The following is a 228,607-nucleotide window of genomic DNA, read 5'->3' on the forward strand; positions in this document are numbered from 1 at the left end:
ATCGAATCCGACGACGCCGGATCTTGCGGTCAGGCTGACGGAAGATGATCGCATGCAGGCGCGAAGGGTGCGTGAAACCGCGCGCAAATGGGGCGTTCGCATTCATTCCGACGCCTTTGCCGGCCAGATCCGCATGGCCTTCCAGGACAAGGAAAACGCGCTGCTCGGTCCGGATGTGCACCTTCAGCACTGCTGGGGCATTTCGCACGAAGAGGTTGATATCCTGGCTGCAACCGGAACACATGTGACGCATGCGCCGCCCGGCCGCGCCGTGCCGCTGCTGGACATGATGTCGAAAGGCGTGCCGGTGGCGATCACCTCGGATGGCGTTTCGCCCAGCCGACATTTCGACATGTTCCAGATTGCGCGTCTCGCGCAATTCACGCAGCATCTGCTCAACAACAACGACCGCTACCTGCTGCCGCCGGGCAAGGTGCTCGAAATGATCACGATCGACGCCGCCAGGGCACTTGGCAAGGCGCACGAGATCGGTTCGCTGGAAGTCGGCAAGAAGGCGGACGTCGCCATCATCAACATGCGCCAGCCGCATCTCGCGCCGAACTGGATGGTGGTGCACCGGCTCATTCATCAGGTTGTCGGCAGCGATGTCGATACGGTGATCGTCGATGGCAAGGTCCTGATGAAGGAGGGACGTGTGTTGACAGTGGATGTCGATCAAGCCCTCGATTTCGGCGAACGCGAAGCGCAGGCGATGGTGGATCGCGCCGGCCTCAAGGCGCATATGCATGATCCGGGCTGGGGGCAGATCAGCCGGACGTTCCGCGAACCGATCGTGCTGCCCGATCCTGGCGCCTGACGGCGCCATTCGCTTTTGCCGGACACGCGCTCATTCATCGATGGAGGCCGCCAGCTGGCCTCCCGATCAATCCGGAAACTTCAGAGGCTGAATCGTGAAAGCGAAATAACGCTTTGTTTTTGCATGATTTCAGCTGGAAGGTGTCTTAGACGCTTGCCCTTATCGGCGCGTTTTCCATGCGTTCCGCGAATTGCCCTTTTGGACGCGGGTAGTTGTAGGTGCTGACCTTGGAGGTCGCATAACCCGCGCCGACGAGGGCTTCGGCGATCTTCAACGCGGCAGTAACGCCGTCGATCACCGGCACGCCGGTTGCGGCCGACAGCCGGTCGCACAGGCTCGACATGCCTGCGCAGCCCAGGATGATCGCCTCCGCGCGATCCTCTATCTTGGCCCGCTCGATCGTCTCCAGCAGCAGCCGTTCAGCGGTTTCGGGATCTTCCTCCAGTCCCAGCACGGGCAGGTCGATGGAATGCACTGCGCGGCAATGATGACCGGCGCCATAAGCCTGCACGATGTCCTCGATGATCGGGACCGAGCGGGGCAGGGTGGTGACGACGGAAAAGCGCCGGCTGATCGTCATGGCCACCTGCACAGCCGCCTGGCAGATGCCGATCACCGGTCCCCTCGCGATTTCACGGGCAGCGTGCAGACCAGGGTCGTCGAAGCAGGCAATCACATAGGCGTCGACGCCTTGTGTCTCGCCCTTGCGGATTTCCTGCAGCATGGCCGGCACGGACAGGGCTTCGTCGGCGGAGCCTTCGATGCTCACCGGTGTTCCGACCGGGTTGACTGCGGTCACGCGCGTGCCCGCGCTAGCGACTTTCAGCGCGCTGTCCAGTGCTTGCGCGGTCATGGAAGCCGTCGAATTGGGATTGATCAGGTGAATATGCACTTTACTGGCCCACGCGTTTGGCTGTGTTGAGGACTTCAGAGATCGGAGGCGCCTTGAGCACGAACTGGCGGTCGGAAGTGATGTAGTTGTCGGCGTGCAACCGGGCTATCGGCTGATAGGTCTCGGGATTCACGTAGCGGCCGGCTTCGTCGAGGCAATCGCGCTGTACATGCATGTGCACGACCTGCCCCAGAACCAGCACACGGCGTGGATATTCGATCAGCCGTTCCACCCGGCATTCGAAGGCACAGGGCGAACTGGCGGCGAAGTCGACATCAATCTGCCGGCAAGGGGCCGTGGGAAGTCCGGATATCTCCAGTTCATCGACATCTGTCTCGAATGCCAGTCCGCACACGAGCATCTGTTGCGACAACGCCATATCGACCATGTTGATCGCAAACTCGCCGGTGCGCCGGATATTGGCGACGGTGTCCTTGTCTTCGCCGGACAGACGCGGCTGTATGCCCAGCACGACAATGGGTGGCTCGTGCGAGAAGACGTTGAAGAAACTCATCGGCGCGGCATTGCTGCGCCCGGTTGCGGAGCGCGTGGTCACCAGCGCGATCGGGCGCGGGCCGACAAAATTGGTCAGCAGGCGATAACGCCCCTCCGCCTCCATCTCTGTGAAGTTGAATTCCATTCGAGTCTCCCGTCCATGCAGAATATTGTAGACAATTTTTGAATGTATTATCTACAAAAAAAGCTCATGGACCAATGCAAATATTGACTTTTTGTCAGCCTTGGCGGATGTCGGTTAGACAGCGGGAAAGAGAGTCATGACCGAGCAGGCAGGCATTTCGATACAGCAGATCGTCGAAAAGGTGTGGCTCTCGATCGCTGAGCGCCGGTTGCGCCCAGGCGTGCAGCTCAAGGAAGGCCAGATGGCCGCGATCTTCGATGTCAGCCGCGCGCGTATCCGCCAGGCGCTGGCCGCGCTTGAGCGCGAGGGCCTTGTGACCATCATCCCCAATCGCGGTGCTTTCGTGTGCCAGCCGACGGTGGACGAGGCGAGAGACGTCTTCACCATTCGCCGCTCCGTGGAAAGTCGCGTCGTCGCCCGCATCGGCGCCTCTGTGACGAAGGCCGATCTGGCGCGGCTGCGCGCCCATGTCACCCAGGAGCGGACCGCCAACGCCAACGACGCGACCACCGATATCATCAAGCTGTCCGGCGGTTTCCATCTTCTGCTTGCCGAGATCTCTGGCTCCGACTTCCTCTTCGGCATGATGCGCGACCTGATCTCGCGCACCTCGCTGATCACGGCCGTGTATCGGAACACAGCCCGCTTCAACTGCGGGCCGGACGAGCACGCCGAGATCGTCGATGCGATCGCCGCGGGCGACCTCAAGAAGGCTTCTGGGCTGATGGAACATCATCTGGAGCATGTGGAGTCCGAATTGGACCTGAGGGAAGTGCGCGACATGTCTCATGATCTGCGTGCCGCGCTGGCCTAAACCCGCAACTCTACGCATCCTCCGCAAGATGGCAGGCTACCCGCGTGCCGTTTGAGAACGTACGCACCTCAGGCAATTCCAACGAGCAATGCGCCGTCGCGATCGGACATCTTGGATGGAAGGGGCAGCCCGACGGCGGCTTGAGCGGGCTTGGAACCTCGCCTCCGGCGACGACACGGTCCCGATGCGGCTTTTCGATGTTCGGGATCGTCTGCAGCAGCAATTGCGTGTAGGGGTGTCGTGGCCTGGCGAACAGCGCTTCCGTCTCGCCTTCTTCGACGATGCGGCCGAGATACATCACCGCGATGCGGTCCGACATGTGCCGTACAACACTCATGTCATGGCTGATGAACAGATAGGTCAGGCCGAACTGATCCTGCAGGCGCCGCATCAGGTTGAGTACCTGCGCCTGAACGGAAACGTCGAGCGCCGAGGTCGGCTCGTCGCAGACCAGGAATTCGGGCTCGCTGGCGAGTGCCCGCGCGATCGAGATGCGTTGGCGCTGGCCCCCCGAGAACTCGTGCGGGAACTTGTCGCCATCGGAAGCTGAGAGGCCGACCGTCTTCAGCAGTTCAACCACGCGGTCGTCGATTTCGGCTTTGGTCTCGCGCAGTTTCAGTTCGCGGATAGGCTCGGCGATGATGTTCCTCACGCGCCAGCGCGGGTTCAGCGAGGCGTAGGGGTCCTGGAAGATCATCTGAGCGGACAGCGGCTTGCCGTCCTGGCCCGGTGCGAAACGCATTTCGCCACCGTTCGGCTTGTATAGACCCGTCACCAGCCGCGCGACGGTGGATTTGCCGCAACCGCTTTCGCCGACAAGGCTCAGGCATCCCCCAAGGGGAACATCGAAGCTGATGTCGCTGACGGCCTGCAGGAACTGCTGCGGCTTGCGTTCGACGACACGATTGAGCCAGGGCGTGGAGACATCGAATGTCTTGACCAGCCGGCTGACGCAGAGGGCCGTCTTCTGGGTCATCGCGGTCATGCGGTTCCTCCCGCGTTCAGCCAGCATGCGCTGGAGCCGGCACCAGCCGACGCCAGACCTGGCCGCTCCCGCGTGCAGCGCGGGCCAGCCTCCTTGCAGCGCGGGTTGTAAGCACAACCCGGCGGGATGGCGTCGAGGCGTGGCATCGAGCCGTCGATCTGGTTGAGCCGTTCGACGCGGGCACCGAGCGCAGGGATCGAGGCCATCAATCCGCGTGTGTAGGGGTGTTTTGGAGCGCGCAGCACCTGCTCGACCGGGCCGACCTCGATGAGGCGGCCGGCATAGAGGACAGCGACGCGGTCCGCCGTTTCGGCAATGACCCCCATGTCGTGGGTCACCAGCATCACCGCCGTGCCTTTCTCCTTGCAGAGCTTGCGCAGGAGCGAAGTGATCTGTGCCTGGATCGACACATCGAGCGCCGTGGTTGGCTCATCGGCGATGATCAGCTTCGGCGAAGCAGCAAGCGCCAGCGCAATCACGACGCGCTGGCGCATGCCACCGGAGAACTGATGCGGGTATTGGTTGACGCGTTCTTCGGGTGAGGGGATGCCGACATCTTTCAGCAGCGAAATCGCTCGCGCCTTGGCCTCGGCCTTGCCCATGCCGAGATGCTGCCGGATCGTTTCGGTCAATTGTGCGCCGACCGTGAACAGCGGGTTGAGCGAGGTCAGCGGGTCCTGGAAGATGGCGCCGATCTCGCGGCCACGGATCTTCTCCATCTCGCGATCGCCGAGATTGTCGATGCGTCGATCTTTCAGCCAGATTTCGCCTTCGGCGATGTGTCCCGGACGTTCGAGCAGCCCCTGGATGGCAAGACCGGTCATCGACTTGCCGGCACCGGATTCTCCGACCACGCCGAGGATCTCGCCGGGGCGGATTGAAAGGCTCACATCCGAGAGAGCCGTGGCGATGCCGCGGCGGCCGGGGAATTCAACCTTGAGGCCACGAACCTCGAGCACGGCTTGCTGGGTTTCAGCCATTGGCGTCGACCTCGATGGGATAGCTTGGCGGGAAGATGTCCGAAACCGGCGGGTGGCCCCAGCTGCGGTCCGGATATTTGGCGATCAGGCCGTCATATTGCTGCTGAGCACGCTCGCGCGCCGCCTTCATGTCAATGCCGGCCACCTCACCGAAACGCATGGACAGCCGCCCGTCGACGAACACGGCCTGCGTGACCTTGCCCGAACCACCTGTGACCAGCGTGGTGATCGGGTCCACGGACGGCGCCATGACAGCATCGTCGAGGCCGAAAACGGCGATGTCGGCGCGCGCGCCGGCCATCAGCCGGCCGAGATCGTCGCGGCCGAGCGCCTTAGCGCCTCCCAGCGTCGCCGCATCGAACAGGTCGGCGGAGCGCACGCGGTCCGAAGCCTTGTCGGCGATGCGGCAAGTGATCAGGCTGATCAGCAGGTTCATCAGCATGTCGGCCGGGGTAGTGTCGGTTCCCATCGCAATGTTGATGCCGCGCTCACGGCATTTGGAGAACGAGTTCAAGATGCTGCCGCTGCGCGCCGACACCAGCGAGCAATGCACGATCGAGACGCCGTGTTCGGCGTAGAGGTCGAGATCCTCGTCGGTGGCGTTGGTGGCATGCGGTGCGATCAGCCGGTCGTTGAGCAGCCCGGCGCGCGCCAGCCAGACAGGAGCGGTCGTGCCATGCAATCTGCGAACGGTATCGACCTCCATCGAGCCCTGCGCCATGTGCAGGCGGATCTTGCAGCCGAGCTCGACTGCCGCCGCCTGGGTCTGGCGCAGCAGCTCCTCGGTGCAGGTTTCGACGCGGTCAGGCGCCAGCAGGCCGCGCACAAGGTCGCCGTGGCGGCCGTTCTGCCTGCCGATATAATCGACCGCATCGCGCAGCCCGGCCAGGCCGCGTTGTTCGTCGAACACCGGCACCATCTTGCCGGGGCCTTCCAGCACCATGCCGCCGGCGCGGTAGGCGGGGCTGAGATAGACCCTGAGGCCAAGGTCTCCGGCGGCATCGGCAGCCGCATCAAACTCGGCGACTGTTTCGCCCCATTCGCGGTAAAACAGCGAGGCGATGGGCGCTGCCGTCGTGATGCCGTTGAGCAGCAATTGCCCGAAGGCAAAGCGCTTCTGAAACGCCAGTTCCTCCTGGCTGTACATCTCATAAGGGCCTGCCTCGACGTAAGAGCGCGGCCACACACGGCCCTTGGCCCAGCCCGGCTGGTTGTCGATGCCGAGGATTGTGGTGTCGAGATCGGAGAGCGCATCGAGGTCGACAAAACCCGGGCTGACCAGCGCATTGCCGAAATCGATGCGTCTTGCGGCCTCACCGGGGAAGGTCGTACCGACGAAAACGACTTCTCCGCCGTCGATGACGACTTCGCCATTCGGGATCAGCCGGTGTCCGCCGTCGCGATTGCCGAGCACCCAGGCGGCGGTGATCAGCGTGCGACCCTCGGGGCGCTTGCCGAGTTCGAGTGAATCCAGGATCTGTCGTGTCATGGCATGTCCACCGTCGGCTGGCCGTTGCGCGCGGTGACGCGTCCGCCCTTGACGACAAGGGGGCGTGGCGCGACGTCGACCACGGCGTGGGCGAGCGTCTCGCCGGTCAGGAGCGTCAGGTCTGCATTGCAGCCCTCTGCCAGGCCGTAGCCTTCGATGCGCATGACGTCAGCTCCGCCTTGTGAGACGATGTGCAGGACGTGTGCCAGGTCGTTGTCGGAGCGCAGGCCGTTCTTCATGCCGACCACCTTGGCGCGATCGAGCATGTCGGGCTGGCCCCAGGGCCCCCAGGTGTCGCGGATGCCGTCACAGCCGGCGCCGACCCGGATACCGGCTTCCTTCAACCGCATGATCGACGGCACCGTAGCCGAGGGTGCGCCGGTGGTCAGGATGGCGACGTCGAGTTCGGCGATCTGTTCGATGAGCTGGCCGACGCGCAGATAGTCGTTCATGCCCAGCGCGAAGGCGTGGCTGATCGCCACCTTGCCCTGCATGCCATTGACGCGGATGCGCTCGAACATCAGCTCCATGGTGAAGGCGCCGAGATCACCCGTCTCGTGCAAATGGATGTCGATCGGTTTCTGGTGCTTCACGGCAAGCGCGAAGATCGCATCGAGCTGGCCCTTGGGGTCGCGGTCGATGCCGCAGGGATCGATGCCGCCAAGCACTTCGCAGCCTTGCGCCAGTGCTTCGTCGAGCAGTTCCACAGTGCCGGGCATCACCATGACGCCCGATTGCGGGAAAGCGACGATTTCGATGTCGATGATGTCTTTCAGCTTCTCGCGGGTTTCCATGATGCCGTCAACGATCGAAAGCCTGTGCGTCGGATCGATGTCGACATGGCTGCGGATATGGGTCGCGCCATGCGCGGCGAGGCCAATGGCATGACGCATCGACTGGCGGTGCGGGTCGATGCCGATGGCGAGGCGGTTTTCGCGTTCGAAGTCGATGCGCTCGCGCAGCACCGCGCGCCGGTTGTTTTCGTGCCAGGGCATGCCCCAGGTGGTCTTGTCGAGGTGGGTGTGCGCGTCGATCAGGCCCGGAATGGCGATGGCGCCACCGCCGTCCTCGACAGGCATGCCGGCTTCCGGCTCGAAATGACCGATCCCGGCAATGCGCCCGTCGCGGATCAGCAGATCGCTGACGGCGCCTCCATAAGGCCGGACGTTGCGGAGCAGCAGATTGGTCATGCACCTACCTCAGTTTCGGATTGAGCACGTCGCGCAGCCAGTCTCCCAGCACATTGACGACGACGACGAGCAGGCAGAGCTGGATCACCGGAAACAGGACGATCCACCACGAGCCGGAGAACAGGAACTGGTTGCCGATGCGGATCAGCGTGCCGAGCGACGGCTGGCCGGGCGGCATGCCGATGCCGAGGAAGGAGAGTGTCGCTTCCGTCAGGATCGCCATGCCGAAATTCAGCGTGGCGGCGACCAGCACCGGGGTCAGCGTGTTGGGCAGGATGTGGTGCGCCAGGATCCGGCGGGCCGGCACTTTCAGCAGCCGGGCCGCCTGCACATATTCCTTGCTGCGTTCGACGATGGTCTGCGCACGCACCGTGCGTGCATATTGCACCCAGGAGGAAAGTGCGATCGCCAGTACCAGCACTGCGGATGCTCCGATCTCACGCAGATCCGAGGGCAGCAACTGGCGCACTACAGTCGAGACGAGGATGGCAATCAGGATCGTCGGGATCGACAGGGTGATGTCGCCGATGCGCATCAGAATGTTCTCGATGAAGCCGCCGAAGAAACCGGCAACCAGGCCGGCGGTCATGCCGATCAGCAACGACAGCGCGACGGAAGCAAGGCCGATGACCATCGAGATGCGCGTGCCGTAGAGGATGGCCGACAGCATGTCGCGACCCTGCGTGTCAGTGCCCAGTAGGTAAGGCCATTCGCCGCCTTCCTGCCATACCGGGGGCAGCTCGGCCTTCCACATGTCGAGCTGTGCGGCGTCGTAAGGGTTCTGCGGCGCGAACAAGGGCGCGAACACCGCCGTCGCGATCAGGATGGCGAAGATCGCAGCAGCCAGCATGGCGGCTTTCGAATGCGTGAACGACCACCAGATATCGCTGTCGCGCCAGCGCTGCAGCGCGGATTGAGGTTTTGCCGGAGCTGCCTTCGAAGTGTCGAGCGTCATCGAACGGCCTCCTTAGTGCGAGGCGCGCAGGCGCGGATCGATCACGGCATAGGTGATGTCGACCAGCGTGTTCAGCGCGACGAAAATGAAGGAGATGATGCACAGATACGCTGCCATCACCGGGATATCGAGGAAGGTGACGGCCTGGATGAACAGCATGCCCATACCTGGCCACTGGAAGACGGTTTCGGTGATCAGCGCGAAGGCGATCAGCGAGCCGACATTCATGGCGGTCATCGTCACCACGGGCATCAGGCAGTTGCGCAGGGCATGTCGGAAGTAGATGCGCCAGCGCGGAATGCCGCGGGCCCGGGCGAATTTCACATAGTCGGAGCGCAGCACTTCAAGCATTTCGGCGCGTACCTGTCGCATGATCAAAGTGATCTGGTAGAGCGACAGCGCAATGGCTGGCAGGATGAGCGCCGCGCGTCCGGACGGCGTCAGCAGGCCAGTCGACCACCAGCCGATCTGCACGACCTCGCCGCGTCCGAAAGACGGCGACCAGCCAAGAATGACCGAAAAGACCAGGATGAGCAGGATGCCGACCACGAAGCTCGGCAGCGAAACGCCGATGATCGACAGGAATTGCAGGGATTCCGTATACCATCGCCCTCGCTTGATGGCGGTGAGAACGCCGAGGGGCAGCCCGACGATCAGTGAAATCAGCGTCGCCACCAGCACGAGTTCGAGCGTTGCCGGGAAACGCTCGCCGATCAGCGTCAGCACATCCTGGCCGTTGCGGTAGGAAACGCCGAAGTCGCCGCGTGCGGCATTGGCGACGAAGCGCGCGAACTGCGTCAAGGTGCCGTCGTTCAGGCCGAGCCGTTCGCGCAGCGCATCGCGATCTTCCTGGGTCATCTGCTCGCCGGCCATCATCTCGACCGGATCGCCAGCGAGGCGGAAGATCAGGAAAGCGAGCATGGCGACGGCCAGCATGACCATGATGGCGTTGGCGAGACGGCTTATGGTGAAGACCAGCATGGGGAACCTCGTCGGGGCCGACCTTTGCGGGAAATACGGAATGCGCTTCAGAGGCTCAGCAGCCTCCGGCGTCGACGTTCAACGATTGTTGCCCGATTGTCCGGCGCGTGCTGGTCGATCATGAAACATCCTCCCGATGTCACAGCGACGATCTTTGATGCCGTCGTTCGCAATATGGCATCGGATATTCAGCATGTCGGTATTATTGTCAACTATTTTGTCGACAATTTTGATGTCATTAGGCGACAGTACACGGAGATGCCTGGTTGTGCCGGCCTCCAGGGATGCCAAGCGGCACGGTATCGTTCGGTGAGAAACCGCATTGGTTGGGGCATCACACGCCATCCAGATTCCGTGTATCGGCGATATCCGGCTCCAGCCGAAGGTGGTCGCGGCGGCTCAACCCGCTTCGCGAAATGCTCCAGGCGATACGCCGCGCATGGATTTGAACTGCCGGGTGAGGTGGCTCTGGTCTGCAAAGCCGGTGTCGAAGGCGATTTCAGCCAGGGGTTTGCTGGTTCGCATCAGTGCAGAAGCGGCGCGAATGCGGCAGTCGCGCAGATATTGGCCGGGCGTCATGCCGGCAACGCGTTTGAAGTCACGGATCACCTGGAAGCGGGTTACGCCCGCCACCTCGGCGAGGTCGCCCAGCTCGAAGGCGCCGGTGAGATCAGCTTCGACGAGATCACGGTAGCGCCGAAATCGCCTTGCTGCCGCGCTGTCGTTGGCTGAAAGGTCGCGGCCGCCACGGTCCGCGAAGCACCCGGTCAGTTCGCGCAATGCCGTCAGCATCGCTGTTTCCGCTTCCATAGATTTGCCGGCGACGGCAAGGCGGTGGGCCTGCACAAACTCGCCGGCGAGGTCCGGGGCCTCGAGAATACCCTGGCTGAACATCGGCAAATGGCCAAGCTCGAGATCTTCCGCGACCTCGCGCATCAGCTCGGCACGCGGGTAGCAGGTGCGATAGGCCCAGCCGGCCTCGCAGCCCTTCTCGCCATCATGCGGGTCCTCGGGATTGACGACGATGATCGAGCCGGCAGGAGCCAGATAGGCCTGGCGGTTGATGCGCAGCTTTTCGGCGCCGGCAACCACGACGCCGAATACGTAGCTGTCATGCGTGTGCAGCGCATAGGCGTGGTTGCGGTAACGGGCGGTCAGCAATTCGAGATCGCCAAGCCCCGCATGCCGCGTCAACCGCGCTTCCTCGCATTCATTGGCATCGTTCATTAGTGGCAGCCTTCCGGAAACCGGCCCGGCGGTCAATCCCGTTCAAGACGGAGCCGCTGCCCGCATTTAGGGTCACCGACATCACGAGAAAAGCGAGCTGCGAGACAATCCATGCCCACCAACGACAGAGTTGCCGAAATCGCGCCAGAGGTCATCGCCTGGCGCAAGCACATCCATGCCAATCCCGAGCTCGGCTTTGCCGAGCATGAAACCGCCGCTTTCATCGCCGCAAAACTCGCGGCATTCGGCCTTGCCGTGCATACCGACGTCAGCCAGACCGCCGTCGTTGCAACCTTGACCAAGGGAAGCGGCAAACGGGCGATTGCGCTGCGCGCCGAGCTCGATGCGCTGCCGATCGAAGAGATGGCAGATGTCGACTATGTGTCGAAGAACAAAGGCGTCATGCATGCCTGCGGCCATGACGGTCACGCTGCAATCCTTCTGGGTGCCGCCAAACTGCTCTCCGAGACCGGAGGTTTCGACGGCACGGTCGTCTTCATCTTCCAGCCGGCTGAAGAGGTAGTCGGCGGCGGCAAGAAGATGATCGAGGATGGGTTGCTGAAGCGCTTCCCGGTCGAGAAAGTGTTTGCCATTCACAACTGGCCGGGTTTCCCGAAGGGGCAGATCGGCGTTTTGAGCGGCCCGCAGATGGCTGCTGTCGACGATTTCGAGATCCGCTTCCACGGCAGCGGCTGTCATGCGGCGATGCCTCATCTCGGTGACGATCCGGTGTTGGCTGCGGCCAGCTTTGTCACCGCGGTGCAGCGCGTGGTCAGTCGCAGCATTGATCCGCTTGTCGCAGCCGTACTCTCGGTCACGCAGATCCATGGTGGACGGTTCAACAATTTCGTGCCGACGGAAGCCAGGGTTGAGGGTACCTGTCGGTTTTATGATCCGGCCCTGTCGGACCATTGCGCTCAAGAGATCGAGCGGGTCGCGCAAGCGGTCGCGGCCATGCATGGTGTGACGGCCGAACTCGACTACAAGCGTGGCTATCCGCCGGTGGTCAATCCCACAGCCGGCGCCGCGCTAGCGGCTCTTGCCGGGCAGGACACGGTTGGCGCCGAGCACGTCAGCACCGATTTCCAGCCGAGCATGGGCTGCGAGGACTTTGCTTTCCTGCTGCGCGACGTTGGCGACGGTGCCTATGCCTGGATCGGCGCAGGCGATGTCGGCCCCGGCGAGGGGCTGCACGGGGATCGTTTCGTCTTCGATGACGATGTTGTGCCGATCGGCATGCGCTACTTCCTGAATATCGTCCACCGCGCCTTGCCGCACGCTGGCTGAAGTTTCCTGGGCCGTTTGGTTGTGGCTTGCGAGTTCGGACCGCCGCAACTGGAGGTCACCGAGAAGCTTTTCGTATCTCTTGATCAAAAGATCTAATGATGTAATCTATCCATCGTAGTGCCAAGCGATCGTCAACAAAATCGATCCGACATAGGCCAGCCTGGGAGAGCTGTTCCTGTCCAGAGATCGAGGTGATTTGCCGGGGCATCCATGGGGAGGGAATATCGTGATCAAGAAACTGCTTCTGGCGGGGACGACTGTCGTCATGCTTGCCGCACCTGCGCTTGCCGAGACGACGCTACGGTTTGTCCAGACCAATACGAGCGATGAGTCTCTGGCCGTCCTCAACGGGGTGATCAAGACGTTCGAAGCGGAAAACCCCGGCGTGAAGGTCGAGCTCATCTCGATCCCGTGGGACAATTCCTTCGAGAAATTCGCCACGATGATTGCCGCGGGCGACATTCCAGACGTGGCGGAAATGCCCGACAACTGGGTAGCTCTCTATGCCAATTCCGGGCATCTTGAGAGCCTCGAACCTTATCTCGAGACATGGGAGCACAAGGCCGACCTGAACCCGCGTGCGCTGGAGCTCGCACGCAAGGTCAAGGACACGGCCTATGTGCTTCCTTACGGTCTTTTCGTGAAGTCGCTCTACTACAACAAGAAGCTGTTTGCTGAGGCTGGCGTTGCCGGGCCGCCGAAGACCATCGACGAGTTCATGGATGCCGCCAAGAAGGTATCCGCGCTTCCCGGCAAGTATGGCTACTGCCTTCGCGGCGGCTCAGGCACCTTCAATGCCTGGGCCATGATGGGTGCAGCCACCAATGGCGATAACGCGTTCTTCGACAAGGACGGCAAGTCGACGCTCGATCAACCCGGCTGGGTCGCCGGCTTCCAGAACCAGATCGATATCTACAAGAATGGCTGGGCGCCGAAGGACAGCGTCAATTGGGGTTACAAGGAGACCGTCGCCGGCTTCTACACCGGAACCTGCGCCATGCTCGACCAGGATGCCGACGTGCTGGCGCCGACGTCAGAGCACATGGCGCAGGACGATTTCGGCGTCGTGCCGATGCCGAAGGGCAAGGGCGGCAAGGCATTCCCGGTGCTGAGCTACGGTTCCTGGGGGATCATGTCGGCGAGCCAGCACAAGGATCTGGCCTGGAAGTTCCTGACCATGCTCGATGGTCCGAAATCCGATCCGCAGTGGACGAAAGCGGTGGGCGCACTGCCCATCTTCAAGAGCGCGGAGAAAGATCCGACCTATGCCGATCCAAAGTACCGGGCCTGGTTCGACTCCCTTGATGACAAGGATATCGTCCCCACCGTCACTCCCGGCTATTTGCCGGAATACAGCCTTTTCGCGGGCTCGACGGCGGTGAAGCTCGCTCAGCAGGCGCTGCTTGGCCAGATCTCGGCCGAGGACCTCGGCAAGCAATTTGCAGGCATCCTCACCAAGGCCCAGCAGAAATTCCTGGCGAAGTAATTGGCTTTACCTCGACGGCAACGAAGCCGGATGCATCGTTGCCGTCATGACAATCCGGGCCGAGCATGACCGTACCCTATCCCTCCACGACCGGACGGCGGCGTCTGGCTGCGCTTGAGCCTTATCTCTACAGCGCTCCAGCGCTGTTGCTGATTACAGTGACGACCCTGGTTCCGATCGTCATCGGAATTTCCTACGCCTTCCGCAATGTCATGTTGCTCGACCCGACATCGGGCGGATTTGTCGGCCTCGACAACTTCCGTGACCTGATGCGCGACGGCAGTTTCTGGGGCGCGCTGAAAAACACGGTCACCTGGACGGTGAGCTGCGTTGCGTTCCAGTTTGTCTTCGGCCTGATCCTGGCGCTGCTGCTCAACCGGCCTTTCCCAGGCCGGTCGATCATCCAGCCCATCGTGTTCCTGCCCTGGGCTATTCCCACGTTCCTCATCGGCATGAACTGGTCCTGGCTTTTCAATCCGGCGATCGGACCGCTGCCGCACTGGGCTTATGCGCTTGGCCTGATGAGCGCGCCAGACAACATTCTCTCCGATCCGCAGCATGCGCTGCTTGGGCCCATCATTGCCAGCATCTGGTGGGGCACGCCGTTCTTCGCGATCACGCTGCTCGCCGCGCTGCAAGCGATCCCCAGCGAGATCTATGAAGCCGCGGAGATCGATGGCGCCGGCAGTTTCGAACGCTTCCGCTCGATCACGTTGCCGTTCCTGGCGCCGACCATCGTCGTCACGGTGATGCTGCGCACGATCTGGATTGCCAACTCGTCCGAGCTCATCGTGGTGATGACAAAGGGCGGCCCGGCAGATTCCTCGCAGATCGTCGCCAGCTATGTCTTCACCCAGGCCTATCAGGGGCTGAATTTCGGCTATGCCTCGGCGGTCGCGACGGCACTTGTGGTCCTGCTCCTCATCTATGCGCTTCTGCTGATATCGATCCGGCAGATGATGCTGGGCTCAAGGTGACGGCATGCGCGGCTCTTTTCAAATCCGGACGACGAAATGGGCGCTGCACTACGGCGTGCTGCTCATCTATGTCCTCGCGGCGCTGTTTCCCCTGTACTGGCTCGTCAAGGTTTCGATCACGCCCAACGATATCCTTTACAAGCAAGGCACCGATCTGCTGCCTTCCAAGGTAAGCTTCGAACACTACGCGACGGTGATCGGCAAAAGCGACTTCCTGCTGTTCTTCCGCAATTCCATCATTGTTTCAGGCGTCACCGCGATCGCGTCGACCGTGCTTGCCACGGCGTCGGGCTACGCGTTTTCGCGCTTTGCCTTCAAAGGCAAGTTCTGGATCGTCGGCCTGATGCTGGTGACCCAGATGTTCCCGCTCGTCATCGTGATCACGCCGATCTTCAGCATTTTCGGCACGCTGGGGCTGACCAACAGTCTGACCGGCCTGATCATCATCTACACCGCGTTCAACATCCCTTTCGCCACCTTCCTGATGCAGTCGTTCTTCGACGGCATCCCGAAGGATCTCGAGGAGGCGGCGATGATTGACGGCGCTACGCGCTTCAAGGCGTTCGTGCAGATCATCGCGCCGCTGACGCTGCCCGGTATCGTGGCCACAGCGGGCTTCTGCTTCACGGGTGCATGGGGTGAGATCCTGTTCGCATTGCTGCTCAATTCATCGGCTTCGGCCAGCACGTTCCCGGTGGGGCTGCTTCTTTATTCGACCCGCGCGACGATCGAGTACGGGCCGATGATGGCGGCAGGCGTGTTGGCCCTTGTCCCGGTTTGCATCTTCTTCTTCCTGATCCAGCGTTATCTCGTCCAGGGCCTGACGGCCGGCGCGGTGAAGGGCTGAAACGAAAGGGTGTTCGGCAAATGGCTTCGATCGCTATCGATGGCGTGCGCAAGGACTATGGCGCGATCCCGGTCCTGAGGGGGGTGGATCTGACGATCTCTTCGGGCGAATTCGTCGTCCTCGTCGGGCCGTCCGGTTGCGGCAAGTCGACCTTGCTGCGCATCATCGCCGGACTGGAAGATCTCAGCGCCGGTGAAATCCGTATCGGCGACATGCCGGTGAACGACCTGGCACCACGCGACCGCGACATTGCAATGGTGTTCCAGTCCTACGCGCTCTATCCGCATATGAGTGTGCGCGACAACATGAGCTACAGCCTGAAGCTGAAGCGCACGCCGACTGAACGTATCGCCGAGGCGGTCAAGCGAGCGGGCGACAAGCTGGGGCTCGAGGCGCTGCAGGACCGCAGGCCGCGCGCACTTTCAGGTGGGCAGCGCCAGCGCGTCGCCATGGGACGAGCGATCGTGCGCAATCCGAAGGCATTCCTGTTCGATGAGCCGCTGTCCAACCTCGACGCACGGTTGCGCGAGCAGATGCGTTTCGAGATCCGCAAGCTGCATCGCGATATCGGGGCGACATCGGTCTATGTCACGCATGACCAGATCGAGGCCATGACCATGAGCGATCGTATCGTCGCCATGAACGGCGGCGTCATCCAGCAGGTCGGCGCACCACTGGAACTCTACGACAACCCGGCGAACATTTTCGTCGCCGGTTTCATCGGTTCTCCCGCCATGAACTTCATCAAGGCGCGAGCGGTGCGCGAGGACAACGGAATCGACCTGCAGATTGGCGCTGCCAAGCTTTTGGCCATGCCGGCTCCCGATAGACTGCCCGATAATGGCGAGGTGATTGCCGGCATTCGTCCGGAGCGGATCGGGCTGATGCCGGCCAGCGAAGCCGGTGTCGCGGCGAGTGTCGAACTTGTCGAGCCGACGGGTGTAGCCACGGTGGTGCATGTGAGCATCGCTGGCCAGCAGCTCAAGCTTTTTACCACGGAGCGGTTGCAGCTTGCCGGTGGGCAGCCCGTGTCGCTGGCGATCAAGCCTGCCGACGTCTGCCTGTTCGACCCGGCCGATGGAGAACGGCTGCGCTTACCGAAATGACAGCGCGCAGCCGCCAAGGATGTGAGGCAATTCCAAAAGGAAGCAGCACGTTCCCGAAATTGCCCAGGAGCGCTCAATCGCGCTTGTTGAAGCGGAAGAACTCGACGCTGTAGCCGCCGGGATCACGCATCAGGAAGGTGGAAACCATCTGCTCGGCAGCGTTGGCCGGATCGTAGTGAACGACGATCTCGGCACCGCTACCTTTCATGCGCTCGTACCAGGCTTCGAGTTCCGGCGTTTCCATGCTGACCATGACGGCCTTGGCGTCGGATGCCTTGTGGTGTCCCTTCGCTTCGTCGACGAGGCCGACATAAGAATGGGCGGTGATGCGGAAGAACTTCACCCAGCCCTTGTCGAAGGTCTTCTCGAAGCCCAGCTGCCCTCCATAAAAATGCTCAGGTGCGGCGAGGTCCTTGTAGTATAGGAAGGTGACCTGCGCGTTGACCGGCAGCGTCCCCGTCTTTGTCGGCGTGTTCATTTTCTCTCCCCTTCACAAATATGGCCCGGTGTCGAACATCTTCGGTTTGGGTCAGCGGCGCCTGAGCGCAGTCATCTCCAGCTCGACCTTGATCTCTTCGACCGGGAAACCGCAGATGATGGTGGTATTGGTCGGGCGAGGCGCCGTGAAAGTCTCACCCAGGATCTTCGACACGGTCATCACGTCGGCGCGGTCGGCCAGATAGACGCGTACCCGCACCACGTCGGCGACACTTGCGTCGGCTTCAGCGAGCGCCGCTGAAATGACAGCCAGGGCGCGCCGTGCCTGTTGGGCGGTATCCGGCGAGAAGCTGCCATCGGCTTCCGACCCCGCCGTGGCCGAGACGAAGATCCATTCACCGTCGACAACGGCGCGGGAATAACCCCCCAGCTCCTCGAATTTCGACCCGGATGAAATCGCTTGTCTTTCAGACATGTTCGTTCTCGTTGATTAATTGATCAAATTGCATCGCGAGCGTGTTCGATAGAGCATACAGTCCTTGACTTAGGATTGGTCTTCCGCGGTCAATTCACGCAGCAGGTCGCGGGTCGCTTCAATGTCGGCGATGATGGCAGTGCGGGCCGCGTCGGCATTCCTGGCCTTGAGCGCCGCAACCATCTCATGGTGATGCACGGAATAGGTGCCGCTGTCGTCGGACTTCAGCAGGGGTTCGATATGGCGCGTCAGCAGCCGCATATAGGGGCCGAACCGCAGCCACAACGTCTCGATGAGCTGGATAAGCACTTCCGATTGCGATGCCGCGTAGAGGTGGAAGTGAAATTCCTGGTTCTTGCCGAGCATGGCGTAGACGCTGTCGCTACGCCCTATCGTTTCGTGCTCGTGGATGATCCCTTCGAGCTGGACAATGTCGCGGGCGGTGATGTTGGGGACGGCCAGTTCGGTCGCCAGGCTCTCGACGGCGATGCGTGCACGGCAGAGATCGTCAAGCCTGGCGCGGCTTGTGGCAGGTATTCGAGCCGAGCCATTCGCCGCCACCTCAAGCGCATTTTCTGCAGCAAGACGACGCAGGGCCTCTCGCACCGGCATGTGGCTGGTGCCAAACGAATCCGACAGCGACGCGATCGTCAGCGTCTGGCCCGGATCGAACCGTCCTGTCATCAAGGCGTGCCTGAGCTGGCGGTAGACACCGTCCTGGATGGTGCTGCGCGACGCTATCGGTGCAAAGACGTCGACTGCCACGATATGATCCCTTGTTCGAAGGACGGTTGCGACTGGATCGCTCCAATCTTCAACTGTCGTAGTCATCCTTGATGCTGGAGACAAGAGCTGGGCTTCGCTGGCTCAGTTCCGGCATGATCTGCCTCGTTCGCGATCAAGACTCCCGGACGTGGCCGCTTGACGCGAGGCGCCCGCGGCCATCGACGGGCTCCTCATTGCGCCTTGTGCGGCCAGCCTTCGGCCCGCATTTCCAGCACTTCAACCGTGTAGCCGTCCGGATCGGTGACGTAGAGGATGTAGATGCCGAATTCCGGCTTGAAGATCGGCGGCCCCTTCGTCTCGATGCCGAGTTCGGCGAGGCGTTTCGACCAGCCATCGACATCGGAGGAGACAAGCGTGATGGCGCCCATGCGCGGCTGGTCCGCCGGCAGTTCGCCTTTGACGAAACCGAAGAAGCTCTCTCCCGTGGCTTGCAGGATCAGCACCTTGCCGTCGCGCTCAAAGACAAGGCGCAAGCCGAAAGCCCGTTCGTAGAAAGCGCGGGTGCGCTGGAGATCGCTGACGCGAAAGAAACTGATCGTCTGGTTGATCGGTGGATGGGTCTGGGCAGAGACTGTCATGGTGAAGCGGATTCCCCCCGGTTCGGATCGCCATCGGATCTGGTCGGAAGATTGCATCATTCGATCTTTTGATCAAGGAACGGCGTTAGCTTTCGGAAACTCCCGTGCCCTGTTCATTTCGTCGACTGACGAGATGGACAGGGCACGATCGCCAATTATAGTCCGCATCCGCGAGCCTGTTGCTGGGGAGGAGCGGGACATGGGCGTTGTGATGAGGGACATCACGTCCGACGAAATCCGCCTGTATGGCGATATCGTCGCACGCCTCGAACGTGTCGGTCCGGGCGCCGACGCCCGCGGTGATGTGCTGGCAGACATCATTCGGCTGACGCGCTCGGATTTCGGCGCTTCTTATGTCTGGAATGAAGGCAAGGGGATCTTCGAGTATTCTCGCGCCTACCGGATGAGCGAGGACAATCTCAGGGCCTATGACGACTGGTTTCAGTTCCGCGATCCGATGACGCAACAGTTGCGTGCGCGCAAACGGGCGACGCCGGTCGAACTCGTTATTCCGCACCGCAGGCTCGAACACACGGAATTCTTCAACGATTTCCTGTCTCGCGATGGCATGCATCACGGCATCAATTTGTTCGTCTTCGACAATGGCAAGGACCTTGGTGACCTGCGCATCTGGCGCGCCAAGGCGAGGCCTGAATTCGAGGAACGCGACGTCGTGCTGCTCGACATGCTGGAGCCGTTCCTGAGGCGTGCACTGCTGCGGGCTTCGCTGCACGGTGACGATCTGACGCCGCGTGAACGTGATGTTGCCGTTCTGGTGGCGCGCGGCTGCACCGATCGCGATATAGCCCGGCTGCTCGGCATCGGCTTCGCCACGGTGCGCACGCATCTTTCGCATGCCATGGAAAAGCGCGGTTGCGCTAATCGCGCGGAACTGGCGGTCACCGTTTCCCGCTCCGACAACTGACCAAGGCGCATCCGCATTTCTGCTGATACCCGCGGTGAGCTCGTGCCTCTAGAATTCGCTTCGCGCGATCGGGTGAGGAGGACTGGATGGCTGAGTTGCATGAGCTCGGCGTTGCGGCCGCGGCGAAAGCCATTCGCGACGGCGAGGTGAGCGCCGAGCATCTTGTCGAGACATTTCTCGACCGCGGTGCGACCTACACGTATCTCAATGCTTTCGTCTCACTTGATGCGGATGCTTCGCTTCAAGCCGCTCGCGCGGTGGATCAGGCGCGCCACGGCGGCGAGGCGCTCGGACCTCTTGCCGGCGTGCCGCTCGGCATCAAGGACAACATCGACATTGCCGGCCAGGAATGCTGCGCCGGCACGCCCAGCCTTGCCGGCCATCGCCCGAAGAAGGATGCTCCGGTCGCGGCTGCCCTGCGCAATACCGGCGCGATTTTTCTGGGTCGCACCGGCATGCATGAGCTGGCCTTCGGCATCACCAACAACAACGCCTTTTCCGGCGCGATCCGCAATCCCTATGATCCCCTGATGATCCCAGGCGGGTCATCGGGCGGTGCCGGTGCCTCCTGTGCGGCACGCCTAACCCCAGGTGGCATCGGCACCGACACAGGAGGCTCGGTGCGGGTGCCGGCCGCCCTGTGCGGCATCGCTTCTCTGCGCCCCTCCGCCGGGCGCTGGCCAGCACGCCGCATCGTACCGATTTCGTCGACGCGCGACACGCCTGGTCCTATGGCGCGTTGTGTCGCCGATCTCGAGTTGATGGACCGGGTCGTCACCGGCAGCGCCGACATTTCTGCCGATCGGTCGCTGGACGGACTGCGCCTCGGCGTGCCGCGCGGCTATTTCTGGGACGATCTGGACCCCGAAACGGAGCGGGTCTGCCTGCAGGCGCTGACATTGCTGAAGGCGGCCGGCGTGACGCTGGTGGAGGCCGATGTTGCGGACCTTGCCGCGCTCAATGCCGCCGCCAGCAACATCATCGCCTTCTACGAGCCGGGTCGAGACATCGTGGCCTATCTGGCGGAAAGCGGCGCGGCGGTACAATTCGACGACATCGTGGGGAAGGCCGCCAGCCCGGACGTGCAGGGCATCATGCGCCTCCTCAGCGATCCGGCCACCATGGTTCCGAGGGCTGTCTATCAGGAGGCGATGGATGTCCATCGGCCGCGGCTGATCCAGGCCTATCGCGATCATTTCAGGGTGCACGGCATCGATGCGCTGGTGTTTCCGACGACGCCGTTGCCCGCCCGTCCGATCGGTGAGGATGTCGATGTCGAACTCAACGGCCGGCGCGTACCGACCTTCCAGACCTTCATCCGCAACACCGATCCCGGCAGTGTTGCCGGCCTGCCGGGCATCAGCCTGCCGGTTGGATTGACGGACCGGGGATTGCCTGTGGGGCTGGCCCTGGACGGGCTACCTGGCACGGATCGGGTGCTGCTGGCGATCGCGGCTTCGATCGAGACGCTTTTTCCGGCGCTTCCGGCGCCGATGCTCAAATCGGCAACCAAATACGCCTAGCGACGAGCAACAAAACGAAAGCACTTATGTCGTGCCGCCCAGCCGCCGGATGCTGGCGGTGAGCTCGGTGGCCAGCCTTGTGGCGGTTGCGGTGGCAACAATCATCTGCGGCAGCAGCATCCATTCCAGCGTCCAGGCGGCTCCCGATCGTTCCTGCTCGTGCACCAGTGCGGCATGCATGCCAGCAAGCTGTGCGGCGTTGAAACGGGCCAATGTCACCAGCACTTCGGCATAGATCGGGTTCTGCTTGTGCGGCATGGCCGAAGAGCCGCCGCCACCGGCGAGTTCGATGGCGTCCCCCGCGAGTGCCATGAGGCTGATGTCCTGACCGAACTTGCCGAGGCTTCCCGAGATCAATGACAAAACGGAAGCCAGGTCGGCGATGCGGTCGCGCTGGCTGTGCCATTGCGGGCGATCGGCCAGCCCGAGTTCGCCTGCAAGCGCCGAGCGCACCTCGCTCGCCCTGTCGCCGAGCTTATCGAGCGTTCCGGCTGCACCCCCGAACTGCAGGGCGAACCCGTCCGCCATCCATGCACGCAGCCGCTCGAGATTGCGCTCGGCCGGTCCGTGCCAGCTCTCGATGCGGTCGCCCGCCGGGATGGGGATTGCGGGCTGCATGCGCGTCGCGGCCAACAGGACGCGCTTGCCATCGCGCTTTTCGAGACTGTCGAGCGCACGCAGGAAAATAACGAAACGCTGTTCGATGATGGCAAGCACCGGTTTCAGGCGCAGCATCAGGACGCTGTCGACGACATCCTGGCTGGTGGCGCCGAAATGGACATGGGATGCGGCCTTGCCGCCGACCGCTTCGCGCAGCTGCCGCACCAGCTCCGGCACGACAACGCCATCTATCGAGATCGCAATACGCAGTCGGTCAATGTCGGGCTCGAAGGTGGTGATTGCGTCGATGATGGCGGCCGCCGACTCTCCCGGTATCAAGCCGGCCTTCGCTTCGATGGAGGCCAGCGCTGCCTCAAACGCAAGCATCGCCTTCATTTCCGCCTCGACGGAAAAATAGGCGGCAATCTCTTCGTCGCCGAGAAGGCTGCCAAGGATGGGATGATCGAAAGGGCAAACGCTCATCGGGCTCAGATATCCAGGAAGACGGTCTCCCGCTCGCCTTGCAAATGGATGTCAAACCGATAGCCGTCAGTGGTCTCGGCCTGTGCGATCATGGTCTTGACGCGGTCGCGGTGTTCAAGGCGCAGAAGCAGCGGATCCGCCGCATTTGCCTGCTCTTCCTCAGGGAAATACATGCGTGTGTGCAGGCCAAGATTGATGCCGCGGGCGACGATCCAGAAGGTGACGTGCGGCGCCATCAACCGACCATCCTTGAACGGTATTCGGCCAGGCTTGATGGTGTGGAAGGTGAACTCACCGTCGTCACCGTCGCATGCACAGCGGCCCCAGCCGGTGAAATCCGGATCGGCCTGCCCACCGGGCTCACCGGGGCTGTTGTGGAGGCCAGCCGCATCCGCCTGCCAGATCTCGACCAGGCCATCGCGCAACGGCGCGCCTGCGCCGTCGATGACGCGGCCACGGATGGTGATCCGGGTTCCCTTTGTTCGGTCGTTCACCATCGCCGCGCCGAGGTCGGTCGGATATACGCCGCTGATGCCGGAGGCATTCGGTGTCAGGCCGATATGCACATAAGGGCCCGCCGTCTGCGAAGCGGTCTCCTTCAGATAGCTGAGATCCTGCGTCATGGCGGTCGTGAACCCGTTGCCGTTTCCGATGTCGTCTCGATCTTGATGGTTCACGCCTAATTGCCGTCCAGGCGGTTTTCAAAAAGCGTCGAGCGCCTGCCGCGCAGGACAATATCGAATTTGTAGGCGCGCGCGTCCATGGGAATGGTGTTGGCCATGTCGAGCGGCGCGATCAGCAGTTCCACAGCGCGTCGATCGGGAATGGTGCGCACGATCGGACAACGCCAGATCAGCGGATCGCCCTCGAAATACATCTGCGTGATCAGCCGCTGGCCGAAGCCGTGGCCAAAGACGGAAAAATGGATGTGCGCGGGGCGCCAGTCGTTGGGGCCGTTCGGCCAGGGGTAGGGGCCAGGCTTCACCGTGCGGAAACGGTAGTTGCCATTCTCGTCGGTGATGCAGCGCCCACAGCCGCCGAAATTGGGGTCGAGCGCCGCCAGATAGCCTTCCTTCTTGTGACGGTAGCGACCTCCGGCATTGGCCTGCCACACTTCGATCAGCGCTCCCGGCACACAGCGTCCGCTTTCGTCCAGGACCCGGCCATGGACGATGATGCGTTCGCCGATCGCGGCTTCGCCAGAGCGGGCGAAATTGTGGATGAGGTCGTTGTCCAGATCGCCGAGGATCGCGTGGCCGAAGACCGGGCCGGTGATCTCGGAGATCGTGTTGTCCAGAGCCAGCAGTGCCCGCTGCGGCGAACGCAGCACCGAAGTCTTGTAGTCGGGCGTATAGGCAGGCGGGTGCCAGGTGCGGTCGCGCGTGAAGAAGGCGCCAGTGTCGGGGTTGCGGTCCGTCATGGTCTGGCTTCCCTTTCGGCGTCGAGCGTCTCATAGACCTGTTTGGCGATGCGGATCGCGCGGTTGGCCGCCGGTACGCCGGCATAGATCGCGACATGCAGCATGGCCTCGGTTATGTCCTCGCGTGTCGCCCCAGTATTGGCGGTGGCTCGCACATGCATGGCCACTTCCTCGTCATGTCCAAGGGCCGCCAGCAGCGCGATGGTGACGATGGAACGTTCGCGGGCCGTCCAGGCGGGGCGCGCCCACACCGCGCCCCACGCTGCTTCGGTGATCAGTTCCTGAAAGGGGCGATCGAAATCGGTGGTTGCACGCTCCGCTCTGTCGACATGGACATCGCCAAGCACCGCGCGGCGGGTTTTTGTCCCCTGCCTGTAGCGTTCCGACGTCGTCTCGGTTTTGGCCATGTCAGCGTCCCGGTGTTTGCGAGCGGATGAAGGCGCTGATCAGTGCGGTGAAGGTTTCAGGCTGCTCGACGCACGGGATGTGCCCCGCGCCTTCGATAACCTCATAGCGTGCACCGGGCACGAGATCAGCGAGGGATCGCACGAGTGCCGGCGGTGTCGAACCGTCCTGGTCGCCGACGATGCACAGTGCCGGAACCGAAACTTTTCTTGCGGTCTCGGTGAGGTCGGCACCAGCGAGTGCCCTGCAGGCAGCGACATAGCCGGTGACAGGCTGGCGGGTCAGCATGTTGCGGTAGCTGGATAGCTCGTTGGCCCGCCCACTATGGAAGGCCGGGGTGAACCATTTTTCCATCACGCCGTCGGCAAAGGCGGCGATGCCGCTGGTTTCGGCGATCGCGATGCGTTCGTTCCACGATTGCGCTGTGCCGATCTTGTGGGCGGTGTTGCTGAGGATCACCGCCTGCACGAGGTCAGGACGACTGGCATAGAGCTCCAGCGTGATGAGGCCGCCGATCGAAAGCCCGCAAATGATCGCGCGTTTGATGGCGAGGTGGTCGAGCAGGGTGGCAAGGTCCGCGGCATGGGTGGCGATGCTTGGCCGGGCGTTACCGAGATCCGAAAGGCCGTGGCCGCGCTTGTCGTAGACCAGCGTGGCGCATTGGCCTGCCAGGCGAGCCACGGTCTCGTCCCAGATGCGGAAATCGGTGCCGAGCGAATTGATGAACACGACGACCGGGCCGTCGGACGGGGCACCCGTCAGGCGGTGATGCAGGACGATATCATTGATCCGTGTCGCTCGCATGCACACCTCCCTTGCTGTTGTTGCCCTTTCGTTTGGTTAAGTAAAATAATAAATTGCGCCGGTTCGTTAACTGGTAGGTTATGGGCGGCATGATCGATCAACGCATCAAGTTCCGACATCTGCAGACATTCGTCGAGGTCGCACGTCAGAAAAGCGTGATGAAGGCTGCCGAAATGCTGCATGTCAGCCAACCTGCGGTGACCAAGACCATCCGCGAGCTGGAGGACGCGCTCGGCGTGCGTGTCCTGGAGCGCGACGGTCGCGGCATTCGTGTCACGCGTCTCGGTGAAGTGTTCCTGCGTCACGCGGGCGCCGCCATCTCGGCGCTGCGGCAGGGCGTGGATTCCATCGCAGCGGATGGACTGGGCAACGCCGATCCGGTGCGGATCGGTGCATTGCCGACGGTCTCCACGCGCATAATGCCGCGCGCCATGGCGCTGTTTCTTGGTGAAAACACCGGCAGCCGCGTCAAGATCGTCACCGGCGAGAACGCCGTGCTGCTCGGCCAGCTGCGCGTCGGTGATCTCGACATCGTTGTCGGGCGGTTGGCGGCGCCGGAGCAGATGACCGGCTTTTCGTTCGAACATCTCTATTCGGAAGAGGTGCGTTTCGTGGTGCGTGCCGGCCATCCTCTTTTGGCCCGCGGCGCCTTCGATTTTGCCGACCTCACCCGCTATGTAGCACTGATGCCGACACGGACTTCGATCATCCGTCCCTTCGTGGAGCGGTTGCTGATCGCCAACGGCGTGCCGAGTTGGCCGACCCAGATCGAAACGGTGTCACATGCCTTCGGCCGCGCCTTCGTGCGCTCGAACGATGCTGTCTGGGTGATTTCCGAAGGGGTGGTGACTGCCGATGTCGAAGATGGAGTGCTGGCAATATTGCCGATCGATACCAGCGAAACCAAGGGGCCGGTCGGGCTCACCATCCGCGCGGACCAGCAACCGACGCTGGCTTTGAGCCTGCTGATGCAGACGCTGCGCGAAGCGGCAAGGGAGTTGTCACAATAACCATGCTCCGTCCCCTGCAGTGCATCAGCCGTCAATACGGCAAGCCGACATAGTTCTCCGCGAGTGCGGTCGCCGCAGCATGAGAATGCGTCAGGTAGTCGAGCTCGGCATCCTGGATGCGGTGCTCGAAATCAGTGCGGCCGGGGAAGCGGTGGAGCAGGGTGGTCATCCACCAGGAGAAGCGCACTGCCTTCCATACCCTGGCCAATGCGCGTCCAGAGTAAGCATCGATGCCGGCCATGGATCTGTCGAGGAAGAACTCGCGCAGGCTGTTGAACAGGTAGTGCACGTCGCTGGCTGCAAGGTTCAGTCCCTTGGCGCCGGTTGGCGGGACGATGTGGGCGGCATCACCGACGAGAAAGAGACGACCGAAGCGCAACGGCTCCGCCACGAAGGAGCGCAGCGGCGCGATCGATTTCTCGAAGGATGGCCCAGTGGTCACGGCCTCGGCATGATGACGGGGCAGCCGGCTGCGCAATTCATCCCAGAAGCGATCATCGCTCCAGTTTTCGATCTGCTCGTCGGCGGGCACTTGCACATAATAACGCGAACGCGTCGTCGAGCGCATCGAGCAGAGCGCGAAGCCACGTTCGTGGCTGGCATAGACCAGTTCGTCGCTTACCGGCGGCACCTCGGCAAGTAAACCCAGCCAGCCGAACGGGTAGGCGCGTTCGAAGGTTCGTATGGCGCCCGCCGGGACGCTACGGCGGCTGATCCCGTGGAAGCCGTCGCAGCCAGCGATGACGTCGCAATCGATCCGCTCGGCGACGCCGTCCTTGGCGTAGGTGACGTACGGGTTGTCGGTATCGAAATCCTGCAAGGCGAGATTCTCGACTTCATAGAAGGTCGATGGGCCCGAGGCCTCGCGCGCGGCCATCAGGTCGCGCGTCATTTCGGTCTGGCCATAGACGGTGACATGTTTGCTGGTGAGGGCAGCAAGATCGATGCGATGGTCGCGTCCGTCGAAAGCGATGGAAAAGCCGTCATGCGTAATGCTCTCAGCACGCAGGCGCGCGTCGGCGCCGGCTCTGCGCATCAGCTCGACTGTGCCTTGTTCCAGCACGCCGGCGCGGACACGGCCGAGGATGTAGTCCTTGCCGACCCGGTCGAGAATGACGTTGTCTATGCCTGCTCCAGTCAGGAGCTGGCCAAGCAGCAGGCCCGACGGGCCGGAACCAACAATGACGACCTGTGTTCGCATCCGGTGCTCGAAACGATGACGCGGCCGGGGACCTATCCAGCCGGAAGGCAGCACCATCGCCCAACCTGGGGGGGTGGTAAAATGATATCTGAAGCCGATCTCATATGCAGATCGTTATGAAAGAGGGGCGCAGAGATCACGGCGAATTGCCCGAAGAGGGTGATCGGACCCATCACGGCCCAGAGCAACCGTGTTGCCCGAGTCCGCCATGAGCCGTTTGTGCGATGAGCCCGACCGATCTCGGGGCTATTCGACTCGAAGCGCCGAAGCGAAACGTTTCGTTTCGACAACCACAGCCGCCGCCTGCGTTGGTAAATCAATGCTTAATGAAATGATGCCGGGACTGCTGAGGACCATGTGAGCGGTGGGCGATCGGCAACAGTTCTGGCCACTCCTGCAGATATTTACCGGTAAAGGTCAAAAAAGTATCATTGCGAATGACCAAACGTGGTGGCGCCGTCGTGGCACGGGGACTAGCGTTTGTTTCGAAGGTCAGAGCTGGAGCGCATCCAGCCGATTGGGAAAGGGCCGCAGCGGCAAGACCGTCTCGTGCCTGGAGGAAACGAACATGGGTCCGGACCTGGAAGTCGTCCAGATTCGCCAAGGCGAGTCGTTCAAGGCCTGGTCGCACGGCTATCCGTTCCACACGGTGCGCTGGCATTTCCATCCCGAATACGAACTTCATCTCGTGGTCGCCACCGCCGGGCGATACTTCGTCGGCGATTTCATTGGTGAATTCGAACCCGGCAATCTGGTGCTGACTGGTCCCAACCTGCCGCACAACTGGGTGAGTGACATTCCTGCCGGATCGACCATCCCGCTGCGTTGCCGCATCCTGCAGTTCAATGAAGGCTTCATCGGCGACACCATGCGGGTGCTGCCGGAACTCGCTGCCCTGGCACCCGTGCTGGAACAGTCACGGCGTGGTGTGATGTTTTCGGCCGAGACCAGCCGGCAGGTCGCGCCGGTGATGGAAGAGTTGATGCGGGCGCAAGGCGTGCGTCGCATCGAGTTGTTTATGGCAATCGCGGGCCTGCTCAGCCGCGGCCACGGCGCGCACATGCTGGCGAGCCCGAACTACCTGCCGGATCCGTCCGGATATATGTCAGCGGGCATCAACAAGGCACTCAACTATCTGCGCGAAAACCTGACCAATCCGTTCAGCGAGGCGGATCTGGCGGGCATCGCCGGGCAGTCGACCTCGGCCTTTTCGCGCGCCTTCCGCCGCCACACCGGCATGACGCTGGTGCAGTATGTGAAGCGGCTGCGCATCAATCTCGCCTGCCAGATCCTGACCAGCGACGAAGAGGCGCCGATCACCGATATCTGCTTCGAGGTCGGCTTCAACAACCTGTCGAATTTCAACCGCCAGTTCCTGGCTGAAAAGGGCATGACGCCGTCACGCTTCCGGCGGCTGACGATCGACCACATCAACGCGGCAAAAGCCGCCTGAGCAAACGCGGCCGAGGCCGCCCAAGAAGGAGGGGCAGGGAGGAACACCAGCGGAAGAAATGAACAACGTGAGCGGTCGTTTGCCGCTCGCGAGGGGAAAGCCTTGTCCTTCGGTCAGCTTCGGTGCCGTGGCGGGATCGCCGCGCAGGCCCGATTGGACCCGACGGATCCACGCTGCCTGGGAGGGCAGCTCTTCAGATCACTCATTGTCATATCGTTCAAGGGAGAAGATGCAATGAAACATTCATGGAAAACGACCGGCCTGGCGATGCTGGCCCTGTCCCTCGCTTCGGGCTCGGCACTCGCCCAGAGCGCCGACGGCGCCACCGTTGCCTTCCTGATGCCGGACCAGGCTTCGACCCGCTACGAGGAGCACGACTATCCGGGCTTCAAGGCCGAAATGGAGAAGCTCTGCGCGTCCTGTAAGGTGCTCTACCAGAACGCCGACGCCGATGCAGCACGCCAGCAGCAGCAATTCAACTCGATGATCTCGCAGGGCGCCAAGGTTATCGTCATCGATCCGGTCGATTCCACCGCTGCCGCCTCGCTGGTGAAGCAGGCGCAGGCGCAAGGCGTGAAGGTCATCGCCTACGACCGGCCGATCCCCGATGCCAAGGCCGACTTCTATGTTTCCTTCGACAATGAAGCCATCGGCAAGTCGATCGCCGACTCGCTGGTCAAACATCTGAAGGACAAGGGCGTGAAGGCCGGCGAGGGCACTGGTGTCTTGCAGATCAACGGTTCGCCGACCGATGCTGCGGCCGGCCTGATCAAGAAGGGCATCCATGCCGGCCTCGACAACAGCGGCTATCCGATCCTGGCCGAATACGACACGCCGGAATGGGCGCCGCCGAAGGCCCAGCAGTGGGCGAGCGGCCAGATCACCCGCTTCGACAAGAACATCCTGGGTGTCGTCGCCGCCAATGACGGTACCGCCGGTGGCGCCATCGCGGCGTTCAAGGCCGGTGGTTTCAACCCGGTTCCGCCGATCACCGGCAATGACGCCACGCTGGCGGCACTGCAGCTGATCATCGCAGGCGACCAGTACAACACCATCAACAAACCAAGCGAGATCGTCGCTGCCGCAGCAGCGAACATCGCCGTCCAGCTGGTCAAGGGCGAAACGCCGAAGGCCGAGACGACGCTGTTCAACACGCCGTCGCAGCTGTTCGTTCCGGTGGTCGTCACCCAGGAAAACCTGAAGGCGGAGATCATCGACAAGAAGATCGCCACCGCCGAGCAGCTCTGCGTCGACCGCTATGCCGAGGGCTGCAAGAAGCTCGGCATTACCCAATAAGCCACTGATCGCGACTGCCCCGCCGCGTGCGGCGGGGCAGCATTGCCCATCTGGGCGAAATTCTTGGGAAGGCTTGCATCATGACAGGAACATCACAGGGGCCTGCCTCGGCACGTGAGCTTGTGCTCAGCCTGCGCGGCATCTCCAAGCAATTCGGCGCCGTGTCGGCGCTCACTGACATCGACCTCGACGTCCATGCCGGCGAAGTCGTCGCCCTTGTCGGCGACAACGGTGCCGGCAAGTCGACCCTGGTCAAGGTCCTCGCCGGCGTGCATCAGCCGACGTCGGGGACCATCACCTTCAAGGGCGAACCCGTGGCATTGTCCGATCCGGCGACAGCCCTCGGCCTCGGCATCGCCACCGTCTTCCAGGATTTGGCTTTGTGCGAGAACCTGGACGTCGTCGCCAACATCTTCCTCGGCAAGGAACTCAGCCCGATGCGGCTGGACGAAGTGTCGATGGAGATCAAGGCCTGGAAGCTGCTCAACGAACTTTCGGCGCGCATTCCCAGCGTGCGTGAGCCGATCGCTTCGCTGTCGGGCGGTCAGCGCCAGACGGTGGCCATCGCCCGCTCGCTGCTGCTCGACCCGAAACTGATCATGCTCGATGAGCCGACAGCGGCCCTGGGTGTCGCCCAGACCGCCGAGGTGCTCGATCTGATCGAGCGTGTGCGCGAACGCGGCCTCGGCGTGATCATGATCAGTCACAACATGGAGGACGTCCGCGCCGTCGCCGACCGGATCGTGGTGCTGAGGCTCGGCAAGAACAACGGCGTCTTCCTTCCCGATGCGTCCAACCAGGAACTGGTCAGCGCGATCACCGGTGCCGAGAACAATTCCGTTTCCCGCCGGGCCAGCCGCCGCGCGCAAGCTCAGGAGAGCCAGCCATGACCGACAAAGCCACGCAGAATGCGCCCAAAGCGCAGCTTCTCGATCGCGCCGACGTGCGCGTGAAACATGCCGAGGGACTTGTCGGCACGATCGGTGCCTTTTTCGACCGCGTTCGGTCGGGCGACCTCGGTTCGCTGCCGGTCATCGTTGGGCTCGCCATCATCTGGACGGTGTTCCAGAGCCTGAACCCGGTGTTCCTGTCGGCGAACAATCTGGTCAATCTTCTGTTCGATTGTTCGACGGTCGGCGTTATCGCACTCGGCATCGTCTGCATCCTGATGCTTGGAGAGATCGACCTGTCGGTCGGCTCCGTCAGCGGTTTTGCTTCGGCGCTGGTCGGGGTGCTGTGGGTGAACCAGGGCTGGCCCGTCGGTTTCGCCATCGTCACCGCCATGGCGGCAGGCGCGGTTATCGGATCGGTCTATGCCTTGCTGCTCAACCGTTTCGGCATGCCGAGCTTCGTTTCGACGCTGGCCGGCCTGCTCGCAGTGCTCGGCCTCCAGCTTTATCTGCTCGGTTCGACCGGCTCGATCAACCTGCCCTACGAGTCGCCTTTGGTGAATTTCGGTCAGTTGATGGTGATGCCCGCCTGGGTTTCCTACGGGCTTGCCGCGATTGCCGGTATCGCCCTTTTCTGGACGGGATACCGCGAAGCGTCGCGGCGTCGTGAGGCAGGCCTGTCGGCACAGTCGGTGGCTGGCATCGTCGCGCGCGCCGTCGTCATCACCGTCGTGCTCGAGGCGATCGTCTTCTACCTCAACAGCTCGCGCGGCATTCCATGGATGTTCGGGCTGTTCGTCGGCCTTGTCGTGGCGATGAACTATGCGCTCAAGCGCACCAAATGGGGCCGTTCGATGCACGCCGTCGGCGGCAACCGCGAAGCGGCCCGCCGCGCCGGCATCAACGTGCGCTATATCTACACCACTGCCTTCATGCTGTGCTCGACCCTGGCAGCGACCGGCGGCATCCTGGCTGCGTCGCGCCTTGCCTCATCCAGCCAGCAGGCAGGCACCGGTGACGTCAACCTCAATGCCATCGCGGCGGCGGTCATCGGCGGCACCAGCCTGTTCGGCGGTCGCGGCAGTGCCTATTCGGCCCTGCTCGGCATCATCGTCATCCAGTCGATCGCCAGCGGATTGACGTTGCTCGATCTGTCGTCGTCGCTTCGATACATGATCACCGGTGCCGTCCTGGCGATCGCCGTGATCGTCGACTCGCTGGCACGCAGGTCGCGTGTCTCGCACGGCCGCGCCTGATCTGGAGCGTTTCCGTTTTCACGGAAACGCGGAAACGCTCCAGCTTTGTCTTACGCAATTCCGGACGGAAAACCGCTACGCACTTTTCCTGGAATTGCTCGAATTTCCAAGCAATACCAAGCAAAAGCAGAGGCAGAAATGGCTCAGGACCTTACCGGACAAGTCGCGGCGATCACCGGCGCCGCATCGGGCATCGGCCTGGAATGCGCCAGGCACCTGGTGGCGGCAGGCGTACGGGTCGCGCTCGTCGATCGCAACGAGGATGCGCTGACCGCCGTCTGCGAGGACCTTGGGCCGCAGGCATTCCCCGTTGTGGTCGACCTGATGGACCCGAAGAGCGTGGCCGGCATGATGCCGCAGATCCTGGAGAAGGCCGGCCAGCTCGACATCTTCCACGCCAATGCCGGCTCCTATGTCGGCGGCGAGGTCGTGGAAGGGGATCCGGATGCCTGGGATCGTATGCTGAACCTCAACATCAATGCGGCGTTCCGGTCCATCCATGCGGTGTTGCCGCATATGGTCGAGCGCAAGACCGGTGACATTGTCGTCACGAGCTCGATCGCCGGTCTTGTGCCTGTGGTTTGGGAGCCGATCTACACGGCTTCCAAGCACGCTATCCAGGCCTTCGTACATACGTTGCGCCGTCAGGTGGCCAGGCACGGCCTGCGTGTCGGCGCGGTTGCGCCAGGCCCGGTGGTGACGGCGCTGATCAGCGACTGGCCGAAGCAGAAACTGGAGGATGAACTCGCCGCGGGTGGGCTGATGCAGCCAGTTGAGGTGGCGGAGGCGGTGATGTTCATGCTGACCAGGCCGCGCAACATCACCATCCGCGATCTGGTGATTCTGCCGCAGAGCAACGATCTTTGATTTCCAACGCCGCCGGCTTGCTCGGCGGCGACGTTCTTCCTCTCTCGTTTTTGCGGGTGATCGCATGATTTCGGCAAAACATTTTATCGGCATCGATGTCGGCACCGGCAGTGCCCGTGCGGGCGTGTTCGACGCCAATGGAACCATGCTTGCGTCTGCCAGGCGCGACATCGCGCTGTTTCGCGAAGCCGGAGACATCGTCGAGCAATCGAGCAACGATATCTGGCAGGCGGTCGCCGCAAGCACGCGCGAAGCCGTCGCCAAATCAGGCGTCCCGGCAGCGTCGATCGCCGGCGTCGGCTACGACGCGACCTGTTCGCTTGTCGTGCTGGGCGAGGGCGGACGGCCGCTTGGCGTCGGGCCGACCAGCGAGGCCGATCGCAACATCATCGTGTGGATGGATCATCGCGCCACCGCGCAGGCCGCGCGCATCAACCGCACCGGCGAAGCAGTGCTGAATTATGTCGGCGGCGCGATCTCGCCGGAGATGGAAACGCCGAAACTGCTGTGGCTGGCCGAGCACAAGCCGGAGACTTTCGCCAACGCATGGCAGTTCATGGACCTGACCGATTTCCTGACCTGGAAGTCGACAGGCAGCCTTGCGCGTTCCGTCTGCACGGTGACGTGCAAGTGGACCTACCTGGCGCATGAGCAGCGCTGGGACGAGCATTATTTCCGCGCCATCGGACTTGGCGCGCTGGCAGACGAGCAGTTCCGTCGCATCGGCACCGAAGTCGTGCCTGCCGGCACGGCGCTCGGCAGCGGGCTGACAGCCGACGCCGCGCGTGACCTGGGTCTCATGGAAGGCACGCCGGTGGCTGCCGGCCTCATCGATGCTCACGCCGGTGGTATCGGCACCGTGGGGGCGCGAGGCGCTGCCGGAAGCGTGCTGACGCGCATGGCCTATGTGTTCGGCACATCGGCCTGCACCATGTCGACCACCGCCGCCCCGGCATTCGTGGACGGCGTATGGGGGCCGTATTTCTCGGCCATGGTGCCGGGGTTCTGGTTGAACGAAGGCGGCCAGTCTGCCGCGGGCGCCGCGATCGATCATCTGGTGCGTATGCATCCGGCGTCAGCCGAAGCGGCTGCGCGGGCTGACAAGGATGGCATGAGCCTGAGCCAGTGGCTGGCGATTGAGGCCGGCAGACATGGCGGCGCGGGAAGCGCGCCTGAACGTATCGGCAAGCTGCATGTCGTGCCGGAATTCCTCGGCAATCGCGCGCCTTTTGCTGATCCAGGGGCGCTTGGCCTGATCGCGGGCATCGGCATGGATACGAGCCTCGATGGGCTGGTCGGCCTTTATCTCGCCGGAGTCTGTGGCCTCGGATATGGTGCGCGCCAGATTGTCGGTGTCCAGGCCGCGAAAGGTGTTTTGACGGATACCATCGTGGTCAGCGGCGGCGCCGGCCAGAGCCCGCTGGTGCGCCAGCTTCTGGCCGACACGACCGGACTGGTCGTGGCAGCCTCGACCTCGCCGGAACCTGTCCTGCTTGGTTCAGCCATACTCGGCGCCGTTGCCGCAGGTCATTTCCCGGATATGGCATCGGCCATGGGTGCGATGTCGGAACTTGGCGAAACCTACCAGCCCGATGCGGCACATGCCGGTTGGCACGCAAACCGGTTCCACGCGTTCGAGCTGCTGCAGAAAGCGGGCAGGGCAGTTCGCGGCGACGCATAACCTCGTCTCTCCCGGCAGAAGGAGGGGTAGCGCCTGACCATTCTTGGGTCTATTCCGGTCTCATCGATATGCTGCGGATGGACTTTTTCCCGGCCGATGGCGTAAGACGCTGCCGGACGGAGATGCGTGGCGAAGGCAAAAGTCGCCATCGACATGTGCTGGTTTCGGGGGACAAGGCATGACTGCAGAGAATGGCAAGGCAACCGCTCAAGCCGCGGATGCGCTACCGCTCTTCTACGCGAAGCCCGAGGCCATGAATCCCGACCGGCATGGTTCGCTCGGTCTCGCTGCGCGGGTTGATTTCTCGTTTACGCGTGCCGCGCATGCGCTGCCGGTTGTGACGGGCGAGATGCCGGCAGCCATGCGGTCCTACCCGATCGTCTTTGTCGGCCCGGCCAACCAGCCGGTCGTCATCACTGGTCTGCGGCAGGGCGAGAACCTGTTCGTGGACAAGGATGGCCAGTGGGCAAAGCCGCATTATGTTCCCGCCTATGTGCGCCGTTATCCGTTCATCCTCGCCGATGACGGCGGGCAGGGCAGCGGGCGGCTGGCGCTCTGTGTCGATCGGGCCAGCGACCGGGTGGTCGAACAGGTCGTGGCGGCCGCGCGCGGTGACAAGGTGCTGCCATTCTTCGCAGGTACCGAGGCGACAGAAGCCACCAAGCAGGCACTGGCCTTCTGCAACCAGTACCAGATGGACTTTGCCGCAACGCGCGCGATGGTCGACAAGATCGATGCACACGGCCTCTTCGCCGAGCGTCGCAGCACCGTGACACTGGAGAATGGCGAGGTGCTCAACCTCACCGACTTCAAGATCATCGACGAGGATGCCTTCAACAAGCTGGGTGACGAGGCTTTTCTCGATCTCAGGAAGTCAGGCGCGCTGACGCTGGTTTATTGTCATCTCGCGTCGACCAACAGCTGGAGCTCGTTGATCCATCAGGCGGCCTTGCAGAAGGCCTGACGGCCGGCGCGCCTGTACCGCTTCGCCCTTCGTTCGTGCAGGCCCACACTCTCCCGGCGATGCTTCAAGGATCGGCTGGAACGGGTCCTGGCATTTGAATTCAGATGTCGGCCCAAGAGTTTTTCGTTCGCTGTACGAGGGTGAAGCAACCCTCAAACCACCCAAATTAAGCCATTCTGCATACTGGGATTTTTGGCTTGAAAGCCCGAATTGCCAGGCCATTGGGCGCGCCCACATTTCCCGCAAGCCATTATGTTAAAACGATTTTTTCGTCGATACGACCTTTTTCGCGGTTGACGAAGAGCCACTTCGCTCATACCCATAAATCAAATTGATTTATTCTATCCGCCAGCAAGAGCGGAAGGGTCGATTCCAACCAGGGGAACCAAAACCATGCGTGCCAAAAGGACGAATCCGTCTTCTTTCCACCGGGCTGTGTCATTGCGGCGTCTGTTCGCCGGCGCAGCTTTCGCAGCGTTGTCCGCCGCGGCCGGGTTGACCGCCCAATCGACGCCCGCCTTCGCGGAAGCGGTGCTCTCCATGCATATCGAGGAGCAGACCAGCTGGGTACAGAACTTCAATCCGTTCGACCTCGGCGGCCGTCGCCAGAGCACGATGGATTTCATCTACGAGCCGCTGGTCATCTTCAACGATTATGACGGGGGCAAGCCAATCTGGCGTCTCGCAACGGCGTACAAGTTTTCCGATGACCTGAAGTCGATCACCTACACGCTGCGTGACGGCGTGAAATGGTCGGACGGTGAGCCGCTGACCTCGGCGGACATGAAATTCACGCTGGAGATGATGTTGAAGAACCCGGCGGTCGACACAGTCGGCGTCGGTGAAACCGTCGCCTCCGTGGAAACGCCATCGCCGACCGAGGTCAAGATCAACCTCAAGGCCGTCGACACGCATTTCCCCGAGACACTGGCCGATTTCCCGGTGGTGCCGGAGCACATCTGGAAGGACGTGAAGGATCCGCTCGCCTTCAAGAACGAAAAGCCGGTTGGTTCCGGACCGATGACCGAAGTTCGCCGCTTCACGCCGCAGGTCTATGAACAGTGCCGCAATCCGAATTATTGGGACGCCGCCAGTCTGAAGGTGGATTGCCTGAAGCTGCCGCAGATCTCCGGCAACGACCAGATGCTGGCACTGTTGCCCGAAGGCACGATGGACTGGATCGGCTCGTTCATTCCGCAGATCGACAAGACCTATGTCGCGCTCGATCCGAAGAACAATGGCTACTGGCAGCCGCCCGCCGAAACGGTGGCTTTCCAGATGAACTTCAAGACGAAGAATCCCGGCAATGCCGAGGCCTTCGCCGACATCAATTTCCGCCATGCCTTCTCGCTGGCCATGGACCGCACGTCGATGGTCGACATTGCCGGCTTCGGTTATCCGGTGGTGAACCTGCATGCGTCCGGCCTGCCGCCACGTTTCGAATCCTGGCGCAACAAGGCTGCAGAGGGCGAGCACGACGCATGGATGGCCTATGACGTCGACAAGGCCAACAAAGTACTCGACGATGCCGGCTACAAGAAAGGCGCCGACGGCTTCCGCGCCACGCCCAAAGGGCAGCCGATTGCCTTCTCCATCGCAGTGCCGAACGGCTGGACAGACTGGATCGATGCCGTGCAGATCGCTGTCGAGGGGCTGCGCAAGATCGGCGTCAACGCCTCAGTGGCGACCCCGGAATACGAACAGTGGCAGAAGCAGATTCTCGACGGTACGCTGGATGCCGTCATGAATTCGCGCGCTGATGGGCCGACGCCGTTCCGCGGCTACTACCAGTCGCTGTCGACGCCTTTCGCCGGTCGCATCACCTCGGCGCCGTCGCGCTATTCCAATCCGGAACTCGACAAGGTCTTCGACGCCTATCGCAAGGCGACTTCGGAAGAAGAGCGCCACAAACTGTTCGACCAGGTGCAGTTGATCGTGGCCAAGGAATTCCCGGTGGTACCGGTGTTCAACGGGCCTACCTGGTTCCAGTATTCGACCAAGCGCTTCACCGGCTGGGTGACGAAGGACGAACCAGTGATGAACCCGGAGGATCACGACAACAACCGCCTGCGGCTCGTGCATTTGCTGCGGTTGAAGCCAGTGCAATAATCAGGAGGGATCGGCGACGGGATAGTGGCGATGCGGATACCTCTTCGACGGCTCGGGGTCTATCTGGCCGCCTTCCTGTTTGCCATCGTGGTCAACTTCACGCTTCCCCGGCTGATGCCGGGGAGCCCGGTCGACAGCATGATCGCCCAGCTCGGGCCACGTGCCACACCGGCGGCGATCGAAGCGATCAAGGCTCGCTTCGGCGCCGTCGAGCAGCCGATATGGCTGCAGTTCGTCGATTATCTGAAGGGGCTGGCCACTTTCGATCTCGGTGTATCGGTCAAATATTATCCGCAGACCGTCACCGAAGTGCTGGCCCGTTCGGCCGGCTGGACCGCATTCCTGGTGGTTACGGCCGTCATTTTCTCCCTCTGCGTCGGCGTCTCCCTCGGCGCAGTGGCAGCCTGGCGGCGAGGCGGGCGCTTCGATGCGTTCGTCTCGCCTTTTTCTGTCGTGCTGATCGCGGTACCGCCGGTCATCATCGCGCTCGCCACGCTGTTCACCTTCGGTGTGACGTTGAGATGGTTCCCGGTGGGCTACGCGTATGACCCCAGCCTCGATCCCGGTATCAACTTTACCTTCTTCGGTTCGGTGTTCTGGCACGCCATCATGCCTGTACTGACGCTTTCGCCCTACATGATCGGCGAATTCCAGACGACGATGCGCTCCTCGATGATCTCTGTACTGGGTGAGGATTACGTCACCATGGGACGGGCCAAGGGTCTCAGTAACACGGCGGTCATGTTCAGCTACGCAGCCCGCAACGCCATGCTGCCGGTGATGACCAATCTGGCACTCATGCTGGGTGCCGTGTTCGGCGGTTCGATCGTCACCGAGATCGTCTTCAACTATCCGGGTCTTGGCCTGACCCTGTTCACAGCAAGCGTGGCGCGCGACTATCCAGTCATCCAAGGCCAGCTGCTGCTGATGACGATGGCCACGCTTGGCGCCAACCTGCTGGTCGATATCCTCTACGGCGTGGTCGATCCCAGGGTGCAGGAGGGACGGACATGAGCTCGGGTCTCAGATTGTTCCTGCGCCAGAAGAAGGCCGTGGCAGGTTTTGTCATTATCGTAGCGCTCTGCCTGATGGCCCTGCTGGCACCGGTGCTGGCACCGGGCGATCCCGCCCAGCGCGTCGGCCGTTCACATCAGCCACCGACAGCCGAGCATGTCTTCGGCACCACCAAGATGGGCCGCGACGTCTATTCGCAGTTCGTCTGGGGCGCGCGACCTTCGCTGGCGGTCGGCTTCGCGACGGGGCTGGCGATCACGGCGATCGGGACAGCGATTGGCCTGATTGCCGGATATTTCGGTGGCCGCACCGACGCGGTGCTGGACCTGACCACCAATGCGGTGCTGGTCATCCCCAACATTCCGCTGCTTATCCTGCTCGCATCCTTCGCCGGCACCGTTGGGCCAATGGCGATCATGGCCATCATCGCGCTGACGTCCTGGCCCTGGGGTGCGCGCATGACGCGGGCGCAGACCTTGTCGCTGAAGAACCGTGAGTTCATCGTTGCCGCGCGCATGGTGGGTGAACCCTGGTGGCGCATTGTCTTCGTCGAAATCCTGCCCAATCTGGTGCCGTTGATCGGCATCAATCTGGTCGGCTCGATCATCTATGCGATCGTGGCGCAGACGACACTGGAATATCTCGGTTTCGGCGATCCGCTGAATGTCACCTGGGGTACCATGCTCTACAATGCCCAGAATTCTTCGGCGATCATCGTCGGTGCCTGGTGGGATATCGGCGCGCCAGCGCTTGGCATCGCCATCGTCGGGCTGGGGCTGGCATTGCTGAACTTCACCTTCGACGAGATCGCCAATCCGCAACTTCGCTCCGGTCCGGCGCTGAGCCGCTGGCTGCGGCTCAACCGGCTGCGTGCCCGTGAATTGAGGGCCGTCCGATGAACACGCCGCTGCTTCGAATCCAGAACCTCGACGTCGACTACCTGATCGACGGTGGCGCATTCCGCGCCGTCAAGAATGTGTCCTTCGACATTGGCCGCGGTGAATTGTTCGGGCTTGCCGGTGAATCCGGCTGCGGCAAGAGCACCATTGCCTACGCCATCACGAGGCTGTCGAAGCCGCCGGCCTGGGTGGCGGGCGGCCAGGTGCTGCTCGATGATCAGGACCTCTTGAAACTGCCGGAGGCGGCGCTGCAGAAGGTGCGCTGGCGGCGCATCGGCATGGTCTTCCAGAGTGCGATGAATTCACTCAATCCGCTGATGCGGGTGGCGGCGCAATTCCATGATGTGCTGGCCCGCCATACCGGTGCGACCAGGGCACAGTCGCGCGCTCGCGCCGAGGAGATGTTCAAGCTGGTCGGCATTTCGCCAACAAGGCTGGACGACTACCCCTATCAGTTCTCCGGTGGCATGCGGCAGCGTATCGTCATTGCGATCTGCCTCGCCTTGCGGCCGGAACTGATCATCATGGACGAGCCGACGACGGCACTCGATGTGGTGGTGCAGCGCGAGATCCTGGAACAGGTCATCGACCTGCAGCGCAGCCACGGTTTCTCGGTGCTCTTCATCACCCACGACCTGCATCTGATGGCGCAGCTCTGTCACCGGGTCGGCGTGATGCTGAAAGGCGAATTGGTCGAAGTTGGCGATGTGCGACAGGTCAGTCGTGCGCCGGCACACGAATATACGCGCAAACTGTGGGGTTCGATCCCGCAATTGCCGGGACATGGAGCGGCGGCATGAATGCGCAGCCGAGCCTTTCCGTCGACGGCGCCGAGGCGCTGACCGAGCCTGTGGTGAGGCTCGAGAATATCGAGCGCAGTTTTGGCGTTGTCCAGGCGTTGCGTGGCATTTCATTGGCGCTGAAGCCGGGGCGTGCGTTGGCGTTGGTGGGCGAGTCCGGCTGCGGCAAGACAACCTGCGCGCGTATCATCGCCCGGATGGACGAACCGACGGCCGGCAAGATGTATTTCCGCGGTCGCGATATCACCCATCCAGGCGACAGGGCGGGTGAGGCTGCCTACAGGCGGGCCGCACAGATGGTTTTCCAGGATCCGTTCGCTTCGCTCAACCCCGTATTTTCGATACAGCACCACCTGGCGCGGCCATTGAAGCTGCATGGACATGCCCGCAGCAAGGCCGAAGAGGTTTCAGGCGTCGCCAGGCTGCTCGCCTCGGTGGGATTGGATCCGGCCGTGACGGCCGCGAAGTTTCCGCATGAGCTTTCCGGTGGCCAACGCCAGCGCGTCAACATCGCGCGTGCCCTTGCCGTGCGGCCGGACGTGCTGGTGGCAGACGAACCAACCTCCATGCTCGACGTATCGATCCGGCTGGGAATTCTTGAACTGCTGTCAAACATCAAGCGCGAAAGACAGCTTGCGCTACTCTACATCACCCATGACATTGCGACTGCGGCGCATGTCGCGGAAGAGGTGATCGTGATGTTCGCCGGCCAGATGGTGGAGTGGGGTGATACCGAGACAGTGATCCGGAACGCCAGGCATCCCTATACCAAGCTGCTGCTATCGGCGGTGCCGGATCCGGACCGGCCTTTCGTACCGGGCGACAGCGCGCGCTTCCTCAGGCATGCCGAAGAGGTCCGCCGCATCAGCCGACCGGCCTCCAACATCGTCGAGCAGGTTGGTCCGAACCATTTCATCCGCGCACTCGGCGCTTGAAAAAGGAGATTTCAAAGAATGATTCAATCGATCGGTCGATGGCCAACTAAACGTTAAGCGAGACTTCCGGGTCAAAATCGATCCAACCATTCTTCCAAATCTCCTGAAGCGGCAGAACAATATGGATTACCTCGTCAATCTTTCCCTCTTGAAACCGGAGCCGGCGCTGGACGAGCGTATGCAGAAGGCCGGGATAACGATCCGCAGGGCTCTGGCGCCCGAGCTCGAGCTGGTCACCACCTGGGTGCGCAAGACCTTTGGTGCCGGCTGGTCGAGCGAGACAGCCGTCGCCATCATGCGCCAGCCGCCGACCTGCTTCCTGGCAACACGCGAAGAGAAGTTGATCGGTTTTTCCTGCCATGAATCGATCGCACGCGGCTTCTTCGGCCCGACGGGCGTCGACGAGGCGGCAAGGGGATTGGGTATTGGCCATGCGTTGCTGCTTGCTTCGCTGCTCGATCTCAAGACGATGGGCTACGGCTACGCCATCATCGGCGATGTCGGCCCTTCGGAATTCTACGAGCGCACGGTGGGGGCGACGATGATCCCCAACTCCGAACCCGGCATTTATGCCGGGCTGTTGAAATCACCATCGCCTGATGATTGATGCGCCGGCTCGCCGAAGGGCGGGCAAGGCAGGTGCCGGAAGCCGCTGCTCTTCGAGGGGAGGGGCCGGTCGGGGATGCAAGTGCCAGAAACCTACAATGCAACGTTTGCCAGACGAAAGTTCGACATGACCATCCAGCCGAAATCAGCCCTCCGCCTGCAGACCCATTGGACCCCCGCTGCTGACGGCGAGAGCCTTGCCTATTCGCTGACGCTGACCAATCTCTCGGCCCGACCTGTTTCCGGTTTCAAGCTTTGCGTCAGTGGTCCTGCCCGCATTGATCCCGCGGCAGCAGTCGAGGGAGGCATGCTGACCGCGCGGCTTTCCAACCACTCCGAACTGTCGCCCCCGGACGGGTTCGTCCTGGAGCCCGGGGCGTCATGGACAGTGACCGCGCGTGGATTGTCCTATCCGCTGCGTCATTGGACGGATGGCGCCAACACCGCTTATGTCGCTTTCGCCGATGGGACAACGGTTCCAGTATCGGCGGCTCCGACCCAGGCCAAGGGAGATAACGCGCCGCTGAAGCGTGGCGCTGAAATCTATCCCGTGCCGCATGTGGCACCGGTGCAGGTGTCGGTCGTGCCGTGGCCGAACAGCGTTTCCGTGTCGGGCCGCGCCGCGGTGCCGCAAGGCCTGTCGATCGAGGCAAAAGGCGACGAGGCCAAGGCAGCTGCGTCCGCTTTTGCCGAATTGGTCGAAGGGCTGTTTCCGGTTGAAGGCATCGTGCGGCCGGAAGGAGAGGGCGGCTTACCGGTCTCCCTTGTGCTCGCCGATGATTTTGCCCCGGAGGCCTATGTGATCCGCTTCGGCGGTGGACGGGTGATGATTTCGGCAGCGACACGCACCGGCCTGCTTTACGGGCTGATCACACTGGGTCAGATCCTGCGCGGTGCGCGTCATCATCCGGAGACCTTTCTGTTCCCGCTTGAAGGCGAGATCAAGGACGAGCCGTCGCTCGGCTGGCGTGGCACGCATCTCGACGTGGCCCGCCAGTTCTATGGTACGGCAGAGGTCAGCCGCTTCCTCAGGGTCCTGGCCTGGAACAAGCTCAACCGTTTCCACTGGCACCTGTCCGATGACGAGGCATGGCGCCTGGAGATCGACGCCTACCCGGAACTGACACGCATTGGCGCCTGGCGCGGCCACGGTCTGCCGCTGCCGCCGCTGCTGGGTTCCGGGCCTGAGCGCACAGGTGGCTACTACAGCAAGGCTTCGGTGCGTGAAATCGTTGCGTTGGCGGGCCGTCTCGGTATCGAGGTGATACCGGAGATCGACGTTCCCGGCCATTGCTACGCCATGCTGCAGGCGATCCCGGAACTACGCGATCCGGCAGAGCACGGCGTCTACTATTCGGTGCAGGGTTTCCCCAACAACTGCCTCAACCCGGCACGCGAGGAAACCTACCGGGTTCTCGAGACCATCCTGGATGAGGTGATCGCGCTGTTCCCGTACAAACGCATCCATGTCGGTGCAGACGAGGTGCCGATCGGCGCCTGGTCCGGTTCGCCCGAAGCGCTGGCAAGACTTACCGAACTCGCTGGTCTCGATGTCGCAGCCGCTCATGCCAGGCGCGTCAATGTCGTCACCAACCATCATGGCGCCGACGAGATCGATGGTTCGGGCGCTGCCGTACTGCAGGCGCAGTTCCTTGCGCGCATCCAGAAGTTCCTGGCGTCGCGGGGCTGCATCACCGGCGGCTGGGAAGAAGCCGCGCATGGCGATATCATCGACAAGGACAAGAGCTTCCTGAACGGCTGGCGTTCAGTGGAGATATCGGCCGCCCTTGCCGGTCGCGGCTATGACATCGTGGTCTGCCCCGGCCAGGTCTATTATCTCGACATGGCCAACAGCCCGGCCTGGTCGGAGCCGGGCGCTGCCTGGGCCGGCTGGTCGGAACCGGAGACGCTTTATGGATTTGATCCCATTGAGGGCTGGACCGAGGAACAGAAGAAGCACTTCCTCGGCATACAGTGCTGCATCTGGTCAGAGCCGATGACCGATCGTGGCGTGTTCGACCGGCTGGTCTTCCCGCGCATCTCCGCCCTGGCCGAGACAGGCTGGACGAAACCGGAGCGCAAGTCATGGGAGCGCTTCAAGGCGCTGGCCGGCTTGATGCCGATTCTCTACGGCATCACCGCGGCGACATAAGGCTCCAGCCTCCATCTTCTCCAGAAGACGGAGGCTGCGCAATCCTGCGATTGCTACGGTGTCGGGCGGAAGACACCGTCCTTGTCACGTTTCAGCGGGGCAGTCTGCTCGGGTAGCGGGGCGCCGGGCGCGTCGTTGACAGAAACACCCTGCGGCCAGTCGGCGGGTGCGATCGTGATGTAGCGTGCATAGCCACCCGAACCGCCTTGCGGCTTGGCGAAGCCGATCGTCACCAGCGCGCCAGCCTCGGGGACCTTGTCGAGGTTGGCCACGCCTTCGGCCTGCACGAAGTTGTTGTGCATGAGCCAGTATTCGCCTTCGAGGGTCGGCGTGGTGTCGGTGTCGAGCGGCTCGTGGCCGTGAAACAGGATCTTGCGCTCCAGATGCAGGAACTTCAGCGCGTCGAGACTCACGCCTGGAAACGGCGCCTTGGCGAAGCGTTCCGGCTCATTCCATTTCTTGTACCAGTCGGAACGCACGAACACGACCGAACCTTCGGGGATGCGGCCGTGCTTCTTCTCCCATTCCTCGATGTCGGCGACCTTGAGGTGATATCCCTCGTCGGTCTTCGCCTTGACGCTGATGTCGATCACCACAAGCGGTCTCACCGCGAATGTCGGGGGCAGGTCGCTGATGGTCGCGCCCTTGGGATTCCAATGCGAGGGCGGGTCGAGCTGGGTACCGTACTGGTCGGTGGTCAGGTCATAGGCGCTGGCGACAAAACCATGCTTCTCATAGGTGAACTCCTCACCCTTCTTGACGTAACCTTCGATATCGGCGCCGGCGACTGCCGGCTTGAATTTGGCTGGTCCGAAGCCCGGCCAGACAGGCTGAACCGGCGCAAAGGCATGGGTGAGGTCGATGTATTTCGCAGACTTCAGGGATTGTTCGTAGAATTTCCAGAATGCCGGTTCTTCCGCTGATGCGGCGCTGCTTGCGGCAAGCACCGCACCAAGCGCGACGAGCCGCACAAAGCTCATTGCCTTCATGATCCTCTCCTGTCGATTTGACAGGCAACGATCATGCAATCCTGCCGGCACGGCAAGCATCGTGATTGCGCCTTTCCCGGCCGTTGCGCAAAAACACTGGCGTTGCCGACGGAGAACTTTCATTTCGAGTTTTCAGACAGTCCACGGGAGGACCGTGGCGGAGGGCGTTCACCCTATGATGGATTTTGCGCCGGCGTGAAGCGCGACGCCCAGATGGATTGCCGGGATCAGCAGAACAAGACCGCCGAGGAAAAAGAGAGGAAACGGACTGTCCGATCCGAAGTTGCCCGACGCGAATGCCAGGGAGCCCAGGATTGTCATCGGTATCGCCGCGTAGAAGACTCCACGCCAGTATTTCCGACGGGCCTGCGGCGACGCCTCCAGCCTTCCGCGCATGTAGGCAAACGAGAGACTTACGAATATCCAAAATGACATGAGGCCGAAAACAGCCAGGCCGAAACCGATTCCCCCGAAGACTGCCATCTGCACGTCTTCTTTCCCGCCGGCCAATAGGGCAGACGGTGTGCCAACCAGGAAAGCCCCGCCGCTGACAACGCCGAGTACCATGGCCAGATATCCCAGAACGATAGTAGCGGGCGCTGCCAGGATAATAAATTCAACGAGGTAGACACCTCGCAGCAGGGGTGACGACATCCATCTCTCTCCGGCTTCGTGCCGGTGGCTGGCCGCCGGGGAAGCGACTTCGTCGCGGCTTTCCTTATCTGTCATCGGGCAATCAACTTTTCGCGCAATGCCTCTTTGATACTCTGCATAGCCTCGCGCTTGCTCTGTGGGCCGAATTTTTGCGATGACGCAACGAGCATGCAATGCTGGTGGACGGCAAGCATTGCATCAAGTGCTCCTTGTGCGAAATCGCTGGCGCAGCCGCTGTCTGCTGCGGCTTCTTTCAATCGAGCGGCTTCTGCAGCACATCGAACTGCGGGTTGGTTTCGGAGAAGATCGGCAGCGCCGCGGCGCCGAGAACGGAAGTGTCCTTGCCTGCCGCGCCGATGAGGACGCGTGGCACGGTGCGTGCGCGCGTCGAGGAAACCGACAGATGCAGCGGCTCAAGCCGGCTCGCCAGCAGCTCGATGACGGCAAGCGGCATGAAACCACCGAGCACCACGGTCTCCGGATCAAAGGCGAGCTCGAGGACATCGATGGCCTGCCTCAATGGGGCGGCTGCCTGGTCCGCCCAGGCAAGCAGGCGCTCGTCGCCGGCAGCCAGCAACTCATCGAGCCTCTCAGGGGAAGCGTGATCCGGATCCGGTATTTCGAGGCAATCATAGGCGGCGCGCAGCGAGACGTAACGTTCCAGGCAGCCATGCTTGCCACAGAAACAGGCGAGCCCGCCCGGCTTGACGATCATGTGACCGATCTCGCCGGCATTGTGACGGCTGCCCTTGTAGAGATGGCCGTCGAGGAAAAGACCGGCGCCGAGGCCCGTGCCGATGAAGAGATAGACGAAGCTGTTGAGATTCCTGGCGACGCCATAAAGCCGTTCGCCGATGGCAGCGGCGGTGGCGTCGTTCTCGAAGGTCACCGGCAGACCGGTCAGGCGTTCCAGTTCGGCCGCCACCGGAAAATCCTGCCAGCCGGGCAGGGCGGTCGGGCCGACCGATGTCATGCCCTCGACATCGAAGGGGCCCGGCATCGCCATGCCGACGCCGAGCAGGCGGCTGCGGTCGAAACGGAAGGAACGCACGAGTTCGTCGGTCATCGCCGCGAGCAAAGGCATCGCTTCTGCCGGTGTCGGCCGGTCGACCATGCGCTCGATGCGTGCGCGTAGCGTGCCTGACAGGTCGGTGACGACGCCGACCGCCGTCTGATGGTCAAGCTGCAGACCGATCGAATAACCCCCGTTGGGGTCGATCGAATAGGGCACGGCTGGTTGCCCTCGCGCGCCCTTCTGCGTCGCCTCGGCGCGCAGCAGACCCGCCCGTTCCAATTCGTCGACGATGTTGGAAATCGTCTGTGAACTCAGGGCGGTAAGTCGCGCGATCTGGGCGCGTGAGAGGGCGCCATTGGTCCTGATCGCCTCGATGACAACGCGACGATTGTGCGACTTGGCTTGTTCGAGATTGGTGCCGGCGACAGGTCTCTTCAGGGTCATGTAAACTCTCTACGCGAGTTCCATCGATTATGAAGGAAAATATAAGCCAATCAACTTGATTTAATTAATTTCGCATGGTCTAGTCGGCGCGGCTGTCGGGTTGCACAGGCCGGACAGTCGCCAATCGGGAGGAATCAATGAACAGCTTCTTCAAGGGCGCGGCCTGCGGGCTTGCGCTGCTGATCCATCAGTCGCTTCCGGCTTTCGCCGAGGACGTGACGCTCAACGCGATTTTCATGAAGCAGGCCGCTTATAGCGAGGACGACACCAAGGCTATGGCCAAGGCGTTCGAGGCGGCCAATCCGGGCCTCAAGGTCAATCTGGAGTTCGTGCCCTACGAGGCGCTGCACGACAAGATCGTGGCGGCCCAGGGCGCCGGCTCCTCCGGCTACGACGTTGTCCTGTTCGACGTGATCTGGCCGCCGGAATTCGCTACCAAGGGCTTTCTGCAGGATGTCACCGCCCGCGTCCCGAAAGGCGACAGGGACAAGGTGTTCGACGGCGCGTGGACCACGGTGGACTATGACGGCAAGATCTGGGGCATGCCCTGGATCCTCGACACCAAGTACCTGTTCTACAATGAGGAGATGCTGAAGCAGGCGGGTATTTCCGCTCCGCCCAAGACCTTCGAGGAACTGGCCGAGCAGGCCAAGATCATCAAGGACAAGGGCATCGCCAAATATCCGATCGTCTGGAGCTGGAGCCAGGCTGAGGCGCTGATCTGCGACTACACGTCGATGGTCGGCGGCGCCAAGGGTTCCTTCACCCAGGACGGCAAGCTGTCCTTCGACACGGGCGGTTCGGTCGAAGCCGTCAACTACATGAAAAAGACGCTCGACGACGGAGTCACCAACCCGAATTCGCGCGAATATCTGGAAGAGGACGTGCGCAAGGTGTTCTCGGCAGGGGAAGCCGCGTTCGCGATGAACTGGACCTATATGTTCAACATGGCCAACGACCCTAAGGAGAGCAAGGTCGCCGGCAAGGTGGGTATCGTCCCGGCCCCTGGCTTCAAGGGCAAGGCCGAAGCCTCCGCTATCAACGGTTCGATGGGGCTGGGCATCTCCGCCGGCTCCAAGCATCCCGATGAGGCCTGGAAGTTCATCAGCTTCATGACCTCGCAGGAAACCCAGAACAAATACGCCAAACTCAGCCTGCCGATCTGGAAATCGTCCTATGAGGATCCGGCGGTGACGAAAGGGCAGGAAAAGCTGATCGATGCCGCCAAGGTCTCACTCGGCGTGATGTTCGCTCGTCCGATGACGCCTTCCTATCCGGAACTGTCGTCGATCCTGCAGAAGAACATCCAGCAGGTGCTGCTTGGCCAGGCTTCGACGGACGACGCCATGAAGGCGGCGACCAAGGCCGCCGGACGGCTGCGTTAAGCCACCGGCGCTTCGAGGGGAGAGCACAGCCGTCATGGCCCCAGCCCAACAGGACCGTACGGCTTGGCTTTTGCTGACGCCCATGATTGCGATCATGGTCCTGGTGACGGCCTTTCCGCTCCTCAACACCTTGTGGCTGGCGTTCACCGACGCCAGCCTCACCGGCCAGGGCTATGTGTGGCAATGGATCGGGCTGGAGAACTTCGCCTACATTCTCGATGACAGCGACTTTCGTGCTGCCGTCGGTCACACCGCCTATTTCACCGTGCTGTCGGTTTCAGCCGAAGTGGTGCTCGGCGTGCTGGTTGCGCTGCTGCTCAACCAGGAATTCAAGGGTCGAACCCTGGTGCGGGCACTGCTGATCCTGCCCTGGGCACTGCCCACCATCGTCAATGCCGTGATGTGGCGCCTCATCTACAATCCCGAATATGGCAGCCTGAATGCCTTGCTCACGCAGGTTGGCCTGCTCGATGCCTATCGTTCCTGGCTGGGCGATCCCGCCACGGCGATGAACATGGTGATCCTCGCCGACATCTGGAAGAACTATCCGCTGATCGCGCTGATCGCATTGGCCGGCCTGCAGACGGTGCCGAAGGACCTCTACGAGGCCGCGATCATGGATGGGGCCAATGCCTGGACGCGGTTCTGGAAGATCACGCTGCCGGGCATCATCGGCTCACTCAGCGTCGCGATGGTGCTGCGCGCGATCGAGGCCTTCAAGGTGTTCGACATCTTCTATGTGATGACGCGCGGCGGACCGGCCGATTCCACCAAGACGGTGTCCTTCTTCGTCTACCAGGAATCCTTCACCTATCTGCGCGCCGGCAGCGGTGCCGCCTATGCGCTGACCGTAACCGCGATGAGTGCGCTGATGATTTCGATCTATGTCGTCATGCTGGTACGGCGGGAGAAACGCTCGTGAGACGCAGCCTGACCGCCACCATCCTGGTCTATGTCGCCGTGGCTGTTTTCGTGGCCTCCATTCTGGCGCCGGTGGCGTGGCTGTTCATCATGAGCATTTCCGACGCCAACGATCTCACCACCATTCCGTTGCGCTGGATTCCCGAGCAGCCGGATTTCTCGCGCTACGCGCGGCTGTTTTCGCTGGAGGAAGGATCGGCCGGACTGGCATTCCTGTCGGCGCTGCGCAATTCGGTTGTCGTCGCGCTCAGCGCCACCGCGATCGCGCTCGCTGCCGGCATTCCAGCCGCTTACTCTTTCTCGCGTTTCCCCGGTCGCATGCCGCTGCTCTATGCGGTGATCGTCACCTACATGATGCCGCCGGTGGCGCTGATCCTGCCGCTCTACAAGGTGTTTTCGGCGCTCGGCCTGCTCAACAACGTCACCTCGCTGATCATCGTCTATTGCACCATCCTTCTGCCCTTCGTGACCTGGCTGATGAAGTCGGGCTTCGACAGCGTGCCGGTGGAGATCGAACAGGCCGCATCGATCGACGGGGCAAACCTGTTCCAGATCATGACCCGCATCACGCTGCCGGTCGCGGCCGCCTCGACAGGCGCCGCCGCACTGTTTGCGCTGCTGCTTGCCTGGGACGAATTCTTCTACGCGCTGCTCTACACAAGCGATACGCGCGCCAAGACCCTGCCGGTGGCGATTGCTGACTTCGCTGCCGGTCGCGCCACCGACTACGGACTGATCTCGGCAGTGGGGCTGCTGGCGGCGTTGCCGCCGGTCATGATCGGCTTCTTCCTGCAGAAATCGCTGCTTTCCGGCCTCTCTGCCGGCAGCGTGAAAGGCTGACCATGGCGACGGAGGCAACAAGCGGCAAGGGGCTTGCGCTGCTGCAGGCCGAGATGGCGCGGCAAGGCGCGGATGCGGCCGCCTCGCTGTCATCGAATGGAACAATGGCGGCTGAGCTGGCCGCGAGCATCGGGCGCACCGGCCGGCTGGTCCTGATCGGCATGGGCGCGTCGCACTATGCCAATCGCATGGTTGAAACATCCTGGCGCCGGCTCGGTGTCGATTGTCGGGCAGAAACGGCGGGGGATGTGCTGCTGCAGGAATTGCCGCTGCTGCCGCAAACGATCGTGCTGATCTCGCAATCCGGTGAATCCGGGGAGATCCTGCAGTTGCTGGATCTGCTGCCTCGTGGCGCAGACCTTTTTGGCATGACGCTGGCGCCACAGAGCACGCTCGGGCGCAGCTTGCGGTGTCTCGTTGGCATCGGCGGCCAGGAGGTGGCGTTCGCTGCGACGCGCAGCCTCACCGTCACGCTGGCCCTGCATGCGACAGTCCTGGCGGCGGCAGGCGGTGAAATCGGCAGCTTTGCTGCCGCCCTTGCCGCATCGCCTCAGTTCGCGTTGGATGAAGCCGTTGAGGCGTTGGCACGGAAAAATTCGGTCATCATCGCCGGGCGCGGCGAATTGCGAGGGCTGGCGGAAGCCAATGGCCTGATGCTGATGGAGCTGGCCCGCATTCCGGCGTTCGGCTTCGAATTCGGCCAGTTCCGTCACGGCCCGCTCGAGGCACTGGCGCCTGATCTTGGCGTGCTCCTGCTGCGCGGGGCTGGTGCGCTCGGCGCCGGTACGGCTACGCTCGCCAAGGCAGCGCTCAGTGCCGGCACTGTACCGGTGATCTTCGATTGCAGCGGTGAAGCGCCGATCGAAGGCGGGGTGACCGTCGCATTTCCACGCAGCGAGGGGCTCTCCGCAGTCGCAGTTATGCTGCCCGCCTTGCAAAAGCTCATCATTGCCGTTTCCGGCCGCAAGGTTGCGGGCGTCGGCGAACCGGTGCGCTCGTCTAAGATAACCGGAATTGACCATGAAGCATGAACGCCCACACCGGCCCGACGGGCCATCCATCCACGTCATTGGCGGCGTCATGGTCGATCTGATCATGGGGCCGGTGACGCCCTGGCCACGTCCCGGAACCGAGACCTTCGTCGACCATTCGGAGCTGCGCGCAGGTGGGCCAGCGGGTAACACGGGGTTGGCGCTCAAGGCGCTGGGTGTACCGCACCACATCGTCTGCAACGTCGGTAACGACATGTTCGGCGCCTGGCTGACCGAAACATTCGGTGAGGTTGCTCGCAACTGGCCCCAGGTGGCAACCCCCACCGCGCTATCGGTCGGTGTCGAGCATCCAGGTGGCGAGCGATCGTTTCTCACCACGGCAGGCAATCTTGCCGTGCAGACCCCGGAGAGCATGCTGGCCATGCTGCCGGAGGAAGCAACTGCCGGTGACATTGCGCTGCTGACAGGTTCTTTTCTCTATCTCGACCTGATCGACGCTTTCGCGACGATGCTGGCCGCCGTCTCGGCGCGAGGTTTTGCAGTTGCCCTCGATACCGGCTGGCCTTCGGACGGCTGGACCGATGCGATCAAGGCGTCCACCGTGGCTTGCCTCGCACATTGCGACCATGTGCTGCTGAACGAGATTGAAAGCCTTTCGCTGTCCGGTGAACAGACCGTGGAAGCGGCCGCCGGATGGCTCGCGAACCGCGCCAAACCCGGTGCCATCGTCGTCGTCAAACGCGGCGGCGACGGCGCTTCCGCCTGGCACGACGGCAAGGTGACACATGTGCCGGCACCTGCCGTCGCGGTGATCGACACCACCGGTGCCGGCGATACCTTCAACGCCGGTTATCTTGGCGCTCTGCTGGATGGGGCTACCCTGGAGGATGCACTGCGTGCCGGCGTCGCGGTGGCTTCCGCGGCTATCGCTTCCTCACCGCGGCGCTACGTTTCCTTGGACGTTGCACTGCGCTGAAATTCTTCTCGTTGTTGACGCCTTGACATGCCGGCCAAGCCCAGACTTGTTGGGCAGGTGATGCGGGCCTGCTTGTTGGCCTGGTGCCGACAAGGAAAAGCATGCGCGCGGCCAAGGGGAAGGCAAACAGCGACAACGGTGCCGAAAAGCCGATGCCTGCGGTGCGTCGGGCCGGCTCCAGCGTGCACGCGCATGTCGCCAACGAGATCGGCCTTGCCATCGTGCGTGGCGACTACCCGCCTGGCAGCATCCTCCCCAACGAAACGAAATGGGCGGAAACCTTCAACGTCAGCCGTTCTGCAGTGCGCGAAGCCATCAAGATGCTGATGGCCAAGAGCCTGCTTGCGTCTCGCCCCAAAGTCGGCAGCCGGGTCGAGCCGCGCGAACGCTGGAACCTGCTCGACCGGGACGTGCTGGGCTGGTACGCAACGTCGCCCGATCGCGGCGCTTTCCTGCGCACGGTGCAGGAGTTTCGCCACCTGATCGAGCCGGAGGCGACGGCGTTCGCCGCCATGCGCCGGACTGAAGAGCAGATGGAGGAGATTTCCCGCGCCTGCCGCGACATGAACAATGCCGCAACGCTGGAAGAGCGCACGCGTGCCGACACGCGTTTTCATCTTGCCATACTGCGCGCGTCCGGCAACGACCTTCTGGTGCCGCTTGGTGTTCTGATCGAACAGGCTTTCGACCATTTGTTCGTGCATGTGACGCGTGAGGGTGACGATCTCGAGACCGCCCAGAAGCTGCATGAACTGGTCGAGAAGAACATCCGCCTGCAGCGTCCAGATGCAGCGCGCGCCGCGGTGCGCAAGCTGCTTGCCAACACCGACAAGGTGGTGGGACGCGAACCTGAATGAGCCTCATGATATGACACAACGCCCGAATGTGCTTCTCATCTGCGCAGACCAGTGGCGCGGCGACTGCCTGTCGGCACTTGGCCATCCCAATGTGCGAACGCCGAACCTCGACGCACTGGCGGCGGACGGCATGCTGTTTCGCAAGCATTTCGGTCAGTGCACGCCTTGCGGTCCTTCACGTACCAGCCTGCTGACCGGGCTCTATCTGATGAACCATCGCTCCGGCCGCAACGGCACGCCGCTCGATGCGCGTCACACCAACATCGCCCTGGAGGCGCGCAAGGCAGGCTATCGGCCTGCCTTGTTCGGTTACACGGACACCAGTGCCGATCCGCGCGATTTCGACGCCAACGATCCGTCGCTTAAGACCTATGAAAGCGTGATGCCAGGGTTCGAGGCGGCGCTGCATCTGCCTGACGAGATGGAGGAATGGATCGCCGACCTTCTCGACAAGGGTTACGACCTGCCCGGCGGCCGAGCCGACGTCTTCCGCCCCAAGGCGGGTTTCGACAAACCCGACGATCGTGGCTTCCGCTATATTCCGACGATCTATCCGGCCGAACACAGCGAAGCTGCGTTCCTGACCGATGCGTTCCTGAAATGGCTTTCGGTGCGGCGCGACAGTCCGTGGTTCGCGCATTTCGTGTTTCTGCGGCCGCATCCGCCGCTGATCGCGCCAGAGCCTTACAATGCCTTGGTCGACCCGGCGGACGTGACCTTGCCGGCGCGAGCGGTGAGCCTTGCCGAGGAAAAGCTGCAGCACCCGATGCTTGCCTACGAACTGGATCGGGTGAGCGTGCCCGGCGGTTACGACGAGCACAGCCCGTTCGATCCGGTTTCGGCCAACGAACTGGAAATCCGGCAGATGCGGGCGACCTATTACGGGTTGATCGCCGAAGTCGATCATCATCTCGGCCGCATCATGGAGCACCTGAAGCGAACCGGCGAATATGACCGCACGCTGATCATCGTCACCAGCGATCATGCCGAAATGCTGGGCGAGCATCACGCCTGGGGCAAGGAGGTCTATTTCGACGGCGCTTTCCATCTGCCGCTGGTCATCCGTGATCCGCGCGCCGACGCGGATGCTGCGCGTGGCAGCACCGTGGAGGCCTTTACCGAAGCTGTCGACGTCATGCCGACCATTCTCGACTGGATGGGACTTGAAAAGCCGCGCGCCTGCGACGGCCGTTCGCTGTTGCCGCTGCTGCATGGCGACACACCGGACGACTGGCGCAACGCTATCTTCTTCGAACATGATTTCCGCACCGTGGCGACACAGAAGGCGGAGGTGACGCTCGGGATCAGCTCCGATCAGTGCAGCTATGCGCTCATCCGCGACGACCGCTACAAATACGTGCATTTCGCCGCTTTGCCGCCGCTGCTGTTCGATCTCGTCGAGGATCCATACGAGACGACCAATCTGGCCCAACGCCCGGAAATGGCATCGACCGTGCTGCGTTATGCGCAGAAGATGCTCGACTGGCGGCTGACTCATGCCGAGCGCACCCTGACCAACATGATGATTACCCAGGCCGGCGTGGTGTCACGGCCTTGAGGCAATCACGCTGGTCTTAAATTTTGATCCAGCTTGGTGCTGCCGGCTCGTGGGGCGGCAAGGATAAGGGTGGGGTGCCGAAGATGGAGCCTGCATCCCGACATGAACCAGCACCCCATCCCGTCGGGGAACAAAGTCTCCGTCATTGACGGTCGCGAGGCCTGGCTGAGACTTGCCGTTTCCGTCGTGCTGGGCACGATTGGTGCTGTCGGCATGTGGGCGGTGGTTGTCGTGCTGCCCGCCGTGCAGGCCGAGTTCGGCGTCGACCGTGCCGATGCGTCGTTGCCATATACCGCCACGATGATCGGCTTTGCCGCCGGCAATGTGCTGGTCGGGCGCGCGGTCGACCGCATGGGCTACTGGATACCGGCGCTATTGTCGTCGCTGACGCTCGCGGCGGGCATGATCCTGGCATCTTTCGCCGGTTCGATCCTGCAGTTCTCGCTGGCGCAGGGAATTCTAGTCGGCTTCGGCACCGCGGCGATCTTCGGGCCGCTGGTCGCCGACATTTCGCACTGGTTCAACCGTCGCCGCGGTGTCGCGGTCGCAGCCGCTGCCTGCGGCAACTACCTGGCTGGCGCGTTGTGGCCGGTGGTGATGCCGCCGCTGATCGCTACCGAAGGATGGCGCTTCACCTATCTGGTTATCGGCATCTTCTGCCTCGTCACCATGATCCCGCTGGTGCTGATGATGAGGCAGCCCGCGCCACGCGAAGCTTTCGCGACTTCATCCTCCTCGACATCTCGCCGCGTGCAGCCGATCGCGCTGTCACCCGCAACCCTGCAAGGCCTGCTGATCGTCGCCGGTTTCGGCTGCTGCATGGCGATGGCGATGCCTCAGGTGCACATCGTCGCCTATTGCATGGATCTCGGCTACGGCGTGGCGCGCGGTGCTGAGATGCTGTCGCTCATGCTTGCAGGCGGCGTTGTCAGCCGGCTGGTTTCCGGCTTCGTTGCCGATCGGATCGGCGGCATCAAGACGCTTTTGATCGGATCGGCGCTGCAGTGCCTGTCACTGCTGTTCTACATTCCTTTCGACGGGCTGGCATCGCTTTACATCGTCTCGCTGGTGTTTGGCCTTTCCCAGGGCGGCATCGTGCCTTGCTACGCGATCATCGTGCGTGAATATATGCCGGCGGCCGAGGCCGGCCAGCGCGTCGGCCTGGTCATCATGGCGACCATCATCGGCATGGCCGTGGGGGGCTGGAGTTCGGGCTGGATCTACGATCTTACCGGTTCCTACGCCGCCGCATTCCTCAACGGTATCGCATGGAACGTGGTGAACCTGGCTGTGATGCTGCTGGTGCTGTGGCGAGTGGGGCGGCCGCAGTTGGCGGTGTCATAGCCTCCGAACCAAGCGCCAAGCAGAACTCTCGTTCTCAGTTGGACTGAGAAGACATCTCCAGCGGATAGTCGTCATTGTCGGCGTCACGCATCGCCGCCAGGCTGCGGTTGTCCAGCACGTCGGCGATCGCCTGGCGCACTTCCAGCATCATGTGGCGGACTTCGCAGGTTTCTTCGTTGCAGTCCTCGCAGCGCTGGTATTGCGTGCGGCTGGCGCAAGGGATCGGCGCCAGCGGGCCGTCGAGCACGCGCACCACATGGCCGATCTTGATCTCTGCTGCCGGCCGGGCGAGGCGATAGCCACCGTCCTTGCCCTTGCGGCTCTGCACGAAACCGGCATTGCGCAACTCGCCAAGGATGGCGTCGAGGAACTTCTTCGGGATGTTGTTGGCGACGGCGATGTCGTTGACGAAGGCCAGTTGTCCGGCCGGCATCCGCGACAGATGCACAAGGGCCTTGAGCCCGTACTTGCCTTTTTTGGTGAGCATGCCTGTCACTGCCTGAGCCGCAATCCCGTCAGCCGTTTGCCGGCTGTTTGTGCGCAAATCATGGCAAAACACTCGACCAGGACGCACGAACAGAGAATAGAGTCCAGTTTGTCGATATACAATGAAAAGAGCGTTGATTCTTCGGGCGTTTTCAAAACGCTACGACGTTGTGCTACAAAAATGGCACGCTTGCCTTCGTGAAAATGAAAAAGCCGGCTGGCGCCGGCTTCTTCTTCATTGTCTGCCAGGCAGGTCAGCGGTTGCCGTAGATCTCGTCCAGCAGCGCACCCTCGCCGAAGTGATCTTTCTGGACTTTTTCCCAACCACCGAACGCGTCTTCGACCGTGACAAGCCGGACTTCGGGGAACTTGTCCTTGAATTCGGCAGCGACCTTTTCGTCGCGCACGCGCAGGCCGTTCTCCGCCTCGATCTTCTGGCCTTCTGGCGTATAGAGGAAGTCGAGATAGGTCTTGGCGAGCTCGCGGGTGCCATGCTCATCGGCAACCTTGTCAACGATGGCGACCGGGAATTCGGCCAGCAGACTGACCGACGGGACGACCTGCTGATATTTGTCGGTGCCGTATTCGCGAGCGATGCCCTGCGTCTCGGATTCGAAGGTGATCAGCACGTCGCCGATGCCGCGTTCGGCAAAAGTGGTGGTTGCAGCGCGGCCGCCGGTATCGAACACCGGCACGTTGTTGAAGATCTTGGAGACGAACTCCTTGACCTGGGCGGGATCACCCTTGAACTTCTCGTTGGCGTAGGCGGTGGCTGCCAGATAGGTATAGCGTGCGTTGCCGGAGGTCTTTGGATTAGGGAAGATCACCTGGACGCCGTCGCGGGCGAGATCATCCCAGTCCTTGATGTTCTTGGGATTGCCGGCTCTCACCAGGAAGGAGGGCAGGGAATAGAAGGGCGAGGCGTTGTTGGCGAAATCCTTCTGCCAGTCAGCGGAGACAAAGCCCTGCTTGACCAGGAAGTCGACGTCCGGAACCTGGTTGAAGGTCACCACGTCGGCACCGAGGCCTTCGACGATCGAACGGGCCAGCTTCGAGGTGCCGGCATGCGACTGGTCGATGGTGACGCCGGGATGTTTTTCGATGAAAGCCTTGTTGACCTGAACGAAGAGTTCGCGGCCAACGTCATAGGAAGCGTTGAGCAGCTTCTCGGCGGCAGAGGCGGGCGCTGCTGCGAGGATCAGGCCAGCCAGCGCAACACCGGCAAGCAAAAGGCGTTTCATGAAAGGACTCCGTTGGAAAAATTTACTGCGGAAGTCCGTACATTAGAACCTGATACCACAAAGACGAGGAATGCCGGTCTGTAGCCGTATTCGTAAGTAGAAAAACCATCCCGAAAATCGATGTTTCTGGAACGGTTTTTCTGCGTCGTGCGCCGGACGTCTGTGCGGTCCTAGTTTCCTGCTGCTTTTGCGGGAAACAGCTTCCAACGGCTCGGCCGGAAAGCGATGCGGCTCTTCTGGGTCGCGATATGATCGACAGGCAGTTCGATCTCGACGCGCTGGCGCTCGCCGCCGATCTCCAGTTCAACACGGCGGGTACCGGCGACGCGGCGGCTGGCGACCACCGTGCCGGCGATGCAGCCGCTGCAGCCGTCGAGCAGTTCGATATCGTGCGGGCGGAAGTAGAGCAGGGCATCGCCGGGCGGATGGTTCGGTGCCGAAAGTCCGATCGGCCGATCGGCGATCCAGACCTGACCGTCGGTGATCCTGACCGGCAGCGAGCTCGATTCGCCGATGAAGCCGAAGACGAAGGGGGAGTTCGGCGTGTCATAGACCTCGTCGGCCGTTCCGATCTGCTCGATCTGGCCCTGGCTCATCACGACGACGCGGTCGGCGAGTTCGAGCGCTTCTTCCTGGTCATGGGTGACAAAGACGGTGGTATGGCCGGTGGTATCGTGGATCTCGCGCAGCCAGCGGCGCAGTTCACGACGCACCTGCGCATCGAGTGCGCCGAAAGGTTCGTCGAGCAGAAGCACTTTCGGCTCGATCGCCATGGCGCGGGCAAGCGCGACGCGCTGGCGCTGGCCGCCGGAGAGCTGCGCGGGATAACGCTTCTCCAGCCCGGAAAGCTGGACAAGATTGAGCAGTTCCGAGGCACGGCCGCGGATTTCTTCCTTCGACGGGCGGGTGGCGCCAGGGCGTACCTTGAGGCCGAAGCCGATATTATCGGCCACCGTCATATGCCGGAACAGCGCGTAATGCTGGAAGACGAAGCCGACATTGCGCTCCTGGATGGTCTTGCCCGACGCATCCTCGTCGCCGAAGAAGATCTTTCCGGCTGTCGGCCGCTCCAGTCCGGCGATCAGTCTGAGCAACGTGGTCTTGCCCGAGCCGGAAGGTCCGAGCAGCGCGATCAGCTCACCGGAGCGGATGTCGAGCGAGACGTCCCGAAGCGCCGGAAACCGGTCGAATTCCTTGCGTACATTGGCAACGCGAACTTCCATTCAAATGTCCCTGTCAATGTCCGCGTGTCGCGGCGAGTTCGGCGCCGTAGCGCATCTCGAGAACGGTTTTCAAGATCAGAGTGACCAGCGCGAGCCCGGCCAGAAGCGAAGCCACGGCAAAAGCGCCGACGGCGTTGTATTCATTGTAGAGGATCTCGACATGCAGCGGCATGGTGTTGGTCATGCCGCGGATATGGCCCGAAACCACGGACACGGCACCGAACTCGCCCATGGCGCGGGCGTTGCACAGCAGCACGCCGTAGAGCAGGCCCCATTTGATGTTGGGCAGGGTGACATACCAGAACACCTGCCAGCCATTGGCGCCGAGCGACAGCGCGGCCTCCTCGTCCCCGGTTCCCTGTTCCTGCATCAGCGGGATCAGTTCGCGCGCGACAAAAGGAAAGGTGACGAAGACAGTGGCGAGCACAATACCCGGCACGGCGAAGAGGATTTCGATGCCGTGCGATTTCAGCCACGGGCCGAGCATCGCCTGGGCGCCGAACAGCAGCACATAGACCAGGCCGGAAATGACCGGCGAGACCGAGAAGGGCAGGTCGATCAGGGTGGTGAGAAAGGCCTTGCCCTTGAATTCGAATTTGGCGATCGCCCAGGCGGCAGCTATGCCGAAGACGACATTGAGCGGCACGGCGATCAGCGCGACGGTGAGGGTGAGGCGAATGGCCGAGAGCGTGTCGCGGTCACTCAGCGAGGTGAGGTAGGCGCCGACGCCTTTGGCGAAGGCTTCCTTGAAGACGATGACCAGCGGCAGCAGCAGGAAGATGCCGAGGAAGGCGAAAGCGATCGCCATGAGGGTCGCGCGTGCCGAGCGACTTTCGGTGATGGCCGCCGAGACATTGTCGTGTACCGGCTCGTAGGACTTGATCTCCGGATCAGCCATAGCGCTTGCGACTCCATGCCTGCAGGAGATTGATGACGAGCAGCATGGCGAAAGATATGGCCAGCATCACCGCGGCAATGGCGGTGGCGGCCGCATAGTTGAACTCCTCCAGCCGGATGACGATGAGCAGCGGGGCGATTTCCGTCACCTTGGGCAGGTTGCCGGCAATGAAGATGACCGAACCATATTCACCGACACCGCGTGCGAAAGCCAGAGCGAAGCCGGTGATGATGGCTGGTGCCAATCCCGGAAAAAGCACGCGGGTGATTGTCTGGAAGCGGCTGGCGCCGAGTGTGGCGGCGGCTTCCTCGACCTCCTTGTCGATCTCCTCGATGATCGGTTCGACGGTGCGCACCACGAAAGGCAGGCTGACGAAGACCAGCGCGACAATGATGCCGAGCGGCGTATAGGCGACCTTGATGCCAAGCGGCATCAGCAGGCTGCCCAGCCAGCCGTTCGGGGCATAAAGCGTGGTCAGCGCGATGCCGGCAACCGCGGTCGGCAGGGCGAAGGGAAGGTCGACCATGGCGTCGACCACGCGCCGACCGGGAAACTTGTAGCGCACCAGAACCCAGGCGACGATCGTGCCGAACACGACATTGACAAGGGCTGCAATGAGTGCGGTGCCGAAGCTGATCTCCAGGGCTTTCAAGGTACGATCGGCGGTGACGATGCGCCAGAAATCGACCCATCCGAGGGAGGCGGAACGCCAGACCAGCCCAGCCAGCGGGATGAGAATGATGAGGGTGAGGTAGACAAGCGAGAAGCCGAGCGTCAGTCCGAAACCCGGAATGACGCTCGGCTGCTTGAACCGCCACCCCGCCTGCGCGGGTGCTGTGGTCATGTTGTTGTTAATCCGTCCCTTCTCGTTCCCTGGAGCGAATGCATTGGCATCCGCCCTGTCTCCTTGTTTGTTGCATGATCTCCGTCCGAAAAGTCCGCAACTTTTCGAGATCACACCAGCCGGTTGCGCCCCGACAATTCCGGGGCGTCACCGCAGCCCTCACTGCGCCGGCTTGTAGACCTGGTCGAATATACCACCGTCGGCGAAATGATAAGGCTGTGCCTTCTTCCAGCCGCCGAATTGCGGATCATCGATCGTCACCAGCTTGATCTCGGGCAGCTTGGCAAGGTCCTCTGCCGGGACGAGTTCGGGCTTTGCGGGACGGTAATGGTTCTTGGCGATGATCGTCTGGCCCTCTTTCGAATAGAGGTACTTCAGATAGGCTTCCGCTACCTTGCGCGTTCCCTTTGTGTCGACATTACCATCGACGACGGCGACTGGCGGCTCGGCGAGGATGGATGTGGGTGGGTAGACGACATCGAATTTGTCGGCGCCGAATTCGTCAAGCGCGAGATAGGCTTCGTTTTCCCAGGCAAGCAACACATCGCCAAGATCCTTTTGCGCGAAGGTCACAGTCGAACCACGGGCACCGGTATCGAGCACCGGAACGTGTGAATAAAGATTGGAGATGAATTCCTTGGTCTTGGCCTCATCGCCGCCGTTCTGCGCGTTTGCATAGGCCCAGGCAGCGAGATAGTTCCAGCGTGCGCCACCGGAGGTCTTCGGGTTCGGCGTGATGACCTGGACGCCGTCCTTCACCAGGTCGTTCCAGTCCTTGATGCCCTTGGGGTTGCCCTTGCGGACAAGGAAAATAATGGTCGAGGTATAAGGGGCGGAATTGTGCTCGAATTTGGTGCGCCAGTCGGGATTGATCTTCTTTGATTTCTCGACAATGGCATTGATGTCGCTTTCAAGTGCCAGCGTGACCACGTCGGCTTCAAGGCCATCGATGACAGCACGTGCCTGCTTGCCGGAACCACCATGCGACTGCTGTACGGTCACGGTCTCGCCGCTCTCTTTTTTCCAGTAGGCGGCAAAGGCCTCGTCGAACTGCTTGTAGAGTTCGCGCGTCGGGTCATAAGACACGTTGAGGATCGTCGTATCAGCGAATGCGAAACCGAGCGCACCGAACTGGACAGAGCCGGCGATAAGGATGCCGAGCAGTTTCTTGAAGTGAGGTTTGGTCATTTCCGCCTCCGTTGAACTGTATTCTACTCTATCGAAATTGTAGAATTTGGGTGCGGCGAAAGTTGCCTTTTTCGGGCTTGCGAAGAAAAGTTCCAGCGATTTGGCGGTCAGGCAAGAAAATTCTACCTCACCCAGGAGGGGGTCGATCATAAATGGAGTCAAGCTCGGCAGGCCTATTCGACGAAGACCTTGACGCTGGTGGCGCGACCGGCGGCGTCGATGACTGTCAGCGTCGAATAGCCCGTCCCATCCGGCAGCCAGGTTGCGGTGCGGCGACGGTCGATGCCGGCCAGCGGCTTGCCGTTGGCGAGCCAGCGGAACGGCGCCCGGCCGCCCTGCAGTTTCAGCACCAGCGGTGTCGCCTCGGCCCCTGATAAGCCAAGGTCGACGCGGGCACCGTCCGGCGGGAAAACGATCCGCGGAGCGGGCTCGGTGACGGCAACGCCAGACTGGGGTTCATTGCCTGTCCCGAAGCGGGCGAGCGTGACCGGCAAGTCCTCGCGTCTCGGCCGAAGCACGCCGGCCGGCTGGCTGGGCAAAGCGACAGCGGCAAGGCCCGAGCGGACAAAACCCTCGAACAGGATGGGGGCTGCCGACACGTAGCCCGAGAGGCCGGGCACCGCGCTGGCGTCGGCGCGGCCGACCCAGACGCCAAGGACGTAACGGCCGTCGAAGCCGATCGCCCAGGCATCACGGTAGCCGTAGGATGTGCCGGTCTTGTAGGCGATGCCGCGTTGCGGCGCGCCTTCCGGGGGGCGTACGCCGGCGAGGATATCGGTGATCTGCCAGTTGGCCTGCTCGTCCAGGATGGTGGTGGCGGTGCCGGTCACGGGCACGGCCTCGGTGCCGTCGCGCAGCGGATGCACCTTTCCACCATTGGCCAGGCCCGTATAGAGCTGAACCAGGTCGCGCAGGCTGGTGCCGACGCCGCCCAGACCGATGGCGAGGCCTGGCGGCTGGTTGGTCGGCAGCAGCGGGGATACGCCGGCCTGACGGAAACGGGCGGTCAGGCGAGCCGGCCCGACCGCATCCAGGACACGGATGGCGGGCACGTTCAAGGAAAGCTGCAATGCCTGGCGTATCGAGACGTCACCTTGATATCCCATGTCGAAATTCTTCGGCCGGTAGCCGGAAAAGTCTGCCGGGCTGTCCTCTATCATCGTTTCCTGCGCGACCATGCCCTGTTCGAAGGCCAGCCCGTAGATGAAGGGCTTCAGCGTCGAACCCGGTGAGCGTACGGTACGGGTCATGTCGATCCAGCCCGCCCGGCTGGAATCGAAGAAAGATGCCGAGCCGACGCTGCCCAGAATGTCGCCCGTACGGGAATCGGCCAGCACCATGGCGACCGAGAGTTTTGGCCCGAGCCGGGTTGCCGCTTCGCGTGCAACGGCCTCGAGCCCTTCCTGGACGCCTTTGCGCAAAGTGAGTTTGAGCGGAGCGCCGGCTTCCACCTTGCGCAACAGCGTATTGGCGGTGTGCGCGGCAAAGGCAGGCAGTTGGCGCCGCAGGTTGGCGACGTCGTCGAGGGCGGCGCGGTGCGCTTCGCGTTCGCCGATCAGCACGGCGGTGACCATGCGGTTGAGCACGCGGTCGCGCGCTGCCTGCGCAATGGCTGGGCTCTTGTCCGGACGGCGGCGCTCCGGCAATTGCGGCAGCGCAACCAGGAGGGCGGCTTCCGAAACCGTGAGACGGCGCGGTTCCTTGCCGAAATAGGCGAGCGAAGCGGCGCGGACGCCTTCGAGGTTGCCACCATAGGGCGCAAGCGTCAGGTACTGTTCCAGGATCTGGCGCTTCGTCAGTCGTCGCTCGATCTGCAGTGCGCGCAGCATCTGTTTCAGCTTCGAGCCGACCGAGCGGCTCTCGCGCGGCTCGATCAGGCGGGCCAACTGCATGGACAGCGTCGAACCGCCGGAGACGATGCGGCGGTTACCGGCGAGTTGTGTCGCTGCCCGCCCCAATGCCAGCAGGTCGATGCCTTCATGGTCCCAGAAGCGTTTGTCCTCGTAGGCGACCAGCATGTCGACGAAGTTCCTGTCGACCTGGTCGAGGCTCACCGGCAGACGCCAATAGCCATCCCTGGTGGCGAAGGCACGCAGCAATGCGCCGTCACGGTCGAGGACTTCGGCCGATACGGCCAGCGGGTCGGGCAGAGGCGGCGGAAAGGCACGGTCGAGCATCCACAACCCGCCGACGGCAATTGCCGCAAAACCGGCCGCCGCGCCGGCGAACATCGCAACGCGCCGCAGCCCCTTGCGAGCAGGAGAAGGCGTGAGAGTGTCACTCATGACCACCTTGTGGCGCCGGCCTTACGGCGCCTTCACCTCCATCATGCCGGTGGCGGTCCGCGCCGAATATTGCGGCCGGTACATGTCCTCGACGCTGGCCGCCGGATGCGCATAGACGCCGGGCGTCACCGCCCGCACCACATAGGCCAGGGTCTTGGTACGGTCGCCATCCTCCGCCGCTGGATCGAAAGCAGCGACGAAACGGTCATTGCGGAATTCGAGATGCGCGGCGTTGGTCTGCGCCAGCCAGGAGAAGTTGGAAAGCTGGGCCGAAGAAACGAGACCCGGATTGTCGATCTCGAAGCCCGCGGGCAGCAGGTCGGTGATCAGCACGCGTTGTGGCCAGTCGTTCAGCTCCGTCACCCTCAGGACGACGACATAGCGCTCGTTCTGCCTGGCTTCGCTCACATTCGCCTCACTGCCGTCGAGTGTGTAATAGGTGCGCTCGATGGTAAAGCCTTCGCCGCCAGCCGGCAGCGGCTGGGCCGGTGCGGCAACGGTGGTGACCACCGCCTGCAGGCCGTTCTTGCCGGCATTGGCGACGGTCAACGGGCTGTCCATCAAGGTCTCGCCGGTCATCTCGGTCGAATAGGCACCGCTGTGCGGCTGACCGTTGATGGTGAGCTTGATGGTGTCGTTGCCATTCTTCAGCGCACGCGCTGCCAGCAGCATCCAGGCATTGTCCTGGGTGCTCGTCCATCGCTGCGCTGCGCGTTGCCTCTCCACCTGCCTGATCAGTTCCGGCAGCACCGAGGGTGTCGGTTTGGATTCGGCGGCAAGCGCCAGCATTGCGGAGGCATCACGGACCGCCGAGCCATAATCGGAACGGTACCAGTCATAGTTCTTGGTGCTCCTGGCAAGCGTCAGTGCGGCCTGGAACGTCGATTCCGATCGCTGCGCATCGCCATAGAGCGCCAGGGCAGCAGCGAGCTGCGCCACCGCCATCGGACTGGAGAAAGCCTCCATCTTGGTGTCGGCATAATAACGCAGGTCTCCGACCGAAGCCTTCTTGTTGCGGGCCAGGACATAGAGCGCATAAGCGATCTGCGAGCCACGGTCTTCGACGCTCTGATCGTAGCCGAGCGAATTCTGCAGGTTGCTCAATGCCTGCGAGATCGCCTGGGCCGGCACTTCGTATTTGGCCTCACGCGCTCTCGTCAGGAAGTCAGTGACGTAGGAATCCAGCCACAGGTCGCCTGAGCCCGGTCCCCACAGGCCGAAGCTGCCGCCGGAAGCCTGATAGCTCAGCACCCGGTAGATCGCCTCCTGCACCCGATCGTGCAGGCCGGGATCGTCCGGGATGCCGTAGCCCTTCGACATTTCGCTCATGTAAAGCAGCGGCAGCGCGCGGCTGGTGGTCTGTTCGGCGCAACCATAGGGATAGCGATCGAGCGACAGGATCAACGACGGCACGTCAAGCGCGGCCGACTGCGATACGCCGACGCTGACGGACGAGCCCTGCAGCGTGCTTTCCGCCAGGAGTTGCTGATCCACACGCAGCGATGCGCCATTCTTCAGGTCGACGACGAGGCGGACCGGAACCGGAAGCTGAGCCGGACGCACAGGCAGGAACAATGTCTGTTCCGCCGAAGGTCCACCATCCCTGGCCAATTTCACCGTGATGGTGGCATCGCTCGGTGAAACGCCGATCAAGGGCACACTCAACGTCTGTCGCTTGCCTTCAGCCAGGGTGAGCTTGGCCGGCACGGCCTCACTGCCGATGGTGATGTCGCCAGTGGTCTCGATGGCGAGCGCGTAGTCACCTGCCGGAGCATCGGTGTTGGCGAAATCAAGCCGCATGGTCGCGGCATCGCCAGGTGCCAGGAAGCGTGGCAGGCCGGCGGTGATGACGATGGGATCGCGCACGATCACGTCGCTCACGGCATGGCCGACGGCTTCCCTGGTCCAGGCCACGGCCATGACACGCGCTGTGCCATTGAACTGCGGCAGGTCGAAATTGACCGTTGCCTTGCCCTCGGCGTCCAGTTTGACGATGCCGGAGAAGAAGGCGACCAGCTTTTCGGTTGGCGGGCTGCCCTGACTCTGCAAGGCGTTGCCGTCGCCACCGGTGCGAAGCTTGCCGGTGGTGCCGAGCGAGCCGTCGATGAGGCGGCCGTAGAGGTCGCGCAGTTCCAGCCCCATCATGCGCTGGCCGAAGAACCAGTCTTCAGGGTCCGGCGCCTTGTAGTTGGTCAGGTTCAGGATGCCGACGTCGACGGCGGCCACCATGACGTAGGCATCGCTGCCAGGTGCCACCCCGGTCACCGAGACGGGCACCGAAAGCGTCTGCCGCGGTTCCATCTTGGCGGGCGGCGCAAGCACGACGCCGAGTTTCCTCGCGCCCGGATCGATCTTCAGCCATTTCACGCCGATGGCGCGGGCCGGCATGCGGCTCTGCTCGGCGTCGCCCGGCCTGTAAAGGGTGGCCGTGACATAGGCGCCAGCGCCCCAATCCCCGGCGACGGGGATGTCCACCGTGCCGCCGTCCTTGGGAATGCTGACATTGAAGGTCTTCAGCAGGCGGTCGGCGCCGATCGTCACCAGCAATTCGCCTGCATAATGCGGCGACACTTTCAGCTTGGCGGTGTCACCAACGGCATAATCGTCCTTGTCGAGAGCGATCTCCAGTCCGTCCGGTGTCTCGGTCGAGGTGGCACTGACGTACCAGCCGCCGTCGAACTCGTAGGAGGAGGCCGGACCGTCCGGATCGGCCGTTTCAACTTCCAGCCGGTAGCGTCCCCAATCGACAGGCAGCGATACCGTCGCTTCACCGTCGGCAGCGATATCGACCTTGCCATTGGCAACAGCCTTGGTGAGGTTCACCGCTTCATAGGCCCAGGAGCCGCCATTGCGGTACCATTGATAGTTGCGCTCGACCCTGACCAGCGACCATTGCGCGCCGGAAAGCGCCTTGCGGTTGCCGTCACGATCGACGGCGATCAGGCTGAACTTGGCGGTACCACCCTGCGGCACTTCGTCGTTTTCGAAATCGGCTCGGATACCGATCAGATCGCCTTGCGGGCGCACGGCCAGATTGAGGGAACGCTCGACGGCGCGGCCGCCGGTCTCGCGCATGCGCACGGTCACCTTGGCGTTCACCAGTTTGGTGGTGGCCGGCAACTGGTCGATCGTGACCGGGAAGGTTGCCTTGCCATCGTCGCCCACCACCGGCAGATCGGCCAAAGGTGTCACCGTCGGCTGCGCCGCCTGTTCATCGGCGAGGCCGAAGGCAAAGCCCTTGAAACGGTCCCAGTCGCGGGTCACCGACAGCGTTGTCTCGCCTTCGAGCGCCAGGCCGGCAGCCGGTGCGCCATAAAGGAAGCGGCCATCGACGGTGACGTTGGCTGTCTCGGCCTGCGCGATCTCGGTCTTGTCAGCGCTGAGGTCGAACTCGATGCGGTCGGGCACGAAGTCCTCGACCAGGAACATCTGCGTCGCCACTGCCGCCTGCTTGGGGTCGGTATGGATCGATACCGTCCAGGTGCCACGCATGGCATTGGATTCCAGCGCCAGATCGACGGCATGGCCGCCGGCAGAGGCACCATCGCTGACGATACGGCGCGCCTCGACACCGTCCGGGCGCGTGAAGATGAAGGTCAACGGCAGGTTCTCGACCGCCTTGGATGCATCGTCACGGGCAAGCGCCTGTACATGCACGTCTTCGCCGACCCGGTAGATGCCGCGTTCGGTCCAGGCATAGACGTCGAGCGCGCCCGGCGCGGCGCGGCCGGCGACACCACGATCCGAAAGATCAAAGCCGGCCTTGGCCATGTCGAGGAAGACGAAGTCCTGATCACCCTGCTTGGCCATCAGCACTGCCGGTACCATGCCGCCTTCGCCGCGTGTAAGGCCTGGATTGAAGACGGCGCGGCCCTCTGCGTCCGTGGTCGCTGTGCCGAGGATCTCGTTGTTGCGGGCAAGCAGGGTCAACTCCGCGCCTTGGATCGGCTTGGCGCTTCCCAGCGAGCGGGCGAAGACGTTGAGGCCGTCCTGGCCGGTATAGGTCGAAAGGCCGATGTCGGAGACGACGAACCATTGCGTGGCACGCGAATTGTACTCGTCGCTCTTGTCGTCCACCGGCTGTGCAGTGAGGATGTAGACGCCGGGCTTGCGCTGCGGCAGCGCTTCGTCGACCGGGAAGGAGGTGGTCACCTCCTTGTTGAGATCGCCGGCGATCTCCATGCGGCCTTCCCAGATCGGCTGCCCCATCTGCTCCTTGATGTTGGAGAGGTCATAGCCGTCGAGCTGGCGCAGGAACTGGTAGCCGGAGAGAAGCTGTGCCAACGACCGGTCGCCGATGCGGAAGAGCTTCATGTCGGCGGCATTCATGTTGACGGTGACGACCGGAATGCCGCGGCGCACGCCGGACGGCAGCACGAAACTGTCGCCCGTGAAGCGGGCGGACGGTGCCCGATCCTGCACATAGATCGACAGCGTGACGGGGGCGGCGGTTACTTCGCCGATCGCTGCGGGAATGCCGGCGCGGAAGACGACATCGTAGTGCTGGCCGTGCTCGAGACCTTCGACGCAGATCTGCTTGTCCTTGGCCTCGACCGCCTTGGGTGCTGCGCCGCCGATGGTGACGAACTGCGCATAGTCGACGCCGGTCTTGACCAGCTCCTCGGAGAACTGCGCGCAGATGCGCGGGCTGGAAGTGTCGGCATCGACCGTGTGTTCGACGACCCGGAAACCCTTGCGCGCCTTGAGGTCCTCATATTCGGCGCGGACCGCCGCCGAATTCTCGAGCGCCAGGCTTGCCTCGTAAGCCTGCAATGCCGGGCGATATTGTTCCCGGCGGTCGAGGCCGGCAGCGAGCAGCGCCAGGGTCTCGGCGCGAGCGGCGGCGGTGCGGGACAGCTTGTAGCCTAGATAGGCTGCGGAGGTGGCGTTGGATTGCAGTGTCGACTGGTTGTCGCTGGAAGCCGCAAGCGTGCCCAGGATCTCGCGGGCCAGCTTTGGCCAGAGCGCTGCGTCGTCCGGCATGACGGAAGCTGCGGCCTCGTATTTCTGCATCGCGGTGCGATGGTCGCCCGACAGTGCCGCCTGTTCGGCTTCCTGTTCAAGGGTCGTTAGGCCGTCGCTGGGCTTGGTGTAGCCGGGCCCGGTCAGGTAATTGCGGTATTGCTGCGCCTGATCGGCCATCCAGGCCGGGAAATAGGTGAGTTCGGCCGGTGCGCCGATATCGGGGGCCGTGTCGATGGTGACGACCTTGCCGCCGACCGCGCCTGCAAACGGCTTCAGCGTGTTGAAGTCGGACTTGAGGAAGCACCACTTCGCCTTGGTGTTGTAGGTGAAGGCGCGACAAGCCGAATCGCCGAGGCAGGTCGTCTTGCACTGATCGAGGGTGACATTCTGCTCCGAACGCAGATCGAAACCGAAATAATCGGTGTTGTCCGTCGTCACGATACGCTTGGTTTCGGCGGCCTGTGCGGCGCCGAGCGAAGCTAGCAGGAAAAAGAACAGAACCGGCAGGAAACGAGCCGCGCGCGATGCCATCACACCCTCCTGGCACTTGATCGTCCCGGGCATGTTCCGTCTTCCACCTGGCTTGTCAACGTGCCAAATGCCGGTGAAACGACAGGACGACGCACAAAAGGATGCGCGTAAGTTATCTGTATCCTCTCGCTAATTTAGCCAAAGCAGAGATCACGTGATTTTGCGAAGGCACAAAAGGTGTGTATTCAAAATTCGTTGCAATTCGGACATTTGCAATGCAGCCGCAATGTTGGTTTACGAGGGCTTCACATGTTCATTCCAAGTTTACCTGTAGGGAGCATTGGGAGGTAGGGTCCGCGTATTGAGGGACAAGGCGAGTTGATGCCTGTACAGGAGAGGCGCTGTTGGAGAGCAAGCACGTGCTGGCGTGCGCTTTCGCGCGCCCTGTTTTTGTCCGTCCTTGGTTTCTCTGCCGTCGTGGCTGAAAGCCACCGGGCAACAGCCTTCGAATTGTTCGGGATCAAGCTCTGGGGCTCCGACGAGAAGGCCGACGAGGCAATCACCGATCCGTTGAACTATACGGTCACAATCGAAGTGCCGGACGCAGACGACGACCTGAAGGAAAAACTGGAGAATGTCTCCAGCCTGAAGAATGACGAGGAGCGTCCGGTTTCGGGTTCGCTCGGCCTGATGACCAAGGCGCGCGGCGACCGCGAGCAACTGGTAGCCGCACTCTACGAAGATGCCCGCTACGAAGGCGTCGTCGATATCGCCATTGCCGGCAAATCGCTTGACGATCTGCCGCCAGACGCCGAGTTCAAGGGACAACAACCCGTTCCGGTGACCATCACCATAAGACCTGGCCAGAAATTCACGCTCGGCGACATCCGTTTGAAGGGCGACGCCGCGGGGATGGCAAGCGCGGATTTTGGCCTGATCTCCGGTGGCGACGCAGGCTCCGGCGCGGTGCTCAAGGCCGAAGCGCGGCTCGTCAAGGCACTGAAGGACGAGGGCAGGCCGCTGGCCAAGGTCACCGATCGCGAGGTCGTGGCCGACCATGACAACGGACGGCTGGACGTGACGCTGACTGTCGAGGCCGGTCCGGTCGCGGGCATTGGTCAGACCACCGTCGAAGGCACCGAGGCGGTGGACCGCGAGTTCACCGAGTACATGACAGGTTTGAAGCGCGGCGAGCGCTATTCGCCGAAACAGATCGAGGATGCCCGTGATCGCCTGCTCGGGCTGGAAGTCTTCAACAGCGTCTCGCTGAAGGAAGGCGAAAAACTCGATGTGGATGGGAACATTCCGATCGGTGTCGAGGTCAGCGAACGCAAGCCACGCTATTTCGGTGTCGGCGGGACCTTCTCCAACACGGAAGGGCTTGGCCTGGAAGGCTATTGGGGGCATCGCAACCTGTTCGGCCGCGCCGAGAAGCTGCGCATTGAAGGCAAGATCAGTGGCATCGGCGCCAATGCCTTGGGCGAGCTCAACTACAATGCCGGCATCATGTTCGAGAAGCCAGGCGTGGTCGGGCCGGCATCGAAGTTCTTCGCCAACCTGAAGACGGTCTACGAACATCCCGACGCCTATGACCGTTTCTCGACCAAGGGCGGCATGGGACTGTCCTATGAGCTCGACAAACGGCAGACAGTCTCGGCTGAGGTTTCGCTCGATTATTCGAAGATAACCGACAGTTTCGGCAAGCATGACTATCTGATTGCCAGCGTGCCGCTGCAGTATGTCTTTGACAATCGCGACAACAAACTGAACCCGAAGAGCGGGTTCAGGCTGCTCGCCTATGCCGAGCCAAGTTATGACCTCCTGAACGGCGCCACGTTCGTGAAACTGCGCGGCGAGGGCAGCGCCTACCAGGCAATCGACACCGGAGGGCGGTTCGTGCTTGCTGGTCGCGTCGCCCTTGGCTCGATCGTCGGCGCGGGCCTGCAGGACGTTCCCGCCGATCGGCGCTTCTATTCGGGCGGCGGCGGTTCGGTGCGCGGCTATGCCTACCAGGGCATCGGCCCGAAGGATATCAATGGCAAGCCGACTGGCGGCCTGTCCTATTTCGAGACCTCGGCTGAAATGCGCATAGGCATCACCGACACCATCGGCATCGTGCCCTTCGTCGATGCCGGCACGGTTTCAACCAGTCAGTTTCCCGACTTCTCCAATGTGAAGGTGGGTGCCGGCGTCGGCCTGCGTTACATCACGCCGTTCGGGCCGCTGCGCATCGATGGTGCCGTGCCGCTCAACCGCGAGCCCGGCGATCCGCGTTTCGGCATCTATGCCGGCATCGGCCAGGCGTTCTGACGGCATGGCGAAGTTGTTGAAACGGGCATTGCGGATCTTCTTCTACCTGGCGGCAGTTGTCGTTGCGGCTGCGCTGGGGGCTTTGATCGTCTTCACCACGACGGAGCGCGGGCGCGACAATCTCGCCGGCCTGATCTCCTCGATGGCTTCGACGCCGGGTAGCAAGGTCACCGTTGCCGGCATAGACGGCATCTGGTCGGGCGCGCTGAGGATCGATCATGTCGTGCTGGAAGACAGCAAGGGTCCGTGGCTGGTGCTGCGCCAGGTCGCGGTGGACTGGTCGCCATTTGCGTTGCTGACCAAGACATTTAGCGCCGATCGCGTCGCGGTCGGGCGCATCGAGGCGGCGCGGCTGCCGGTGTCTGAAGGCGAGTCGAAGCGCGACACCGAAGCTGGTTTCAGCCTGCCGGTGTCGCTCGACATCAAGGCGATCGACCTGCCCAACATCGCGCTCGGCGAAGCTCTGGCCGGCGCAGGCATCGCGGAACTGGCGGCCAAAGGGTCGGTGAAGGCCGACGCTTCGCCGCTTGCCGTGGCAGCCAGGCTCAACGTGGCGCGAAATGACGGCAAGCAGGGTACCGTCGACGCGACCGTCGATTTCGCGCCGGCCGACAACAAGCTCGACCTAGATGTGAAGGCTTCGGAGCCTGCGGGCGGAATCCTCGCCAATCTCTTGCAACTGCCTGGAGATCCATCGGTCGATATCACGCTGGCTGGAAAAGGTTCGTTGGCCGACTGGAATGGCACGGGTAATTTCAGCGTCGACGGCCAAGTGGTCACGCAACTGACCGGTCGAAACCAGCAGACCGAAAAGGGCAACCGCATCGAGGCGAAAGGCGATGGCGATTTCGCGCGTTTCCTGCCGGACCGCTTCAAACCGCTGCTCGCCGGCAAAACGGATTTTGCCTTCACCGGTACCGCGACCAAGACGGGTGGCGTGGAAATCGAGCAGGCGCAGATCAACAGCGACGCCTTGCGTGCCACGGCCGCTGGCCACGTTGAGCCAAAAGGCTCCACGGATTTTTCGCTGCAGTTCAATTCGGTAGGTCCGACATTGCCGCTGGCGCTCGGCAGCAAGGAAAGTCCGATCGATATCGAGATGAAGTCTGCGGCGCTGCGCGCTTTCGGCGAAGGCAGCACACCGACGCTCGACATCGGCGCTTCACTGGCGAAAGTGACGACGACCGTCACCAAATTCGAGAACATCGACCTGACGATCCATTCGAACAATTTTGACATTGCCAACCGGGTCGGGCCGATGACGGGTTCGCTGACCGTCGACAAGATCGGACTGGATAACCCGACCATCGCGCCGCTTATCGCCGGCAAGATCCGGGCCGATGTCGCCGGTAGCTTGGCGAAGGAAACCATCAATGTCGACAAGGGGTCGATCCGCTCGGATACGCTTGTCGGGGATTTCAACGGCAAGATGGCCCTGGTCGACGGATCGATCGAGTTGAACGTCAAGGCCGATGCCGCTTCTTCGGCATTGCCTGCCGCCGCGCGCCCGGTGCTTGGTGAACGCGCCGTGCTGTCGGCCGCGATCCGGCGCGATTCCAAGGGCACTGTGACGGCCGATTCCATTGCACTGGATTCGGGCGCCGTGTCCGCCAGCGGTAGCGCCAGCCTACACGAAGGCCAGATCGTTGCCGAGCTCAAGGGTGCACTCGCCGATCTCTCGCTGCTTTCGAAGGAGGCCAAGGGCTCGGTCGGCCTTTCGGTCACTGCGAAAGGTGTCATGGTTGCTCCCGATGTTTCGGTGTCGCTGAGCGGTGACAAGCTGGAGGTTGCGGGGCGCGAGATCAACGGATTGAACCTCTCGGCCACCGGCCGGGCCGATGTCGCCAACCCTGCCGCGGACGTCACGCTGTCTGCCACGGTTGCCGGGCAACCGCTTCAGGGCAAGGCGGTGCTGAAGACCGACAACGGCCAGCGGCGCATCGATGGGCTAAGGCTGGCGCTCGGCAACAATGGCGTGGCCGGCGATCTCGTCCTCGACGAGGCCTTCCTTCCGGAAGGTACAGTGACGATCGATCTGCCGGATATCGGGCCGCTGGCGGCGCTGGCTCTGGAAAAAGCGGAAGGCGATGTGCGCGGCACGGTGCGCTTCGCCAAGCGCGACGGCGTGCCTGAAGTGGCTTTGCAGGCCAAGGCCGGTATCAAGCGCGGTGATCTGATCGCCAAAAATGTCGCCATCGATGCGCTGGTGGCCAATTATGCTGCCGCGCCTGCGGTTTCCGGCACGGTGCGGGCCGACGCGGTTACCTCCGGCACGACAACAATTACCGGTATCGCAGTCGATCTGAAACGCGATGGCGAATGGACCGGCTTTTCCGGTGGCGCCACGGTCAAGGACATTCCCGCCAAGGTGGTCGGCCGTGTGAAATCGACAGGCGGCGTGACCACGCTCGAACTTGCGTCCGGCCAGGCCGTGATCCGTGGTCTCAAGGCCGTGATACCCGAACTTTCGACCATCACGGTGGCCAATGGCACGACGACAATCCAGAAACTGGTGGTCGGCGTCGATAGCGGCCGCGCGACGATCACGGGTACGGCGGGGAAGGCTCTCGACATCGATGTAAACCTCGCCAACCTACCGGTGGCTGCGGCCAATACATTCTCGCCGGGACTTGGCGCTGCCGGCACCGTGTCTGGCACCGCCAAGGTGACCGGCGCTGCGTCCGCGCCCTCGGTCACCTACAACATCAAGGCCAGCGGGCTTGGGGTGGCGGCGACGCGGGATGCCGGCATCGGCGCCATCAACATCGCATCCGGCGGCACCTTCGTGGCCAACAAGCTCACCTTCAATGCCGACATCGGCGGTGGAGCCGGGTTGGCGCTTAAGGGCGGTGGCTCCGTGACCACCGCCGGCACGCCAAACCTCTCCGTCGATGTGGCCGGCAACGTGCCGTTTGAGCTCTTGTCGCGCAAGCTGGCGGAGCAGGGGCTTTCGCTGACCGGTGGGGCCAACGTTTCGGTGCAGGTGCGCGGCCCAGCGACGAAGCCGGTGATCGCCGGCTCCGTGCGCTCGTCTGGAGCGCGGCTCCTCGACGCGAAGTCGGGGCTCGGGGTCAAGGACATCACGCTTGATATCGGCATGGCCAATGGCATTGCCACCATCAACCGGCTGACCGGTACATTGTCGACCCGTGGTACGCTGTCGGCCGGCGGCACGGTCGCCATCGATGCCGCCAGAGGGTTCCCGGCGGATCTGTCGATCAAGCTGGTCGACGGCCGTTACACCGATGGCCGCATCGTAACCGCCAACCTTGGCGGCGATCTCACCATCAAGGGGCCATTGGCAACAGCGCCCGCAATTGCGGGTACGATCAACCTCGGCAAGGTCGTCGTCACCGTGCCGGAACGCTTGCCGACCTCGCTGTCGACCCTGAACATCAAGCGCAAGGATGCGCCTGCGGCTGTGAAGGCACAGGACAAGGCGCTGCGTCCTTCCGGTGCCAGCAGCAGCGGTAGCAGCGGAAGCGGCGGGCTGACGCTCGACGTCACCGTCAACGCCCCCAACCAGATCTTCGTGATGGGACGTGGTCTCGATGCCGAGCTCGGCGGCAATCTGCGGCTGACCGGCTCAGCTTCCGCGCCGCAGGCTGTCGGCAAGTTCACGCTGCAGCGAGGACGGCTTTCCATCCTCGGCAAACGGCTGACCTTCACCGAAGGCACGCTGACCTTCTCGGGTTCGCTGGTGCCGTATCTCAACATGGTGGCGGAATCGACGGCTGGCGACGCGACGGTGAACATCACTGTTTCCGGCGAGGCGACCAATCCTAAGTTCACGTTCTCTTCGGTGCCTGCATTGCCCGAGGACGAGGTTCTGGCCCGTCTGATATTCGGCCGCTCGATGTCCAACCTGTCGCCGCTGCAGATTGCCCAGCTCGCAGAGGCGGCGGCGCAGCTCAGCGGTGTTGGCGGGTCGACGTCGCTGCTGGAAAAGCTGCGCGGCAAACTCGGCGTCGATGATCTCGACGTAACCACCGACGAACAGGGCGGGACGGCGGTGTCGGCCGGCAAATATCTCAACGATCGCACCTATCTGAACATCCAGAAGGGCGAGAAGCCTGGCTCAGGCAAGGCGCGCATCGACTTCAATGTCGGCAAGGGCGTCAAGCTGCGTGGCGAGGCCTCCGACGATGGCGAGGCCAAGGGCGGCATTTTCTACGAGAAAGAATACTAGGCCGCAGCTTCGGGTGTGGCAGTCCAGGTGGACCGACATTGTGCGGCAACTGGCGCTGCCACAGCAGCGCTGATTGTATCATGACAGAAATGCACGCGGTTTACGCAGAACCGGTGACCGTCTGTTTTTTGCCCTCGATAGCAAATTTCCGCCAAGATTGTCGCTATCGCGCCAACTGCTCCCATTTCAAAGTTGCACTCTTGCTGCGAGTTCTCACGCTGGCCGTTCTTTGACAACGGCGGTCAGGTGCGGAATGTTAAAAGGCGAAAAGCCAATAATGGGAGCTAGTCATGACAACATATGAAAGCAATGGCGATCGCGTTCCGGATCATATCCTGGCGATGGCCGAACAGGTCAAGTCAGGTGGCATTGATCGTCGCGAGTTCCTGGCGATGGCCAGCATTTTCGGTGCTTCGACGGCGATGGCCTATGGCCTGCTGGGTATCGCTGCACCAACACCCGCCCAGGCTCAGGAAACGCCGAAGAAGGGCGGTGTCCTGAAGGTGGCGATGAACGTCAAGGACCCCAAGGATCCGCGTACCGCCGACTGGTCGGAAATCTCCAATGCCGAGCGCCAGGCGCTTGAGCCGCTGGTGAAGTACACCAAACAATACACCTTCGAGCCCTATCTCCTGGAGAAGTGGGAAATCAACGACGACGCTACCGAATACACGCTGCATGTGCGTCCTGGCGTCGAGTGGAACAATGGCGACAAGTTCACCGCCGATGACGTGATCTACAATCTGACTCGCTGGGCCGACAAGGCTGCGGAAGGCAACTCGATGCCGGGTCGCCTCGGTAGCCTTGTCGATGAAAAGACCAAGAAGCTGCGTGAGGGTTCGGTCGAAAAGGTCGGCGATATGACGGTCAAGCTGAAGCTGACCAGCCCGGATATCGCCATCATCGCCAACATGACCGACTACCCTGCGCTCATCGTGCACAAGACGTTCGACGAGAAGGGCGCCAATTTCAAAAACTGCCCGATCGGCACCGGCCCATTCGAGCTGGTCTCCTACGATGTCGGCCAGAAGGTGGTGTACAAGCGCCGCGAAACCGGCAAGTGGTGGGGTGGCGAGGCGCTGCTCGATGGCGTCGAGTTCATCGACTACGGTACCGACCCAGCAGCTACCGTTGCGGCGTTCGAGTCGGGTGAAGTGCACACCAACCACGAAACGACCGCGGACTACATCAAGATCATCGCTGATGTCGGCGCGCCGGCTTCGGAAGTGGTGACTGCCGCGACCGTGTGCTCCCGCTTCAACGTCAAGGCGAAGCCTTATGACAACCAGAAGGTGCGTCAGGCGATGTGCCTTGCGGTCGACAACGCGACCGTGCTGCAGCTTGGCTACGGCAATGCCGGCACGCCCGGCGAGAACCACCATGTTGCGCCGATCCATCCGGAATATGTGGAGCTGCCCAAGGTCAAGCGCGACATCGCCAAGGCCAAGCAGATGCTGCAGGAAGCCGGCGCGCTCGACTTCGAGCACGAGCTGATCAGCAACGACGAGGACTATCACAAGAACACCACCGACGCGATCGCAGCACAGCTGCGCGAGGCCGGCATCAAGGTGAAACGTACGGTCCTGCCGAGCTCGACCTTCTGGAATGACTGGACGAAGTATCCGTTCTCGGAAACCAACTGGAACATGCGTCCACTGGGTATCCAGGTCATAGCGATCGCCTATCGCAGCGGCGAAGCCTGGAACGAAACGGCTTACGCCAATCCGGATTTCGACAAGAAGGTGAACGAGGCACTGTCGATCGCCGATGCCGAGAAGCGCAAGGTGGTGATGAAGGATATCGAGCAGACGCTGCAGGATTCCGGAATCATTATCCAGCCTTACTGGCGCAAGCTCTACATCAACATCAAACCCGAGGTTAAGAACCACTCGATGCACCCGACCTACGAGCACGACTTCGGCAAGGTCTGGCTCGAGCAGGCTTGATTGATCGTTCGGCGGGCATGGGGGACGGCGTCTCCCATGCCCGTGGCATCGCCGGCGCGACGCCCCTTGTCGTGGCGGCCCTAAATCCAAAAAAAGATTTTTGACACAGGGTTGATCGCTTTAGACCCCAACCCGGCCGGCAGGGGGACGCAATGCTCTCATTCATAGCCAGACGTATCGGCACCATTCTTCTGACCATGCTGTGCCTGACGCTGGTCGTTTTCTTTCTGGTGAACCTCGAACCCAACCTGAAGAAACTGGCGATCAGCCAGACCGAGATGCACACGCCGCCAGAACAGCTGGAAAGCTGGCTGGTCAATCACGGCTACCGGCAGAATTTCTTCGTCCGTTACGGCCATTGGCTGGGCGTCCTGAAGATGGAGCCAATCGTCGATCCTGCGACCGGCAAGGCTTCACAGCGGTTCTCCTTCTGCAACGATCCGATCGAGCCGGCCTATTCCGGGGTGCTGCAAGGCAATTTCGGCTGTTCGACAAAATTCAAGACCACGGTTGCCGCTAAGCTGTTTCCGGCGTTGCGCGCAACAGGCATCCTGATGTTCTGGGTGCTGGTGGTGATGGTGCCGGTGTCGCTGTTGATAGGCATCCTTGCGGGCATGCGGGAGGGGTCGCGCACCGATCGAATATTGTCGGTCGCGTCCATCGCGACGACAGCCACGCCTGAATACGTCTCGGGCGTTATTTTCACCGTCATCTTCGCGTCCTGGCTCGGCTGGTTGAACGGCTCCGCGGCGTCGGCGGCGCAAGGCATCACCTTCTACAATTTCACGCTGCCGGTGATCACGCTTGCGATCTACGGCATCGGATACATCGCGCGCATGACGCGGGCCTCGATGGTCGAGGTGATGACGCAACAGTACATCCGCACGGCGCGGCTGAAGGGCCTGTCCTTCTCCAACGTGGTCGTCAAGCACGCGCTGCGCAACGCGCTGATCGCGCCTTTCACCGTCATCATGCTGCAGTTTCCATGGCTTTTGACCGGTGTCGTCATCGTCGAGACGATGTTCCGCTACCAGGGCTTCGGCTACACGCTGGTGGAAGCCGCCGGTAACAATGACATCGACCTTCTGCTTGGCTGCTCGCTGGTCTCGGTGTTCATCGTGCTGATCACGCAGCTGATCTCCGATGTCGGCTATGCGTACCTCAATCCGCGCATCCGCGTGCAGTAGGGAGGGCGAGCGATGCAGATCGAATTTATCGGTGCCTTCAACATCATTGTCGGCGTTCTGGTGCGGTTCTGGCCGGTGTGGCTGGCACTGGCCATCGTGCTGGGTTTGAGTTTCACCTACAAGAAACGACTTGGCCTCTACGGCCAGCTCTTCGACAGCAGCGTCGGCATAGCCGGTGTCGTCATCTGCCTGTTCTGGCTGTTCACGGCGATGTTCGCGTCAACCGTGGCGCCTTTCGACCCGCTCAGTCAGATACCGGTGATGAAAGATGCACTGCCCGGAGCCATCGAGCCGGCCTCCAAGGGCGTGTACCTGTTCGGTGGCGACAAGCTGGCGCGCGATATCTTCTCGCGCATGGTCTATGGCAGCCAGATCGTCTTGATCATCGCGCCGGCGGCCACCGGCTTTGCCTTGATGGTCGGCATCACGCTCGGCCTGCCTGCCGGTTATTATGGCGGCAAGATCGACACGGTGCTGTCGTTCCTGGCCAATCTGGTGCTGGCGTTCCCGGTGATCCTGCTGTTCTACCTGCTGGTCACGCCGGGCATCATGGACACGCCGATCCCCTATGCGATGGCCGGCCTGTTCTTCCTATTCCCGATCATCTTCTTCTGCGTGCTGTTCTGGACCCGCTACAAGAACAGGCCAGACCGGCTTTACTGGCTCATGGGGCTCACTCTGGTGCTGGGCGGCTGGATCTATATCGGCCTGGTGTTCGACGCCGACCCGCTGCGGATCGTCCACATCGAGCCGAACCAGTTGAACATCTTCGTGGCGGTGGTGTTCGCGTCCTCGCCCGGTGTGTTCCGCATCGTGCGCGGCCTGACCATGGACATCAAGACACGCGACTACGTGGCGGCGGCGCAGACACGCGGCGAGACCCCCTGGTACATCATGCTGTGGGAAATCCTGCCCAACGCGCGCGGGCCACTGATCGTCGATGCCTGCCTGCGTATCGGCTACACCACCATCCTGCTGGGCACGCTGGGTTATTTCGGTCTCGGTCTCGCGCCGGAAAGCCCGGACTGGGGAACGGCGATCAAGGATGCCAGCCGTTTGCTGCGCTCCTTCATCCACCCGGCGCTGCCGCCGACGATCGCACTGATGTCGTTCGTGCTGGGACTGAACCTGCTCGCCGACTCGCTGCGTGAACAATCAATGAAAGACTAGTGGAGGGCGACGCCATGAACGAAGCCGTAAAAGCCACGAACACCGCCAATGCCCAGCCGATCATCGAGATCGAGAACCTGTCGATCTCGTTCTTCACCCGCAAGGGCGAGATACCGGCGGTGATGGATTTTTCCTGCACGGTGATGCCGGGCGAAGCGATGGGCATCGTCGGCGAGAGCGGTTGCGGCAAGTCGACCGTGTCGCTCGGCATCATGCGGGACTTGTCCAACGTCGGCAGGATTGTCGGCGGACGCATCAAGTTCCAGGGCAAGGATATGGGCGAGATGACCGAGGAGGAGCTTCGCTCCATCCGCGGCAACAAGATCGCCATGATCTATCAGGAGCCGATGGCCTCGCTGAACCCGGCCATGAAGATCGGCCAGCAGCTGATGGAAGTGCCGCTCATCCACGACAAGGTGTCGAAGGACGAGGCCTACAAGCGTTCGCTGGAAATGGTGCGTGCGGTCAAGCTGCCCGACCCGGAACGCATGATGCGTTCCTATCCGCACCAGCTTTCCGGCGGCCAGCAGCAGCGCATCGTCATCGCCATGGCGTTGTTGTCCAAGCCGGCACTGCTTTTGCTCGACGAGCCGACCACCGCGCTCGACGTGACGGTGGAGGCAGGCATCGTCGAACTGGTGAAGGGACTCGGCCAGCAGTTCGGCACCTCGATGATCTTCGTTTCGCACAATCTGGGGCTGATCCTGGAAACCTGCGACAAGATCACGGTGATGTATTCGGGTGAAGCAGTCGAAACAGGCAAGATCGAGGACGTGTTCGACCGCATGCGGCACCCCTATACGCAAGGGTTGTTCCGTTCGATCCCGCTGCCCGGTGCTGACAAGAATGAACGGCCGCTCATCGCCATTCCCGGCCAGTTGCCGCTGCCGCACGAACGCCCGAAGGGCTGCAATTTCGGCCCGCGCTGCCACCACTTCGTCGAAGGCGTGTGCAATGCTGCCGAAATCCCGATGATCGATGTCGAGGGCCACGAAGGGCATTTCTCACGCTGCGTGCGCTTCAACGAGATCGACTGGGCGGCATTGCCGCCAGGCGCGAAGAAATCCGCGGAGCCGGTCAAGCCGGGCGCGCCGGTCCTCAAGATAGACGACTTGAAGAAGTATTATCACGTCGGTGCCGGCGGCGTGTTCGGTGGTGGCGAGGGCCGTACTGTCAAGGCCAACGAGACGATCAGCTTCGAGGCGCGCGAAAGCGAAACCGTGGCCATCGTCGGCGAAAGCGGCTGCGGAAAGTCGACACTGGCCAAGGTCCTTCTCGGCCTGGAGACTGCAAGCTCCGGCAAGGTGACGCTCGGCAACAGCGAGATCCAGTCCACCGGCATCGAGAAGCGCAACGTCGACACGGTGTCCGCAATCCAGATGGTGTTCCAGAACCCGTTCGATACGCTGAACCCCAGCCACACAGTCGGTTCGCAGATCATCCGCACGCTGGAGAAGTTCAAGGTCGGCAAGACAGTCGCCGATCGCAAGCAGCGCATGCTCGAACTGCTCGACCTCGTGAAGCTGCCGAGAGCATTCGCCGAGCGCAAGCCGCGACAGCTTTCCGGCGGACAGAAACAGCGCATCGGCGTGGCGCGTGCCTTTGCCGGTTCAGCCAAAGTCGTGGTGGCGGATGAGCCCGTCTCCGCGCTCGACGTTTCGGTTCAGGCTGCCGTCACCGAGCTGTTGATGGACATCCAGCGCAAGAACAAGACGACGATGCTGTTCATCAGCCACGACCTGTCTGTCGTGCGCTACATCGCCGACCGTGTCGTCGTCATGTATCTCGGCCACATCGTCGAGCAGGGCACGACCGACCAGATATTCTCGCCGCCCTATCATCCCTACACCGAGGCGCTGCTGTCGGCGATTCCCATCGCCGACACCTCGGTGGTGAAAAAACATATCGTGCTGGAGGGCGATATCCCCTCTGCCATGAATCCGCCGACCGGGTGTCCTTTCCAGACGCGCTGCCGCTACAAACACCTGGTGGCCGATGGTCGCTGCGAGAAGGAAGTGCCGCCGTTGAAGGATTTTGGCGATGGGCACAGGAGCCTCTGCTGGCTGTCCGATGAAGTCCTGGCAACCATGGAGCCGGTGATCCGTTTCGACAAGGAACATGCGGCGCTCGAAGGCGTCCCGGACGATGCCGTGGGGGGTGTCGACGCTGCCGCGGCGGCCAGGGGCAACAAGCCAGTCCGCAAGGCTGCCGTTGCTCGCAAGTCGACCACGACGGTGAAGAAGGCGGAGGCCGCCAACGTTCCGGCAGAACCGACTGCCGAGAAAAAGCCGGCAAGCAGGAAAGCCTCCGCCAAGGCGACTGAAACGCCGAAGAAGGCAAGCCCGGCAAAGAGTGCCAAAGCAAAGGCTGGGTCAGCCAAGCCGGCAAAAGCCGCAGGCAAGTCGGTTGTATCAGCGCCCGTCGAAACTCCGGCTGAACCGATCGATCCTGCCGATGTCGGCCGACCGGCCGGCATGGCGCGACCTGCCGAGCCCGACGATCTCAAGCTGATCGTCGGCATCGGGCCGCAGATCGAGATCGTTCTGAATGATTTTGGCGTCTATCGCTTTGCGCAGATCGCCGGCTGGTCTGAAGCCGAGCGGGAGTGGGTCGACAAGCGCCTGATGTTGCTGGGCCGCTCCGAACGCGACGAGTGGATCAAGCAGGCCAAGGCGCTAGCCGACGGCGGCGAAGAGGAATATGTGCGGGTGTTTGGCCGGAAGCCCAGATAAACTGCTTCTGTTAGCGGGCTGCCAGGTTCAACGACAGCTCTGCAACTGGCCGCGATAGCGGTCGGCCATCGCAGCGGTGTCGCGTGCATAGCGCTGGATGCCGCTGTTGCCGCGCCAGTCTCCGCGTTTGTAGGCACCCCAGCCCATGTAATAGGCGAGGTAAAGGTTGTAGGTGTCATCGCGCGCCACGCCATAGGTATCGACTGTCTTGGTGTGGTACCAGCCGACGAAATCGACGGCGTCGGCGAAATTGGTGCGGCTTGCAGTGAAGTTGCCGCTTTCGCGCCGATACTGGCTCCAGGTGCCGTCGAGCGCCTGTGAATAGCCATAGGCGCTGGAGACACGTGTCCAGGGGATAAAGCCGAGCAGTTTGGTACGAGGCGGGCGTGCGTTGCTGTTGAAGCCGGATTCCTTGCGCACGGTTGCCATCAGCACGTGTACCGGAATGCCATATTTCCGCTGCGTGCGTTCTGCGGAGGAGCGCCAATCGTTGAACCAGCCGTCGCGCTGGTCAAACACCGCGCACACATCGTTGATGCGGTTTGGCGCCGTCGCGCAAGCGCCAAGCACCAGCACGAAACCGACCGCTAAAACTCGACTAAAACTGTACGCACGCATGGCGAAAGCATTAGTCGCAAATCATAAAAGGAGTCTTGCCGCGCTTCTTAACCTGTTGGGCGGATACAAGGCAAAAAAAGGCAATGTTATTTTTTCGACCGACTTATGTCGTTTTTATTTTATTACGATCGGAATGAATGACGCTCTAGATAAAATCTCGTCCAGAAATGACGTATTATTGATAGTAGAGGACACCGAATAGCGCTCTGATGAGAGCATGACTGCACTTCGCGCCAGACGCAGCGCCGAACGCGTCCATTCGAGAGCCGGGGCCTCGATCCCGCAATTGCCAACGCGCCGTGTGGAAAATCCTTATCCACCGATGGCGCTGCTCTCCGCCGATCAGGTCGAAGCGATCCATCACGCATCGCTGCATATCCTGGAAAACATGGGCATCGAGCTCATGAACCGGCGTGCGCTTGCGGTGTTTCAAAATGCCGGAGCGGATGTCGATCAGGGAACCATGACGGTGCGGCTTGATCGGGGTCTGATAGCCGAGGCGCTCAAGACAGCGCCGTCGTCCTACAAGCTGGCTTCGCGCAATCCCGCTCGCGACCTGACATTCGGCGGCAACATCATCAATTTCACGCTCGTGGCCGGGCCGCCCAATGTGCATGACTTCGAGCGTGGCCGCCGTGCAGGCAATCTGCGCGACTATCATGAGCTGGTCAGCCTTGCTCAACATTTCAACTGTATTCACATGCTGGGCAACCAGGTCTGCGCGCCGATCGAATTGCCGGCGAACACGCGTCATCTCGATACCTACTTCGCCAATCTGACGCTGACCGACAAGCCGTTCCACGTCTCGGCCATCGGTCGGGGCAGGGCGCTGGACGGCATCACCATGATGGCGATCTCGCGCGGGCTCTCTCTCGAGCAGGCCGCCGATGATCCCGGTGTCGGTACCGTCATCTCGGTCAATTCACCGAGGCGCTTCGACGAGATGATGGCGGAAGGGCTGATGACCATGGCCGAGTTCGGCCAATCCGCTTGCGTGACCCCGTTCACCCTGATGGGCGCGATGAGTCCGGTGACATTGGCCGGAGCGCTGGCACAGCAGAATGCCGAGGCGTTGTTTGGTATCGCGCTGACCCAACTGGTGCGCCCAGGTTGCCCGGTGATGTATGGTGCTTTCACCTCCAATGTCGACATGCGCTCCGGCGCGCCAGCCTTCGGCACCCCCGAAAACACCAAGGCCAACATCGCTTCCGGACAGTTGGCGCGACGATACAACCTGCCTTACCGAACCACGCCGGGCTCGGCTTCCAACGCTGCCGATGCTCAGGGCGCCTATGAAACGCTGATGGCATTGTGGGGTGCCCTGCTTGGCCACGGCAATCTCGTCTACCACGCAGCCGGCTGGCAGGAGGGTGGGCTGACCGCGTCGTACGAAAAGTTCATTATCGACGTCGAGATGATCCAGCACATGATGGAATTCCTGCGTCCCATCGAAGTCAACGACGGGGAACTGGCGCTGGATGCGCTGGCAGGCGTGCCGACCGGCGGGCATTTCTTTGGCGAGCCGCATACGCTGGAGCGCTATGCCACCGCCTTCTATCAGCCGCTGCTGTCCAACTGGCAGAACTATGAAGCGTGGACTGAGGCCGGCGCTCTCGACGCGACGCAGCGTGCGACCGGGCTGTGGAAGAAGGCGCTGGCCGAATATGTGCAGCCGCCGATGGATTCCGCCCGGCGCGAGGCTCTGGAGGCCTATATGGCCAAGCGCAAGGAAGAGATCGGAGCAGGCGAGCCGTGATCGCCGCATCGACTTCCGGAACTGATTCAACTTCCTCCCGCAAAGATTCTCCAACTCCCTACAACCTGTTGAATTGTCAGGAAGAGCAATGAAGTCGCATGCAAGGGTCGTGGTCATCGGCGGCGGTGTCGTCGGCTGCTCGGTGCTGTTCCATCTGGCACGGGCCGGCTGGACCGATATCGTGCTTCTCGAACGCGACGAGCTGACGTCCGGCTCCACATGGCACGCCGCCGGTGGCATGCACACGATCAACGGGGACCCCAACGTCGCCAAGCTGCAGAAATACACGATCAGCCTCTACAAGGAGATCGAAGAACTGTCCGGGCAGGCGACCGGCGTGCATCTGACCGGCGGCGTGTTCCTTGCCGCCACCGAGGCGCGCATGGACTGGCTGCGCAACATGGTGGCAAAGGGCCGCTACCTCGGCATCGAGCTTGAGGAGATCTCGCCCCGGGAAGCGGCCGAGCTGATGCCGCTGATCGATCCCGGCCAGTTCGTGGGCGCCATCCACAACAAGGAAGATGGCCATCTCGATCCCTCCGGTGTCACTCACGCCTATGCCAAGGCGGCGCGCAAGCTGGGAGCGTCGATCGAGCGCTTCACCAAGGTCGAGGATATCGTGCGCCGACCTGACGGCATGTGGCGCGTCATCACCAACAAGGGTGAGGTGTTGACCGAACATGTCGTCAATGCCGGTGGCTTGTGGGCGCGCGAGGTCGGCCGGATGGTCGGGCTCGAACTTCCCGTGCTCGCCATGGAGCATATGTATCTCATCACCGAGGACATGCCCGAGGTCGCGGCCTGGAACAAGAAGACCGGCACCGAGATCATGCATGCCGTCGATTTCGACGGCGAACTCTACCTGCGCCAGGAACGGGGCGGCATGCTGATGGGGACCTATGAGAAGGCTGGCAAGCCCTGGTCGGAACGGGTGACGCCGTGGGACTTCGGCCACGAATTGCTGGAGCCCGATATCGACCGTATTGCGCCGTCACTGGAAGTGGGGTTCCGGCATTTTCCGGCGTTCCAGAACACCGGAATCAAGCAGATCATCAACGGCCCATTCACTTTCGCACCCGATGGCAATCCACTTGTCGGTCCGGTGCGCGGATTGCCAGGCTTCTGGGCCGCCTGTGGCGTCATGGCAGGGTTCAGCCAGGGTGGCGGTGTCGGCCTGGCCCTCGCGAACTGGATGATGCATGGCGACCCTGGAGCCGACATCTTTGCCATGGATGTCGCGCGCTATGGCGATTGGGCTTCGATGGCCTATACGAACGCCAAGGTGCGCGAGAACTATTCGCGCCGCTTCTCCATTCGTTTCCCAAATGAGGAATTGCCGGGGGCGCGTCGGCTGAAGACGACGCCGATCTACGATCAGCTCGCCTTGCAGGGTGCTCAGTTCGGCGCCGCCTATGGACTGGAAGTGCCACTCTGGTACGCGCCGGAGGGCGTGCGCGATGAATTCTCCTGGCGGCGTTCGACCGACTTCGAACATGTTGCTGCAGAGGTGAGGACTGTGCGCCAGCGCGTCGGTCTGTGCGAGATCTCGTCTTTCGCCAAATATCGGGTGACAGGCGTGGGAGCTGGAACCTGGCTCGATACACTGCTTGCCTGCAAGTTGCCCGCGGCGGGACGCATCACGCTTGCGCCGATGCTAAAGGAAGACGGCAAGCTGATCGGCGATTTTTCACTCGCCAATCTGGGCGCGGGCCACGGGGGTGATCGAGAATGGTTCATCGCTGGATCGGGCGTGGCGGAACAATATCATATGCGCTGGTTCGAACGGCATCTGCCCGGTGATGGCTCGGTGCGGATCGAGGCTCTCGGATTGAGCCGTGTCGGCGTGTCGATCGCCGGACCATTCGCGCGGGACGTGCTGGCCAAGGTTACCCGCGCCGATGTGTCGTCTGCCGCCTTCAAATTCATGGACATCAGGCCGATCGACATCGGCATGGCACCATGTCTGGTTGGTCGTGTGAGTTACACCGGCGATCTCGGCTACGAAATCTGGATAGCGCCCGAATACCAGCGCCATGTTTTTGAAACGCTGCTGTCGGCCGGTGAGGAATTCGGCATCGGCCTCTTTGGTTCGCGGGCGCTCAATGCGCTGCGACTGGAGAAGAACTATGGATCGTGGGCACGCGAGTACCGGCCGATTTATGGACCTCTGGAGGCTGGGCTTGACCGCTTCGTCGCCTATTCGAAACCTGCGGAGTTCATCGGCAAGAAAGCCGCTGCGGCCGAGCGTGCGTCCGGTGGAAAGTTGAGGCTGCGGAGCTTTGTCGTGGATGCCGTCGATGCGGATGTGATCGGCGACGAGCCGATCTGGCATGGCGGTGCAGTTCGCGGATGGGTGACTTCCGGAGGCTACGCCCACCATTCCGGCGTGTCGGTGGCGATGGGCTATGTACCGAAGGAGATCGCGGACGAAAGCGACGGCTTCGAGATTGAATATCTGGGCCGTCGTCATGCCGCCCGCATGCAGCCTGTGCCGCTGTTCGACGGCAATCAGGAACGACTGCGCGGATAGCCATGTCGGCAGCAGGCGTGATGCGCCTCCTGCCGGCGTTGCCGCTCAGCGTTTCGGCGCCAGGAGCGCGAAATAAGCGCCCTGCGGATCCGTGCATTGCACGATCCATTGCCCATTGGGCACTTCCATCGGGTTCATGACCACTTTGCCGCCGTTGTCGGTCACGCGTTTGGCGGCGGCGTCAATGGCATCGACGTTGAAGTAGAACAACCAGACCGGCACGGGAATCTGTTCGGGCTTGTTCATCATGCCGCCCGTGCGTTCGCCATCGACTGAAAAGAGCTGGTAGATGCCCATGGGACCCATGTCGAAGGGCTCATCCTTCACCCAGCCGAACTGGCTCGAATAGAAGTCGAAGGCCTTCTGCCAATCGCTCGTATAGAGTTCATGCCAGCCGACATGGCCTGGAGTGTTGAGTGGAACGGCCTCCTGGTCGGGGCCGTTAGGCTCGAGAAACATGAAAGCCGCCCCTTGCGGATCGGCGACCACGGCAAAACGACCGACGCCTGGGATGTCGTCGACAGGGCGATGGATGGCACCCCCGACGCCTTTCAAGGCCTCGACCGAGGCATCGATATCCTTGGTGGGAAAATAACCCATCCAGGCTGTCGGAACGCCCATCCTGGCGGCCTCTTCCGGCAATGTCATCAGGCCGCCGACACCGCGGTCACCTGCATTGACGACGATATAACGCGGCGATCCCGGTGCTTTGTCGAACGGTTCGGCGCGCCAGCCGACCACGGCGGTGTAGAAGGCCGCCGCCGCGTCGAGGTCGGTCGTCATAAGTTCGTACCAGAAGAAGGATTTCGCTGAAGCTGGCATGTCATTCTCCCTTGCGTTCCCGGCTGTATGTGCCGGCTTTCGGATCATGATTTTGCTGCTGGCAATCATAAGACGAAGACGCGGGCGCAATTTCGACAGCAGCCAAGAAATTTTTCGCAGCGCAGCAAATATTCGAGATAAATCATGACAATAAAAGTCATGTTATTTTCGAGCCTTTTCAGGGCTTTAACTCGAAAATTGACCAATTGATAAAAAAATAAAACGTGCTAGCCTTCCTCCAAAACCACAACAATGGGGAACCGGAATGACGACAGGTCATTTCAAGGAAGGCATAGCCGGTGGCCGGCTCTCGCCCGATGTCTATGCCGACAATTTTTCCGACCTGCATCCGCCGCTCGATCATCACGAAGCACTGGTCGAATCCGATCGCTGCTACTTCTGCTATGATGCGCCGTGCATGCAGGCCTGCCCGACATCCATCGATATCCCGATGTTCATCCGCCAGATATCGACCGGCAATGCGCTCGGTTCGGCCAAGACCATCTTCGACCAGAATATCCTTGGCGGCATGTGTGCCCGCGTCTGCCCAACGGAGACGCTGTGCGAAGAAGTCTGCGTGCGCGAGACCGCCGAGGGCAAGCCGGTGCAGATCGGCCGGCTGCAACGCTACGCCACTGATGTGGCGATGGAGGAGGGCAAGCAGTTCTATAGCCGCGCCAAGTCGACAGGCAAGAAAGTCGCTGTCGTCGGTGCCGGGCCAGCCGGGCTTGCAGCCGCACACCGGCTTGCGCGCCACGGCCATGAAGTGACCGTGCTCGAGGCGAAGCCGAAATCGGGTGGCCTGAATGAATATGGCATTGCCGCCTACAAGAGCGTCGACAATTTCGCCCAGGCCGAAGTCGACTACGTCACCGCGATAGGTGGCATCACGATCGAGAACGGCAAGGCATTGGGCCGCGACTATCAGCTTTCCGAGCTGACCAAGCAGTATGATGCCGTGTTCCTCGGCATGGGGCTGGGTGGGGTCAACGCGTTGCGGGCTGAAGGCGAGGACAGCCATGGTGTCGCCAATGCGGTCGACTTCATTGCCGAGCTGCGACAGGCAAGCGATCTCGGCAGCCTGCCGGTTGGTCGCCGTGTTGTTGTCATCGGCGGCGGCATGACCGCCGTGGACGCCGCCGTGCAGTCGAAACTGCTCGGCGCGGAGGAGGTGACGATCTGCTACCGCCGCGGCAAGGACGACATGAACGCCTCGGAGTTCGAGCAGGATCTGGCCGCCGCAAACGGGGTCACCATCCGTCACTGGCTGCAGCCGAAGAAGGTCATCGCCGACGGCGGCAAGGCAATTGCGATCGAGCTCGAATACACCGCGATGAAGGGCGACAAGCTTGTCGGCACGGGCGAAACGCTGAGGCTCGCCGCCGATCAGGTGTTCAAGGCAATTGGTCAGTCCTTCGTGCCGGCGGCGCTGAACGGCAGCGGTCAGGCAATCGCGCTGGAGAATGGCCGCATCAAGGTCGATGGTGAGGGGCGCACTTCACTGTCCAACGTCTGGGCGGGCGGCGACTGTGTTATCGACAGCCGAGAGGACCTTACCGTCTCGGCAGTCGCCGCGGGACGCGAAGCCGCCGAAAGCATCCACCGGACCCTGATGGGCTGACGATGAGCCAGCCGTTTCCCCGTAAGGCGAATTCCTTGGATCTGTGGGGCGACGGCGACGAGATCGAGATGATCGAGGCCATAGAACGGGCCTTCGCCATCAGGTTCGAAAATGCGGAAGCGGAGCAGCTCGTTACAATGGGACAGCTGTTTGATCTGATGAAATCGAAGCTCGGCAAACAAGGCGCCGAGGTGATCAGCGATGACGCGCTTTGGACCGAACTCGTCAAGCATGCCCGTGAGGCCGGCGCGGATCCGCGCCGTGCCGTCGATCGCAACACAACATTCTTTTCCCGAAACGCGGAGTAAGAAGCCATGGCGGACATCCGCAACAATTTCGTCGGCATCAAGTCACCCAATCCGTTCTGGCTGGCGTCCGCGCCACCAACCGACAAGGCCTACAATGTCGAGCGCGCCTTCAAGGCGGGCTGGGGCGGCGTGGTCTGGAAGACATTGGGCGAGGAAGGCCCGCCGGTGGTCAACGTCAACGGACCGCGTTATGGCGCGATCTGGGGCGCTGACCGCCGGCTGCTCGGCCTCAACAACATCGAACTGATCACCGACCGCGACCTGCAGACCAACCTGCGCGAGATGAAGCAGGTGAAGAAGAACTGGCCGGACCGTGCGCTGATCGCCTCGATCATGGTGCCTTGCGTCGAGGACAGCTGGAAGGCGATCCTGCCGCTTGTGGAAGAAACCGAAGCGGACGGCATTGAGCTCAATTTCGGCTGTCCGCATGGCATGAGCGAACGCGGCATGGGGGCCGCGGTCGGCCAGGTGCCGGAATATATCGAGATGGTGGTGCGCTGGTGCAAGCAGTACACGCGCATGCCGGTGATCACCAAGCTTACGCCCAACATCACCGACATCCGCAAGCCGGCGCGCGCAGCCAGATCAGGTGGCACCGACGCGGTGTCGCTCATCAACACTATCAACTCGATCACCTCGGTCAATCTCGACAATTTCTCGCCCGAGCCCTCGATCGACGGCAAGGGCAGCCATGGCGGCTATTGCGGCCCGGCGGTGAAACCGATCGCGCTCAACATGGTGGCCGAGATCGCGCGTGATCCGGAAACACATGGCCTGCCGATCTCCGGCATCGGTGGCATCACCACCTGGCGCGACGCGGCCGAGTTCCTGGCCTTGGGCGCCGGCAACGTGCAGGTCTGCACGGCGGCCATGACCTATGGTTTCAAGATCGTGCAGGAAATGATCGCCGGCCTGGAAAACTGGATGGACGAGAAGGGGCACCGCTCACTCGACGACATCATCGGGCGCGCGACACCCAATGTAAGCGACTGGCAGTATCTCAACCTCAACTATATAGCCAAGGCGCATATCGACCAGGACGCCTGCATCAAATGCGGCCGCTGCCACATCGCCTGCGAAGACACCTCGCACCAGGCGATCACTTCGATGGTTGATGGCGTTCGCCATTTCGAGGTGATGGAAGACGAGTGCGTCGGCTGCAACCTCTGCGTCAACGTCTGCCCGGTCGATGGCTGCATCACCATGGTGCCGCTGGCCGCTGGTACGCTAGACCAGCGCACCGGCAAGACGGTTGAGCCTGTCTATGCCAACTGGACGACGCACCCCAACAACCCGATGGCCAAGGTTGCCGCCGAATAGGCGTTGAGGAGCAACGAAAAGGCGGTGCAGCAATGCACCGCTTTTTTCTTCCTCTTATTGACGATAAGAAATATCCACGATAGAAAATATCCATGATTAAGGAGGGGCTAAAGTGAAGCTGAGCGAAGGCGTTGAAGCGGCGATCCATTCCGCTGCGATGCTCGCGGCGGTCGAGGGCGGAGCAACCATGCCGGGCTCCGCGCTGGCCGAAGCATTTGGCCTTTCCCCCAGCTATCTGCTGAAACATCTGCAAGCTTTGACCGCTGCCCGCATCCTCGAATCCGTACCGGGTCCGACCGGCGGGTATCGCCTGGCGCGTGTGCCCGAGAAGATCTCGCTGCTCGACATCGTGCTGGCTGTCGAGGGTCCCCGACCGGCATTCCGATGTGGCGAAATCCGCCGCAACGGTCCTGCCAGGATCGATGCCTCGGCCTATGTGCAGCCTTGCGGAATCAATGCTGCAATGCTGCGCGCCGAGCGTGCCTACCGGGCAGCACTCGCAGCGGAGAAGCTCTCCGACATCATCGCTGAATTCATGGCCGACGCCGACCCACGTGTCGTCCACGCTGCCTGCGCCTTTGCCGCGCACAACGCCCGGCCACAGAAACCCGCTTCCCGATCATGACCGTACAACCCAGGAAAGGACCGACCATGCAACCCAGGTTAGACTTCTTCGCCGAGGCTCCCCAATTGATGAAGTATGTCGTCAGCCTGAACAGGGCGGTGGAAGAGAGCGGGCTCGACAAGGGTCTCCTGCATCTCGTCAAGCTGCGCGCCTCCCAGATCAATGGCTGCTCCTATTGTGTGGAAATGCACAGCCGCGAAGCGCGTGAGGATGGCGAGAGCGAACAGCGTCTCTATCTCGTCGCCGCATGGAAGGAATCGCCGCTGTTCAGCGAGCGCGAGCGCATGGCTCTCAAATGGGTGGAGACGGTGACCAGGATCGCCGACGCCGGTGTGCCAGAGGAACTCTTCCAGGAAGGGCTCAGGCATTTCTCCAGGGAAGAGCTGGTCAAACTGACTGTCGCTGTTGCCATGATCAACACCTGGAACCGGCTGTGCGTGACGTTCCACGCCATTCATCCGATGCCGGCCGCCAAGGCCGCGTGATATCAAGATCGTAAGTTGCGCAGGGCGCGCCGGGGCGCCCTGTTTTCTTTTGGGGAACAAGATGATGCTTGTCGATTTTCACAAAGAGATTCTGTTTGTTGGTCGTCTTCTGCTGGGAGGCGCGTTCATTTTCGCGGGCTTGCGCAACATCCAGAACCGGACATTCGTGGCGCAACTGATGAGCGCGCGCGGCGTGCCGCAGGCGCCTATCGTACTTTGGGTCGGTATCGTGGTGCAGGTTATTGCTGGTGTCCTGCTGATCGCGGGTGTCTGCACCGCAGCCTCAGCGGGGCTGCTGTTGCTGTTCCTGATCGCAGCCACGCCGATGTTCCACAATTTCTGGGACTACCAGCCGGGGCCGGACCGTGTCGCGAAGATCAACGGCGTCGTCGGCAATGTCGCGCTGGCTGGCGCCATCCTGGCGCTGATCGCAAATTCGCTGCAGGCTTGACCGCACGCCGGGAGAACGCTTCAACGTCCAGGCACTGTGCACAGTGCTGCTTCGAATTCCTGGGGGATGGACGGCGTGGAAATCTTGATGCTGATCGGACGCTGCATCTTTGGCGCGTTCTTCCTGATCGCGGGCATCCGCAACATCGCCCGTTTCAGCGAACGCAGGTCCGGCGCCACCAATTACGGGTGGCTGCTGCCGGCACCCGTCATGGCTGCCGGCTTCGCAGTTCAGCTGTTCGGAGGCCTGCTGCTCATCATCGGTTTCTGGGTCGTGCCGGCCGCGCTGGCGCTGATCGTTTTCCTGGTGCTGGCAACCGCGCTTTACCACAACCTGTTTCTCTATGAGGGGCGAGAGCGCGACCCTCATCTCTATTTCACTCTCGTGAACATCACGCTGGCCGGCGGTCTACTGATGGTCATTGCCGGCGCTGGCTGACGCCTACAATTTGCTTTCGGGTGGCAGGCTCTTGTCCTTCCTGCAGGTGGCGAGCGGCAGGGTCTTGCCACCGGTTATGCTCTTTACCGTCTTGGTCGCCGGGTCGGTGATGAGCTTCACACAGGCGCAGCCATAGCCATAGTTGCCATTGGAATTGACATACTGGGTCGGATCGAAATCCGGCAGCTTGTCCATTCCGGCGGCCCCGGCTCCTTCGGCATTGCCTTGCGTTGCGAATACCCACATCCCGTCCTTGTCGACCAGCCACCAGTTGCCCGGTGTCGGGTTGACCAGCCAGCCGCAACGGTTTTCGGCCGGCGCGGCCGTTGTCTTCGCGCCGGAGGCAGATGACGCAAATGCGCCGGCACAGCGCTTGTAGAGAACCGACTTGCCCATGCCGAAACCTTCGGGATTGTAGAGCATCTGGTCCTTGTCGTCGGCATATTCGAAATTATCGACGTTGCCTTCCTGCCTGTAGTGGATGGCGCCGTAACCGCGCGGGCTCTCCTTTGGTGCGAAGATGACGGCCTGCGCTTTCTGTCCTTTGTACTGCAGCGTGCCCGCGGTGAAGGTGACGGTGCTGCCGCTGCATTTGCCGGCTTCGGCCCAGACGCCCTGTGCAGCAATAGGAACCGTCGTGTCGGCGGCATGAGCCTGCCAGCAAGAGACAATGGCCAGGCTGGCGGCAAGCAGTTTCAGGCGCATCATTTCCCCCCAATGCACGTTCTCTAGTTCTGCATGCGTACAGATTGCGTTCAAGGCAATAGGTGCATTTTCTCAGGCGAGGTGCAGGCCTTCGATGACCTGATCCGCTTCTTCGGCCGGGATCTCGCCGATGTCGATGACGATGCCGGCCTCGTCCGGTTGCAGGGGCTCCAATGTCGCGAGCTGAGAATCGAGCAGGCTGGCCGGCATGAAATGGCCCTTGCGGGCCTTCATGCGTTCCATGAGCAGTTCACGCGAGCCGGAAAGGTGGGCAAAGGCCACGACGCCCTTTTCGCTCCCGCCGCGCAGGATGTCGCGATAGGATCGCTTGAGCGAGGAACAGGTGACGAGGGCGGGACGCCCGGACCGGATGCGTCCATCGATCCAGCGCGATATGGCTTCCAGCCAGGGGCGGCGGTCGTTATCGTCGAGCGGGATGCCATGGCTCATCTTCTCGACATTGGCCTTCGGGTGCAACTCGTCTCCCTCAAGCAGATCCCAGTGCAGCCGCTCCGCCACCAGGCCGGCGATGGTTGACTTGCCGCAGCCCGATACGCCCATGACGATGACGACGAGAGGCCTCACAGGAACGCTCCGAGGATGAGGACACCGATGAGGCCGCAGACGGAAATGATGCATTCCATCATCGTCCAGGTCTTCAGCGTCTGGCCGATGTCCATGTTGAGATAGCCTTTGACGAGCCAGAAGCCGGCGTCGTTGAGATGCGAGAGGAAGAGCGAGCCGGAGCCTATGGCAAGAACCATCAGCGCGCCCTGGGCTGGAGGCAGGCCCGCAGCAACGGGTGCAAGGATACCGGCCGCTGTCACGGTCGCGACGGTTGCCGAGCCGGTGGCGACGCGCACCAGCACTGCGACAAACCAGGCGAGGAACATCACCGGCAGGCCGCTGCCGGTGATGGCATTGGCGATGACCGCGCCGATGCCAGTGTCGACCAGCACCTGTTTGAAGCCGCCACCGGCGCCGACCACGAGGAGAATGCCGGCGATAGGCCCGAGGGAACTTTCAAGACTGCGAGCCACGGCCGCCCTGGGCATCCTGAACATCAGGGCGCCGGCAATCACGGCAATTCCCAGCGCGATCAGCGGCTCGCCCAGAACGTGCAGGGCGGACGGAAGCAGAGCCTTCGAGCCGGGCGCAATGATTTCCGATATCGCGCGGGCGAGCATGAGCACGACCGGAAGCAGGATCGCGGTGACGGCCGTGGCGAAGCTCGGTTGCGTGGCCGCCTCATACCGGCTTTCACCGGCCTGTCCGAACAGTTCCGGCGTTGGGACATTGACCCAGCGGTCGGCGATGCTGGCGAAGATCGGCCCGCTGATGATGACGGTCGGGATCGCGATGAGCACACCCAGGCCGAGCGTCAGGCCGAGATTCGCGCCAAGCGTGCTGACGGCGACGAGCGGGCCGGGGTGCGGCGGCACGAGGCCATGCATGGCGGAAAGGCCCGCGAGTGTCGGGATGGCGATCTTGACGATGGACTGACCGGACCGCTGGCTGACCAGCAGGATCACCGGCATCAACAGCACAAGGCCGATCTCGAAGAACATCGGCAGGCCGATGATGGCGCCAACCAGTCCCATCGTCCACGGCAACATTTCTGGCCTGGAGCGTCCCACCAGCGTGTCGACGATGCGGTCAGCGCCGCCGGAATCAGCCAGCAGCTTGCCGAACATCGCACCCAGCCCCATCAGCAGGCCGACACCGGCCATGGTGGTGCCGAAACCCTTGGTGAAGGAAGCGACGGAGGCGGCAGCGCCAAGATTGGCGGCGAGGCCGACGCCGAGCGCGCCGATGGACAGGGACAGGAATGGATGGAGCTTCAGCCAACTTATCAGGAGGACGATGGCGGCGATTCCGGCCAATGCGGCAATGATCAGTTGGGCATCGCCGGCGGTGGCAGCGTGTTCCATACAGTGTCCTCCATGCCCCCACGCGCATTAGTTCGCACGATTTCCGGCAAGGTCAACGGCGGATAGGCAAGTTTCCACTTGCTGGGGAATGGAGCATCAAGAGACTGAAACGACGGCAGGGATCAGCCGGCGACGTTCTTCGGCTTCAGCCCGTCGAGGAAAAGCTGTTCGAGGAAGCGCGCGGCATCTTCGAAACGGCCATCGCCGCCGAGGTCTGGTCCAAGCACGGCGCGTACCTGCACGTCGAAATCGGCATAGTGCTGTGTCGTGGCCCAGATGGAGAAGATCAGGTGCCAGGGGTCGGTGCGCACGATCTTGCCGGCACGCATCCAGCCTTTGATGATGGCGACCTTCTCCTCGACGAGGCTTTTCAACTCGCCTTCCAGCAGAGGCATGATGCGCGGCGCGCCCTGCAGGATTTCGTTGGCGAACAGCCGGCTCTCGCGCGGATAATCTCGTGCCATCTCCAGCTTGCGGCGGATGTAGCTGCGTAGCTCCGTCAGCGGGTCGCCGACATCGTCGAGTTCGCGCAGTGGTCCCAGCCAGGTGTCGAGCAGGCGCTGGATCAGCGTCTCGTGGATTTCTTCCTTGCGGCGGAAATAGTAGAGCAGGTTCGGCTTCGACATGCCTGCCGCTTCGGCGATCTGATCGATCGTCGCACCGCGGAAGCCGTGGGTGGAGAACACTTCGAGCGCGGCTTCCAGGATCAGCTCGCGCTTTTCCTGCTGGATACGGGTACGGCGCGGGGCGGGGGCATTCATGTCGTCAAAAGCCCTTTGCAAGACAAGGCGTTCAAGCCGAACTGGACCAATTGTCTGGACCAGTTTTTGCTGGGCTGTGGAGCGCGCTTCGAATGCGGCATTTCCGCTAGTAATCCCTTGACCGTCACCATGGCGGTGCTAACGTTTGTCCATCCGGTCAAAAATTTGCGTAGCATGAAAACGCGCCGAAGACCAAGCGTTGGCCGCACCGAAACGAAGCAGTGAAAGGAAAGGCTTGGTCATGTCCAATCGGCTCAAGGTAACGCCGAACGATCTCAGTGCATTCTGGATGCCATTTACGGCGAACCGGCAGTTCAAGCAGGCGCCGCGCATGCTGGTCGCAGCCAAGGATATGCACTACACGGCCTCCGACGGCCGCAAGATCCTCGATGGCACCGCCGGCCTGTGGTGCGTCAACGCCGGCCACTGCCGTCCGAAGATCACCGAGGCGATCCAGAATCAGGCAGCGGAACTCGACTACGCACCTGCCTTTCAGATGGGCCATCCGATCGTGTTCGAACTGGCGAACCGGCTGGTCGACATCGCGCCCAAGGGCATGGATCATGTCTTCTTCACCAATTCCGGCTCGGAGTCGGTCGACACCGCGCTCAAGATGGCGATCGCCTATCATCGCGCCAAGGGCAACGGCTCGCGCTTCCGTCTGATCGGTCGCGAGCGTGGCTACCACGGCGTCAACTTCGGCGGTATCTCGGTTGGCGGCATCGTCAACAACCGCAAGATGTTCGGTACGCTGCTGACCGGTGTCGACCATCTGCCGCATACTCACCTGCCCGAAAAGAACGCCTTCACCAAGGGCGTGCCGGAACATGGCGCCGAGCTCGCCGACGAACTGGAACGCATCGTTGCCTTGCATGATGCCTCGACCGTCGCCGCCGTCATCGTCGAGCCGGTTGCAGGCTCCACCGGCGTCATCCTGCCGCCAAAGGGCTATCTGCAGCGCCTGCGCGAGATCTGCACCAAGCACGGCATCCTGCTGATTTTCGACGAAGTCATCACCGGCTTCGGCCGTCTCGGCGCGCCGTTCGCGGCTGACTATTTCGGCGTGACGCCGGATATCATCACCACAGCCAAGGGCGTCTCCAACGGCGTCATCCCGATGGGCGCGGTGTTTGTGACCAAGGAAATCCACGACACGTTCATGAACGGCCCCGATCACATGATCGAGTTCTTCCATGGCTACACCTATTCGGGCAATCCGATCGCCTGCGCCGCGGCGCTTGGCACGCTGGACACCTACAAGGAAGAGGGGCTGCTGACCCGCGGTGAAGAACTGGCGCCTTACTGGGAGGATGCGCTGCATTCGCTCAAGGGGGAGCCGAACGTCATCGATATCCGCAACATTGGCCTGATCGGCGCCATCGAGCTCGCGCCAATCGCCGGCCAGCCGACCAAGCGTGCGTTCTCGGCCTTCGTGAAGGCCTTCGAGCGCGGCGCGCTCATCCGTACCACCGGCGACATCATCGCGCTGTCGCCACCGCTCATCATCACCAAGGGCCAGATCAACGAACTGATCGACCATGTGCGCGAGGTTTTGAGAGCTGTCGACTAGCGCGCCCTAGGGGCGCAAGCCAAACATTGCGGCTGGCGTCGGGAACCGCCGGCCGCAGTGTCGAAAGACAATGAGAGGACCATAATGGCCGCACCCGGCGAGAACCTGCGCATAAATCCCGATCGTCTATGGGAGAGTCTCATGGAGATGGCCAAGATCGGCCCGGGCGTTGCCGGCGGCAACAATCGCCAGACACTGACCGACGCGGACGCGGAGGGGCGGGATCTGTTCAAACGCTGGTGCGATGCGGCGGGTCTCGAGACCGGCATCGACCAGATGGGCACCATGTTCGCCCGTCGTGAAGGCACCGATCCCGACGCACTGCCTGTCTATGTTGGTTCCCATCTCGATACGCAGCCGACCGGTGGTAAATATGACGGTGTGCTCGGCGTGCTCGGCGGGCTGGAAGTCGTTCGCACGCTGAACGACCTCGGCATCAAGACCAAACATCCGATCGTCGTCACCAACTGGACAAACGAAGAGGGGGCGCGTTTCGCGCCGGCCATGCTGGCGTCAGGCGTCTTCGCCGGCGTGCATACGCTTGACTATGCCTATTCGCGCAAGGATCCCGACGGCAAGAGCTTCGGCGACGAGTTGAAGCGCATCGGCTGGCTGGGTGACGAAGAGGTCGGCGCACGCAAGATGCACGCCTATTTCGAATACCACATCGAGCAGGGGCCGATCCTCGAAGCCGAGAACAAGCAGATCGGTGTCGTCACGCACGGGCAGGGTCTGTGGTGGCTCGAATTCACGCTGACAGGCAAGGAAGCGCATACCGGTTCGACGCCGATGAACATGCGTGTCAATGCCGGGCTTGCCATGGCACGCATCTTCGAGATGGTGCAGAAGGTGGCGATGGAAAACCAGCCAGGTGCCGTTGGCGGCGTCGGCCAGGTCAAGTTTTCGCCCAATTCGCGCAATGTGCTTCCAGGCACTGTGGTTTTCACCGTCGACATCCGTTCGCCCGAACAGGCAAAGCTCGACCGGATGCGCGCTGCGATCGAGACCGAAGCGCCCAGGATAGCCAAGGAACTGGGTGTTGGCTGCTCCGTCGAGGCGGTCGGCCATTTCGACCCCGTCACTTTCGATCCGACGCTGGTTGCCCGGGTGCGTGCCGCGGCTGAAAAGCTCGGCTATTCGCACATGAACGTTATTTCCGGCGCGGGCCATGATGCCTGCTGGACGGCAAGGGTTGCGCCTTCCACAATGGTGATGTGTCCTTGCGTCGACGGGCTTTCCCACAACGAAGCCGAGGACATCTCCAAGGAATGGGCCGCCGCGGGTTGCGATGTGCTGTTCCATGCGGTGGCGGAGACTGCGGAGATCATCGAATAAGGCGACTTGGAGGACAAGCCATCGATCTCCGGCCAAGATCGATGCACTTATTGTCCAAAGACGCCTGATCTGAATCACTTACCGAACGCAGCTCACAAGAAGCGCGAACGAAACGAGGGAACTGAACATGACCAGAGTGATCAGGAACGGCACCGTCGTCACGGCCGATCGGACGTGGAAGGCCGATGTGCTGATCCAGCACGGCAAGATCGTGGCGATCGGCCAGAACCTGCATGGTGACCACGAGTTCGATGCCACCGGATGCTATGTCATGCCGGGCGGCATCGACCCGCACACCCATCTCGAAATGCCGTTCATGGGCACCTATTCGGCCGACGACTTCGAAAGCGGCACGCGTGCCGCCTTGTCTGGCGGCACCACCATGGTGGTCGATTTCTGTCTGCCTGCGCCGCAGCAGTCTCTGCTCGAGGCGCTGCAGATGTGGGACAACAAGACTTCGAAGGCCGCTTGCGATTTCTCGTTCCACATGGCCGTCACGTGGTGGGGCGAGCAGGTCTTCAACGAAATGAAGACCGTCGTCGACAAGGGCATCACCTCGTTCAAGCACTTCATGGCCTACAAGGGCGCGCTGATGGTCGACGACGACGAGATGTATGCGTCGTTCCAGCGTTGCGCCGAACTTGGAGCACTGCCGCTGGTGCATGCCGAAAACGGCGATGTGGTTGCGGCACTTTCGCAAAAACTGCTGGCGGCGGGTAACAACGGGCCGGAGGCGCACGCCTATTCACGTCCGCCGGAGGTCGAAGGCGAGGCCACCAATCGCGCCATCATGATCGCCGACATGGCCGGCGTGCCGCTCTATGTCGTGCACACCTCTTGCGAACAGGCGCATGAAGCGATCCGGCGCGCGCGCCAGAAAGGCATGCGCGTCTACGGCGAGCCGTTGATCCAGCACCTTGTGCTCGACGAAACCGAATATTTCAACAAGGATTGGGACCATGCCGCACGTCGCGTGATGAGCCCGCCCTTCCGCAACAAGCTGCACCAGGATTCGCTGTGGGCCGGCCTGCAGGCAGGCTCGCTGCAGGTGGTGGCGACCGACCATTGTGCCTTCACCAGCAAGCAGAAGCGTTTCGGTGTCGGCGACTTCACCAAGATCCCGAACGGAACCGGTGGTCTCGAAGACCGCATGCCGGTGCTGTGGACGGCGGGCGTGAACACGGGCCGGCTGACCATGAACGAGTTCGTGGCGGTGACGTCCACCAACATCGCCAAGATCCTCAACATGTATCCCAGGAAGGGCGCCATCGTTGAAGGCGCGGATGCAGACATCGTTGTGTGGGATCCGAAACGCAAGAAGACGATCTCATCGAAGAGCCAGCAGTCGGTGATCGACTACAATGTGTTCGAGGGCTACGAGGTGACGGGCCTGCCGCGCTTCGTCTTCTCGCGCGGCGAACTCACCATCCAGGAAGCCGAGGTGAAGACCAGAGCCGGCCACGGCGAATTCGTTGCACGGGAACCCAACGGCGCGGCCAATCGGGCGCTGTCGACCTGGAAGGAGATCACTTCGCCGCGCAAGGTGGAGCGCACCGGCATTCCAGCGACGGGGGTGTGAGTTTGCGGCGGCTTTTCTTCGTGGCTGCAGCCGTGCTCGTGGCGGCGCCGGCTCTCGGAGCCGGCATCGATCTTGCGAAACCCTATGGCAACAAATCGGGCTGCATCAACAGGAATGGGCAGCAGGTCTATGCCGAGGATATGCTGCTGGTCACCAGGACCGATCTGGTGACGGCCGCCAGCGCCTGCACCATCAAGGAAACCAAAGCGAACAGCGATGGCTCCCTGCTTTTGAAGACCGAATGCGAGGCCGAAGGCGAAGAGGGCAAGGCGCCGGCGGATTTCGTTCTCAAACCAAGCCCGAAAAACAAAAAGAAGCTTATCGTGACCGATGATAGCGGCTTCGTCATGGGGGAAGTGTCACAGTGCAAATGACTGCCGTAAAGCCAGCCGTCGTCGCGGCAAGCAAACTCGGCCTTACCTTCCAGACCAACGATGGACCGGTCCAGGCGCTTTCCAATGTCGATCTCACCATCGGAAAGGGCGAATTCGTCTCCTTTATCGGGCCCTCGGGTTGCGGCAAGACGACCTTCCTGCGCGTTATCGCGGACCTCGAAAAACCGACCTCCGGTTCGATCACCGTCAACGGCATGACCCCTGAACAGGCCCGCGAAAAGCGGGCCTATGGTTATGTGTTCCAGGCGGCCGCGCTGTTTCCGTGGCGAACCATCGAACGCAACGTCGCCTTGCCGCTGGAAGTCATCGGCCTGCCCAAGGCTGAGCAAGCCGAACGCATCAAGCGCACGATGGAACTGGTCAATCTGGCCGGGTTCGAGAAGAAGTATCCTTGGCAGTTATCGGGCGGCATGCAGCAACGCGCCTCGATCGCGCGCGCGCTCGCTTTCGACGCCGATCTGCTCCTGATGGACGAGCCGTTCGGCGCGCTGGACGAGATCGTGCGCGATCATCTCAACGAGCAATTGCTGCAGTTGTGGGCTGCCACCAACAAGACCATCTGCTTCGTCACCCATTCCATCCCGGAGGCGGTCTATCTCTCGACCCGCATCGTGGTGATGTCACCGCGCCCTGGCCGCGTCACCGATGTGATCGAGTCGACGCTGCCCCGCGAGCGCCCGTTGGACATTCGCGAGACGCCGGAGTTCCTGGCCATTGCAGCGCGGGTCCGCGACGGGCTGCGCGCCGGTCATTCCTACGAGGACTGACCGGGCATGGATACATTTCGCTCCAAGATCATCCCGGTCAGCACGATCCTGCTGATCATTGTCGCCATCTGGTATGCCGGTGCGGTGTGGATGAACGCGCCGTTCCAACGTGACATGGACAGCCGCAACAATGTCGCGCCGGGCACGATGGAATTCATCGGCAAGACGCTGTCGCAACCCAAGCCGACGCTGCCGGCGCCGCATCAGGTGGCGCAGAATTTCTTCGAGAACACGTTTGCGCGGAAGATCACCAGCAACCGCAGCCTCGTCTACCATGCCTGGGTGACGCTCTCCTCGACGCTGCTCGGTTTCGCCTTCGGCACGGCACTTGGGATCGCGATCGCCGTCGGCATCGTGCATGTGACAACGCTCGATCGCAGCCTGATGCCGTGGATCATTGCCTCGCAGACCATCCCGATCTTGGCGATCGCGCCGATGGTGATCGTGGTTCTGGCGGCCGTCGGCATCACCGGCCTGATCCCGAAGGCGCTGATCTCGACCTATCTTTCGTTCTTCCCGGTCGCCGTCGGCATGGTGAAGGGCCTGCGTTCGCCCGAACTCATGCATCTCGACCTCATGCACACCTACAATGCCAGCCGTTCGCAGACCTTCTGGAAGCTGCGCGTGCCGGCCTCTGTGCCATTCCTGTTCGCCTCGATGAAGGTGGCTGTGGCGGCGAGCCTCGTCGGCGCCATCGTCGGCGAATTGCCGACAGGGGCGGTTGCGGGCATAGGCGCCAAGCTGCTCGCCGGCGCCTATTACAGCCAGACCATCGACATCTGGTCGGCGCTGGTGGCAGGCTCCGTGGTGGCCGCGCTTCTGGTCGCTCTGGTGGGGCTGGCCGGGCGTCTGGTCGATCGCGCCATGGGCGGGAGGCCGGCATGAGCGCGTTGAAACCATCCTGGCAAGCCATGCTCGCGGTTGCGCTGTGCCTCGTGGCGTTGGCACTCGGCGCCATGAGTGCGCCGGAAGGGGCTGCCAATGCGCAGCCGACAGCGACGATCGGTTATCCCTACATGGGCACCAAAGGCCCGATGTATGGCATCGTTGTTCTCGCTGGGGTGCTGTCCATGCTTGCGTTTGCCCCGGCGCTGCAGGCATTGATCCTGTTCGCAGGCTCGACGGTCGCCGCCCTCATGCTGCTGCACGGCATAACCGGTTTCGAAGGTACGGCGCGCGCGCCATACTACCTTTTGCTCGCCGCCACCTGGTTGCTTGGCTGGCGTTGCGTGGCAGTGCTGTCATCAATCAAGTCGTCGCAACGCTGGTTGTCGACGGCATTGAAGCTCGCCGTTCCAGCCCTGTTCGGCATCTGGATCCTGATCCTGTGGGAAGCAATCACGCGCGGCGCCGGCATTCCGTTCATCCTGCTGCCGCCGCCAAGTGCAGTCGGTGCGCGCATCGTCAATTCGTTGCCGGTCTTATGGGCTGACGTGAACCAGACGATCTTCCGCTCCGTGCTGATCGGCTATGCACTGGGCTGCGCCAGCGGCTTCATCGCGGCCATTCTCGCCGACCGCTTCGTTTTCCTGCGGCGCGGGCTGATCCCGATCGGCAACATGGTCTCCGCGCTGCCGATCATCGGCGTGGCGCCGATCATGGTGATGTGGTTCGGTTTCGACTGGCACTCGAAGGCGGCCGTGGTCGTCATCATGACCTTCTTTCCGATGCTGGTGAACACGGTAGCCGGGCTTGCGGCCTCTGGGCACATGGAGCGCGACCTGATGCGCACCTATGCCTCGAATTACTGGCAGACACTTGGCAAGCTCAGGCTGCCGGCGGCAGCGCCTTTCATCTTCAATGCGCTGAAGATCAACTCCACGCTGGCGCTGATTGGTGCCATCGTCGCCGAGTTCTTCGGTACGCCGGTGGTCGGCATGGGTTTCAGGATATCGACCGAGGTCGGCAGAATGAATGTCGACATGGTCTGGGCCGAAATCGCAGTTGCAGCGCTCGCGGGTTCGGTTTTCTATGGCGTGGTCGCGCTCATCGAACGAGCAGCCACGTTCTGGCATCCGTCTGTCCGGGGAGGTTAGGCGGAGAAGAATAAGAAGGGTTTGGGTTCAACTTCAGAGGGTAAGAACATGAAAAGAACGATTGTTTCGATGCTGGCGGCCGGCATGTCGCTGATCGCCTTCCAGGCGATGGCCGAAGACAAGGTGACGCTGCAGCTCAAATGGGTCACGCAGGCGCAGTTCGCCGGCTACTATGTCGCCAAGGACAAGGGCTTCTATAAGGAAGAAGGGCTCGATGTCGAAATCAAGCCGGGCGGCCCGGATATCGCGCCGGAGCAGGTGATCGCCGGCGGTGGCGCCGACGTCATCGTCGACTGGATGGGCGGCGCGCTGGCTGCCCGCGAGAAAGGCGTCGGGCTGGTCAACATCGCGCAGCCCTTCAAGAAGGCCGGCATGGAACTGGTCTGCCCGAAGAACGGGCCGATCAAGACCGAAGCCGATTTCAAGGGACGCACGCTGGGTGTCTGGTTCTTCGGCAACGAATATCCGTTCTATGCCTGGATGAACAAGATCGGCCTGAAGACGGAAGGCGGCCCGGACGGTGTGACGGTGCTGAAGCAGAGCTTCGACGTGCAGCCGTTGATCCAGAAGCAGGCCGACTGCATCTCGGTCATGACCTACAACGAATACGGACAGGTTCTCGACGCCGGTTACAAGCCGGAGGACCTCATCGTCTTCAACTATACCGCGATGGGCAACGACCTGCTTGAAGACGGGCTCTATGCGCTCGAGGACAAGCTGAAGGATGCTGCCTTCGAGGACAAGATGGTGCGTTTCGTGCGCGCTTCGATGAAGGGCTGGAAATACGCGACGGAAAACACCGACGAAGCCGCCGACATCGTCGTGGAAAATGGCGGTCAGGACGAAAACCACCAGAAGTTCATGATGAAGGAAGTGGCCAAGCTCATCGACAATGCCGATGGCAAGCTGATCCCGGAAGCTTACGAGCGCACCGCAAAGGCGCTGCTCGACCAGAAGATCATCGCCAAGCAGCCCGAGGGCGCCTACACGACCTCGATCACCGACAAGGCGATAAAATAGCACGCTGTATTGTGAGAAGTTCGAAAGGGGCGGGAAACCGCCCCTTTCATTTTTCGAGAAGGCTTAGCGCTGTTCGCGGATGTCGGTCAGCGTCCTGGCTGGCGTGATAGCTTCGGGGTCGAGCTTCACCTCGATGATGGACGGCTTTCCGCTGGCGCGTGCGCGTTCGAATGCAGGGGCAAATTCCTCCGTTTTCACCACCGTCTCGCCATGGCCGCCATAAGCGCGGGCGAGTGCTGCGAAATCCGGATTCCTGAGATCGGTGCCTTCGACGCGGCCGGGATATTCGCGTTCCTGATGCATGCGGATGGTGCCGTAGATGCCATTGTTCACCACCACGGTGATGATCGGCAGGTCGTATTGCACGGCGGTGGCGAATTCCTGCCCATGCATCATGAAGCAGCCGTCACCTGCGAAACAGACGACTTCACGTTCCGGGAACACGCTCTTGGCCGAGACGGCGGCAGGCAGGCCATAACCCATCGAACCGGAGGTCGGGGCGGCCTGTGTGCCGTAACGGCGGAAACGATGGAAACGATGCACCCAGGTGGCGTAATTGCCCGCGCCATTGGTCAGGATGGCGTCCTCGGGCAGCACGCTTTCGAGATAGTCCATGATCGGGCCCATGTGCACGGCACCCGGGCCTGTCTTCGGTGTCGTCGACCATGCGAGGTAGGCGTCGTGCAGCTTGGCAGTCTCCGCCGCCCATGCAGGTGCAGCCTTGGGCCGGCGCCTGGCGAATGCTTCGACGAAAGCCGCCGGCGACGCATTGATGGCCAGTGTCGGGCGATAGACACGGCCGAGCTCGTTGGCGTCGGCATGCACATGCGCCAGTGCCTGATCGGGATAGGGGCTTTTCAGGATGGTGTAATCCGAGGAGGGCATTTCGCCCATGCGACCGCCGATCAGCAGCACGACGTCGGCTTCCTTGATCGCGTTGCCGAGCTTGGGATTGATGCCTATGCCGACATCACCCGCATAGTTTGGGTGAAGGTGGTCGAACAGCATCTGGCGGCGAAACGAGCAACCGACCGGTAGCGCCCAGTTTTCGGCGATGGTCTTCATGTCGGTAACGGCGTCCGGGCTCCAGCGGGTGCCGCCGAGGATAACGAAGGGGCGCTTGGCGGTGCCGAGCAACATTTCAAGCGCGTCCAGCTCCGCCGCGCCCGGATAGGTTTGGACAGGCGTGAAAGGCAAGGCCTTCGGCGCGTCCACGTCGCTGACCAGCATGTCTTCCGGCAGGGAGATGACGACCGGGCCGGGCCGTCCTGAAGTCGCGACGGCAAAGGCTCGCGTGACCAGTTCGGGGATGCGTTCGGCGCGGTCGATCTCGACGACCCATTTGGCGATATCGCCGAAGAAGCGTTTGTAATTCACCTCCTGGAAGGCTTCGCGCTCCCGCGCATGCCCGGCGATCTGGCCGATGAACAGGATCATCGGAATGGAATCTTGCATGGCGATGTGCACGCCGGCCGACGCGTTGGTGGCGCCGGGCCCGCGTGTGACGAAGCAGATGCCGGGCTTGCCGGTCAGTCTGCCCTGGCAGTCTGCCATCATCGCTGCGCCACCTTCCTGGCGGCAGACGATGGTGCGGATCGGGGAGTCATAAAGCGCGTCGAGCACGGCGAGGTAGCTCTCGCCAGGAACGCAGAAAATGCGGTCGACGCCGTTGGCTTCCAGCGCCTCGACGATCAGCTTACCACCGGTCTTCATCGGTCCAGTCACTCCAGTTCGGCAAGGATTTCAGCGGTGTGTTCGCCCAGGCGTGGCGAGGGGCGATCATAGACGAGCGGCGTGACCGGCATCACCATCGGTGCGCGTACGGATGGCAGGCTGTTGCCGTGGCCATCGTCAAGGTCCAGCCGCATGCCGCGGGCGATCGCCTGCGGATCCTCGAACATCTGGCCGATGTCGTTGATCGGACTTGCCGGCACGCCGGTGGCTTCCAGCTTGGCCAGCAGGTCGTCGCGCGTGAACCTGGCGAGTGCGGCCAGCATGTATTCGCGCAGCCTGACGCGGTTGGCCACGCGCGCGGCGTTTGTGGCGAAATCGGCATCGCCGGGCAGGCCATCCAGTCCGGCCACGGCGCAGAACTTCGCAAACTGGCTGTCGTTGCCGACCGCAAGGATGAAGTGGCCATCTGAAACCGGCAGCACCTCATAGGGCGCGATGTTGGGATGGGCATTGCCCATGCGCTGGGGTGGCGTGCCGGACACCAGGAAATTGAGGTTCTGGTTGGCGAGCACCGAGATCTGCGAATCGAACAGCGCCATGTCGACATGCTGGCCTTGGCCGGTCGCTTCAGCGTGACGCAATGCGGCCTGGATAGCGATGACCGAATAGAGCCCGGTGAATATGTCGGTGACGGCGACGCCGACTTTCTGCGGCTCGCCGTCGGGGGCGCCGGTGATGGACATCAGACCGGACATGCCTTGGACGATGAAGTCGTATCCGGCGCGTGGAGCATATGGCCCCGATTGGCCGAAGCCGGTGATCGAGCAATAGACCAGCCTGGGGTTGATCGCCTTCAGGCTCTCATAGTCGAGACCGTACTTCTTCAGGCCGCCCAGCTTGAAGTTCTCGATCAGCACATCGGCCTTGGCGACCAGCTTGCGCACCGTCTCGGCTCCCTCCGGCGTCGAGAAGTCGACGGCGATGGAGCGTTTGCCGCGGTTGCAGGCATGATAGTAGGCAGCGGAAAGGTTCTCGCCATTCTTGCCTTTGACGAAGGGCGGACCCCATTTTCGAGTGTCGTCGCCCTCGGGACTCTCCACCTTGATGACATCTGCACCGAGATCGGCCAGCATCTGTCCCGCCCAGGGGCCGGCGAGGATGCGGGCGAGTTCGATGACACGCACGCCGTTCAGGGGAGAATTGGCCATGAAACACCGCAGGTTTGTTTGGTCGCGCTGGCTCTAGCAATACGTGCGCTTCGTGTCACGGTTCTTGCGATGGACCAGCGCAGCAATTGACAGGAACTCAGTGCGAAACCGTGACCTTGTCCGCCCAGGTGACGAAGTCTTCCATGATGATGTTTCGATTCACCTCGTTCAGGCTTTCATGCCGCGTTTCGGCGTAAACCTTTGAAACGAGATTCGAAAAGCCCATCCCGCGCATTCGGCCGGCGAGCTGTTCGACTGCCTTGCCTCCGCCGGTTGCCGGGTCCTTTTCACCTCCGGCGAGATTGACGGGCAGGCTCCTGGCTATGCCTGCAAAGCGGCTGTCGTCGGCGCCGTTGAAGATGAAGCCGAACAGGTCGCGCCACAGCGATACCGAGGCGTCCCAGCCACACAAAGGATCGGCAACATATTTGTCGACTTCGGCCGGGTCGCGCGAAAGCCAGTCGAACAATGTGCGATGTCCTGGCACGGCCTTACCCCAGGCCTGGAAGGTGAGCCGAGGCAACAAGCGCGATGGCACGTCGGAACCCAGCCGGAACCTTTCCCAGGCCAGGATGGCGAGCGCTGCGCGGCCGCTGATACCGGCGGTGAAATTGGCGTTCCAGATCGCGGCGCCTTGTATGCGCGTCGAATGCTTCTGGACGAAGTTGAGTGCGACCAGCCCGCCCATCGAATGACCAAAAGCGATGACCGGGAGCCCCACATGTTCCGCTGCGATGTGATCGTGAACGGCAAGCACATCGGCAACGACCTTGTCGCCGCCGTTCGGATCGCCGAACTTGCCGAGTGGAGCATCGGGGGCGGTGGTGTAACCGTGGCCACGATGGTCGTGCGCATAGGTGTGATAGCCGCGAGCGGCGAGGAAATCGGCGAAGCCAGCATAACGTGCGGCGTGTTCGGCGAGGCCGTGGCTGATCTGCACAACACCCCGTGCCTTGCCTTCCGCACTGCGCGCATAAAGATTGAGCGATGCACCGGTGGGTGAAGCAAGGGCGCGCTGGTCGCTGAACGGCATCGTCTTCTCCTCCCCTGGCACGGTTGAATCCGCGCTCATGACATCGTCAGCCTTTTGTTTGCGCCCGCAGCCGTTTAGCGTCAATCAGCCATCATGATACCGCTGGGGAAAGAGCGGCAGCACATGCATCGCAATTCTGACATGTCGGTCGGGCAGATGCGCAATACTTAACGAGAGGGATTTGTGCATGCGGACTTGGCTTGGTCTTGGAGCGATGCTCGGCGTTGTCGTCATGATGGGGGTGGCTCAGGCGGAAACGAAACTCGACGGCACCTTCGTGGCGGACGCAGCCTGTCCGGCGACCCAGTCGATCAAGAATGGCAATAACCCCGGCAACGTCGGCACCGAAGCCGGGCAGAGCTATGACCTCATCGCTGGAAACAAGGACGAGCCGACGCACTATATGATCCGCGTGCCTGGGGCTGATCCGGAGCGGCGCTGGGTCAAGGTGAGTTGTGGTCACCTTGCGGGTGCCACTGGCGCGCCAACTGCTCCCGCAGCTCCCGTGGAGCCGGTCGCACCGCAGAAGAAGGCGGCTGCCGGCAAGCCTGAATACGTCTTCGCGATCTCCTGGCAGCCGGCCTTCTGCGAGATCAAATCGAGGAAGACGGAATGCCGTACCATGACGGATGCGAGCTTCGCGGCGACGAACTTCACCCTTCATGGCCTGTGGCCGCAGCCGAACGGCAATTTCTACTGCGGGGTAAGTTCGGCTGATCGTGCCAGTGACAAAGGCAACTGGCGGGACCTGCCGGCAGTCAATCTCGACAAAGCGACACGCGCCGAACTCGACAAGGTGATGCCGGGGACCGCTTCGCAGCTGGACCGGCATGAATGGATCAAGCACGGCAGCTGCTATGGCAAGGACCAACAGGCCTATTTTGCCGACGCACTGGCGCTGATGCGGCAGGTCAATGCGTCACCGGTGCGCGCGTTGTTCGAGAAGAATATCGGCGAAGAGCTGACGGCCAACCAGATCCGCGATGCCTTCGACAGCGCTTTCGGCAAAGGCACCGGTGATCGTGTGCGCGTGGCCTGCTCTGATGATCGGGGCCGGCGCATGATCGGCGAACTGACGCTGGGCCTTGCAGGGCCGATCGGGCCGAACAGCTCGTTGAAGGATCTGATGCTGGCTTCGGCACCGACCGACAATGCCGGTTGCCCGCGCGGCGAAGTGGATCGGGTGGGATTGCAGTAGGTTATCCAAGCCTGCTTCCGTTGCAGGCCGGAGGCATGCCGCCAGTTCAAGCCACCATCGGCAGCAGGCGGCGGACTTCGACGAGCAGGTCCGGGATAGCCTGTTCGTCATTTGACAGATGTTTCAGGAGATATTTCTGGAACAGTCCGTCGAAAACGGCATAAAGCGCGGCAGGCGAAACCACCGGCTCCTTGCCGCCGAGTTCGGCATAACGCGAGGCGACCCGCCACACCATGTCCTCGAGGCTCTGGTCGATCTCGGTGACGTCCTCACGGAAGACGTCCTCGAACAGCGCCTGCGCGCGCAGGTCGTACCATAGCCGGTGCATGCCGGATTCTTCCCGCAGCGTCTCCGCCAGCTTGAGCAGGAAACCTTCGAGCAGGGCTTCGCGTGTCTTGGCGGTGGCCGTGACCTGATCGTAGCGGGTGACGCATTTGGCCTTGTAGTGGCGAACGCAGCAACTGATCAGATCGACCTTGTCGGTGAAGTAATAGTGCAGTACGCCGTGCGTGAAGTCAGACTTCTGAGCGATCTCGCGCAGGCTGGTGCGTGCATAGCCAAGTTCAGCCAGAGTCTCGAGCGCTGCCTCGGCCAGTTCCACGCGTCTGGCCGTGAACTTGTCGATGCGCAGGCGTTCGGCACCGCGTGGTGTCCGCACCTTTTCCATCACCTGGTCAGCCATGGCTGCTTTCCTAGCTCCGACCGCTGAAAAATACCAGCGGGCATCGCTGAAATAAGTTTGCCTCTGCGTCAATAGTCTTTCCCGATATCGTAGACCGTAACACGCTGGGAACGCACAAAAGCTTCCGCGACTTTGCCTGGCGACCATCAAAACCATTTGCCAGGCCGAGGTGACTTGCTAAAGAAGAATTCCGGCTCACGTCCAAAAAGGAACTGATCATGCCGGATTTCTCGACTCTCATTCTGTTTGCGGGCGCGGCGCTTGTGCTGACTGCGACGCCTGGCCCTGACATGCTGCTGATTGCCTCCCGAAGTATCAGCCAGGGGCGCTCGGCCGGCTTTCTCACCTATGCCGGAATTGCAGCTGGTACTTATTGTCATGCGTTGGCGGCGGGCCTTGGGCTGTCGCAGCTGTTCGTGGCCGTGCCTGTCGCCTATGAAATCGTGCGCTGGGCTGGCTGCGCCTATCTTCTGTATCTGGCCTACAAGACATTGCGCAGCGAGGGGTCTGCCTTTGCGCCTTCCACTGCGCTCCGGAAAATTTCCGACAGGCGGATATTCACGGAAGGGCTGCTTACCAATCTGCTCAATCCGAAAGTGGCATTGTTTGTGCTGGCGCTGTTTCCGCAATTCGTGAATCCGGCTCACGGTTCGCTGCTTTTGCAAATGGTGGTGCTGGCCACGGTGCTGAACGGCATAGGTTTTTTCGTGAATGGCGCCGTGGTGATGCTCGGCAGTAGGATTCAGCGCTCCCTTTTCGGCTTTCGCAGATTTCCCAAGCTTCCCCAATATCTCCTGGCGACGGTCTTTACCGGACTGGCGGCTCGTCTGGCGCTGGGAACGCGGAACTAGCAGGTTGTCTTCAACCTGCGGCGGACCTTGGAGGAGCGCCAGGTCTGTGCGTCTTGACCCGGTGATGAAGGCCAGACGCAAAGTCGGCCTTCATCGAAACGCATCATAACAAAACCGGAGCGAGCTGTCGGAAGCAGGGCTGTTGGTTCGTCCTTGGGATGAATCACGAACAACCGCCGCGAGAAGAGCTCCAATGATTCCAACCATTACGGCGTTCGCCATGTCACCTGACGAGGGGCAGGGGCACGCACGCGACATGCGCTTGCGCTGGGCCTTCGAAGAAGTGGGGCAGCCTTATGACGTTCGGCTCGTTTCTTTCAAGCAGATGAAGCAGCCGGCACATCTGGCACTCCAGCCTTTCGGGCAAATCCCGACCTATGAAGAGGGTAATCTTACCCTGTTCGAGAGCGGGTCTATCATCCTTCACCTTGCGCAGCGTCGTTCTGGTCTGTTGCCGAACGACCCCAATGCCCGGGGCCGCGCGATCACATGGATGTTTGCGGCACTCAACACGATGGAACCGCCGATCGTCGAGCTCGAACAAGCACCCTATGTGGCGGGTGACAAGCCCTGGCTCGGCGAACTTGTGCCCATGCTTGAAGACCGTGTCAGAATACGGCTCGGCGAGCTATCGAGACGGCTTGGTGACGCCGACTGGCTGGATGGAGAATTCAGCGCAGGCGATCTGATCATGGTGACGGTGCTGCGCAGGCTTGATGGAACAGGTCTGGTGGAGGAATATCCGAACCTTGCCGGCTATGTCGCCCGCAGCAAAGCCCGTCCGGCCTACAAGCGTGCTTTCGAGGCTCAACTGGCGGTTTTTGTCGCTGCGTCGAACGCCTGATGAAGGCGTCACGGGCGATCATTCTCCCGTCGCTACTTCGAAACCTTCGTCCAGCCATCCGACAAGTCCGCCAGTCATGATCTTGACCGGCCTGTCTAGGTCCGCGAGGCGAAGCGCACCGCGAGCGGCGCCATTGCAATGCGGACCAGCGCAATAGGTGACGAAGATGGTGTCTTCGCTCCATTGCTGCATCTTGGAGGCGATGATCTTGCGATGTGGCAGGTTGATCGCGCCCGGCACATGGCCCTTGGCGTAGAGGGCAGGGCTGCGGACATCGAGCAGCACGAAATCCGTGCCCTGGCTCATTGCCTCGTGAACATCCCAGCAATCGGTTTCGAACTCGAACTCGCTGGCAAAGTGTTCCCTGGCACGGTCGCTGGCGGCAGGCCTGGTTGCTGTCACGGCGGTGGGCATGGCGATCTCCTGTTGTGATGGCTGTTTATCCCGTGCCAGGAGATCACCTTGCAATTGGCGTGAATGACAATATACGTAAAGATCATGCCAAATACCTCCCCTACTTCGGGCCCACTCGTCGTTGCGCTGCTCTACGATGGCCTGTGCACATTCGAGTTCGGGATCATCGCGGAGATTTTCGGCCTCGCACGGCCGGAGATGGGGCCTGGATGGTATCGCTTCGCCAGTTGCCCGGTCGACGACGGGCCATTGCGTGCTCATGGCGGTTTCACCCTGGTGGCCGATGCCGCACCAGACTTGATCGAGCAGGCCGACATCATCGTCGTGCCTGGCTGGAAGGGCGCCGAGGCTCCGGTTCCCGAGCAACTTTGCCGAAGACTTCGCGACGCACATGCCCGCGGTGCGCGTCTGGCTTCGATCTGTTCAGGAGCCTTTGTGCTGGCAGCGACCGGTCTCCTCGATGGCGGTACGGCAACCACGCATTGGCGTTATGCGGGTGAGCTTCGCCGCCGCTATCCGGAAATCGAAGTCGATGACACCTCGCTTTATCGCGATCATGGCCGCATCTTCACCTCCGCGGGCAGTGCCGCAGGCATCGACCTCATGATCGAGATCGTGCGGCGGGATTTCGGTGCGGCCGCTGCGAACTCGGTCGCGCGGCGGCTGGTGATGCCGGCACACCGCGCCGGTGGGCAGGCGCAATTCCTGGAGCGCCCCGTGCCGCAACGCAAAAGCGCGGAGATCGCACCGCTGCTCGACAGGTTGCGGGCCAGTCTGCAGTTGCGCTGGACGGTCGAGGAGATGGCCTTGGAATGTTCGATGAGCCTGAGGACCTTCCTGCGCCGTTTTACAGAGGCGACCGGAACGTCACCCGGCGAGTGGCTGACGGAAGAACGCGTCGCCTGGGCCAAGCAGCTTCTCTGTCAGCAGCGCCTGAACATGGATGCCATCGCGGAAACCGTCGGCTTTGGCAGCGCCCATACGCTGCGGCATCATTTTCGCAGGCAGATGGGCATAAGCCCGACCGAGTATCGCGCGCGTTTCATCGCCGAGCCGGTGTGACGCAGGCCCTCCAGCCGGCGGTGTCGTCAGGTTGCGTGGATACGGTCGAACATCCGCACCAGATCGGCGAGCGTCCGTGTCCCCATTTTCCGCATCAGGTGGCTGCGACGCACCTTGACGGTGATTTCGCTGACTTTCAGTTCCGCTGCGATCTGTTTGTTGAGCAGTCCCTGGACGACCAGCCGGGCCACATCCTGTTCTCCCGGAGACAGGGTTTTCCAGCGCTGCTGCAGTTCGGCTTCGGTCACATCCTTGAGACGCCTGATCTTGTCGATCTCGATGCCGCGCTGAATGGCATCCAGCAGATCCTGGTCACGAAACGGCTTGGTCAGGAACTCGATCGCGCCATCCTTCATCGCCTTGACGCCCATGGCAATGTCGCCATGGCCTGTGATCATGATTGTCGGCAAATGCAGGCCCAGGCCGGTCATATGGGAGAGAAAATCCATGCCGCTCTGACCCGGCATGCGGACGTCGAGCACCAGGCAACTCGGTGCCTCAGCCAGATCGGTGTTCAAGAAGTCCTGCACGGAGCCGAAGGACCGGGCGCGAAGCGCGACGGAGGCAAGCAAATCCTCAAGCGATTCACGGACCGAGCGGTCGTCATCGACGATGTAGACGATCGGTTCCTCATCAAGATGTCCGGACGTATGGCCATTCATTGCTTCGGACCTCCGGCAACCGGCAGGCTGAACGAAAGCACGGCGCCACCTACTTCATTCGGCTCTGCCCAGATGCGACCGCCATTGGCTTCGATGATCGAGCGGCTGATGGTCAGCCCCAGTCCGATGCCATCTTTCTTCGTTGTCCAGAAGGCGTCGAAGAGATGTTCCGCTTCGCCGGCGCGCAGCCCGATGCCGGTATCGGCCACCGAGAAACGGATCCTGTCGTGGCTGTCGCTTTCGGTGGTGATCTCCAGCTCCCCGGTCTGGCTTGAAGAGGCCGCAATTGCCTCGACGGCATTGAGCACCAGATTCCCGACCACTTGCCCGATCTGGACGCGGTCGGCCAGCACCATCGGCAGGTTCTCCGGAAGGTAGAGCCTGAGCGCGATGTCGTGGCGGTCGATCTGGTCATGCGCGAGGCCGACAATCTCGCGGACAAGCCCATTGAGGTCGAAGGGGGTTTTCTCCGACGCTTTGTTGCTTGCCAGCCCACGCACGCGCGTGATTACCGCGCTCGCTCGGTTTGCCTCCTCGACAATCCTGTCCACGGTTCGGCGGGCGCTTTCGATGTTGGGTGGATCCTGAGCCAGCCAGCGCTTGCAAGCGCCGGCGCTTGTGACGACCGCCGCCAGCGGCTGGTTGACCTCATGGGCAATGGAGGCGGTCAATTCGCCAAGGCTGGTGACGCGTGCCATGCGCAGCAATCGTTCGCGGCTCTCATGGGCGGCTGCTTCGGCGTTCACGAGCTTCAGCGACAGATATGTGGTCACGCCGATGGCCACGATGCTGATGGCGGTGTTGACGACGCCCACCTCATAGGCACCGGAATGGGTGAGGGCGACACTCAACAGCGTCAGCGCGATACAGACGCAGGCCAGCACAACGACACTGCGCGCAGGCAGAACGCGGGTCGCAAAAAGGATGACGGCCGTGTAGAAAACCGCGGCTGCGATCGCATAGTCGGTCACGGTGTCCGCGACGAAGATGGCCGCGATCGCCACCAGAAGCGCTGCCGCGACGAGCAACTGGTTGCGCCGCATCTGGGTCCCCCGTCTATTTTCCATCGCTGCGATAGTCCGTCAAAACCCGCATTATGCAAGCCGTGCCGGAGCAAATAGCGGAGCACAGAAGGCGAGGCCCTCAGTCCTTGGTGCTGCCGTCCCAGCTTGCGTTGGAGACGCCGGCCTGTTTGGCGAGATAGGAGGTCACCTCCTCGATCTCATGCGGGTTGACGGCCGTCGAGACAAGAGTGGCCACGATCTCGACCGTATCGTCACCACGATCGACAATTTCGACGTCGCTGACCGGATAGTTCGCCTGTTCCAGGCGTTCGACCAGGAGGTCACGCATGTCCGGCATGGCGTCGCGGCTGGAGAGGATGCTGACTTCGTAGGTCGCCTCTGTGGCTCGGTCATCGATGGGGATGCGGTTGATCATGTTGACGAGCGGCCTCAGCAGCGTGTTGCCAGCAAGCACGAAAACGGTGAGCAGGGCCGCTTCTGCGATCATGTCGGTCCCGGCGCAGGCGCCTACCGCGGCCGAGCACCACAACGTTGCAGCCGTGTTGAGGCCGCGCACATTCATGCCTTCCTTCATGATCACGCCGGCGCCGAGAAAGCCGATGCCCGAAACGACATAGGAAATGACGCGCACGGCTTCCGTCGTGCCGGCGATCCGCTGGGCAAGGTCGACGAAGGCCGCGGCGCCAACCGCGACGAGAACATTGGTGCGCAAACCCGCCGTCCGCTGGCGATACTGGCGTTCCGCGCCGATCAGCGTTCCAAGTACGAAGGCCGCGGCAAGTGCCACGACCGTGTCCAGGAAAGGATAGAAGTCAAACGTCTGCAGGAATTTCATGGCGTTGTCTCAATTGTCCTCGCGCGCATACAAGGCCCTGTTTGCACGCAGATGACGGCGATCCATCGATGATCAGCGTTGCCGTCGCAACATGCGAATGGCAAGACCATGAAGATGCATCGCGTTGCGCATCAGATACACAGATTGCGCGCGTGTGAGCAGGCCGCCGCGTGCAAGGCGCACAGTGATCACAAAGAGCGCGGCACCGGTTGCCGCGAATGCCCAGCACAGATGGCGGTTGGCAAGTTCGAGGAGCCAGCTCGAGCCGGAGTGCACTTTTCCAGTCCGCATGGGAACCTCCGCGATGCGCCCGCAAACGGGCGGGCGCCTGCAGCAATCGACTTTTCGGTGTTGAGATCAGGTTCGGGCGGACCGGCCGCCCGAACCTTTTGTCAGGATCAGAACCACTGGCCGAAGCGGCGGATGTAGATCGTCTTCATTGTCTGCGCGACAATGCAGTAGCTGAGCAGCGTTCCGGCGAGCCAGGGGAAGTACTCCCATGGCAGCGGCTGCAACCCGACCATCGCGCCCAGCGGCGAGAACGGAATGTAGATGCCGAGCACGCAGACCAGTCCGGTCATCAGCATCACGGGCAGGGCGGCCGTGCTCTGGATGAACGGGATCTTCTGGGTGCGCAGCATGTGCACCACCAGCGTTTGCGACAGCAGGCCCTCGATGAACCAGCCGGACTGGAACAGCGACTGCAGTTCCGGCTTGTTGGCGCCGAAGACATGCCACATCACGGCGAAAGTGGTGATGTCGAAGATCGAAGAGGTCGGTCCGATCCAGAGCATGAAACGGCCGATGTTCCTTGCGTCCCACTTTCGTGGCTTCTTGAGGAATTCCTTGTCCATCCGGTCCCAGGGCAGCGACAACTGCGAGATGTCGTACATCAGGTTCTGGATGAGCAGATGGATGGCGAGCATCGGCAGGAACGGAATGAAGGCGCTTGCCACCAGTACCGAGAACACGTTGCCGAAGTTCGAACTCGCCGTCATGTTCAGGTACTTCATGATGTTGCCGAACGTCTCACGACCTTTGACGACACCTTCCTCCAGCACCATCAGGCTCTTCTCAAGCAGGATGATATCAGCGGATTCCTTGGCGATGTCGGTGCCGCTGTCGACAGAGATGCCGACATCGGCGTCGCGCAGTGCGGGTGCATCGTTGATGCCATCGCCGAGGAAGCCGACGGTGTGCCCATTGGCCTGCAATGCCATCAGCACACGCGACTTCTGCAGCGGCGTCAGCTTGGCGAAAATCGTCCGCTCCTCGACGATGCGGCCGAGGGCCGCGTCATCCAGCGTCTCGATCTCGCGGCCGAGAACCGGCTGGCCGGGCTCGAGACCGACCTCCCGGCAGATCTTGGCGGTGACCACCTCGTTGTCGCCGGTCAGGACCTTCACCGTCACGCCATGCTCGGCGAGCGCCTTGATCGCAGGGCCCGCGGTCTCCTTGGGCGGATCGAGGAACGTGAGGAAGCCCTGGACGACCATGTCGTTCTCGTCGGAAACCTCGTAGCGCGTCTTGCGGGCGGCGTTTGTGATCTCGCGTGTTGCCACGACAAGCACGCGGAAGCCGTCACGGTTGTAGGCGCGGGCCATGTCGACAAGGGCGTTGCGCTCGGCTTCTCCAAGCGGACGAACAGCCTTGCCATCCTTGATCGCGGTCGAGATCGCCAGCATCTCTTCCACGGCACCCTTGCAGATCAGCAGGTGCTGGCCGCTGACGTTTTCGACGACGACGGACAATCTCCGGCGCACGAAATCAAACGGCAATTCATCGATCTTCCGGTTGGTTGAGTTTGTCTGGACGATACCCGGGACATGTTCGGCAAACCGGATGACCGCCTGATCCATCAGGTTCTTCACCCCGCTCTGGTGATGGCTGTTGAGCCAGGCGAGCAGCAGGACGCCCTCGTTGCTCCTGCCGTGCACGTCGACATGGTGCTCCAGGATGATCTTGTCCTGCGTGAGCGTGCCGGTCTTGTCGGTGCACAGCACGTCCATCGCCCCGAAGTTCTGGATGGCGTTCAGGCGTTTCACCACGACCTTGCGTCGCGCCATCGCGACGGCGCCCTTGGCGAGGTTGGAGGAGACGATCATCGGCAGCATTTCGGGTGTCAGGCCCACAGCGACCGCAAGCGCGTAGAGCAGGGCCTCGACCCAGTCGCCCTTCATGATGCCATTGATGAGGAAGACGATCGGCACCATTACCATCATGAAGCGGATGAGAAGCCAGCTCACGCTGTTGATGCCGCGATCAAAGGCAGTTTGCGCACGCGAGCCGGAGATGGCCTTGGCAAGCGAGCCGAAATAGGTCCTCGGCCCGGTGGCGACCACAATGGCGGTTGCCGTACCGCTGACCACATTGGTGCCCATGAAGCAGATGTTGGGCAGGTCGAGGAGATCCATCTGGTCATGCGCGACGGCGCCAGCGGATTTCTGCGCGACAGCGCCCAGGGTATCGTACTTTTCGACAGGCAAGGCCTCGCCGGTCAGCGCTGCCTGACTGATGAAAAGATCGCGCGATTCAATGAGGCGGATATCGGCGGGGACCATGTCGCCGGCAGAAAGCCGGATGATATCGCCCGCCACCACCTGCGCCATCGGCACTTCGATAAGATCAGGTTTGGTGTTCGGGCTGACCTGACGCAGGACGGTGGCGGTGGTGCGAACCATCGCCTTCAAAGCCTCGGCCGCCTTGCCGGAGCGATACTCCTGGACGAAGCGCATGACCGCGCTCGTCACCACCATGAGCAGGATGATGGAGACCTTGGTGGGATCGGCGTCCTCGCCGGCCTGCAGCGGCAGCCAGATATCGGTGAAGGCGCTGATGGCGGCCAGCACCATCAACACCAGGATGAAGGGGTTCTTGAACGCCAGCAGGAACTGGACGATCGCATGAGGACGCTTGTCGTGCGCGACCTCGTTGGGGCCGTCCTTGGCCAGGCGTTCAAAGGCCTCGGCGACGGTCAGTCCGTCGAGCCGCCCCTTGAAGTTGGCGAGCGTGGTATCGACGGCGTTCTGCGCTTCGCGCACCGCCCGCATGGACAGTTTCCTGTCCTCTCTTCGGGCGGCCGGAGGCGCACCCTTCAGCATCATGTTCATGGTCTTGGTCCTTGGTGGTTCCGGGAGATCGGGGCGTGGCACAGCGACCGCACGCAGGGAGAGCGCAGGCAAGCTGGTTGGAGCCAGCGATCACGGTGGCTGTTGAAACTGTTGCGGGAAGTCCGCCGCGGATTACTCGGCGGCGGACTGATTTCGTCGCGTGACGGATATGTATAGCGATGGCGTCATTGGCTAATTCCATGACCTCGCGTTTTCCCGGAACGAAAGAATGGCCCCGAGGCGTTCGAAGCCCGAAGGTTCGATGCCATCGGCGGACTGATTTCCGGTGACGGTCCAGCGGCATTCGAGCCGCCCCGAAACAGGGTTCATCCGCCAGCGCACGATCGGCTTCGATACCGCCTGCCGAGGCATGCGGATGACCGGGACGGCTGTTTCGATCGCCGGGTGTGACTGATGGGCAAGCCGGCCCCACGGGCCGATGAGTGCCCGCAGACAGCGATGGGCAAAAGTAATGATTTTCATGTCTCACCTCATTGACGCGCCACCACGGCGTCAAAGGCGAGACCAGGAACTAGTCTCGACCAGACGGCCGCAGCGGCGTGCTTTCTCGACTACTGTCGCTAGGCATGGTTCCAGCTTCCTCTAGGGTCGCGGCAGGGCAGCAGCCCCTTCGCTCGACGGTGACGGCTTACGCCTTGTGCGAGGCCGGCACCAGTATCTTGGTCGGATGGATCGTTATGCTTTGGCATCGGTCGTTTATACCAACGTATATCCGGCGACCGGACGATGCAGCGATCTGTCCGGCAATGCGGACCGCCGATGTCTCGACACGCTGGCTCGGCTTTGCCACGTTGCCGGCATGGAGAATCTTTGCATGAATGACCTGCGGCTGATGCAGGGTCTTGCCCAGCAGGTGACCGCCCTGCGGCCGGAATTGCTCAACGCCGATGCAACCGTTGGTGAACTGGCCTGGGTCTGGGGGAAGGATTTCGACGTCCTCGGCCCGTTCTGGCGGCAGCGGCAGTGGCTCGTCGGTGGCAAGCTGGCTGCGTGGGGATGGGTTCATCTTCCGTACCGGATTCCGCGCGGAGATGGGACCTTTCGCCAGGCCACGGCCGCCAATCTGATCTGGCAGACGCATCCGGATCAGCCGGAGCTGCTGCACGAAATCCTGGACTGGTATGACATGGTCGCCGACGGCGTCGACCGGCTGCTGACGATACAGTCAGCGGACACGAACGCGCAGGCTATCGTCCCCGGGCATGGCTACGTGTTCGATACAGAGGCAGGAGCCGATGATGGATCATGGGTACAATTCAACAGGCGTGAACTGACTGATCTGCCGGAGCCAGTCCTGCCCGCAGGCTTCCGGTTCCTGACGGCCGAGGATGTGTCCCGGGTTGATGCCGTCAAGGCGCATCGCGATGCCTGGCAATCGTCGAGCTTGAGCGAGGCAGCTTTCGGGCGCGTGCAGGGGACCTGGCCGTATCGAGCTGATCTGCACGTGTTGGTCGAGGCGCCCGACGGCACACTGGCGGCGACCGCGATCATCTGGCTGGACGCGGCGACACAGACTGCTGAATTCGAACCCGTGGGAACGCATGGGGATTTCCGTCGGCGGGGACTGGGTACTGCCCTGCAATTGCATGGCATGCATCGGGCAAAAGCCGTCGGCGCCGGGCACATGCTGGTTGCCTGTCTTGGCGCGTCGGCGCACGTTGCTGCCCGCAACATGTACTACGGCGTCGGCTTTCGCGCGTTGACCCGCGACCTGCCGCAGATCAAGGTCGCCCGCCAGCGGGCCTGACCACCACGGTTCAGCCTTGTTGACTGGATCCGAGATCCAGTCGCCGATCCAGGATGATGCTATCGAGAAAAACTTCGTCGTGGCTGACCACCAGAATGGCTCCGTCGTAGGCCCGCAAAGCAGCCTCCAAGGCGTCGGTCGCGTCCAGGTCGAGATGATTGGTCGGTTCGTCCAGAAGCAGGAGTTGTGGCGGCATGGTGCGGCCCAGCACGCAAGCGAGACCGGCACACAGTCTCTGGCCACCGCTGAGTGCACGAACTTCCTGGAGAGCGTCATCGGCCCGGAACCTGAAACGTGCCAGGGCTGCCCGGCATTCGTTTTCGCTGGCGTCGGGATTCAGGCGCAGGAAGTTGTCCCGCAGCGACTCGCCTGGGTCGAGCAACTCGACACCCTGATCGAAAAAGGCATGAGAAACGTTGAGGTCGATGCTGCCGTGTTGCGGCTCCAGTTTGCCGACGATCAACGAAAGAAGAGTGCTTTTCCCGCAGCCATTGGGCCCGGTGATTGCAACGCGCTCCGGGCCTGTGATGGACAGCGACAGGTCGCGGATTGTCGGATGTGCCGGATGGTGTCCTCCCGTCACCGTATTCAGCCTGAGAACCTGCCTGTTCTGCGGCAGGCCCGTCGAGGGGATATCCATCCGGATCGGCTGAAGGATTTCGGCCTGAGCCCTGGCCGACGACACTGCGTCCTGGGCTGTGTCACGTCGCAGGTCGCGCAAGCGTGCGTTTGCTCCGCCTGAAGCTTCCGATCGTCCCTTTGCTGCGTCGAGCATGATCTTCGGCTGGTCCCCGCGTGCGCGGGACTTCAGTCCCACGCGATCCTTGCGTGCTTTACGCTCCAGCGCCTGCTGGGCATTGCGTTTTGCTGCGGTGAGCTGCTTTTCGGCATCCGCCAATTTGCGATCGGCGGCTTGAAGGTCCTCGGCCTTGCGCGCCTGATAGGCGCTGTAGTTTCCACCGTAGCGGGTTGCCCCGAGGGTGCTGAGCTCAACGATGGCGTCCATCTCCTCAAGCAGTTCGCGGTCGTGGCTGATCACGATCGCACCGGCCCGCCAGCCTTTGAGGAGATCGATCACGGCCCGTCGTCCGGCGCGGTCGAGATTGTTGGTGGGCTCGTCCAGCAACAGGAAATCCGGCTCCTGAAAGATCAGCGCGGCAAGGCTCGCACGAGTACGCTGGCCTCCGGACAAGGTGGAGAGGGGTGTCTTCAGGTCGATTTCCAGACCGCAGCGCAGAAGTGCTGTCTCGATCCGCATCGGCAGCGTCCAGTCCGCGTCTGCCAGTTCTTCCGTGCTGGCTTTTCCGGCAGCCGCACGATCCAGGACCGCCAGCGCGGATGAAACGCCGAACAGATCATCGACGTTTTTGCCGGGGCACGCCTGAATTTCCTGCTGCATCCAACCCAACGTGCCGTGAATCCGGACTGTACCCGCTCGTGGTGGAAGTGTTGCGGTGATCAGGCGCAGCAACGTCGTCTTGCCGGTGCCGTTGCGCCCGACAAGTCCTGTGCGCTCAGGCCCGAAACTCAGGTTGATATCGGAAAAAAGGGAGGTGCCGTCAGGCGTGGACCAGCCAAGGCTGGCAAGCGTAATGGATGCAGACATGGGACACTCGTTGCGTAACCGAAGCGGTGAAGGCAGCGAGGGGCTGTCACATGTCAGCGAAACTCCAATGGTGTTGTTGCGCCAATCTAGGGAAGGCCATCGAAAGAACAAGGCCTCAAGACAATCTTTCGTGGACTTGCCGGTTTCCAGGCTTAAATCACCGCCCGTCCGTGCCTATGTGATCGCAACCGCTGATCGCGGACTTCACCCGGTCGTTTCATTCAGGAAGGCGCATCTGCTTGCACGAACGTCTGCTCGAAATCGACGGCAGCCTGCTCCTGGCGCTCGACGCCTTGCTGCGTGATCGCAACGTCACCCATGCGGCCGCGCGGCTTGGCATCACACAGCCGGCGCTTTCCGCGCGGCTGACGCGGCTCCGGCACGTGTTGGGCGATCCGCTGCTGACGCCGGCAGCGTCCGGTCGCGGCATGACGCCGACGCCTCATGCGGCAGCGCTGCAGCCGGAGCTGACCAAGCTGATTGAACGGCTGCGCGACTTCACGAATGCCGCGCAGGTGTTTGACCCGGCGACAAGCCAGCGCGTTTTTCGCATCGCGGCGACCGACAATCCCGCGGCGATCCTGGCCCCGGACCTGATACCGCACCTCAATGCGGTGGCGCCGAACCTCCGTGTCGCGCTCGTCCTGCCGGACAAGCCGCGCATCGCGGCATCGCTGGAAGAGGGGGAGGTCGATCTTTATCTTGGCCTCGCCGAATGTGTCGCCAACGGCCTGATCGGCCGTGCCCTGTTCGACGAGGAGTTCGTAACGGCACAACGCCGCGGCCATCCGAGGGGCAACCGGCCGTTCGATCTCGACGAATTCTGCTCGCTCGACCATCTCTTGATTTCCGCGGACGGTGGCAACTTCACCGGAATGGTCGACGAGGCGCTTGCGGGTTTGCGGCGCGAGCGCAGGGTGACGGTATCGGTGCAGAGCTATGCGCTGGCCACGCTCGTCCTGATGAACAGCAATTGCATCTGCACCTTGCCACGCCGCTTCCTGGAGCGTTTCACGTCGTCGCTCGATCTGTTCGAACCACCGCTGGAGCTTGCGCGGTTCCAGCTGTCAGCGTTCTGGCATCAGCGTATGAGTGGGGATCCCGCCCATAGCTGGTTGCGCGAGCAGGTTTTCCTGACCGCCAAGGCGCAAGGCCGGTCGATGTCGAATTGACCGGCCCAGCCTATTGTCCGGCTGCTCCGGTCCGGTTTCGGTATTCGACCGGGTGCCAGCTGTAGGAGCCATTTCCCTCGGCGCGGATATGACCAACCCCCGGGAACTGCAGATGCGGCGCGGCTATGAGCTGGCGCGTCTTGGCGAAATCGGGAAACACCTCTTTTCGCACTGCCGCCGCCTGGTCTGGCTTCACGTCGTAGACGATGGTGATCGCCGGCTTGGGAAACTGCACCGATTCCACATGGACGATGTCGCCAACGAAGACGATCGACTGTCCTTTGTCCGATACGGTGAAGAAGGCTGTACCGGGAGTGTGTCCGGGGTGGAGGTTCGCCACGATGCCGGGCAGGATGGTTTCGTTGTCAGCGAAGGTTTTGACCTTGCCGGCTTTCGCCAGAACGCCGACTGTCTTTTCAGCCTCGTCGAAGTAACGCCGGTCGTAACCCGTTCTTTGCGCGTTGGCCGGGTCGAGGAAGAAATCGATGTCGGGCGTGCCGACGTATACCGTCGCATTGGCAAAAGCCGGTTTCCCGTCCTCGACCAAACCACCGGTGTGATCCGTATGGACGTGGGTGATCAGGATATCGGTGATGTCCTCCGGCTTCACGCCGATGCTGGCGAGACTGTCGTGCAGCTTGCCGCCGAAGCCCGGACCGAATAGCGAGCCGGAGCCGGTGTCGACGAGAATGCGCCGATCGCCGGTGCGCAGCAGATAGACGTTGATGGACGCTTCGACCGGATTGGTCAGGAAGGAGCGGTCGAGAAGCCCATCGACCTCGGATTGCGACGTTCCGGTCAGCAGCTTGTGCAGATCCTGCGGGACAGTCCCATCCGACAGGGCCGTAATCTCGATGTCACCGAGCGGGAAAGAGTAGGTGTCGGCGGCTTGCAGATAGGAAGCTGTCGCTTGCGCGCCGTTGCCTTCGGCGAAGGTCGGCATTGCGGTGCCGATAAGCAGGCCAAGTGCCGTGGCGGCAAGAAGGGAGCGACGTTTCATGAAGGAGGTCCTCTGTTGCGGATAGACCTCAGCTATGTGCTGCCATGACAGGCTTGAAATCGGAATGCTGGATGGGACCGATAGATCGCGCTTATACCTTGTGGGGGCTATGGCGGATCAATACGTCACCGTGACCACGACGGTGTCGGTATAGGTGCCCGGCGCCGGCGTGGTCTGCGGCGGCACACGCCCATAGACGGGAATGCCCTGAGCGGCACCTGTGCCTGTGCCTGAGACCGTATTGGTGCCGATCGTGTTTCCCCAGGGAAGGCTGCGGGCGGTATCCCTGTAGAGCCCGTAGGTTATGCCCTGGGTGCCGAGAGCCATGCGGCGGCTGGTCGGACCCGTGCCGGTCTGGCCATTGCCGAGGCCTACGGAATAGGTCGTTCCGGGCGTGCAACTGACGGCAACCTGTCCGGTTGCATCGACATTGCCGGTCAACACACCGGTTGTGCCGAAGTCGACGGGCTGCGTCGAGATCAGGCAGTTCGCCGCCACCGTTGCGGTGGTGTTGAAGGACGGCCGGGCAACGACGACGCCGGTGGTGACGGTGCAGTCGTTGCTGGTTGCGGAATACCGGTAGCGGAATTCCACATGGCTGCCGGAAAAGGCGGACAGATAACTGCCCGGCGGGACGGTGCCCTGACCGCCGGGCACGGCGCCGTAGAGCACGGCACTGCCGGTTCCCGAACCCAGCAGGCTGAGTGTCATGGCAAGAACTGGAGGGCGGGACGGATAGGGCCAGAGGTAGGAACCCCAGACGGTGCTGCGGCTCGCATCCGAATAGATCTGGAAATTCATGATATTCGTACCGTTCAGCATCTGCCTGCTGGATGCCGTCGCTCCACCGGAGCCTTCGCCCAGATTGGGGCATATCAGGATCCTCGACAACGACGTCCCCGTGCAGCTCACGCTCATATTGGCAGTGGTGTTCGTCTGCACGCCGGACAGCGTGTCCACCTGGCCAAAATTCATTGCAGAGATGCCGAAAGTGCAGCTTTGTGCGGACGCCGCTGAAGGAAGTGAAATGCCAAGGAAGAGACCTGCCATGGTTCCAAGAGAAAGCCTCACTGGCATACCACCTTCCTGATCACCACCTGTTTGCCCGGATTGGCTCGATACGGGAACGTTGCCTGGCAAGAGTTGCCGTCGCCGAGATCGATGGTGACGCTGTTGTCGCTCTTGAGCGCACGGATATAGGCTTCGCCGTCATAGCCGATGACGAAAGGTTCTGGATTGCCCGGCAGTGTGCCTGTGGAACTGACAGGCAGGGGAGCGCCGCCGGCGTCGACGAAAGAAACCAGCGCGGCGGCGGGTTTGTCGGAAACGCCGAAGTCGACGACCACGCCGCTGCGGTCGGCCGGCACCACGATCTCTTTCGTCGCAGGAATGTCGGCATCGACGGGCAGATTGCCGGGATTGATTGAGACCGTGTTGTCCTCGTAGGAGTGCAGGTCGGGAACTATGATCTTGCCGCGCCTGCCCGTCTTGCCCACCGGGCGGTTCTGGTACTGGACTTCGACGTCGGGTGCGCCGACGTCGACCACGGCGAAAGCATCGTCGATCCGGTTGGTCGCGAAGACACTTCCACCCGCGACGGCAACCGCACCCTCCAGCTGCGCCGTGGCGCGGATATCCTTGTCGAATTGCTCGACGGCGGCTTCGGCTCGCCCGATGGAAGAGCGGTAGCTCACGGCTGCCGACCGGTGCGGTGTTTTTCCTTCCGCGCCAGCCGACGCTGCCGTTTTCAAACTGTTCCGATTTGGTGAGATCGGCAAAGCCACGCGTTCCGTCCGGGCCGTTTTCGACACCGGTGGAGGCGGTGATGTTGTCGTCGAACGGGATGGAGAGACCGGCGAATATGCCAAAGCTGTCCTCGTTTTCGATGTCCTTGAAGGCGGTGGCATAGATGGTGCTGCGCTCGAAAATCTGTTGGCTGTAGGAGACACCGACGATCCGGTTGCGCTCACCCTCGGCATCTTCGAAATTGGTGAAGGAAAGCGTCAGGCTGGACAGATCGAGCGGCATCGGGATGCTCAGCGTCGCCTGGTCGATTGCGCGGGGCACTCCGGCGCTGAAGAGCGGCAGGCCGTCCCGCCCCAAGGCAGGTTCGGCGGTAACGGCGGCTATGTCCTGGTAATTCCCGAAGACGCGCTGGATGCGTCCATAGAAGGTCCATCCTTCATAGCCGAGCTCCACCGTTGCATTTACCAGCGAGCCCGAACGTCCGTCGTGATAGCTGCCGGCAACCGCCATTGACGCCGCGCCGTAACCCGCGAGGGGAAAGGCGATGCCGGCGCCACCATTGATGAGATCCGCGCCGCCTTCGGCGTGACCTTCCAGCGTCAGCCAGTCGGTGAGCCCGTAGCGGGCACTGACCGAGCCCATGAGCCTTTGGTCATAGGTGTTGGATTCAATGCCGAAATTGCGTCGGGGGAAACCAAGCTCGGCGGAGAAATCGAGCAGGCCGCGGCGCAGCAGCATGCTGGAGGAGTAATAGGGCAGCGTCGTCGCGGTCTCCCGGCCGAGGCTGTCGCGGATCACAACCCGCGCCTGGCCTTGTCCAGTGAAGGCGGGGATGTTGACGACCTCGAAAGGACCTGCGGCCACCTCCCCGGCATAGCTCCTTGTGTTCTGGGTATAGATTTCCAGCGTGGAGGGGACGGCGGCCGTGCCGGAAAAGGAAGGCAACGGCAAGGTCACGAGATCCGGGCGCAAAGCAAAATTGCGCTCGATCTGCATGCCGCCGAGATAGACCGGCCGTGTCCAGGCGAGGCCGCCGGAAGTGAAATCCCCGGCCCGATAGGTCACCATCCTCTTCGGGTCCGAGTAGGACCATGTCGTCTTGAGCCTGCGAAACGTGTCGAACTCGTTGTCCGAATAGCCTGCGATGAAGGACTGACTCAGCGTGCCGTATGGGCTGAACAGTCGCGCGTCGAAGCTGCCTGAAATACCTTGAAAGAGATCAGCTTGCTTGTCGAACAGCGTGTTCGAACTGGCAAAGAGTGAATAGTTGAGCACGCCGCCATAGCTGGAACGCGGCTCAAGGCGGTCGCGCTTTTCCCTTGCGTCGACGTCAACCACCTTCGCTTGCCGCGCATCGTCGGACGTCGCGATGAAAATGCGCTGGCTGGCCTCATCGACGCGAAATGAGACCGACGGCAACCGATCGATGATGACGAGGCCGTCGTCCGCCTTTGCACTGTCGACAGGCTTCAGACCCACCTCGGAAAGTTCCTGCGGGGCCACGGCAAGCTGGCCGTCAGGCAATTGTTTGAAATTGCCGATCAGGTTGGTCGACGCATCATTGATGAAGACCTCTAGGTAGAGATCCCGTGTCGCTGTCGTTGCCGGCTGCGGATCCGTTATGTCGGTTGCCTGTGGTTCCGACGATGCGGAAGACAAGACGAAAACCGAAGCCAGCACACAGAATGACAGCCTAGCGGCTGGTCGCGACACTTGCCGTTATGGGGCCGGCGCCGCTTTGTGCGGAGAGCTTCACCGTCCCTGTGCCAAGCCGTCCGGCTGCCCCCACCGGCCATTGCATGACAGAACCCCCAAGCACGTAGCCGACAAGACCCTTGCGGCTGGCGATCGCCTTTCCACCTTGCGTCAAGGTCAGATCGGACAGGCGCAGCCTGCTGCCGCCTTTGTTCTCGCCGATCAACATCAAGCCGCTGCCTGAACGGGCAAGCTTCCATGTCACTTGCGAGCCGCCGGCGTCGGCGTTTCGAAAGAACACCGGGATCATGTGTCGAACCACCAGATTGACGGTGCCGGCTTTCTTGCGGGAAGGGTCAGGAAGTTCGTCGACCACCACACGGTAGCTTTCCTCGCTTGCGACCGGCGTTTTGTCGACACGCACGACACGGATCGTGTAGTCCTCGTTGGGTTTGAGCTTCATCGATGGCGGGCTGGCCACGACTTCGGATGTGGGCTCGAGTTGCTCCGAGCCACCTTGCTGCGTCCATCGGAAAACACGGACCTGCACGTTGAGCGGGCCACGAGCCTCATTGCGTAAGTTGAGAGTGGCCGCACTGTCGGGCCCGATAAGCTCCACCGTTGTCGGTGCTACGCGGAGCGAAGCGGCCTCCGCCAGAGGCAGGCCTGACAAGACAAAAGCGACTACCCCGCCAAGTCCTTTCAGCAAAGGATGCATGTCGTTTCCCTCCTTCGCCGTTCAGTAGGTCACGGTGATTGCAACGACGTCGGAGTAGACGCCCGGAGCGGGCGTGTTCTGGGCCGGCACGCGACCATAGGCGGTGATGCTCTGGGCAGCACCGTTGCCGGTGCCGGCGACGGTATCGGTTCCGGCCGTATTGCCCCAAAGCTGGGTGCGGGCGGCATCCCGGTAGATCGTGTAGTTGATGGTGGCTGATGCTGGTCCGGTCATCTTGCGCACGGCAACGGTCGCACCCGCGCCGTTGCCGGCATTCAGACCCACCGTATAAGGCGTGGTGTTGGTGCATTGGACTGAGAGCGTTGTCGTCTGATCCAGATTGGCGTCGATGACACCCTTGGTGCCGAAGTCCAGATCCGCAGCGCTGACGACTTTGCACTCACCCTGAATGTTGATTCGAACATTAAGGTTGCCGGTTGCCGTGGCGGCAAAAGTACTGGTGGGTATTAGCGCCGCCGCCGCGCAAACAGCAGCAATTGTGCAGTTCAGCAACTTCATAAAGATGCTCCCTGTTGAGGTTTCCGCTGCGAACGGAAACTCTGGCGAAGCACCCCTGCCTGTACTTTGTATGCCATTGCATCGAGCGGGGATCAATAGAAGTCCGCGATGCATTTGACCGAGCGCGATTTCGTGCCCTAAACGATTGCCGTTTCGGTCGCCATCGCCTAAATAGCGCGCAACCTCCGTTCAATTCGGCTTCCAATCCGTTCGATCCAAGGAAAGCGCGCGTGGCACGCCAGTTCATTTATCACATGTCCGGCCTTTCAAAGGCCTACGGCACCAAGAAGGTGCTGGAGAATGTCCATCTGTCCTTCTATCCGGATGCCAAGATCGGCATTCTCGGCCCCAACGGCGCCGGCAAGTCGACCATCCTCAAGATCATGGCCGGGCTCGACAAGGAGTTCACCGGCGAAGCCTGGCTGGCAGAAGGCGCGACCGTCGGTTACCTGGCGCAGGAGCCGCAGCTCGACCCGAACAAGACGGTGTTCGAGAACATCATGGAAGGCGTTGCCAAGAAGACGGCCATCATCGAGCGCTACAACGAGCTGATGATGAACTATTCCGACGAGACGGCCGATGAATCGGCCAAGCTCCAGGACGACATGGACCGCCTCAACCTCTGGGACCTGGAGCAGCAGGTCGAGATGGCGATGGAAGCGCTGGCCTGCGCACCCAAGGACGCCGACGTGACCAAGCTCTCGGGCGGCGAGCGCCGCCGCGTGGCGCTGTGCAAGCTGCTGCTTTCCGAGCCTGACCTTCTGCTGCTCGACGAACCGACCAACCATCTCGACGCCGAGACCACCGCCTGGCTTGAAAAGCATCTGCGCGCCTACAAGGGCGCGGTACTGCTCATCACCCACGACCGTTACTTCCTCGACAACGTCACCGGCTGGATCCTTGAGCTCGATCGCGGCCGCAGCATTCCTTACGAGGGCAACTACACCGCCTATCTGGAAGCCAAGGCCAAGCGCCTCAAGCAGGAAGGCCGCGAGGACGATGCCCGTCAGCGCGCCATCGGCCGCGAACGCGAATGGATCCAGTCCTCACCGAAGGCTCGCCAGACAAAGTCCAAGGCGCGTATCCAGGCGTTTGAAAATCTGCTCGAACAGGCCAACAATCGCCGTCCGACCGATACGCAGATCGTCATCCCGCATGGCGAACGTCTCGGCAATGTCGTGATCGAAGTCGCCGACCTCGACAAGGGCTTCGGCGAACAGCTTCTGATCGAAAACCTGACCTTCAAGCTGCCGCCCGGCGGCATCGTCGGCATCATCGGCCCGAACGGCGCCGGCAAGACCACGCTGTTCAAGATGATCACCGGCCAGGAAAAGCCGGATGCCGGCACCATCCGTATCGGCGAGACGGTCAAGCTTGGTTATGTCGACCAGAGCCGCGACGCGCTCGACCCCAACAAGACCGTCTGGGAAGAGATTTCCGGCGGTGCCGAAGTGGTCAAGCTCGGCAAGTTCGAAGCCAATACCCGTGCCTACTGCTCGTCGTTCAATTTCCGGGGCGGCGACCAGCAGCAGAAGGTGGGCAACCTGTCCGGTGGTCAGCGCAACCGCGTGCACCTGGCCAAGATGCTGCGTACCGGCGGCAACGTTTTGCTGCTCGACGAACCGACCAACGACCTCGATACCGAAACGCTGGCCGCACTCGAAGACGCGCTGGAAAGCTATGCCGGCTGCGCGGTGATCATCAGCCACGATCGTATGTTCCTCGACCGCCTGGCGACGCATATCCTGGCCTTCGAAGGCGACAGCCATGTCGAATGGTTCGAGGGCAACTTCGAGGACTACGAGAAGGACAAGATCCGTCGTCTCGGCCCGGAAGCGGTGAACCCGCACCGGATGACCTACAAGAGACTGACGCGATAAGAATACCGACGCCCCGCCCAAAGCGGGGCGTTTTTCATTTCGAGCATTTTCGACTGGAGTTCGTACGATGAAAGACTGGTCCGCTTCGCTCTATCTTAAATTCGAGGACGAGCGCACGCGCCCTGCGCGCGATCTGCTTGCGCAGGTGCCGGTCGCGAACCCAGGCCGCGTCGTCGACATCGGTTGCGGACCGGGCAATTCCACGGAACTCCTGGCCGATCGCTGGCCGGAAGCGCAAGTCACCGGGTTCGACACATCGCCAGACATGATCGAGAAGGCGCGGGCGCGGCTGCGGGAACTTTCCTTCGAGCTCGCCGATGCGGAGAACTGGGCGCCGGCCGAGCCGGTTGACGTCATTTTCGCCAATGCCGTGTTCCAGTGGCTGCCGGAGCACCCGGCAGTGTTGCAGCGCTTGCTCGGTTTGCTGTCCCCCGGCGGCGCGCTCGCTGTCCAGATGCCCGACAACATGGATGAGCCGTCGCACCGGCTGATGCGTGAAACCGCGGCGGCGATGCCTTTTGCGGAGAAGCTCGCCAAGGCGGCGCGTGCGCCGCTGCCTCCGGTATCATTCTACTACGACAGGCTGAAGCCGCATGCCGCCAGGTTGGACATCTGGCACACGGTCTACAACCATCCGCTGGCCGATGCTGCCGCGATCGTCGAATGGGTGAAGTCGACAGGGCTCAAGCCGTTTCTGGATCCGCTCGACGAGGCGGAGAAGAGCCGGTTCCTGGAGCACTACACGGCGAAGATCGCGCAGGCTTATCCACAGACGGTCGACGGCAGGGTGCTGCTGCGCTTCCCGAGGCTGTTCATCGTCGCCACGCGCTGAAACTCGCGGCCGATTGGTCGACATCTCCGTCGGCGTTGCAGACGCAGCGTCAACAGCCATGCGCGAAGCGGGATCAGGAAAGGCTCGCTTCGGGTCGGAAGGTAGCGTAAACCGCATAGAAAAGCCGGCCGCATCACCTCCCAGGATGCTGGCGCCGGCGCGGCTCCCAACCGCCAGGAAAACGAGTTGAACATGCATCGCGTCATCATCAGCGGCATCGGTGTCGAAATCCCGGAAGCATCGATCAGCAACGATGAACTGGTCGAAAGCTTCAATGCCTGGGTCGATGTGGAAAACGCCAGGCGAGCGATCACAGGCGCGGAGCCGTTGCAGAAATCCGACGCCGATTTCATCGTGCATGCCTCGGGCATCAAGAAGCGTCACGTCGTCGAGCGTACCGGCATTCTCGACCCGACGCGGATGGCGCCGCGACTGCCGGCCCGGGCGGACGAAGCGCTGTCGCTGCAAGCCGAATTCGGTATCGCTTCCGCGCGCAAGGCGTTGGCGCATGCCGGGACAGAGCCCGGCGAGATCGACCTGGTCATGGTCTCGTCGTCGCATCTGCAGCGGCCCTATCCGGCGATTGCCATCGAAATGCAGGAAGCGCTGGGCACCAGAGGCGCCGGCTTCGACATGGGGCTGGGATGCTCGTCCGCCGCAGCGGCGCTGCATGTGGCGGTCAATCTTGTGCGCTCGGGTGCGCAGAAGAAGGTGTTGGTGACGACACCGGAAATCATCACCGGTCATCTCAATTTCCGTGACCGCCAGACGCATTTCATCTTCGGTGACGCTTCCGTCTCGATGGTGGTGGAAGCAGTCGGGGAGGAAGAGCAAAGGCCGGGTCGTTTCGAAGTGCTCGACACCAGGCTGTGGACGCAGATGTCGTCCAACATACGCACCAATCTCGGCTATCTGACCCGCACCACGCAGGACGATCCCTATATGATCGATCTCGAGGGAAACATGATCAAGCAGGTCGGCAACAAGGTGTTCAAGGAAGTCACCGTCGCCGGCCACAAATTCATCGTCGAGTTCCTGGCCGAGCATGGCTTGACGCCCGATGGCATCCGCCGGTTCTGGCTGCACCAGGCCAATGCGCGCATGAATGCCATGATCCTGAAGCTGGCCTTTGGCCACGAAGTGGGGCACGATCGCGCACCGATGGTGCTTGAGCGGCTGGGCAACACGGCGGGTGCTGGCGCCATCATCGCGCTCAGCGAAAATCATGCCGATATGAAGCCGGGTGATTTCGGACTGCTGTGTGCCTTCGGTGCCGGCTATTCAATTGGTGGCGCACTTTTGAAAATGCAGTAGGCGCCCTGCATCAGAAACCTTCATCGGTTCATCAGCGCTTTCGACTGGACCGCATGAGGGCATTGCGACAGGTTGCGCCTCCAAATGTGCAGACTGTGACAGGTAGACCATGCTCGATACACAGCCCGAGATCGTGCCGGGCAAGAAGCTCAGCGCCAAAGTCGCCGGCCTCTATGCCGCGCCATCCGATGATTTCCAGACCAGCGCGGTAGAGCGGCTGCAGCTCGGCTTTGACGGCATACCGGGAGACTTCCATGGTGGTCAGACACGCAGGTCGGGTGGGCGTGAGCCGTGGTATCCGCGCGGCACGGAAATCCGCAATGAACGGCAGGTGTCGATCGTCGCCTTCGATGAACTGGCCGTGGTCGCCGAGCGCATGGGGCTTGCCGAGATAAGGCCCGAATGGATCGGCGCCAATCTCGTTATCGACGGCCTGCCGAACCTGTCGATGCTGCCCTCGGCCACGCTGCTGTTCTTTGCCGGTGGGGTGACGTTGAAGATCGACGCGCAGAACGGTCCATGCCGTCTTTCCGGTCGTTCGATCGCTGAAAATGCCCGCATGGAAGACCAGGATGCCGGTTCACTGCTGTTCCCAAAGGTGGCGAAGCGCCTGCGCGGCCTGGTTGCCTGGGTGGAGAAGCCTGGTGTGATCGAAGCCGGAGAAGCAATTTCGGTCCGCGTTCCCGAGCAGTGGATTTATCCAGTCTGAGAGCGCCTCCAAGACAATTCCAGGGAAAGTGTGCAACGGTTTTCCTGGAGCGTTTCGCGAAACGGAAACGCCCTATCGAGCGGCACGCAGCTGTCGGTAGGCCAGGGCAGCGAGCACGAGCACACCAAGCAGCATGACGGCGTTGACCGTGTATTTCACGGTGAGCGCCGCATCGCCGGCCGGCTGAACGGCAAAGGACGTCAGCGCGTAGGCAAGGAGGGCAGCCGCCGCCGTGCTGAGCACGTGGATGCTTTTCCACGCCGTGCGACCCGACCATATCGCAATCAGCATCGCACAGCCGGCGAAGGCGAGCAGCGAGAGCGAAACGCCGGTCCAGTCCGGCGAAGAGAAGATGTGCAGGGCAAGTATGGCCAGAACAAAGACGGCAACCAGCCATGGTGCCGGCACGTAGCCGGCGCGTTTGCCGATGTAGACCGGTGCGAGAAGGGCGGCGATGCCGAGAAGCAGGGCGCAGGCAACCGTTGCCACGACCTGCGCCTTTGTTGCCATGAAACCGGTGACCCTGAGATGGTCGTCGAAGACGAGGGCGGCGGCAGCCAGATAGAGCGATATCATCAAAAGGATGCCGATGCGCCCGAGCCATGGCCGATCGGCAATGCGTGGCGCGCAGCATTCCACCAATGCGATCGGAGCGGCGAAACTCCAGACGACATGGGTACTGACGAAGTCGAGGGTCAGGTTGGCGCTGATCCCGAGCGGGCTTATCCAGGTGGGCAGCCTTTCTGTATCCCAATAGGCGATGTTGAGATCGGTGCCGTAGTGAGGGTTGAAAAGGCTCTGGTCGATCAATCCAGCCTGGATGAGGCCAAAGGCGGCGGCGAGCAGAAGCATGGTCGGCCATCCGCGTCCGGTGCGTCGCGCGATCTCGCGGATGAGCAGCGCGACCGAACCGTAGAGAGGGGCCAGAATCAGCAGGCCCCACAACATTTCCAGCGGGTGATATGTGCTTTCGGCATAACCGACCAGATACTCAGCCGAGATGGGCGAGAGCAGGAACAGGCCGATCACCGGCAGCAGGCGCCGGCCAAGCTCTGGCTTCGACAAGACCGTCACCGCGGAAGACATCCGAAAACTCTTGGCCAATAATGGAGTATATGCTCTATTAATGAGCGAGATGCAGAAAACAGTCAAGCGCCCGAGATCGCCCGATGCGCACCGTCGATCCTGAGAAACATGCCCGCAAGCGCGCCGACATCCTTGTTGCAGCCGCCGAGGAATTCGCTGCCAATGGCGTCGACGGCACTTCGACCGCGGCGATCTGCCGTCGCGCGGGTATCGGTTCCGGCACGCTGTTCCACTATTTTCCGACCAAGCTCGACATCGTGCATGGCCTGTTCGGCGATGCTTTCGAGCGCATGACCGCGGTCTATCTGGAAGCCGAGGTCGAGGACGATCCGCGGGAAGGGTTTCACCGTATCCTGCAATATCTGTTCGATGACCTCGCCAATCCGTTGGCGCCGGGGTTGATGGCGGTGGCGCTGCTGCAAATCAGTCGCGACGAGGCATTTGCGCGGATGTTCAGCGAGGACGAAGAACGAGCCAGGCGTTCGCTTACAATTCTTCTGGAACGGATGGCCGATCGCGGCACGCAACTTGCGTTTCCCCCGGAACGCGCCGCTGCCTGGGTCCAGAACCTTTTCGATGCCAGCTTCCTGGCCTCCGGCAATGCCGGATTCGACGCCGCCCTTCAGACGACGGAACTGCGCACGATGATAGGCTGGCTGGTTGGGCGTGAATGCCAAGCCTAGAGCGTTTCCGTTTTTCACGGAAATGCGGAAACGCTCTAAGTTTTTGTTTTCGTCGCATTTTTGTAACGCCAAGTGATTCCACTTGGCTACAAAATGCTCTAGCTGGGATAGGTGACGGGGCTCGACCAGGCGGGGTCTTCGTGTCTGTGCCAATAGAGCTGTTCCAGCCGTCTGGTGACAGGCCCGACCTTGCCGTCGGCGATCGGCTTGTCGTCGACCATTGTCACCGGCATGATGCCGCCGGCGGTGGACGTGATGAAAACCTCGTCGGCGCCCTTGAGTGTCATCATGCTCACGTCGACTGCCTTGCAGTCGAGCCCGAGTTCGCTTGAGAGTTCGAAAACCGTGCGCCGGGTTATGCCGGCCAGAACGCCGACTGCCGGCGTCACCAGCCTGCCTTCCTCGACCGCGAAGACGTTGAAACCCGGGCCTTCGGCGATATTGCCGTTGAAGTCGAGCAGCAGCGCCGTTTCGGCCTTGCGATCATAGGCATCGTAGAGGCCGCGCACGAGATCGAGCCAGTGGTAGTTCTTGATCGCCGGGTCGACTGACGCGGGTGGGATGCGGATACGGTCGCTGATCGCGACATGCAGCCCGCGCTCGCGCTGCTCGGCATTGGCCACCGAGCCGAAGGGCACGGCAAAAGCCATGAAACGGTTGATGGCATCGCGCGGATCGCGGCTGAAGGTCGGAGAGGCGCCGCGCGTGCACAGCATCTCGACATAGGCGGCGCGGTGGCCGGAGAGCGCCACACAATTATGCAGGATTTCCGCTACCTGTTCCCGCTTGAAAGGGATCGACATGCGCAGCCGTTCCAGGCCGCCGAAAAAACGTTCGATATGCAGGTCCAGCCGGAAGAAGCGGCCGTTCCAGACGTGAACGGTGTCGTAGGTGGCGTCCGAATGCAGGAAGCCCCAGTCGAGTACCGAAATCCTGGCTTGCGACATCGGCAGATACTGTTCGTCCAGGAAGGCGACGCCGGCTGGATAGCTGTGCGGGTCGATATGCCGGCTTTCGAGAGCGGGCAGGGCGCTGACGATCTGGTCCATGGTCTCTCCTCATCTTTTGACACAGAATGCCCGCGCACGATGAGCCATATTCCTCAGAATGGCCGTCTGCGTGCGCGCGATGCGATCAAAACGGCGGGACTGCTGAAACGGAACGATCAGCGCAACGGCTGTTTCAAGTCTGTCCTTGCCAGGCAGCACACGTTTCACTGCTTCGCCTTCTTTGACGCATTCGGTTTTCACCAGTGACCTATGTTTGGCGTCTTTGAAGAGGAGGCAGACCATGGCGGTGAGAGAAGTCGTTCTGATCGGTGACGCACGGCTGCGGCAGGTCGCGCAGGCAGTCGATCCGACCAGACACGATTGGCGGCAGGACGCCATGGACCTTGCCGATACGCTGACCGATCTCAAGGCACGCCTAGGCTTTGGCCGCGGGCTGGCCGGGCCGCAGATCGGTTCGCCCTGGCGGTTGATCGCCTTCGACTGTCGTTTGGGGACCTTTGTTGCCGTCAATCCGCGCATCACCTGGCGTTCGGATGAGACTTTTTCCGTGCTGGATGACTGTTTCAGCATTCCCGGACGAAAGGTGCCGGTGATGCGCAGCCGGGCTGTCACATTCGAATGCCTTGATCTCGATAGCCAGATCCAAGGCTTTGAGTGTCTCGAACCCGACCTCGCCGAACTGGTGCAGCATGAAGTGGATCATCTCGACGGGATCCTGATGGTAGACCGGGTTCAGGCCGAAGCCTTGGAACACCACGCCAAGAGTTGACAGGCGACCGGGTGCGACCTAGTTGAAAGCTATCAGCCAGTTGCACTGGCCGTAAGCGTTAACGTCACTCAACGCGCAAGATCGAATGGCTCTCCGCCGCGATCTGCGCGGCTGTGTCCAGCAGATCGAGGCAGGAGCCTTGAGAGGACACAGATGAATATCCAGACAACCGCGAACATTCCAGCGGATGCGCCGCGCATCGAACGTGTTCGCTTCGAACTCAGGCGCCGCTCGCTTCGGGTCGAGCGGAGCATCCGCCTGACGCCCGGTATGCTGCGCATCGTCTTTTCGGGTGACGACCTGAACGACTTTGCAAGCCTCGCACCCGACGATCACATCAAGATTTTCGTGCCGACACCTTCAGGCGAAATCGTGCCGCGGTCCTATATGCCACGTTACTACGATGCCGAGGCGCGCGTGCTGGCGATCGATTTCGCGCTCCATGATGCCGGACCGGCAACGAACTGGGCGATCGACGCGCGGCCGGGCGACCGGCTTGAGGTTGGCGGTCCGAAGGGCTCGACGATCGTTTCTCCGGATATCCGGCACTGGCTTCTGATCGGTGACGAGACGGCGCTTCCGGCCATCGCCCGCCGCATCGAGGAAGCGCGCGAGGGCAGCCGCATCACAAGTGTCGTCGCCGTGACTGGACCGCAGGAACATCTGGTGTTTGATACACGTGCCGATCTGCTCACGCTGTGGGCTCACCGTTCGATTTCGGACAGCAGCGATCCCACCACGCTGCTGGCCCTGCTGAAGACGATCGGCCTGTTGCCGGGAACGTTCGTGTGGATCGCGGCCGAAGCGCTGGTGACGCGCGCTATCCGCAGCTATCTCGTGCAGGAGCGGGGCCATCCGCTCAGCTGGATGAAAGCATCCGGCTATTGGGTCATGGGCCGTGCGGATGCCCATGAGAAGTTCGAGTGATCGCGGGCGATTCCAGGAAAAGTGTCTGGTGTGTTTCGTCCAAAATTGCGTCACGACCCGGAAATGGAGCGGATGCCGTTTCCATGGGACGGTGAATCGCTCTAGCTGTGTAGCGAACCTGACCGGCTCCGGAGCCGCGATCATTGAAGAGCATGGGAAAAGCCGATCATGAAGAGCGACAGATCCTCACGTGCGTTGAGCGAGATCCTGCGCGATCTCGCTGGTGAGGAGAGCGGGCTGGCGGAAGCATTGCGGCTCGCGGAAGCTCATCTGGCCGGCGAGCCTGGCGATACGGAGATATTGGAATGGCGCATCCGCCTGCTTGAGCAGATGGGGCGCGGCGAAGAGGCCATGACTGCATTCGAGCCATACAAGGCCGCAATCCTTGCCCGGCAGCCTGAAAGCCCGCATCGCTGGCAGGAACTTGGTTTCGCGCTTTATTGGCAGGCAGGGATCTGCCGCGATCTCGGCCGCAGGGAAGAGGCGCGTCGGCTGGTTCTGGAAGCGGTGACCAGGATCGGCAGCTTCGCCGATCACACGGCCTGGATGACGGCCGCGCGATGGTTCTGGGAGGATGGCGAATTCGATGGCGCCGGGCGGCTCTGGTACGACGTCATGTTCAGAAGCAACGCCGACGTCGGCCTGGCCACCGAAATTCTCAAAACCACCACCGCCCTGGGCGACGAGCACAGTCATGACTGGGTATGGCTCGCGCGCATGCGGGCAACGCTGACCGTTCCGGCGCAAAGACGCGAACGCATCGAGGCAATGTTTCGCCGTGTCGAGCACCAGCCCCTGGCCTGGCGCATCAGGGCGAGGGCGCGTGCCATGGCGGATGATCTCAACGGAGCTTCCGTCGATCTCGACCGCTACCTCGAATTCGGTGGCGACCCCAGGGCACAGCTCTGGCGGGCGCAGCTCAACCATCTTATGGGGCGAGCCCATGGTCTGGAGCAGATCGTGTGGAAGCGGACATCCGAGGCGGGCGCGCGCGATTATTATGCGGCAGGCTGCGACGTCGCGGAATTCATCGAGGAGTTACAGCAAGAGGGGGAATATGTCGGCGCCGACGATTTCGCCCGTGCTCGCCGGGTGGAGGCTGAGGTCTACAAGCTTGGCGCGGAGCGCTTCGAACATTATTTCAAGATGGGGGACGGCAACAGCGAGGATGCCGATCCGCACGTCTACGCGATGCTGTGCAACAATCTCGGCTCGTCCTGGGGCATCAACCAGGAACGTTACCTGGAGGGAATAGCCTGGCATGACAAGGGCTGGGCGGTTTCGCCGTTCTGGGAGCAATACAGCAATCGGCTGCGAAACCAGCTCCATGCGCGCCAATGGGCGGGGGTGATCGAATCCTATGATGTCCTGCGCCGGTCCTTCGGCACGAATTGGGGATATGAAAAACGGCTGAATGGCGTGGGCTATGCCTATGATCAGCTCGGACGCCATGGCGACGTAGTCGCTCTCTATGACGAATTCGCCGACTGGTGTTGGACATTCGAGACAGGCCGGCTCGAGTTCGACGAGGAAGAAAACCAGATCGGACTGGTGCTGCGGGCGGCAAAGGCAGCCGCGCACCAGGGGCGCGACAATCTGTTGCGTGACATCACGGAGAGGCTGTTGGCCTCCGATCGCCTGACCCCAAACATGGCGGAGTTTCTCGCCACGGTCTGGACGGATCACGGCGATCAGGCCGAAGCGGAGCGCTGCAGGCAGGCACTCATCCCGCAGGAGCCGCCAGCGATGTCGGATGCAGCGAGGCTTCCTGATCTGGAGACGCTGCAGGGAATTCACGATGGCTTGCTGTTGAATTCGGGCTATGGCGCTCTCACCCTGGCAGCGGAAGATGAGCGAGACTGGCATTTCGTCGTGACGCGCTACCTGGCGCCGGCCAATGGCGATGCCTTTTGTCCCGTCAACATCGAAGCGCAACGCGGACCAGAACCGGGTGGCCTGGCCTGGCAGGTCGGGCAGGTCGAGGAGCGGGCCGGATGGCTGGGGCGCCTCGGTGGCCGCAAGGTCGATCGGCGTGTCCAGCTCACCCGTTCCACAACAGGCTCGCTCGATGCCGATGCACTCCAGAACGCCGACGAAGCAGAGATCGCGGCCTTCTGGCCGCAATTCCTGCAGCGTTACGACAGGGCGGGCAAGATCTGGCAGCAATTGTCCGCCACGATCACCATCGAGCACGTCAGAGCGCTGCTCGCCGAACTCGAGGCTGCCGGTCATGGCTATGGCCAATCGCTGGATCTTGGCATGTGCATGATCCAGCGTTCGTTGATCAACGGCCGTCAGGAGATCAGCCTTTGCTTCGACCGTTTGCGGGATGGCGATCCCGCTCGACCAGGCAAGGCCTGTGACTTCTACTATTACCGCTATCAGATTGCTGGAACTGAAGAAAAACCTGTTCTCTGCTACATGTATCAGGACAAGAACCATCAGGCAGCCAGGGATATCGAGCCCAGTGATCCTGATCTGGCGCTGGCCTCGCTCGATCACTTCCGGCGCATGACGCGCCGTCTGGAGGGGTGGCGCAGACAACGGAACGGTTGATTTGCCCAGACTGCTGGTGCGATCTCGCGGCTAGAGCGCGACACGCGGCTCGAACTTCACGCGATCGAGCATGATCATGGAGCGGAACTTGCGGATGTTGGGATTGGCGTAGAGCCGCTCCCTGGTGAAGGTCTCGAACGCGGCGACATCGTCTACGATGACGACAACCACGAAATCGGCATCGCCGGTGACCATGTAGCACTGTGTCACCTCGGGGGCGCTGCGCATCTCGCGCTTGAAAGCGTCGATCAAGTCAAGCCGCTCGCTCTCCAGTTCGATGTTGATCACCGCGGTCAGCGATCGACCGACGGCTCCAGGGTTGACCAGGGCGATATCGGCCATGATGACGCCGTCCTCCCTAAGCCGTCGCACCCTGCGCATGCAGGAGGCGGCGGAGGAGGCGACGCGCTGGGCGAGTTCCGCGAAGGACAGGCGGTTGTCCTCCTGAAGTGCGGTCAGGATACGTCGATCTAGGTCATCCAGTGGCATGCGGGGCGTGTCCTTGGCCATTGCTTCCTGGTTGCCGAATGCGGTTCAGCGCTCGCTCAGCAGATGTTTGATGAACAGGTTGAACAGTTCGGTCTGGCTGGAGATATCGAGCTTGGCGTAGATGTTCTTGCGGTGGATTTTCACCGTGCCTTCGGCGATGCCGAGGATGCGTCCGATCGATATGGATGAATGGCCCCGCAGCACAAGGCTGACGATGGTCTGTTCGCGTCGCGTCAATCGCGACGGCACGAAGGTGGCGAAGGCGCGCTCGACATCGTCGGCATCATGCGGCTGGCTGGGTTCGGCCGCTACCTCCGGTGCCAGATGTTCCCAATGCCTGCTGATGAGCATCGTCACCAGCGCGGCGGTCTGCTGCAAGCGTTCGAAATCGGCGGTCGAGAATGTGACGCTGGAATTCGCCCGCAACAGCGAATAGGCGAGATAGAAACCGGGCTGCAACGGCGCCAGGAAAACGATCTCCTCGCTGAGCGAGCCGGTCTCCATCGAGATGCAGGGATGGACGTCGGGAGAATTGTAGTACTCGGCCTCGAAGAAGGCGTCCGGCGCCAGGTCAACCAGCCGGTGCAGGCCTTTTGATGCGCGACGCAGGCATGCGGAATAGACGGCATCGAGCAGGTAGGTGCCGTCGAGATAGTTGCGCATGATCTGCCGGGAGGAGACTTCGCCCAGCCCGTCATGGAGCAGATGAGGGCGGTCGCGTCCCGGATAGGCGAAGATGCAGGACAGATCGAAGGGCGTGACCGCGCGCAGCGCCGCATCCAGCCGCTCGGGGAAGCCCGGCTTGCCGAGATGCGCCACCAGTTCCGGCGTCGCGGCATGCCAGGCCGCGAGCGCTGTCTGATCGTTCATTGCCACTTCCTGTGTGACGGATGGTGAGCCTGCATCGTCCAGTCCCGTCTGAAATGCGTTCGTTGCGCTGTCCAAACCGCTAGCCGAGTCGCGAGGGGTGACTTTACCGACGATCGGACGAACTTCGAAATCACGACACCTTCTATCCCTCAAGCCATATCCCTTTGGGGATATTCCGCCGCATGCACGGCGCTGAAACTATGCCGGATAACCATGGGAGGGCCAGCATCGATCGACAGCGATCGGTGGCGACCCTCTTTGAAGGAGGGGACAGGGATGAGCAGGAATTCGGCCGGCCGGACAGCCGGCGTCACATATCAGAGAGTAGACCAGAGCTATTTCGAGCAACGGCAGCTGCAACGGCATGCCGGTCTGTTCTCGCTATGGATGATGGGCGTCGGCGCCGTCATTGCCGGTGAATATTCGGGCTGGAACATCGGCTTCTCGCAAGGCGGCTTCGGCGGCCTGCTGCTGGCGGCGCTGATCATCGGCTTCATGTATATCTGCCTGTGCTGCTCCATCGGCGAGATGAGCGCGGCGCTGCCGCACACCGGCGGGGCTTATTCCTTTTCGCGCACGGCGCTGGGGCCGTGGGGCGGATTCACCACCGGCCTTGCCGAAAACATCGAGTTCGTGTTGGCGCCGGCCGCCAACATGTTTTTCATGAGTTCCTATCTCGCCGCCATATTCGGCACGCCGGAAAGCGTCCTGCCGCTGTGGTGGGTCGGCGGCTATGTGGTGATGCTGGGCCTGTCGCTGCGCGGTCTCGAGCTTTCGATGCGGGTCGTCATCTACATCACAGTCGCGGCGATCGTGGTGCTTCTGTTCTTCTTCGTGGTGGCAATCCCGCATCTGGACTTCACCCGTTATGCGCTGAACATCGCGGCCGGCCCGCAGGGGGCGACGCTGCTGCCGGAGGGCAATGGCGAATGGCTGCCCTTCGGCCTCACCGGAGTGATGCTGTCGCTGCCTTTCGCGGTCTACATGTTCCTCGCCGTCGAACAGCTGCCGCTCACCGCCGAAGAGGCAAAGAACCCGACACGCGACATGCCTCGGGCGCTGATCCTGTCGATCCTGACCCTGGCGGCGCTGGCGCTCGGCGTGCTGTTCTTCAGCGCTTCCATCCCGCAGGGTGCTCATGCCATGGGCTCATCCGGCGAACCGCTGCTCGACGGCTTCCGCACCATCTTCGGTGACGGCTGGGCGAAGCTGCTGGCTTCGGTCGCGGTTCTGGGCCTTGCCGCTTCCTTCTTCGCCGGCTCCTTTGCCTCCGGTCGCAACATTTATTCGCTGTCGCGTGCCGGCTACCTGCCGACGGCGCTGTCGGTGACCAATGCCCGCACCAAGACCCCCAACATTGCGCTTGCCGCCGGCTCGGCTCTCGCGCTGTTCATGCTGCTGCTTGTCTGGTTCCTGGGCGGCCGGCACAATGTCGCTTTCATGGGCGGGTTCCTGGTCTCGATGATCGTGTTTGCCGGCATGGTGTCCTATGTGATGCAGAGCATCGCGTTCTTGCGGCTGCGCAAGCTCCATGCCGCGATCGAGCGGCCTTTCGTCAGTCCGTTCGGTCGGTTCGGCGCCTACGCGACGATCCTGATCTGCCTGATCACGCTGGGCTATCAGTTTTTCGATCCGCTCTATCGCTGGGCGGCCATCGCGGCTGCCGTCTGGTATGCGATCGGGCTCGCCTATTTCGGCTTCTATCGCCGGCATCGCCTGGTGCTGTCGCCCGAGGAGGAGTTTGCCGTATCGGGCGGCATGCGCGGTCATCCGGCCGAGTGAGAGCCGCGGCAGGCCGGTGAACAAGACAACAGCAAGGACAAGAGCATGACTGGAAGATTGCAAGGCAAGGTCGCGATCGTCTCGGGCGGGGCGACCGGCATGGGCGGGGCTGCGTCGAAGCTGTTCGCGGCGGAGGGGGCGAGGGTGGCGATCGTCGACCGCAACGCGGAAGCGTCGGCGGCGACCGTTGCCGAAATCGAGGCCGCTGGCGGCAAGGCTGCCTGCTTCGTTGCCGACGTTTCGGACGAAGCCGAGGTCGCGGCGGCCGTGAAGGCTGCCGCCGAGACCTTCGGACCGGCCACGGTGCTGTTCAATCACGCCGGTACCATCGTCATCAAGCCGTTCCTGGAAACCACGGTGACGGAGTGGGACTGGCTGCACGCGGTCAACGTGCGGTCGATGTTCCTGATGACGCGCGCCGTGCTGCCGGGCATGATCGCCGCCGGCGGCGGTTCGATCGTCTGCACCTCGTCGATCTCGGCGGTGGCAGCAACGCCGATGGAGGTGCTCTACGACACCACCAAGGGCGCCTGCCACATGTTCGCGCGGGCGATTGCCGTCGAGTTCCGCGACCGCAACATCCGCTGCAATGCGGTCTGCCCGGGCTTCATCCGCACGCCGCACGGCCTGCGCGAAGTGGCGGAGCTGCAGAGCCACGGCGTCGACGTTTCGGAGGCGGCGATCGCCGCGCAGCAGGGACGCATCGGCGAACCGGAGGAGGTGGCCAAGGCCGCGCTGTTCCTGGCCAGCGACGAATCGAGCTTCGTCAACGGCGCGCATCTGTTCGTCGACAACGCCTTCACGGCGATCTGAAGCGACTATTCTTCGTCGTCGTCAGGGTCGAGCAGGCGGGTGGCGCGCCAGCGCGTCAGCACTTCATTGGTCTGGTCGACGACGAAAAAACGCGCGGAATCGCGGTCGTATCCTTCCGCCAGCAGCTTTTCGTAGTCGGTATGCTGGTGGCGGACATGGGCGATCGTCGCCAGCCACACCGCGATGCCCGGCGGCAGCGTCTTCATATGCACGGCGCCGGCGTCGGTGCGGATGCGCTCCATGTCGGCATAGGGCGCCAGCGGCAGCAGCGCCGTGAGCGCCTTGGCGATCGCGCGGCGGCGGCCTGTCGGGGCGCTCATCGCTCGCTCCGGTCCGGCATGAGCGCGTCAGCCAGGACATCGACCGACGGGAAATAGGGCTTGATGTCGATGATCGGCGTGCCATCGAGCGCGTCGATTGCGTCGAGCTCGATCCGCCCGGTTTCGATGTCGAATGAAAGCAACTGCGCCGAATGCAGGCCGACGGGGTTCGGCCGGGCAGGTGATCGCAACGCAAAAACACCTTTGGCTTCAGTTGCATGGCGCGGTTTCTGCACAATCAGATTCCGCGGTGCGTGATGCATCCAGGTCAGCACGTGGATGTGGGTGACACGTTCCAGTCCTGCCAGGCCCGGGCGGTAAGGTTCATCGATGAGAAGCGAGGCGGCCTGACCGGTCTCACGCGCGGCGCGCATGTTCCTGGGGCAGTTCTCACGCTCGACCCAGGGCGACAGGACACGGCCGATGAACACCACGTGGCCATCCGGTGGCTGTTCGGCCGGATCCTGCTCCAGCAACTCCTCGCCGCCACGCCTCTCGAACATCGATCGTTTCTCCGCGCAAAAGGGCTGCGCCATTTTCTGTTCGCCGAACGACATTCTCAATTGCGCCGCGTTCGAATTTGACATAAACATATGTTTATATCTTTTCGAGGAATGCCGCTCATGCATGTCGCACTCGACACGATGGTAGATACATTGAAGGCTGCCGCCGAATCCAGCCGGCTTCGGATTCTTGCGCTGCTGGCGAGGGGCGACCTGACTGTCTCGGATCTGACCGAGATCCTCGGCCAGTCGCAACCGCGTGTTTCGCGCCATCTCAAGCTGCTTCTGGAGGCCGGGCTTATCGGCCGCTACCAGGAAGGCTCCTGGGCGTTCTTCCGTCTCGCGGATCTCGACAATGCGCGCGATTTCGTGCTGCGGCTGATTTCCGGTATCCGCGCCGACGATCCGCAGATCGAGCGCGATCTCGAGCGGCTGGCGACGGTGAAGCGCAAGCGTCAGGACCGCGCCGCCGAGTATTTCTCGACCAATGCGGCAAGCTGGGACGAGATTCGTTCGTTGCATGTGCCGGAACGCGCGGTTGAAGCCGCGCTCATCAAGCTGGTCGGCAAGCGGCCGTTCCAGTCCATGCTCGACCTTGGCACCGGCACGGGCCGCCTGCTCGAGATCTTTGCGCCGCTCTATCGGCGTGGCGTCGGCATCGACATGTCGCGCGAAATGCTGGCGGTGGCTCGCGCCAATCTCGATCAGGCGGGTGTCGCCCACGCACAGGTCCGGCAAGGCGACATCTTCTCGCCACCGGTCGAGCGCGATTCCTTTGACCTGATCACCATCCACCAGGTGCTGCACTATCTCGATGACCCGGCACCGGCAATCCGTGCTGCGGCGCGGCTGTTGCGCCCCTCCGGCCGGCTGATCATCGTCGATTTCGCCGCGCACACGCTGGAATTCCTGCGTGACGAACATGCGCATCAGCGCCTCGGCTTTTCCGACAGGCAGATCGCCGACTGGTTTGCCGAGGCGGGGCTCGATCTTGAGGAAAGCCAGGATTTCGAACCGCGCGGCGGCTCTGACGCCAAGCTTACCGTCAAGTTGTGGCTTGGCCGCGACCGCCGTCTGCTGATCGCCGATCCCACTCCTGAAACTCAACCCGCGCGGGAAGTTGCCTGATGAACCAGTTCCGTTTTTCCCGCCGTCCCGACATCGGCGACAAGGTCAGGGTATCGTTCGAGTTCTTTCCACCGAAGACCGACGAGATGGAGGCTCGCCTGTGGGAGACGGTGAAGCGGCTGGAGCCGTTGAGGCCAAACTTTGTTTCCGTCACCTACGGCGCCGGTGGCTCCACGCGCGAGCGCACGGCGCGCACCGTACGGCGCATTCTCAATGAGACAAGCATTCCCGCGGCGGCGCATCTGACCTGCGTGGGGGCGACGCGCGAGGAAGTGGATGCCGTAATCCGTGACTATTTCGCCACCGGCATAAAGCGCTTCGTGGCGTTGCGCGGTGATCCGGCCTCCGGTGTCGGGCAGGCCTACACGCCGCATCCCGGCGGCTACCAGAACGGCGCCGAATTGGTGGCCGGTCTGAAGACCATCGCCGACTTCGATATCTCCGTTGCCGCCTATCCGGAAAAGCACCCTGAGAGCCCGGATTTCGCCACCGATATCGAGATGCTGAAGCGCAAGGTGGACAACGGCGCGAAGCGTGCGATCACGCAGTTCTTCTTCGACAACGACCTCTATGAACGTTACGTCGAGCGGGTGCGTCGCGCCGGCATCTACATTCCGATCGTGCCGGGCATCCAGCCGGTGCACAATTTCCGTCAGGTGGCGAACTTTGCCTCGCGCGCCGGTGCGCATGTGCCGGCCTGGCTGGCCGAACGTTTCGAGGGCTTGGACAACGATCCGCAGACGCACATGCTTGTCGCGTCGGCAGTAGCGGCGGAACAGGTGCTCGATCTCGTCGAGCGCGGTGTCGGCGATTTTCATTTCTACACGATGAACCGTGCCGACCTCGTCTTCGCCATCTGCCACATGATTGGTATCCGCGCGCAGCAGACGGCACCGGAACTACCGGAAAATCAGCCAAAGGCGGGTTCGGCGGCAGCATGAGCAAGCGGTTGGCTAGTCGTCCGCAGGCATCCTGCTGACGCTCGCATTGCTCTCGGCCAGCGCGATCGTCTGCTCGATGCGGCGGCGGCGCGCCTCCGGCTGTCCTGCCTTGTCGATCCAATTCAGGATAAGCGCTCTGGAAGGTGAGGGCAGTCGCTCGAAATTGCGATAGGCGATGCGGTTCTCGTCGAATTCCCGCTGCAGATCGGCCGGCAGGTCTATCTGTCTCGCGCTCAGGGGCGCTTCCCAGGTGCCTGCGCTTCTGGCGCGCCGGATAGCAGCCAGGCCTGCGTCGCGCATACGGCCATGGTCGATCAGTTTCTCGGCGCGCTCCCGGTTGATGCGGTCCCATACGCTGTTGGCCGAACGGGGCCGGAAGGTGAGGTAGAAGCTGTCGCCGTCACGCTTGGTTGCGCGCCCGTCTGCCCAGCCGTAGCAGAGCGCGTCTTCGATCGCCTCATGGAAATGAACACCGGCTGCTTCGCTGGTCTTGTGGTGAATGACCAGCCGTGCGCCGTTTACCGTGCCGCCATTTTTCTCAAGCCAGTTCCGCCACTCGCCACGGCTGGCAAGGGAGAGTGTCTGTACGCCGTTTCGGGCACTGGATTCGTCGATCCGCATCGCTCGCCATCCTGATCCCGGTCCCGAGACGACTATAGAGGGGCGGCGATGCCAATGCAAAAGCCCAGAATGGAAAAAGGCCGGGTTTCCCCGGCCTTTTCAATGGTTTGAACTATATGGTGCTGCCTTCCCCCGCTGCTGCGGCCTTATGGAAGAACGCCAACAATGAGGGCGCCTATGAATGCAAATGCAGCACAAATCATCAGTGCATTGAGTGGCCTTGTTAGTCCCATGACATAGCCTCCTCTTTGGAAAACTATGTACCGAGTCTAGAAGCATTTCGGTCACACACAAGGAGAAAATGTGCTGCAATGCGACAGGGCTGTAGAAATTTCGACCTCGATTTTGCCGCTGTGCCTTGAATTCCTTGATGAAATGCAGGCGTGGCCGCTGTGTATAAATTGTGGCTGAAAGGTGTCAGAAGACCACTTGGAGGGAGACGATTCCGAGCCGGAGAGGACAGGTCGCTGCACTGCGAAACCGGTCGGCCGAAACTCTGCCTCCCGTCCCATCAACTCTTCAAAACGGTCTGTCGCCGGCGGGCGAAGAGACGTCCGTCGATGGTGACCAGCCCCAACCCGATCAGGAGCATGCCGAAGAGCTCGAATGTCTCGATATGCTCGCCGAGGAACGCAATCCCAAGCAGGATGGCGCTGACCGGTACGATCAGCGTCACCAGAGAGGCATTGGTAGCGCCGGCCGAGGCGACCAGGTTGAAATAGAGTATGTAGGCGAAGGCGGTCGAGAGCAGCGCCAATCCGAACACCGCAGCCCAGACGGGGATGCCGGCCGCGAAGAGACCGGTACCGCCGGTGGTCAGAAGAATGACCGGGATCATGATGATGGTCGAGGCTGTCAGTTGGCCGGTTGCCAGCACGGGAGGCGGTACACTCTTCAGCTTTCGGGCGACCATCAGCGCAAAGGCATAGGACAGCGAAGCTCCGATCAGCGCGAATTTAGGCCATACCGGCCCGCCGAGGCCGGCAAACACGCCCGGACCAACCATCACCGCGGTACCGGCAATACCGAGGCCGATGCCCGCGAGCTTGTTCAAGGACAGCTTCTCGTCGGTGGTCATGGCATTGGCAACGATCAGTGTCCAGAACGGCGTCGTTGCGTTCAGCACCGAGGCGATGCCCGCGCCGAGTTCGGTCTGGCCGGCGAAAATCAGCGAGAAGGGGATGACGTTGTTGGTGAGCGCCAGCAGAAAGAACAGGCCGACATGCGGCAAGGCCAGTTTGAACGAGGGGCCTCGCAGCAGGAGATAAACATGCAGCGCGGCCGCAGCGATCGCGACACGAAACAGCACGAGCACCAGAGGGTGCATTTCTGCCACCGCAACGCGCGCGAAGAAGAAGGAGCCGCCCCAGATCGCGCCGAGCAGCAGTAGCTGGCCCCAATCCTTGAGGCTCATCGGGCCGGTCTGGACGGTTTGGGTAGTGGTGCTCATAGCGTTCGTGCCCCTCGTGTGCTGCTTTGCAGCGTCACGAGACTAGCCGCTTGCCGACAGAGCGCCACCCGAATCCCGCCGGTGCCGCAGAAGCTCCTGACAACGGCGCCGGTCGGTTCCCCGGCGAAACGAATGGACACGTTCCTGTTTTCTTTCCCGGCTAGTGAGGTTTAAGTGCGCATACCGAGAAAGGGATTCGCCTCATGCAGCGATTCGAAAATGCCCGCGAGGCAGCTCTCGCCCTTCGCCCCGACGATCCGGTCTACTGCTTCCGCCCGCAGGTGCTGAAAGCCGACGCCCGCCAGTTCATGGACATGTTTCCGGGCAAGACCGCCTACGCGGTGAAGACCAACGGGGAGCAGATCGTCCTGAAGACGCTTGCCGAGGCCGGCGTCACCGCCTTCGATGTGGCTTCGCCCGGCGAATTCGCCGCCGTGCGTGCCGTCTCGTCGGATGCGGAAATGCTCTACATGCATCCGATCAAGGCACAGTCGGACATCAAACTGGCGCTGGAAAAATACGGCATCCGCGTCGTCGCAGTCGATCATGAGGACGAAATCACCAAGCTGACGCGCGTGGTGCGCGCGCTCGACATCGATCCCGGTGCCATTACCGTTTTCGTGCGCGTGCAGACCAAGGGCCATGCTGCCTATGAGCTGTCCAAGAAGTTCGGCGCCGGCCCGGCCAATGCGGTGGAACTGGCGGAGCGGCTGGCACGCACCGGCTACAAGGTCGGACTGTGTTTCCATGTCGGCAGCCAGATCGAGGATCCCGACACCTATGAGCGGGCGCTTGCCTCTGCGGACTGGGTACGAAACCGGCTTTCCTTTGATCTTGCAGGCCTCGATGTCGGCGGGGGTTTCCCGGCCGAGTACGGCCACGATCCCAATCGCAAGCATGTCGAAATGCCGTCGCTCGGCCAGATCATGTCCAGGCTTTCCGGCGATCTCAAGGAATACGGCTTCGACCAGATGCCGCTCGTGGCGGAGCCTGGGCGTGTGGTCGTGGCGCGCTGCCTCTCGCTGATCGTGCGTGTGCTCCTGCGCAAGGGCAGGCGGCTCTACATCAACGACGGCATCTGGGCTTCGTTGTCGGATTCATGGACCGGCAAGATCACCTTGCCGGCGCGCTTCATTCCCGACCCGGCGATCCGTTCGCGCAATGGCTCGGAGAAGAACATCGTGCCGTTCAAGGTCTGCGGGGCGACCTGCGATTCCGTCGATATCCTGTCGCGTCCGTTCTGGCTGCCGGAAACGGTGGACACGGGCGACTGGATCGAAATCGGCCACATCGGAGCCTATTCGCTGTCGCTCAGGACCCGCTTCAACGGTTTCTACCCTGACACCTTCGTGGAGGTGACGACGCCTTTCGACGAAGGCGACGCACCACAGGGGTTTGCCAGCCTCGAGACCATGGCCGATTGAGGAGAACGATCGTGAAGGATGCCGTATTGCTTGGCAGCGCATTGCTGGCGATGACCGTGACAGCCTCGGCGACCACCGTGACGCTCAAGCTGCCCGGGAAGGAGAAACCGCAGACGACCAGCGTGGCGTATGCCTGCCCGGGCCAGAAAGTGGCCGTTACCTACATCAACACCAGCGCCAATCAGTTCGCCGTGCTGAATCTCGGCAAATCCACCATCGTCGCCGTGTCCGTCATCAGCGGCTCCGGCGCACGCTATGTCGGGCAGCAATATGAATGGTGGACCAAAGGCAACGAGGCCACTTTTACGGACCTTATGCAAAGTCCGCAAAAGCCGGTTACCTGCAAGCAGATCAAGTAGAGCATTTTACAACATCAAGTGGAATCACCTGGTGTTATAAAACGCAACGAAAACAAAAACTTAGAGCGTTTCCGCGTTTCCGTGAAAAACGGAAACGCTCTGGTTACGACGAAAGCTTCCCAAGCAGTTCCGGCGTCGGCCAGCCGTCGGCGGGGATACCGAGCCGGATCTGTTCTTTGCGCACGGCGTCGCGGGTGTTGGTGCCGAGGATGCCGTCGACCTTGCCGACATCGTAACCCCTGGCTTCCAGCTTGGTCTGCAATTCCTTCATCTGTTCCAGGCTGAGGCCGGGTTCGGCATTGCGCGGATCGTAGGCCGGCGCGCCGGCAAAGCGGGTCGCCATCACGGCGGCGGTGAGCGCATAGGTGAAGGACTGGTTCCACTCGATATAGACATCGAAATTGTCATAGGTCAGGAAAGCCGGACCCTTGCGGCCCATGGGCAGCGCCAGGCCCGCCCTCAGGCCGTTATCGGCGAGCGGCGAGCCGTCCGGATTGGTCACGCCCCACTGGTTCCACTGGCTGATCGGCATCTTGTTGGTGCGCGCGGTCTGCTCCCAGGGCAAGCTGTCGGGCACACGGACTTCCTGAACCCAGGGCTGGTCGCGTTTCCAGCCCTTGATTTCGAGTTTCTTGGCGGTGGTCATGATGACATCGGGCGCGCTGTTGCGCAGGTCGACCTTGCCATCATTGTCGCCGTCGACGCTGTCTTCCAGGTAGTCGATCGGCAGCATCTGCGTCTGGCCGATCTCGCCGGCCCACGCACCCTTGACGTCCGCAGGCAGGTCGCCGCGATCGATCAGCTTGAGCAGCGGTATGATCTGACGACGGAACACCGCGGGGCGGCGACAATCGTTCGAAAGTGTGACGAGAGCATTGAGGGTGTTGAAATCGCCCTGGACCGCGCCGAAGTCGGTTTCCAGCGCCCAGAAAGCGGTGACGATGGCTGGCTGAACGCCGAATTCCTGCTGGGCGCGGGCGAACACCGAACCGTATTTCTGCAGCATGGCATTGCCCTGCTTCAGCCGGTAGGCCGAGATCATGCGACCGGAAAACTGGGTGAACGTCTGTGAGAATACGCCTTGAGCGCGGTCGCGGGCGAGTACCCGGGTGTCGAAAGTCGCGTCTTCGAGCGCGTCCAGGCCGGTTTCACCAACACCTGCCGCCCTGGCCTCCTCGGCGACGCCCTGCTTCCAGGTTTCGAAGTCACCGCCGCACGGAGCAGCGGTCGGATCCAGCTTCTGGCCTGCCGTCGGAGCAGGCAATTGGTCTGAGGGCGCGGATTGCTGCGCCATGGCGGTGGTCGCTGCCATTACCGGCAGCAGCGCCGCGATGAGGCTGGAGCGCAGTCGCATGGTCTTCCTTTCGGACTGATTTCGTGGCGCGGTACATGAGACCGGCGAAAGTCAGCCCCGAAAAGCAGGCTGTGGCCGCCCTGTCAACGGGTGTTCTGCCGCAGCCACTTGTTCCAGGCGGCCTCGGAGCCGTTGAAGACGTTGATGTCGGCGTCGCCTTTCATGCCGGGAATGACACCGGTTCCGGTGTATTGCCAGAAGGTGAAGGGGTGGCTGCCATATTTCTGAGTCGGGTGGCCGGCCACCGAGCGCAGCCAGTAAGGATAGCCGCGGAAGGTCGATAGGTCGTTGTCGTCGAAGAAATCGACGGATGTATAGATGATCGGCTTCTTGCCGTAGTGCTTCTCGACCATCTCCAGGAAAATGCGCATTTCCGAACGCACTGTCTCTGCCGGAGGCCTGAGCTTGCAGGTGGGCGACTGCGGGTTCCATTCCATGTCGAGCACCGGCGGCATGGAGGAGCGTTCATTCGGTACGTTTTCGATGAACCAGCGGGCCTGTTCCGCGGCCGGCCGACAGAAATAGTAGAAATGGTAGGCGGCCCGCGGCACGCCTGCCGCCTTGGTGCCACGCCAGTGGTCGGCGAACATGTCGTCGACGCGGTCGCCGCCCTCGGTCGCCTTGATGAAGGCGAAGGAAACGCCGCTTGCCCTGGCCTTGGGCCAATCCACCGAGGTCTGGTACTTGGATACGTCGGTCCCGTGCACGGCGTAATTCCAAGGCGCGCCGCTGTCCCATTCATGGGGTTTGGAATCGGCGAAACGCGGTGCGCGCAAGGCAACGGACGAGCCACTGGGACCGGGCGACACCGGAGCAAGCGCGTCGACGGTCGAGCAGGCGGAAAGGGCAGTGAAACAAAGCAGGATCGCGAGACGACGCATCCGAAATTCAGGTCCAGACCGGTGGCCGCCGGTCGCGGATGGGTCGTTCTGTCCGGTTGTTAGCCGGTTGCGGTGCCCCCACTTGCCGCCACGCCTCTCCACTCAATCACCCAACATGGTTGATAATCGGTTGATGCGGGCGAATACGCAAGGATCGTGATGGCCCAGGCTGGCCGGTTGGGCAACTGCGGAAGAGCGGGCTCACGGTTCTGTGAATGCAAGCCAAGATGTTGGCATCCAAACATCTCCAGTTGCAGCGTGGCGGGCAATCGCGGCAGATTGGGTTCGTGAAATGCGGTTGGGAGGCTGTGCATGCGCGTCGTCGGCAAAATCCTGAAATGGCTGCTGGGGCTGATCGTTGTTGCCGTGGTCGGCGTGGCGATCTGGTTGTGGACGGCTCCGCCGGCGCTGATACGCATTGCCGCCAACTACACCGCCAAGATCGTGTGCTCGAACGTTTACCTGGCCGACCGGGACGCCCAGCAGGTGCTGGCGGTGGATGTGCAGGCTCCGGGCCATCCGATCCTGAAGCTGATGATGCTCGATGTCGACAAGGATGCGGGCACGGTGAGTGCGGGTCTGCTGGGTGTCTTCGGCAAGGGCACGGCGGTGCTGCGGCCTGGGCTCGGCTGCGCCAATGTGCCAGACGGCAACATGACCGCGGCCAAGGCGATCTCGACCGACGTTTCGGTCCCGCCGGCGGTGCCGGATGCGCTGTGGCCGGAGGGCAGTCGTGTCGAACCCTCCCAGAACCCGGAAGTTACCAGGATACTCGATGACGCTTCACTGACCGGCCCCGGTATGCGGGCCGTCGTGGTGGCGCAGAATGGCCGCATCGTGGGCGAGCGATACGGAGCCGGTTTCTCGGACAAGACACCACTGCTCGGCTGGTCGATGACCAAGTCGGTCAATGCCGCCATCGTGGGTACCCTGGTCAAGGAGGGCAAGCTTGCCATTACAGATCAGGGTCTGTTTCCCGACTGGAAGGCTGACAAGCGCGCTGCCATCACGCTGGCCGACATGATGGCGATGTCGAGCGGTCTTGAGTTCAACGAGGATTATGGCGACGTCACCGATGTCACCCGCATGCTCTATCAGGAACCGGACATGTCGGCTTTCGCCTCGGCCAAGCCGCTGACGGGCGAACCCGGCAAGGCCTATTCCTACTCCAGCGGCACGGCGGTGATGCTGTCGCGTCTGTGGCAGAACACCTTCACCGATCCCAAGCAGGCGCTGGCCTGGCCGCGGCTCAAGCTGTTTGGACCGATCGGCATGACCAGCGCGATCATGGAGACCGACGAACACGGCACTTTCGTCGGCTCGTCCTACCTGTACGCCACCGCGCGCGACTGGGCGCGTTTTGGGCAGTTCCTGCTGCAGGACGGCACATGGGACGGACAGGAAATCCTTCCCGCCGGCTTCGTGGCCTGGATGCGCGAACCTGCACCGGCGTCCGACAGGGTCTATACGCGTGGGCAGTTGTGGATCGAGGCTCCGGGTAATGAACACGAACCCGGAGCCACGGCAAAGGCTGGGGTGCCGGCCGATGCCTATTGGCTGGAAGGCCATGACGGCCAAACGGTCGCCGTCATCCCCTCGCAGAAGCTGGTCATCGTGCGGCTGGGGCTGACGCCGTTCAAGCTCGGATATCGTCCGCAAAATCTGGCCGCTGCCTTGGCAAAGGCGCTGAAATAGCAGGATCAGCGCGATTCCGACAAAAGCGCGTAGCGTTTGCGTTAAAGTGGAAACGCTCTAGCGCCGTATCACGGCCAGCCAGGTATAACCGCGATAAAGCCTTTCGAATGAAAGGCTTGCTCCGGTTTTGGCGGATTCCGATTCAAGTAGTTCGCGCAGGGATTCACGCGGGCTGACGTGGAATTTTTTCAGCCACGACCTGAGCAGGGAGCGGAACCAGCCGGGCAGGCGCTCCTGCTGGCCGAAGTCGACGACGTGGAGCGAACCACCCGGTGCCAGCACGGCAAGGCCGGCGGCCACCGTCTTTTCCCAGCCGGGGATCATCGACAGAGAATAGGAAACGAAGACACGGTCGAAGCGCGCGACGCCGAACAGCGCCTGTGCATCGAAATCGGTTGCGTCGGCGCGCGCGAGCAGGGTCCTGTCGGCAATGCCTTCGCGAGCGATCGCTGCCTGGGCGCTGACAAGCATCTCGGCGGAGATGTCGAGGCCATAAAGGCGCGCATCGCGATAATGCCGCGCGGTCAGCGCCAGGTTGCGACCGGTGCCGCAGCCGAGTTCCAGCACGCTGCCCTTGGCTGGAACATCGAGGCCGGCGATCAGCCTGTCGCGGCCGAGCAGGTAATATTTGCGGGTCAGGTCATAGATGTGACGCTGCCAGCGATAGACACCATCCATGAGATCGGCATGGTTTGCCGGCAGGTCCTGGGTGCTCATCAGCCGCGCTTCACATAAAGGTGGAAGCCACCGTAGATCGCCGAGCGGTCGCGAGCGGAGTAGTCACGCGAGGCATCTTCCTCATAGACCCACTGGTCGAGCAGCGAAGACGAGACGCGACCCGGCAGCAGGCTTGGCTCGGCCGCGGTGCGGAAGATGACCCGGGCACCCGGCGCGGCGCTACGGGTGATTTCCGTCCACAGCGCGTTCAACTGATCGTCGGTCATCCAGTCCTGTGCGTCGAGCAGGATGAAACGGTCGACGGTGCCGGCGTCCTTGCCGGCGAGGAATTCGATCATGTTGGCGTGATTGATGGTGACGCGATCGACATTCGCCTTGAGGACCGGATGGTTGTCCTTTTCCAGATAGGCGGGGAGGGCGGCTTCACCCGGATTGGGATAGCGCCGCGCGAAAGCCTGCCAGGCGAAATAGTTGTCCCTCAGCGGAAAGTCGCAGGCGAGTTTCTCGAGACGAGCCTTCAGCACGCTGGCCATAGAGCCGTCGCCGGAGGTGATCAGGGAGTCGTATTGTGCCGGCGGGATGCCCAGCCCGAACAGCGAGGCCTTGCGCGACGTGGCCCAACGCAGGAGCTTGCGGTCGAACACCGGCGCCAGTTTCTCGTCAAAGAAGCGGCGCTGCTCGGCTAGGTCCCTGGCAGCCATGATGCCGGTCGGGTTAACGCCGAAAAGGCGGCCCGTGCGGTGGCCGGCGGCAATGAACAGGCCAAGCAGGCCGGTGCGGTAGAAGTTGCGATCGAACACCTCGATGCGACGGCGGCCGCGCCAGCTGCGCTTTTCCCAATAGTGCCGGCTGACCGGATCGAGATTGGGGGCGATGAAGCGGTCATAGGCGGCGGAATTGTGCTCCATGCCGGCCGCACCGAAGAAACGAAACAGATCGGTCTGGTTGGGCAGATGGCGCACCGCTGCAAGTTTCATGCGATTCAGCGCGATGTGAGCGGCGTTGAGGTCGACGGCGTCGATCCTGGCCGGCGAGCGCGTCAGATAGGCCAGGATGTTGCAGCCGCCGGATGCGATGGTGACGACACGATGGCCTTCGCCCAGCTGCATCGCTTCCATGTCGATGTCGGGGTCTTCCCAGATCTGTGGGTAGACGAGGCCGGAAAAGAGCAGGGCAAACAGGCGTTCCGAGATGCCGGCCTTCGAAAGGGCGCGGTTCTGGTACACCGCTTTTCCGACTTCCTTGCCGCGCCTGAAAACCAGTTCCGCAGAAACGTCCGACATGGCAAGGCGATTCCCCGTTTACGTTGGGCGAAGCGCGTAGCGCAGCGTCATGACAGTGCGGTGACAGCAGCGGTTGATGAACGGGCTAGGCCTCGCCGAAACCTCCCGGCGTCGGGGTGGTGACAACGACCGCTTCGCCGGCTTCCAGAGCGGTCTGGTCACAGGCCTTCAGCACGTCGACCCGGCCGTCGAGACGACGCACCTTGGTGCTGCCCATTTCGCCATCATTGCCGCCATCGAGGCCTTGCGGCGGGCGCGAGCGATGCGACGACAGGATCGCGCATTGCATCTTCTCCAGAAAGCGGATGGAACGGCGTGTGCCATCGCCGGCACTCCAGTGTCCCTTGCCGCCGGAGTTTTCGCGGATGCGGAAGTCTTCGAGCAGCACAGGAAAGCGCAGTTCCAGGATTTCCGGATCGGTCAGGCGCGAATTGGTCATGTGGGTGTGCACGCCCGAAGTGCCGGCGAAACCGCGCCCGTCGTTCATGCGCCCCGCCGGCGAGCCCGAGCAGATCGTCTCGTAATACTGATAACGGTCGTTGCCGAAAGTCAGGTTGTTCATGGTGCCCTGGGCATTGGCCATCGCCCCCATGGCGCCGAACAGCGCATTGGTCACGTGCTGCGAGGTCTCGACATTGCCGGCGACGACGGCGGCCGGATAGGCCGGCTTCAGCATCGAGCCTTCGGGGATGACGATGTTGATCGGTCTTAGACATCCGGCGTTCATCGGGATGTTGTCTTCGACCATCACCCGGAACGCATAGAGCACGGCTGCCCGCGCCACAGGCTCGGGTGCATTGAAATTGTTCTTCATCACCGGCGACGTGCCGGTGAAATCGACGGTTGCCTCGCGCCTGGTCCGGTCGACACTGATCCTCACCTTGATCACCTGACCGGTGTCGGTCGGATATTCATAGGCCGAGGCGTCCGGGAGGCGTTCGAGCACACGGCGTACGCTTTCGGCGGCATTGTCCTGGACGTGGCCCATATAGGCCTTGACCACGGGCAAGCTGAAATGCGCCACCATCCTGCGCAACTCCGCCACTCCCTTCTCGTTGGCGGCAATCTGCGCCTTGAGGTCGGCGACGTTTTGTGCCGGGTTGCGGGCAGGGTAGGGATGGTCGGAAAGCAGGCTCACCAGTTCGGCTTCGCGGAAACGGCCGCGCTCGACGAGACGGAAATTGTCGAACAGAACGCCTTCCTCATCGACGGTGGTGGCGAGCGGCGTCATCGAGCCAGGGGCCGTGCCGCCGACATCGGCGTGATGGCCGCGCGAGGCAACCCAGAACAGGATGCTTTCCTGCGCATCGTCGAACACCGGTGTGACCACGGTGATATCGGGCAGGTGGGTGCCGCCATTGTAAGGGGCATTCAACGCGAAGACATCGCCGGGGCGGACATCACCCGCGTTGAGCCGGATGATGGTTTCGACGGAACGGTCCATCGAACCGAGGTGCACCGGCATGTGCGGGGCATTTGCGACCAGCGCGCCATTGCTGTCGAAGACCGCACAGGAAAAGTCGAGCCGCTCCTTGATGTTGACCGAATAGGCGGTGTTCTGCAGCGTCACGCCCATCTGCTCGGCGATCGACATGAACAGGTTGTTGAAGACCTCGAGCATGACGGGGTCGGCTTCGGTGCCCAGAGCTGCCTTGCGCTGTTTCCTGGCGGTCCGGCGCAACAGCACGTGGTTGCGCATCGTGATCTCGGCCTGCCAGCCGTTTTCGACGACGATGGTCTGGTTTGGCTCGATGATCAACGCCGGGCCGGAAACCCTGTCCGATGGGCGGAGTGCTTCACGGCGCCAGATGGCGGCGTCGTGCCATTCTCCTTCCGAGAAGATGCGGCGCTTTTGCCGCGTGTCGGTCATGTCGCGAGGCGGTCCAGAGGGGGCCAGTGCTTCCTGGTGGTGGCTATCACCAGCATTGCTGCCTTCCACAGCCACGGTCTCCACGACCAGTTGCTTGTCTTCGTAGATGAAGCCGAATTGCGCCTTGTGGGCGACCTCGAATGCCGCCCTGGCGTTGGCGATCGAGTGGTCGGGGAAGCTGATCGGCAGCGTGGTATCGGTGCCGTCGTAGCGGATATGGAGAACAGGACGCATCGCCATGTCTTCGTCGGCGACACCTTGCATGGTCAACTCGTCGGCCACATCCCCGGCAAGACCTGCGATCAATGCTTCGATCGCGGGCAGGGATTGATCGGCCAACGGCTCCAGCAGCGCCTGCTGGCGCGTCGCGAAGATCGATGCCAGTCCGATGCCGTAAGCCGAAAGCAGGCCGGAGAACGGGTGTATGAGCACGGCCTCCATGCCGAGGGCATCGGCGACAAGGCAGGCATGCTGGCCACCGGCGCCGCCGAAACAGTTCAGCAGATAGCCGGTCACGTCGTAGCCGCGCTGCACCGATATCTTCTTGATGGCGTTGGCCATGTTCTCGACCGCGATGGTGACGAAACCCTCTGCCACGGCTTCCGGGGAACGCCCATCGCCGGTTTCGGCCGCCAAAGCTTCGAATTTCGAGCGCACTGTCGCGACATCCAGCGGTTTGTCCTGGTTGGGGCCGAAGATCGACGGGAAAAAATCCGGCTGCAACTTGCCGAGCATGACGTTGGCGTCGGTCACCGCAAGCGGCCCGCCGCGCCGGTAGCAGGCAGGGCCGGGGTTGGCGCCGGCCGAATCCGGGCCGACGCGAAAACGGCCAGCCTCGAATTGCAGTATGGAGCCGCCGCCAGCGGCAACGGTATGGATGCGCATCATCGGCGCGCGCACCCGCACGCCGGCTACCTCCGTGTCAAAGGCGCGCTCATAGTCACCGTCACTGTGGGCGACATCGGTGGAAGTACCACCCATGTCGAAGCCAATGACCTTGTCGAAGCCGGCAAGCTTCGCCGTTTCGACCATGCCGACGACGCCGCCGGCCGGGCCGGAGAGAAGCGCATCCTTGCCCTGGAATTTGTCCGCTGCCGTGAGGCCACCGGATGACATCATGAACATCAGTCTCGGACCTTCGGGCGAGTTCCCGGACTGGTCGTCGCTGGCAACGGTGCCGAGTTCTGCGGCTACCCGCTGCACGTAGCGCGACAGGATCGGCGAGAGATAGGCATCGACGACCGTGGTGTCGCCTCGGCCAACCAGCTTGATCAGCGGCGAAACCTCGTGGCTGACCGAAACCTGGGAAAACCCTGCGTTTCGGCAAACCCTGGCCACGGCTCTCTCATGCTCGGGATATTTCCAGGCATGCATGAAGACGATGGCGACGGCATCGATGCCGTCGGCTCTGGCCTGTTCGATCGCAGGCTTGACGTCGGCGATGTCGAGCAGCCGTTCCGCGCAACCATCGGCGCGCACGCGCTCGGGGACCTCCACCACACGCTCATAGAGCTGCTCCGGGAGCAGAATTTCCTTTGCGAAGATGTCTGGCCTGGCCTGATAGGCGATGCGAAGCGCGTCACGGAAGCCCTTGGTGATCAGAAGCAGGACCCGATCACCCTTGCGCTCGAGAAGCGCATTGGTTGCAACCGTCGTGCCCATGCGGACCTCGCCGATCAATCCAGACGGGATCGGCTCGCCTGCCTTGGCGCCGAGCAGGGTACGGATGCCGTGGATGGCTGCATCCGGATAGGCCTCCGGGTTTTCGGAGAGCAACTTCAGCGGTGTCAACGAGCCGTCCGGCGCCTTGCCGATGACGTCGGTGAAGGTACCGCCGCGGTCGATCCAGAAATCCCATTTCGCGCTCATCGACCATCCTTTCGGGTGCGTTCCTTCCCCTGTTAGTGCCGAAGGTCGAGGCCGGCAACGGCTCAACGAAGTCCGAACGCTGTTACAGGACGAAACGCAATGTGACGAAACCGAAGCGCGAGCCTCGCATTTCTACTGTGCCGCCCTTCACAGGGGGTGAAGTTGCGAAGGAGAAATACGATGAATAAGCTCGTCCTGGCCTCGGTTTCCGCGCTGCTTTTGCTCGGCGTTGCCGCCTGCAGTGAAAACAAGGGTGGTGGTACCGGAGGTACCGACAACACCACGACGCAAGCCACGCCGCCTGCAGCCGAGCCGATGAAGCCGGCCACACCCGAGGCACAGCCGCCGGCCGACAATACAATGAAACCGGCGCAGCCGAATTCCACCGCGCCTGCACAGTAAGCGCGACGGTCGGCCAAACGGCTGGCATCGGAGGCTGGCAAAAGTCGGCCCCATGAATCGGAAAGGCCGGGACGTATCCCGGCCTTTTTTACTACCGCATCACCTGACTTTTTTTGCGCAAATCCGGACGCAAAACCGCCGCGCATTTTGCTGGCGTTGCACTAAGACGCTGCCAGTTGCTCGCGCCGGGCCGAAGCGAAGGGCGGGAAGGCGAGCGCGATCAGGAAGGCGGCGATGCCGATGATGGACGAGCCGATGAACAGCCAGTCATAGACGTCGAAGCGATCGAATATCCAGCCGCCGGCGACAGGCCCCAGAGCCATGCCGAAGCTGGACGCCATGGCAAGCGCGCCGAGCACCGAGCCCATCACCTGTTGGCCGAAATATTCGCGAGCCAGCAATGCGTAGAGCGGCATCACCCCGCCATAGGCTGCGCCGAAGATGATGGCCAGGACATAGAAGGTGCTGAGCTGAGCGGCTGAGAGATAGGCGGCAATCACCAGGGCCTGGATGAGCAGGCCGATGACGAGAACCCGCTTTGGGCCGAAGCGATCCGCCGCCACACCGAACAGCAACCTGCCGCCCAGCCCGGCGATGCCTTCGACACTGTAGATGCTGACGGCAGCCATGGGGGAGATACCGCAGCTGATGGCGTAGCTCATGATATGGAAGATCGGGCCGGAATGCGCTGCGCAGCACAGGAAGTAGGTGCCGGCAAGCAGTGCGAACTGTGGCGACTGGAAAGCTTTCGACAGCGGGTTGTCCGCGGGGCCGACGGCGACGGTCGCGCCATGCGGAGCCGGCTGGTTTGCGGGTGCCTGCCGCGCGTTCCTGACAAAGAAGGCAGCCGGAAGAAGTATGGCCGTGGCAAGCAACCCGATCGCCATCATCGCGGTGCGCCAGTCGTAGCTGGCGAGCAGCCAGGCTGCAAATGGCGATACGGTCGCGGGCGCGACACCGACGCCGGCGGAAACCAGCGAGACGGCGAGGCCGCGATGCCTGTCGAACCAGCCGGTGACAGCGGCCATCATCGGGGCGAAGAACGCGCCACCGGCAAGACCGACGCCGATACCGTAAGTGAGCTGGAACAGCAGCAGGTCCGTCGCACGACTGGCCAGAACCAGCACCACTCCGAGCAGGATGGAGCCGATCAACACCACGGGGCGGGTGCCGATGCGATCCGTGAGCATACCCCAGCCGAAGCTCGAGATACCCATCATCAGGAAGTTGAACGTCATCGCACTGGAAATGCCCGCTCGCGTCCAGCCGGTGGCGGCCGAGATGTGCGGCATGAAGACAGCCAATGAAAACATCGCCCCAATGGTCACGCAGGTCATCAGCGCGCCAAGGGCGACGAGCACCCAGCGATAGGAATTTTGCATTTCGGTGGTGGACATGGGAATCCCCTGATTCTGGCGCGGGCGTGATTGCTTGCCCGGCGAAATCCATTCGAGGGGCGAGTGAGCCACTGAGGCGCGGTTTCCAGGTTGATGGGACCGAGAACCTTCGACGGCTGCCGGATTGGGTGGAAGCGGCAGGAATGTCACGCCAACCCACCGCCAAATCGGTCATTCGACCGTGTCGGGCCGTCCGTGGCCGGTTTCGATCAGTTCCCGAAGACTATCGTGGATCAAGCCGCTCCAGGCCTCCCTGCAGATGTCGAAGCACTCGACTTCGGGGACCAGGCCGGCATGCGTGAAGCGGATTTCCGTCTTGTCGCCTTTACTGGAGAGGTCGAACACGATCTTGGTGCCCTTCCATTCTTCCTTGTCCTTGAGGAAACTCATCCGTGAATCGAGGACGTGCCAGACGACCTTGCGTTCGGGGACCAGTTCTGCCGTCATATGCTTGGAGAAATGCATGTCCTTGTAGCGATAGGTCCATTCGCCATCGAGGACATCGGGAGAGCCCTCTATCTCCTCACCCCACCAGTCGCGTGGGCGATTGATGGCGTCGAAGGCAGTTTTTGCAGATTGCTCTACCAGGATCGTGGTGGTGAAATCGCGCGTCGTCATTGCATGCTCCTTTCTTGAGGCCGTCGATCTCATGACCGGTGCGGCGGGTGGTTGGCATCGATGAAGAAGGTAGCCGCGGAGGATTGCGAGCGAGAGTGACAAGTGTGACGGGATTCCGATGGACTCACTGATCACGGCTGCAGGGCAGGCGCTTGCACGGGGTGATCCCCTCGGTGCATTGAAGCGGGTGGCCTTGCGCGATGATGCAGCCGCGCTGGCGCTGCGCGGTATCGCCATGGCGCAGCTTGGCGATCTTGTCCGCGCCAAGGCGCTTCTGAAGAGCGCGGCGCGGGCCTTCGGCCCGAAGGAAGCGGTCGCACGGGCGCGCTGTATCGTCGCCGAAGCTGAAATCGCGCTTGTCTCGCGGGATCTCGCCTGGCCGGGCAAGGCGCTCGATACAGCCCGTGTTACACTGGAAACACATGGCGACCACGCGAATGCCGCGCATGCACGTACGCTTGAGATACGGCGCCTGTTGCTGATTGGTCGTCTTGATGAGGCAGAAAGCCTGATTGCCGACCTCGATCTCGCGCCGCTGCCACCGCCATTACGGAGCGCGCTCCAGCTCGCGGCGGCTGGTATCGCGATCCGGCGTCTGCGTCTCAAGGAGGCGCGCAAGGCGCTGATGCGGGCCTGGCAGGCGGCTCAACAGGCCGGGATTCCTGCGCTGGGGACGGAAGTGGAAAGTGCCGCACTGGTAATCGACACGCCGGCCGCCCGGTTGATTTCGAAAGGCAAGGCACGACCCTTGCTGCTCGAAGAGGTCGAGGAATTGTTCGCGACGGGAATGTTCGTTGTGGATGCTTGCCGCAATGTGGTGCGAGCCAGCAATGCAGTGGTTTCGCTGGCAACGCGCCCTGTGTTGTTTGCGCTGGCCCGGGCGCTGGCCGAGGCGTGGCCGGGAGACGTTTCGCGAGAGCGGCTTCTGTCCCGTGCCTTTGGAGCCAAAGATGCCGACGAATCGCATCGGGCACGGCTGAGGGTGGAGATCGGACGACTGCGCGCCGAGCTGCGGGGCCTGGCTGACATCAGCGCCACGAGCGAAGGTTTCAAGCTGGTGCCACGTCGGCGTGGCGAGGTGATGGTGCTGGCGCCGCTGGTCGAGGAGGAGCATGCTGCGGTGCTCGCCTTTCTGGCCGATGGCGAGGCGTGGTCCAGTTCGGCACTGGCGATTGCGCTGGATGCCAGCCCGCGCACGGTCCAACGGGCACTGGAGCAGCTTTCCGCCAGCGGTAAGGTGCAATCCTTCGGGAAGGGGCGCGCACTGCGCTGGGTGACGCCGTCGGTGCCCGGCTTCCCGACAACCTTGTTACTCCCCGGGCCGCTGCCAGGCAGCTAGGATGTTGCCGATGACTGTAGCCGACGGCTGGCCGTCAACGTCAACTTGGGAAGGAAAACCATGAAACCCACCCCCGCCGAGATTCTGCGCGAATATGGTCCCTTTTCGGGAGACGTGCATGGAGTGACCTTCGATGGCGAGAATGTGTGGTTCGCCAGTGGTGACAAGCTCAATGTGCTTGATCCCAAAAGCGGCGAATCTGTTCGCGCCATTGATATGATCGCCCATGCCGGCACCGCATTTGATGGTCAAAACATCTATCAGATCGCCGAAAGTCAGATCCATAAGATCGATCCGAAGACCGGCAAGGTGCTTTCCACGATCCCGGCGCCGGGTAACGGTGGCGATTCCGGAATGGCCTGGGCCGAAGGGTCGCTCTGGGTCGGTGAGTATCGCGCCCAGAAAATCCATCAGATCGACCCCGAGACCGGCAGGATAATTCGTTCCATCGATTCCAACCGCTTCGTCACCGGGGTCACCTGGGTGGATGGTGAACTGTGGCATGGGACCTGGCAGGGTGACGCAAGCGAATTGCGGCGGATCGACCCGCTTACCGGCGAGGTGCTGGAGGAACTGACCATGCCGGACGGGACCGGTGTCTCCGGCCTCGAATCCGATGGCGCCGACACGTTCTTCTGTGGCGGCGGCAACAGTGGCAAGCTCAGGGCCGTGCGCCGACCCAGGCGCGACATTGCGGCACAGCCGGCCTGAGGGCGCAACCTTTTCGACCTTCGGCCCGTTTCTTACGGAACCAATCGGCGTTGTCGATTGGTGCAGCACCAACGCATAGGCGCGATCATGCCTTGATAGCGCCACGTGCTTGGTTCTAAGAGGGGCACATGTCGATTTGGGATCGTATCGGCGATTTCATCGCCCGTGTTTCAGCCTCCGCCTCGGCCGGTATCGCCGAAGTGGTCGAGGCGGTGCGCACGGTCTTCTCCGGTGATGCCGAATTGCGTCGCCGCGTCTCCTTCTCGGTCGCGATGATCGCGCTTTCGGCCAAGATGGCCAAGGCCGATGGCGTGGTTACGCAGGACGAGATCCGTGCGTTTCGTGAAATCTTCGAAGTGCCGCCGGAAGAGACGCACAATGTCGCGCGGCTCTATGATCTGGCAAAGCAGGATGTCGCCGGTTTCGAGTCTTACGCTGAAAAGCTCGCAAACCTGTGTGGGTCAGGTCATGCCAACTGCATGATGCTGGAAGACATTCTCGATGGTCTCTTCCACATTGCCACCGCCGATGGCGTCTTGCACGAGCGGGAAGGCCAGTTCCTGCACCGGGTGTCTGAAATCTTCCGGATCGAGGAATCGCACTACAAGACGATCCTCGCCCGTCACGTGCATCTCGGGGCGGACGATCCCTATGTCGTGCTCGGTATCGAGCGCGGGCGACCGTTCGACGAGGTGAAGAAGCGTTATCGCAAGCTTGTTGCGGAGAACCATCCGGACAAGGTGATTGCACGCGGCCTGCCGCAGGAGTTCATCAAGATCGCCACGACGCGTGTTGCCGCAATCAACGCGGCGTATGAGATGATCGAACGGGATCTCGCGCCGGCATGAGTGGCTTCTCGCCCGATCACGCAGGAGCCGAGGTCAGGGTGTCGCCGAATTTCGGGCCGCGTCGCGGCCCGTTCCATCCCGATATGGTCGTGTTGCACTACACCGGCATGAAAACCGGAGCAGGTGCCGAAGCATGGCTGTGTAATCCGGTCAGCGAAGTATCTGCGCATTATCTGGTGCACGAGGACGGCCGTGTCGTGCAGATGGTACGCGAAAGCGACAGGGCATGGCACGCCGGCAAAAGTTCGTGGCGCGGCCACACCGACCTCAACTCGGCTTCGGTCGGCATCGAGATCGTCAATCCGGGCCATACGCTAGGGTACAGGGCATTTCCGAAGCGCCAGATCGAGGCGGTGATCGCACTCACCGCCGATATTGTGGCCCGTCACGATATCGTGTCCGAGCGGATTCTGGCTCATTCGGATGTGGCACCCGGTCGCAAGGTCGATCCTGGCGAAAAATTTCCGTGGAAGGTGCTGCACGCCGCAGGCGTCGGCCATCTCGTGCCGGCATCTCCGATCCGACAGGGACCGATTTTGCAGGAAGGTGATACGGGGCACAACGTCGAAGAATTGCAGTCCCTGCTTGCGATTTATGGTTATGGTATTGAAATCACGGGTGTTTTTGACCCATTGACGCGGATCGTCGTCGAGGCGTTCCAGCGCCATTTTCGGCCGCGCCTGGTTGACGGAATTGCGGACGGCTCGACAATCGGGACGCTACGGCGCCTCGTCGTTTCCGTCACGGCAAGTCTCGGCTGAATATTTCGATCGGCCATTTAATATTACATTCTGTAACATGAATTGAATTTTGCGGCCTTCATTGCCGCCAAATCCGGTTTCAAACGCAAATCCACACCGATGCAGGACAAATGCCAGTCTAGTCCGGCATTCATTACAGGATGCTGCGCGTACTTCTTCGCGTGGCCAAGAAAAACAGGACCACATGCACAAACCGTTCATTGTAGCGGCAGCTGTTGCTGCCGGCGTGATTTCTTTTGCCTTTGCTTCGCAGGACAGCATGGCCGCTAGTCTCAGAGCAGACCAGGGCACTCCGGTCGTAAAGCAGGTTGCGGCCACAACGCCGGCCAAGAAGGTGACCAAAGTCACGAAGACCGTAAAAGCCAGCAAGCGGGCGAAGGTTATCAAGGCACCCAAGGTTGCCTCCACCGTCAAAGCCACAAAGACCGTGAGCGCCAAGTCAGCGGTCGAGCCTTGCCCGTATCTGTTTGGTTGCTCGAAAGATGCCAAGACCGCCGCGAATGCAAAGGTTGGCAAGAGCGTGAAGACGGCCAGGGCGAAGACCAAGGTGATCTACGACACGTTCACGACCGCGTCGATCACGCCAGGTGCCGTCAAGCCCAGCGTTGCGGGTTCTCGTTATTCCACCATCGTGTCGCGTTATGCCGCCGCCTATGGCGTGCCGGTGTCGCTGGCGCATGCGGTGATCAAGGTCGAGAGCAACTATCAGCCGGGTATGGTTGGCCGCGCCGGCGAGATCGGCCTTATGCAGATCAAGCCTGCCACCGCGCGCATGATGGGTTACAGCGGCTCGGCCAAGGGACTGCACAATCCCGAGACCAACATCAAATATGGCATGAAGTATCTCGGCATGGCCCGTGAGCTCGGTGGCGGCACCACTTGCGGTACCATTCTCAAATACAATGCCGGCCATGGCGCCAAGCGTATGAACCCGACGTCTTCAGCCTATTGCCGCAAGGTTGTGGCGCAGATCGGCAGCGCTGGTTGATCTGAGCATACGGCTCCACCGGCTTTCGCCGCCATTGGGGAGCCAGCGGCTCACCACTCGAACCCGTTTCGAAGGCAAACCGAGAACGAGTGCTCTTGCCTTTTGGATCGCGAACGCCTTTATACCCCTGCCAGCCGGCCGGGCGGCCGCACCAGCGAGAGTCGAAAGGCTGCGGGTGAGGAAAGTCCGGGCTCCATGGAGACACGGTGCCGGCTAACGGCCGGCGGGGGCGACCCCAGGGAAAGTGCCACAGAAAGCAAACCGCCGCGGTTTCCGCGGTAAGGGTGAAAGGGTGGGGTAAGAGCCCACCGCGCGACCGGTAACGGAAGCGGCAAGGCAAACCCCACCGGGAGCAAAACCGAATAGGGGCGGTACGAGGGGAAACCCTCAGGGCTGTTTCCGGCCCACTGCCCGGGTAGGTTGCGTGAGGCGTATGGCAACATGCGTCCAAGATGAATGGCCGCCACGTTCCCGCTTCGCAAGGGGCGGGGGCCATACAGAACCCGGCTTACAGGCCGGCTGGCATTTTTCTTCCAGAATTCAGCGGCTTCGCGCCATCAGCGTGGAGTCTGATTCAGGTTGCTGCTGCGTTGCTTCAGAGATCGGGGCGTACCCGCTTGCGCGTTGCGTGTGTTTCCGGCCTCGTGTCGCCCGTCAGGAATGGAGCCGATCCAGCGAAGCCTTGATCGCGGCCCACAATTCTTCGGCTGGCTCGCAGCCGACAGCCAGTCGTACGAAGCCTGGCGGCACTGCGTCGCCACGCTTGGTGCGGCGTTCAGCCGAGGTGTGCACGCCGCCGAAGGAGGTGGCGGCCGCCATCAATTCGCAGCCGTTGATGAAGGCCTCGGCGTCATCTTCGGAATCCAGCACGAAGCTGATCAGAAAACCGAAGCGCTCCATCTGTGTGCTGGCGAGATTGTGTGAAGGGTCGCCCTGAAGGCCAGGGAAACGAAGTGATCTGACCGCAGGATGTGCCTTGATCCGTGGCGCAAGAAGTTCCGCGGTGTTGCACATGCGATCAAAGCGGACCTCCAGCGTTTCCAGGCCGCGATGCAGGAGCCATACATCGAACGGGCTTGGAATGCTGCCTGAGGTCGTACGCCATTCCCTTATCGCCGCCATGATATCCGTGCTGCGGCTGGCGACATGACCGGCGAGTACGTCGGAATGACCGTTCGGCGCCTTGGTGTCGGCGGCAACGACGATGTCTGCACCGAGGTCGAGCGGGCGCTGGCCGAAAGGCGTCATCGTGGTGTTGTCGACGACAAGCAGCCCGCCAACCCTGTGGATCGCTTCGGAGGCGGCCGTGATATCGCAGATGTCCAAGGTCGGATTGGACGGGCTTTCCACGAAGACCAGCCGATAGCCGTCGAAGCCGCCATCGAGGAATGACGCGGTTGGCCTGGTGTGGAACTGCACGCCGAACGCACCAAGGAAACGGTCGGCCAGGATGCGCGTTGTGTGATAGCCGTCGGAAGGCAGCAGGATGCGATCCCCCGCCTTCAGAAGCGCGAAGAATACCGCGGAGATCGCTGCCATTCCCGAGGGAAAGGCAAGCACGGGCGCATTTTCCAGGCGCGACAGCATCTCCTCGGTTCCGTCCCAGGTCGGGTTGGAAAAACGCCCATACTGGTGGAAGCCCGTCGAATCTCCCGGTGCATGGAAAATCGATGCCATGGTCAGCGGCAACGGGATGGCGTCGCCTCTGGAGAGCCCCTCGCGTCTCAAGTGAAGGAGCCCTGCGGCGCGGGAGGAAGCTGTTTCGGACATAACGGATCCCGGAATGGGCTGGGGGAAGGCTTGCAGGCTGAAATGAGCATGCTCTTGCGAGCAACAGCGAGGCTAGGTCCAGCGGCTGATCGGGGCAAGAGCCAAGCCGCTCTTAAACACTTCGTTAGGCTTAATAGAGGATAAACACGGCAGTGCCCGCAATCTCGCCTTCGAAGGGGTTTGGAAAGCCTGTTCCCGTTGACGCCCATGATGCCCCATGATATCCCATCTCGCTAATCAAGCCTTCGTTTCGTGTCAGGGTGAAGCGTGCGCCGAAGGGCCAGTCGCGGCGGCTGTGCGTTCGTCGTTTTTTGCTCTGTTCGAAACCCAAGGCCTGGTGAAACGATCGTGCCGCGGCGGCATGGCTACGAGGAAGTCGGAGGGTGCGGCTGCGCAGGCGGCCGCGATGCGTCATGGACCGTTTTCTGTCAAATGCGGTGAACCGGATCGACGCCAAGGGGCGCGTCTCCGTGCCTGCGCATTTCCGAACGGTTCTGCAGAGGCGCGGCTATTCGGAGCTCTATGCACTGCGCTGCCTGGATCAAGCCGCAATGGATGTCGGTGGGCTCGATCTGCTCGACCGCTACGAGCAGCGCATCGCGCAGGAAGATCCATTCCTGCAGACGACGGACGATATGTCCTTCTTCTGTCATGGCGATGGCACGTTTCTCAAGCTGGATCAGGATGGGCGCGTCACGTTGACCGATTTCATTCGCGAACATACCGGAATAACAACCGAAGTGGCCTTCGTGGGGAGGGGCAGTTTTTTCCAGATCTGGGAGCCGGAACGGCTGGCCGCCTATGGTGCGGCGGCACGAGCCAGGCTCTTGCATCTTCGGCAGGGGACGAAGCCAGGGGAGCGACCGGAATGACGGTGGGCCACGGCGATGATCTCCACGCCGATGGCGGACCGGCCCGCCACATTCCGGTCCTCCTCGCCGAGGTTCTGGAGACGCTTGCGCCGCAGCCGGGCGACACCATTATCGACGGCACTTTCGGCGCTGGCGGTTACAGCAGGGCGATCCTCGACAACGGCGCATCCGTCATCGGTGTCGACCGCGACCCGGATGCAATCGCCGCGGGCAGGGCGCTGGAGCAGGAAACGGGCGGACGGCTGAGGCTGGTGCATGCACCATTCTCGACGCTGGATGAACATGCCGAAGCGGTCGATGGCGTCGTGCTCGACATCGGTGTCTCTTCCATGCAGCTCGACCAGGCCGAGCGCGGCTTTTCCTTTCGTTTCGACGGTCCGCTCGACATGCGCATGGCGCAGGCCGGCGTCAGTGCCGCCGACGTCGTCAACAATTTCAAATCCAACGACCTTGCCCGCATTTTCGGCTTCCTCGGCGAAGAGCGGCATTCCGGCCGTATCGCGCGTATGATCGAAGCGCGGCGAGCCAAGAAGCCGTTCGAACGCACGCTCGATCTTGCAGATGCCATCGAGACCCACATCGGTCGCAAGCCGGGCGACAAGATCCATCCGGCGACGCGCGTCTTCCAGGCGCTGCGGATTTTCGTCAACGATGAGCTGGGGGAACTGGCGAAAGCGCTGCTGGCGGCCGAACGCGTGCTGAAGCCAGGCGGCCGGCTGGTGGTGGTAACTTTCCATTCGCTCGAGGACCGCATCGTCAAGCGTTTCATCGCCGACCGTTCGGAACAGGCGGCAGGCTCGCGCCATATGCCCGAGACGCAGATCCGGACCGCCACCTTCCGCAAGCAGGGCGGGGGCGTCACGGCAGGAGATGCGGAACTTGCCGTGAATCCGCGCGCGCGTTCCGCCAGGCTGCGAGCCGCGATCCGGACGGACGCCCCAGCCCGCGCCGGTGATCTTGCCCAGTTCGGTCTTCCAAAGCTTCCCGGCGTTTCCGTGCCGGGCGAGAGGTGAGCACGTGTTCCGTACCAGTGACATCATCCTGATCGCCGTGATGGTCTCGGCCGCCGCCATGACCTACAAGATCAAGCGCGACGCTGAGGTGCAGCAGACCGCAGTCTACAAGATCCAGGCGCAGATCCGTACCGAAGAAGACCAGATAGACCTGCTCAAGGCCGACTGGAGCCTGCTGACGCAGCCATCGCGATTGCAGCGGCTCTCCGATCTCTACAAGGACCAGCTTGGCTTGCAGACGGCCGATGCGCGTCAGATCGTACGGCTGGATGAATTGCCCGAGAAGCCGCCGCTGACCATCGAGGACATCATGGCCGACAACGGGGCGCCTGGGGTCGACAAGGAAAAGACGGCTTCGATCTCCAAGGACAAGGGCACAGCGACCGACAAGGCGAAGGCTGCAAACAAGCCGAAGCCAGGCGACAAGAAAGCGGTTGTGGCGATTGCGAAGCCGAAGCCGGCATCCAAGGACAAGCTGGCCAGCAACGCCAGGGTTGCCGCCACGGACAAGATCGCGGAACAGATCGAGGATGGGGCTGACGAATGATCGGCGTTCTCAACAAGCTGCTGAAACGCGCGCGGCGCGGCGAGGATGGTTCGATAATCCTGGACAGTACCCGCAAGGCAACCGGCGGCAAGACCCGTACCCGCGTGGTCATGACGATGGCCGTGTTTCTCGGAATTTATGTCGCGATCACCGGCAGGCTGGTGTGGTTCGGCTTCCAGGGGCCGACCGATTCCGGTCCGCCGCCCAGCCGGGTTACCGCCTCGCGGCCAGACATCGTCGATCGCAACGGCGAGGTGCTGGCGACCGACATCAAGACCTCCTCGCTGTTTGCCGAGCCGCGTCACATCGTCGACGCCGACGAGGCGATCGAGAAGCTGGCGACCGTGCTGCCCGAGCTCGACTACGAGCAGACCTACAAGAAGCTGAAGAGCGGTGCCGGTTTCGTCTGGCTGCAGCGCCAGCTGACGCCGAAGCAGCAATCGGAGATCATGCAACTCGGCGTTCCGGGCATCGGTTTCCGCACCGAGAAGCGCCGTTTCTATCCGGCGGGTGAAACCGCATCATACATTGTCGGCCTGACCAATATCGACAATCAGGGCATCTCCGGCATGGAGAAATACATAGACGACCAGGGACTGGCTGACCTGCAGCTGTCCGGCCTGGCTGTCGCCAAGGATCTGAAGCCGGTCAAGCTGTCCATCGACCTTCGCGTGCAGCATATCGTGCGCAACGTGGTTGCGGAGGCCATGGAGAAATATCACGCGATTGCCGCCGGCGGCGTCGTGCTGAACATCAAGACGGGCGAGGTGGTCGCCATGGCCTCGGTGCCGGATTTCGACCCGAACAATCCCTACAACGCCCAGGACAAGGACCGATTGAACCGCATGTCGGCCGGTCTCTATGAAATGGGTTCGACCTTCAAGAGCTTCACCACCGCCATGGCGCTGGATTCCGGCAAGGTGACGATGGAATCCAAGTTCGATGCTTCGCGGCCCATCACCATTGGTCGCCAGACCATTCGTGACTTCCACGGCAAGGGTCGTGTGCTGAGCGTGCCGGAAGTGTTCATCTACTCTTCCAACATCGGCTCCGCCAAGGAGGCCGATGTAGTCGGCATCGAGGGTCATCGCGAGTTCCTGCATCGCCTGGGCGTGCTGGAGAAGATGAAGACGGAGCTGCCGGAAGTGGCAAAGCCGACCGAGCCGAAAGTCTGGAAGAAGGTGCATTCGATCACCGCTGCCTTTGGCCACGGTGTCTCGACGACACCGCTGCAGACGGCAGTCGGCTGCGCGGCGCTGATGAACGGCGGTTTCCTGATCGAGCCGACCTTCCTGACCCGTAGCGCGGATCAGGCGATGGAGGTCGCCAAGCGTGTCGTCAGCGAGAAGACCGTGGAGGGCATGCGCTACCTCTACACGCTGAACGCTGAAAAGGGTTCCGGCAAGAACGCCCGCGTGCCCGGCTATCGCGTTGGCGGCAAGACCGGTACGGCAGAAAAAGTAGTCAACGGCCGTTATTCCAAGGACGTTCGCTTCAACGCCTTCGTGGCAGCGTTCCCAATGGACGATCCGCAATATATCGTGCTGACCATCATCGATGAACCAAAACCGGAAATGCCCGGCCGTGGTGCCACCGCCGGCTCCAACGCCGCGCCGATGGTGGCCAACATCATCCGCCGCGCGGCGCCGATGCTTGGCGTGAAGCCAGATTTCGGCCAAGAAAATGCTGCAACGCTGGTGTCCTACTGAGTGATTCTTTTAGCGCGCCAGCGAAGGCACGCCGTTTTTGTTAGACTGGGGATCGATGAAGCTTAGAGATTTAGCCGGTATCCTGCCTGTCGAGGCTTCCTCCGACATCGCGGTGACCGGCATCACCTCGGATTCCCGGCAGGTGCAGCCGGGCGATCTGTTCTTTGCCCTTGTCGGTACAAAAGCGGACGGTTCAGCCTATGCCGTTGACGCGGCAAAACGCGGCGCAAGCGCAATCGTCGCCGCAAAAGGCGCGGCCATAGCCGGCCTCGGCGTTCCTGTATTTTTCGCTGACGATCCCCGGCACGCATTAGCGCTCGCAGCGGCGCGCTTCTTCGGTCGCCAGCCGGAGACGATGGTCGCCGTCACCGGCACCAGCGGCAAGACTTCGGTGGCGGCGTTCACGCGTCAGATCTGGGAGCATGCCGGCTTCGCCGCGGCATCGATCGGAACCACCGGCGTGGTTGCGCCCGGCCGCAATGAGTATGGCTCGTTGACGACGCCGGATCCGGTTGAGCTGCACAAGCTGCTCAAGGAGCTTGCCGACGCTGGCGTCACGCATGCCTCGATGGAAGCCTCCAGCCATGGCCTCGACCAGCGCCGCCTGGACGGCGTCCGGCTATCGGCAGGCGCTTTCACCAATCTGGGTCGCGACCACATGGACTATCATCCTACGGTCGAGGAGTACCACAAGGCCAAGCTGCGCCTGTTCGATTCACTTCTGCCCAAAGGCTCACCGGCGGTGATCTTCGCCGACGATCCGTGGTCGGAGCCGACCATCGTTGCCGCCAGGGCCGCGGGACTTTCGGTGCTGACCGTTGGCCGCCATGGCAAATTCCTTGAACTCAAGCGCGTCGAGCATGAGCGCCATCGCCAGCGTGCGGAAATCATGGCCGATGGCGCCATCTACGAGATCGACCTGCCGTTGGCAGGCGACTTCCAGATTTACAATGCCCTGGTTTCAGCGGGTCTGGCTATTGCCACTGGAACACCTGCCGCCAAGGCTTTGCCTGCACTGGAGAAATTGAAAGGCGCGCCAGGCCGGCTCGATCTCGTCGGTACGACGGGTGCCGGTGCTCCGGTCTATGTCGACTATGCCCACAAGCCGGACGCACTGGAAAATGTGCTGGCTTCCGTGCGCCCGTTCACGACGGGGCGCGTTCTGGTGGTGTTCGGCTGCGGTGGCGACCGTGACCGCGGCAAGCGTCCGATCATGGGCGAGATCGCCACGCGGCTGGCCGACGTGGTCATTGTCACGGATGACAACCCGCGCTCGGAAGTGCCGGAGGAGATCCGCGCCGCCATTCTTGCCGCGGCGCCCGGTGCCATCGAGATTGGTGACCGCCGTCAGGCCATTCATGAAGCGGTTGGCATGCTCCATGCCGGCGACACTCTCATCGTGGCTGGCAAGGGCCACGAAGAAGGGCAGACGGTTGGCTCGCAGACGCTTCCATTCTCCGACCATGAAGAAGTGCGTGTCGCGCTCCGGGAGCGCGCCGCATGAATCATCTCTGGACCGCCGAAGCTCTCGTCGCAGCCGTTGACGGTCGTCCGATCGGCAGCATGCCCGAGGGCATCAGCGGCATCTCCATCGACAGCCGCAGCCTGCAGCCGGGCGAAGCCTTCTTCGCCATCAAGGGCGACACCATGGACGGGCACGACTTTGCCACGGCCGCCATCAAGGCGGGGGCAGGCGTGCTGGTGGTCGCGGAAGGCAAGTTGCCGGCGCTCGGCCGGCTGACCGCGCCCATGATCGTCGTACCCGACGTGCTTGCCGCTTTGGAAAAGCTGGGGATCGCCTCGCGAGCCCGTTCCCGGGCGCGGATCATTGCCGTGACCGGTTCGGTCGGCAAGACCTCGACCAAGGAGGCGTTGCGCCATGTGCTTTCCACCGTTGGCAAGGTGCATGCCTCGGCTGCCTCGTTCAACAACCACTGGGGAGTGCCGCTGACCTTGGCGCGCATGCCGCAGGACACGGACTACGGCGTGTTCGAAATCGGCATGAACCATCCGGACGAAATCCGTCCGCTGGTGAAGATGGTGCGCCCTCATGTTGCGATCATCACCGTGATTGCTGCTGCCCATCTCGGCTTCTTCCGCAATCTTGATGAGATCGCCCGCGCCAAGGCGGAGATTTTCGAGGGACTGGAGCCCGAGGGCGCTGCACTGCTCAACCGCGACGATCCGCGTTCGACATTGCTCGCCAAGCTGGCGCGGCAAGTGGGCGTTGCCCACGTCTTCGGCTTTGGTGAAGCACAGCGCTCGACCTATCGCATGATCGACTGTGTGGTTGAGGCCGACCATTCGATCATCACCGTCAAGATTGCCGGCAAGGAGCTGGTTGCGCGTGTCGGAGCCCCGGGCCGCCACATTGCGCAGAATGCGCTTGCGGTGCTCGGCGCTGCTCATCTGGTCGGCGCCGAGGTAACGCGGGTGGCCGAAGCGCTCGCCGATCTTTCGGCCGAGCCCGGGCGTGGCGCACGCCACGTTCTGTCACTGTCGGATGGCCCGTTCACATTGATCGATGAAAGTTATAACGCCAATCCGACCTCGATGCAGGTGGCGCTGACGTTGCTCAGGGATACACCGGTCGCCGAAGGGGGGCGCCGTGTCGCCGTGCTGGGTGACATGCTCGAACTTGGAACACAGTCGCAGAAGCTGCATGCGGGGCTCGCCGAGCTGGTCGTGGATTCGGGAGCGGACATGGTGCTGCTGGCCGGACCCGAGATGCAGGCGCTGGCCGATGCGCTTCCAGATGGCACCAATGTTACCTACCAGCCGACGACCGAGGCTTTGAAGCCCTTGCTGCTCGGCGCCTTGCGGCCGGGCGATGTGGTGATGGTCAAATCATCCAAGGGCATTGGCTTTGCCAAGCTGGTCGATACGCTGATCAAGACATTCCCGGCGCACACCGCCGAAACGAGAATTTGAAGGGTCCGGGGGACGAAAACGCATGTTCTGGCTTCTCGTCGACTTTGCCGACCACGTGACGGTCTTCAATGTCTTCCGCTACATCACCTTCCGCACCGGCGGCGCGTTGATCACAGCGGCACTGATCGTGTTCATCTTCGGACCGACGATCATCAATTCGCTGCGGGTGCGCCAGGGCAAGGGGCAGCCGATCCGCGCGGACGGACCGCAGACACATTTCAAGAAGGCAGGCACGCCGACCATGGGCGGCCTGATGATCCTCACCGGCATCATCGGTTCGTCGCTGCTGTGGGCAAACCTTACCAGCATCTATGTCTGGGTGGTGCTGTTCGTGACGCTGGGTTTTGGCGCCATCGGCTTCTATGACGACTACCTGAAAGTAACCAAGCAGTCGCATCTCGGTTTTTCCGGCAAGGCACGCCTGGCGCTCGAGTTCATCATCGCCGGCATCGCTGCCTGGATCATCATGCGCAGCGGCCAGCCGCCATTCTCCTCCTCGCTGACCTTTCCATTCTTCAAGGAACTGATCATCAACCTCGGTTTCTTCTTCATCCCCTTCGCTGCATTCGTGGTGGTGGGTGCGGGAAATGCGGTGAACCTGACCGACGGCCTGGACGGGCTTGCGATCGTGCCGATCATGATCGCGGCGGCTTCCTTCGGTGTCATCGCCTACCTGTCCGGCAATGCGGTCTTTGCCGAATACCTGCAGATCCACTTCGTGCCTGGCACGGGTGAACTGGCGGTGATCCTCGGCGCGGTCATCGGTGCCGGCCTTGGCTTCCTGTGGTTCAATGCGCCGCCGGCAGCCATTTTCATGGGTGATACCGGTTCTCTGGCGCTCGGCGGTCTCATCGGCACGGTGGCGGTTGCGGTCAAGCATGAGATCGTCATGGCCATCATCGGCGGGCTGTTCGTGCTCGAGATCCTGTCCGTCATCATCCAGGTCGGCTACTTCAAGATGACCGGCAAGCGGGTGTTCCTGATGGCGCCGATCCATCACCATTTCGAAAAGCTCGGCTGGACCGAAAGCCAGGTCGTCATCCGGTTCTGGATCATCGCCGTCATCTTGGCGCTGATCGGGCTTTCCACCCTCAAACTGCGATAGGAACTGCATGATCCCGGCAACTTCCTTTGCGGGCAAACGGGTTTCACTGTTCGGGCTCGGTGGCTCGGGGATCGCTACCGCGCGCGCGCTGATCGAGGGCGGGGCAGACGTTCTGGCCTGGGACGACAATCCCGAGAGCGTGGCCAAGGCCGTCGAGCAGGGGATTGCGACGGCTGATCTGCGCGGCGCCGACTGGGCTGGCTTTTCCTCTTTCGTGCTTTCACCCGGTGTGCCTTTGACCCATCCCAAGCCGCATTGGTCGGTGGAGCTGGCGCGTGCCGCCGGTGTCGAAGTGATCGGTGATGTCGAGCTGTTTGCACGCGAGCGCAACAGGCTGCAGGCTGATGCGCCCTTCATCGCCATCACTGGTACCAACGGTAAGTCGACAACGACGGCGCTGACCGCGCACATCCTGCAGTCGGCCGGTCGCGACACGCAGATGGGCGGCAATATCGGCCGCGCTGTCATGACGCTCGACCCGCCAGTATCCGGTCGCCACTATGTCGTCGAGTGTTCGTCCTATCAGATCGACCTGGCGCCCTCGATCAATCCGACCGCCGGCGTGCTCCTCAACCTGACACCGGATCATCTCGACCGGCACGGCACCATGCAGCATTATGCCTCGATCAAGGAGCGGCTGGTGGCCGGTAGCGACACCGCCATCATTGGTGTCGACGACAGCTTCTGCGTGCAGATCGCCGATCGGCTGGAACGCGCCGGCAAGGATGTCATCCGTATCTCCAAGCGATTGCCGCTGACCGACGGCTATTTCGCCGACGGCACCAACCTGATGGAGGCCGTGCACGGTCGTTACAGCCGCATCGGGTTTCTGGAAGGCATCGGCTCGCTGCGCGGGCAGCACAATGCGCAGAACGCGCTGGCGGCGGTAACGGCTTGCCTGAAGGTCGGGCTGGATCTTGGAGAAATCCAATCGGGGTTGGAGAGCTTTCCCGGCCTGGCGCATCGCATGGAGCAGGTTGGCCGCAAGGACCATGTGCTGTTCATCAACGATTCCAAGGCGACCAACGCCGATGCGGCCGCACCGGCGCTTTCCGCCTTTTCTCGCATCTACTGGATCGCCGGTGGTCTGCCCAAGGAAGGTGGCATCGAACCGTTGCGTGGCTTCTTTCCGCGCATCGCCAAGGCCTATCTGATCGGCGAAGCGGCGCCGGCCTTTTCGGCAACGCTCGGCGAGGCGGTGCCTTACGAGATCGCGGGTACATTGGCTGCCGCCGTCGAGCGCGCTGCCGCCGAGGCAGCGCGGGATGAGAGCGGCGAGGCTGTTGTGCTTCTGTCGCCGGCCTGCGCCAGCTTCGATCAATTCAAGAATTTCGAAGTGCGCGGCGAAGCCTTCAGGCAAGCTGTCGCTGCTATTGAAGGCGTGAAACCCATCGGAGGGACACGATAATGGCTGCCAGTCGTCTCGACAAAAGCCCTGTTGCAACCTGGTGGTGGACCATCGATCGATGGTTCCTGGCGGCGTTCCTGCTGTTGATGGGACTGGGCATCGTCCTTTCCTTCGCGGCCAGCCCCGCCGTTGCGCAGCGCATCGGCCTCGGTCCGTTCTATTTCGCGACGCGCCAGATCATCTTCACCGTGCCGGCGCTGTGCGTGATGCTGGGTGTTTCCTTCCTCGAGCCGCGACAGATCCGGCGCATGTCCATCGTCATGCTCTGTATCATGCTGGTGCTGATGGTGGCGGTGCTCTATGTCGGCGTCGAGGTGAAAGGCGCGCGGCGCTGGATCTCGCTTGCCGGTGTTTCCATCCAGCCCTCCGAATTCCTCAAGCCGGCTTTCGTCATCCTCTGTGCCTGGCTCTTTGCCGAACACAAACGTCATCCGGATATTCCAGGCAACGTTCTGGCCATGATCATGCTGGGCCTCGTCGTCGCCTTGCTGCTGGCGCAGCCCGATTTCGGCCAGACCATGCTCGTCACAGGCACCTGGGGCATCATGTTCTTCATGGCCGGTCTGTCGTGGCTGTGGATCGTCGTGCTCGGTGCGCTCGGCATCACCGGCGTGTTTGCCGCCTATACGATACTGCCGCACGTCGCTGGCCGTATCGATCGCTTCCTGACCGGCGAAGGCGACACTTATCAGGTCGACATGGGCAAGGAAGCGCTGATCAACGGCGGCTGGCTCGGCGTTGGGCCGGGCGAGGGCACGGTCAAGCGCGCCATCCCGGACAGTCACGCCGACTTCGTCTTTTCGGTGGCTGGCGAGGAATACGGGTTGATCATGTGTTTCTTCATCATGACCATATTCGCCTTCATCGTCCTGCGCGGCCTCAACACCGCGCTGAAGGAGCATGATGATTTCACCCGCTATGCCATTGGCGGCCTTGTCACCATTTTCGGCCTGCAGTCGACCATCAACATGGCGGTGAACCTGCAGCTGATGCCGGCAAAAGGCATGACGCTGCCTTTCATCTCCTATGGCGGTTCCTCACAGATCGCGATTGCCATCTCGATGGGCATGGTGCTGGCGCTAACCCGCAAGAAGCCAGAGAAGCGCAAGACACTTGGCGGCCTGCAGGGCTACCAGCGTTTCATGCCGGCGGAATGATCGACGCACCGCAATGGCTAAAGGCACTATTCTATTGGCGGCCGGTGGCACCGGCGGGCATCTGTTTCCCGCTGAGGCCCTGGCGCACGAGCTGATCGCGCGGGGCTGGGACGTACACCTGGCGACAGATGACCGCGCCTCGCGCTACGCCAATCATTTTCCGGCGAAAGAGGTGCATACCATTCGCTCCGCGACATTCGGATCGAAGAATCCGATCGCGCTGATCGGAGCCATGTGGCGCATCTGGCAAGGCGTGCGGCAGGCTTCCGGCGTCATCCACCGCATCAAGCCAGCGGTCGTCATGGGGTTCGGTGGCTATCCGACGCTGCCGCCGCTCTACGCAGCCACGCGGCGCAAGGTTATGACCATCATCCACGAGCAGAATGCCGTCATGGGCCGCGCCAACCGTGCTCTTGCCCCTCGGGTCGACGCCATAGCCGGCGGCTTCCTGCCCGAGGACACAAGCGCCGCGGGCGCCAAAACCGTTACCACAGGCAATCCGGTGCGGCCGGCTGTGCTGGAGGCAGCCAGGTCACCATACGTCGCTTCGGCAGGAAGCGACCCGTTCCGGCTGCTGGTGTTCGGTGGCAGTCAGGGCGCGCAGTTCTTCTCCGACGCCGTTCCCTCCGCGGTCGCCCTGCTGTCCGACGCCCAGCGTGCACGGCTCCTCGTCACGCAGCAGGCGCGCGCCGACGATGTCGGCCGGGTCAAGGATGTCTACGCCAGGCTGGGTATCGACGCGCAGGTCTCGCCATTCTTCACCGATATGGCGCAGCGCATGGCTGCCGCTCATCTGGTGATTTCACGTTCCGGCGCCTCGACTGTTTCCGAGATCGCCGTTATCGGGCGGCCGGCCCTGCTGGTTCCTTATCCACATGCCCTTGACCACGATCAGGCCGCGAATGCTGCGGCCCTTGCGGCCGCCGGTGGCGGCGAGGTGCATCCGCAGTCGACGCTCACTCCCGAAACGGTCGCGAGTCTCATAAGCGCGGCAATGGAAGAACCTGAACGTCTCGAAACGATGGCCGCGGCGGCGAAGTCGGTCGGCCGTCCGAACGCTGCGCGGTTGCTCGCCGACCTCGCAGAAGCTATTGCGTCGCGCAAGACGATAGAAGAGTTCAGGAAGGAAACCCGCGCATGAAGATGCCGCAGACGATCGGCCTTGTGCATTTCATTGGCATTGGCGGCATCGGTATGAGCGGCATCGCCGAGGTTCTGCATAATCTCGGCTACCGTGTCCAGGGTTCCGACCAGGCCGAAAGCGCCAATGTCCAGCGCCTGCGTGACAAAGGCATCGAGTGTTTCGTCGGTCACAAGGCCGAGAACCTTGGCGAGGCTGAGGTGGTGGTGGTCTCGACCGCCATCAAGAAGGTCAATCCTGAACTGAGAGCCGCACGCGAAAGGAACCTGCCGGTTGTTCGTCGTGCCGAAATGCTGGCGGAGCTGATGCGTTTCCGCCAGGCCGTCGCGATCGGCGGCACACACGGCAAGACGACGACGACTTCGATGGTGGCGACGCTGCTGGAGGCCGGTGGTCTCGATCCTACCGTCATCAATGGCGGCATCATCAATGCCTATGGCACCAATGCCCGCATGGGCGACGGCGAGTGGATGGTGGTGGAGGCCGATGAAAGTGACGGCACCTTCCTGAAATTGCCTGCCGATATCGCGGTCGTGACCAACATCGATCCCGAACATCTCGACCATTACGGTTCCTTCGACAAGGTGCGCGAGGCGTTTCGCCAGTTTGTCGAGAACGTGCCGTTCTACGGTTTCGGCGTGATGTGCACCGACCATCCAGAGGTGCAGGCCCTGGTCGGGCGCATCGAGGATCGTCGCGTCATCACCTATGGCGAGAATACCCAGGCCGACGTGCGTTTCTCCAATCACCGCATGGACGGCGCAGCGTCGGTCTTCGATGTGACCATCCGCAATCGCAAGGGCGGCGGCGAGACGGCGATTGCCGGCCTGCGGCTGCCGATGCCCGGCCGTCACAATGTTTCGAATGCAACGGCCGCGATCGCGGTTGCCAACGAGCTCGGCATCCCCGCGGAAGCGATCAAGAAGGGGCTGTCGGCATTCGGTGGCGTCAAGCGCCGCTTCACCCATACCGGTTCATGGAATGGTGTCGAAGTGTTCGATGACTATGGCCACCATCCGGTCGAGATCAAGGCGGTGCTCAGGGCGGCGCGCGACGCCACCAAGGGCCGCGTGATCGCGATCGCCCAGCCGCACCGTTTCACCCGCCTGCATGATCTGTTCGATGAATTCGCCTCCTGCTTCAACGACGCCGATACTGTGATGGTGGCGCCGGTCTACGCAGCCGGTGAGGACCCGATCGACGGAGCGTCTTCGGATGCGCTCGTGTCTCGCATCCGCTCCGGCGGCCATCGTGACGCCCGCTATATCGAAGGGCCAGGCGACGTTGCGCCGATCGTACGCACGCTGGCAAAGCCAGGCGATTTTGTCGTCTTTCTCGGTGCCGGCAACATCACGCAATGGGCCTACGCGCTGCCGAAGGAACTCGCCGGAGCTGGATCATGACACGCGGCGCGGCGCTGCTGGAGAAACTCGGCGACAGGCTGGCGGATCTGCGTGGTCGCATCACGCCCGACGCCGAGATGGACAAGATCACCTGGTTCCGCGCCGGTGGTCTGGCGGACGCTCTTTTCCAACCAGCCGACGAGGATGACCTCGCTGCTTTCCTGAGAGCCGTGCCGGAAGAGGTTCCGCTCACCATCGTCGGCGTCGGCTCGAACCTCTTGGTACGTGACGGCGGTATCCAGGGCTTCGTGGTGCGGCTTTCGGCCAAGGGGTTCGGTGCGGCTGAAGTGGTCTCACCGACACGGATCCGCGCTGGTGCCGCGATTCCCGACAAGCGGGTCGCGGCCGTGGCGCTCGAGGCAGGCATAGGCGGTTTTCATTTCTATCATGGCATTCCGGGCGCGATCGGCGGTGCGCTGCGTATGAATGCAGGCGCCAACGGCATCGAAACGCGCGAGCGCGTCGTTGAGGTGAACGCTCTTGACCGCCAGGGCAATGCGCATGTGCTGTCCAATGCCGACATGGGCTACGCCTATCGGCATTCTTCGGCACCGGCAGGCCTGATCTTTACCTCGGCGCTGTTCGAGGGCTATGCCGAAGACCAGGCAGCGATCAAGGCAGCGATGGACGCCGTGCAACACCACCGCGAGACGGTGCAGCCAATTCGCGAGAAGACCGGAGGTTCGACCTTCAAGAATCCCGAGGGCACCTCGGCATGGAAGGAAATCGACAAGGCGGGCTGTCGCGGACTGATGGTGGGCGGCGCGCAGATGTCGCCCATGCATTGCAACTTCATGATCAACACCGGTACTGCGACCGGTTATGATCTTGAAAACCTCGGCGAGACCGTGCGCGAGCGCGTGCTGGAGCATTCGGGCATCCGTCTGCATTGGGAAATCAAGCGCATCGGCAACTTCCGGCCCGGTCGCGAAGTGCAGGAATTTCAGGGACAGTTGCTGTAGGCCCCAGCAATCTACAGATGTCGATGCCTTGAACAGCGGATCGCGCTTGCAGTCCGACAAGAAGCATTTTACGTCTATACATAAGCCGAGCTGGACCAGCCGACCCGGGGAGCAATCAAAGAGGCTGGACCAGTGTGGTCGAAGCGCAATCGTGTTTTGACCTGGCGTTTTATGGGGGCAATTCCAGCAAAAGTGCGCAGTGGTTTTGTGTCCGGAATTGCGTGAAACAAAAGTTAGAGCGTTTGCACGTTTCCGTAAAAACGGAAACGCTCTAGTGTTGGCTGAGGCCGCAGGGAGGCATCCAATGAAATCGAGAAACGCAACGAAACTGGTCTTAGGTGGCCTTCTGGCCGGCATGATCTCGACGGCGCATGCCGGCGAGACGCTGGACAGGATCATGAAGAACAAGGTTCTGGTCGAAGTCACCGATCAGGCCTACCCGCCTTTCTCCTACATCGACGACAAGGGCGAGGTTGTCGGTTTCGACGTCGACATCGCGCGCGAGGTCGCCAAGCGCCTCGGCGTTGAGCTCAAGGTCGAAACGCCATCTTGGGAAATCATCACGGCCGGTAACTGGAAGGGCCGCTGGGACGTCTGCATCTGCTCGATGTCGCCGACTGCAGAGCGCGCCAAGGTCCTGACTTTCGTCAACGAATATTATGGCGCGCCTGCGGTGGTTGCCGTCAATTCCGACAACACCACCATCAAGAGCGTCAAGGACCTCGGCGGCAAGAATGTCGGTACGCAGGGCGGTACGCCTTACGAGAAATACCTGCAGAAGGAACTTGTCATAGAGGTACCGGGGAAGGAGCCAGTGAAGCCGGAATTCCCCTTTGGTGACGTGACGGTCAAGCCTTATGACACCGAGGACTTTGCCTTCCAGGATCTCGGGCTTGGTGACGGCAAGCGTCTCGATGCCGCGGTGGCCGGTTACCTGACGGTCGCAGAGCGCGTCAAGAAGTCGGGGGGCAAGCTCAAGATCGTCGACGACACACTCTTCACCGAGCCGCTCTGGGTGGCCGTAGACAAGGGTGATCCTGAATGGGAAGCCAAGATCAAGGGAATCTTCAAGGCGATGTATGATGACGGCACGCTGAAGACGATTTCCGAGAAGTGGGTCGGCCGCGACATTTCGGCCAAGCAGTAACGGCAGGGGCGGTCGGGCGTGGCGTCAGAGCAAACAACCGGCCAGACACGTGCCGGCGCAGTGGACAGGGCGTTTCGTGTCCGTGTCGGTATCGTCTGGATTGTGCTGCTGGCCCTGTTCGTCGCCTTCTTCCTGTCCTTCGGGCTCGACCTGCCCTTTATCGTCGACAAGTTCCCGGCGCTGGCTGGCTTCACGCTCAGCCGCGCCGGATTCATCCAGGGCGCGGTTCTCACGCTCTATGTCTGCTTTTTCTCCATTATCGCGTCGGTTATTCTGGGGCTGCTGGCGGCGCTGGGACGTCTGTCGAAGAGCTCCGTCGCCTACGGAATTTCGACTTTCTACACTTCGTTCTTCCGCGGCACGCCGCTGCTGGTGCAGATTTTCCTGATCTATCTCGGCATCCCGCAGATCGGACCGGTGCCGGCGGCGATCCCATCCGGCATCATCGCGCTTTCACTGAATTACGGCGCCTATCTCAGCGAGATATTTCGCGCGGGGTTGTTATCCGTGCCTGCCGGCCAGCGCGAAGCCGGGCTGGCGCTTGGCCTGCACCCCTGGCAGCTGATGGTGAAAGTGGTGATGCCGCAGGCGATCCGCGTCGCCATCCCACCGACTGGTTCGCAGTTCATTGCGATGCTGAAGGATTCCTCGCTGATCTCGGTGATGGGTGTCACCGAAATCATGTTCGTGGCGCAGTCCTATGGCCGGGCCAGCTATCGTTATATCGAAATGCTGACGACGGCGGCCGCAATCTACTGGTTCCTGTCGATCATGTTCGAACTGGTGCAGGCGCGGCTGGAGAGCCATTTCGGCAAGGGCTACCGCGCCCGCTAGTTCTCCGGTTTCAAATGCTCTTCGGCGTCCTTCTTTGCGAGACCAGCGCAACGAGGATGCTTAGCGCGATACCTGCGGTCGCGATCCAGAGTGCTGATTGCATTCCTGCGGCGGTCGCCTGCTGGGGCGTGGCGCCGCTCAGGCTGCCGACATGGCGGTTTGCGACCGCGATCAGCACGGCAAGGCCAATGGCGTTGCCGACATTGAGAGTGGTTGATGCCATGCCGGAGGCTACGCCTTGTTCTTCGTGGCGCACGCCGGACGCCGCGGCAATCCACATGGCGGTCCAGACGATGCCCTGGCCGATACCCGACACGATCAGACCAGGCGCAAGGGCAAGGTAGGTGCCTTCAGGTGTCACTGCCGGCACCATGAGTGCGGTGCCGATGGCACCGATCACCATGCCCCCGATCAGGCTGGAGCGGTTCGAGAGGCGGGTCGACAGACGCGCGCCGAGTTGCGTGCCGGTAGCAATTGCGATCGACGGGACGAGGAGGGCGATGCCGGTTTCCAACGCGGAGTAACCCTGCACATTCTGAAACAGCACGGTGAGGAAATAGGGCAACGTGCCGAAGGTCGCCATGTAGAGGAAGGTGATCGTCATGCCGGCAACCAGGCTGCGGTTGCGTAACAGCCGCAACGGCATCAGCGGGTCTGCGCTTTTCGCTTCGATGGTGGCGAAGGCGATGAGAAGGAGGACCGCGAGTCCCGCGCTCCAGAGGATTGAAAGCGAGAGCCAGCCATATTCCGGCCCCTGCACGAGGGCAAAGACCAGCAAGGTCGCTCCAGCAGTAACAGTGAAGGCGCCGGCAAAGTCGAAACTACGGCGTTCGTGTTGCCTGGGATCACGCGGAATGACGAAAAATGCCGCGATGATGGCAACGCCGGCGAGCAGCACGTTGACATAGAAGACCGACGGCCAGCCGAAGGCGGCGGTGAGGAAACCGCCTGCCAACGAGCCAATGGTCAGGCCACTGGCACCGGCGCCACCCCAGATCGCAAGTGCACGGTTGCGCTCAGGCCCTTCCTCGAACAGCCGATTGACCAGTGAGAGCGTCGCCGGAAACAGAAATGCACCGCCGATGCCCTGTACAGCGCGAGCGGCGATGATGATTTCTGGCGCCCAGGCGAGAGCACCGATCAGCGAGGACAGTGCGTAGAGCCACAAGGCGAAGATGAACATGCGTCGCTGACCGATCAAATCGGCTGCGCGTCCGCCAAACAGCAGGAAGCCGCCGGTGAAGACGGTGTAGACGCTGACCACCCACTGCAGTGTCTGGCTGGAAAAGCCGAGGCCGGCGCCGATCTCCGGCAGTGCAACGAAGACGATGTTGAGATCGAGCGCGATAATCAGCTGCGCGAATGCAAGCAGGGCAAGGGTCGCACCGCGCCGTGCTCCGCTTCGAGCGGTGGAGTTGTGTGTCAGGGCTTCGTTTGACGCACTCATCGGGGACGATCTCCTGTGTCGATTCTTTGTCGATCGACAAATAACGAAAGCTTGCATCGGAATGTCAAGCGAATTATTTGTTGATCGATCAAGAATGGAGAAGATGATGGCGCGCCCTCGGGAATTTGATCGCGATGAAGCGCTTGTGAAGGCGCGCGATGCATTCTGGGCGCGTGGCTATGAAGGCACTTCAATGGCCGACCTCGTTTCGGAACTGGGTATCGCTTCCGCCCGCATCTATGCCGCCTTTGGCTCAAAAGAGGATTTGTTCCGCGAGGCGATCGGGCTCTATGAAGCCAGGGAGGGCGGCTTCGTGGACAGGGTTCTTGCCGAAGAGCCAACGGCACACCTGGCGATCGAACGCATCCTGCGCGAAGCCGTGGAAACCTACACACCGCCCGGCAAGCCCTGGGGCTGCATGGTGGTGACGGCGGCGACAAACTGTGCCGTCGAAAACCGCCGCTTGCAGGACTGGCTGGCGGATCGGCGTCGCCAGCAAACGGCAGCGATTGCCGAGCGCTTGGAGCAGGCGCGCCGCGGCGGCGAGTTCGTCGAAGACACCGACGTGGAGCGTCTCGGCGACTACCTGACGGCAGTCATGCACGGCCTTTCCGTGCAGGCGCGCGATGGTGTCTCCGCCGAGCGGCTGGCAGCGCTTTGCGACTTGTCGTTGCAAACGGTCGCTGGTTTCCTGAAGCCTCGAGCGAGCTGATTTCCGCCAGTTGCAAGAGGCTGGTTTCTGCTGTTGCTCCTGTTGCGCGGAAGTCTGCGGCTGCGTTGCAGAAAAGACTCAAAAGCCGGCTTTCGAAGCGCTTTTTTTCAGAAAGTGAATCCGCTGGAATCATAGGGGCTTGTCAGTGAATCAACTCTCTGATTCTTTGGGGCAACAGCGTTTCCTGATTTGAGTCGTTCGACGCGTGGGGCCGCGTTTCATCTGGGGAAGTCATTCTCCGGACATGTGAGATTCATGTCTGGAAATGGAAGTGTGAACCCGCCGCTAGAGGGATGACGGGGTGATGAAGAAGAAACATGTGGCCGTCCTGCTGGGAGGTTTTTCGTCCGAGCGGCCCGTGTCCTTGTCTTCCGGGAAAGCTTGTGCCGATACGCTTGAGGCGGAGGGTTATCAGGTTACTCGGGTCGATGTCGGGCGCGATGTTTCCTCTGTCCTGGCTGAGCTGAAGCCGGATGTCGTCTTCAATGCCTTGCATGGTCCCTATGGTGAAGACGGTACCATCCAGGGCGTGCTCGAATTCCTTGGGATTCCCTATACACATTCCGGCGTGCTGGCTTCGGCGCTCGCCATGAACAAGGAGCAGGCCAAGAAGGTGGCGAAGGCTGTCGGGATCCCGGTTGCTGAATCCCGGGTCATCGACCGTTTCACCATCAAGAGTGAGCATCCGATGAGGCCGCCCTACGTGGTCAAGCCTGTCAATGAGGGCTCCAGCTTTGGTGTGGTTATCGTCAAGGAGGATCAGTCGCATCCGCCGCAGCTGATCTCGTCGCCGGAGTGGAATTATGGCGAGGAGGTCATGGTCGAGCGTTACGTCCATGGGCGCGAATTGACCTGCGCCGTGATGGGTGATGTGGCGCTCGGTGTCTGCGAGATCATTCCGACCGGCCATTCCTTCTACGATTATGATTCAAAATACGTTCCAGGTGGATCAAAACACGAAGTCCCCGCTAAAATTTCACTAAATATTTACCAAAAAATACAGACACTGGCCCTTAAGGCTCACCAAGCGATCGGTTGCCGGGGCGTCTCCCGGTCGGACTTCCGTTACGACGACCGTCATTCCGAAAACGGCGAGGTTGTCTGGCTCGAAATCAACACGCAGCCGGGTATGACGCCGACGTCTTTGGTGCCGGAGATCGCTGCCCAGGCAGGGCATTCGTTCGGCGAGCTGTTGAGTTGGATGGTGGAGGACGCGTCGTGTCGGCGTTGAACTGGGGACAGAGCGGAAGAAAGGGTGCGATGCCGCGCGCCCGCTTCGGTGCGTCCTCGTGGCTCGATCGTTTCGTTCTGCCCAGGATGCTGCGCAAGCCCGTGCGCACGCTCGGTCGGCTCACGCGTGGCGAGTTCGATGCGCCGCCCTTCGCGGCGACTGTGATCAATACCGTGTTTCTTGCCTCCTCCCTGACCTATGGTGCCTATCTCGGCGGGCATCTCGATGGCTTCGTGCAGGATGTGACTGCCCGAACGGGCTTTGCAGTCGATCAGATCAAAGTGGTCGGCAATCGCGAGACGTCGGAAATCGACATTCTCGACAAGCTCGATCTGAACGGCTGGACCTCGCTGGTTGGTTTCAGTGCTGAAGGCGCGCGCGAGCGCATCGCGCTGCTGCCCTGGATCCAGTCGGTGGCGGTGCGCAAGGTTTATCCGCATCTTCTCGAGGTGCGCATAGACGAGCGTCAGGCTTTCGCCATCTGGCAGCGAGGCACGGAACTGTCGGTGATCGAGAGGGATGGTCGTATCATTGCGCCTTACACAGGCGGCGATCAGTCGAAACTGCCGCTGCTGGTCGGGCAGGGCGCGCCAGAACATGCGCCGGCACTGATGGCCAAGGTGGCCGGTTTCCCTGAGCTTGCCTCCAGGGTCCGTGGCTACATCCGTGTCGGTGACCGGCGTTGGGACATCAAGCTGGACAACGGCGTCGTTATCAAGCTGCCGGAGTTCGATGTCGATCAGGCGATGGCCGAGCTGGTGCGCCTTGATCGCGAGAAGGGGTTGCTGTCACGCGACATCGCTTCGATCGACATGCGCCTCTCCGATCGTTTGACGGTGCAGTTGACGCAAGAAGCGGCGACCGCGCGTGAGGCGGCGCTGAAGGAACAGGCCAAGATGGCAAAGCGCAAGGCGGGGCAGCAGATATGAGTTGGCTCGGCGGCAACAATGATGGAGCCTCGCGTCGGTCTGGCGTGCTGACGGTTCTTGATGTCGGCTCGAGTAAAGTCTGCTGCGTGGTGGCGAAACTCAAGCCCTGCGAGGAGGGCCACCTGCTGCGTGGCCGCTCGCATCGCATCCAGGTCATCGGTATCGGCCACCAGAAATCGCACGGTGTGAAGTCGGGCGTCGTCATCGATCTCGATCGCGCTGAACACGCCATCCGCCTGGCGGTGGATGCAGCGGAACGCATGGCGGGTCTCACGGTGGACTCGCTGATCGTCAACATGACGGCGGGCCGCCTGAAGAGCGAAACCTTCAATGCCACCATCAATCTTGGCGGTCATGAAGTCGACGAAAACGACATCAAGCGGGTGCTTGGGGCTGGCGCCAAGCAGGCGCTGAAATCCGAGCGCGAAGTCCTGCATGCCTTGCCTGTGGGCTTTTCGCTGGATGGCGAGCGTGGCGTGCGCGATCCGCGCGGCATGGTCGGCGACACGCTTGGCGTCGACATGCATGTCATGACCGGTGACTCGGCGCCGCTGCGCAATCTGGAGCTCGCGATCAACCGCTCGCACCTGTCGGTCGAGCGTCTGATCGCCACGCCCTATGCCGCGGGCCTCGCGGCGCTTGTCGACGACGAACTGGAAATGGGCGCCGCTTGTATCGACATGGGCGGTGGCACCACCACGATCTCCGTCTTCTCGGAAGGCAAGTTCGTCTACGGCGACTCGATCCCCGTCGGGGGCAACCACGTCACGCTCGACCTGGCCAAGGGCCTGTCGACCTCGCTGGATGCAGCGGAGCGACTGAAGGTGATGCATGGCTCGGCCTTGCCCGGCAGCTCGGACGATCGCGATCTCGTCACCATCCAGCCGATCGGCGAGGAGGGCGAGGCACCGCTGCAAATTCCACGTTCGGTGATGACACGAATCATCCGGGCCCGTATCGAGGAAACCCTGGAGCTGTTGCGCGAGCGGCTGAGCAAATCAGGCTACGGCAATGTGGTGGGCAAGCGGGTCGTTCTGACCGGCGGTGCCAGCCAGCTTGCCGGCATGCCGGAAGCAGCCCGTCGTGTGCTGGGACGCAATGTGCGTGTCGGACGCCCGCTTGGCGTTGCGGGGTTGCCGGAAGCGGCGAAGGGACCGGCTTTCTCGACCGCGGTCGGGCTCATGATCTATCCGCAGGTTGCTTCCTTCGAGAGCCATCCTGCCTTTGGAGCTTCCCGTTTCAAGATGACTGGAACAGGGGGAAGACTTCACCGCATGGGTCAGTGGTTGAGAGACAGTTTTTAGTTGAGTTGACGGGGACAGCCCCATAAGCGGCCGCGACGGCGAAGCGGCGGTAAAGGCAAAAGGACGAGGACTATGACGATCAATCTGAAAAAGCCGGACATCACCGAGCTCAAGCCACGCATCACCGTCTTCGGTGTCGGCGGCGGCGGCGGCAATGCGGTCAACAACATGATCACGGCGGGCCTGCGTGGCGTGGAGTTCGTCGTGGCCAATACCGATGCGCAAGCGCTCACCATGTCGAAGTCGGAGCGCCTGATCCAGCTCGGCGCGCATGTTACCGAGGGTCTCGGCGCGGGTTCGCAGCCTGAAGTCGGTCGCGCCGCTGCCGAAGAATGCATCGACGAGATCACGGACTATCTGTCCAACACCCACATGTGCTTCGTCACAGCCGGCATGGGTGGCGGCACCGGCACGGGCGCAGCTCCTGTCGTCGCACGTGCCGCTCGCGAGAAGGGCATCCTGACGGTGGGCGTGGTCACCAAGCCGTTCCACTTCGAAGGCCAGCGCCGCATGAAGACGGCCGATATGGGCATCGAGGAACTGCAGAAGTGCGTCGATACCCTGATCGTCATCCCGAACCAGAACCTGTTCCGGCTGGCCAATGACAAGACCACCTTCGCCGACGCCTTCGCCATGGCTGATCAGGTGCTCTATTCGGGCGTTGCCTGCATCACGGATCTGATGGTCAAGGAAGGCCTGATCAACCTCGACTTCGCCGACGTCCGTTCGGTGATGCGCGAGATGGGCAAGGCGATGATGGGCACGGGCGAGGCCAGCGGCGAAGGCCGCGCTATGGCGGCAGCCGAAGCTGCAATCGCCAACCCGCTGCTCGATGAGACCTCGATGAAGGGCGCCAAGGGCCTGCTGATTTCGATCACCGGTGGCCGCGACCTCACCCTGTTCGAAGTGGACGAAGCCGCGACCCGTATCCGCGAAGAAGTCGATCAGGATGCCAACATCATCCTGGGTGCGACTTTCGACGAGGATCTCGAAGGCGTCATTCGCGTCTCGGTCGTTGCGACCGGTATCGACAAGTCGGCCGAGCAGATCGCCGCTGCTCCGATTTCGATCCGTGCCGCACAGCCGAAGGTGCCGGCGCGCCCGGCGGCCGCTCAGGCCGCCGAGGTGCGCACCGCTCCGATGCCGCAACCGGCACTGCACGAGACGCGTGCCGCTGATCCGGTCGCCGAAGCCATCCAGCAGGCCGAGGCCAATGCAGCTGCGTTTGCTCAGCAGCCGCGCGTTGCCCAGGCCGCCCCGCAGGATGATTTCCGTCCGCAGAGCAAGCTGTTCCAGGCACCACCGGCCCAGCCACAGCCTCACCCCGTGATGCAGCAGGTTGCGCCGCAGCCGGCTCCGCAGCCTGTGCGTGAAATGGCTCCGCCGCAGCCGGTCGCAGCGCAGCCTCGCATGCCGCGCGTGGAAGATTTCCCGCCGGTCGTGCGCGCCGAAGTCGAGGCAAAGCAGCATCCGGTCGACCACGAGGAACGTGGCCCGATGGGTCTTTTGAAGCGGCTCACCAACGGCTTGACCCGCCGCGAGGAGGAGCCGGCCCGCCTGCAGCCGGCACAGCCACGCGAACCGAAGCTGCGCCAGGCAGCCCCCGAGGTGCGTCGCCTTGCGCCGCAGGATGCGCAACTCTACGCTCCGCGCCGGGGTCAGGCCGACGATCATGGCCGCTTCGCTCCGCAGCAGCGAGCGACTCATGAGGACGATCAGCTGGAAATCCCGGCCTTCCTGCGCAGGCAGGCCAACTGATCTTCTGACGGATTGTAACAGTTGTTAACAGGCAGGCGGGCAACCGCCTGCCTGTTCGCTTTAATAGTCGTGGAAAAACAGATACTTGTACGTTGCTTTTGTACTCCCGCAGCCGTTACATGGGGTAAGAAAGCGTGATTTGGAGTATGCCTGAGGGGCCACTATCTTCCGCGGGCAACAACGGCAGTGGGTGTTTTGGGGATGTGCCCCGCTGGCTGGAAGATCAAAGGCAGCGACCGAAAAGCCGATTGGCCGCGCCATAAGGGCACATGGGGATCAGCTTGCAGGACTATCAGACAACGCTGAAATCACGCGCGACATTGACCGGTATTGGCGTTCACAGCGGTAATACCGTCACCATCCAATTCCTGCCTGCCGATGCCGACACGGGCATTGTTTTTCACCTGATGGATGGTGAGCAGCCGATGCGGGAGTTCCGTGCGCTGGTTTCCGAGGTGGGCGCGACCGACCTCTGCACCATGCTCGGCGATCCAGCCGGCCAGCACATTGCCACGGTCGAACATCTGATGGCCGCCGTGCTCGGGCTTGGCATCGACAACATGGTGATCGAGATTGACGGGCGTGAGGTGCCGATCCTGGACGGCAGCTCGATCGAGTTCGTCGAGGCTATCGATCAGGCCGGTATCGAGATTCTCTCGGTGAAGCGCCGCTTCATCCGCATCCTCAAGACAGTCCGTATCGAGAGCGGTGCTTCCTGGGCGGAGTTCCGTCCCTATTCGGGGACCCGCTTTGAAGTCGAAATCGATTTCGAGAGCCCGGCAATCGGGCGGCAGAGCTTCGCCACGGACCTTACCGCGGACACTTTCCGCAGCGAAATCGCGCGGGCGCGCACCTTCGGTTTCATGAAAGACGTTGAGCGCCTGTGGGCGGCCGGTTACGCCCTTGGCTCGTCGCTCGACAATTCGCTGGTGATCGGTGACGACCATCGCGTCATCAATGTCGGCGGCTTGCGCTATCCAAACGAGTTCGCGCGGCACAAGACGCTGGATGCCATGGGTGATCTGGCTCTGGCTGGCGCGCGCTTCATCGGCTGCTTCCGGTCCTATCGCGGTGGCCATCGGCTGAATGCGGCGGCGCTTCGTCGTCTGCTGTCGGATCGCACTGCCTTCGAGGTGGTGGAAACGACTCGCCGTGGCCGTTCCGGCGAGATGAGTGCGATCAGCGCGCCGGTATACGCACCCTGGACGATCTGAATTTCGTCGGCTTCTTGCCCGAAAGTGCGTCTGTTGCACGGGCGCACCACTTCGGCTGGGAAATCCTGATCCCCAATTCATGGCAGATTGCGCCACAAAATTGCACGATTGCGGGGTGATAGCGTTGCCGCGCGCGCTGTTTTTGGTTTATGGCTGCTCGCCGACGTGGGCAATGGCGCCGAGAGGGCGAATTTCGATCATGTTTTTCAGACAGGCCGACCAGTTGAAGGCGCCACTTGCGGCGTTGAAATCGCCGTTCCCGGCGGCTTTTCTCGCACTTTCGGTGCTCGCTGCTCCTCTGGCGCTTTCGGGCTGCATGTCCTCGGAAAAGGATATCGACCTGTCGACCTATGTCGAGCAGACCGAGCCCGCCGACGTGCTCTACAATCAGGGCCTCGCCAATATGAATGCCGGCCGCCTCGATGAAGCGGCCAAGAAATTTGCCGCTGTCGATCGTCAGCATCCCTATTCGGAGTGGGCGCGCAAATCGATGGTGATGGGGGCTTTCACCAATTATCGTCAGGGCAAGTATGACGACGCGATCAGCGCGGCCAAGCGCTATCTGACGCTCTATCCTTCCACGGATGAGGCCGCCTACGCGCAGTACATCATTGGCCTCAGCTACTACAAACAGATCGAGGACGTGACCCGCGATCAGAAGGAAGCCAAGCTCACCATCCAGACCATGCAGGAACTGGTGACGCGCTGGCCGGATTCTGAATATGTCGAGGATGCCAAGACCAAGATCCGTTACGCCAACGATCAGCTGGCCGGCAAGGAAATGCAGGTCGGTCGCTACTATTTGGAGCGCAAGGAATACCTGGCGTCGATCAAGCGCTTCCGCAATGTGGTCGAGAACTATTCCAACACCCGCCATATCGAGGAAGCGCTGGCACGTCTGACCGAAGCCTATTTTGCGTTGGGCCTCGTCGACGAAGCGCAGACCGCAGCAGCCGTCCTCGGGCAGAACTATCCGGACAGCCAGTGGTACAAGGACTCCTACAAGCTCCTGCAAAGCGGCGGCTTGCAGCCGCGCGAGAATGCCGGATCGTGGATATCCAAGGCCGGCAAGCTCATTACCGGCGGCGCCTGATCCTTTCATACCGCGCGCCTCATGGGGCGCGCGCAGCCATCCTTGATGCTATAGAGCGCCGATGCTCTCCAGGCTATCGATTCGCGATATCGTCCTGATCGAACGGCTCGACATTGATTTCGCGCCGGGCCTTTCCGTTTTGACCGGTGAGACCGGCGCCGGCAAATCCATCCTGCTCGATGCTCTGTCGCTGGCGCTCGGCGCGCGTGGCGATGCCTCCCTGGTGCGACATGGTGCGGCGCAGGGCCAGGTAACGGCCGTCTTCGACGTTCCGCGCAACCATCCGGCGCGAGAAATCCTCGCAGAGAATGCCATCGAGGATGATGGCGATATCATCCTGCGCCGCCTGCAGACGGCGGACGGGCGTACACGCGTCTTCGTCAATGACCAGCCGTCGTCGGTGACGCTGATGCGCGATATCGGTCGCGCGCTGGTGGAGATCCACGGCCAGCACGATGACCGCGCACTGGTCGACCCCGGCGCGCATCGGGATCTGCTTGACGCCTTCGGCGGCCATCTCGGTGTCGTGCATCGCACGGGCGAGGCTTGGCGGTATTGGCGGCAGGCCGAACAGGATCTGGCGCGTCACCGTGCCAAGGTGGAAGCCGCGGCGCGGGAAGCAGATTATCTTCGCGCTTCCGTTGCGGAACTTGCCAAGCTCGATCCGCAACCCGGCGAAGAAACGGAATTGGCCGAGCTTCGCGCGGTCATGATGCGGGCTGAAAAGATCGCTGCGGAAATCCATGATGCCCAGGACGTCCTGTCCGGCCCCGCATCGCCATTGCCGCAACTTGCGAGCCTGCTCAGGCGCTTGCAACGTAAGGCCACCGAAGCGCCTGGCCTGCTCGAAGATGTGGTGAAATCGCTGGACGAAGCGATGATCTCGCTCGATGCGGCACAGTCAGGCGTCGAGGCTGCGTTGCGTGCGACCGAATATGATCCGCAGCGGCTGGAAAAGGCCGAGGAGCGGCTGTTTGCATTGCGTGCGGCCGCACGCAAACACAATGTCGTCGTCGACAATCTTGCGCAGCTGCGCGACACGATGTCCGCTGACCTTGCCGATCTGGACGCTGGTGAGGAGAGGCTTGCCGCGCTGGAAAAACAGGCAGCCGTGGCGCGTGAGGATTATGATCTGCTGGCGTCAGAGCTGTCCGGGCTACGCCATGCCGTGGCCACTGGGCTCGCCAAGGCCGTGATGGCCGAACTTCCTGCATTGAAGCTGGAGCGGGCCGAGTTCATCGTCGAGATATCCAGCGAGCCGGCCAATCGGCTGGAAGAGGGCATCGACCTGATCGAGTTCTGGGTGCGCACCAATCCTGGCACCAGGCCGGGGCCGATGATGAAGGTTGCTTCCGGTGGCGAACTTTCGCGCTTCCTGCTTGCACTCAAGGTGGCGTTGGCCGACCGTGGTTCGGCCCCGACCCTCGTTTTCGACGAGATCGACACTGGCGTGGGTGGCGCAGTGGCCGACGCGATCGGCCAGAGACTGGCGAGGCTGTCGACGCGCGTGCAGGTGCTGTCCGTCACCCATGCACCTCAGGTGGCGGCGCGCGCGGCGACGCATTTCCTGATTTCGAAGTCAGGCACGGACCGTGTCGCTACCGGCATCGCAGAGATGGATCGGGGTGCGCGACAGGAAGAGATCGCCCGCATGTTGGCGGGTGCCAGCATTACCGACGAAGCGAGGGCGGCGGCCGAGAGGCTGCTGCGGGAAAATAAAGTCACGTCGTGAACTGTCGGTAGTGACGGCCGGGAGCAGCGGAAGCGGTTTACTTTCCAAAGAAATTTGCCGATGACTTCAGAGCAATTCCAGCAAAAGCGCAGGCGGTTTGCGTCCGCAATTGCATAGAAAAACGCAGTTGAAGCGTTTCCGCGTTTCCGTAGGTAACGGAAACGCTCTAGGTCCCGCAGTTGGGGAGTGGTCGCGCCATGTCTGAACAGAACAAGCCCATCGAAGCCTTGAGTGCCGAAGAAGCGTCGGCAGAACTCGCGCGTCTGGCCGCCGAGATCAGCGAGCATGATCGCCGCTATCATGGCGAGGATGCGCCAATCATCACGGATGCGGAGTATGACGCCTTGCGGCGGCGTAATGCTGCGATCGAAGAGGCCTTTCCAGATCTGGTACGATCCGACAGTCCGACAGGATCTGTCGGTGCCGCGCCGGCCGAAGGCTTTGCCAAGGTTCGTCATGCCGTACCGATGCTCAGCCTCGCCAAGGCCTACACCGATCAGGATGTGGTGGATTTCCTGGAGCGGGCGAAACGTTTCTTCGAGCGCGACAAGGATTTCGACATTGCTTTCACGGCAGAGCCCAAGATTGATGGGCTGTCCGCATCGCTTCGTTACGAAAATGGTGTTTTCGTCCAGGGCGCCACGCGTGGGGATGGTGCGGTTGGCGAGGACATTACCGCCAATCTGAAGACCATCGCCGACATCCCGCATAGGCTGAAGGGTTCGGGCTGGCCCGAAATCATCGAAATCCGCGGCGAGGTCTATATGACCTATGCCGAATTCCAGGCCTTGAAGGAACGCTCTGCTGCTGCGGGTGGCCAGGATTACGTCAATCCGCGCAACACAGCGGCCGGCTCGTTGCGGCAGAAGGATCCGTCCGTCACCGCACGCCGCAACCTCAAATTCTTTGCCTATGCCTGGGGGTACACGTCCGAGGATCCAGCGCCGACGCAATATGAGGCGGTGCAGAAATTCGCCGACTGGGGATTCAAGGTCAGTCCGCTGATGGTGCGCGCCAGATCGGTTGATGAACTCATCGCGCAGTACAAGCTTATCGAGGCGCAGCGGTCTTCGCTCGGCTATGATATCGATGGCGTCGTCTACAAGGTCGACCAGCTTGAGCTGCAGCGCCGCTGGGGCTTCGTCACAGGCGAGCCGCGCTGGGCGGTTGCACACAAATTCCCCGCCGAGCAGGCGACGACGATCGTGCGCAAGATCGACATCCAGGTCGGCCGCACCGGAACGCTGGCGCCGGTAGCCCGGCTGGATCCGGTCACGGTAGGCGGTGTCACCGTCGTCAATGTGACGCTGCACAACGAGGACTACATCAAGGGCTTCGACAGCAACGGCGAGCCCATCCGCGAGGGCAACGATATCCGCATCGGCGATACGGTGGTGATTCAGCGGGCAGGGGATGTCATCCCGCAGATCGTCAGCGTGGTGGTCGACAAACGTCCCACCGATGCCGTGCCCTATGAGTTTCCGCACACGTGCCCTGTTTGCGGTTCGGCAGCGACGCGCGAGGTGAATGAGAAGACCGGTAAGGAGGATTCGCGACGGCGTTGTACCGGCGAACTGATCTGTCCGGCGCAGGCGGTCGAAAGGTTGCGCCATTTTGTGTCGCGCGGTGCAATGGATATCGAAGGCCTGGGGGCCGAAAACATCGACCTGTTTTTCAATGCCGGTCTTCTCGGGACCGCAGCCGATATTTTCAGGCTGAAAGACCGGCGCGTGGAGGTTCAGCAGGCACTCTTCGAGAGGCGCGAGGCGCAGGCGCAGGCGCGCGAGGCCGCCAAGGGCGCGACCCGCAAGAAGGTGCTGACCGCCGAAGAACGTACCTATGAAGGGCTCGAAAAGCTGTTCGACGCGATAGATGCGCGCCGTGAGCCGGAGCTCGATCGTTTCATCTTCGCGCTTGGCATCCGTCACATCGGCGAAACGACGGCTGCCGCACTTTCGAAGACATTCTCGACGGCGGAAGAGTTCATCCGCGTTGGCAAGGAAGCGTCCAAGGCGGATGATCCAAAGACCATCTTCCCGTCCATCAACGGCATTGGCGATACGGTGATCGGTGCGCTGTGCGACTTTTTCGGCAATGAGCGCAACGATGATGTGCTGGACGCATTGCTGCAGCAGGTCCACCCAAAGCCCTATGTCGTCAATGTGTCGGCCGACAGCCAGGTTGCCGGGAAGACCGTGGTGTTCACGGGATCCCTGGAGAAGATGTCGCGCTCGGAAGCCAAGGCGATGGCCGAACGGCTGGGCGCAAAGGTTGCGGGATCGGTCTCGGCCAAAACCGACCTTGTCGTTGCCGGGCCCGGCGCGGGCTCGAAACTCAAGCTGGCAACGGATCTCGGCATCGAGGTCATCGACGAGGACACCTGGTTCGAGAGGGTCGGACGGAGCGGGTGATGGCGGAGACGTTCACCGGCTTTGGCCAGAAGGCCCTTCCGTTCCTGAAGGCGCTGGATTTTCACCAGAGCAGGGAATGGTTTCAGGAAAACCGCGATCTGTTCGAAAGCGAGCTGCGCGAGCCGCTCGGCAACCTCGTCGAGACGCTTTCGGAGCGCTTCGGCGCCGCGGGGCTCGGCTTGCGCGGCGACCGCAAGAAGTCGCTGTTCCGTATCAACCGCGACGTGCGTTTCTCAAGGGACAAGCGCCCCTACACCACGCATGTGTCTGCGATCCTGTCACCGGATGGCACCAAGATGGAGCAGGGCGTTTTCTTCTTTCATCTGGGACTCGATGCCTGTTTCGCCGCGGTTGCATGGTGGCAGCCGGAGACCGCAATGCTGCAGGCGATGCGGCGCGCCATCGAGACGAAGCCGGAACAGTTCCGCAAGCTGGTGGCCGTGCTGAAAAAGGGCAAGCTGGAACTCGGCATGCAGGGCGCCATGAAACGCATGCCGCGTGGTTTTGAACACGTCACCGATGCCGACCTTGCAGCCGCGATCCGCAACCGGCATTTCGTCGTACGCCAGGAGGTTGAGCAGGCTTCCATCCACACGCCGGAATTGGCTGATATCCTGCTCGATTTCGTCATTCGCGCCCGGCCATTGCTCGACTGGGGCAGGGCAATACAAGGCACGGTCATGCCGATCCCGCAGGGCTGAAGCGCACTGGAAAGCATCATTTTCGCTGATCGTTTGGCTCAAGCGAATTGGTGTGACATCCGGCAGCTGGCTACCTACATGTCACCCTTCCAGCGCGATACGCAGATTCAAGGTGTTGGAGCGTTCCTTGCGCGTCCGAGCGGATGCGCTGCGCTCTAAAGGGAGTGACCGATGTCATCGGAAGCAATCGCCGAGAGGTCCAGAGCGGGCGAATTCTGGGACGGGGTGCGGCTCAGCACGCCGGTCGTGGTGGCTTCCGCGCCATTCGCCATGCTGTTCGGGGCGCTCGCCGTCGACAACGGATTTTCGGTTTTCGAGGCGACCTTGATGAGCGCCGCCGTCTATGGCGGTGCCAGTCAGATGGTCGGCATCGAACTGTTCGGCCAGCATGTCGCGCCGTGGCTGATCGTGCTTTCGATCTTCGCCGTGAATTTCCGCCATGTGCTCTATTCGGCAGGCATCGGGCGGCGCATCTCGCACTGGCCGATCGTGCAGCAGGTGCTTGGCTATTTCATCCTCACCGATCCGCAATACGCCATTTCCGAACGCAAGGCGGAAACCGGCCAGGCGGTGAGTTTCATCTGGTATCTCGGGCTTGGACTGCCGGTCTATGTGTTCTGGGTGGCTGAAACGGCGCTTGGCGCCTATTTCGGCAGGCTGATCAGCGATACCCATTCGCTCGGTATCGATTTCCTGCTGCCAATCTACTTCTTCGGCCTGGTCATGGGTTTCCGCAAACGCCCGCTGTGGCTGCCGGTGGTGGTGGTGAGCGCCATCGCATCGATCATCGCCTACAAGACGGTCGGCTCGCCCTGGCATGTCTCGATCGGCGCGGTTGCCGGCATCCTGCTCGCCGTCATCCTGCCGCCGCATCACAGCGGCGTCGGCACCAAACCCGGCATAGAAGGGGAGGAGCAGCCATGAGTGCGACATTCTGGATCATCATTGCGGCTGCGATCGCCACCTATCTCACCCGCGTTGGTGGCCATCTCGTCATCTCGCGCTTCGAACGGGTGCATCCGCGTGTCGAGGCGGGATTGAATGCCGTCCCGGCGGCTGTGCTGACGACGCTGGTTGCGCCTGCGGTTTTAAGTGCCGGCCCTGCCGAATGGGCAGCGCTGATCGTCGCAGGCGCGGTCTCGCTGCGCGGCGGCCTGCTGTCGATGTTCCTTGCCGGAGCTGCCGTGCTGATCCTGGCACGACAGTTCATGGCCTAGAACCTGCTTACAGAACAGGCGCCTCAAAGAGGCGCCGTCACCTTTTCCAGCCAGGCCAGCGTTTCGCCATCGACCATCGGGCCGATCTCGGCGAGCACGCGGGCGTGGTACGCATCCAGCCATTCAAGCTCGGCTTTGGTCAAAAGATCGGTGCGAATCAGCCGGCGATCGATGGGGGCAAGGGTGAGCGTCTCGAAACCATGCATGGCAATATCGCCGCCCTCGATCTCTTCGGCCGGGGTGACGATGATCAGGTTCTCGATGCGGATGCCGTAGTGGCCTTCCTTGTAGTAGCCAGGCTCGTTGGACAGCATCATGCCTGCCAGAAGCTTTTCCGTACCGGTGCGTGCAATACGCTGTGGTCCCTCGTGCACGGCAAGGTAGGAGCCGACGCCGTGGCCGGTGCCATGCGCGAAGTCGCACCCGTGGCGCCATAGGGCCATGCGTGCGACAGCATCGATCTCCGAGCCACGCGTGCCAGCCGGAAAGCGCAGCATCGAAATGCCGATCATGCCTTTCAGCACCAAAGTGAAGCGCTCACGCATTTCATCCGTCGGTTTGCCGATCGGAACCGTGCGGGTGATATCGGTGGTGCCGTCCTGGTATTGCGCGCCGGAATCGAGCAGGAACAATTCATCCCTGGCGAGTTTGCGGTTGGTCTCCGTGGAGACGCGGTAGTGCATGATGGCACCGTTGGGGCCGGCGCCGGAAATGGTCGCGAAGGAAACGTCGCGCAGCGACATCTGCGTTTCCTCCCCGGTCTTGCGGCGCACCTGCTCCAGCTGTTTGACGACGGTGATTTCGTCGAGCGTTCCCGGCTTCTGGCGGTCGAGCCAGCACAACAGCTTGGCTATGGCGGCGCCATCGCGACGATGCGCAGCCCGGCTGCCGGCGATCTCGGCCTGGTTCTTGACGGCGCGAGGGATTCGAGCGGGATCGGCAGCGGAAACGACGGTGCCGCCATTGTCCTCCACCAGCGTGCGCAGTCTGTCAGCGGCCAGAACCGGGTCGAGCGCGATTTTGGCGCCGTTCTTTGCCAGATCCACGATCGCGCCTTCGAACTCTGCCGGCTCGTGCGGGTCGCAGAGTTGGGTGAGATAGGCTGCAACGGTGCGCGAGAATTTGCGGCTGTCCATGAACAGCTGATGCTTGCCGTCGGCCGCAAGGATGGCGAAGCCGAGTGCCAGTGGCGTGTGCGGTACGTCGCCGCCGCGAATGTTGAAGGCCCAGGCAATCGAAGAGGGATCGGTCAGCACGGCATGCGTGGCGCCTTCCTTCCCGATCGCGGAAGCGAGCCGTGCCAACTTGTCCTTGGCAAGCTCGCCGGCAAAAGCCTGCGGGTGCAGTTCCACCGGAGCGATCGGCGCATCGGGCTGATCATCCCAGATGATGTCGATCGGGTTTTCGGCTACCGGTACCAGTTCCGCGCCCGATTTTGCCGCCGCGGCCTTCAGTGCTTTCACTTCGCCCACGGTGTGCAACCATGGATCGAAGCCAAGGCGCGCACCCTTGCCGAGATTTTCCGGGATCCAGGAGGCCGGCGGATTGTCGATCAGGCTTTCGACAGTGAAGATGTCGAGGTCGACTTCGGCACGCACCTGCAGCGTGTAGCGGCCATCGACGAAGATGAAGGCGCGGTCGCGCAACACGATGGCCACTCCGGCCGAGCCGCTGAAGCCGGTCAGCCAGCGTAGTCTTGCAGCACGGTCCGGAACGTATTCGCCTTGATGCTCGTCGGCGCGGGGCACCAGGAAACCGTCAAGGCCATTCTCGCTCAGCCAGCCACGCAGCCTGGCGACATGCGGTTTGCCCACGGTGGGATCGCCGGCGGGATCGAAAGTCTGGAACATCGATGCAAACCTGTCATTGTTCGATTGTGTGGCCGGACCGTAGCCGCGTGGTCGACGCCTGACAATCGGCGCGCTGGACCAATTGCGGGAGAAGCATGCGACGGTTTTCCGTCCGGAATTGCATCAAAACAAAGAGTTGGAGCGTTTCCGCGTTTCCATGAAAAATGGAAACGCTCCAAGTCCAGCTCAGCGCTTCAGATGGATCGTCACCCAGCCCTCGCGGTGGGTGGTACGCAGATGCCGGAACTGCTGGCCGGCATAGGCTGCCACGACGGCATCGCGCTGGCGATCCAGGATGCCGGAAAGCACGATGGAGCCGCCGGGCGCCAGGTACTTCGCCATCTCCGGCGCAAGTTTCATCAGCGGCTTGGCAAGGATGTTGGCGACGATAAGGTCAAAGGGCGCCCGGGCGGCGAAGATGGGATGATGGAAGCCGGGCGCGGTCACGGTCTCGACCAAACCGGCTACATGGTTCAGCCGCGCGTTGGCGGCGGCAACGTCGACGGCGACAGGGTCGATATCGGTGGCGAGCACTGGAATGTGGGCGAGACGGGCCAATGCGATGGCCAGCACTGCGCTGCCAGTGCCAAGATCCAGCGCGTTGCGTGGTTTCTCGCGGATGGCGACACGTTCCAGCATGGCCAGGCAGCCGGCGGTGGTGCCATGATGACCGGTGCCGAAAGCCAGTCCTGCTTCGATTTCGATGGCGATGTCGCCGGCATGGCGCTTCTGCCGATCGTGGCCACCATGCACCAGGAAGCGGCCAGCGCGTACGGGCTTCAGGCCTTCCAGTGAGCGCGCCACCCAGTCGACGTCGGGCAATACTTCGCGCTCGACCGGTCGGGCCAGCCCAAGGGCCGTCAGTTCTGCCTTCAGCCGCGCCTCGACCGGCTCTATGTCGCCGTCTGCGTAAAGCGAGACCTCATGCAGGTCGCGCTCCTCGTCGAGTTCCAGCACTGCGAGTGGCAGGCCGTCGTCCTCGAAGACTGTTTCGAGGACGGCGAAGATGTGATCGGCCTCGGCCTTGGTTGCGGTCAGATAGAGGCGCGTCTGGCCCATGGGCACCTGTCTTGCGGCATGCGCCGCGTTGAAAAGCTGATTAGCCGTCTTTGGCCAGCCGCTTCAATTTGGCAAGTGCGGTATCGGGATTTTCCTCATAGGCGATCGTGCCGAAGAAGTCGCCCTTGCGGTTGAGCATCAACACGGAAGCGGTGTGATCCATGGTGTAGTCACCTCCGCCAGTATCGACCCGCTTGAAATAGATGCCGAAGGACTTTGCCATGGCGCGCACCTTGTCGGGTTCGCCGGTGATGCCGACAATGCGATCGGAGAAGTTGGTGACATAGTTTTTGATGACGTCTGGCGTGTCACGTTCGGGATCGATCGACACGAAGTAGGCCTTGATGTCCTTGCCTTCGTCGCCCAGCGTCTTGAGCCAGCCGGCCAGTTCAAAGAGTGTGGTCGGACAGACTTCGGGGCAGTGGGTGAAGCCGAAGAACACGACGGTCGGCTGCCCGCGGAAAGCAGCCTCGGTCACGGGTTTGCCGGTCTGATCGGTCAGCGCGAAGGGGGCGCCAAAAGGCTCGCCGCCAAAGTGGCTGCGATACCAGTTGAAGGTCAGCCAGCCGATGCCGACAGCCATGAGAACGAGGATACCAACGAGAATAGAGCGCATTGTGGGAACGATCCGGGACAGGAGCCATTTCAAGGCCGCCGGCTTGGTTTCGCAGAACACCAGGCGGCATGTTCGGCGAAACCTTATCGCCTTGCCGGAATGAGCGCAAAGTGCGTCATTGCCGCAACCTGTCGTCTAAAAAGCTTGCAAGATGGGGCGGCTGATCCCAACTGAAATCACAATCGGCCAACACAAGGAGGGTTTCTTGTTCTCTCGGACCGGACGAAAACTGATCGGCGGGGCACTCGTTGCCTGTTTTGTTGGTATCGCAGGGGTGGCGCTGGCGCAGCAGGTCGGCAAGGTCGGCGTCGACTGGCTTGGCAACGACATCATCGTGGAAGCGATCAAGGATCCGAAGGTCGAGGGTGTGACCTGCCACGTTTCCTATTTCGACCGTGGCGTCATCGATCGGCTGCAAAAGGGCAATTGGTTCGAGGACCCGTCGGACTCGGCGATTTCGTGCCAGCAGACGGGGCCGATCAGCATCGGAGACATCGACTTCAGCAAAGGCGGCGAAGAGGTGTTCAAACAGGGCATCAGCCTGATCTGGAAGAAACAGGTGGTGAACCGGATCTACGACAAGGCCAACGACACGCTGGTCTATCTTTCGCATTCGCGCCAGGTGCAGGACGGATCGGCCAAGATGGCGATCTCGACCGTACCGCTGTATGGCCAGAACGTCACCTGGAAGAACGGCAAGCCGCAATAGACCGGCTTGCGGGGCGTGCCGGCGGCGCGTAAAGCCGCGTCATGGACCGTACCGACGACCTCGTGCCCAAGGATCCGGAACCGCGTATTCATCCGACCGCGGAACTGAAGTCGTGTCGGCTTGGCCGCTATACGGCCATCGGCGAACGTGTCGTGCTGCGCGAGGTGACCGTGGGCGACTTCTCCTATTTCGAGCGCCATGCCGAAGCGATCTACACGTTCATCGGCAAATTCTGCTCGATCGCTGCCAACACGCGCATCAATGCGCTCGAACATCCGATGGAGCGCGTGACCACGCATAAAGTCAGCTATCGGCCGAATGAGTATTTCCGCTGGCTTGGCGTGGACGGCGTTTTTCGCGAGCGCCGGCGCTCAAAACCGGTCAGCATCGGCCATGACGTGTGGATCGGCCATGGTGCGGTGATCCTGCCTGGGGTGACAGTCGGCAACGGCGCGGTAATCGGTGCCAATGCGGTGGTGACCAGAGATGTTCCCGCCTACACGATTGTCACGGGGGTGCCGGCCAGAAGGCTGCGCCGGCGGTTTTCTGAACAGATAGCCGCCCGGATTGAAGCGCTGGCCTGGTGGGACTGGTCGCCGGAGCAGCTTGCCAGGGCTATCCCCGACATGCAGGCGCTGGAAATCGAGATCTTTCTCGACCGGTGGGAAGCTCAGGCCTAGAGCAACCCAGCCAGGTGCGCAGCGGGCTTTTGCGTTCGGGTTTGCATCTGCGTTTCCGGTAAAGCGCAGCGCTCCAGCCGTGTCCGGCGATACGTAGATCAGCATCTTAACCATGACGGCTCGGTCACGAGTTTTCGTTCAGGTCAACGGCGGTCTTATCTTAACCAATCATGGTAACCAAATTATTTAACGTAAAATATTAAAGTTAAAAAATGGAAAACGCCGTGTATTCGTAGATTATGACATGCTCATGCTTGTGTGCTTTTCATTGATGTGTACTATCCAATCCCAGAGGTACTGATGAATAGGTGGAAGTAAACACTGTTGTAAATAGGAGAGAAGTCATGAAGAAATTCGCACTTGTACTCACTGTCGCAGTTGTTTCATTCTCGACTGTCAGCTCTTATGCGGGCGGTTTTGGTTCCCGGGGTAACAACAACAACTCGGGCGGTGGACTCATCAACATTTCTCCCGGCATCGCACTCGGTGATATTGGCATCCTGAATGGATCGCCGATCTTGAGCGGCAACAACACCCAGGTGGGTGGCATTCTCAATGGCGTGGGTGTTGGCATCCTCGGTGTCGGCACTGGTGTCAGCAAGGTCACCAACAGCATTCTGGGTGGCGGCAACAGCTACAAGCTGGGCCGGCACTAACAAGAAGGGGCGGTTTGCCTGAACAAGGCGACCGAAGGGGCGGGAGGGTTGAAGACCCTTCCGCTTTTCCTTGTTTTGTTTGATGGAGCAATTCCAGGAAAAGGGCGTAGCGGTTTTCCGTCCGGAATTGCGTAGAGACAAAGCGCTAGAGCTTTCCTCGTTTCCGAGAAAAACGGAAACGCTCTCGCGGCGGTCAGATCTTGGCGCGCAGGCCGATAAAAGTGTCGACGGTGTTCTCGTCTATGTCGATCACCGTCTTGTGGATGCGATTGACGTCCACGCGCAACACCACTGATGCCCTGGCGCTGGCATCGTAGGTGGCTTCGGCATAAAAGACGCGCTTGCGCTCGACATTTTCCCAAAGCAGGTTGCGCTTGAACTCGCAGGCGACGCCGGAGGCCAGTTTCAGGTTCTCGCGCAGCTTGTAGGAGACCTCGAATTCACCACGATTGACCCAGGAAGCCAGCGGATCGTCGCTGTCGGCGGTCTCGTAGCGACCGTACCAGGTACCACGCAGCTCAAAACCCTTCGGCAACGGTTTGATGACGGACAACTGCCAGGCCGGACGAATACGCGAATAGGTATCGTCGGCGCCGTGCAGGAGTTCTGCACCGATTGCCAGCGCAGCGGTGGCGCCGCCGGTGCCGGTGTAGGTGATCTCGCCGCGCAGGCCGAACTGGTTGAGTGAGACGCCGACGGGTGGCTCGCCCAGGCGTTCGACGGCAATGCGTAACGCCGAGCCCTGAACTCCAAAGGTGAACTGACCGACAGTGCGGATGAGCTTGAGGGCGATCTGGACGTTGCGCTTGTCGGGATCGAGGCGGGCGGGCAGGAAGATGTCGTCTTCGAAACGGCTGAGGCCGACCTTCTCCATGCTTGTCATGGCATCGACGATGAGCGCCATCTGGTTGCCGAGGTCCAGGCCGACCTGGACCTGTCCGCTGGCAACCTGCTTCAGCGTGCGTGTTCCGATGGTGAAGGGGCCGATGTCGATGTGGTCACCATCCCTGGTGGCGTTGTAGGCAAGCGTGCCGCGCAATTCGAGCCCACCGGCAAAGCGGCGAAAAGCCTGAACCTGAATGCCGCCGGCGGTGTCGTCCTCGATGGTGACCGAGTCGTGGCGGGTCGCCCGACCTTCGGCGTTCAGCGAGATATAGGCGTCGTTGTCGCCCCATTTGCGGAACAGGGTGCTGCGCAGCAGCGAATACCAGTCGGCGATCGGCCGGTCGCTCTCCATCGCATTGGTCGTGTAATGGCGCTCGATGCTGGTGGTAATGGTCGGTTCGACTGTCTCGCCGGCCCGAGCCACGGCACCAGCGAGGGCGAACACTGCGCCGGCGGTTAGAAAGACAAATCCGCCGCGCGCCATGGCCATCATTTATCCCGGAATCCGGTCGGTTGCTTCGGCGCTGGAATGTCGAGCCACATGCCTGGTCCTCAGGGGAGGCGGGCCCTAAACCCCTTCCGCCGCGCATGCGAGACGGAAGGGGCTTGAGGTACCGCTCAAGGCGGAGTTACAGGCGTGGTCGCCTGCAAGATCAGGCTCGCAGAAAATGGATAAGGATATATTACCTTTTCCGTATGTACTGTAATAGAAATAGAGCTGTTCTTGCTCGCTATCTCCTTGGTTGTCGCATCAACTTGCGGAGGCTGGTGGTTTTGTTTTCTTTCTCAAGAAGAGAAGGTTTTCCGGCCGGCGGTTGGCGTATCCGGCCTGAATCGCTAAAAGAGAGCGGACTGAAAATACCGCAGGCTGTTTTTGTGACCGACTGGCTGGAGATATTGAAGCAGGAAACGGCAACCGGCGAACGCATGGGCCGCGAGGTGCCAGACATGCTTGCGCATCCCGACATCAGTGCCGAGCAGGTGCAGGCGCTGTTTTCGGCGCTCGACAAGCAGGCCGATTTTGCAGAGAAGCTCACCCAGGCACTGGAGAAATTCGGCCACGATTTCCCGGTGATCGCCGCTGCCGAACGGCTGGAAGAGCGCTACGCCGATCTTGCGGCGACTGTTGCTGACAAGCTGAAAGAGATGCGGAAGTAGGATCCGCATCCGTTACGGGTACCGCTATGCGGCGGCGGTCCTCGATCGGGAAAGGCCGATCTCAGACGCCGCGGCCGTTGTCGGCTACAGTCGTCGATTTGGACCGCGAGCCGCCGCCAACCACGACCAGTCGCTTGATCTTGCCTTGCTTGAACGCGGCGAGGAAACGCTTGTAATCCTTGAAGGCGACGCAACCATGCGATTCCGCACGACCGCCGCGCAGCAGGTAGGAATGAGCCAGTAGCCCGTTGCGGCCATGCTTGACCTTGCCGTCCACGGGAGTGAGTCGGATTGCCTCGACACCATGGAACAGGGATTCGCGCATCGACAGCTTGTAAGTGTCGGGCGGGGTAGGGCCGCGCATCTTCTGGTTCACGTAACGTACGTTGTCGGCCATCGAGCCGATGCCGGAATGGGCTTCCAGCCGGGTTCCGTCGGGCATGGTGACGGTGGCCGATGCGATATCGTAGACGGCGGTTCCATTGCCGGCCCTGGCGCTCGATCCGCCGGGCGAGGAGAACAGATTGCGGAAAGCCTGCCCAAGCCCGCCGCTTTCGGAAGGATTGTCCGGCCGGGCGTAGGCGAGCACAGGCTGGGCCGGCTGGCTGATGCGTTTTGCCGGTTTGCGAACCGGCTCGTCATCACTCCCGGGCTCGGCGTCGGCGCGGCGGCGGGTCTCCGGCTTGGTGCCTTCTTCCGCGCGCGGACGGTAGGCCGGTAGTGGTGCGTTCTCAGGCACGGCCGCGAAATCGGGACCTTCGATTACTTCGCCGGTGTCGGCGAGCGCGACCTGTTCCTCATCGTCGGCGTCGTCTTCCTGGTTGGGCAGGACAAGGCTAGCCACCAGAACCTCGCGCACGGCGGAAGCTGGTGTCGGAGTGGCTTCGGCGAAGCCCAATTCCATATTTGACGGAGTGGTCAGCGCGAGGGCGACACGCGCCGCACGTTCCGGCTCACCGATGCCTGGACCAAAGCGATCGGCATCCGGCGTGCCGAGGGCGCGGGCGAAACGCTCATCCAATGGTGATTGCTGCTGGACGGCATCGGCGGCTGCCAGCCTTTCAGCCTTGTCGGCTGCCTCGGCCGCTGCTGCCTGTTGGCGGCGCTTGGCCCATTCATGTGCAACCAGCGCCTGCTTGAGTTTGGAGGCCGCTTCCATCGATTGCGAGTCGGCGCTGGCGACGCTGACGCGCGTTGGCAGGAAATGTGCATTGGCGCGGATCGATGTCGCGGCGGAATAGGCGCCGGCAACGGTTGCCAGCGACCATATCGCCAGCACTGCGCCTGCCGTGGGGATGGCTACCCAGCCTGCCATCCTTGCGGAGCGGGCCAGCACTGTCCTGAAACCGGAGGCGGGGCCATTGCCCCGGAATTTTTCACGCACGAACGCCATGCCGACCGAACTTCCTTCAATCGGCGCAACACGCAGAACCCGCCTTACCAATTCGCCCGCCGGAATACCGGTCGCGCGTGGCGGTCCTTTGCCGATTATCTCAAAGGATGGACAAAGATGGTTAACCAATCCCTGTGTCGCCCCTCGTTGGATTGGAGCCCGCCGCGAAAAACCCTCCTAAAAAGGCAAGAAAGCGGCAAAATCGCTTGCTGGCAAGAATTTTCGACCCCTGGCGTAGAAAAAATGACGCAGGGGAAGGATGGGACGTGTGTTTACTTTTGCTCTTGCGGGTCGTGTGGGCCGCCCCCGGGCACGAGAAAATCCAGCAGGCAGTTCGGACTTGTATACATACCGTACGTACGGTATGTATACAGAATGCCTAGACCGACCAAGACCAATCCCGACCGTGGTGATGCCCGAAACAGACTGCTTGACGCAGCGCGCGACGCCATTCGCGCCAGGGGCTTTGCCGCAACCTCCGTCGAAGACCTGTGCCAGGCTGCGGAGGTGACCAAGGGTGCATATTTCCATCACTTCAAAAGCAAGGATGCGCTGGGTATCGCCGCGGCCGAAGACTGGTCGGCGGGGACCACGGCCTTTTTTGCCGCCGCCCCCTATCATGTGCCAGACGACCCGCTCGACCGGGTGCTCGCCTATGTCGCGTTTCGCAAGTCGATCATCGAGGGCGAGATCGCGCAGTTCAGCTGCCTCGTCGGTACGATGGCGCAGGAGGTCTATGCGACATCGCCAGCCATTCGCGAAGCGTGCGGGCGCAGCATTTTTGGCCATGCGGCCACGCTCGAAGCGGATATCGAGGCGGCCCGAACAAGATACGGCGTGTCAGGGAAGTGGACAGCCGAGAGTCTGGCGCGACACACGCAGACCGTGCTGCAGGGCGCCTTCGTTCTGGCAAAGGCCGGCAATGATCCGGCACTGGCGCGGGAAAGCCTCGACCATCTCGATCACTACATCAGGCTGCTTTTCGGTCGTCCGGAGGAGGGACAGACGTCATGAGTACGATGATTGGTTGCGCATGCGGCAAGGTCCGACTGGAGGTCGGCTCAACACCGATGATGAGCGTGGAATGCTGCTGCAACAGTTGTCGCGAGGCGGGCGTCCGGCTGGAAAAGCTTCCCGGTGCCGGGCAGGTCGTGGATGCAAATGGCGCGACCCCTTTCGTCTTCCACCGCAAGGATCATGTCCGGATCGTAAGTGGAGCGGATTATCTGAAGGAATTCCGTCTCACGCCGCAGGCTGGAACGCGTCGGGTCGTGGCTTCCTGCTGCAACACGCCGGTCTTCCTCGAATTCAAGGGCGGGCATTGGCTAAGCCTCTATGCCGGCTTGTGGCCAAAGGGCGCGCTGCCGCCGCTCGAGCTGCGGACGATGACGGCCGACCTACCGGATGCTTCGGTGCTGCCGAACGACGTCCCGAATCTGAAGCAGCAATCGCTGGCCTTCTACTGGCGCCTGTTCCGGGCGTGGGCGGCCATGGGCTTCCGCAGCCCAAAGATCGCGGTGAACGGAGAGATCCATGCCTGACGCTGCCGACAGGATAGAGATCGAAAACGTCGTCTCGCCGCATCACAGGCAGAAGGTGGACCGCACCAAATACACGGCGATGCGCGAGGCATTGCTTGCCGTCCTGCCCAACGACCCGCCCGGTTTGACGGTGGCGGAAGCCAAGGATGCGCTGCTGCCGCATCTTCCCGAGGATCTATGGCCTGGTGGGGCCAAGGCGGGTTGGTGGTTGAAGGCCGTCCAGCTCGATCTGGAGGCGAAAGGTGTCATACGCCGCGCTGTGATGAAGCCGGTGCGGCTGTTTCGACGAACGGAACTCATCGGGTAGAATGACGGACCGATTGGGCGGGTGCCGGTTCGGTCACACCGCCTTCACGAACCCATCCAGCACTTTCTTTTGCCCGGCGCGGTCGAAATCGATGGTCAGCTTGTTGCCGTCGATCGCCGCGATGTTGCCGTTGCCGAATTTCTGATGGAACACACGGTCGCCTACCTTGAAGGCTGAAGGAGCGTCAGCAACCGACTTCGCCACCAGTTCGCCTTCGATGGTGCGGCCCTTCACCGAAGTGCGGCCGGCGCCATAGCCGGAATCGACTTCGCCATAACCGATGCGCTCGACCTGGTGGCCGCTGCGGGTACCCCAGTTGCGGTCGGTCGCCTCGGTGCGGTTCTGCTGCGCTCGCTGCCAGCCTGGCGTGGCGTAGCTGTTGGAGAAAGAGCCGCCCTGATCGCCGCGCGCTGCGCGGCCACCCGAAGGCGAGCCGATACTGTCGAAGCGCGAGGCTCCGTACGGGTTCTGGCGACCGGCCGAGAAGCCGCCGCGGCCTGAAGCGAAGGAACCGCCGCCATAAGGATTGCCATAACCGCCGTAGCTGGAGCCGTTGCCTTCCTGCACCTCGACATGCGCTTCCGGCAATTCGTCGAGGAAACGCGAGGGAATGGTCGATTGCCACAGCCCATGGATGCGGCGGTTGGAGACGAACCAGATGTGCAGGTTCTTCTTGGCGCGGGTGAGGCCGACATAGGCCAGCCGCCGCTCTTCCTCCAGGCCAGAGCGACCGCCTTCGTCCAGCGCCCGCTGGTGGGGGAACAGGCCTTCTTCCCAGCCGGGCAGGAACACGGTTTCGAATTCCAGGCCCTTGGCTGAATGCAGCGTCATGATTGAGACAGCGTCGAGACCTTCGTTCTGCTCGGCATCCATCACCAGCGCGACATGTTCGAGGAAGGCGCGCAGCGATTCATATTCCTCCATGGAGCGGATCAGCTCCTTGAGGTTCTCCAGCCGCCCCGGCGCTTCCGCCGAGCGGTCGTTCTTCCACATGTCGGTATAGCCGCTCTCCTCGAGGATCATCTCGGCGAGTTCGGTGTGCGGCGTGGAATCGATCAGGCTTCGCCAGCGCGCGAAGTTGGCGGCGACTTCGCGCAGGGCTGCGCGCGGCTTGGGCTTCAACTCGTCGCTCTCGGCCAGTCTGGCCGATGCTTCCAGCATCGGTACCCCGAGCGCACGGGCCGTATCATGGATCTGGCGGATGGTGGCATCACCCAGACCGCGTTTCGGCACGTTGACGATGCGCTCGAAAGCGAGGTCGTCGCCCTCATTGGCAACGACGCGCAGGAAGGCCATGGCGTCGCGGATTTCCTGGCGTTCGTAGAAGCGCGGACCGCCGATGACCCGGTAATTGAGGCCGATCTCGATGAAACGGTCTTCGAAGGAGCGCATCTGGAAGGAGGCACGCACGAGGATCGCCATGTCGTTCAGCTTGTGGCGACCGCGCTGATAGGCCTCGATGGCTTCGCCGACGGCACGCGCCTCCTCATCCGAATCCCAGGCCGCATGTACGTTGACCTTGGGATCTTCCGGGTCGGGTCGGTCGGTGAACAGCGTCTTGCCGAGACGGCCTTCATTGTGGGCGATAAGATGGGCAGCCGCGCCGAGGATATGGGCGGTGGAGCGGTAATTGCGCTCAAGCCGGATGACGGTAGCGCCCGGAAAATCCTTCTCGAAGCGCAGGATATTGTCCACTTCTGCGCCGCGCCAGCCATAGATCGACTGGTCGTCGTCGCCGACGCAACAGATGTTGACCTTGTTTTCGCTCGCGCGCTGTTCCGCGCCTGACGGCGCGGGCGCTTCGCGGGGGCCGCGCGAGGACTCGGTCGCCCAGTCGGGCTCGCGGCCTTCGGCCATGTTTTCGCGGGCAGGCGAAAAGTCGCTCGGCGCGCGGTCGCGCGCTCGGTCTTCGGCCGGTTGCATGGCGCTGGACTGTTTCGGGCGCTGCGCCAGGAGCCTCAGCCACATATATTGCGCGGTGTTGGTGTCCTGGTATTCGTCGACCAGTATGTATTTGAATTTGCGATGATATTCCGCCAGTACGTCGTGATGTTTGCGGAAGATGCGGATCGGATGCAGCAGCAGGTCGCCGAAATCGCAGGCGTTCAGCGTGGTCAGCCGTTCCTGATAGGCACGGTAGAGTTCGCGGCCTCGGCCATTGGCGAAGGCGCGTGCGTCCCCTTCCGGAATTTCGTCAGGTGCTAGACCCTTGTTCTTCCAGGTATCGACCATCTGCGCGAAGGTCCGCGGCGCCCAGCGCTTGTCGTCCAGTCCCTCGGCCTGGATCAGCTGCTTGATGAGGCGGGTGACGTCGTCGGTGTCGAGAATGGTGAAATCCGAGCGCAGGCCGGCGAGTTCGGCATGGCGGCGCAACAACTTGACGCCGATCGAGTGAAAGGTGCCCAGCCATGGCATGCCCTCGATCGCCTCGCCGACAAGGACGCCGATGCGCTGCTTCATCTCGCGCGCCGCCTTGTTGGTGAAGGTGACGGCGAGGATCTGGCTTGGGAAGGCGCGCCCGGTGGCCAGGATATGGGCAATGCGGGTGGTGAGTACGCGCGTCTTGCCCGTGCCTGCGCCGGCCAGAACGAGCACCGGACCCTCGGTGGTTTCCACCGCCTGCCGCTGCTCGGGGTTGAGGCCTTTCAGATATTCGGGCGGGTTGTTGTGGCCCTGGCGTGCCGCCATGGCGCGAGCCGCAATACCGGACGGGGCCGCCTGCGAGGAAGATGCACGCGCGGCGTCGAAACGCGGAGCGTCGTCCTCGTCGAAGAAGGGCATGTCATGATCGCCGGCCATTTCGTTTCCGAATGTAGTGATTCGGGCGAGAAAGGCCAGCAATGTTCACACACTGTTCCCGGATTCGACAGCTTTGACCGCTGTTGACGGCACGATGCGACATGGATAGCGTCCAGCAACGGCTCGACGCAGCCGGCAGTCCGCGCCTCGAACAGGTATGGCGAATGCGTCGTCACGATCCAGTCTGGTCCTTGTCCCCGGGACGAAGGCACTGGCAATGCGGGCCCCGGTGAAGCGCTTCGTCCCGACGAGAAGGATCGCAGGCAAAGGCCATGCGCGAGGCGCTTGCCGCCAAGAACATCGAAATTCCCCATTCCGAGGCGCTGGAGATCGTCGCTCGCCAGTTCGGCGTCGAGACCTGGAACATCCTTTCGGCCCGGATCCAGCGGAACGAGGGCAGGGAAACGGCGGGCAAGGCGGGCGGTGACATCGTTTTCGAGCAGGCGGTGCCCATCGTGCGCATCTTCGACGTCGCCAAGGCGCATGAGTTCTATCTCGGCTTCCTTGGCTTCGCCGTCGATTGGGAGCATCGCTACGGCGATAATTTCCCGCTCTACACCCAGGTATCGCGCGCAGGCCTCAGGCTGCACCTGTCCGAGCATTCGGGCGATGCCAGTCCGGGCGGCAACATGGTCGTCTACATGGCCGGCGTCGAGGCATTCCAGCGTGAGCTCGCGGCAAAGAACTATCGCTACATGAAGCCGGGGCTGGAGAAGGTGGACGATCGGCTGGAGGTCGAGGTGACCGATCCGTTCGGCAACCGCATCCGCTTCATGGAGATCGTCGGAGACGATTGATCAGGCACCGGCTTCAGTGTTTGCCGCTTCACGAATATTTTCGGCAAGCGTTTCCTGAAATCCACAGTAGCGCCTTGTTATCGTCGCGGCGGACGAGTTTAGTCTTTGCTCCTTTGGTGCGGTCGGTTAAGTCTGTCCGCGCCAACCATTCAAGGCGAGGCCATGCAAGAACCGTTCGACTCCAAACCCCCGACCACGGTGGACGACAATTTCGACAAGGCAGCCATTGCCGTGATCGTGGTTTTCGGTGCGCTCATCATCGGCGGCTTGATGGCGGCTAATCTGGTCTATGGCCACCGCAACGGCTTCCTTTATGCGCTGGGCGCGGCAGGAACCGCCTGGATCGCCGGCCACATGATCCTTTTCGACCTGCCACGCGCCTATGCGGCCATGGTCGCGGCCTCATTCCTGCTCGCGCTTCTGTCGACGCTGGCGCTCGCCTGAGCGGTCACGCGTCGCGAGGCGCGGGACATTCGGGCAGTTGACTGTTTCGCCGATCCCCTGACCGGAGTCCGGTTGGCCTCAGGCAGATCCTCGCTTGGACCGCGCCTGCTTGATGATGGCGCGCCAGCGCAGCATGTCGAAGGGGATCGGCTCGTTGGAGTTTGCGATCTGGAAGATCTCGTTGTTGAGATTCTTCAGCGAACGCCAGAAGTCGTAGTCGCTGATGCGCGGGTCGGCGGCCAGTTTTTCCGAGAGAGCCTCGATATCGATTTTCATGCGCGCGCTTGGGCCAGATTTTCTCCGTCCCGTCTCCAAGGCTTTCAAGTTCACCCTGGATAGCCTTCTCCGGCGCGCCGTCGATTCGCTCAACGACGGCAAAGGGGTTGTCCCCGTTCAGAATTGATTAAGGTTAACGGTCTTGCCCTCAGCCGGTCTTGCGGCGGATGCTGATCGAACGGCCAGCACGTTCCGGCATGGGCAGACCGGCATGGGCTTCGCGCATCGCTTCGACCTTGGCCAGCACATCCGCCGGGAAGGGGGCGACCTTCGGTCCGGCCATGTCGACATGCAGCGAAAGCGATTCAGACGTTGCTGCAAGCCAGCCGTCGACATGGCGGATTTCCTGATAGACACGCAACCGCTTCTCGTCATGGTCGAGAAGCTGGAAGGTGGCTGTCACCTTGTGGTCGAGATGCAGTTCCTGCACGTAACAGACGTGCACCTCGGCCGTGTAGATGGTGAGCTTGCGGTCGCGGGCGTAATTCGGCCCCATGCCCATCAGCTCGAAGGCGTCGTCCGAGCAACGGTCGAACAGCACGTTGTAATAGGCCATGTTGAGATGACCATTGTAGTCGATCCAGTCGTTCTCGATGTCCATGACGCGGGAGACGAAGGGGGCGGCTATGGACATTGCGATGTTTCCTCTGGCGCTGGACACGGCGTGCTAGCAGATCTTTATTTCGCGCATGTCGTTATCGCAAAATCGCTGCACATTTTTGCGCGACATGCTTATGCAGCTGTAACTCGAGAACAAGGGCCGCGATGGTCCAATCGCGGAGGAAAGCATGGCTCTGAGCGACCTCGTACCGGTCGAACGCAATGAGGATGGCATCGCTGCCGTCCTCGGCATCCTGAAACAGCACCTTGGCGAACGGTTCCAGACCGGGCAGGCGGTTCGCGAGCAGCACGCGCACACCACCACCTATATTCCGACCCAGGCACCGGACGGCGTTGCTTTCTGCGAGACGACCGAAGAGGTGCAATCGGTGATGCGGGCCTGCGCGGAATATCGTGTGCCGGTCATCGCCTTTGGCGTCGGCACTTCGCTGGAAGGCCACGTCAATGCGCCGGGCGGCGGCATTTGCGTCGACCTCTCGCGCATGAACCGGATTCTGGCCGTCAACGCCGAGGATCTCGATTGCCGGGTGGAACCCGGCGTAACGCGCGAGCAGCTCAACCAGCATCTGCGCGACACCGGCCTGTTTTTCCCGATCGATCCGGGCGCCAACGCTACGCTCGGCGGCATGGCGGCGACACGCGCATCGGGTACCAATGCGGTGCGTTACGGCACGATGCGCGAAAATGTTCTTTCGCTGGTTGCCGTCATGGCGGACGGCGAAATCGCGAAGACAGGCGGGCGCGCCAGGAAGAGTTCGGCTGGTTATGATCTCACGCGCCTCCTAGTCGGTTCGGAAGGTACGCTCGGGATCATCACGGAACTGACGCTGAAGCTGCAGGGGATACCGCAGGCGATTTCGGGGGGCGTATGTCCGTTCCCGACGCTGGAAGCGGCGTCGCAAGCGGTGATCCAGACTATCCAGATGGGCATCCCCGTCGCCCGCATCGAACTCGTCAATGCCTTGCAGATGCGGGCGATGAAGACCTATTCCAAGCTGGATTATCCCGAGAGCCCATGTCTTTTCCTGGAGTTTCACGGCAGTGATGCCGGCGTGGCCGAGCAGGCCGAAACCTTCGGCATGATCGCGGAAGAAAATGGCGGCGGACCATTCTTGTGGACTGCGGTCGCCGAGGAGCGCAGCAAGCTCTGGAAGGCACGTCACGATGCCTATTGGGCATCGCTGACACTCAGGCCCGGCGCCAAGGGGCTGTCGACAGATGTCTGCGTGCCGATCTCGCGGCTGGCCGAGTGCGTGGCCGCAACCGAGGTCGATATCGCCGAAATGGGCCTGATCGCACCAATCGTCGGCCATGCAGGCGACGGCAATTTCCATGTACTGGCGCTGATGGATCCCGAGAACGCCGGAGAGGTGGTGCTGGTCGAGCGTTTCGTCGCCCGCCTCAACATGCGGGCGATTGCCATGGAGGGCACCTGCACCGGGGAGCATGGCGTCGGGCAGGGCAAGGTCGGGTTCCTCAAGGCGGAGCACGGCCATGGTCTGGACGTAATGCGACAGATCAAGCGCGCGCTCGATCCCGACAACATCATGAACCCTGGCAAGATATTGCCGGCCTAGAAATCACTCCCTGCAGGACAATCCCATGAACGCTGAACAGGGCATGACGGTTCGCGCCTATCGCGACGATCAAGACCGTGACCGGCTTGCCGATATCTGGCTGGCAGCCTCGCGCGTCGGCCATCCCTTCTTCGTCGAGAAGGAACTGCTCGATCAGCAGGCCGAAGTGAGAAATGTCTACCTGAGGCAGGCTGAGAATTGGGTGGTCGAGGACCGCGGCAGGCAAATGGGCTTCATCGGCCTGATCGATAACTTCATCGGCGGCCTGTTTGTCGATCCGTCAGCGCATGGCGGCGGTTTCGGGAGGGCGCTGGTGTTGCATGCGGCAGCGCTGAAGGGAGCGCTCGACGTGGAGATCTACGCCGCGAACGTGAGGGCCATCGGTTTCTACAGGCGTCTGGGTTTCATCGAAGTCTCGAGAGGTCCGCAGGACGAGGGTGGCACATCGCGTGAAGTCGTCGTGATGCACCGGCCCGCGCCGAAATAAGGCAGCCGAATGAAAGCAGGTGGAACGGCTCGACCATTCAGCCTGAATGTACTGGCACGATTACGCGCAACCTCAAGAACATGACCATAACCCCCATCGAACCTTGATCCGGGCGGCTGTGAAACGTATGCATTTTGTCGACATGAGGGTTTTGCGATGACCACTGCCGACATGACGTCCCGCCCGGAGCGCAAGCGTGGCTCCGGTGTTAAGGTCGTTTACGATCTCCTGCGCGACGAAATCCTCGATCTCGTGCTGCCACCGGGCAGTCCGATCGATGAGGTGCAACTGGCCGAACGGTTCAAGATGTCGCGTACGCCCATTCGCGAAGCCCTGGTTCGACTGGCTGGCGAGGGATTGATCGACACGCTTCCCAACCGGTCGACCATGGTGTCGAACATCGATTTCCTGAACATGCATACGTATTTCGATGCATTGGTGTTGATGTATCGCATCACCACGCGCCTGGCTGCCGAACACCATCGCCCGGAGGACTTGAGGATTATCCGGGCGCATCAAGCAGAGTTCGCGAAGGCCGTGGCGGAACAGGACGCGCTGGCGATGATCGCCACCAACGCGGCTTTGCACTCGGCAATCGCGGAAGCCGGCCGCAACCCGTATTTCACCAGTCTGTTCGGACGGCTTCTCAATGAAGGACGGCGGTTGCTGCGCCTCTATTATCAGTCCTATGACGATCGGCTGCCGCAGCGTTTTGTCGACGAGCATGAGGACATGATCGCGGTGATTGCCGCGCGCGATGTTGAGGCGGCCGATCGGTTGGCGAAGGTCCATGCGGAGCAGATCGTCGACCAGATCCAGAAGCTTTTCACGCGCGGTGGGCACCTGAACGTCGCGTTGTAAGAATCGTTGTCGATTTCTTGTCGACAAATAAAATCCAAAGAGTATAATCGCTGTCGAGGGCAGGGATTGCGCACGGCTGCGCCATGGCTTCTTCTGCCGAAGTGACAGGCCAACAGGAGCTTTTGAGATGAAGGCGAGGATTTTCTCCGGCGTAATTCCGGCTTTGATGACACCGTGCAAAGCGGACCGCAGCCCCGATTTCGATGCCCTCGTCGCCAAGGGCAAGCAGCTGATCGCCGACGGCATGTCGGCCGTCGTCTATTGCGGTTCGATGGGCGATTGGCCACTACTGACCGATGCGCAGCGCATGGAAGGCGTCGAGCGCCTGGTCAAGGCCGGCGTGCCGGTGATCGTTGGAACCGGTGCCATCAACAGCGCCTCGGCCGTGGCCCATGCGGCACACGCCCAGAAGGTCGGCGCCCAGGGCCTGATGGTGATCCCGCGCGTGCTGTCGCGGGGGTCGTCGTTGACGGCCCAGAAGGCCCATTTCAAGGCGATCCTGTCGGCAGCGCCCGACCTGCCCGCGGTGATCTACAACAGCCCCTATTATGGCTTCGCCACCCGGGTCGACCTGTTCTTCGCGTTGCGGGCCGAGCACTCCAATCTCGTCGGCTTCAAGGAGTTCGGCGGTCACGCCGACCTGCGTTACGCGGCCGAAAACATCACCAGCCGCGATGACGGTGTGTCACTGATGATCGGTGTCGACACTGCTGTCTTCCATGGCTTCGTCAACTGCGGTGCTACGGGCGCCATCACGGGTATCGGCAACGTGCTGCCGAAGGAAGTGATCCACCTCTGCAATCTGTCGCAGGCTGCGGCGACGGGCGACGTCGAGGCGCGTCAGCGCGCGCAGGAACTGGAGCAGGCGCTTGGTGTCCTGTCCTCTTTCGACGAAGGCCCGGATCTCGTTCTCTATTTCAAGCACATGATGGTGCTGAAGGGTGACAAGGAATACACGTTGCACTTCAACGAAACCGATGCGCTGAGCGACAGCCAGCGTGGCTATTGCGAGACGCAATTCAAACTGTTCAACAGCTGGTACGCGGCGTGGAGCCAACTGCCCGGCGCCGTGCAGGCAAACAAGGCCTGATCTTTCGAATATCGGATGTGAAAAAAGCCCTCCCGGCGGGAGGGCTTTTTGTTTTGGCATGAAGCCATTCAGGGCGCGCGAGTGTTTTCAGGCAATGGCCTCAAGTCCCAGCGCGAACAGCCTGTCGAGTTGTTCCATTTCGGCTTCGGTGAGGGGAATGCCTTCGACTTCTGACCTGGCGCGAGCTGCATAACGGCGCTGCGAGGGCAGGCGGGCTCCCTGGCCAGCAATCGCATCGAACAATGCTTCGGCGCGTTCCAGGGGATTGCCCTCGCGGCCTTTCGCAAAAACCTCGGGAGAAAAGGCGATGATGAGTTCGCCATGCGGAGGGGCGAGGGTGGTGGTGCCTAGATAATCGAGCACCTGCGGGCTGATCAGATCGCCGATCATGACGCCGGCAAGCAGCTCGATCATGGTGCTGATGGCGGAGCCCTTGTGGCCGCCGAAGGGCAGCATCGCACCGGCAAGCGCGGCGTCAGGATCGGTGGTGGGCTGTCCTTCGGCATCGATCGCCCAGCCTTCGGGCAAAGGCTTGCCGGCACGGCGGTGCAGCTCGATTTCGCCACGGGCGGCGACGGACGTGGCGAAGTCGAACACATAGGGGGTTTTGCCAGGGCGCGGCCAGCCGAAGGCCATCGGGTTGGTGCCGAGCAGCGGCTTGTTGCCGCCGGCTGGTGCTACGGTCGAATAGCTCGGGCACATGGCAAGTCCGGCAAGACCGTGTGCGGTCAAGGCCTCGACTTCCGGCCAGAGCGCGGAGAAATGTGTGCAGTCGTTGATGACAAGCGCCGCCAGCCCCAGAACCCGGGTGCGTTCCACCAAAACCGGCAGGCCAAGTTCAAAGGCGGGATTGGCAAAGCCGCGCCGGGCGTTGACCCGCACGATCGCGGAGCGGTCCTGCTCGACCAGTTCCGGCACCGCATCCGGCACCACTTTCTGCGCCCTGACGGTGCGCAGCGCGCCCTCGATCCGGTAAATGCCATGCGACTTGCAGGCGTCTCGTTCTGCCGCGACGATGACGCGGGCAAGCGCGCCCGCCTGGATGTCGTTCAACCCCGCCTTTTTGAAGATCGCCTCGACGCGCTCATGAAGCGTGACGGTCGGCATGGTGGTGGTTGCAGGCATGGTCTTCCTCTCGATACGGGCAGTGATTGGGTTGATATCTTGCATACATAGAGTATACAATTAAGCGACAATCGCAATTCGCGCGACCCATTCCCCGCATATCCAGGACAGGAACCTCAAATGGCCTTCACTCCAAAGGGAAAACACCTCGTCGCCGGCGCGTGGCTGGATGGCGCGGGCACCTTCGAAAGTGCTCCGGCGCATGGCCCCGCTTACGCCTTTGCCGTTGGTACCGTGGATCTGGTGAGCCGGGCCTGCGAAGCGACGGAGGATGCCTTCTGGAGCTACGCCAACTCGCCGCGTGCGGCACGGGCCGAGTTTCTGCGCGCCATTGCCGACGAGATCGAGGCGCGCGCAGAGGCGATCACCGAAATCGGCAGCCAGGAGACCGGTCTGCCTGAAGCGCGGCTCCAGGGGGAGCGTGGCCGCACGACGGGGCAGCTTCGGCTGTTTGCCGACCACATCGAAAAGGGCGACTATCTTGACCGCCGCGTCGATCCGGCCATGCCGGAGCGCCAGCCGGCGCCCCGGCCAGAGATCAGGCTGATCCAGCGCCCGGTCGGGCCGGTCGCCGTCTTCGGTGCCTCCAACTTCCCGCTGGCCTTTTCGACGGCGGGTGGTGATACGGCGGCGGCCCTGGCTGCGGGCTGCCCGGTTGTGGTGAAGGGCCATTCGGCGCACCCCGGTACCGGGGAGATCATCGCCCAGGCCATCGAGGCGGCGATCGCAAGGACTGGCGTGCACCCAGGCGTCTTTTCGCTGATCCAGGGCGGCAACCGTCAGATCGGCGAGGCGTTGGTGCAGCATCCACTGATCAAGGCCGTCGGCTTCACCGGCTCGCTCGCTGGCGGCCGGGCGCTGTTCAACCTTTGCGCGGCTCGTCCGGAGCCGATCCCGTTCTTCGGCGAGCTCGGCTCGGTCAATCCGATGCTGTTGCTGCCCGAGGCGCTCAAGACACGTGCCGAGGCGCTGGGGCAGGGCTGGGCAGGTTCCTTGACACTAGGCGCCGGTCAATTCTGTACGAATCCCGGCATTGCCGTCGTGGTCGACGGCGCCGATGCCGATCGCTTTATCGGGGCTACGACCGATGCACTCAGCAAGGTCGGCGCACAGACCATGCTGACAGACGGCATCGCAAAGGCCTATCGCGACGGGCAGGCGCGCTTTGCCGAGCGCAATTCGGTCAAACCTCTGCTGGTGACCGAGCCTTCGGGCCGTGCCGCGACCCCCAATCTGTTCGAGACCACCGGGGCGCAGTTCATGTCCGACCATGCGCTGGGCGAAGAGGTTTTCGGACCGCTCGGCCTGGTGGTGAGGGTCGCGTCGGTGGCCCAGATGGAAGAACTCGCCCGCGGTTTCGAGGGCCAACTGACCACGACCATTCACATGGACGAGGCGGATACCGAGGCGGCACGCCGCCTGATGCCTGTTCTTGAACGCAAGGCCGGGCGCGTTCTGGTCAACGGCTTTCCGACCGGCGTCGAGGTGGTCGATGCCCAGGTGCATGGCGGACCTTACCCCGCCTCTACCAATTTCGGTGCGACCAGCGTCGGCACCTTGTCCATTCGCCGCTTCCTGCGGCCGGTTGCCTATCAGAACGTTCCGGAAGCGCTGTTGCCCGAGGGGTTCACCGGTTGAGGACCTGGAGGGGTGTTCGCGGGCAGGTAGAATTATTAAAATCGTATAATCACTGCATACAATTTGTATTTTGTGATTGATTTGTCCGCGACGACGCGAAATAGTGCGCGCGGTCAACCGACCGGCAACACTCAGGGAGAGAGTAGAACATGAAGATCTCGGTCCTCGCCTTCGGGCTCATGGCCGCAACCGCGCTGGGCGGTCAGGCATATGCCGACAAGCTCGATGACATCATCGCTTCCGGCACGTTGCGCTGCGCCGTGGTGCTCGACTTCCCGCCCATGGGCGCGCGTGATGCGAGCAACACTCCAATCGGCTTCGACGTCGATTATTGCAACGATCTCGCCAAGGCGCTCGGCGTGACGGCCGAGATCGTGGAAACGCCTTTCCCGGAGCGCATCCCGGCTCTGATGTCCGGCCGCGTCGATGTCGGTGTCGCCTCGACCTCCGACACGCTCGAACGCGCCAAGACCGTGGGCATGACCATCCCTTACTTCGCCTTCGAAATGGCCGTCACCGCCAATGACAAGTCGGGTGTCAAATCGTTCGAAGACATGAAGGGCAAGACGGTCGGCGCCACCGCCGGCACGTTCGAGGCGATCGCGCTCGAGAAGTCGGTCAAGGAGTGGGGCGCCGGCGAATTCCGCCCGTACCAGACCCAGGCCGATGTTTTCCTGGCGCTGAGCCAGGGCCAGATCGACGCGACGGTCTCCACCTCCACGGTTGCGCAGGCCAATGTGAAGACGGGCAAGTTCCCCGGCATTTCGGTCGTCGGCAAGGCGCCGTACGACATCGACTACGTCGCGCTTTTCACCAATCGCGAGGAATACGGCCTGATCAACTACCTGAACCTGTTCATCAACCAGCAGGTCCGTACCGGCCGTTATGCGGAACTTTACAAGAAGTGGGTTGGCGGCGATCTGCCGTCGCTGTCGGTGAACGGCGTCTACCGCTGATCTGACCGTTTCACGGGCGGCGCGAGGCAAGTCTCGCGCCGCCGATCCCTTCGAAAGGCGAAGCGGCGATGTTCAGCTACACCTTCCACTGGAACCAGGCGCTCAGGGCATTGCCGCAAATGCTCGATGGTGCGCTGGTCACCTTGGAAATTGCGCTTCTGTCGATGGCGATCGGGCTTGCGCTGGCCATCGCGCTCACCGTGTTCCGGCTTTCGGGCAACCGTGTCCTTTCCGCAGTTGCCACCGCCTGGGTGGAAGTGGCTCGCAACACGCCGGCACTGTTCCAGATCTACATGGCGCATTTCGGGCTCGGCAATTTTGGTATCCACCTCAGTCCTTTCACGGCACTGCTCGCCGGCATCGCCTTCAACAATGCCGGTTATCTGGCCGAGAATTTCCGCGGTGCGCTCAAGGCCATACCCGACACACAGGCGCGCGCAGGTCGTTCGCTGGGGATGAGCCCGCTGCAGGCGTTCCGCTACATCGTGCTGCCGCAGATGCTGCGCATTGCCTTTCTGCCGGCAACCAACCAGATGGTCTGGGCAATCCTGATGACGTCGCTCGGCGTGACTGTCGGCATGAGTTCCGATCTCGCCGGTGTCACGCAGGAGCTTAACGCCCGTTCGTTCCGCACCTTCGAATTCTTCGCGCTTGCGGCGGTGATCTATTACCTCATCGCCAAGGCGGTCACGCTGGCTGCTCGCCTGCTTGCCGCGCGCTTGTTCCGTTATTGAGGCGGGGTAGGGATGTTCAGCACAGCTCTCACCTGGAGTGATCTCGCCTTCCTGGCCCAGGGCGCCGGCATGACGCTTGCCGTGACGGCGGTTTCTGTCGCCGCCGGCACGGTGCTCGGCATCCTGTTTGGTGTCATCCGCTTCCAGTTCGGACCCTACTGGTCGGCGCCACTCACCTTTGCCCTGGATATT

204 protein-coding genes, 1 other RNA gene and 3 pseudogenes (2 of these 208 cut by a window edge) are annotated in these 228,607 nt (G+C 62.0%); 126 read left to right on the forward strand and 82 right to left on the reverse strand.

Translation table 11 applies throughout. The features are described from left to right. On the forward strand, positions 1–817 hold the 3' portion of the coding sequence (locus tag ACFWYE_RS09325; RefSeq protein ID WP_379110939.1) for an amidohydrolase family protein. The gene continues 656 nt to the left of window position 1, outside the view; the window shows 817 of its 1,473 coding nt (coding positions 657–1,473); its start codon lies off the left edge, out of view; the stop codon is at positions 815–817. A 145-nt stretch (positions 818–962) separates the two neighbouring features. Here ACFWYE_RS09325 and ACFWYE_RS09330 read toward each other — a convergent pair whose 3' ends face one another. After that, positions 963–1,709 carry an aspartate/glutamate racemase family protein gene (locus tag ACFWYE_RS09330; RefSeq protein WP_379068167.1) on the reverse strand — a complete coding sequence of 249 codons (747 nt, stop codon included), beginning with the start codon at positions 1,707–1,709 and terminating at the stop codon, positions 963–965. A gap of 1 nt (position 1,710) precedes the next feature. Then, on the reverse strand, positions 1,711–2,349 hold the full coding sequence (locus tag ACFWYE_RS09335; RefSeq protein WP_379068169.1) for a flavin reductase family protein: 639 nt from the start codon (positions 2,347–2,349) through the stop codon (positions 1,711–1,713). A 136-nt stretch (positions 2,350–2,485) separates the two neighbouring features. Here ACFWYE_RS09335 and ACFWYE_RS09340 point away from each other — a divergent pair, with 136 nt between their 5' ends. Further along, a complete protein-coding gene (locus ACFWYE_RS09340) occupies positions 2,486–3,163 on the forward strand; it encodes a GntR family transcriptional regulator (RefSeq protein WP_379068172.1) in 678 nt (225 codons plus the stop codon). 10 nt (positions 3,164–3,173) lie between these two features. On the opposite strand, the gene ACFWYE_RS09345 is transcribed toward ACFWYE_RS09340, so the two are convergent. The 7 genes from ACFWYE_RS09345 to ACFWYE_RS09375 form a co-directional block, all read right to left on the reverse strand. After that, positions 3,174–4,148, reverse strand: a complete 975-nt coding sequence (locus ACFWYE_RS09345; protein ID WP_379110941.1) for an ABC transporter ATP-binding protein — start codon at positions 4,146–4,148, stop codon at positions 3,174–3,176. After that, on the reverse strand, positions 4,145–5,128 hold the full coding sequence (locus ACFWYE_RS09350) for an ABC transporter ATP-binding protein (RefSeq protein ID WP_379110943.1): 984 nt from the start codon (positions 5,126–5,128) through the stop codon (positions 4,145–4,147). Before ACFWYE_RS09350 ends, ACFWYE_RS09345 begins: the two co-directional genes overlap by 4 nt. Continuing rightward, positions 5,121–6,617, reverse strand: coding sequence for an amidohydrolase family protein (locus ACFWYE_RS09355; protein ID WP_379110945.1), 1,497 nt, complete (start codon positions 6,615–6,617; stop codon positions 5,121–5,123). Before ACFWYE_RS09355 ends, ACFWYE_RS09350 begins: the two co-directional genes overlap by 8 nt. Beyond that, positions 6,614–7,807: an amidohydrolase family protein gene (locus tag ACFWYE_RS09360; protein WP_379110947.1), complete on the reverse strand. Its 1,194-nt coding sequence runs from the start codon at positions 7,805–7,807 to the stop codon at positions 6,614–6,616. The genes ACFWYE_RS09355 and ACFWYE_RS09360 overlap by 4 nt, the downstream gene beginning before the upstream one ends. A gap of 4 nt (positions 7,808–7,811) precedes the next feature. Next, complete coding sequence (locus ACFWYE_RS09365) at positions 7,812–8,762, reverse strand: ABC transporter permease (protein ID WP_379068183.1); 951 nt, start codon at positions 8,760–8,762, stop codon at positions 7,812–7,814. Positions 8,763–8,774: 12 nt separating this feature from the next. Beyond that, positions 8,775–9,743 (reverse strand): ABC transporter permease, encoded by a 969-nt coding sequence (locus ACFWYE_RS09370; RefSeq protein WP_379110949.1) that lies wholly within the window; start codon positions 9,741–9,743, stop codon positions 8,775–8,777. Between the two features lie 399 nt (positions 9,744–10,142). Next, positions 10,143–10,970, reverse strand: a complete 828-nt coding sequence (locus ACFWYE_RS09375; protein WP_379110951.1) for an AraC family transcriptional regulator — start codon at positions 10,968–10,970, stop codon at positions 10,143–10,145. A gap of 111 nt (positions 10,971–11,081) precedes the next feature. On the opposite strand from ACFWYE_RS09375, the gene ACFWYE_RS09380 reads away from it, so the two are divergent. The 5 genes from ACFWYE_RS09380 (at position 11,082) to ACFWYE_RS09400 (ending at position 16,673) form a co-directional block, all read left to right on the forward strand. After that, positions 11,082–12,257 carry an amidohydrolase gene (locus ACFWYE_RS09380; protein ID WP_379110953.1) on the forward strand — a complete coding sequence of 392 codons (1,176 nt, stop codon included), beginning with the start codon at positions 11,082–11,084 and terminating at the stop codon, positions 12,255–12,257. Between the two features lie 229 nt (positions 12,258–12,486). Continuing rightward, positions 12,487–13,743 carry an ABC transporter substrate-binding protein gene (locus ACFWYE_RS09385; RefSeq protein WP_379111396.1) on the forward strand — a complete coding sequence of 419 codons (1,257 nt, stop codon included), beginning with the start codon at positions 12,487–12,489 and terminating at the stop codon, positions 13,741–13,743. Between the two features lie 65 nt (positions 13,744–13,808). Continuing rightward, the gene (locus ACFWYE_RS09390) at positions 13,809–14,720 is read left to right on the forward strand and encodes a carbohydrate ABC transporter permease (protein WP_379110954.1); all 912 of its coding nucleotides are present in this window, start codon (positions 13,809–13,811) and stop codon (positions 14,718–14,720) included. A gap of 4 nt (positions 14,721–14,724) precedes the next feature. Then, a complete protein-coding gene (locus tag ACFWYE_RS09395) occupies positions 14,725–15,567 on the forward strand; it encodes a carbohydrate ABC transporter permease (RefSeq protein ID WP_379110955.1) in 843 nt (280 codons plus the stop codon). Between the two features lie 20 nt (positions 15,568–15,587). Then, positions 15,588–16,673, forward strand: coding sequence for an ABC transporter ATP-binding protein (locus ACFWYE_RS09400; RefSeq protein WP_379110956.1), 1,086 nt, complete (start codon positions 15,588–15,590; stop codon positions 16,671–16,673). 73 nt (positions 16,674–16,746) lie between these two features. Here the strand turns inward: ACFWYE_RS09400 and ACFWYE_RS09405 are convergent, their stop codons facing one another. The 4 genes from ACFWYE_RS09405 to ACFWYE_RS09420 all read right to left on the reverse strand — a co-directional run bounded on the left by ACFWYE_RS09405 (position 16,747) and on the right by ACFWYE_RS09420 (position 18,950). Beyond that, positions 16,747–17,151, reverse strand: a complete 405-nt coding sequence (locus tag ACFWYE_RS09405; RefSeq protein ID WP_379110958.1) for a VOC family protein — start codon at positions 17,149–17,151, stop codon at positions 16,747–16,749. 51 nt (positions 17,152–17,202) lie between these two features. Then, complete coding sequence (locus ACFWYE_RS09410; RefSeq protein WP_379110959.1) at positions 17,203–17,586, reverse strand: RidA family protein; 384 nt, start codon at positions 17,584–17,586, stop codon at positions 17,203–17,205. A gap of 69 nt (positions 17,587–17,655) precedes the next feature. Beyond that, the gene (locus ACFWYE_RS09415) at positions 17,656–18,351 is read right to left on the reverse strand and encodes a GntR family transcriptional regulator (protein ID WP_379068206.1); all 696 of its coding nucleotides are present in this window, start codon (positions 18,349–18,351) and stop codon (positions 17,656–17,658) included. A 191-nt stretch (positions 18,352–18,542) separates the two neighbouring features. Next, positions 18,543–18,950, reverse strand: coding sequence for a VOC family protein (locus ACFWYE_RS09420; protein ID WP_379110961.1), 408 nt, complete (start codon positions 18,948–18,950; stop codon positions 18,543–18,545). 199 nt (positions 18,951–19,149) lie between these two features. Here ACFWYE_RS09420 and ACFWYE_RS09425 point away from each other — a divergent pair, with 199 nt between their 5' ends. Then, the gene (locus ACFWYE_RS09425; RefSeq protein WP_379110963.1) at positions 19,150–19,875 is read left to right on the forward strand and encodes a response regulator transcription factor; all 726 of its coding nucleotides are present in this window, start codon (positions 19,150–19,152) and stop codon (positions 19,873–19,875) included. Between the two features lie 86 nt (positions 19,876–19,961). Next, complete coding sequence (gene iaaH, locus ACFWYE_RS09430; protein ID WP_379110965.1) at positions 19,962–21,398, forward strand: indoleacetamide hydrolase; 1,437 nt, start codon at positions 19,962–19,964, stop codon at positions 21,396–21,398. A 24-nt stretch (positions 21,399–21,422) separates the two neighbouring features. On the opposite strand, the gene ACFWYE_RS09435 is transcribed toward iaaH, so the two are convergent. Genes ACFWYE_RS09435 through pcaD form a run of 5 tightly spaced genes read right to left on the reverse strand, consistent with a single transcriptional unit; the run spans position 21,423 to position 25,110 of the window. Continuing rightward, positions 21,423–22,481, reverse strand: coding sequence for a 3-carboxy-cis,cis-muconate cycloisomerase (locus ACFWYE_RS09435; protein ID WP_379110966.1), 1,059 nt, complete (start codon positions 22,479–22,481; stop codon positions 21,423–21,425). A gap of 5 nt (positions 22,482–22,486) precedes the next feature. Continuing rightward, positions 22,487–23,104 (reverse strand): protocatechuate 3,4-dioxygenase subunit alpha, encoded by a 618-nt coding sequence (gene pcaG, locus ACFWYE_RS09440; RefSeq protein WP_379111397.1) that lies wholly within the window; start codon positions 23,102–23,104, stop codon positions 22,487–22,489. Between the two features lie 56 nt (positions 23,105–23,160). Beyond that, positions 23,161–23,901 carry a protocatechuate 3,4-dioxygenase subunit beta gene (gene pcaH / locus ACFWYE_RS09445; protein WP_379110968.1) on the reverse strand — a complete coding sequence of 247 codons (741 nt, stop codon included), beginning with the start codon at positions 23,899–23,901 and terminating at the stop codon, positions 23,161–23,163. After that, positions 23,898–24,308: a 4-carboxymuconolactone decarboxylase gene (gene pcaC / locus ACFWYE_RS09450; protein ID WP_379110970.1), complete on the reverse strand. Its 411-nt coding sequence runs from the start codon at positions 24,306–24,308 to the stop codon at positions 23,898–23,900. The genes pcaH and pcaC overlap by 4 nt, the downstream gene beginning before the upstream one ends. A 1-nt stretch (position 24,309) precedes the next feature. Beyond that, positions 24,310–25,110, reverse strand: a complete 801-nt coding sequence (gene pcaD / locus ACFWYE_RS09455) for a 3-oxoadipate enol-lactonase (protein WP_379110972.1) — start codon at positions 25,108–25,110, stop codon at positions 24,310–24,312. A gap of 89 nt (positions 25,111–25,199) precedes the next feature. Here pcaD and pcaQ point away from each other — a divergent pair, with 89 nt between their 5' ends. Further along, positions 25,200–26,120 (forward strand): pca operon transcription factor PcaQ, encoded by a 921-nt coding sequence (pcaQ, locus tag ACFWYE_RS09460; RefSeq protein WP_379068230.1) that lies wholly within the window; start codon positions 25,200–25,202, stop codon positions 26,118–26,120. Between the two features lie 31 nt (positions 26,121–26,151). Here pcaQ and pobA read toward each other — a convergent pair whose 3' ends face one another. Beyond that, a complete protein-coding gene (gene pobA / locus ACFWYE_RS09465; protein ID WP_379110974.1) occupies positions 26,152–27,321 on the reverse strand; it encodes a 4-hydroxybenzoate 3-monooxygenase in 1,170 nt (389 codons plus the stop codon). Positions 27,322–27,889: 568 nt separating this feature from the next. On the opposite strand from pobA, the gene ACFWYE_RS09470 reads away from it, so the two are divergent. From ACFWYE_RS09470 to ACFWYE_RS09535, 14 genes are all read left to right on the forward strand, one after another. Continuing rightward, positions 27,890–28,774, forward strand: coding sequence for a helix-turn-helix domain-containing protein (locus ACFWYE_RS09470; protein ID WP_379068236.1), 885 nt, complete (start codon positions 27,890–27,892; stop codon positions 28,772–28,774). A 234-nt stretch (positions 28,775–29,008) separates the two neighbouring features. Further along, complete coding sequence (locus ACFWYE_RS09475; protein ID WP_379068239.1) at positions 29,009–30,070, forward strand: sugar ABC transporter substrate-binding protein; 1,062 nt, start codon at positions 29,009–29,011, stop codon at positions 30,068–30,070. Positions 30,071–30,150: 80 nt separating this feature from the next. Further along, entirely contained in the window at positions 30,151–30,960 is an 810-nt protein-coding gene (locus ACFWYE_RS09480; protein ID WP_379110975.1) for an ATP-binding cassette domain-containing protein, read from the forward strand. Further along, the gene (locus ACFWYE_RS09485; RefSeq protein ID WP_379110977.1) at positions 30,957–32,216 is read left to right on the forward strand and encodes a sugar ABC transporter permease; all 1,260 of its coding nucleotides are present in this window, start codon (positions 30,957–30,959) and stop codon (positions 32,214–32,216) included. The genes ACFWYE_RS09480 and ACFWYE_RS09485 overlap by 4 nt, the downstream gene beginning before the upstream one ends. A 138-nt stretch (positions 32,217–32,354) precedes the next feature. Then, positions 32,355–33,083 (forward strand): SDR family oxidoreductase, encoded by a 729-nt coding sequence (locus ACFWYE_RS09490; protein ID WP_379110979.1) that lies wholly within the window; start codon positions 32,355–32,357, stop codon positions 33,081–33,083. 64 nt (positions 33,084–33,147) lie between these two features. Then, on the forward strand, positions 33,148–34,764 hold the full coding sequence (locus tag ACFWYE_RS09495; protein ID WP_379110981.1) for an FGGY-family carbohydrate kinase: 1,617 nt from the start codon (positions 33,148–33,150) through the stop codon (positions 34,762–34,764). 178 nt (positions 34,765–34,942) lie between these two features. After that, positions 34,943–35,728, forward strand: coding sequence for a SapC family protein (locus ACFWYE_RS09500; RefSeq protein ID WP_379110982.1), 786 nt, complete (start codon positions 34,943–34,945; stop codon positions 35,726–35,728). A 540-nt stretch (positions 35,729–36,268) separates the two neighbouring features. Further along, complete coding sequence (locus tag ACFWYE_RS09505) at positions 36,269–37,837, forward strand: ABC transporter substrate-binding protein (RefSeq protein ID WP_379111399.1); 1,569 nt, start codon at positions 36,269–36,271, stop codon at positions 37,835–37,837. Between the two features lie 30 nt (positions 37,838–37,867). Beyond that, a complete protein-coding gene (locus ACFWYE_RS09510; RefSeq protein WP_379068257.1) occupies positions 37,868–38,851 on the forward strand; it encodes an ABC transporter permease in 984 nt (327 codons plus the stop codon). Then, a complete protein-coding gene (locus tag ACFWYE_RS09515; RefSeq protein WP_379068260.1) occupies positions 38,848–39,750 on the forward strand; it encodes an ABC transporter permease in 903 nt (300 codons plus the stop codon). Before ACFWYE_RS09510 ends, ACFWYE_RS09515 begins: the two co-directional genes overlap by 4 nt. Next, positions 39,747–40,550: an ABC transporter ATP-binding protein gene (locus ACFWYE_RS09520; RefSeq protein WP_379110984.1), complete on the forward strand. Its 804-nt coding sequence runs from the start codon at positions 39,747–39,749 to the stop codon at positions 40,548–40,550. Before ACFWYE_RS09515 ends, ACFWYE_RS09520 begins: the two co-directional genes overlap by 4 nt. Beyond that, positions 40,547–41,485 carry an ABC transporter ATP-binding protein gene (locus tag ACFWYE_RS09525; RefSeq protein ID WP_379068266.1) on the forward strand — a complete coding sequence of 313 codons (939 nt, stop codon included), beginning with the start codon at positions 40,547–40,549 and terminating at the stop codon, positions 41,483–41,485. Before ACFWYE_RS09520 ends, ACFWYE_RS09525 begins: the two co-directional genes overlap by 4 nt. A 121-nt stretch (positions 41,486–41,606) precedes the next feature. Next, the gene (locus tag ACFWYE_RS09530) at positions 41,607–42,092 is read left to right on the forward strand and encodes a GNAT family N-acetyltransferase (RefSeq protein ID WP_379110986.1); all 486 of its coding nucleotides are present in this window, start codon (positions 41,607–41,609) and stop codon (positions 42,090–42,092) included. A 126-nt stretch (positions 42,093–42,218) separates the two neighbouring features. Further along, positions 42,219–44,243: a beta-N-acetylhexosaminidase gene (locus ACFWYE_RS09535; RefSeq protein WP_379111401.1), complete on the forward strand. Its 2,025-nt coding sequence runs from the start codon at positions 42,219–42,221 to the stop codon at positions 44,241–44,243. 53 nt (positions 44,244–44,296) lie between these two features. Here ACFWYE_RS09535 and ACFWYE_RS09540 read toward each other — a convergent pair whose 3' ends face one another. From ACFWYE_RS09540 to ACFWYE_RS09555, 4 genes are all read right to left on the reverse strand, one after another. Further along, the gene (locus ACFWYE_RS09540; protein WP_379110988.1) at positions 44,297–45,232 is read right to left on the reverse strand and encodes a cyclase family protein; all 936 of its coding nucleotides are present in this window, start codon (positions 45,230–45,232) and stop codon (positions 44,297–44,299) included. Between the two features lie 168 nt (positions 45,233–45,400). Further along, the gene (locus tag ACFWYE_RS09545; RefSeq protein WP_379110990.1) at positions 45,401–45,961 is read right to left on the reverse strand and encodes a hypothetical protein; all 561 of its coding nucleotides are present in this window, start codon (positions 45,959–45,961) and stop codon (positions 45,401–45,403) included. Beyond that, positions 45,958–46,143, reverse strand: a complete 186-nt coding sequence (locus tag ACFWYE_RS09550; protein ID WP_379068278.1) for a hypothetical protein — start codon at positions 46,141–46,143, stop codon at positions 45,958–45,960. The genes ACFWYE_RS09545 and ACFWYE_RS09550 overlap by 4 nt, the downstream gene beginning before the upstream one ends. After that, positions 46,140–47,345, reverse strand: a complete 1,206-nt coding sequence (locus ACFWYE_RS09555) for an ROK family transcriptional regulator (protein WP_379110992.1) — start codon at positions 47,343–47,345, stop codon at positions 46,140–46,142. Before ACFWYE_RS09555 ends, ACFWYE_RS09550 begins: the two co-directional genes overlap by 4 nt. A 137-nt stretch (positions 47,346–47,482) precedes the next feature. Here ACFWYE_RS09555 and ACFWYE_RS09560 point away from each other — a divergent pair, with 137 nt between their 5' ends. The 8 genes from ACFWYE_RS09560 (at position 47,483) to ACFWYE_RS09595 (ending at position 56,218) form a co-directional block, all read left to right on the forward strand. Further along, positions 47,483–48,730, forward strand: coding sequence for an extracellular solute-binding protein (locus tag ACFWYE_RS09560; protein ID WP_379068284.1), 1,248 nt, complete (start codon positions 47,483–47,485; stop codon positions 48,728–48,730). A 34-nt stretch (positions 48,731–48,764) separates the two neighbouring features. Next, entirely contained in the window at positions 48,765–49,652 is an 888-nt protein-coding gene (locus ACFWYE_RS09565) for a carbohydrate ABC transporter permease (RefSeq protein ID WP_379068287.1), read from the forward strand. Continuing rightward, positions 49,649–50,491: a carbohydrate ABC transporter permease gene (locus ACFWYE_RS09570; protein ID WP_379068289.1), complete on the forward strand. Its 843-nt coding sequence runs from the start codon at positions 49,649–49,651 to the stop codon at positions 50,489–50,491. The genes ACFWYE_RS09565 and ACFWYE_RS09570 overlap by 4 nt, the downstream gene beginning before the upstream one ends. Before the next feature lie 2 nt (positions 50,492–50,493). Next, positions 50,494–51,522, forward strand: coding sequence for an SIS domain-containing protein (locus ACFWYE_RS09575; protein WP_379110994.1), 1,029 nt, complete (start codon positions 50,494–50,496; stop codon positions 51,520–51,522). Then, the gene (locus tag ACFWYE_RS09580) at positions 51,512–52,459 is read left to right on the forward strand and encodes a carbohydrate kinase family protein (protein WP_379110995.1); all 948 of its coding nucleotides are present in this window, start codon (positions 51,512–51,514) and stop codon (positions 52,457–52,459) included. Before ACFWYE_RS09575 ends, ACFWYE_RS09580 begins: the two co-directional genes overlap by 11 nt. Before the next feature lie 152 nt (positions 52,460–52,611). Then, positions 52,612–53,316: a FadR/GntR family transcriptional regulator gene (locus ACFWYE_RS09585; protein WP_379111403.1), complete on the forward strand. Its 705-nt coding sequence runs from the start codon at positions 52,612–52,614 to the stop codon at positions 53,314–53,316. Between the two features lie 10 nt (positions 53,317–53,326). After that, on the forward strand, positions 53,327–54,874 hold the full coding sequence (locus tag ACFWYE_RS09590; protein ID WP_379110997.1) for an alkaline phosphatase family protein: 1,548 nt from the start codon (positions 53,327–53,329) through the stop codon (positions 54,872–54,874). 102 nt (positions 54,875–54,976) lie between these two features. Beyond that, positions 54,977–56,218 carry an MFS transporter gene (locus ACFWYE_RS09595; RefSeq protein WP_379110999.1) on the forward strand — a complete coding sequence of 414 codons (1,242 nt, stop codon included), beginning with the start codon at positions 54,977–54,979 and terminating at the stop codon, positions 56,216–56,218. A gap of 34 nt (positions 56,219–56,252) precedes the next feature. Here the strand turns inward: ACFWYE_RS09595 and ACFWYE_RS09600 are convergent, their stop codons facing one another. From ACFWYE_RS09600 to ACFWYE_RS09635, 8 genes are all read right to left on the reverse strand, one after another. Further along, positions 56,253–56,705 carry an RrF2 family transcriptional regulator gene (locus ACFWYE_RS09600; protein WP_379068307.1) on the reverse strand — a complete coding sequence of 151 codons (453 nt, stop codon included), beginning with the start codon at positions 56,703–56,705 and terminating at the stop codon, positions 56,253–56,255. A gap of 253 nt (positions 56,706–56,958) precedes the next feature. Beyond that, complete coding sequence (locus tag ACFWYE_RS09605; protein ID WP_379068310.1) at positions 56,959–57,945, reverse strand: sulfate ABC transporter substrate-binding protein; 987 nt, start codon at positions 57,943–57,945, stop codon at positions 56,959–56,961. Between the two features lie 170 nt (positions 57,946–58,115). Further along, positions 58,116–59,168 (reverse strand): sulfate/molybdate ABC transporter ATP-binding protein, encoded by a 1,053-nt coding sequence (locus ACFWYE_RS09610; RefSeq protein WP_379068312.1) that lies wholly within the window; start codon positions 59,166–59,168, stop codon positions 58,116–58,118. Positions 59,169–59,181: 13 nt separating this feature from the next. Next, entirely contained in the window at positions 59,182–60,066 is an 885-nt protein-coding gene (cysW, locus tag ACFWYE_RS09615) for a sulfate ABC transporter permease subunit CysW (RefSeq protein WP_379111000.1), read from the reverse strand. Then, entirely contained in the window at positions 60,059–60,910 is an 852-nt protein-coding gene (gene cysT / locus ACFWYE_RS09620; protein ID WP_326896004.1) for a sulfate ABC transporter permease subunit CysT, read from the reverse strand. The genes cysW and cysT overlap by 8 nt, the downstream gene beginning before the upstream one ends. 159 nt (positions 60,911–61,069) lie before the next feature. Next, entirely contained in the window at positions 61,070–62,098 is a 1,029-nt protein-coding gene (locus ACFWYE_RS09625; RefSeq protein ID WP_379068318.1) for a sulfate ABC transporter substrate-binding protein, read from the reverse strand. A gap of 173 nt (positions 62,099–62,271) precedes the next feature. After that, entirely contained in the window at positions 62,272–64,383 is a 2,112-nt protein-coding gene (pbpC, locus tag ACFWYE_RS09630; RefSeq protein ID WP_379111002.1) for a penicillin-binding protein 1C, read from the reverse strand. 21 nt (positions 64,384–64,404) lie between these two features. Then, positions 64,405–69,879 (reverse strand): alpha-2-macroglobulin family protein, encoded by a 5,475-nt coding sequence (locus ACFWYE_RS09635; protein WP_379111004.1) that lies wholly within the window; start codon positions 69,877–69,879, stop codon positions 64,405–64,407. Positions 69,880–70,200: 321 nt separating this feature from the next. Here ACFWYE_RS09635 and ACFWYE_RS09640 point away from each other — a divergent pair, with 321 nt between their 5' ends. The 6 genes and pseudogenes from ACFWYE_RS09640 to ACFWYE_RS09665 all read left to right on the forward strand — a co-directional run. Then, positions 70,201–72,129, forward strand: coding sequence for an autotransporter assembly complex family protein (locus ACFWYE_RS09640; RefSeq protein WP_379111006.1), 1,929 nt, complete (start codon positions 70,201–70,203; stop codon positions 72,127–72,129). A gap of 4 nt (positions 72,130–72,133) precedes the next feature. Then, positions 72,134–76,318 (forward strand): translocation/assembly module TamB domain-containing protein, encoded by a 4,185-nt coding sequence (locus ACFWYE_RS09645; RefSeq protein WP_379111007.1) that lies wholly within the window; start codon positions 72,134–72,136, stop codon positions 76,316–76,318. 290 nt (positions 76,319–76,608) lie between these two features. After that, positions 76,609–78,264, forward strand: coding sequence for an ABC transporter substrate-binding protein (locus tag ACFWYE_RS09650; protein ID WP_379111008.1), 1,656 nt, complete (start codon positions 76,609–76,611; stop codon positions 78,262–78,264). Between the two features lie 152 nt (positions 78,265–78,416). Then, positions 78,417–79,451, forward strand: a complete 1,035-nt coding sequence (locus ACFWYE_RS09655) for an ABC transporter permease (protein ID WP_379068333.1) — start codon at positions 78,417–78,419, stop codon at positions 79,449–79,451. 12 nt (positions 79,452–79,463) lie between these two features. Continuing rightward, positions 79,464–80,621: an ABC transporter permease gene (locus ACFWYE_RS09660; RefSeq protein WP_379111009.1), complete on the forward strand. Its 1,158-nt coding sequence runs from the start codon at positions 79,464–79,466 to the stop codon at positions 80,619–80,621. 14 nt (positions 80,622–80,635) lie between these two features. Next, positions 80,636–82,780: pseudogene (locus ACFWYE_RS09665) on the forward strand (dipeptide ABC transporter ATP-binding protein); the annotation flags it as partial. Positions 82,781–83,380: 600 nt separating this feature from the next. On the opposite strand, the gene ACFWYE_RS09670 reads toward ACFWYE_RS09665, so the two are convergent. Further along, positions 83,381–83,971, reverse strand: a complete 591-nt coding sequence (locus tag ACFWYE_RS09670) for a transglycosylase SLT domain-containing protein (protein ID WP_379111011.1) — start codon at positions 83,969–83,971, stop codon at positions 83,381–83,383. Between the two features lie 217 nt (positions 83,972–84,188). On the opposite strand from ACFWYE_RS09670, the gene ACFWYE_RS09675 reads away from it, so the two are divergent. Both ACFWYE_RS09675 and ACFWYE_RS09680 read left to right on the forward strand, forming a co-directional pair. After that, positions 84,189–85,727 carry a trimethylamine methyltransferase family protein gene (locus ACFWYE_RS09675; RefSeq protein WP_379111013.1) on the forward strand — a complete coding sequence of 513 codons (1,539 nt, stop codon included), beginning with the start codon at positions 84,189–84,191 and terminating at the stop codon, positions 85,725–85,727. A gap of 88 nt (positions 85,728–85,815) precedes the next feature. Continuing rightward, positions 85,816–88,257: an FAD-dependent oxidoreductase gene (locus ACFWYE_RS09680; protein ID WP_379111015.1), complete on the forward strand. Its 2,442-nt coding sequence runs from the start codon at positions 85,816–85,818 to the stop codon at positions 88,255–88,257. Positions 88,258–88,302: 45 nt separating this feature from the next. Here ACFWYE_RS09680 and ACFWYE_RS09685 read toward each other — a convergent pair whose 3' ends face one another. Continuing rightward, positions 88,303–89,079, reverse strand: coding sequence for a VOC family protein (locus ACFWYE_RS09685; protein ID WP_379111016.1), 777 nt, complete (start codon positions 89,077–89,079; stop codon positions 88,303–88,305). Positions 89,080–89,344: 265 nt separating this feature from the next. Here ACFWYE_RS09685 and ACFWYE_RS09690 point away from each other — a divergent pair, with 265 nt between their 5' ends. From ACFWYE_RS09690 to ACFWYE_RS09720, 7 genes are all read left to right on the forward strand, one after another. After that, on the forward strand, positions 89,345–90,700 hold the full coding sequence (locus tag ACFWYE_RS09690) for an NAD(P)-dependent oxidoreductase (protein WP_379111018.1): 1,356 nt from the start codon (positions 89,345–89,347) through the stop codon (positions 90,698–90,700). A gap of 35 nt (positions 90,701–90,735) precedes the next feature. After that, positions 90,736–91,008, forward strand: a complete 273-nt coding sequence (locus ACFWYE_RS09695) for a hypothetical protein (RefSeq protein ID WP_379111020.1) — start codon at positions 90,736–90,738, stop codon at positions 91,006–91,008. Between the two features lie 6 nt (positions 91,009–91,014). Then, positions 91,015–92,328, forward strand: a complete 1,314-nt coding sequence (gene preA, locus ACFWYE_RS09700; protein WP_379068351.1) for an NAD-dependent dihydropyrimidine dehydrogenase subunit PreA — start codon at positions 91,015–91,017, stop codon at positions 92,326–92,328. A gap of 112 nt (positions 92,329–92,440) precedes the next feature. Next, a complete protein-coding gene (locus ACFWYE_RS09705) occupies positions 92,441–92,953 on the forward strand; it encodes an RrF2 family transcriptional regulator (RefSeq protein ID WP_379111022.1) in 513 nt (170 codons plus the stop codon). Positions 92,954–92,979: 26 nt separating this feature from the next. After that, entirely contained in the window at positions 92,980–93,438 is a 459-nt protein-coding gene (locus ACFWYE_RS09710) for a carboxymuconolactone decarboxylase family protein (protein ID WP_379111024.1), read from the forward strand. 64 nt (positions 93,439–93,502) lie between these two features. Beyond that, positions 93,503–93,889 carry a DoxX family protein gene (locus tag ACFWYE_RS09715; RefSeq protein ID WP_379072969.1) on the forward strand — a complete coding sequence of 129 codons (387 nt, stop codon included), beginning with the start codon at positions 93,503–93,505 and terminating at the stop codon, positions 93,887–93,889. 87 nt (positions 93,890–93,976) lie between these two features. Then, positions 93,977–94,327, forward strand: a complete 351-nt coding sequence (locus ACFWYE_RS09720) for a DoxX family protein (RefSeq protein WP_379111026.1) — start codon at positions 93,977–93,979, stop codon at positions 94,325–94,327. 3 nt (positions 94,328–94,330) lie between these two features. Here ACFWYE_RS09720 and ACFWYE_RS09725 read toward each other — a convergent pair whose 3' ends face one another. The 4 genes from ACFWYE_RS09725 to ACFWYE_RS09740 form a co-directional block, all read right to left on the reverse strand. Next, positions 94,331–95,032 carry a DUF4087 domain-containing protein gene (locus tag ACFWYE_RS09725; protein WP_379111027.1) on the reverse strand — a complete coding sequence of 234 codons (702 nt, stop codon included), beginning with the start codon at positions 95,030–95,032 and terminating at the stop codon, positions 94,331–94,333. 72 nt (positions 95,033–95,104) lie between these two features. Then, a complete protein-coding gene (locus ACFWYE_RS09730) occupies positions 95,105–95,617 on the reverse strand; it encodes a gluconokinase (RefSeq protein WP_379111029.1) in 513 nt (170 codons plus the stop codon). After that, positions 95,614–96,963: a GntP family permease gene (locus ACFWYE_RS09735; RefSeq protein ID WP_379111031.1), complete on the reverse strand. Its 1,350-nt coding sequence runs from the start codon at positions 96,961–96,963 to the stop codon at positions 95,614–95,616. Before ACFWYE_RS09735 ends, ACFWYE_RS09730 begins: the two co-directional genes overlap by 4 nt. A gap of 122 nt (positions 96,964–97,085) precedes the next feature. Then, positions 97,086–97,724 (reverse strand): TetR family transcriptional regulator C-terminal domain-containing protein, encoded by a 639-nt coding sequence (locus ACFWYE_RS09740; protein WP_379068372.1) that lies wholly within the window; start codon positions 97,722–97,724, stop codon positions 97,086–97,088. Positions 97,725–97,965: 241 nt separating this feature from the next. Between ACFWYE_RS09740 and ACFWYE_RS09745 the strand changes: the two genes are divergently transcribed. The 8 genes from ACFWYE_RS09745 to ACFWYE_RS09780 all read left to right on the forward strand — a co-directional run bounded on the left by ACFWYE_RS09745 (position 97,966) and on the right by ACFWYE_RS09780 (position 106,426). Continuing rightward, complete coding sequence (locus tag ACFWYE_RS09745; RefSeq protein ID WP_379068375.1) at positions 97,966–99,294, forward strand: aspartate aminotransferase family protein; 1,329 nt, start codon at positions 97,966–97,968, stop codon at positions 99,292–99,294. A gap of 84 nt (positions 99,295–99,378) precedes the next feature. Next, entirely contained in the window at positions 99,379–100,629 is a 1,251-nt protein-coding gene (locus ACFWYE_RS09750; RefSeq protein WP_379111033.1) for a Zn-dependent hydrolase, read from the forward strand. Positions 100,630–100,756: 127 nt separating this feature from the next. Then, positions 100,757–102,208 carry a dihydropyrimidinase gene (hydA, locus tag ACFWYE_RS09755; protein ID WP_379111035.1) on the forward strand — a complete coding sequence of 484 codons (1,452 nt, stop codon included), beginning with the start codon at positions 100,757–100,759 and terminating at the stop codon, positions 102,206–102,208. 20 nt (positions 102,209–102,228) lie between these two features. Beyond that, on the forward strand, positions 102,229–102,582 hold the full coding sequence (locus ACFWYE_RS09760; RefSeq protein ID WP_379111036.1) for a hypothetical protein: 354 nt from the start codon (positions 102,229–102,231) through the stop codon (positions 102,580–102,582). Next, positions 102,579–103,370: an ABC transporter ATP-binding protein gene (locus tag ACFWYE_RS09765; RefSeq protein ID WP_379068386.1), complete on the forward strand. Its 792-nt coding sequence runs from the start codon at positions 102,579–102,581 to the stop codon at positions 103,368–103,370. Before ACFWYE_RS09760 ends, ACFWYE_RS09765 begins: the two co-directional genes overlap by 4 nt. A 6-nt stretch (positions 103,371–103,376) precedes the next feature. After that, complete coding sequence (locus ACFWYE_RS09770; RefSeq protein ID WP_379068389.1) at positions 103,377–104,255, forward strand: ABC transporter permease; 879 nt, start codon at positions 103,377–103,379, stop codon at positions 104,253–104,255. After that, a complete protein-coding gene (locus ACFWYE_RS09775) occupies positions 104,252–105,406 on the forward strand; it encodes an ABC transporter permease (RefSeq protein WP_379111038.1) in 1,155 nt (384 codons plus the stop codon). The genes ACFWYE_RS09770 and ACFWYE_RS09775 overlap by 4 nt, the downstream gene beginning before the upstream one ends. Before the next feature lie 48 nt (positions 105,407–105,454). Further along, entirely contained in the window at positions 105,455–106,426 is a 972-nt protein-coding gene (locus ACFWYE_RS09780; RefSeq protein ID WP_379111040.1) for an ABC transporter substrate-binding protein, read from the forward strand. 63 nt (positions 106,427–106,489) lie between these two features. On the opposite strand, the gene ACFWYE_RS09785 is transcribed toward ACFWYE_RS09780, so the two are convergent. From ACFWYE_RS09785 to ACFWYE_RS09795, 3 genes are all read right to left on the reverse strand, one after another. After that, positions 106,490–108,139: a thiamine pyrophosphate-binding protein gene (locus ACFWYE_RS09785; protein ID WP_379111042.1), complete on the reverse strand. Its 1,650-nt coding sequence runs from the start codon at positions 108,137–108,139 to the stop codon at positions 106,490–106,492. Positions 108,140–108,147: 8 nt separating this feature from the next. Then, positions 108,148–109,308: a CaiB/BaiF CoA transferase family protein gene (locus tag ACFWYE_RS09790; protein ID WP_379068400.1), complete on the reverse strand. Its 1,161-nt coding sequence runs from the start codon at positions 109,306–109,308 to the stop codon at positions 108,148–108,150. Between the two features lie 97 nt (positions 109,309–109,405). Then, on the reverse strand, positions 109,406–110,341 hold the full coding sequence (locus tag ACFWYE_RS09795; protein ID WP_379111405.1) for an alpha/beta fold hydrolase: 936 nt from the start codon (positions 110,339–110,341) through the stop codon (positions 109,406–109,408). 187 nt (positions 110,342–110,528) lie between these two features. On the opposite strand from ACFWYE_RS09795, the gene ACFWYE_RS09800 reads away from it, so the two are divergent. Then, positions 110,529–111,539 (forward strand): ribonuclease, encoded by a 1,011-nt coding sequence (locus ACFWYE_RS09800; protein ID WP_379111044.1) that lies wholly within the window; start codon positions 110,529–110,531, stop codon positions 111,537–111,539. A gap of 46 nt (positions 111,540–111,585) precedes the next feature. Here ACFWYE_RS09800 and ACFWYE_RS09805 read toward each other — a convergent pair whose 3' ends face one another. Continuing rightward, the gene (locus ACFWYE_RS09805; RefSeq protein WP_379068409.1) at positions 111,586–112,221 is read right to left on the reverse strand and encodes a TetR/AcrR family transcriptional regulator; all 636 of its coding nucleotides are present in this window, start codon (positions 112,219–112,221) and stop codon (positions 111,586–111,588) included. Between the two features lie 218 nt (positions 112,222–112,439). Between ACFWYE_RS09805 and ACFWYE_RS09810 the strand changes: the two genes are divergently transcribed. Next, entirely contained in the window at positions 112,440–113,072 is a 633-nt protein-coding gene (locus ACFWYE_RS09810) for a LysE family translocator (RefSeq protein ID WP_379111046.1), read from the forward strand. A gap of 193 nt (positions 113,073–113,265) precedes the next feature. Then, positions 113,266–113,916 (forward strand): glutathione S-transferase family protein, encoded by a 651-nt coding sequence (locus ACFWYE_RS09815; RefSeq protein WP_379111407.1) that lies wholly within the window; start codon positions 113,266–113,268, stop codon positions 113,914–113,916. A gap of 18 nt (positions 113,917–113,934) precedes the next feature. On the opposite strand, the gene ACFWYE_RS09820 is transcribed toward ACFWYE_RS09815, so the two are convergent. Then, positions 113,935–114,330, reverse strand: a complete 396-nt coding sequence (locus tag ACFWYE_RS09820; RefSeq protein WP_379111048.1) for a rhodanese-like domain-containing protein — start codon at positions 114,328–114,330, stop codon at positions 113,935–113,937. An 84-nt stretch (positions 114,331–114,414) separates the two neighbouring features. On the opposite strand from ACFWYE_RS09820, the gene ftrA reads away from it, so the two are divergent. Continuing rightward, complete coding sequence (gene ftrA / locus ACFWYE_RS09825; protein WP_379111050.1) at positions 114,415–115,392, forward strand: transcriptional regulator FtrA; 978 nt, start codon at positions 114,415–114,417, stop codon at positions 115,390–115,392. Between the two features lie 26 nt (positions 115,393–115,418). On the opposite strand, the gene ACFWYE_RS09830 is transcribed toward ftrA, so the two are convergent. From ACFWYE_RS09830 to ACFWYE_RS09855, 6 genes are all read right to left on the reverse strand, one after another. Next, positions 115,419–116,054 carry a response regulator transcription factor gene (locus tag ACFWYE_RS09830; RefSeq protein WP_379111052.1) on the reverse strand — a complete coding sequence of 212 codons (636 nt, stop codon included), beginning with the start codon at positions 116,052–116,054 and terminating at the stop codon, positions 115,419–115,421. Continuing rightward, entirely contained in the window at positions 116,051–117,097 is a 1,047-nt protein-coding gene (locus tag ACFWYE_RS09835) for a sensor histidine kinase (protein WP_379111054.1), read from the reverse strand. Before ACFWYE_RS09835 ends, ACFWYE_RS09830 begins: the two co-directional genes overlap by 4 nt. A 100-nt stretch (positions 117,098–117,197) precedes the next feature. After that, positions 117,198–117,914: an MgtC/SapB family protein gene (locus ACFWYE_RS09840; RefSeq protein WP_379068430.1), complete on the reverse strand. Its 717-nt coding sequence runs from the start codon at positions 117,912–117,914 to the stop codon at positions 117,198–117,200. A gap of 72 nt (positions 117,915–117,986) precedes the next feature. Then, the gene (locus ACFWYE_RS09845; protein ID WP_379068433.1) at positions 117,987–118,205 is read right to left on the reverse strand and encodes a hypothetical protein; all 219 of its coding nucleotides are present in this window, start codon (positions 118,203–118,205) and stop codon (positions 117,987–117,989) included. 107 nt (positions 118,206–118,312) lie between these two features. Further along, complete coding sequence (gene mgtA / locus ACFWYE_RS09850; RefSeq protein ID WP_379068435.1) at positions 118,313–121,024, reverse strand: magnesium-translocating P-type ATPase; 2,712 nt, start codon at positions 121,022–121,024, stop codon at positions 118,313–118,315. Between the two features lie 192 nt (positions 121,025–121,216). Next, positions 121,217–121,507, reverse strand: a complete 291-nt coding sequence (locus tag ACFWYE_RS09855) for a hypothetical protein (protein ID WP_379111056.1) — start codon at positions 121,505–121,507, stop codon at positions 121,217–121,219. Between the two features lie 352 nt (positions 121,508–121,859). Between ACFWYE_RS09855 and ACFWYE_RS09860 the strand changes: the two genes are divergently transcribed. Continuing rightward, a complete protein-coding gene (locus ACFWYE_RS09860) occupies positions 121,860–122,792 on the forward strand; it encodes a GNAT family N-acetyltransferase (protein WP_379111058.1) in 933 nt (310 codons plus the stop codon). Between the two features lie 10 nt (positions 122,793–122,802). On the opposite strand, the gene ACFWYE_RS09865 is transcribed toward ACFWYE_RS09860, so the two are convergent. After that, positions 122,803–124,398, reverse strand: coding sequence for an ABC-F family ATP-binding cassette domain-containing protein (locus ACFWYE_RS09865; RefSeq protein ID WP_379111409.1), 1,596 nt, complete (start codon positions 124,396–124,398; stop codon positions 122,803–122,805). A gap of 239 nt (positions 124,399–124,637) precedes the next feature. Here ACFWYE_RS09865 and ACFWYE_RS09870 point away from each other — a divergent pair, with 239 nt between their 5' ends. Next, positions 124,638–125,570 (forward strand): LysR family transcriptional regulator, encoded by a 933-nt coding sequence (locus tag ACFWYE_RS09870; protein ID WP_379111060.1) that lies wholly within the window; start codon positions 124,638–124,640, stop codon positions 125,568–125,570. A 10-nt stretch (positions 125,571–125,580) separates the two neighbouring features. Here the strand turns inward: ACFWYE_RS09870 and ACFWYE_RS09875 are convergent, their stop codons facing one another. The 6 genes and pseudogenes from ACFWYE_RS09875 to ACFWYE_RS09900 all read right to left on the reverse strand — a co-directional run bounded on the left by ACFWYE_RS09875 (position 125,581) and on the right by ACFWYE_RS09900 (position 131,248). Further along, positions 125,581–126,570 (reverse strand): MBL fold metallo-hydrolase, encoded by a 990-nt coding sequence (locus ACFWYE_RS09875; protein ID WP_379111062.1) that lies wholly within the window; start codon positions 126,568–126,570, stop codon positions 125,581–125,583. Positions 126,571–126,687: 117 nt separating this feature from the next. Beyond that, positions 126,688–127,647 carry a spore coat protein U domain-containing protein gene (locus tag ACFWYE_RS09880; protein ID WP_379111064.1) on the reverse strand — a complete coding sequence of 320 codons (960 nt, stop codon included), beginning with the start codon at positions 127,645–127,647 and terminating at the stop codon, positions 126,688–126,690. Further along, positions 127,638–128,549, reverse strand: coding sequence for a fimbria/pilus outer membrane usher protein (locus tag ACFWYE_RS09885; protein WP_379111411.1), 912 nt, complete (start codon positions 128,547–128,549; stop codon positions 127,638–127,640). Before ACFWYE_RS09885 ends, ACFWYE_RS09880 begins: the two co-directional genes overlap by 10 nt. Positions 128,550–128,868: 319 nt before the next feature. After that, positions 128,869–129,384: pseudogene (locus ACFWYE_RS09890) on the reverse strand (fimbria/pilus outer membrane usher protein); the annotation flags it as partial. A 625-nt stretch (positions 129,385–130,009) separates the two neighbouring features. Then, positions 130,010–130,729: a molecular chaperone gene (locus ACFWYE_RS09895; RefSeq protein WP_379068452.1), complete on the reverse strand. Its 720-nt coding sequence runs from the start codon at positions 130,727–130,729 to the stop codon at positions 130,010–130,012. A gap of 21 nt (positions 130,730–130,750) precedes the next feature. Next, the gene (locus ACFWYE_RS09900; RefSeq protein WP_379068454.1) at positions 130,751–131,248 is read right to left on the reverse strand and encodes a spore coat U domain-containing protein; all 498 of its coding nucleotides are present in this window, start codon (positions 131,246–131,248) and stop codon (positions 130,751–130,753) included. Positions 131,249–131,478: 230 nt separating this feature from the next. Here ACFWYE_RS09900 and ettA point away from each other — a divergent pair, with 230 nt between their 5' ends. The 4 genes from ettA to ACFWYE_RS09920 all read left to right on the forward strand — a co-directional run bounded on the left by ettA (position 131,479) and on the right by ACFWYE_RS09920 (position 135,983). Beyond that, a complete protein-coding gene (gene ettA, locus ACFWYE_RS09905; RefSeq protein WP_129414194.1) occupies positions 131,479–133,128 on the forward strand; it encodes an energy-dependent translational throttle protein EttA in 1,650 nt (549 codons plus the stop codon). Between the two features lie 67 nt (positions 133,129–133,195). Beyond that, positions 133,196–133,960, forward strand: coding sequence for a trans-aconitate 2-methyltransferase (tam, locus tag ACFWYE_RS09910; RefSeq protein ID WP_379111066.1), 765 nt, complete (start codon positions 133,196–133,198; stop codon positions 133,958–133,960). Positions 133,961–134,152: 192 nt separating this feature from the next. Then, the gene (locus ACFWYE_RS09915) at positions 134,153–135,274 is read left to right on the forward strand and encodes a beta-ketoacyl-ACP synthase III (protein ID WP_379111413.1); all 1,122 of its coding nucleotides are present in this window, start codon (positions 134,153–134,155) and stop codon (positions 135,272–135,274) included. Positions 135,275–135,383: 109 nt separating this feature from the next. After that, a complete protein-coding gene (locus ACFWYE_RS09920; RefSeq protein ID WP_379111068.1) occupies positions 135,384–135,983 on the forward strand; it encodes an MOSC domain-containing protein in 600 nt (199 codons plus the stop codon). A 72-nt stretch (positions 135,984–136,055) separates the two neighbouring features. Here the strand turns inward: ACFWYE_RS09920 and ACFWYE_RS09925 are convergent, their stop codons facing one another. Next, complete coding sequence (locus ACFWYE_RS09925; RefSeq protein ID WP_379111069.1) at positions 136,056–137,069, reverse strand: hypothetical protein; 1,014 nt, start codon at positions 137,067–137,069, stop codon at positions 136,056–136,058. An 83-nt stretch (positions 137,070–137,152) separates the two neighbouring features. Here ACFWYE_RS09925 and ACFWYE_RS09930 point away from each other — a divergent pair, with 83 nt between their 5' ends. Continuing rightward, positions 137,153–137,752, forward strand: coding sequence for a TetR/AcrR family transcriptional regulator (locus ACFWYE_RS09930; protein WP_379111071.1), 600 nt, complete (start codon positions 137,153–137,155; stop codon positions 137,750–137,752). 98 nt (positions 137,753–137,850) lie between these two features. Here ACFWYE_RS09930 and ACFWYE_RS09935 read toward each other — a convergent pair whose 3' ends face one another. Beyond that, complete coding sequence (locus tag ACFWYE_RS09935) at positions 137,851–138,801, reverse strand: aminotransferase class IV (RefSeq protein WP_379111073.1); 951 nt, start codon at positions 138,799–138,801, stop codon at positions 137,851–137,853. 241 nt (positions 138,802–139,042) lie between these two features. On the opposite strand from ACFWYE_RS09935, the gene ACFWYE_RS09940 reads away from it, so the two are divergent. From ACFWYE_RS09940 to ACFWYE_RS09950, 3 genes are all read left to right on the forward strand, one after another. Beyond that, a complete protein-coding gene (locus ACFWYE_RS09940) occupies positions 139,043–139,531 on the forward strand; it encodes a peptide deformylase (RefSeq protein ID WP_379111075.1) in 489 nt (162 codons plus the stop codon). 153 nt (positions 139,532–139,684) lie between these two features. Beyond that, positions 139,685–140,458 (forward strand): siderophore-interacting protein, encoded by a 774-nt coding sequence (locus ACFWYE_RS09945; protein ID WP_379111077.1) that lies wholly within the window; start codon positions 139,685–139,687, stop codon positions 140,456–140,458. Between the two features lie 168 nt (positions 140,459–140,626). Further along, a complete protein-coding gene (locus ACFWYE_RS09950) occupies positions 140,627–143,014 on the forward strand; it encodes a tetratricopeptide repeat protein (protein WP_379111078.1) in 2,388 nt (795 codons plus the stop codon). Between the two features lie 30 nt (positions 143,015–143,044). Here the strand turns inward: ACFWYE_RS09950 and ACFWYE_RS09955 are convergent, their stop codons facing one another. Together ACFWYE_RS09955 and ACFWYE_RS09960 are read right to left on the reverse strand one after the other, a co-directional pair. After that, complete coding sequence (locus ACFWYE_RS09955; protein ID WP_379111080.1) at positions 143,045–143,503, reverse strand: Lrp/AsnC family transcriptional regulator; 459 nt, start codon at positions 143,501–143,503, stop codon at positions 143,045–143,047. A 45-nt stretch (positions 143,504–143,548) separates the two neighbouring features. After that, positions 143,549–144,373 (reverse strand): LuxR C-terminal-related transcriptional regulator, encoded by an 825-nt coding sequence (locus tag ACFWYE_RS09960; protein ID WP_379111082.1) that lies wholly within the window; start codon positions 144,371–144,373, stop codon positions 143,549–143,551. Positions 144,374–144,649: 276 nt separating this feature from the next. Here ACFWYE_RS09960 and ACFWYE_RS09965 point away from each other — a divergent pair, with 276 nt between their 5' ends. Beyond that, positions 144,650–146,155, forward strand: a complete 1,506-nt coding sequence (locus ACFWYE_RS09965) for an amino acid permease (protein ID WP_379111083.1) — start codon at positions 144,650–144,652, stop codon at positions 146,153–146,155. Positions 146,156–146,200: 45 nt separating this feature from the next. Continuing rightward, positions 146,201–146,968, forward strand: a complete 768-nt coding sequence (locus ACFWYE_RS09970; RefSeq protein ID WP_379068482.1) for an SDR family NAD(P)-dependent oxidoreductase — start codon at positions 146,201–146,203, stop codon at positions 146,966–146,968. A 5-nt stretch (positions 146,969–146,973) separates the two neighbouring features. Here ACFWYE_RS09970 and ACFWYE_RS09975 read toward each other — a convergent pair whose 3' ends face one another. Both ACFWYE_RS09975 and tsaA read right to left on the reverse strand, forming a co-directional pair. After that, positions 146,974–147,288 (reverse strand): DUF2293 domain-containing protein, encoded by a 315-nt coding sequence (locus ACFWYE_RS09975; protein ID WP_379111085.1) that lies wholly within the window; start codon positions 147,286–147,288, stop codon positions 146,974–146,976. After that, positions 147,285–147,791: a tRNA (N6-threonylcarbamoyladenosine(37)-N6)-methyltransferase TrmO gene (gene tsaA / locus ACFWYE_RS09980; protein ID WP_379111086.1), complete on the reverse strand. Its 507-nt coding sequence runs from the start codon at positions 147,789–147,791 to the stop codon at positions 147,285–147,287. Before tsaA ends, ACFWYE_RS09975 begins: the two co-directional genes overlap by 4 nt. A gap of 120 nt (positions 147,792–147,911) precedes the next feature. Between tsaA and ACFWYE_RS09985 the strand changes: the two genes are divergently transcribed. Together ACFWYE_RS09985 and metF are read left to right on the forward strand one after the other, a co-directional pair. Continuing rightward, a complete protein-coding gene (locus ACFWYE_RS09985; RefSeq protein ID WP_379111088.1) occupies positions 147,912–148,919 on the forward strand; it encodes an ArsR/SmtB family transcription factor in 1,008 nt (335 codons plus the stop codon). Further along, positions 148,919–149,860: a methylenetetrahydrofolate reductase [NAD(P)H] gene (gene metF, locus ACFWYE_RS09990; RefSeq protein WP_379068493.1), complete on the forward strand. Its 942-nt coding sequence runs from the start codon at positions 148,919–148,921 to the stop codon at positions 149,858–149,860. The genes ACFWYE_RS09985 and metF overlap by 1 nt, the downstream gene beginning before the upstream one ends. Before the next feature lie 12 nt (positions 149,861–149,872). On the opposite strand, the gene ACFWYE_RS09995 is transcribed toward metF, so the two are convergent. Next, entirely contained in the window at positions 149,873–150,481 is a 609-nt protein-coding gene (locus tag ACFWYE_RS09995; protein WP_379111090.1) for a YdeI family protein, read from the reverse strand. Positions 150,482–150,992: 511 nt separating this feature from the next. After that, the gene (locus tag ACFWYE_RS10000; RefSeq protein ID WP_379111092.1) at positions 150,993–151,931 is read right to left on the reverse strand and encodes a DMT family transporter; all 939 of its coding nucleotides are present in this window, start codon (positions 151,929–151,931) and stop codon (positions 150,993–150,995) included. 203 nt (positions 151,932–152,134) lie between these two features. Here ACFWYE_RS10000 and ACFWYE_RS10005 point away from each other — a divergent pair, with 203 nt between their 5' ends. Both ACFWYE_RS10005 and ACFWYE_RS10010 read left to right on the forward strand, forming a co-directional pair. Next, positions 152,135–153,355, forward strand: coding sequence for an alanine racemase (locus tag ACFWYE_RS10005; RefSeq protein WP_379068502.1), 1,221 nt, complete (start codon positions 152,135–152,137; stop codon positions 153,353–153,355). An 11-nt stretch (positions 153,356–153,366) separates the two neighbouring features. Then, positions 153,367–153,714, forward strand: coding sequence for an MliC family protein (locus tag ACFWYE_RS10010; protein WP_379111093.1), 348 nt, complete (start codon positions 153,367–153,369; stop codon positions 153,712–153,714). 103 nt (positions 153,715–153,817) lie between these two features. Here ACFWYE_RS10010 and ACFWYE_RS10015 read toward each other — a convergent pair whose 3' ends face one another. Both ACFWYE_RS10015 and ACFWYE_RS10020 read right to left on the reverse strand, forming a co-directional pair. Beyond that, positions 153,818–155,068 (reverse strand): lytic murein transglycosylase, encoded by a 1,251-nt coding sequence (locus ACFWYE_RS10015; RefSeq protein WP_379111095.1) that lies wholly within the window; start codon positions 155,066–155,068, stop codon positions 153,818–153,820. Positions 155,069–155,151: 83 nt separating this feature from the next. Further along, entirely contained in the window at positions 155,152–155,949 is a 798-nt protein-coding gene (locus ACFWYE_RS10020) for a GH25 family lysozyme (RefSeq protein WP_379068511.1), read from the reverse strand. A 312-nt stretch (positions 155,950–156,261) separates the two neighbouring features. Between ACFWYE_RS10020 and ACFWYE_RS10025 the strand changes: the two genes are divergently transcribed. Beyond that, positions 156,262–157,644: a serine hydrolase domain-containing protein gene (locus ACFWYE_RS10025; RefSeq protein ID WP_379068514.1), complete on the forward strand. Its 1,383-nt coding sequence runs from the start codon at positions 156,262–156,264 to the stop codon at positions 157,642–157,644. Between the two features lie 57 nt (positions 157,645–157,701). Here ACFWYE_RS10025 and ACFWYE_RS10030 read toward each other — a convergent pair whose 3' ends face one another. The 3 genes from ACFWYE_RS10030 to ACFWYE_RS10040 form a co-directional block, all read right to left on the reverse strand. After that, on the reverse strand, positions 157,702–158,361 hold the full coding sequence (locus tag ACFWYE_RS10030) for a class I SAM-dependent methyltransferase (protein WP_379068517.1): 660 nt from the start codon (positions 158,359–158,361) through the stop codon (positions 157,702–157,704). After that, positions 158,361–159,605 (reverse strand): DUF3419 family protein, encoded by a 1,245-nt coding sequence (locus ACFWYE_RS10035; RefSeq protein WP_379068520.1) that lies wholly within the window; start codon positions 159,603–159,605, stop codon positions 158,361–158,363. The genes ACFWYE_RS10030 and ACFWYE_RS10035 overlap by 1 nt, the downstream gene beginning before the upstream one ends. Positions 159,606–159,690: 85 nt before the next feature. Further along, positions 159,691–163,344: a hydantoinase B/oxoprolinase family protein gene (locus tag ACFWYE_RS10040; RefSeq protein ID WP_379111097.1), complete on the reverse strand. Its 3,654-nt coding sequence runs from the start codon at positions 163,342–163,344 to the stop codon at positions 159,691–159,693. Positions 163,345–163,524: 180 nt separating this feature from the next. Here ACFWYE_RS10040 and ACFWYE_RS10045 point away from each other — a divergent pair, with 180 nt between their 5' ends. After that, positions 163,525–163,746 carry a hypothetical protein gene (locus tag ACFWYE_RS10045; protein WP_129414218.1) on the forward strand — a complete coding sequence of 74 codons (222 nt, stop codon included), beginning with the start codon at positions 163,525–163,527 and terminating at the stop codon, positions 163,744–163,746. A 161-nt stretch (positions 163,747–163,907) separates the two neighbouring features. Here the strand turns inward: ACFWYE_RS10045 and ACFWYE_RS10050 are convergent, their stop codons facing one another. Both ACFWYE_RS10050 and ACFWYE_RS10055 read right to left on the reverse strand, forming a co-directional pair. Beyond that, entirely contained in the window at positions 163,908–165,128 is a 1,221-nt protein-coding gene (locus ACFWYE_RS10050; protein ID WP_379111414.1) for an MFS transporter, read from the reverse strand. Between the two features lie 186 nt (positions 165,129–165,314). After that, positions 165,315–165,761, reverse strand: coding sequence for an SRPBCC domain-containing protein (locus tag ACFWYE_RS10055; protein WP_379111099.1), 447 nt, complete (start codon positions 165,759–165,761; stop codon positions 165,315–165,317). Positions 165,762–165,879: 118 nt separating this feature from the next. Between ACFWYE_RS10055 and ACFWYE_RS10060 the strand changes: the two genes are divergently transcribed. The 6 genes from ACFWYE_RS10060 to rnpB all read left to right on the forward strand — a co-directional run bounded on the left by ACFWYE_RS10060 (position 165,880) and on the right by rnpB (position 170,935). Beyond that, complete coding sequence (locus tag ACFWYE_RS10060; RefSeq protein ID WP_379068530.1) at positions 165,880–167,100, forward strand: helix-turn-helix domain-containing protein; 1,221 nt, start codon at positions 165,880–165,882, stop codon at positions 167,098–167,100. 60 nt (positions 167,101–167,160) lie between these two features. Then, complete coding sequence (locus ACFWYE_RS10065; protein ID WP_379068533.1) at positions 167,161–167,811, forward strand: DUF5074 domain-containing protein; 651 nt, start codon at positions 167,161–167,163, stop codon at positions 167,809–167,811. A 128-nt stretch (positions 167,812–167,939) separates the two neighbouring features. Next, positions 167,940–168,659, forward strand: coding sequence for a DnaJ family molecular chaperone (locus tag ACFWYE_RS10070; protein WP_129414223.1), 720 nt, complete (start codon positions 167,940–167,942; stop codon positions 168,657–168,659). Continuing rightward, entirely contained in the window at positions 168,656–169,420 is a 765-nt protein-coding gene (locus ACFWYE_RS10075; RefSeq protein WP_379111101.1) for an N-acetylmuramoyl-L-alanine amidase, read from the forward strand. Before ACFWYE_RS10070 ends, ACFWYE_RS10075 begins: the two co-directional genes overlap by 4 nt. A gap of 184 nt (positions 169,421–169,604) precedes the next feature. Continuing rightward, positions 169,605–170,408: a lytic transglycosylase domain-containing protein gene (locus ACFWYE_RS10080; protein WP_379111103.1), complete on the forward strand. Its 804-nt coding sequence runs from the start codon at positions 169,605–169,607 to the stop codon at positions 170,406–170,408. A 130-nt stretch (positions 170,409–170,538) separates the two neighbouring features. Next, an RNA gene (rnpB, locus tag ACFWYE_RS10085) (RNase P RNA component class A) lies at positions 170,539–170,935 on the forward strand. Between the two features lie 127 nt (positions 170,936–171,062). On the opposite strand, the gene ACFWYE_RS10090 is transcribed toward rnpB, so the two are convergent. Both ACFWYE_RS10090 and ACFWYE_RS10095 read right to left on the reverse strand, forming a co-directional pair. Then, a complete protein-coding gene (locus ACFWYE_RS10090; protein ID WP_379111105.1) occupies positions 171,063–172,178 on the reverse strand; it encodes a cystathionine gamma-lyase in 1,116 nt (371 codons plus the stop codon). 130 nt (positions 172,179–172,308) lie between these two features. Continuing rightward, the gene (locus ACFWYE_RS10095) at positions 172,309–172,593 is read right to left on the reverse strand and encodes a hypothetical protein (protein WP_379068547.1); all 285 of its coding nucleotides are present in this window, start codon (positions 172,591–172,593) and stop codon (positions 172,309–172,311) included. Between ACFWYE_RS10095 and mraZ the strand changes: the two genes are divergently transcribed. The 14 genes and pseudogenes from mraZ to ACFWYE_RS10165 all read left to right on the forward strand — a co-directional run bounded on the left by mraZ (position 172,592) and on the right by ACFWYE_RS10165 (position 188,407). Then, positions 172,592–173,050 (forward strand): division/cell wall cluster transcriptional repressor MraZ, encoded by a 459-nt coding sequence (gene mraZ, locus ACFWYE_RS10100; protein ID WP_379068549.1) that lies wholly within the window; start codon positions 172,592–172,594, stop codon positions 173,048–173,050. The genes ACFWYE_RS10095 and mraZ overlap by 2 nt on opposite strands. Then, the gene (gene rsmH, locus ACFWYE_RS10105) at positions 173,047–174,063 is read left to right on the forward strand and encodes a 16S rRNA (cytosine(1402)-N(4))-methyltransferase RsmH (RefSeq protein WP_379068552.1); all 1,017 of its coding nucleotides are present in this window, start codon (positions 173,047–173,049) and stop codon (positions 174,061–174,063) included. Before mraZ ends, rsmH begins: the two co-directional genes overlap by 4 nt. A 4-nt stretch (positions 174,064–174,067) precedes the next feature. Further along, positions 174,068–174,424 (forward strand): annotated as a pseudogene (locus tag ACFWYE_RS10110) (hypothetical protein); the annotation flags it as partial. A 182-nt stretch (positions 174,425–174,606) separates the two neighbouring features. Beyond that, the gene (locus tag ACFWYE_RS10115) at positions 174,607–176,319 is read left to right on the forward strand and encodes a peptidoglycan D,D-transpeptidase FtsI family protein (protein ID WP_379111106.1); all 1,713 of its coding nucleotides are present in this window, start codon (positions 174,607–174,609) and stop codon (positions 176,317–176,319) included. A gap of 55 nt (positions 176,320–176,374) precedes the next feature. Further along, entirely contained in the window at positions 176,375–177,823 is a 1,449-nt protein-coding gene (locus tag ACFWYE_RS10120; protein WP_379111108.1) for a UDP-N-acetylmuramoyl-L-alanyl-D-glutamate--2,6-diaminopimelate ligase, read from the forward strand. Further along, positions 177,820–179,250 carry a UDP-N-acetylmuramoylalanyl-D-glutamyl-2,6-diaminopimelate--D-alanyl-D-alanine ligase gene (locus ACFWYE_RS10125; protein ID WP_379068561.1) on the forward strand — a complete coding sequence of 477 codons (1,431 nt, stop codon included), beginning with the start codon at positions 177,820–177,822 and terminating at the stop codon, positions 179,248–179,250. The genes ACFWYE_RS10120 and ACFWYE_RS10125 overlap by 4 nt, the downstream gene beginning before the upstream one ends. 22 nt (positions 179,251–179,272) lie before the next feature. After that, positions 179,273–180,355: a phospho-N-acetylmuramoyl-pentapeptide-transferase gene (gene mraY, locus ACFWYE_RS10130; protein ID WP_024923442.1), complete on the forward strand. Its 1,083-nt coding sequence runs from the start codon at positions 179,273–179,275 to the stop codon at positions 180,353–180,355. 7 nt (positions 180,356–180,362) lie between these two features. After that, complete coding sequence (gene murD / locus ACFWYE_RS10135) at positions 180,363–181,763, forward strand: UDP-N-acetylmuramoyl-L-alanine--D-glutamate ligase (RefSeq protein WP_379068564.1); 1,401 nt, start codon at positions 180,363–180,365, stop codon at positions 181,761–181,763. Then, entirely contained in the window at positions 181,763–182,920 is a 1,158-nt protein-coding gene (gene ftsW / locus ACFWYE_RS10140; protein WP_379068567.1) for a putative lipid II flippase FtsW, read from the forward strand. Before murD ends, ftsW begins: the two co-directional genes overlap by 1 nt. 13 nt (positions 182,921–182,933) lie before the next feature. After that, the gene (gene murG, locus ACFWYE_RS10145; RefSeq protein WP_379111110.1) at positions 182,934–184,061 is read left to right on the forward strand and encodes an undecaprenyldiphospho-muramoylpentapeptide beta-N-acetylglucosaminyltransferase; all 1,128 of its coding nucleotides are present in this window, start codon (positions 182,934–182,936) and stop codon (positions 184,059–184,061) included. Beyond that, complete coding sequence (gene murC / locus ACFWYE_RS10150) at positions 184,058–185,464, forward strand: UDP-N-acetylmuramate--L-alanine ligase (RefSeq protein ID WP_379068570.1); 1,407 nt, start codon at positions 184,058–184,060, stop codon at positions 185,462–185,464. Before murG ends, murC begins: the two co-directional genes overlap by 4 nt. Then, complete coding sequence (gene murB / locus ACFWYE_RS10155) at positions 185,461–186,426, forward strand: UDP-N-acetylmuramate dehydrogenase (RefSeq protein WP_379111112.1); 966 nt, start codon at positions 185,461–185,463, stop codon at positions 186,424–186,426. Before murC ends, murB begins: the two co-directional genes overlap by 4 nt. A gap of 304 nt (positions 186,427–186,730) precedes the next feature. Beyond that, on the forward strand, positions 186,731–187,573 hold the full coding sequence (locus ACFWYE_RS10160) for a transporter substrate-binding domain-containing protein (protein WP_379111113.1): 843 nt from the start codon (positions 186,731–186,733) through the stop codon (positions 187,571–187,573). A gap of 18 nt (positions 187,574–187,591) precedes the next feature. Next, the gene (locus ACFWYE_RS10165; protein WP_379111115.1) at positions 187,592–188,407 is read left to right on the forward strand and encodes an amino acid ABC transporter permease; all 816 of its coding nucleotides are present in this window, start codon (positions 187,592–187,594) and stop codon (positions 188,405–188,407) included. Positions 188,408–188,417: 10 nt separating this feature from the next. Here ACFWYE_RS10165 and ACFWYE_RS10170 read toward each other — a convergent pair whose 3' ends face one another. Beyond that, on the reverse strand, positions 188,418–189,854 hold the full coding sequence (locus ACFWYE_RS10170) for an MFS transporter (RefSeq protein ID WP_379111116.1): 1,437 nt from the start codon (positions 189,852–189,854) through the stop codon (positions 188,418–188,420). Between the two features lie 106 nt (positions 189,855–189,960). Here ACFWYE_RS10170 and ACFWYE_RS10175 point away from each other — a divergent pair, with 106 nt between their 5' ends. From ACFWYE_RS10175 to ACFWYE_RS10230, 12 genes are all read left to right on the forward strand, one after another. After that, positions 189,961–190,566: a TetR/AcrR family transcriptional regulator gene (locus ACFWYE_RS10175; protein WP_379111118.1), complete on the forward strand. Its 606-nt coding sequence runs from the start codon at positions 189,961–189,963 to the stop codon at positions 190,564–190,566. A 304-nt stretch (positions 190,567–190,870) separates the two neighbouring features. Beyond that, entirely contained in the window at positions 190,871–191,797 is a 927-nt protein-coding gene (locus tag ACFWYE_RS10180) for a D-alanine--D-alanine ligase (protein WP_379111120.1), read from the forward strand. Beyond that, positions 191,785–192,726 (forward strand): cell division protein FtsQ/DivIB, encoded by a 942-nt coding sequence (locus tag ACFWYE_RS10185; RefSeq protein ID WP_379111121.1) that lies wholly within the window; start codon positions 191,785–191,787, stop codon positions 192,724–192,726. Before ACFWYE_RS10180 ends, ACFWYE_RS10185 begins: the two co-directional genes overlap by 13 nt. Beyond that, a complete protein-coding gene (gene ftsA, locus ACFWYE_RS10190) occupies positions 192,723–194,030 on the forward strand; it encodes a cell division protein FtsA (protein ID WP_379111123.1) in 1,308 nt (435 codons plus the stop codon). The genes ACFWYE_RS10185 and ftsA overlap by 4 nt, the downstream gene beginning before the upstream one ends. 72 nt (positions 194,031–194,102) lie before the next feature. Continuing rightward, a complete protein-coding gene (gene ftsZ / locus ACFWYE_RS10195) occupies positions 194,103–195,788 on the forward strand; it encodes a cell division protein FtsZ (RefSeq protein WP_379068596.1) in 1,686 nt (561 codons plus the stop codon). A 269-nt stretch (positions 195,789–196,057) separates the two neighbouring features. Beyond that, a complete protein-coding gene (lpxC, locus tag ACFWYE_RS10200; RefSeq protein ID WP_379068599.1) occupies positions 196,058–197,002 on the forward strand; it encodes a UDP-3-O-acyl-N-acetylglucosamine deacetylase in 945 nt (314 codons plus the stop codon). Positions 197,003–197,201: 199 nt separating this feature from the next. Continuing rightward, positions 197,202–198,095, forward strand: a complete 894-nt coding sequence (locus ACFWYE_RS10205) for an outer membrane protein assembly factor BamD (RefSeq protein WP_379068602.1) — start codon at positions 197,202–197,204, stop codon at positions 198,093–198,095. Positions 198,096–198,156: 61 nt separating this feature from the next. Continuing rightward, positions 198,157–199,827, forward strand: coding sequence for a DNA repair protein RecN (recN, locus tag ACFWYE_RS10210; protein WP_379111125.1), 1,671 nt, complete (start codon positions 198,157–198,159; stop codon positions 199,825–199,827). A gap of 197 nt (positions 199,828–200,024) precedes the next feature. Beyond that, positions 200,025–202,238 (forward strand): NAD-dependent DNA ligase LigA, encoded by a 2,214-nt coding sequence (gene ligA / locus ACFWYE_RS10215; protein ID WP_379111127.1) that lies wholly within the window; start codon positions 200,025–200,027, stop codon positions 202,236–202,238. Beyond that, positions 202,238–202,939, forward strand: a complete 702-nt coding sequence (locus tag ACFWYE_RS10220; RefSeq protein WP_379111129.1) for a DUF2461 domain-containing protein — start codon at positions 202,238–202,240, stop codon at positions 202,937–202,939. Before ligA ends, ACFWYE_RS10220 begins: the two co-directional genes overlap by 1 nt. Positions 202,940–203,110: 171 nt before the next feature. After that, the gene (locus tag ACFWYE_RS10225) at positions 203,111–203,863 is read left to right on the forward strand and encodes an AzlC family ABC transporter permease (protein ID WP_379068613.1); all 753 of its coding nucleotides are present in this window, start codon (positions 203,111–203,113) and stop codon (positions 203,861–203,863) included. Next, positions 203,860–204,156 carry an AzlD family protein gene (locus ACFWYE_RS10230; protein ID WP_129414252.1) on the forward strand — a complete coding sequence of 99 codons (297 nt, stop codon included), beginning with the start codon at positions 203,860–203,862 and terminating at the stop codon, positions 204,154–204,156. The genes ACFWYE_RS10225 and ACFWYE_RS10230 overlap by 4 nt, the downstream gene beginning before the upstream one ends. A 23-nt stretch (positions 204,157–204,179) precedes the next feature. Here the strand turns inward: ACFWYE_RS10230 and ACFWYE_RS10235 are convergent, their stop codons facing one another. The 3 genes from ACFWYE_RS10235 to ACFWYE_RS10245 form a co-directional block, all read right to left on the reverse strand. Further along, positions 204,180–206,006, reverse strand: coding sequence for an aminopeptidase P family protein (locus ACFWYE_RS10235; RefSeq protein ID WP_379111131.1), 1,827 nt, complete (start codon positions 206,004–206,006; stop codon positions 204,180–204,182). A 186-nt stretch (positions 206,007–206,192) separates the two neighbouring features. Then, entirely contained in the window at positions 206,193–207,065 is an 873-nt protein-coding gene (locus ACFWYE_RS10240; RefSeq protein WP_379068616.1) for a 50S ribosomal protein L11 methyltransferase, read from the reverse strand. A gap of 40 nt (positions 207,066–207,105) precedes the next feature. Next, positions 207,106–207,681: an SCO family protein gene (locus ACFWYE_RS10245; protein WP_379068619.1), complete on the reverse strand. Its 576-nt coding sequence runs from the start codon at positions 207,679–207,681 to the stop codon at positions 207,106–207,108. A 205-nt stretch (positions 207,682–207,886) separates the two neighbouring features. Here ACFWYE_RS10245 and ACFWYE_RS10250 point away from each other — a divergent pair, with 205 nt between their 5' ends. From ACFWYE_RS10250 to ACFWYE_RS10260, 3 genes are all read left to right on the forward strand, one after another. Further along, positions 207,887–208,390 (forward strand): CreA family protein, encoded by a 504-nt coding sequence (locus tag ACFWYE_RS10250; RefSeq protein WP_379068622.1) that lies wholly within the window; start codon positions 207,887–207,889, stop codon positions 208,388–208,390. A gap of 41 nt (positions 208,391–208,431) precedes the next feature. Continuing rightward, the gene (locus tag ACFWYE_RS10255; protein WP_379111132.1) at positions 208,432–209,070 is read left to right on the forward strand and encodes a DapH/DapD/GlmU-related protein; all 639 of its coding nucleotides are present in this window, start codon (positions 208,432–208,434) and stop codon (positions 209,068–209,070) included. A gap of 344 nt (positions 209,071–209,414) precedes the next feature. After that, the gene (locus ACFWYE_RS10260) at positions 209,415–209,726 is read left to right on the forward strand and encodes a hypothetical protein (protein ID WP_379068627.1); all 312 of its coding nucleotides are present in this window, start codon (positions 209,415–209,417) and stop codon (positions 209,724–209,726) included. Between the two features lie 193 nt (positions 209,727–209,919). Here ACFWYE_RS10260 and ACFWYE_RS10265 read toward each other — a convergent pair whose 3' ends face one another. Further along, positions 209,920–211,101 (reverse strand): hypothetical protein, encoded by a 1,182-nt coding sequence (locus ACFWYE_RS10265; RefSeq protein ID WP_379111133.1) that lies wholly within the window; start codon positions 211,099–211,101, stop codon positions 209,920–209,922. 386 nt (positions 211,102–211,487) lie between these two features. Here ACFWYE_RS10265 and ACFWYE_RS10270 point away from each other — a divergent pair, with 386 nt between their 5' ends. After that, positions 211,488–211,769: a hypothetical protein gene (locus tag ACFWYE_RS10270; protein ID WP_379111135.1), complete on the forward strand. Its 282-nt coding sequence runs from the start codon at positions 211,488–211,490 to the stop codon at positions 211,767–211,769. A 61-nt stretch (positions 211,770–211,830) separates the two neighbouring features. Here the strand turns inward: ACFWYE_RS10270 and ACFWYE_RS10275 are convergent, their stop codons facing one another. Then, positions 211,831–213,162 (reverse strand): tlde1 domain-containing protein, encoded by a 1,332-nt coding sequence (locus tag ACFWYE_RS10275; RefSeq protein ID WP_379111137.1) that lies wholly within the window; start codon positions 213,160–213,162, stop codon positions 211,831–211,833. Between the two features lie 375 nt (positions 213,163–213,537). Here ACFWYE_RS10275 and ACFWYE_RS10280 point away from each other — a divergent pair, with 375 nt between their 5' ends. The 3 genes from ACFWYE_RS10280 to ACFWYE_RS10290 are packed head-to-tail and all read left to right on the forward strand — an operon-like array spanning position 213,538 to position 215,010. Next, the gene (locus ACFWYE_RS10280; RefSeq protein ID WP_379111139.1) at positions 213,538–214,176 is read left to right on the forward strand and encodes a TetR/AcrR family transcriptional regulator; all 639 of its coding nucleotides are present in this window, start codon (positions 213,538–213,540) and stop codon (positions 214,174–214,176) included. After that, positions 214,173–214,703, forward strand: coding sequence for a GFA family protein (locus tag ACFWYE_RS10285; protein ID WP_379111141.1), 531 nt, complete (start codon positions 214,173–214,175; stop codon positions 214,701–214,703). Before ACFWYE_RS10280 ends, ACFWYE_RS10285 begins: the two co-directional genes overlap by 4 nt. After that, entirely contained in the window at positions 214,696–215,010 is a 315-nt protein-coding gene (locus tag ACFWYE_RS10290) for a DUF6958 family protein (protein ID WP_379111142.1), read from the forward strand. Before ACFWYE_RS10285 ends, ACFWYE_RS10290 begins: the two co-directional genes overlap by 8 nt. A gap of 33 nt (positions 215,011–215,043) precedes the next feature. Here the strand turns inward: ACFWYE_RS10290 and ACFWYE_RS10295 are convergent, their stop codons facing one another. Then, positions 215,044–217,809 (reverse strand): ATP-dependent helicase, encoded by a 2,766-nt coding sequence (locus ACFWYE_RS10295; protein ID WP_379111144.1) that lies wholly within the window; start codon positions 217,807–217,809, stop codon positions 215,044–215,046. A gap of 272 nt (positions 217,810–218,081) precedes the next feature. Between ACFWYE_RS10295 and ACFWYE_RS10300 the strand changes: the two genes are divergently transcribed. Both ACFWYE_RS10300 and ACFWYE_RS10305 read left to right on the forward strand, forming a co-directional pair. Then, positions 218,082–218,606, forward strand: coding sequence for a glyoxalase superfamily protein (locus tag ACFWYE_RS10300; protein ID WP_379111146.1), 525 nt, complete (start codon positions 218,082–218,084; stop codon positions 218,604–218,606). Between the two features lie 162 nt (positions 218,607–218,768). Further along, the gene (locus ACFWYE_RS10305; protein WP_054308215.1) at positions 218,769–219,050 is read left to right on the forward strand and encodes a hypothetical protein; all 282 of its coding nucleotides are present in this window, start codon (positions 218,769–218,771) and stop codon (positions 219,048–219,050) included. Positions 219,051–219,128: 78 nt separating this feature from the next. On the opposite strand, the gene ACFWYE_RS10310 is transcribed toward ACFWYE_RS10305, so the two are convergent. Both ACFWYE_RS10310 and ACFWYE_RS10315 read right to left on the reverse strand, forming a co-directional pair. Further along, positions 219,129–219,326 (reverse strand): hypothetical protein, encoded by a 198-nt coding sequence (locus tag ACFWYE_RS10310; protein ID WP_379068649.1) that lies wholly within the window; start codon positions 219,324–219,326, stop codon positions 219,129–219,131. Positions 219,327–219,474: 148 nt separating this feature from the next. Next, the gene (locus ACFWYE_RS10315; RefSeq protein ID WP_379111148.1) at positions 219,475–219,960 is read right to left on the reverse strand and encodes a thioesterase family protein; all 486 of its coding nucleotides are present in this window, start codon (positions 219,958–219,960) and stop codon (positions 219,475–219,477) included. A 154-nt stretch (positions 219,961–220,114) separates the two neighbouring features. Between ACFWYE_RS10315 and ACFWYE_RS10320 the strand changes: the two genes are divergently transcribed. The 4 genes from ACFWYE_RS10320 (at position 220,115) to ACFWYE_RS10335 (ending at position 223,962) form a co-directional block, all read left to right on the forward strand. After that, a complete protein-coding gene (locus ACFWYE_RS10320) occupies positions 220,115–221,524 on the forward strand; it encodes an FAD-binding oxidoreductase (protein ID WP_379111149.1) in 1,410 nt (469 codons plus the stop codon). Positions 221,525–221,549: 25 nt separating this feature from the next. Beyond that, the gene (locus tag ACFWYE_RS10325) at positions 221,550–222,011 is read left to right on the forward strand and encodes a GNAT family N-acetyltransferase (RefSeq protein ID WP_379111151.1); all 462 of its coding nucleotides are present in this window, start codon (positions 221,550–221,552) and stop codon (positions 222,009–222,011) included. Positions 222,012–222,167: 156 nt separating this feature from the next. Next, positions 222,168–222,872: a GntR family transcriptional regulator gene (locus tag ACFWYE_RS10330; RefSeq protein ID WP_379068661.1), complete on the forward strand. Its 705-nt coding sequence runs from the start codon at positions 222,168–222,170 to the stop codon at positions 222,870–222,872. A 127-nt stretch (positions 222,873–222,999) separates the two neighbouring features. Next, positions 223,000–223,962, forward strand: coding sequence for a dihydrodipicolinate synthase family protein (locus ACFWYE_RS10335; RefSeq protein WP_379111152.1), 963 nt, complete (start codon positions 223,000–223,002; stop codon positions 223,960–223,962). Positions 223,963–224,049: 87 nt separating this feature from the next. On the opposite strand, the gene ACFWYE_RS10340 is transcribed toward ACFWYE_RS10335, so the two are convergent. Next, positions 224,050–225,087, reverse strand: coding sequence for an Ldh family oxidoreductase (locus tag ACFWYE_RS10340; protein WP_379111154.1), 1,038 nt, complete (start codon positions 225,085–225,087; stop codon positions 224,050–224,052). A gap of 120 nt (positions 225,088–225,207) precedes the next feature. On the opposite strand from ACFWYE_RS10340, the gene ACFWYE_RS10345 reads away from it, so the two are divergent. The 4 genes from ACFWYE_RS10345 to ACFWYE_RS10360 form a co-directional block, all read left to right on the forward strand. Beyond that, complete coding sequence (locus ACFWYE_RS10345; RefSeq protein WP_379111156.1) at positions 225,208–226,725, forward strand: aldehyde dehydrogenase (NADP(+)); 1,518 nt, start codon at positions 225,208–225,210, stop codon at positions 226,723–226,725. Between the two features lie 149 nt (positions 226,726–226,874). Next, a complete protein-coding gene (locus ACFWYE_RS10350; protein ID WP_379111158.1) occupies positions 226,875–227,681 on the forward strand; it encodes a transporter substrate-binding domain-containing protein in 807 nt (268 codons plus the stop codon). Between the two features lie 68 nt (positions 227,682–227,749). Then, complete coding sequence (locus ACFWYE_RS10355; RefSeq protein WP_379068676.1) at positions 227,750–228,415, forward strand: amino acid ABC transporter permease; 666 nt, start codon at positions 227,750–227,752, stop codon at positions 228,413–228,415. A 12-nt stretch (positions 228,416–228,427) separates the two neighbouring features. Next, positions 228,428–228,607, forward strand: the 5' end (the start) of a protein-coding gene (locus ACFWYE_RS10360; protein ID WP_129414276.1) for an amino acid ABC transporter permease. Its footprint extends 474 nt past the window's final position; 180 of the gene's 654 nt are visible here — the first part of the coding sequence; its start codon is at positions 228,428–228,430; the stop codon falls past the right edge of the window.

The organism is Mesorhizobium sp. NPDC059025 (assembly GCF_042739655.1).
Taxonomy (GTDB): domain Bacteria; phylum Pseudomonadota; class Alphaproteobacteria; order Rhizobiales; family Rhizobiaceae; genus Mesorhizobium.

Bases quoted from the DNA above. Each gene is read 5' to 3' on its own strand.
- ACFWYE_RS09680 (WP_379111015.1), top strand. From the start codon at position 85,816: ATGAAGTCGCATGCAAGGGTCGTGGTCATCGGCGGCGGTGTCGTCGGC.
- ACFWYE_RS09785 (WP_379111042.1), bottom strand. From the start codon at position 108,139: ATGAAGACCGGTGGTAAGCTGATCGTCGAGGCGCTGGAAGCCAACGGC.
- ACFWYE_RS10305 (WP_054308215.1), top strand. From the start codon at position 218,769: ATGCAAGAACCGTTCGACTCCAAACCCCCGACCACGGTGGACGACAAT.
- ACFWYE_RS09345 (WP_379110941.1), bottom strand. From the start codon at position 4,148: ATGACCGCGATGACCCAGAAGACGGCCCTCTGCGTCAGCCGGCTGGTC.
- ACFWYE_RS10310 (WP_379068649.1), bottom strand. From the start codon at position 219,326: ATGAAAATCGATATCGAGGCTCTCTCGGAAAAACTGGCCGCCGACCCG.
- ACFWYE_RS09370 (WP_379110949.1), bottom strand. From the start codon at position 9,743: ATGCTGGTCTTCACCATAAGCCGTCTCGCCAACGCCATCATGGTCATG.
- ACFWYE_RS09625 (WP_379068318.1), bottom strand. From the start codon at position 62,098: ATGACCAAACCTCACTTCAAGAAACTGCTCGGCATCCTTATCGCCGGC.
- ACFWYE_RS09400 (WP_379110956.1), top strand. From the start codon at position 15,588: ATGGCTTCGATCGCTATCGATGGCGTGCGCAAGGACTATGGCGCGATC.
- ACFWYE_RS09505 (WP_379111399.1), top strand. From the start codon at position 36,269: ATGCATATCGAGGAGCAGACCAGCTGGGTACAGAACTTCAATCCGTTC.
- preA (WP_379068351.1), top strand. From the start codon at position 91,015: ATGGCGGACATCCGCAACAATTTCGTCGGCATCAAGTCACCCAATCCG.
- ACFWYE_RS10260 (WP_379068627.1), top strand. From the start codon at position 209,415: ATGAAGAAATTCGCACTTGTACTCACTGTCGCAGTTGTTTCATTCTCG.
- murC (WP_379068570.1), top strand. From the start codon at position 184,058: ATGAAGATGCCGCAGACGATCGGCCTTGTGCATTTCATTGGCATTGGC.
- ACFWYE_RS09470 (WP_379068236.1), top strand. From the start codon at position 27,890: ATGGGTCCGGACCTGGAAGTCGTCCAGATTCGCCAAGGCGAGTCGTTC.
- ACFWYE_RS09985 (WP_379111088.1), top strand. From the start codon at position 147,912: ATGCATGTCGCACTCGACACGATGGTAGATACATTGAAGGCTGCCGCC.
- ACFWYE_RS10245 (WP_379068619.1), bottom strand. From the start codon at position 207,681: ATGCGCTCTATTCTCGTTGGTATCCTCGTTCTCATGGCTGTCGGCATC.
- ACFWYE_RS10040 (WP_379111097.1), bottom strand. From the start codon at position 163,344: ATGAGCGCGAAATGGGATTTCTGGATCGACCGCGGCGGTACCTTCACC.
- ACFWYE_RS09485 (WP_379110977.1), top strand. From the start codon at position 30,957: ATGACCGACAAAGCCACGCAGAATGCGCCCAAAGCGCAGCTTCTCGAT.
- mgtA (WP_379068435.1), bottom strand. From the start codon at position 121,024: ATGAACATGATGCTGAAGGGTGCGCCTCCGGCCGCCCGAAGAGAGGAC.
- ACFWYE_RS09710 (WP_379111024.1), top strand. From the start codon at position 92,980: ATGCAACCCAGGTTAGACTTCTTCGCCGAGGCTCCCCAATTGATGAAG.
- ACFWYE_RS09405 (WP_379110958.1), bottom strand. From the start codon at position 17,151: ATGAACACGCCGACAAAGACGGGGACGCTGCCGGTCAACGCGCAGGTC.
- ACFWYE_RS10015 (WP_379111095.1), bottom strand. From the start codon at position 155,068: ATGCGACTGCGCTCCAGCCTCATCGCGGCGCTGCTGCCGGTAATGGCA.
- ACFWYE_RS10115 (WP_379111106.1), top strand. From the start codon at position 174,607: ATGATCGGCGTTCTCAACAAGCTGCTGAAACGCGCGCGGCGCGGCGAG.
- tsaA (WP_379111086.1), bottom strand. From the start codon at position 147,791: ATGTTCGAGAGGCGTGGCGGCGAGGAGTTGCTGGAGCAGGATCCGGCC.
- pbpC (WP_379111002.1), bottom strand. From the start codon at position 64,383: ATGAGTGACACTCTCACGCCTTCTCCTGCTCGCAAGGGGCTGCGGCGC.
- ACFWYE_RS10080 (WP_379111103.1), top strand. From the start codon at position 169,605: ATGCACAAACCGTTCATTGTAGCGGCAGCTGTTGCTGCCGGCGTGATT.
- ACFWYE_RS09480 (WP_379110975.1), top strand. From the start codon at position 30,151: ATGACAGGAACATCACAGGGGCCTGCCTCGGCACGTGAGCTTGTGCTC.
- ACFWYE_RS09575 (WP_379110994.1), top strand. From the start codon at position 50,494: ATGGCGACGGAGGCAACAAGCGGCAAGGGGCTTGCGCTGCTGCAGGCC.
- ACFWYE_RS09515 (WP_379068260.1), top strand. From the start codon at position 38,848: ATGAGCTCGGGTCTCAGATTGTTCCTGCGCCAGAAGAAGGCCGTGGCA.
- ACFWYE_RS09780 (WP_379111040.1), top strand. From the start codon at position 105,455: ATGAAAAGAACGATTGTTTCGATGCTGGCGGCCGGCATGTCGCTGATC.
- recN (WP_379111125.1), top strand. From the start codon at position 198,157: ATGCTCTCCAGGCTATCGATTCGCGATATCGTCCTGATCGAACGGCTC.
- ACFWYE_RS10070 (WP_129414223.1), top strand. From the start codon at position 167,940: ATGTCGATTTGGGATCGTATCGGCGATTTCATCGCCCGTGTTTCAGCC.
- ftrA (WP_379111050.1), top strand. From the start codon at position 114,415: ATGCCAAATACCTCCCCTACTTCGGGCCCACTCGTCGTTGCGCTGCTC.
- ACFWYE_RS09845 (WP_379068433.1), bottom strand. From the start codon at position 118,205: ATGCGGACTGGAAAAGTGCACTCCGGCTCGAGCTGGCTCCTCGAACTT.
- ACFWYE_RS09510 (WP_379068257.1), top strand. From the start codon at position 37,868: ATGCGGATACCTCTTCGACGGCTCGGGGTCTATCTGGCCGCCTTCCTG.
- ACFWYE_RS09600 (WP_379068307.1), bottom strand. From the start codon at position 56,705: ATGCTCACCAAAAAAGGCAAGTACGGGCTCAAGGCCCTTGTGCATCTG.
- ACFWYE_RS09840 (WP_379068430.1), bottom strand. From the start codon at position 117,914: ATGAAATTCCTGCAGACGTTTGACTTCTATCCTTTCCTGGACACGGTC.
- ACFWYE_RS10180 (WP_379111120.1), top strand. From the start codon at position 190,871: ATGAAGAAGAAACATGTGGCCGTCCTGCTGGGAGGTTTTTCGTCCGAG.
- ACFWYE_RS09800 (WP_379111044.1), top strand. From the start codon at position 110,529: ATGCGGACTTGGCTTGGTCTTGGAGCGATGCTCGGCGTTGTCGTCATG.
- ACFWYE_RS09725 (WP_379111027.1), bottom strand. From the start codon at position 95,032: ATGCGCCTGAAACTGCTTGCCGCCAGCCTGGCCATTGTCTCTTGCTGG.
- ACFWYE_RS10285 (WP_379111141.1), top strand. From the start codon at position 214,173: ATGAGTACGATGATTGGTTGCGCATGCGGCAAGGTCCGACTGGAGGTC.
- ACFWYE_RS09740 (WP_379068372.1), bottom strand. From the start codon at position 97,724: ATGAATGCCCCCGCCCCGCGCCGTACCCGTATCCAGCAGGAAAAGCGC.
- ACFWYE_RS09380 (WP_379110953.1), top strand. From the start codon at position 11,082: ATGCCCACCAACGACAGAGTTGCCGAAATCGCGCCAGAGGTCATCGCC.
- ACFWYE_RS10335 (WP_379111152.1), top strand. From the start codon at position 223,000: ATGAAGGCGAGGATTTTCTCCGGCGTAATTCCGGCTTTGATGACACCG.
- pcaG (WP_379111397.1), bottom strand. From the start codon at position 23,104: ATGACGCAGGATCTCAGCTATCTGAAGGAGACCGCTTCGCAGACGGCG.
- ACFWYE_RS09735 (WP_379111031.1), bottom strand. From the start codon at position 96,963: ATGGAACACGCTGCCACCGCCGGCGATGCCCAACTGATCATTGCCGCA.
- ftsA (WP_379111123.1), top strand. From the start codon at position 192,723: ATGAGTTGGCTCGGCGGCAACAATGATGGAGCCTCGCGTCGGTCTGGC.
- ACFWYE_RS09745 (WP_379068375.1), top strand. From the start codon at position 97,966: ATGTCCAATCGGCTCAAGGTAACGCCGAACGATCTCAGTGCATTCTGG.
- ACFWYE_RS10030 (WP_379068517.1), bottom strand. From the start codon at position 158,361: ATGAGCACCCAGGACCTGCCGGCAAACCATGCCGATCTCATGGATGGT.
- murG (WP_379111110.1), top strand. From the start codon at position 182,934: ATGGCTAAAGGCACTATTCTATTGGCGGCCGGTGGCACCGGCGGGCAT.
- ACFWYE_RS09815 (WP_379111407.1), top strand. From the start codon at position 113,266: ATGATTCCAACCATTACGGCGTTCGCCATGTCACCTGACGAGGGGCAG.
- ACFWYE_RS09925 (WP_379111069.1), bottom strand. From the start codon at position 137,069: ATGTCTTCCGCGGTGACGGTCTTGTCGAAGCCAGAGCTTGGCCGGCGC.
- ACFWYE_RS10065 (WP_379068533.1), top strand. From the start codon at position 167,161: ATGAAACCCACCCCCGCCGAGATTCTGCGCGAATATGGTCCCTTTTCG.
- ACFWYE_RS10225 (WP_379068613.1), top strand. From the start codon at position 203,111: ATGTCATCGGAAGCAATCGCCGAGAGGTCCAGAGCGGGCGAATTCTGG.
- ACFWYE_RS09670 (WP_379111011.1), bottom strand. From the start codon at position 83,971: ATGCGTGCGTACAGTTTTAGTCGAGTTTTAGCGGTCGGTTTCGTGCTG.
- ACFWYE_RS09545 (WP_379110990.1), bottom strand. From the start codon at position 45,961: ATGACAGATAAGGAAAGCCGCGACGAAGTCGCTTCCCCGGCGGCCAGC.
- ACFWYE_RS09895 (WP_379068452.1), bottom strand. From the start codon at position 130,729: ATGCATCCTTTGCTGAAAGGACTTGGCGGGGTAGTCGCTTTTGTCTTG.
- ACFWYE_RS09475 (WP_379068239.1), top strand. From the start codon at position 29,009: ATGAAACATTCATGGAAAACGACCGGCCTGGCGATGCTGGCCCTGTCC.
- lpxC (WP_379068599.1), top strand. From the start codon at position 196,058: ATGGGGATCAGCTTGCAGGACTATCAGACAACGCTGAAATCACGCGCG.
- ACFWYE_RS09435 (WP_379110966.1), bottom strand. From the start codon at position 22,481: ATGAGCGTTTGCCCTTTCGATCATCCCATCCTTGGCAGCCTTCTCGGC.
- ACFWYE_RS09685 (WP_379111016.1), bottom strand. From the start codon at position 89,079: ATGCCAGCTTCAGCGAAATCCTTCTTCTGGTACGAACTTATGACGACC.
- pcaC (WP_379110970.1), bottom strand. From the start codon at position 24,308: ATGGCCAAAACCGAGACGACGTCGGAACGCTACAGGCAGGGGACAAAA.
- ACFWYE_RS10020 (WP_379068511.1), bottom strand. From the start codon at position 155,949: ATGCGTCGTCTCGCGATCCTGCTTTGTTTCACTGCCCTTTCCGCCTGC.
- ACFWYE_RS10275 (WP_379111137.1), bottom strand. From the start codon at position 213,162: ATGGCGTTCGTGCGTGAAAAATTCCGGGGCAATGGCCCCGCCTCCGGT.
- ACFWYE_RS09495 (WP_379110981.1), top strand. From the start codon at position 33,148: ATGATTTCGGCAAAACATTTTATCGGCATCGATGTCGGCACCGGCAGT.
- ACFWYE_RS09865 (WP_379111409.1), bottom strand. From the start codon at position 124,398: ATGTCTGCATCCATTACGCTTGCCAGCCTTGGCTGGTCCACGCCTGAC.
- ACFWYE_RS09610 (WP_379068312.1), bottom strand. From the start codon at position 59,168: ATGGAAGTTCGCGTTGCCAATGTACGCAAGGAATTCGACCGGTTTCCG.
- ACFWYE_RS10075 (WP_379111101.1), top strand. From the start codon at position 168,656: ATGAGTGGCTTCTCGCCCGATCACGCAGGAGCCGAGGTCAGGGTGTCG.
- ACFWYE_RS10095 (WP_379068547.1), bottom strand. From the start codon at position 172,593: ATGACGCATCGCGGCCGCCTGCGCAGCCGCACCCTCCGACTTCCTCGT.
- ACFWYE_RS09395 (WP_379110955.1), top strand. From the start codon at position 14,725: ATGCGCGGCTCTTTTCAAATCCGGACGACGAAATGGGCGCTGCACTAC.
- ACFWYE_RS09660 (WP_379111009.1), top strand. From the start codon at position 79,464: ATGCAGATCGAATTTATCGGTGCCTTCAACATCATTGTCGGCGTTCTG.
- ACFWYE_RS09560 (WP_379068284.1), top strand. From the start codon at position 47,483: ATGAACAGCTTCTTCAAGGGCGCGGCCTGCGGGCTTGCGCTGCTGATC.
- ACFWYE_RS09640 (WP_379111006.1), top strand. From the start codon at position 70,201: ATGCCTGTACAGGAGAGGCGCTGTTGGAGAGCAAGCACGTGCTGGCGT.
- ACFWYE_RS10005 (WP_379068502.1), top strand. From the start codon at position 152,135: ATGCAGCGATTCGAAAATGCCCGCGAGGCAGCTCTCGCCCTTCGCCCC.
- ACFWYE_RS09820 (WP_379111048.1), bottom strand. From the start codon at position 114,330: ATGCCCACCGCCGTGACAGCAACCAGGCCTGCCGCCAGCGACCGTGCC.
- cysT (WP_326896004.1), bottom strand. From the start codon at position 60,910: ATGACCACAGCACCCGCGCAGGCGGGGTGGCGGTTCAAGCAGCCGAGC.
- ACFWYE_RS09915 (WP_379111413.1), top strand. From the start codon at position 134,153: ATGCATCGCGTCATCATCAGCGGCATCGGTGTCGAAATCCCGGAAGCA.
- ACFWYE_RS09995 (WP_379111090.1), bottom strand. From the start codon at position 150,481: ATGCGGATCGACGAATCCAGTGCCCGAAACGGCGTACAGACACTCTCC.
- metF (WP_379068493.1), top strand. From the start codon at position 148,919: ATGAACCAGTTCCGTTTTTCCCGCCGTCCCGACATCGGCGACAAGGTC.
- ACFWYE_RS09540 (WP_379110988.1), bottom strand. From the start codon at position 45,232: ATGAAGGCAATGAGCTTTGTGCGGCTCGTCGCGCTTGGTGCGGTGCTT.
- ACFWYE_RS09900 (WP_379068454.1), bottom strand. From the start codon at position 131,248: ATGAAGTTGCTGAACTGCACAATTGCTGCTGTTTGCGCGGCGGCGGCG.
- ACFWYE_RS09875 (WP_379111062.1), bottom strand. From the start codon at position 126,570: ATGAAACGTCGCTCCCTTCTTGCCGCCACGGCACTTGGCCTGCTTATC.
- ACFWYE_RS09955 (WP_379111080.1), bottom strand. From the start codon at position 143,503: ATGCCACTGGATGACCTAGATCGACGTATCCTGACCGCACTTCAGGAG.
- ACFWYE_RS10000 (WP_379111092.1), bottom strand. From the start codon at position 151,931: ATGAGCACCACTACCCAAACCGTCCAGACCGGCCCGATGAGCCTCAAG.
- pobA (WP_379110974.1), bottom strand. From the start codon at position 27,321: ATGCGAACACAGGTCGTCATTGTTGGTTCCGGCCCGTCGGGCCTGCTG.
- ACFWYE_RS09855 (WP_379111056.1), bottom strand. From the start codon at position 121,507: ATGAAAATCATTACTTTTGCCCATCGCTGTCTGCGGGCACTCATCGGC.
- ACFWYE_RS09490 (WP_379110979.1), top strand. From the start codon at position 32,355: ATGGCTCAGGACCTTACCGGACAAGTCGCGGCGATCACCGGCGCCGCA.
- ACFWYE_RS09635 (WP_379111004.1), bottom strand. From the start codon at position 69,879: ATGGCATCGCGCGCGGCTCGTTTCCTGCCGGTTCTGTTCTTTTTCCTG.
- ACFWYE_RS09885 (WP_379111411.1), bottom strand. From the start codon at position 128,549: ATGCCGAGGGTGAGCGCAACCGGATCGTCGGTGTCTCCTACAGCCAAC.
- ACFWYE_RS09970 (WP_379068482.1), top strand. From the start codon at position 146,201: ATGACTGGAAGATTGCAAGGCAAGGTCGCGATCGTCTCGGGCGGGGCG.
- ACFWYE_RS09920 (WP_379111068.1), top strand. From the start codon at position 135,384: ATGCTCGATACACAGCCCGAGATCGTGCCGGGCAAGAAGCTCAGCGCC.
- ACFWYE_RS09650 (WP_379111008.1), top strand. From the start codon at position 76,609: ATGACAACATATGAAAGCAATGGCGATCGCGTTCCGGATCATATCCTG.
- cysW (WP_379111000.1), bottom strand. From the start codon at position 60,066: ATGGCTGATCCGGAGATCAAGTCCTACGAGCCGGTACACGACAATGTC.
- ACFWYE_RS09690 (WP_379111018.1), top strand. From the start codon at position 89,345: ATGACGACAGGTCATTTCAAGGAAGGCATAGCCGGTGGCCGGCTCTCG.
- tam (WP_379111066.1), top strand. From the start codon at position 133,196: ATGAAAGACTGGTCCGCTTCGCTCTATCTTAAATTCGAGGACGAGCGC.
- ACFWYE_RS09605 (WP_379068310.1), bottom strand. From the start codon at position 57,945: ATGAAACGCCTTTTGCTTGCCGGTGTTGCGCTGGCTGGCCTGATCCTC.
- ACFWYE_RS09675 (WP_379111013.1), top strand. From the start codon at position 84,189: ATGACTGCACTTCGCGCCAGACGCAGCGCCGAACGCGTCCATTCGAGA.
- ACFWYE_RS09585 (WP_379111403.1), top strand. From the start codon at position 52,612: ATGCCTGCGGTGCGTCGGGCCGGCTCCAGCGTGCACGCGCATGTCGCC.
- ACFWYE_RS09805 (WP_379068409.1), bottom strand. From the start codon at position 112,221: ATGGCTGACCAGGTGATGGAAAAGGTGCGGACACCACGCGGTGCCGAA.
- ACFWYE_RS09795 (WP_379111405.1), bottom strand. From the start codon at position 110,341: ATGCCGTTCAGCGACCAGCGCGCCCTTGCTTCACCCACCGGTGCATCG.
- ACFWYE_RS10120 (WP_379111108.1), top strand. From the start codon at position 176,375: ATGAAGCTTAGAGATTTAGCCGGTATCCTGCCTGTCGAGGCTTCCTCC.
- murD (WP_379068564.1), top strand. From the start codon at position 180,363: ATGATCCCGGCAACTTCCTTTGCGGGCAAACGGGTTTCACTGTTCGGG.
- ACFWYE_RS09420 (WP_379110961.1), bottom strand. From the start codon at position 18,950: ATGACAGTCTCTGCCCAGACCCATCCACCGATCAACCAGACGATCAGT.
- ACFWYE_RS09830 (WP_379111052.1), bottom strand. From the start codon at position 116,054: ATGAATGGCCATACGTCCGGACATCTTGATGAGGAACCGATCGTCTAC.
- ACFWYE_RS10340 (WP_379111154.1), bottom strand. From the start codon at position 225,087: ATGCCTGCAACCACCACCATGCCGACCGTCACGCTTCATGAGCGCGTC.
- mraY (WP_024923442.1), top strand. From the start codon at position 179,273: ATGTTCTGGCTTCTCGTCGACTTTGCCGACCACGTGACGGTCTTCAAT.
- ACFWYE_RS09765 (WP_379068386.1), top strand. From the start codon at position 102,579: ATGACTGCCGTAAAGCCAGCCGTCGTCGCGGCAAGCAAACTCGGCCTT.
- ACFWYE_RS10255 (WP_379111132.1), top strand. From the start codon at position 208,432: ATGGACCGTACCGACGACCTCGTGCCCAAGGATCCGGAACCGCGTATT.
- ligA (WP_379111127.1), top strand. From the start codon at position 200,025: ATGTCTGAACAGAACAAGCCCATCGAAGCCTTGAGTGCCGAAGAAGCG.
- ACFWYE_RS09355 (WP_379110945.1), bottom strand. From the start codon at position 6,617: ATGACACGACAGATCCTGGATTCACTCGAACTCGGCAAGCGCCCCGAG.
- ACFWYE_RS10290 (WP_379111142.1), top strand. From the start codon at position 214,696: ATGCCTGACGCTGCCGACAGGATAGAGATCGAAAACGTCGTCTCGCCG.
- ACFWYE_RS10035 (WP_379068520.1), bottom strand. From the start codon at position 159,605: ATGTCGGACGTTTCTGCGGAACTGGTTTTCAGGCGCGGCAAGGAAGTC.
- ACFWYE_RS09930 (WP_379111071.1), top strand. From the start codon at position 137,153: ATGCGCACCGTCGATCCTGAGAAACATGCCCGCAAGCGCGCCGACATC.
- ACFWYE_RS10325 (WP_379111151.1), top strand. From the start codon at position 221,550: ATGAACGCTGAACAGGGCATGACGGTTCGCGCCTATCGCGACGATCAA.
- pcaH (WP_379110968.1), bottom strand. From the start codon at position 23,901: ATGACGGACCGCAACCCCGACACTGGCGCCTTCTTCACGCGCGACCGC.
- ACFWYE_RS09425 (WP_379110963.1), top strand. From the start codon at position 19,150: ATGGGCGTTGTGATGAGGGACATCACGTCCGACGAAATCCGCCTGTAT.
- ACFWYE_RS09810 (WP_379111046.1), top strand. From the start codon at position 112,440: ATGCCGGATTTCTCGACTCTCATTCTGTTTGCGGGCGCGGCGCTTGTG.
- rsmH (WP_379068552.1), top strand. From the start codon at position 173,047: ATGACGGTGGGCCACGGCGATGATCTCCACGCCGATGGCGGACCGGCC.
- ACFWYE_RS09590 (WP_379110997.1), top strand. From the start codon at position 53,327: ATGACACAACGCCCGAATGTGCTTCTCATCTGCGCAGACCAGTGGCGC.
- pcaQ (WP_379068230.1), top strand. From the start codon at position 25,200: ATGATCGATCAACGCATCAAGTTCCGACATCTGCAGACATTCGTCGAG.
- ACFWYE_RS10280 (WP_379111139.1), top strand. From the start codon at position 213,538: ATGCCTAGACCGACCAAGACCAATCCCGACCGTGGTGATGCCCGAAAC.
- ACFWYE_RS09770 (WP_379068389.1), top strand. From the start codon at position 103,377: ATGGATACATTTCGCTCCAAGATCATCCCGGTCAGCACGATCCTGCTG.
- ACFWYE_RS10230 (WP_129414252.1), top strand. From the start codon at position 203,860: ATGAGTGCGACATTCTGGATCATCATTGCGGCTGCGATCGCCACCTAT.
- ACFWYE_RS10060 (WP_379068530.1), top strand. From the start codon at position 165,880: ATGGACTCACTGATCACGGCTGCAGGGCAGGCGCTTGCACGGGGTGAT.
- ACFWYE_RS10315 (WP_379111148.1), bottom strand. From the start codon at position 219,960: ATGTCCATAGCCGCCCCCTTCGTCTCCCGCGTCATGGACATCGAGAAC.
- ACFWYE_RS09860 (WP_379111058.1), top strand. From the start codon at position 121,860: ATGAATGACCTGCGGCTGATGCAGGGTCTTGCCCAGCAGGTGACCGCC.
- ACFWYE_RS10045 (WP_129414218.1), top strand. From the start codon at position 163,525: ATGAATAAGCTCGTCCTGGCCTCGGTTTCCGCGCTGCTTTTGCTCGGC.
- ACFWYE_RS09410 (WP_379110959.1), bottom strand. From the start codon at position 17,586: ATGTCTGAAAGACAAGCGATTTCATCCGGGTCGAAATTCGAGGAGCTG.
- ACFWYE_RS10205 (WP_379068602.1), top strand. From the start codon at position 197,202: ATGTTTTTCAGACAGGCCGACCAGTTGAAGGCGCCACTTGCGGCGTTG.
- ACFWYE_RS09935 (WP_379111073.1), bottom strand. From the start codon at position 138,801: ATGGACCAGATCGTCAGCGCCCTGCCCGCTCTCGAAAGCCGGCATATC.
- ACFWYE_RS09535 (WP_379111401.1), top strand. From the start codon at position 42,219: ATGACCATCCAGCCGAAATCAGCCCTCCGCCTGCAGACCCATTGGACC.
- ACFWYE_RS09790 (WP_379068400.1), bottom strand. From the start codon at position 109,308: ATGGCCAATTCTCCCCTGAACGGCGTGCGTGTCATCGAACTCGCCCGC.
- ACFWYE_RS09750 (WP_379111033.1), top strand. From the start codon at position 99,379: ATGGCCGCACCCGGCGAGAACCTGCGCATAAATCCCGATCGTCTATGG.
- ACFWYE_RS09715 (WP_379072969.1), top strand. From the start codon at position 93,503: ATGCTTGTCGATTTTCACAAAGAGATTCTGTTTGTTGGTCGTCTTCTG.
- ftsW (WP_379068567.1), top strand. From the start codon at position 181,763: ATGGCTGCCAGTCGTCTCGACAAAAGCCCTGTTGCAACCTGGTGGTGG.
- ACFWYE_RS09950 (WP_379111078.1), top strand. From the start codon at position 140,627: ATGAAGAGCGACAGATCCTCACGTGCGTTGAGCGAGATCCTGCGCGAT.
- ACFWYE_RS10220 (WP_379111129.1), top strand. From the start codon at position 202,238: ATGGCGGAGACGTTCACCGGCTTTGGCCAGAAGGCCCTTCCGTTCCTG.
- ACFWYE_RS09880 (WP_379111064.1), bottom strand. From the start codon at position 127,647: ATGCCAGTGAGGCTTTCTCTTGGAACCATGGCAGGTCTCTTCCTTGGC.
- ACFWYE_RS10240 (WP_379068616.1), bottom strand. From the start codon at position 207,065: ATGGGCCAGACGCGCCTCTATCTGACCGCAACCAAGGCCGAGGCCGAT.
- ACFWYE_RS10055 (WP_379111099.1), bottom strand. From the start codon at position 165,761: ATGACGACGCGCGATTTCACCACCACGATCCTGGTAGAGCAATCTGCA.
- murB (WP_379111112.1), top strand. From the start codon at position 185,461: ATGACACGCGGCGCGGCGCTGCTGGAGAAACTCGGCGACAGGCTGGCG.
- ACFWYE_RS09530 (WP_379110986.1), top strand. From the start codon at position 41,607: ATGGATTACCTCGTCAATCTTTCCCTCTTGAAACCGGAGCCGGCGCTG.
- ACFWYE_RS10235 (WP_379111131.1), bottom strand. From the start codon at position 206,006: ATGTTCCAGACTTTCGATCCCGCCGGCGATCCCACCGTGGGCAAACCG.
- ACFWYE_RS10090 (WP_379111105.1), bottom strand. From the start codon at position 172,178: ATGTCCGAAACAGCTTCCTCCCGCGCCGCAGGGCTCCTTCACTTGAGA.
- ACFWYE_RS10295 (WP_379111144.1), bottom strand. From the start codon at position 217,809: ATGGCCGGCGATCATGACATGCCCTTCTTCGACGAGGACGACGCTCCG.
- ACFWYE_RS10300 (WP_379111146.1), top strand. From the start codon at position 218,082: ATGCGCGAGGCGCTTGCCGCCAAGAACATCGAAATTCCCCATTCCGAG.
- ACFWYE_RS10125 (WP_379068561.1), top strand. From the start codon at position 177,820: ATGAATCATCTCTGGACCGCCGAAGCTCTCGTCGCAGCCGTTGACGGT.
- ACFWYE_RS09720 (WP_379111026.1), top strand. From the start codon at position 93,977: ATGCTGATCGGACGCTGCATCTTTGGCGCGTTCTTCCTGATCGCGGGC.
- ACFWYE_RS09360 (WP_379110947.1), bottom strand. From the start codon at position 7,807: ATGACCAATCTGCTGCTCCGCAACGTCCGGCCTTATGGAGGCGCCGTC.
- hydA (WP_379111035.1), top strand. From the start codon at position 100,757: ATGACCAGAGTGATCAGGAACGGCACCGTCGTCACGGCCGATCGGACG.
- pcaD (WP_379110972.1), bottom strand. From the start codon at position 25,110: ATGCGAGCGACACGGATCAATGATATCGTCCTGCATCACCGCCTGACG.
- ACFWYE_RS09390 (WP_379110954.1), top strand. From the start codon at position 13,809: ATGACCGTACCCTATCCCTCCACGACCGGACGGCGGCGTCTGGCTGCG.
- ftsZ (WP_379068596.1), top strand. From the start codon at position 194,103: ATGACGATCAATCTGAAAAAGCCGGACATCACCGAGCTCAAGCCACGC.
- ACFWYE_RS10025 (WP_379068514.1), top strand. From the start codon at position 156,262: ATGCGCGTCGTCGGCAAAATCCTGAAATGGCTGCTGGGGCTGATCGTT.
- ACFWYE_RS10330 (WP_379068661.1), top strand. From the start codon at position 222,168: ATGACCACTGCCGACATGACGTCCCGCCCGGAGCGCAAGCGTGGCTCC.
- ACFWYE_RS10050 (WP_379111414.1), bottom strand. From the start codon at position 165,128: ATGCAAAATTCCTATCGCTGGGTGCTCGTCGCCCTTGGCGCGCTGATG.
- ACFWYE_RS09565 (WP_379068287.1), top strand. From the start codon at position 48,765: ATGGCCCCAGCCCAACAGGACCGTACGGCTTGGCTTTTGCTGACGCCC.
- ACFWYE_RS10320 (WP_379111149.1), top strand. From the start codon at position 220,115: ATGGCTCTGAGCGACCTCGTACCGGTCGAACGCAATGAGGATGGCATC.
- ACFWYE_RS10175 (WP_379111118.1), top strand. From the start codon at position 189,961: ATGGCGCGCCCTCGGGAATTTGATCGCGATGAAGCGCTTGTGAAGGCG.
- ACFWYE_RS09945 (WP_379111077.1), top strand. From the start codon at position 139,685: ATGAATATCCAGACAACCGCGAACATTCCAGCGGATGCGCCGCGCATC.
- mraZ (WP_379068549.1), top strand. From the start codon at position 172,592: ATGGACCGTTTTCTGTCAAATGCGGTGAACCGGATCGACGCCAAGGGG.
- ACFWYE_RS09975 (WP_379111085.1), bottom strand. From the start codon at position 147,288: ATGAGCGCCCCGACAGGCCGCCGCCGCGCGATCGCCAAGGCGCTCACG.
- ACFWYE_RS09775 (WP_379111038.1), top strand. From the start codon at position 104,252: ATGAGCGCGTTGAAACCATCCTGGCAAGCCATGCTCGCGGTTGCGCTG.
- iaaH (WP_379110965.1), top strand. From the start codon at position 19,962: ATGGCTGAGTTGCATGAGCTCGGCGTTGCGGCCGCGGCGAAAGCCATT.
- ACFWYE_RS09580 (WP_379110995.1), top strand. From the start codon at position 51,512: ATGAAGCATGAACGCCCACACCGGCCCGACGGGCCATCCATCCACGTC.
- ACFWYE_RS09520 (WP_379110984.1), top strand. From the start codon at position 39,747: ATGAACACGCCGCTGCTTCGAATCCAGAACCTCGACGTCGACTACCTG.
- ACFWYE_RS09500 (WP_379110982.1), top strand. From the start codon at position 34,943: ATGACTGCAGAGAATGGCAAGGCAACCGCTCAAGCCGCGGATGCGCTA.
- ACFWYE_RS09960 (WP_379111082.1), bottom strand. From the start codon at position 144,373: ATGAACGATCAGACAGCGCTCGCGGCCTGGCATGCCGCGACGCCGGAA.
- ACFWYE_RS09335 (WP_379068169.1), bottom strand. From the start codon at position 2,349: ATGGAATTCAACTTCACAGAGATGGAGGCGGAGGGGCGTTATCGCCTG.
- ACFWYE_RS10345 (WP_379111156.1), top strand. From the start codon at position 225,208: ATGGCCTTCACTCCAAAGGGAAAACACCTCGTCGCCGGCGCGTGGCTG.
- ACFWYE_RS09645 (WP_379111007.1), top strand. From the start codon at position 72,134: ATGGCGAAGTTGTTGAAACGGGCATTGCGGATCTTCTTCTACCTGGCG.
- ACFWYE_RS09375 (WP_379110951.1), bottom strand. From the start codon at position 10,970: ATGAACGATGCCAATGAATGCGAGGAAGCGCGGTTGACGCGGCATGCG.
- ACFWYE_RS09595 (WP_379110999.1), top strand. From the start codon at position 54,977: ATGAACCAGCACCCCATCCCGTCGGGGAACAAAGTCTCCGTCATTGAC.
- ACFWYE_RS09655 (WP_379068333.1), top strand. From the start codon at position 78,417: ATGCTCTCATTCATAGCCAGACGTATCGGCACCATTCTTCTGACCATG.
- ACFWYE_RS09365 (WP_379068183.1), bottom strand. From the start codon at position 8,762: ATGACGCTCGACACTTCGAAGGCAGCTCCGGCAAAACCTCAATCCGCG.
- ACFWYE_RS10170 (WP_379111116.1), bottom strand. From the start codon at position 189,854: ATGAGTGCGTCAAACGAAGCCCTGACACACAACTCCACCGCTCGAAGC.
- ACFWYE_RS09965 (WP_379111083.1), top strand. From the start codon at position 144,650: ATGAGCAGGAATTCGGCCGGCCGGACAGCCGGCGTCACATATCAGAGA.
- ACFWYE_RS10355 (WP_379068676.1), top strand. From the start codon at position 227,750: ATGTTCAGCTACACCTTCCACTGGAACCAGGCGCTCAGGGCATTGCCG.
- ACFWYE_RS09340 (WP_379068172.1), top strand. From the start codon at position 2,486: ATGACCGAGCAGGCAGGCATTTCGATACAGCAGATCGTCGAAAAGGTG.
- ACFWYE_RS09525 (WP_379068266.1), top strand. From the start codon at position 40,547: ATGAATGCGCAGCCGAGCCTTTCCGTCGACGGCGCCGAGGCGCTGACC.
- ACFWYE_RS09350 (WP_379110943.1), bottom strand. From the start codon at position 5,128: ATGGCTGAAACCCAGCAAGCCGTGCTCGAGGTTCGTGGCCTCAAGGTT.
- ACFWYE_RS10350 (WP_379111158.1), top strand. From the start codon at position 226,875: ATGAAGATCTCGGTCCTCGCCTTCGGGCTCATGGCCGCAACCGCGCTG.
- ACFWYE_RS09940 (WP_379111075.1), top strand. From the start codon at position 139,043: ATGGCGGTGAGAGAAGTCGTTCTGATCGGTGACGCACGGCTGCGGCAG.
- ACFWYE_RS10265 (WP_379111133.1), bottom strand. From the start codon at position 211,101: ATGGCCATGGCGCGCGGCGGATTTGTCTTTCTAACCGCCGGCGCAGTG.
- ACFWYE_RS09555 (WP_379110992.1), bottom strand. From the start codon at position 47,345: ATGACCCTGAAGAGACCTGTCGCCGGCACCAATCTCGAACAAGCCAAG.
- ACFWYE_RS09835 (WP_379111054.1), bottom strand. From the start codon at position 117,097: ATGCGGCGCAACCAGTTGCTCGTCGCGGCAGCGCTTCTGGTGGCGATC.
- ACFWYE_RS10160 (WP_379111113.1), top strand. From the start codon at position 186,731: ATGAAATCGAGAAACGCAACGAAACTGGTCTTAGGTGGCCTTCTGGCC.